Genomic DNA, 230,686 nt, shown 5'->3' on the forward strand with positions numbered 1-230,686 from the left:
TCATGGATAACTACGCCACCCACAAGACCCCGCTGATCCGGAAATGGCTGACCAAAAGGCCGCGTTGGCATGTGCACCTGACCCCGACCAGTGCGTCATGGCTCAATCAGGTCGAGCGCTTCTTCGCGCTCCTTACCGATAAGAAGATCAGGCGCGGCGTCTATCGCAGCGTCGCAGCCCTTAGGGCTGACATCACCTCGTTCATCGAGCGGCACAACGGTCGATCCCAAACCGTTCCGATGGACTAAATCCGCCGATGACATCCTTGCTTCCATCGAGCGCTTCTGCCGACACAATGTTCCGGCAGAACACAACGCGATATTGCGAACTTCTGGTTCAGGACACTAGTGGGAGACGATCGGCCAAGCTCTCGCTAGCCTGCGGATCGCGCCAGGGGCGCATTCGACTTCCTCAAGAGTGGTAAGGGGCTGGAAGATCTACTTCAATGTAGAACTGCAACGCCGCGCAATCTCATTTCCCGCGCGTGTGTCGGTTACGTTCTCATGGAGAATGTCAGGGAAAGATGATGTGCTGAGCGCCAGAAAGTCGCAGGCAATTCGAGATGACATGGATGCGAAGGCGCGGCAATGAGCCCCTCGGCCACGAAGCTGGGGTTTCCATCCAGGCACAGCGGTCAAGACACACAGGAACGGCACGGCCGCCTCGTTTGAGGCCGCCCGCGCCGCTTTCGAGCGACCGTGGAAGGAGCTCGAGCCGACTCTGACCGAGGCAAATTACGACGCTTGGCGCGACGATCGCGATGCCACGGCGTGGAAATACCGGATGTGGGGTGAGCATTGCCGGATGCCGGCGCAGACCCGGGATGGCCGTTCGCACTGCTTCTGCGGCGCCGAGATCACCAACACCACGGTCACCGACCACATCCGCACCGCGCACCGGGGATCGGCGCATGAAGATGACCGCGGATCGGCCGTATGCGAAGCCGGAAGCCGCAGCGCGCCGGCTACTCGAGATCTGCCGAGAGGTGCAGCCGGTCCAGGATGGGCGACTGCACATCGAGAAGATCAACTATCCCTTCCTGTTCCGCGACAAGGGCAGCCCCGCCGAATATCGGGCCGGCCTGGATCTGCTGGTCGAGCGCAAAATCCTCTTCATGCATGAGAGCGGAACCTACGTCCGGATTCTCAACGGAGCGGACTCGCTTTTAGCCTGACCGCGCATAAATCTCTGGCATGGCTAAACAATTCGAGTTCTGCAAGCCGGAAGCCAGGAAGGTTGTGCCAGCCGGCAAGGATTGGATCCACGAGGTCAAGTACGATGGCTAGCCGTCCGACAAGCCGAGCAAATGATCCATAAACGGATCAGGACCCCGGCTGATGATCTGTGGAGGTCGCACGGCTGCGCCTCGCTAGAGTTGGCGGGCGTCGACGCCCTCGCCCGGAAACTTCTCGCCCTCCAAATCGAGCCGGTGGACCTCGTGTTCCAGAACCGAGGTAACATCGATGTAGGCATCGAGCGTGCTTGACGCCTCTTGCGCAGTTTTTCGTTATAGAGCGAATCCTTCCGCCGAAAAGCACCGTTTGAGGGCGGCTAGGCTCCGGCGGTGTCCGCCTCAACACGGGCACGCATCCGAAGCCCTAGCCGCGCCAGCCCCGGCTGGGGTTTCTTCGTGCACCGGACAGCCAGGTGGTAGACTATCAAGCTAAGATTGATTGGGGAGCCTTCGCTGCGCTTCTCTATTTCCTTTGGAAGCTGCCGTTCTGAAGCGTGAAGACGATTAGCGAATCGGCCGTCCTGGTGTCGAAGCAACCAAACGCCTATTCGCAATTGCAGATCGAGCGACAACATTTTGAACAGTTCATGGCGTATAATCTTTTAAAGCTAGCATTGCAGGCTCGGGAAATGGCTACTGGTTGCGACCCGGCCGCAAGAGAGTTTCTATCGACGCTCGCAAATAGGTTTGAAGAAGAAGCGGCCGGTCAAACTGCCAAGCAAAGGACGGTGCCATTCTGGCCGATCGTATCCGCACTGTGCATTGCGCTCTTGAATATACTGCTGGTCACATACAGCGAGCGCGACTATCTACCGCCGAAACCGCCGCCGTCCCCGGGCGCCTACAAACTTCCGACGCCGTATAGGATCTATCCAGATGGCTTTGTCTATTCGGCGCCCATCCCCCAGCAATTCGAGGCTTATGCCGACGATGACAACGACACGCAGTCATCGCCGGTTGTGCTATATGAGGATGATAAGCCGCTCGCATGGCCTCATGCCCGCGGCTATTTGGTTTCCGAGCATGGTCTGGGACGCTACTCGCTGCAACCTGGCCATGTCTTCTTCTCCAGCAGCGACAACAGCGACCCACGTTCAAACGGCCGGTCCTACTGGCTTGTGCTACCGAGCAAATCCGACGAGCGGGCGCCTTAGCGTAGCTCTTTAATCCATCACCTAGTCAAGCCTCGCATTCAGCTCGCGCGCGGGCACAAAAAAAGCCCCGCAACCCTTTCGGGCTGCGGGGTGGAGGTCCAAGGGAGGAGTGATGCGTGCGCATCGCCCCGGGGTCTGCCGGCGCCGAGGAGGACCGGCAGTTATCTACAGCGCAGGCATGCGCTGCGCAGGAAAGCTGCCCGCTGACGGGACGGTCTGCAGTAATCTCGCGTCAAAAAGCGCATATCGCGCACAAAGGCAGCTTGCCATGCGACATCCTTCCTGCTCGCCGGTCTATCCCGCGAGGTGATCGGCGGTCGCGAGGCCCGGTTCGGATTCGCCTCTGTTGCCGGGCCTCGCTTCTTCGATCCACCGTCAGATGTAGAAAAACAGGACCGCCGTCGCGATCGCGAACAGCACTGAGCCTATCCAGACATTCCGGCCCCAGTCATCGGGGGCGAACACGCGGATGACACAGATGATGCCGAGAACCGTGACGATCGCGCCGAGATGAAGGATGGGCTCGCCCTCTATCCGTGTCGTGTGTAGCCACCACCACCTCGGCCGGTGATGATGCAGACCCCGCTCGCGAACACGAAAATCGAAATGGCGGCCTGCAATCGCATGCGCTGAAAGCCGTTCTTCCTGACCTCGCGCGCAATGTAGAGGCCAAACATGAAGCACGCGAAGAGGAGCAAAACGAACAGCGTTCCGAACGTCCCTTCGAGGGATCATGACATCAGCATTTCAATGCGTCCCCTTTTCTGCGCCAGCCCTCATCGACTTCATGTCGTGGACCAGTCCGGCCAAAATGTCCGGATTGCTCGCCGTCTCGCTCGACAACCGCGAGTACGCTATCGACTCCAAGAGTTTGCCTTGCGCCTCTCGGATACCTGCGGCTCATCGCGGGTCATGGTCTCGCAGAGCATTCTCTGCTTCTGCCTGGTCGACCTCTTCGACGTCGAACGGATAAAGGATGCGCATCTTGCGCAGGATCGAACGAAGGTTCATCGAGTCCTCCGTGACAACACCCCTTCGATCTTGCCCGACAAGAGATCGACCTTGGCCTTCGTGTCCGTCAGGTTTGCAGAGCGGACTGAATGCTGTTGCGAGCTCAGTGACGATCCCGGTATTGACTCGCACCGCTTCGGCCTGCGAACCGACGACCGTGACAAGATCCTTCAGCCTCTCGATATTGCTCTCGTGATAGAACTCGATCCGCTGGTTCACCATCTCGAAGGCCTGCGCTTGAGCCTTGATGGCTTCGGCGAGCTAGCGCGCGCTTTCGTCGAAATACGAAAGTCTCGCCAGAACGATCGTCTTGCGAACCTTGCGCGGACAGCAGGTCGTAGTCCCGATGGGCTGCAAAAAAACAGATTCCGGTATCCGGATGATTTGGTATTCGACGCGCTTGCGCGAGACGATAAACCCAGGTCCATTTTCGGAGAGGAGGCTCGACTGACGTGACACCTGCCGTCCGTTCCGCGAGAGCGAAACACGCTGCCAGATCATACTCGATGCACCAAGTCCGCAGAGATCCGCGAGGTGGGTTTCCGGATCTTGAGTAAATTGGAGCGCGCCCTCCGAGAACACCGCATCCGGCTCGCCGAGCCAATTCTGAGCCCCGGCAATGCTGGTGAAAAACTTGAGCCCGTCGCTCTCAAACTGTTTGGCGCGCTCAGCCATGGCGGGCGTCTCGACGACGGCCCAGCGCACTTCGGGCGAGGTTGATTTCGCCCGGAAATAGTGGATGCCGCAGCTTCCGCCGAAATCCAGGACGGATCTGAAATTCGCCATTTCAGGCCATGGCGCGATCGGCTGATCCAAAAGACGCTTCGTCTTTTGAACGATCAAATCAACGAGTTCCGGGTTTTCGTATCCCGTAATCGTCTCCGATGGCGGCAATTGCCAAAGGATGCGGTTTCCAATCTTCTTCAAAATTCTCATGAGTTTCAGGCTACACCCTCACCCAGGGCGTGATCAACCGCTGCTAGAGCCATAATGGCGTGCAACTGGAGCCCGCGGGAGTGGTTGATCCCCCGACCTGCCCCTTACGAAGGGGCTGCTCTACAGTGCGCTACGCGGGCATTGTGCCGGCGGCAGGATTTGAACCAGCGACCTTCGTCGTTACCATGCGCTGCGCCACGCCGGCGAGGAAATTGACAAACGGCCGGGATTATCCCGGCCAACAACGTCCGCTGCCTGAATAGATATGCGCGATCTGGCAGGGATCGATAGCTGCAAAGGCGATTTTAAAAAGAAAACAACCCAGTTGATGAAGCAGAATAGAAACTATTGCAGATAGTGTCTCGTCCGATGCATCTGGCCGGGATTCGCTTTGCCATCAGCAAGACGTCCAAATTCGTTGTGAGTTGATGAGCTGCATTAGACAGCGACGAGACGCCGCTGAAGCAAGGCGCCCCGACGCACTTCGCCGGGGGGCTGAAAGTGCGCTGGGGTCGCCCCAACATCATCAGTACATCCGTGATGATGCTTGTGGCAATGAGACAACCAGCGTGGCGGAATTGAGGCTCATGCGTTCGATACTAGGGATCAATACTTGTTTTCGTCAGCTGCGCCAAAAGACTTGAATCGCACGTCGCGTCACGTTTTGCTATTGCGCTCCTCGCGCTCTCATCTAGCGACCAACTTAACTTCCGTGGCACGCCGGCCTTTGATGGGAGGCATCCGTTAAACTCTGTGAGCAACCAAAACGGCTTTTGCTTGAAAAAGGCGGTTTGAAGATCCAGCGGCAAGCTCAGCTGGCTCCTGGTGAGACCTACAGGTCCATGTTTTCGTCGCAAAAATGACTGGCCGTCAGCGAATGCGAGACGACGTGCCCTCGGATGAGCGATTGATCGTTCGCGCAGGCTCGTCGGGTTCGTCTAGCCGCTTTGACCTGCTCGCAGGAGAACATTCATACCTAAACGTCCCGATAATCGCCAACGAGCGGCTCTCACTCCCTGCACTGCCCCTAAGCTGCGTTGGCAGTAACATCGAAAACGGGACCAGATCTCAGAAACCACTAGGCGGGTTTGACATAACGCAAAGACACAAGAGAGGGCATCGGTCAGCTTCATGCTGTTTGAGCATGGGAAAGTGAAGTCTTGCAGATCTCCCTTCTAAACAAGTATTGCGATGTTCGCCTGCCTTGGTACACCATCTATCCAACCGTACCGGATTTCTCCGCGATGGTCGGTGCCAAAACTTGTGAGACATGGCTGAGGCGGCTGCCGCCCGACGAGCCCGTATCGCTCTACATCCACGTTCCGTTCTGTCGCTCTATATGTTGGTATTGCGGCTTCCCTACAAGCCTTACTCGCGGCGAGCGACCGGTCCGCAATTACTTGGCAGCAGTGCGGGACGAGATAGGCTTGGTCGCAGAGCAAGTGCCGCGCGCTCTGCCGGTGAGCGACGTGCATTTCGGCGGCGGGACGCCGACCACCATTGCACCGAGCGATTTTCTGGCCTTGATGGAACTTCTGCGCCACTGCTTTGCATTCAGCAAATCAGCTACCATCGCCATAGAAATCGATCCGCGTGGGGTCACGGCCGAGATGGTGGAAACGTTGGAAGCGGCGGGGATCAACCGCGCGAGCATCGGCGTGCAAAGCTTCGACCCCGTGGTCCAAAGGGCGGTCAACCGAGTCCAGAGCGAGGAGCTCACAGCTTCGGTCGTCGAAAGTCTACGCCAGCATGGCATAAGCCGCATCAATTTCGACCTTCTCTTCGGACTGCCACATCAGACGGTGCGGTCCTGCGTGGACTCCGCGCGGACAGCTCTGGCCATGCGGCCAGACCGGCTTGCGGTTTTCGGCTATGCTCACGTCCCCTCCTATATGAAGCGTCAGCGCCAGATCGATGAGACGGCGCTGCCGGATAATGTCGCCCGCGCTGAGCAAGCCGCGGCTATTGCAGATACGCTGGTCTCGGCCGGCTACCGCCAGATCGGGCTCGACCATTTCGCCCTGCCCAATGACGAGCTCGCGCTGGCCCAGAAAGCTGGTCGGCTGCGCCGCAACTCTCTGGGCTATTCGGCTGATACCTGCAAAACCGTAATCGGCTTAGGTCCGTCAGCCATCGGCCGTCTGCGTGACGGTTACGTCCAGAACGAGATCGCAACCGCCTCCTATCACCAACACATTCAGGCTGGCCGTCTGGCAACCTCAAAAGGCTACTGTCTCACCGCCGAAGATCGCCTCCGCGCCGCAATCATCGAGCGTCTGATGTGCGATTTGCAGGTCGACGTACCAGCAATCTGTGCTGCTCACGGATTTGATCCGATGCCTCTTCTCGATTCGGCCGACCGCCTGGGAATGCTTGCCGAAGACGGGATAGTGGAGATTGAAGAGGGATTCATTCGGGTCAAGCAGGAGCACCGGTTTGTCATTCGCGCTGTTGCTGCCGCGTTCGACACTTATCTCGACCGTACCCCCTATTAACTCAGCCACGCATGTGAGCAGATCCCAAACCTCTAAGCTCTTGGCGAGGGAGCGATCCGAAGAAGCGCCTCGGGCAGACAGGCCAGATTTCGAGGATGCGGCGGCGGTGTGATGACACGACCGTTCAGATATGGTCTCAAAACTGTCGAAGGCTGATTAAAAAGGGAGCTGATTGTAAGGAGAGGCGCAGCGCGCTCCGCCGTTCAGAGCCACGCCTCGATCATGCGGAAAGTGCTCTGCCCCACCTCCCCTTGAGTGCTCTATGATCGTGACGGCTTCAGCGACATGCCGCTGGAGACGCCGGCGCCCGCACAAGCTTCGGGTATTTTACGGCTGGAGCCAGCTTTGCGAAGCTACGGCCCGCCTCCTCGAGCACAGTTGGAGACTCGACCACGCCTGCAGCGTCTCAGACCTCAAGGCTCGGCTGTCTTCGGTCCGGCGATCACTGGCGCGCCTCCGACGGAAATAGGTCCCTGTGGTTTGGACCGCCCGAAGCGTTTCCTGGCGGCGCTCGAAACAGCCCGGGCTGACGACAAAGGAGGCTCGGAAGCAGCAGAAGGGACAGCTGTTAAACTCTGCAGCGAATCGATCCGCGAAGTCAGCATGGTGATCTGATCCAGGATCCCTTTGAGGTCATCCCGCTGGGCATTGATCCGGCTGTTGAGTACTGCGATCTCATCGCCAGTTTTCTGCTGTGCCCACTTTATCTCAAACAAGGATGCCCTGTCCTCCAGTGACAGGCTCATCGTTGAAGCGACGTCCTGGGCTTCCGGCGCCTCGACAAACTCTTCAAGGTCAGCCCAAAGCCAGGCGCCAGCAGCACACGAGCCAACGAGGACAAGCGGGAGCACCAAAACCGGGAGAATCCGTCTTGACGGCCCGTGCAAGGGCGGCCGCAAGTCTGAAGCGGCCGCTTGATCAATCAAGTCCATTGTCCCTCGCTCAAGATCCCATTCCACCAGGCTTGTTTTGTCGACGCGATAGCCTGCGATGCTCACGCGCTCCAGGAGCTGCCAGCGTCGACAATAATCAATCTTGGCGAGCTTGCCGTCGGCTGCCCTGCTCCTATGAAACGCTACTTCTTGAGCAACGCAACGCGACAATTTGCGCGTTCTCCATGATAGCGTCACCAGCGAGCAATGGTACTCATCTTCGCCGGCGATGGCGCTTTTCTCATCATTCAGAAGAACTTTGCAGATTTTCTTATCGTGCCACGGCACGAATGCAAACCGTCAACTGATTCTGCAGTGTGTTCGATGGAGCCCCGCCTCACGCCTTGCCGAGACCAGCAACTTCATCCGGGAAGCGCCACGTGAGCGCCACGGCTGATCGGCCGAGCCGCAATGGCCGATTGGACCGGCAAGCACTGCACCTGGTCAACTACCAATTCCGGCAGATTGTTCGAGATGATGGGCTCGTGGCAAGCGAGACCAACGAACGCCGCGCTCGTCAAGGATTCGGATGCAAGACAGGTTGTGCCGCGCTGACGGCAGCCAGCAACGGCTCGCCGATATCCGCCGAAGCCGCTCGATGGCTGATTCCTCCGGCCTCGTGGGCCATCACGTTGGATGTTCTGCTGTGGTTGCCGCGCGCGCAAATTCAAAGGCTCTTCGGCCTTCAAGCCTGGCGATTGTATCGTGTTTCGCTGACAACGATCCCAACGAAGCGCTTCGTGAAGCCAAGCCTCTTGCACGGCGAGCCTTGCTTCCCGGCAGCTGCTGTTTCGTCCAGAAAGCCGCCTTCGATGCAAATGCGCGACACCGCCAGGCTCGCCTGACTCGCAGTGAGCAGGGTGGACATTCGCAATGTTTTGGTGGCCAGGACAGCAAGCCCCCGCGCGCTCGTCGTGAGCATTTGCCGAGCCTGCGCTCTCAGCTGGCTCTCGGCGCACCGGCGTCATGCACAAGCAAAGTTTCGGACCAGATCATCATCGCGCCACGAGCTGAGAGGTTCAGGAAGCCTTGGTGGTTCTCTTCGGATGGATCGAGTTCTGGCTCGTCCCCCTTGCCCTCGGACGCGAAAACGCCGGGAGCTCACTCTGGGCCAATCAGGCCGCAGTTCAATCTATTCATGGCCGGCAGACATGGACCCGAAGTACGCCATGCGTGATTGCCTTCTTGCGACGACCTCGCCTCGGACATACTCGGCTACGGCAGCACTTTCTTTCAATTTCAGGCCAAGGGGAAAGCAATCTGGGCTTGTTGTCGCGCTTTCGCTAGCGGTTTGTCTGGTCGGCAATTCCGTACTGGCACAAACCGCGAGCGGACTCGATCCTAGTAACCACCCTGTGGATCAGGCCAGCAAAAGAGGAAAGACTTCCGATCGGGCCGCAAAGCTCCGGATCGACCTGATCCGTCAGACAATCCGCCCTTCTGCCCCGCCGCCAGCAGCAGGTCCCGGAGTGCCTTTCGTGAAGCGCGGCAATGCGGACAAGGCTACTCAGACGAGACGGCAAAAGACGATAGATCCCTTCGAAAGGTACAACAATCTGCGTGAAAAAGGGATGTGGCTCAACATACCTGGCCCTGCGGACACGATTGATCAGGACACGGACGGCGTTAGATCGGCGCTGGCAGATGTCGGCATTGGCTACATCGGCTGGACACACAACAGCTTTGCAAACAACCAGCTGCCGAATGCAGCCAGAAGCACTATCGCAAACCAGCTCTATATGGGCCAGAATCCGACCTTCGCGTCGGCAAACTTCATGATCGTCACCTACGATCTCAGCCGGTTTGGCATTGCCGACGGACAGATTGTCGTAGGAGCCGAGCAGCAATACTGGACGTGGGAGCGCCCGGGACCAGATCGAGTGGGAATCAATACGCTCGCCTACTACCAGACTTTCTTCGACAGGACGCTAGAACTCAAACTTGGCTACCTCAGAAACCAAAATGAGTTCACCGGCACATTGTTCGGAGGAATTACAGGATCGAACATGTCTGCCTTGTTCCAGGCAGGGATGAGCACCAATGCTGCGCCGACGCCGGCGGTCAACTTGAAGTACAATTTTGACGATCGCTTGTACAACAAGGTCTCCGTCCAGCGCTCAATCAGCCCAGATGGTGCCTATGCCCACATAACCGAGAATCCCACCGGCTTGAACTGGAGCACGGCCAATGCGGGCATCCTTCTCGTTGAAGAAGCCGGCTACAAGAGCAAGGCTGCTCCCGGCGTAGCCGACACGTGGCTGCGGGCGGGCGTTGGTTTGAACAGTAGCCGCTACACGAATTTGGCGGACCCCAAGCAACAAAGGGAGAGTGGGAATAATTTTCACTACATCGCTGCGGACAGGCAGCTCTGGCAGATTGACGCGAGTGGGACGCCGTCTCGCGGCATCTATGGCGGCTTCTCCATCATGGGAGCTCCGCCTGACCTCAACAGGATCAGCCAATATTACGAGCTTCGTCTTTATGCGAAAGGGCCTTTTGATAGCCGGCCCAGTGATCTGATTGCAATCGTTGCTAGCAACACGAGCTGGAGCAAATTTGCGGTGGATGCTGCCCTGGCTAAAGGCCAGCTTGTGCATCGTGATACCACGGCAATCACCGGAACATATACCGCCCATCTTGCTCCGGGAATATATGCAGGCGTGGGACTATCATACATTCATAACCCCACAAGCATCACGCACACGCCCCAAACTGAACACGCGCTCAATCTGCTGGTATCTACGTTGATATTCTTCTGATCATGGCAGACGCCATTCTGATTCCGCCATCTCGTGACGCATGGGACCTGAGCTTCGCGAACTTGTTGAGGAGACCGGCTGCATCTGCGCGAGATGAGCCCATCTAGGGGTGCGCCAGCTGTAAGAGCTTATGGACAAAAGATCTCGTTGGACCCCAAGCAAGGCGAGGCGGAGTGTTCAGGAGAAGCTGGTCCCGAACGCGGTCATTTCCCAGGTTAGTCACCGCGATAACTCTCCGCTGCGGAACCATAGCCAAGTCAGGTTCTCGAAAGCTTGCTCGACTAGGCAGACCTGTTCAGGTGATCCTGGAGTGAGGTTAGCGTGGACCCGCAAGATTTTGACCCGTTTAACGTGCCAGATTGGTCGCAGGTGCAGCACGACGTGCCGCAAGAGCCGCAGACGAGCCAGGCCGGACAAGACGGCTTTGAGCAGCACTTGGCTGAGGCAAAGCAGGCCGAACCCGCTCCCGTTGGCGATCGAGGCTTCTATCCCCATCTATCTACAGAAGACCGGGGCCTTATCGACAAGGCGATTGCTCACTATGTGGATCAGAAGAATCCGCAACCGAATACGGTCAGGCTTTATACTCAGGCACTTCGTCGACTGGCGAATGATCTCCGCGCCCGTGGCCAAACGACTGATCTAAGGAACCACCAGTCCCTGGTTAATCACCTAGATACCTACTTTCCAAATGACGCCCTCATGAAGACAGGCGTAAGCGTCCTTCGTGCGTATCATGATTCCGGTCATTTGGTTTGTCGCGGGCGACCGCGCGCGCTCCCCTCAGCGAAAGACGCATCTAACGATGGCCGGCAATCCCCGGATGAGGCGATCGATCCACGGGCCCAGAGCAATCTCCTGGCAAGTGAGGAGCTCCCCATCAATCATGAACATGACACAGCTCAATCGAGAGCAGCGAAAAGACAGAGGACGCTGAACGATCTGGAAGAAGTTCTGGTATATCGGAAACCGACCGCAAGCGCCGCTTCAGGAGGAAGTGGCGGAGCAATGCCGATCGCCTCAACGGGCGTCATAGTCCGGGGGCAGTGGGACAGGCGACCTCTTTATCCGGAGGATGCTGCCGATATCTTCAGGCTTGAGGAGGCGCTTATTGCGGGCGGGACGGCCTCCGTTACGGCGAAGCAGCATGCAGGTTCTCTTATCGGCTATAGCCGTTGGCTCTTCGCAAAAAATAAACCAAGCATTGTTGCTCGGCTAGACGGCAAATCGCTGAGCGATGGCAGTGACGTGCGCGAGTTCAGCGGTGCCTCTAGTAGCAACAGACTCATTAAAGCATTAGAGCATCTGCGGACCTTTCGGTCGACGGGGGGCGTCGTGCCCATCGTGCGTCCGGGGCGTACTCGCGCTAAGCTCAATCCTTCCCCTCAGAACGTGGCGCTCATCAATCCCGAAGGCACTTTACTGACAGAACCGACACGCATCGACAGCGCCGCTGCGCAGCACCGCGCGTCGTACGAAGCTAGTCGGCAAGAGGAGCATCAGGAGGGACACGACAATCAACCTGTCCCGTCGGCTCTCCTCGAAGGACAGGTCGCGGTCGATCCAGAGCAGCTTCCTCAGGAGCAGCTTCGGCGCCTGCGCGACCATCTTGATGACCAAGCTATCCCCTTGCCAGTTTCCCTGCCTTCAGAGGAGCTTCAGCAGCTGGAAAAGGAGTTGCGTAACGAGCTTCACCGGCAATCGGAGGATCCCCCTGACCCCTCGTTTTCCTTTGATACAGAAGAGTTTATCATTGATCCAGAGCAGTTCTCTCCAGCGGAGTTTTGGCGACTGCTCGAGGATGAAGACGCACAGGAGCTTACCGAGGGGCGAGATGATCAACCCGCCAACTCGGCTTTCATCCAGGAGCAAGTCGCATCCGATTCGGAGCAGCTCCCTCAGGCAGATCTTCGGCGAGTACTGGATCATCTCGATGATCAACCCAGCGACTCGCCCGTCTCCGTCCCTCCAGAGGAGCTGCGGCAACTGGAAAAGGACTTGCACGACGCGCTTCACGGACTAAGGGATGATCACTTCGCTCCTCCTGTTTCCATTGATCCAGAAGAATTTACTTTCGAGCCAGAGCAGTTTTCTCCAGGGGAGCTTCGGCGACTGCTTGATGATGAATAACCAGAGGCGAGACGTCCGCTTTCGTGCAAGGGCACATCGCTTTCGGCGCAGAGCAGAGTTCGCAGGAGCGACCGTCGGGGATGCCGCGATGTTATTGCCCTGCCCGAGCCATCGTCGAGGCCAACCGTCTACTTGACGCCCATTTCTTGGCGAGGGTCGATCCGCCCCACATGGCATCGGGGTTGTTTGTTGTACCGAGTAGAGGCGGGTTCTCCCATTGGCAGGCTCTTCTGCCATGGGTGATCGATTAGCGGTTGTGGTGCGAGATAGCCGTGGACGAAGCTAGTCTTCGTGGCTTTAACGGACCGATGTCGCCTCAAACTCTGGCGATCATGGGAAGCCTGTCCCGACCATCAAGACTCAGAACGGCAACCGGAAAAGCCTCCCTCCTCGTTGTGGCCGCCTGCTCTTGTGATTTGGTTTCTCTGGGGATTCGTGGTTTTTGCCGCTGGGTCCGTACTTAGCGCCTCCGGATCAGGCTGTTGGCAGCGATAATTGGGGAATTCTGAAAACAGGCGTGCTCGTTCCTCCCTGTGCGTTATCAGTAAACGTGATGGTACCAGCTAACGTGAGCATCGGCTATTCAAGTGCGGTATCATGATAAACTTCTGAGAACGCTTCGGCCCCGGCTTAAATCATGGCAGCGAACGGTCCGACGCGCTCATGTTTCAGCACCACGAATACGGCACAGCGAACTAATGATGAAGCGACACAATGAGGCAAACGATGCGCGCAGGAGGCCGTTTGTCATTCAATTTGACAGCTGCCGGATGTTGTCTCACATGCGGATCTTGCAGGGCAGCGTACCTCTATATCCACACTTCCGTGTCGAATGGGTCGTTTGGCCCGATCGGGTTCACGCCGCGCTCTTTTGAGAGACTGTCGCTTCGAAATTTTTTGAGCCAGGCTCGGGCCTGATGTACGGACAGCGGAGAGGTTGCCGCTTGAGAAAACTGACTGAGCCAACATCGCCGTCGAAATCAGGCGTGTATTCACGCCCCACCTCTGCGATCTGCATCGATTGGGTGCATCGCCGGTCAAGCGCGGCCTGATAGAACGTCTCACGCGAGCTGCCCGCCGAGCATTTGGAATTGCAGCCAACTTGCTTCTTCACCGAGGTTCGGGATAAACGCGAACGCGCTGGCGTCCTTCGCTTTCCACCAACTCGCCTCTATATGGCATTCCGCGGATTTCGAAATAGGTCGGCCGCCCGGGCTGGGGCATGATGCCCTCGCCTTCCAAAACGCGCACGAGGTAAGGCGGCAGGAACCGCTCCCTATGCTCCCAGCCGCCCCGGATAAGATGGCCAAGATCGACTGCACCTTCCCCGGTTTGCCTTGCGCTTACGATTGGCCGTGGACGATGCAGCGGCCGGGATGGCCCGGCTTCGTTCATCCCAGCGGCGCGCGGGTGATGGATCAGGCGAATATCTCTGCGACCGCCCGGTCCAAATGTCGCCGAATAGCGCTCCCCATTGATTGCAAACTGACTTGGCTCGAACTGGTTTGGCAGCAGATTGATGTTGCCCAATACATCGATCAGCACGTCTGAAGCCGCCTGGGAGCCGTGGCGCCAGTTGGCGCCAACGATTGCTCCAATGTCCCGCAGCTCCGAAGCCGCCCCCGGCTGTCCTGCGAACGGCGAGGCGGCCGCAAATTCAGGTGCTGGCGCGGAGCGCGCATCGTCACGCAAGTCGTGGGGTGTGGGTGGATCCAGATCAACGAAGGACTCGAGACCGCCGTAGATGTTTGACCATCGAGGCCTCACGGACGAAGGCGATGCGGGTTCTTGCATCTGTTGCCCAAGCCATGCCCAGGCTCCCTGGCTCGGGGTGGCTGGAGTGGCAGGAAGCTCGAGCGGGGGCTGAGCTTGCGCAGCCCAGTGCGGCGCCGGCGCTGGTGAGGCAGGTTCATGGATTTGGTCGCCGAGCCAATCCCAGGCTCCCGCGCTCGGCGTCGCAGGCGTTGCGGGAAGCAGCTGGGACGAGCCGGCCCGCCATCCGCTTTGCGGCGCCGGCATCGATGAGCCAGATCCGTGCATTTGCTCTCCAAGCCATTCCCAAGCTCCCGCGCTCGGCGTGGCAGGCGTTGCGGGAAGCTCCTGTGGCGAGCGGGCCTGACGAGCAGCTTCCGCAGAAGGCTGACCCGGGTCCTCAGGAGGGGGCAATCCCAGTGCCCTGTTCGCCTCAAGGATTTGCTGGTAGAGCCCAAGCCTGACCAGATCAGCGTTGATCTTGCTGTCCCCGGTCTCGTGCTTGTACTCCTCGACGTCCTGAGCGAGCCCAGGGGTGGAAAGTCGGCCGGCGATCGGCTGTCTATCATGCGTCTGCAGCCACTCACTCAGCCTGAACATGCGGCGAGTTTGCCTGTCGATCGTCTTTGGGTCGATCCTGTCTGTCGCCTTTTCCGCCGCCGCCCACATGCGAATGAGGGTTGCGTCCTCAGCATGAGGAGCCAGCCGGCGGACATCGGCTGCCAACGTGTTTCCGGCACCGACTTCACGAAGCTTCTTCAGGGCCGCCTTGATGCGCCTGCCGCGGTCCTTTGCGTAGGTGTCGACGTCCTCATCGAGCTCAGCTTCTAGCTGGTGGTTTTCCACATCGGGATTTACCAGCTGCGCGTTTTCCAATTCCCGACGAATTCGATCGGCAATTGAGGGCCTGCCGGCGTCGCTCAGGCGCGCGCTCAAATGGCGCAAATCGGCTGCCGCATTCTTGATAGTGCCATCGCTGAGATTACCCGCCGCCTTGTTTCGGAAATCTTCAATGAGCTCCTCATCGGCCGAATTGACCCCGCGCGTCCGGCCCGGCTGCCTGGCATAATCAATTCGTACATTCGTCGAAAAGACGTCAGATTCTCCCGCGTCACGCGACGACTTTCCGCCAAGGGCCTTGCCGATTCCCGACTTGAAGCGTGACCATAATCCACGGCTTTTTCCGCTCTTGGCCGAGGCGGCAGACTCTGCGTCCGGAAAGCTGTAACGTGCGCTGCTGAACAGATCATCTCGCAAACTAGACTGCGGCACTTGCGCCGAAGTGGGAAGCTGGAAGCTGGCAATGTCTACGCTCCGTCGCGTGCCGCCTAGCGCACTCTCCCTGAAAGCGGAGTGCGGCGGCACCCGCATCGAACCGCCGAAATCCTCCCGCCGGACTGCTCGACCACCTCCTGCGGGAGACCGCTCAGGCGAAGCTGACTTGCTTTGATCAGACGGATCGAGATTCAAGTCCTGCAGCCGCCCTTCAAAGTCACCCTGCTCGCTTGGGCTGCCCGTTCGCTGCCCACTCCGCCCCTGAAGGGCGGCGTACTCTCGCATCCAGGCTCCTGAATCGAAGAATGGGTCAACCGGATCCATCCTGCCCTCCTCATGTTTGCATAGACCCTGCAGCAATCCGTACGGTCTGGATTACGGCCAAATAGCAGCTCGTTCAGCAAGAGTCAGATTCTTGATTGTTGTAGCCGCAACCTTTCGAAAAGCTGACGAGATCAGGATATTACTGGGCGCGAGAGTGGCCTGGGATCGGCACTCGCCTGACTAGGGACGGGGTCGCTCCAATTTTGCCGCACCTCTTCGCCGGCCTCCAGTTCGAGCTGACGAATTCCTCGACGGACGGAACAATGGATCGCCTGTCGATCGTGCGCCGAATTCAAGCATCGCCGCCCGAACATTTAGCTGCCTCGTCAAACCGAGCTGGCTGGCTGCGGCAGCGCCTCCGCGACCGATGATTTCACCGCTGCGCGCCTTGGTCTCCTCGACAACTTTTCGACCGAGGAGCTCTCGTCGCGAAGCGCCTTCGACTGGACGTAGATACGCCCTCGAAATTTTCGTCACTCGGCAAGACCGAAAGACCCTCATCGACGGCAGCGCATTGCCAAAGCGCGAAAGCACCTTGGCAGCGATGGCCGAGCCTTCACGATCGATCTTTGGGTACCGCCGCGGAGCAATAATGGATATCGCTGCGGCGGTTTGGGAGCCTCATAGTTCGAGGCCACGCTCTGCGAGCACACGTTGCATGACCTCGCCTTTGATCTCGCCAGCGATCTCGTTTCGGACTTGGGCTCCGAGCACCCGCTCGGCATCCGCATCGCCTAGAAGACCATGCTCGACCAGTCGCTGAGTCAAGCGGGTTTGAAACTCGTCGCCCATGGCGTCGAGCACCCGGTCTCCCATCGCGGCATGTTCGTCTGGAGCGATGCGCCTCAGCACCGTCTCCCAGGGTTGCCAGCGGCTTGCCATGTAGTCGGTGAACTGGCTTGCTTCCCGCTCCCGGACCAGGTCGAGCGCCTCCGTCGCATCATCCTCGCTGACGTGAGAGACCTCTAGGAAGCGCATATCAGGGGCGAGATGATAGAGCTCCAACGGCTCGCGCAGCCGATGTTGATAGGCCAGATAGACTTCGATGTCGTCTACGTTCGGGTTGCCGCTCGCGAGCGAGTTGATCCTGTCGCGCGCGATCTCGTCCAACGCCTCCAAGCGGAAGGCGACACGGCCGCGCTGGATCAGATCGCCAAGCCGATCGTCATATACCCCGTCCTTGACGTCAGCGTTGATGCGCGCGGTCTGCATACCATTCCAGTGCAAGGTGACCCGATCCTCGCAGCTCGTGTTGGCCTCGGAAGCCTGTGCAAAGAACTGCTCGCGCAACGTCGGATTGGCGGCCGCCTGCCGTAGATCGTCAGCCACTGCTTGCCGAAACCCGTTATTGCCGTAGTTCACGCTGCCTCGTAGCCTCTCCAGGAACTGTGCGTAGTCTTGGGCGCCGGGCTCATCCGCAAAGTGCTCCCATTCGGCCAGCGTGGCCGGGTCGTCTGCGAGCCAGTGTGCGGCAGCTTCATGCAGGGATTGCTGCGCAAGCTGCGGTGGCGCTTCAGCCGCCGCCAGATGAGCGAGGATGTCGTCCGGCAGCGCGTTATCCTCCAATTCGAGGCTCTCCAGATGCGGGTAGTGAAGGCTATTATTCGGCACAAGAGCATCTAAAAGACCTTCAGGCAGGCTGGTCAGCCGGTTACCGCTGACATTGAGTGATTGGAGCGTGCTCGGAAGTGGGTCGGGGAGGTTGGCCAATTGATTGCCGCTGACATTGAGTTCAACGAGCCACGAGGGGAGGGACACCGGGAGGTCGGTCAACTGATTGCCACTGACCGCAAGCGAGGTGAGCCCGCTCGGGAGAGCGTCCGGCAGGCTGATGAGCCGGTTGTCGTTTACGTTCAGGATCTCGAGCCCGGCTGGAAGGTTTGCCGGCAGACTGGTCAAGCTGTTGTCAGCGACCTCTAGCTCAGAGAGGGTCGCCGGAAGATCGTCCGGCAAACTGGTCAAGCGATTATGGCTAATGAGAAGACGCTGGAGACCGGGTGGGAACGCGGCAGGCAGGCTGCTTAGCTCGTTGTGCCTGGCGCGCAGTTCCAGCAACCTTGGCGGAAGGGCGGCGGGCAGAGCGGTCAGTGAGAGCGAGGACAAATCCAGCGAGCGCGAGCCTGTGTTATCCGAATTCCTGATTCGTCTGCGCCCCTGTCGCCTATTCTCGGCTTCGCACTGCCCTTCTTCGGCAACCCAATTGTCCAGGATCTGTGCGCGCGCGGAGGCTGGGGTCCGATACCCTGTCAACGTTTCGACCAAATTCGCGACGGCACGATTGAAGCCGCCGAGGTAGCTTTCCTGCTCCACCTCTTCAAATGCGCCCGGGGAGGAAGCCGCGCTCCGCTGTGCGTATCCTGTGTCCATCAATCTCTCCATCGGTCAGAACTAACGAGTACACCTCCGCTTCCCAAGGCCGCGAAGCAGCTAGGTCCGCAGAGCAAATGATCATTCGAAGGCGTGTGCGCGTGGTCCGCGACTGCCGTCCAGCACCTCTTCGACACAGGCCGATACGAGCCTAACCTGGACAATAGATCGATACTGCTGCCCGCAGTCTGCCATCTCGCAGGCCAGACAAGTCCGGAGTACCGTCAACGGTGGCAGCCTTCGCCCTTAGCAGGCCCACCTGTCGATCAGCTGACGAGTGTCGCTGCAAAAACACCCAGATCGTTGGGTTCCCCACCAACGGCAAATACCAGCGCGGCAGCGATTGTCTTGGCACGAGAGAGGACCGACGCGGACGTTGGGCGTTGGAGAGCGTGCGCTCTTGCTTCGCAGGTAGTTGGAGAAAGGCACCGCCGCCACGCGTGGGCTTTATACTTGAGCCGCTGCTGGGTGGTTATGCGCGGAAACGCGTCAGCGGAAAATATCTTACGGTCAGCGGATCGGCCGATCAAATCCTGCACCCAGGGTCATGCCAGCTTCGTTGCCATCGATGCCACTTACGGCGACAGTCTGTCAGCTTATCGAAAGCTACTGGTCCTAGAGCATTGTCACCGTGGGCTGAGTCTGCGCTCAATTTCGTGAGGAGGGTGGGATGGATCCAATTGAGACAGGACATATTCAGAGCAACGGTGGCATCCCTTCTGTATCTTCCGGACAGCAGGACGGGCAAGACGAAGACGCGGCGCAGTGGAACGCGGTCGTGACAGGCTCCGCAGCAAACTCCAGAGATTCCGCCCATATTGAGGGCGAGCGAGATGAGGTGCTTGAGAATTGGGCTGCTGAACCGGAGGTAGGCCCGCTCGAGGATCGGGAAGAAGCGGTGCGCCGAGTGAATACTCTGGGTGAGACCACTACACTGGATCTTGGATCGCTGTCCCTTACAAGCCTGCCAAGACTTCCGAGCATTATCGTTGCGCTTGATGTGCCCTTCAATCGGTTGACCACTCTGCCCGATAGCCTGCCTGCTTCGCTCCGGCGTCTTGACGTTAGGGGCAATCAGCTGACCACCCTGCCCGAACTCCCGACCGAGCTCAGAGGCCTCGACGCGAGCTCAAACCGGCTGAGGAGCCTGCCTGGGGTCCTACCTGCTGAGCTCGAGCATCTCGACCTCAACCACAATCAGCTGCAGGAACTGCCCGAGGTGCTCCCTGCTTCGCTGCAGTTTCTCCGCGCCAGCCACAATCAGTTGGCGAATCTGCCGGAGACCCTTCCCGCCACCCTCCAGTTTCTCGACGTCAGCGAAAACCAACTGACGCGTCTGCCGCGGCACCTCCCTGCTTCGCTGGACTTTCTCGACGTCGGCCAAAACCAATTGACGAGCCTACCGGACGACCTGCTGACGCAATTGGTCGCTCCTGGCAGCATAGTTCTGACCGACAATCCTCTGCCCGAGCAGGTGCTCGCGAACCTGGATACAATCCTAAGCGCCGAGGACTATGCCGGTCCAACCGTCTACCATTCGCACAATGACGAAAGTGAATTGTCCGAGACAGACGATGAACAGCCCGATGCTCTCATTGAAACGGTCGCAAACTGGCTCCGGGGAAATCCACAGGAGGGTGATCGAGAGGTGCTGGCCGCTTGGCAGAGCGTCGCTGAAGAGCCGGGCGCCCGGGAATACGCGCTCTTCCTTGGCAAACTGTTCGAGTCCGCGAACTCTGGCAACGAAGAATTCCGGCAGTCAGTGGCCAATGATCTGCGCCAAGTGGCGCAAAACCCGGAATTGCGTAAGCGCTACTTCCAACTGGCCCTGGACGCCAACGAGAGCTGCGAGGATCGCAGAACTTTGACCTGGAACGGCATGCAGACCGCACGCCTCATCGCAGAGGTCGAGAACGGCGCCTATAACAACAAGGCCCGCCTTCCCGATCTCATCGATCTGGGGCGGGTCATGTTCCGCCTGGACGCGCTGGACAGAATTGCGCGCGAGAAGGTTCACGCGCTAGGCTCGGGCAACAACGTCGAAGACATCGACGCCATTGAGGTCTCTCTTGCTTATCAAAATAAGCTCCGCGAGCGGCTGGGACTGCAACACGTCGCCCCGAACATGCGCTTCTTTGAGGTTTCCGGTGTGACCGACGCTGACGTTGACAGTGCAGAGACATCCGTGCGCAACCGAGAGGCGGCGGAATTCGCCGACTATTTGGCGATGGACTGGCAACCCTGGGACGACGTTGTGAGTCGCATCGCACCCGAAGACCACACCAGGGCGCACGACCAGCTCCTTGCTGCAATGGGCACGGAGTTCCACAGCCGGCTACAGCAACAGCTCACCGACAAAGGTTTGATCGGGGTCGAAGCTGACCTTGTCGAGGATGCCAAGATAGAGTTGGGCGCCGCAGTTCGCAAAGAGATCGCCCGTGAGATCAAGGGGGCTCTCAGAGATAAGGTGCTCAATGAGCACGGCCTCACCCTATGAAGCGGCCTTTGCAGTATTAGAGCAGCTTCCGGCCCGGTCACTCCTGGGTCGTCCTCAACCCGGATGGTTGTCTCAGCTCACCGGTGTATGCCAGGCGGGCAGCTCTGATCGTCTCTTACCCTGGATGCAGGCGAACGGCGGCGAAATGGCAATCAGCTAGTTCCTATCGGATTCCTGGGAGTTGCCACCATCGTATTGATCGCCTGGCTTGCAGCGATAGTTTGGGCGAGTTGGAGTTTGATCACGAGGATTCTACGGTAAGCACCAAGAGGCCGGAGGAGGATTTCGCAGGCCTTTCCGTCCATTTCATTATCCGGATGTATGAGTTCATTCGTGATCCGGTGGCGACGGATGCGACAGCGGGCACAGGGCTTGTTGGAATTCCGGCGAGGCATCGCGCCGACAGTCTGCTTGCTGAGATCAACCGCAGTGGACTTGTAGGCCTATCGATTGGCCGCCCTTGTAGGTGAAAGGCCAGCCGAGCTGATGGCGGCCTGAACACATTCCGGCAGGTTCGGTTTCTTTCGGTCGAAGCCGCTGGAGCCATCAGACGTACAGTAACAGACGTCGCTTGACCAAGTTCGGAGCTGGGCGAACGTGTTCCACCGCCGCATCTAGCTTTGACTTCGACCTGACGAAAAGCGGCAATCATTCCATTCCTGGGTGCACTCATTCCACGCAAAGTGGCGCTTTGCACGAGATGAAGTACCTATTGTCGGCAGCTGCTGCCCTCAAGCCCTATTGGGCTCTTGTCCGTCGGTCGCGCCCCCGAGAGGTCGGCGTGGAAAATACATCCGACCAAGATAAAGGGACATGCGCACTGGAGCAGCGCTTCTTCAGGAGCGTCAAAGCTTTGCTAAGCTTCCGCTACCCTGGCCAGGAATCTCTGCACTTCCAGCTTCAGACGATTGCTATCCTCAGCTAGGGACCTGGCAGCGGAAAGCACCTGCGTTGACGCGGTGCCCGTCTGATCCGCACCTCGATTGACTTCGGCGATATTTGTGGCGACCTGGGTCGTACCAATTGCCGCCTGCTGCACATTCCGGGCAATCTCTTGGTTTGCAGCGCCTTGTTCTTCCACAGCAGACGCGATGGCCGAGCAACTTTCTGAGATTCGGCCAATAACGCTGGTGACTTCTTTGATGCTTGCCACTGATTCCTTGGTGGATGACTGAATTCCACAAATCTGATCACTTATCTCCTTCGTCGCCTTCGCGGTCTGGTCCGCTAACATTTTCACTTCTGATGCAACGACTGCGAACTCTCGCCCAGCGTCTCCGGCGCGGGCTGCCTCGATTGTCGCGTTCAAGGCCAGAAGATTTGTTTGAGATGCAATTGTGTTGATGAATTGGATGACGTCACCGACCTTGCCGGCGGCCTCAGAGAGAGACAGAACGCGCTTGTCAGCGCTCGCGGCTATTCGAACGGCTTCACTCGCAATACGAGCTGACTCCTGCACTTGCCGGCCAATCTCATTTACGGAAATCGACATTTCTTCTGTGGCCGATGCAACGGACTGAACGTTCGCGGACGCCTGTTCGGAGACCGAGGCTACAGCGGTCGAGAGTCGCTGTGTGGATTCGGCAGTGTTTGCCAGTGAGCGAGCCGACGCCTCCAGTTCTGTGGACGCCGAGGAAACGGTTTCGACAATTTCCCCGATGGCCGCGTCGAACGCATCTGCAAGCCTGCGCATGTCGGACTTTCGTTGCTCAGCAGCGATACGATCATGAGCTAGTTTGGCTTGGGTTTCCGCCTCCGCCTTCTCGGCCGACTTCACCTTGAACCTTTCGACCGCATTCGCAATTTCCCCAATTTCGTCCTTGCGACCAAGACCGTGGAGCACAACATCGAAATTGCCCCCGGCCAACTCGAGCATCGATGCTGTCAGATTCCGGATCGGGCCGCTAATGCTGCGCGAGGTAAGCACCGCGAGGATGAAACCCAGCAGCAAACTGAGAGCGCCAAGGATCAAGGCTATCATCACGCCCAATCCAAGGTTATCTTCCGCCTTTAGCGCAGTGGCTTTCGAAGCCTTCTCGTAATCAATCGCGAGCGGCTCTGAGAGTTCGTCAACCCGACCACCGGCGGCGAGTGCGGCACTTACGGCCGATTTCGCCGCGGGCGTATCTAGCGCGCTATTTCTTCCTCTAAATTCCTTCAGCCCGAGCGCCTTCGTTTCATCGTCCTCGACAGCTTTTTTGAGATCCAGCACTCGCACCCGGCGCCCCAAGTCCTTGGTGTCGGCAGCGAGATCCTCAAGCCGTGCAAATGTTCGCCTATAGGTATCTGCGGCCTTCTCCCAATGCGACGGATCATCGGTTGCCAAGGCCATCCATACATGCATCCGAGCTTCAAATACTTGCTTTTCGATGCGCTCATCTCCGGCTACGTGGTCTTTTTGGCGAACCACAGTCGCCAACGATCCGTTCGCGCTCCGGGAGGTATGGATCGAGTAACCGACATTGCAACGGACATCAGAAGAAGCGATCCAAACCCAGCTATCAATCGACCGGTGATTTTGATGTTTGCAAACACTTGTTGTGGCTCTCTGCTAAAGGGTGGTCGTCTTACCTCGAATGTACTTCAGCGATCCCATCGTAAAACGAGGACCGTCAGCTCTAAAGGCTGGCAGATTTCCGTTTGGCGAGAGCAAGCTCTCGCTCGATTAGATCGAGATCGGCTTCCAGCCTGGCCCTAGCTGATGAATCGGCAATCTTGTGTATGGCCGCTCGTATCTGGCGATGGTTCTCCTCCAGCGTGGCAATCGCACGCGCGATCGTGAGCTTGGCATTGGCGCGGGCGGCTTTGAGCCGCTGATTTGCACCTCGACCGGAATCACATGCTATTGCGATCGGCGCTAATGGCGCGTCACGCTTAGCAATCGCCATCGTTTGCATTGGCTCAGTGCGCCGCATGGGCGCACCAGGTCGACGAAATTTCACGACATTGAGCATTTTGAACCTCGACCAAAGTGCCTCAAAAATACGAGCGCGCAGTCATGCGAATGGTTCTGCGGATAACTCGACATACATGCGCAGCGGCTTCGTGTTCGCTCTGGTTGTAAGTCGGCCGCAGTTAACAAACTTCTTTAAATGCAGGTCGTCCGCTTTGCGCGCATCAACGACTGACCGCGTACATCGTTTTAAATTGCAGGGTCCACTGGCAACACAAACGTTGAATTACCGCGCCAGCCACCTGAGCTACGCAGAAAATCTTCGTAGCGGACGGACAAAACGCCCTCAAAACGCATTACAGTATCTCCGAGCATGTACCGCGTGGATTCGAGCGGTTAATCCAACCACCGACGACCCCGCAAAAAATTATTCCGACAGGCAGTCGACGAAGGCAGGAGTTGACTGAGATCCGACGGCCGGGCTGCCCCTCATGGTCGGTGCCCGCGCCGCATACCGCGCGGCATCCAACCCTATGTCTCTCGATATGACTTCTTACTGCGGGAAGCTTGGCGTTTCGTCATCCAATGATGAGACGGTGCAAGCAGACGTGTAGGCAATGGGGCACTTGTACATAACGGACGGAAATGTCCCGTGGATCGCTGCGCACCGGTCTCGCGGATGCAAAGCAGTTGTTTTGACGGGTTGCTGGCCGGAATCGCCCCACAGGGCCGAGAGCTGCGCCGTCCTCTATTGGGTTCCTACTCTGGTCCGCCGGATCACCGCAGATACTGATCTGCAAATAGAATGCGGGCGGACGGCGCGACAGGCGAATGCGACGCCCTGGGATCAATGTGACCTTCTGTTGGGCAGGGCTAGCGGCGGCAACGATGATTGTCGCCGTCAAGCCGCGGAGGAGGTGCGCAGGCTGGAGGAGAGTTTGAACCGATCATGGGCTTCCACTTAATGACGAGTTCGCACCGATTGCGTTTCACGTCTTGACCGCGGTCGCTCCCTAGATTGGTCGAGCTGTTTCGTAAAGGCGTGAGGTCCAGGCTCCGCAACTTTTCGGGCAAATAGAGTTGCGCTGCCGAAAGCCATCGCCACTGCGGGCCGGCCGCACCGCATGCGCATAGGGCTGCAACTCCCACAACAGGCGGGTTGTACTCATGCACGATGTCCGAAATGCTCTTCTGCCCGATCCTTAAGGACGGATATTCGCTGACTGATCGTCTCGCTTGTTTTTGGGTCATGCATTCCAGTACCCGACGAGGGCATAATCGAGATCCAATTTCTGATTCACGGTGCATGTCCCGTCGTCGCCAAACTGCCAAAAGCGCCAGAGCTCGAAAAACGATTGTCTAAAGGCGACATCGCCGCGCTGGGTGACGCTTCGGCACACGATGCTCTGAGGCAATTGGCGATAAACTGGTGTTTCATAGGATCCGACTCCCCGCAAACGAATTGCCTCGACATAACCATTAGAGCTGCATCCGGGACGTGGACCAGCGCCTTGCCAAGCACCTCCTACAACACGGCTGTCGTGCCAGCGCCAGCATCCACCCGCTCCAACAGCGAAACGTCCGAGACTTTGCTGGGTCGGCCGGTGAGCAGGGGGGCTTCGTCAGCGGCGGGCCGGCGCTGTGACTTGCATTGATCCGTGAACGAGCGGGGCCGAATTCCCTTCAGATCGCGACATTGCGCTTTCTGTTTCGCTACGAAGACGGAAGACTTTCCGAGCTTCTAAACAAAATTAAGAAGACGCCGCTCGCGTTCCTCGCTGCGCACATTACCGAGCATTGCCCTTCGCTGGATCCTTGAGAGTATTCGCACCGGTCCCATTAAAGACGTCCGTGTGCAAAACCCGACAGCAAATTTCGATTGAGCCGATCTGAAATCGCAAAGAGATGATGGTCTGAACCAAGCTCGCGCGTCCTGGCATGTCCATTGCTAGGAAGTGCCTGTTACATCATGCGACTGACTGGACGCAAAGGCCGAGTCAGACCCGACTTGCCGTCCAAACCAAGTCTCTAGCATAGAAGCGGCTCTGTTAACTGCCGCTCCGCCAACGGAGCCAGGTCATGTTGATCGACACATCCAAAATCTTCGACTCCATTCGCATCAATAAGCAGGAAGCGCAGGAGCGCCAGACCACTGCGCTATGCGAATGGCCTGGCTGCCAGAACAAGGCTACCCATCCCGCGCCCAAGGGCCGCGGCAATGCGCGCGACTATTGGCACTTTTGCATCGAGCATGTTCGCAAATACAATCAGTCCTACAATTTCTTCTCGGGAATGGATGCGGAAGCGGTTGCGCGCTACCAGAGGGACGCGCTGACCGGCCATCGTCCGACGTGGAAGATGGGCGAGAGCATCAGCGCACACAAAATGACCGGCAGCACTGCCAATTTCGAGGACGACTGGTATGCCCTCTGCACGCTCGTCGAGCTGAACGGACGCGCCGGTACCCGCCACCGCGCGAAGGCCAAGCCTGAGGCGCGCAAGATTTTCAATGTCGAGGGCAACGCGTTGCAGGTGATGGGCCTGAATGCCAATGCGACGCTCGGCGATATCAAGGCGAAGTACAGGGCGTTGGTCAAGCAGCACCATCCCGATGCCAATGGCGGCGACCGCTCCACGGAGGATCGCCTGGTCGAGATCATCAAGGCCTACCAGTACCTGAAGACCGTGGTGCGCTAGAGCTAGCCCGAACATCTCAGCAGGCCTCACGGCGCATCGGAAGTGGAGGACGGAACCATCCAGAGCTTTGCTCTGGCTATGCGGGCAGTTTGATTTCCCTGGCTAACGCTTTCGGGCGACCATGGCGGACAATCGACACGATGACCGGTTCGTTTCGTTCCGCGCAGCGGTCAGGAAGAAGGGCCCGGAAAAAGGGATGCGGCAAGATCCTGCGCACGTGGCGGCTGCATCGGCCCAGCGGTGAGCTCGTGGAAATGCCAAACGGCTCCTTCCACTCCTGACGGCTGAATCGCTACTACCGCCGGTTCCACCTTCGAAGCTCCAACAGGAGTTGCGCACGATCGATCCCTCCGTTGTTCGAGAAGCAACACGAAATTACGAACCTATCCGGGGACACTCGTTGGCTCTATGGAAAGGGTTTCGGCGCAGAAGCGACCCATCCAGGCCTATTCGCTCGGTGGCGCCGGATCAACGATCGATCACGAGAGCCGATGGATCGCGGCGCTCACGGCCAGTTCTGACATAGCCAGGAGCTGTAGCGCCCCGCGCCACCGACCTATCTCAAGGGCTCTGCCGATCGCAGCGAGGCAAGGCAGGCATCGTGAACTTGATCGCCTTCCACACCGTGCATCGCGTTCATCAAGCACTGGGCTATCGCACGCAGTTGCGCGTTTCCCTGTTCGTGAGTAACCGTCTGGTGAGGCTTTCGATGACCCACAAATATGATGCCCAGCGCGTTGTCGGTGGCAGCCCACGCCGTCGTCATATCCGCACTCCCCCGTCGTTCATCAGACGATCGCCGTCGTCTCGTCACCGTTGCTTTGTCTTCCATCGATATGGTTCTCTTGGCAGCCAATCTGTGGCGCCTCCGAAGAACACGCTCAGCGACCATCTCGCAGCTTCGCCATCTGTCAGTTGATGGGAGTGAGGCTCGCGGGCTGAGGGGTTGGCCCCGGCGCCGAAGGATCTGTATTCGGCATAATAGCTTGTCCTCAACGTATCGGTCTTGCCGGGCGTCCATTCGCGCCACCCTTCCCCGATCACGGGGGCATCTATCTTCGCCGACAGGAAGACCACTGTGGCGTAGGGGCGCCAAGGGCGGCCAAGTGCGATATAGCCCGCAGCGGGGTCGGCAGTTAGCCTGCAATGATCAAAAACATAGCCACTGTCCTCATCCGGCGCTGCCTTGCTCTGAGCAGTATAGATGACCGCTTGATTTGCGATGCCGTGCAACTCACATTGCCGGAACCAGGCCTTGGCGTTGCCAAATATGAAATCGACATGCCCTTCGATGTAGCAGTTCGAGAAGTATTGTCGTGACATTCTGCCGTTTGGTCCCTTGCCGGCAAATAGCGTGTCCTGGGCACCGAGCAGGCGGACGCGCGTAACGACGTCCCTGTCTCCGGTAACGGACAGCGCTACCGCCTGCGAGGGGGGATTGGCCGGATTGAGGGCGTAGTCGTTCTGGATGGTCAGATTCTCGAGCCGAAAGTCATCGCCAGCGGCATCCAGCGTCGCCGAACGGGCGGTTCCTCCTACATTGATCGCGCCGTCGCCATACACAATGACCGTATCCTCCGGCTTCCTGCCAGTCCCTTCGATATGAATACCGGATTTGGAGATTTTGACCTTCTCGCGATAGACGCCCGGCGCGATCCGGACATTTCCGCCTTCCGCCGGCAACGCGTCGATGGCTTGCTGCACGGAGTGATAGTCTGCATTTCCGGCATGCGACACGAATAGTGGCTCAGCGTACGCTGCCGGGATGCAGAAACATCCGGCCAGAAGCGCAGCGGAAGGCACGAAAATTCGCATGTGATCTCACTCTTCGTTGAGTTCGCGACACGCTCGACGCAGTCGATATGAGATACCGCCGCGGGATAGCCGCCGTGCATGGTCAAACACATTTTCCTCGCCAGCCCAGAATCCCCACGTGACTCTCGCAATTGCGGTCCTGCAAACCCGGCGGCGGCCCGCAACGAAGTACCGGACATGAGGCTGAGGTTCTGCAAGACCAGCGATTTAGGCCGGCCGATGCCGAACTCACCAGCCGGGTTCGGCGCCGGGTGTCGTACTTAGCGATTGCCCTCGCGGAATGCTATGGCACATGCCTCCGATCCGCGCAGCGGTTCTGTGGCTCGTCCCGGCAGCGGCGGCGACACGTCAGAGGGACTTGCGGTCACCTTCGCGTGTTCGAGTTGCCAAGTCGCGGAATTGGCAAATCGGACATCCTCGAGTGCAACGTCGAGGGCATGCCGCTCGTCTACGCCGCGCATCAGCAGCACACCATTGTCGCCACGCACATGGCGCAGAACGATCTGCCGATAGACCGGAATTCTCGTGCCTTGCGCGCGCGGATCATATTTTGCATCGAACGCCACCGGCCACCGGTTGCCCCTCAGGCACACGTTCTCATAAGTCACGCGCTCGACCAGACCGCCTCGACTGACATCGCTCTTGATGCGCAGGCCCGACGTCGTACCGTCCAGCGTGAGATTACGCACCAGTATGTCGCTAACTCCGGAATTCACCTCGCTGCCGATAGACATGCCGTGCCCCCAGCCGAAATAATTATCAAGGATGGAGATATGGCTGCTTGAGCCATTGTCGCCGGCCTTGATTGCAACGTTGTCGTCTCCCGTGCGGATGAAGCTGTGGGTGATGGTCACATCCTGGCTCGCGCCGGGGTCGATGCCGTCGGTATTGCGCGCATCCGCCGGTGAATCGATGGTGAGGCCCCAGAAAGTGGCACCTTCGACCCGGTTCATCGCGACATGGAAATTGGGGGCATTGCGCAAGGTGATACCAGAGAACGTGATGTCCTGCGCATGATCGATCTGGATCAAGCGCGGGGCGTTCTGGTTGCCGCCCTCAGCTTGCGCGCGGCGGGCCAGCTGCCACCAGGTTTCGGCCCCGCCGCCCATCATTGCGCCGCCCTGACCATCGATGATGCCCTCGCCGTAGATGCCGCCGCCACGCGTTTTGGAAAAGCTGATGAATGGCCGGCAACCGTCGCCCTTACCCATGATGCGACCACATTGTCCCCGGCCCTTGTCGTAAGCAGCTGGTTCGGGGATGGCGATCAGCGCCGCACCGCGTCCGATCCATAAGGTCACGCCCGATTTCATCTCGAGTGGACCTGAGTGAAACTCGCCGCGCCCGAGATAAACTGCAGCGCCAGCCGGGCAATGTTCAATGGCGTCCTGTAGGCTAACTGTATCGTTCTGGCCGGAAGGCACAGGGCGATCGCAGACCGTATGAGGTGCAACAGGTTCGGTGATAGTCCGGCGGTCTTGCGCTTTTGCGGCGGGGCAGACAACCATGGAGGCGAGTATGGACAATAGGGCCCAGTTGCGAAAACGCTTTGTCATCGACGTGCTCGTGCTTTGTCACACGCATCCTTGCCGCGTGCCTTGTCTGCTATTGAGCGCTGGCTCGATCGAGCCGCCGCGCGCGTCACTGGCCCGCGCAAGATGACATTTATAAGACGCAGCAGAGGCCTCGACTGTGCGATCGCGCCGTAGCACCTTGCCTATGCACGAAAAAGACGAAGCGTTGTGCGATAGACCAAATCCAAACATTGAGATCGAGCGCTCGCGGGGTTAGGGACATGGACTGTTCATCGCCGCTGGCGCTAAACATTGTCGAAGGCGATCCGCTGCGCTTCGATTGAGCCCCGGCTACTTGGCCGCTGCCAGATCGCAAGGGGTCGAAACATCCAGCACTCCCAACCACAGTCGAAAATGCGGCCGATATTCGCGCCAGCTGGCGCTCGCTCAGCAAGTGATGCAGGCGAACCCGGTTCGCCGAAACGCAAGGCGATACGTTCGATACAAGCTAAATGCTTGCAGGTTTTCCCGGGAGTTTAAGCGGTCGCGATAGCGAGTTCAGGGCGTCTGCGACAATGGCTCGTGTTCTCTAATAGTTGCTGGGAAACCGGCGTGGCGGTTGATCCGCCGCTGAGGATGCCGGCTCATCTTCAAGCAATCGGCGAAGCTCTCCTGGCGGCATCGGCTCCTCGTTGAATATAAACGCATCTGGATCAGCCGAAACAGGCAAATTGCCGAGCGGCTGATCCGGCCCGGACGGCACGGGCTCATCATCCAGCAGTCCACGGAGCTCGCCTGGTGAGAATGGCAGGTACTCGAAATCGAGTGCCGCGGTATCGGCCTGAAGCGGCAAGTGGCCGGCGAACTGGTCCACTCCGCCCGGTGGATCATAGATCAGTCGAGCAAACTCCCCTGGAGAAAGCGGCAGGGAATCGGAACTGAATACATTTTGATCTATTGAGCTTGAGTGCCGGTCGAATAGCTGATCTGGCAGCGGTGGTGTGGATTCGTCATCCAGCAGTCGCCAAAGCTTCCCAGGAGAAAGGGGGGCTCGAGCGATAACAGAAGCTTCTGCACCTAGCGAGCATGCGACCTCCTGCGCGAGTTGATCCGGCCCAGACGGCGTGGGTTCAATATCCAACAACCGCGACAGCTCCCCCGGAGAAAGCGGCAGGGGCGCGAAAGTAAAGGCGTCTGGATCTGCCGGCGCTGTGAGCTCATCGGCGAGCGGATCCGGATCCAACAGCGCAGACTCATTAGCTAGCAACTGGGAAGGCTCCGCGGGAGCAACCTGCCGGGTATTCAAGGTGAGCTCCCCTGGATCGACGGAGACCGGCGAATGCACTGATTGACGGTCCAGTGTTCGCCTGCGTTTCGCCGGGCGCTCCATGAGATCCTCTGGATCCGAAGTGAATTCTTCCCGATCGGTGGAAGGCGACAGGAGGTTGGATTGATCATCCCACCCGCCCTCAATTTGGTCGCGAAGCTCCTGTTCCTGCCTCAGAAGTTCGGGATTCTCGGCCATGACGGACGGCTCGACGCGATCATCATCATCGAGGAGCCGCCAAAGCGCCTCCGGGATGAGATCCGATCTTGGCGAGCCGGCGGCGGCGCTGCTTTTGGCCTGGTCAGGGCCGTCTGATGCGGAAGACACTTGCTCCGAACCGTCCAAGCCCCCTCGATGCTCACGCAGCGCCCAGAGCGAACCCGTCATTCTCTTCCAGTTCTTCGGGAAGGCTTCCTTAACATAGTCGTACAGCGCATCATCGCTTGTTCCAGCAAGCGTCTCGCCCCGCATCCCGAGACTGTTCGACAGCTTGCGAAGCATCGTGTCATGATGCTGGACGGTCGCCGGCGCCCAGTGCTTGCTCTTGATACCTTCGTCTATGACGCTTTCGATAAGCGGCGCACCAACTTCAGTTGGAGCAACACGTGTGCGGCCAGTACTCATCGAAGTCGCGGCACGCGCGCGCCTGACCCTGACTGCAGGTGAACCTCCGCGCTGTTCTTGAAGTGCCCGCAAAGCCATACCTACGTGCTTATTCTCCTTGAACACGGTGTCAGAGAGCTGATTTAGTGTATTATCATCACTGGCTTCGAGCGACTGGCCGCGCTCGCCGAGGTAATTCGCCACCTTGTAAAGCATTTGAGCATACTTCTCGGCCGTCAACGGCGACAGTTTTCGGCGAGCACTGACGCCGCTCATGATCTCGTGAATGTAATTAAAATCCGCGCGCGACACATTCGGCGGCGGTTTGCGGCCGGGGCGCCGGGCAAGGCCAGCGGAATCGGCCGCGCGCGCCGCATCTAATTGCTGCTCGAAGGCGTCTTCTGCCGCCTGGTTCGGTTGATCGTCTGGAACGGCGTGCTGTACCGATGGCGGAGGTGCTGCATTGGATATGGCGAAATTGTGCGAGTCCATGCCAGCCTCCCGTCCAGGATCACTGGGTTAGCCCGTATTCGGAGAAGCTTTCGAGAAGCTGACGAGGCTACGGCCGGCACCGGATCGCATTCGCACCGGGAACCCTCTTCCTGGTTCTCACGAATTTAGGTGACTGCCGTTCCTGCCCTCCTGATCGCATCGTGATCGTTTGCGGACATAGTCAGCCAGTTCTCGTCATCCTCCATGCGATGCCGGATGAGGCATGGTCGGCTTCCGCGGTCAGCTCCGCCGGTGACCCGCATGCCTTACCCTACTGCCATAGCCGACCATCGTGTCATTGAAGCGCCCCTCGCCGTTCAGACACGTCTTGCGGTAATTTGAAACGCCTTAAGACGGACAAAAAGACCGAACCGGCTGGCTCAAGGTGGAGAGCTTTGACATTCCCTTCAGAACCTCTACGTGAGCAGCCCCCGAAACAAGACGCTCTAGCCAAAGACGCGGCGATACGTCTCATATGTGGTGCTACTCTGCGCGCATCCCCTGGCCAACGCACCGCGGTCAACCAAAAAGCCGAGCCTATCGACAGGGCCGCACCCAGTTGTCCGGTTCGCCCGCCGGGCTCTCAACCCCATGCGTCTCGAGATCTTCACCAACTCCGCGACGAAACGTTTCGCCGCTAACGTGCGCGGCGGCAGCTTTCAGCGGTCCCATGATCGACTCGAAAACGCCACAGCAGCATTCTGATCAACAGGATCATTGACGCTCCGCGATTTGGGCGGTCGTGCGTTACGTATTGAATTGTTTGCCGCAGAGTTGCGCTGGCGTTCATCGATCGGCGATGAGACCGCTCGACGCTCAAGCCTCCGCTCCAGATCCGCCAATCCTGCCTTACATTCGGCGACAATCGATTGGGCGCGAAGCAGCTTGACCTTGAGCTCGTCCTGTTGCCTGAGTATTTTCTCAGGATCGTCCTGCATCAGCTCATTGACCATCTGCAAAGCACCGATTGAAGGCCGCCGCTTAGCTCCACGAACCCAGGCTCGGCATCTCGCAGATGCGCGCGCTTGAGCCACCGGCCAAAAGTGACGCAAACAATCGCGCTGCTGAGGTATAAGGCCTTTACCCTGGTGTGCACCATCTTGTTGAGGACCGCCATTCGTCGCGAGCCCTTTACAAGACAAGCGGATTCTGGCCGGCAAACCGAAGCGCGATCCGAATATGGCAGAGTTCGCGACGCAGGCGCGCGGTTTGGAAAGCGCATCAGGAGACCTTTGCCGTCGATCAGGCGGGCAACTTTCATCTGAACACCTGGATTGGGTGCCGAACGAGCATCATGGTCACAAGTGGTTTCGTCACATATTCAAGCAACCGGCATGCCAATGCCTCTTGAGCGCTTTTACGAAGAAACGATGTCGGTTTTCCCGCAGCACGTAGTTGCAGGCGGTGCTGTTGTCGGGTTTGAAACAAACGACGTCTTGAACGATACAGCCAAAGCCGCAACCACGACGGTGATAGCAGCGCTCACTATAGCAGCGGTCAATATAGAGAGAAGATTTTGCGGACGTCGGCCAGAATGCTCTCACCATTTTTGAGCGGTGCGTTGTTCTGTGAGAACATGCTATCGCTGGCCATGGCGCCGACGATGCGAACACGACCGCAGCGATAAGATCGTGTCAGCGAGGGCAAAGGATAGCTGAAGCGCAATCCGGGGCAGCGTGTTCATGAGGAAGACAGCAGAAAAAGCTGATTGGGCTTTCGCTCAGTTACGTGCTCGGCCTGAAAACTGACCTCGGCGCAGTTGGTATCTGGATTGGCCTATCGATCGGCAAGGCCGTCTACGCGGCCCTCCTTGTACTGCGCTCGCAGCTTTTGGCGGACAGAGCTCCCATCGCAAGCACGAATGATGCTTCAGCCTGAGCCTTGAGCCATCGATCGCGCCTTCGCGCTAAGCACGTCGAGGCGACGCCGAATCTCGCTCCAACGAACTTAAGTTTACTCCTCGGAAGACAAATGCTTGAAGGCCGAGCGCGATCGACCAATCGCTTGATCTTGCGACAAGTTGACAATTGCCCTTCCGGCGCTACCGCGCTGCCCGACATGGCCGGGTACAGCGGGGTTGGGACCCGGACTAGGGCCGAGGTCGGCATCACCACTGAGGACGACATCAAGTGTCGATCGGCGAGGCGATCATCGCCGCGCGTTTGGAGACGGCACCAACATAGTGGTCTTGTTTGGGTGATTGTCGACAAACCGTTGACCGACTGGGGCTATCGTAGTCGAATCAACGGACTAACACACGGTTACAGAGATTCCCGTTCTTCACTTCTGGAGGGGAGGCGGTACTTCGGGGCGTTGTCGCCATGGTGCCAATGGGATTGTCGAAGCACGGCAAGGAGCCGCCCTACTCATGGCGTTCGCTCTGCGGAACACAGCTGTTGTTCAACAAAGGCCGACGGAGATCGTCGACCGAGGAAGCTCATCCGGATCGATACCGCGTTGATCCGCGCGCATTTTCTAATGAAGCTCTGGCAGGACTGGATCGAGTTCTTCCTGCTCGAGCGTCTTGGCTCCATCTTCCGCCAGGTACGCTGCCAGAGCCGCGATACCGGAGTCTGGTGGACATCGAGCGGGTGCCGATTTTTTGAACGGCACTTGTCCCAAGCGCTCGGCAACTTCGACGCTCATGAGGTGGGGACGGATCGGTCGATCGACGGCGCGCTCGATGGTGTGGAAGATCCAGGTGCCGTCCGGATCGATGTCCGACCAATGAAAGATCGGCGTCTGTTCGGATACCAATCCTGCGATCGTCCGCAGCGCCTGCTGGGTGGCAAGCGAGGGGTACCCGCCGACATACATGGTCGTTCCTAATCGGCCGGGGTCCGCCTCGGCGATGTGCCGGTTGAAGCTTGCGAAGTTTTCGATCGTCAGAACGTAGGCCGGCGGCTCCCGGAAGCGGACGCGATCTGCTTCCTTGGGAGCGATTCCGAGATAATGCGGAGATATGCTGGAAAGATCGGCTCCGTCGAGGTCGATCTTGCCCGCGATCAGCAGCGGCGGCGCGAAGCGCTCCAGTCCGATCGCTCGCAGTGCCTCGCGGGGGCGGGCGCCAGGCGGAAAGTCCATTATGCCGCTCAAAAGCCGGACCACGGCACCCTCGATGCGCTCGAGTATCTTGCTGTGCCCCACCGTACGTCGCGAGAAAGTTTTGTAGTCGACGTCCAGATGCTTGTTATCGAGGATCGCCTGGGCGAGAACGAATGCGTGGCGCAGCGTGTCGACGTCGGACGAAGCGAATCCGTGCCACGTCTTACCCCGCGCCCACACCTCTGCGATTTGAGAACCGCTGTTCTTCAGGGACTCGTGCAGCGCCACTCCGGCTACAAGCCGCGCGGCGGCGTCCTCCGCGATCCGTGACGCCGGGGTGCGGCCGAGATATCGGTATAAGATCTCCGCCGAGTCCAACCGCACGTGTGCCACTTGATCTCGCTTGGCGCCGCGCCCCCAGCCAATGGAGACCGAGCCGGCACTTTCGGCTTTCCTGATCTGCTTCAGGAAAGCGTCCGCCGCGACTACCGACGAGAAAGCGGCATAGTCGGGGTGGGCGATTGGGCTTGCGGCCCCGGCCTCGAAGCGATCGAGCAGGTCGTTCAGCAGGCCGATCGCGTCCGTGAAACGTCGCGCCATAGCTACTCGGCCGCCAGACGGGTGGCGAGCTCATCTTCGGACATCAGGTCCGGATCGATGGCCATCAGCTCGCGCTTGGCCTTCTCCTTCAGTTCCACCACTGTGGCCCTGGACTGTTCGCCGATGCGGTCCACCTCCACGATTGTGTCCATGTGCTCGAGCACGGCGACCCGCTTCTCGAACGGCGCCGCGATCACGAACTGGAGGCCGAGGTTTTTGTAAAAGCTCATCATCTGCCGCTGGTTCTTGCCGTCCATCTTGGAGAAGGCCTCGTCGAACATGGCCAGGGCGAAGCCGGCGGGCTTGCCGGCACGACGCTCCGCGCTGCCGTAGACGGCGGCCAGCGAAGCGCCGATGGCGACGTAGATGGGCACCTGCTGTTCGGCGCCGGATCCGGTGCCGCGCCGCTGCTCCCAGCGGGTTGATCGACCCGTAGCTACATCCTCCATGTGAATCTCGAAGGTGTAGAAGTTGCGGTAGTCCTCGAACTGGGTGAAGTCCTTGACTGGATCCTCGAGCAATGCCTCGAGCGCAAGGATCGTATCCTTGTGCGGGAAGTCATCGGGCACGTCGCCCCGGAACAGCATATCGAGCGCCTCCGGGGACGTCTTGGCGATCTCGATGATCTTCAGGATCGGCTGGAATTCCACGACCTGGGTGCGGTGGAATGAATATCGCTCGTTATGGAAGGGATGTGCGTAGAGGCTACGGTTCAACGATTGCAGCTCCCGCTCCATCTTGCCGATCCGGGCCGTGAGCGCGTTGATGAACTCGCCGCGCAGCAGGGTGGAGGCCTTTTCCGCCGCTTCCCGCGCCTGCCGTTCGTACTGGCGCAGCTCGTTGGACTCGATATCCGCGATGAGCTGCTCCATCCAGGGCTTCACCTCCCGCAGCGGCTCGCTCTCCGCGCCGACTTGCGAGCTCATCCCGAACTGGTCGAAGTAATCGTAAAGGAGCTCGCGGACCCGCCGCTCGATCCGGAGGCGTTCGGCGTCCGAGGCGTCCGCATCCTTCAGCGCCCTGTCCGCGATGGCGCGGTGCTTCTCCGCGAAGCCCTTCTGGGCTGCGGCATCGAGGCGCTGGCGGTAGACGATCCTGCCCTTCGCCGCGGAGTAGAGCGGGAAGGTCTTGCGATAGATCGACCGGGCGACCCGCAGGTTGAGCTCGGAGCCGGGCACGTTCTCGCCCTCTCCGAGCCTCCTCTCTGCCGATCTGACCTCACCGTCATGCTCGCCGAACGCCTTCTGCTGGATCTTTCGCTCATCGAGCCTCTTGTCCTTCAACTTCTGCTGGGCCCTTTTCTTGTCGCGAAGTCCACCGTCGCCCGCGCCGTCGAGTGCTTCGAGCCTCGCCTGGGCTTCGGCGACCTCGGTCTGCGCGGCCGCGAAGGCTGCGGCGCAAGCCTTCAGATCGTCACGTCCCTCGCAGATGGTCTTCAGCGCGGCAAAGGCCTGCTCCGCGGCTTGGGCTTCCTTGCTCTTGTCGGCCAGGGTCCGATCCAGTTCCTCGGCCTGATCCTGCAGGGAGCGCAGGGCGTTCGCCTGGGCCGCCTTTCCGATCTTGTGCTGCGCGGCTTCGATCCAGCGATGGGTCCTGACGAGTCCGTCGTCGTAGAGGCCGTCCTTCATGATGGCCCGGCCGGGCCTGTTGAACTGGTCGAGCGTGTCCGCGAGGCGGACCGTACCGTAGCGGCGCATGATGAAGGCCATCGCGTCCGGATCCTGGCTCCGGAAGATCGAGGGGAAAGTGCCGCGCTCCGGCTTGGCCCTGAACTGCTCGAGCTTGTTTAGGCTCACTAGTGATGCATGGCGAAACTCGCGGCGACCTTCCTTGAAGATTGCCGTGGCGGCGCTGATATCCGCCCTGTCCACGAACACGGCTTCCCGGTCGCGGCCGAGGAGCGCCTCGGCGGCTCCGACCCACTCGGGTTCGGCGACTTCGATGATGTCGCAGAGCACGCGCGGGACCATTCCCCTCTGCCGCAGCCTGCGGCAGAGCAGCTCGGTGTCGTCGCCGAGATAGGCCCGTGCGCCTCCGGCGGCGTGCTGTCGGATCCGTTCGAGCACCTCGTCGCGCCGGCCTCGGAGCCCGGAAAGCTCCGCGATGATCGTTTGACGCGCTTCGTCGATCTTCGGCAGCCATTTCTCGCCGCTTGCCGCGAAGGACTTCTCGGCCGCGGAGAGCTCGTCGGAGACGCGCCCGATGTCGACGCCGGCGGTGGCGCTCAGAAGACGCTCAAGCGTAGGAACGAAGTCCTCGAAACCGTCCGCGCACATCGCGCGGAGCGGCTCCAGGCGACCGATGTTCTCCGTGCGAGCCTTGAAGTCCGCCGAGGCGCGGTGCGCCGCCTGCCCGGCCACATCGGCGGTCTGCTGCAGGGACTTTCTGCCGGTCTTGGCATCGTGCTCGGCGATTGCGGCCGTGAGGCGTTCGATCTCGTTATCGATAACCTTGACGTCCTCGTCGATGAATTCGAGCTCTTTTGCTGCGGCATCCCGGCGCGCCATCTCGGCACGCCGCTTGGTCTTGAAGTCCAGGTTTGTCGCGCGCGCCGCGAGCCAAGTCGCGCGTTTTGCGATCCACTCCTCCCTGAACTTGGTCTCGAGCGCCTCTTCCAGTGCGGCGAGAACCCCTCGAAGCGCCCTGAGGGCTTCGAGCCTGAGGCGCATCTTTCGGATGGTTTCGCTGATGTTGCGGTAGGTCTGGATCGACTCGCGCAGCTCCTTGATGCCGATCGGACTGTCCTCGAGGATGTAGTTCCGCACGAACTGCGTGGCCGTCTGGTTGTGGTCGAGCGTCATCGCGTTGACGATTGATTTCTGCAGGGCGCTGGCGTTCTGCTCGCCATAGGGCGAATGCGGCAGAAGATGGCGCATGTACTCGCGGACGTAGTCGCTCGCCCGGTCGCGATGATTGACGAAGTTGCCTTCGCCGACCGCAGCGACGATCCGGGCGCGCACGTCCTCCCACTGCGCCGGGAATTGCGACTTTCCTCGCTGCTCGATGAAATCCTTGGAGCTCAGAACGGTCCCGACGGCGACGAACAGCGCCAGCACGGTCTCCCTGCTGTCGGACTTGCGCGCCTCAAGCGCCATGCCGATCGTGACCGGCGGTCGATCGCCTTCCTTGTCTTCGAACCCTAGCGCGACGTAGGTGCGCGCCTCGTCGCGCCGGCGCTGGTCTTCGCCGAGCGTCCCAAGACAGTAATCGACGACGCTGCGCTTCGAGCCGCTGCGCGCTTTTCCGCTGTCGCCGGCGACCGCGTTCAGGCGCAAGAACCGCCGGCTGGCGCCGGTGAGAACGACCTGTGCCATGTCGAGGATCGTCGATTTGCCGGACCGGTTCTCGCCCAGCACCCCGACGTGTCCTGTCACGTCGATGTCGGCGACGTCGAACAGGTGCCAGTTCACCATCGTCAGGTGTCGTAGCTCCATCATGCCTCGTCTCCTGCGGGCTGCGGAAACCGCGCCTCCTCGCTACGGACGTAGCGCTCAAGCCGTTGGAGGGCATCGCCGCCACTGATCAGCTTGATCATCGGGCGGATCCTGATCTCGCAGTCCTGCTGCTCATCGTCAAAATCACCGATCTCGACCAAACTGCGTTGGGCCGCCTCGCGCAGGATGTCCCGAAAGCGGCCGGGCGAGATCGCGCCTCCGCCGCCGTGTTGCGCCATCTCGCGGTAGCGATCGAACAGGTCGTTCAAAGTGGCCACTACGACGGCCCGGTCCTCGACCGCTCCGACGTTCACCTCCTGCTGCCAGTATGCCGCCAGCACCAGCACAACAATGGTTTCGTCGAGCTTCATTCGAGGCAGCGGCACGTCCTCGTCCATGGCGACGATGCCGGCCCACTGCGCCTCCGGATCGCGATGGACGCGGTATCCGCAACTATCGAAGAAGCCGTCGACCACGTCGCGGAAGCGGCCATCCATGATCGTGTTGTAGACTGTCCCGGTCCGGGGATCTCCCGCGAACACGAACTGCCGCCGTAGCAGGAAGTGCAGCGCTTTGCGGAGGTCGGCTGCCTTTTCCGCGCCGAAGGAGCGCTCGACGTTTTCGATCTCACTGAGCATGGGCTGCCTCTGGTTTCCGGAGGGGGCCGGATCGCCTGACCACGAAGTTCGCACACCGAAGCCATTCGCTGTCGTGGGGCGGCGTGTCTGGGCGCGGCTCCAGATCGAACCCGGCCGCGACCTGCGCCGGGACCTCGCCCGTCAACGCATATCGGCGGGCGCAATCGAAGGCGAGAAAGTCGTCCACGGTATCGATTTCCATGAAGCGGGCTTCCCTGGTCGCGAATGGCGGCACCTGGCCCTCCAGGAATCGTCTGACATCCTCGGGGCGGGGCGCGATGCGAGCGATGTACTCGAGGCGGAGCTTCTTCCGCAGTTCGTACAGCGGGTCCGACGGCGGCTCGGCGAGCTCCCTTGCCTCGACGGGACGGCGCGGCTGCCTGGCCGGCGCCTGATGGTGCTCCGACCAGGGGGACCGCAGCGGCTCGATGCTCCATTCGATAGTCGCCTTGTGGTGTCTGCCGTCCCGCAGTAGGGCATCCAGGCGCCGCACCAGGTCGCCGGCCCGGCCGACGAGTCCCTGCCCGCCCCGCTCGGCGTACTTAATGGTGTTGCGGACCCGGGCTTCGAGCTGCCTGCGGAAGGCCTCGATCCTATCGAACATCTCCCCGATCTGATCGAAGATGCTTTCGATGGCCAGCAGGTCGTCGGCCGCGGCCATTCGGCCATCCTCGAGGTCGGCTGCCATGCTGGAAGCTGTGTACTCCTCGGCGAGGACCTGCATGGTTTCCGGGGTGTAGGAGATCCTCCGCGCGAGATCGACGATGGCGTCGCGGAAGCGGTACGGATGGTTGACGGTGAGGATGGACTCGAAATCCTTCAGCAGGAGCTGGTCGACGAACTCCTCGAAAAAGGCTTCCAGCCGGGTAGCGACTGTTTTCGACTCCATGACGGTCCGTCGGACGCGCTTTAGGTCGGCCAGAATGGCCCGCAGGCTCTTAGTGAACTGGTCGGCCTGATTGCGCGCCTCGCGGACGGCGAGCGCGGCTTCGCGCTGCTTGCGGTCGGTGATCTCGGGCCTCAGTTTTTCGACGGCCTCCAGGTTGAGGCGGATTTGCACGATCAAGCCACCGAATCGCTGCGAGAGATCCTTGTTGAGGCTCGCGAGCCGTTGGATCACGAGCAGCGGTCCCATAGCCATGTCCACGGTAACGCGAAGCCCGTATTCCTCCTCTTCAAGCCATCCCCAGGCGAGCAGCCGGGCGTACAGTTGTCGGGCAAGACCGAGCGCCTTGTCGCCCTTCTCGGACGCGAGCGCGACGTCGGCCTTCCGGATCCGGCGGCGTCCCGCCGAGATCATTTCCGGCAGGCTGCCGAAATCATCGCCTTCGCTCCACAGGGCGGGGTTGGCGCGCATGACGTCGTAGATGGCATGGACGACCTGCTGAGGGGTCGGAAACGACGGCGCGCCTGAAAAGAAGCGTTCATGGAGGTCGAGCAGACAGGCCGCGTACAGGTGCTTGTGATCGCGCGAGAAGGCCAAAAACGCGTCGTCATGCAAATGGCGGAACAAGGACAATCGCTATCACTCCCTGAATCGGCATCATCCAAAAAGGGATGCAGCTTGCCGCTCCGGCACTCAGAATCTGCCGAGTGGATACCTCAGTCGAGATGTATCGCAAGGCTGCTGCAACTGGAAGAATCTGTTCACTGTATGTTCGTTATAGCTTGGCAAAGCGTTGCTGTCGAGGTGTAGCTCTCGCCATTACCAGTTGGCGTATTGGTCTCCCTGTTGTTCCTCAAGGGCTCGTCGATCGCGTTCCGCAGCGCCTTTGCTTCGTTGACAAGAAGCAAAAGAACGTGCAGCCACGAGATCAACGTCAAAGGCGAACGTAACGCCGAAAGCACCATGGACTTCCTGCATGACGTCCGCAGCCGCGTCATCGGCCAGCCTGAGATTTCAACGGACGGCTTCCATCCCTACCACGGAGCGATCCGCAATGCCTTCGGCCCGGACGCCTCTCATGGCGTGATCGTAAAGACCTACTCGGTAACGCATCTGGTGAAGGAAGCGCAGGGCCGCTACTCGCCCGCCGCCGTAGTAGTGGTAAGCCGTGACGTAATATCAGGCAATCCCGATCAGTACGTTTCAGCCAGCTATGTTGAGCGTCAGAACCTTTCGCTGCGCATGGCTTCGCGCCGGTTCACCCGCCTCACCAACGGCTTTAGCAAGAAGCTGGACAACCACGTTGCGGCGGTCGCGCTGTACGTCGCGCACTACAATCTGTGCCGCGTCCATGAGGCCCTGCGCACGACGCCAGTTAAGGCGCTAGGCGTGGCTGACAAGGCATGGAGCGTTGCCCAGCTTGTTGACGCCGCACTCTCCGTGGAGCCTGCACTGCCCACTAAGACGCCGCCAGATCGTCGCCGGAAGTTCACGGTCATTCAGGGAGGGAGGCAGGGGTGAGTCATAAAGACTCACTAAAAATCCTTGCTGAATCAATGATTCTGATACTCTGCCATCCAAGGAGATTCGGAATGGCAGACCCAACTTACAATTTGAACGGCGGCTTTAAGCCGACAATGAAAAGGTTCGCTGATCTCAGCGGGCCTGATTTTTTCCCCACCCCACCGTGGGCAACGTTTGCTCTGATCGACAATGAAAAATTCACCGGCGAGATTTGGGAAAGCGCGTGTGGTGATGGGACGATGTCCCGGGTGCTAGAGCAGACCGGGCAGCCCGTTCGCAGTTCTGATTTATACGATCGCGGCTATGGCGAGATCGGCTTTGACTTTCTTGAGCCGAAATGGTCAGCCGACAACATCGTAACCAATCCGCCTTACAACTGCGCTGAGGGCTTTGTCGCCAGCGGCGTCAAGCATTCGAACCGCAAGTTCGCACTGCTGTTGCGGCTTGCCTTCTTAGAGGGCGCGAACCGCGCAAATACGATCTTCGCAAAGATACCGCCCGCTCGGGTCTGGGTTTTCAGCGAACGTATTACTTTCTATCCTAGCGGCGTGGAGCCCAAGGGCAGCGGAACGACGGCTTATGCATGGTTTGTTTGGGATAAAGAAGCGCCGGGCAGAACCGAACTGAAATGGTTCAAACCCGGCTATAAGGCGAAGTTCTCCTAGCTAGGCTGCAACCTCGCGCCCCGGCAGCGCCAAGCCGCCGGGGATGGCGACAAGCTTGCCTTCGTAGATGGCGTTTCCGGGCGACGCTTTATGTGAGGTGATGTTGCGCACCTGCTGCTCCCATAACGCCTCGCCTGGCCGGGTCGGTGATGGCGCAAGGTCTTCGGCTGAAAGCGTTAGGTAGTTCGGAGTTTCTTCAATCAACTCTTTAATGGTCGCACGACCTGTAGCTCGATCGGTAAGAACTTTGATGGCCGCTTCGGCAACTTCAGCTTCGGTAACTCGGGACATATTCCCTACCTCCATTCTGGTGGAGTCCAGAGATAGGTTCGCGCAATGGTAGTTGGAGTCAGTATAACTACGGTGTGTAATTTCAGTGGCCTACTTTGAAATCCCGAGTAGCCTATTTCGGCCAGTACCCCAGCCTCGCTGTGCCATGAGTCTTGAGCACGATGTGCAGCCACGTTTCAGGCGGCGAGGCAGGCGGGCTCGGCTTTCGCCGCGACATGCGTCTAGTCCTAGGGCGTTGGGGCTGCTGCGTCTTCCGGCGCTGGATCCGCTTGCTTTAGGCGCTCTAGGTAGCCGCGTGCGCGCGAAATCACCGCCTCGACCACCGTGTCCAGGACGGGATCGCCGCCGGCTGGCATGGCTTCGACCTCGGCCTTGGCCGCCATTGCATGGTGCGTCACGGCCTGAGCAATCTCGGAGACGCGCCGGATCGTCTGCGCTGGAGAGAGCTTGCAGTCAATGGCGAAGCGCTCCCAGTGATCGCGTCCGAGCTGGTCAGCCTGTTTCTGCCCGCCGATCTTCTGCGCCATGTTGCGGGTGATCTTCGGATATGGCGCCGCACAGACGATGTCGTAGCCTGGCGCCATGGCGGCGCCGCGCGCCGATAGCATCAGCGAGTAATTTTTGGCGTGGGAATCCGTGTTCCACACCATCGGATTGAAGATGGCGAGATCGACGAAGCGGGCCGTGTCCTGTGCTGTCATGTGGCGCTGGGTCAGGCCGATCATGTCGGCCAATGATGGTCCTTTTAGGCCTCTATCGTTGTTCTGGTGCTTGGCAGCTGGCGGCCGGCCGAAGGCTTGGCAGAAGTCCTCCTGATGCAGCCGCCGCCACCTCTTGCCGTCACGGCGGCGGTCATAGCGCTCAACCAGCAGATAGCTACGCTCGCCTGCCGTCCCGGTCGTCACCTTTGGAGTCGGGATTCCGATCATGCGCGCGAGCGTCAGGCAGAATGCCTCGTTCTGGACGGCGCCAGGCAAGAGCTCGCCATCGGGCTTGATGATGTGGGTCGATGGCGCGCCGTCGATCGGTATGTACAGGGTGTCGCCATCCAGAGCGACGGCAAGCTTCGTCTGCACACCGGCAAGCGACATCGACACGCCATCTTCGCCGACGAGGAAGGGCCTGTGGGGTAGCTCATTGAGGATGCGCTCGAGCGAGGCCTTGTCGGGGATCTCTCGCCCTTTGCCGGCGATCAGCCCGGTGCCGGGTTGTCCGACGGAGAGCGCGCCGGCGATGTCGCGGCCCATCTCGGCAGGAAGACCGATGATATCGTCCCGGCGACTTGCCGAGCATATGACCTACGGTCCCGAGAGTTGCGTTCTCCGGCAGCAGATTTGCCGCCCATGGCAGAATTGCCGAGGCATCGTGCGACGCCCGCGAGAGCGGCATGGTGAGCGACACAGGGAAGGCGCCGGTCAGCCCGCGCCAGGATTCGGCATAGGTGAAGGCTGACGCTTCGTCGGCGGCCGTGATCCAGCCGACCTCTCGCGTCTCAAAGTAGACCGGAAGACGGTCCATGAGGCTCCTTCTCGTCGCTGTCGGGAATGTCCGGTGTCTTGGAAGTGTTCGCGCGGCGGGCTTGGGCATCCTTGAGAACATCCTCGATGCGCAGCCCGAGCACGTTTGCCACGTGCAGGCTGCGCCCGAGCTGACAGGTGCTTTTTCCGGCCTCGAGGTCGACGATGAAGCGCTTTCCTGTCCCGCTCACCATGGCCAGCTCGTCCTGCCGGAGGCCTTGGCGTTTGCGTTCTTCCTGGATGAGACGACCGAATGCTGCAGCGAGCTCGGCGGCTTGGCGTGCGACACCGGTCTCGCCCGGAGCCTCGGTTCCGCCCGAGGGGGGAGTGCCCTTTGGAGGCGTGTTCTAGTTCTCTCGTCGTAAAGTTACCGATCGGGAACTCTTCGCTCAGTTCCGGTGGAAGGAGCACAAAAGTTACCGAGCGGGAACATTTCCCTGAAAGCGCGCCTGAGCGGCCCGGAAAGCGGGTCCTTAGCGTCCGCTCGGTCTCGAGCGGCGCTGCCGGCCCCACAACGATCCCAGCAATCTTGTGCGGCTCACTAACCGGCAGCGCATGGGCGATATAGGGGACGATCTCGCTGCGGCGAAACGCCGTCAAAACAAGAGGCTAGGTGATCGGGCGTGCCCATGATTGCCAGCCGGACCAAATGGCGGAGGCTTCCTCCTGTCCGTACGCGAGTTCAACTCAGCACCGCCGACGAGCAGCATCGACAGCGCAGCTGCGCCCAACAACTTCTTCTATTGATAGTCGACTTGGTCCTCGAGGCCGGCACAGCCATCAGACGCCTTGAAGTCGAAGCAGCAAAAGACTACTCTGTTAGACAAATTTCATTTTTGTTCAACAACGGATAGAGTTTTATGGCAAAAGGATCGGCGAGCAAGCCCACGCCCCTCCGGGCGAAACGGAGAAGAGCTGCATCCAAGGGTGGCTCGGTACTGATAAAAACCCTTAAGCGAGAGCTGGGGACCAGCGGGCTTATCGCGAGCAAGGCGCGATTTGAAGCGGTCATGCTGGCGGCGGAACGATCTGGCCTTTTGAGTGAAAAAGGCAGCCGCATCGGTGGCCGGGTTAGTCCGGCCTTGGTCCGGCAGGCCAAGCACCAGACGGGCATCGAGGCGGATACGGAGTTGATCGAGTTTGCGCTGGCGACGGTCGCACTCGAGGACAACTTCGCAGAAGCGTTCAAGGAGTCTCGGGGCAAGGTCGACCCAGCGTTGAAGCTCGGTTTCTAACGTGGCGGAATTCGACTTTGACGCGGCGCGACGTTGGGCGCGGTTCGATCCGGAAAACACGCTGGCACGGCGCACCGACGATGAACTTCCGTTCGTCAGCGTTGGTCTGACCGCTGGACTGGGGCTACTGCTCGATACCTGCGTCTATATCGATCAAATGCAAGATCGTTCGCCTTCGATCCTGGACGACCTGATCACGCACCGACAAGTCAATCATTCGACTGTCGCCATCCAGGAGCTGATGTACACGGTCGGCGCGCTCAATCCTTCCGACGCGCGAACCGCTTCTGTCCTCGATGTGATCGGGAAGCAGATCAAAGCGATGCCGCCGCATCGGATCTTTGCGCCGGACATAGACGTGCTGGGACGAGCCGCGCTGCTATCAGGGATCCTCTGCCGCCTCCAGGGATATGAAAAGGACGGCAAATTGCGCGCGCTTCAGGATTGCGTGCTGTTCCTGCATGGGCAAAAGCTCGGCCTGGTCGTCCTGACCGCCAATGTCGCCGACTATGATATTCTACTCCAGCTGATACCAACCGGTCGCGTGCTGCTCTATCGTCCGAAATGATCCCCATTGCAGGATTTTGACGACCTTTCGCTCGCCGACCTCCAGGCTTTTGCTGACCAAGGGCTCAGCATAAGCTTTCCGAATCAGTGGTGTGATTGGCTGGACCGGCCCGTCGTCGACCATTTCGCATGCGCTCTGACCGCTTTTCGACGGCTGCGCCAGCCGCGATCAGTGCGCACAAAAGCCCCGGGGATGTGGGGTACGCGAGTGGCGGACATCTACCTCACGGAGTTCGACCGCATTTTCCGGCACTTCTACTCACGCGACGCCGCAAATGACATCGCGAAGCATGGCGGCCAGACGAAATTCGGTCTGCTTGATGACAGCGATCGATGGACGAACGACTATTTCGATCCATCCAAGGCAAAAAGCCATCGGCGCGAAATGTTCTTCGCCAATCCCCAAAAGACCTGGCAGGCCGAGGCCGCCAAGGACCCGGATGTCTTCGCCGGCGAGGGCGTGCGCGGTTCCAAGGGGACGAAGGATGGCGGAGTGCCTGTTGCGCGGGCCGCCGCCAGGAAGAAAGCCGCCGTGAAGAAAAGGGCCAAGAAAAAAGCCGCTCCGAAAAAGAAGAAAGCGAAGGCCAAAGCAAAGACCCCCAGGAAGCGAACGGCTCGAAAGAGCTGATATCTGAGGACCATAATATGCGGATGATCGCGATTTTGTTTATCGCGCTGGTCTCGCTGACAGACCGGGCCTGCGCGTGGGGAGATGAAGGACATTTGCGAAATAGCCTATCGGCTGGCGACGGTCGACACTCGGGCAGCAATCCGCAAGCTGGTTCGCAACGACCAGGAATATGACACATTCAGCGAGTCGTGCGTCTACCCGGATCATCCGCGCAAGCGCGCCTCCGAGCATTTCTTAAACCTGCCGCGCACGGCGCACGAGGTACCGCGGGAAGATTGCCCAGGGGCGGTCCCGTGCGCCTTGAGCGCAATCGAAAATGACTCGACTGTCGTCGGGGCCAGGGGGAAGCCGGCAGACCGCCTGATCGCTCTGAAATTTCTCGGACATTGGGTCGGAGACATCCACCAGCCGTTGCACGTCTCGTTCGCAGACGACAGGGGCGGATTGCGCTTTCCGACGCGTTTAGCGTTAAAATGCAAGCGGAATTTCTAGCAGCAGGCATGAATGTTTACCAGTCCTGTTACGCAGCCGACCGTCCATCTACGGAGCAGACTTTCGAGGTCGCCGTCGCCTGGGCAACACCAAGGGATCTGAGACCCGCCAAATCCAGTCCGGACGACCACGATGGAAATGTTTGACTGCCCTCAGCGCAAATTCGCGGAACTGCTCATCATTCCATAACGCCACAATACGATTCCGAGGCTCTCGGCCTATCTGGTGACCCATTCGATAAATAAAGCCTTGGTAGGGGTCGAACTTCTTGCGCTCGTCTTGGCGTCCGTGACCATGTGGCATAGCAGGTATCGGGTCGGGGTCGCCAATCCTGAAAAACCAATGCTGAAGTCCGGTAGCTGATGACGGAATGAGGTGCAGATCATCCAGGTCATTGTTCTTGCCAGCATCACCCTCAAGTGCATTTGGCCCTGGAGTAAAAGATGCGCTCTCGCAAGCTTCGGGCCACACCGGGCGCTCGTCACTCCAGCGTTCCGCATTCAACAATGACCGTGCGTAAAACGAGGCCGGCGAAGCGCGACGGCTGAGATCAATCAATGTGGCAAGTCGTGACAGATACGTCTCCGGACCTATGAGGCCCATCCACAAGGAATGTCTAAGAAGATTGTGCAGATCGTCGCTCGCTGCATCGCTTAAGAATGAACTTGGCATGCATTACAAACCCTGTTCTAGCCCGCAAGAGACTTGGCGTAGTAGTCGAATAGCTGCGTACAGGTCAGCTTGTTTTCGATGCGGATATTGGCGTTGGTGTCGATCACTGGAACGCTAAGGCCTCCTCCGGGCAGTTCGACGGGACGACCAAATTCGTTGTCGGGAAAAAATGAGCCGAGTTCCTTAATAATCACGCTTACGTCGCTGTCCGACATTCCAAACGCAGTTCCGTAAATCTGCTTGGTTATGCGCGATTCGCGCGGCTTGAGTAGCGCCATATTCTGCTTGTGATACGCAAAGCCGAGGAACACAATGCACTCTGCTTCGTGTATCGCGGCTTGCATCTTGTGCAAAACATCCTGCTCCTCAATCCGCTCTGTGTATGTCTTGATCGCCTTCGACAATTCGCGGAAGTCCATCCGCGCGTGGGTTATGCCGCCGAACTGCACTTTCTCTAACTGACCGACAGAACCGTATGGATGGATTATGTTTGCCTTCGCAACAATGTCTGCGGCGTGTTGCGGCTGAATACCGTAAAGGAGCTGGAGGGCATGCCGGAGAAAATATTCCAAGCACCGGTCATAATTGAACGCGATGAACGAGACATCAGCAAGGACGTTCTCGACCTCCTGCGTCTTCCTACCTGGGCCGAGCACTTGCATGAACTTGACGAACCATGAGTCGCGGATCGGTCCGACGTTCAGCTTGTTGTAAATGTTTGACGGATCGACGTAGAGCTTGCAGCCCCGCTCTGCATTGAGGATCGTGCGGACTATCGCAGCCTTGCCTACTGTAACAACTTCAGGAGAGGCCTCGTGAATGTTGAGAAAATCGTCAATTGAATTGGCGAGCAGTACGCCATCATGGATCAGGCGGAAAGCGTTGAAATACGCGTTCGCGTTGGGATCACCGCGCTCGAAGAAGCTGAGGGCTAGGTCCTCATCGTAAGTGTTCCGGCCCAGCCGTCCGTGATCAAGGACAACCCCCGTGCGATTCGCAATGTCCTCAGCTAGTTGCCGACCGGCCGGCACGCCAATGTCATATCCCGCACCAGCGCCGATAACGAAGAGTGTCTTGCGGTTGAACATTTGTTGACCATATCACGATTCGCGAACCCAGGCGCATTGTCATACCAGTGCCCAATGGATTTTAGGGTATCTCTCCGGCGATCTGGATCGCGACCGGCCACACCGATATGCGCCGCGGCATGCGAAGCCTGGCTCTTACGGTTCAGGAGAGCCTGAAGCGCGATCCCCATGCCAGGGGTCATAAACGCGAAGGGTACGCCGTGCGAGCTGCGCAGCGACTTTCCGAGACGTTCATGCTCAAAGGCAAACCTCAATCAACTAGAGCACGAAACGCACCAACGCGTTCGCTTTAAGCAAAGGCAAACGCGAGCAAGCTTGAGCAGAGCAGCGCGAAACCCGCCGCAGTCAGTGCCAGGAAGCTCCGCGACTAGGGATTGCCCATGAAACGGCCTCGATTGCGCCGGTCGAAGAGAACAGCCGCCCGCCATAGCTCGATGAGAAAACAATCCGCATCCCTTGTTGCTCAGATGAACTCTCCCAGTCTCACGCTGGGGCCGCTAGGCAGGCAGTGCCAGCTCACTCCCGGCTGCGAACGAAGAATTGGGTATGCCCATCGCGCGGACTACAATGGCAAGTTTGGTCGCCTTTGCTACAACCAACACCGTACGTAGCGAACGAACAATCTCGTTTCGCACCTGAATATTTCGGCTTTGGATGAGCGTTTTGCACCATGCTTACGCTTAAATCCTGCGTCCGACCGCCTCTTTCGACGGATTTCAATTGCTCGGTGACGTGATGGACCGACGCTGGTCGGAACGCGCAGCTACGCCAAAATTCACGCCGCCCTCGACGCCCTCGCCCCAAAACGAAGCAACAGCTGCGCTATCTCGGCGGCCGGCTTGGCGCCGCTGAAGAGAAAGCCCTGCACCTCGTTGCAGCCCTCGGCGCGGAGCCAGTCGAGCTGGTCGGTCGTCTCCACGCCCTCTGCGATGGTGGTGATGTTGAGGCTACGCCCGAGCCCCGAGATCGCGCGCACGATAGCCACGCAATCAGAACGTTGCGCGAGATCCTTGACGAAAGAGCGGTCGATCTTGATCTTGTCGAACGGGAAACTGCGCAGATAGCTCAAGCTCGAATAGCCAGTGCCGAAATCGTCCATGGAGATGGAGACCCCGAGATCACGCAGCAGATGGAGGATCGCGAGGTTGGCGTCGCTCTCCTCCAGAAAAACCGTTTCGGTGATTTCGAGCTCAAGGCGCTTGGGCGACAAGCCAGAATTGGCAAGCGCCGAAACCACCACCTGCACCAGATTGCGGCTGCGGAATTGGACCGGCGACAGGTTGACTGCAAGCTTGATCTCCCGCGGCCATTTCGCGGCCTCGTTGCAGGCTTCGCGCAGCACCCATTCGCCGATCGAGGTGATCAGCCCGAGGTCCTCGGCCACGGGGATGAACTCGGCCGGCGAGATCATACCCTTCTCCGGATGTCGCCAGCGCAGCAGCGCCTCGAAGCCTGAGATCTTGTCGCTCGCTATATCGATGAGCGGCTGATAGTGCAGCTCGAACTCGCTATTGGCAAAGGCGCGACGCAATTCGAGTTCCATCTCCCTACGCTTCTGCGCCTGGTGATCCATTTCTCGCTCGAAGAAGCGGTGAATGCCGCGCCCGTCCTGTTTGGCTTGATAGAGCGCCATGTCAGCGTTGCGCATCAAATCCTCGCTACTCGCGCCATCGCCCGGCGAGAGCGCAATCCCGACGGAGGCGCCGATCACCACTTCATTGCCGTCGATCTTGTAAGGCGCGCTCAGCACGCTGATGAGGCCTGTGGCGAAGTCGCTGATCTCATTCGGCGAGGCCTGGGGAAAGATCACGGCGAACTCGTCACCGCCGAGCCGCGCGGCGAGGTTGTTGCCGCGTACCTGCGAACGCAGCCGGTCGGCCACCTGCTTGAGCAGGCGATCGCCCATGGGATGACCGAACGAATCATTGACGTTCTTGAATAGATCGAGGTCGATGCACAGCACCGCGACGCGCCTGCCGGGTGCCGGGCTTGCCTCCAACGCGTCCCTGAGGCGCTCCTGGTAGAGCTCGCGGTTGGCCAGATTGGTCAGACCATCATGGTGGGCCATATGGGCGATGCGGGCTTCGGCCTTGCGCCGTTCGGTGATGTCGACGACAGCGACCAGATAAGCATCGCGACCGTCGAAGGTGAGGCGCCGTCCGAAAGTGAGCACGCAGATCTCGCTTCCGTCGGCTTTCACATGCCGCCAGTGCTGTTCGGATTGGCAGGTCTCGCTAGTCTCCTGCAGCACCTCGGTGTGGCTGGCCCAATCATCCTCCGGCCAGAGGTCGCGAACGCTCATCTTCAGGAACTGCTCGCGGGAATAGCCGTAGTGCCGCACAGCCGCGTCGTTGACGTTCAGAAAGCTCATCGTCTCGGGATCGAACACCCACATCGGCATCGGATTGGAATCGAACAGCAGCCGAAACGAGGCCTCGCGCCGCTTCAACGGCGTCACATCAGAAATCGTCAGCGACAGGATGTCGCCGAATACGGTTGCCGCGAAGCGCAGGCTACGATCGTCGCTGTCGATTTCGAACTGGTCGCGCTCGTTCTTGGCAACCGCCTCGCGCAGCCGAGCGACCAAGCCCTCAGAACAGAGCAGGTGATCGCCTTCACTCAGCCGCCGCCATTGGAGGCTTTGAGGAGCCACCTTGAGCAGCCTTGCTGCGCCCTGATTGTGGTGCACGATCTGGAAATCGGATGGCTGACCGATCGCGTCGCGGATGGTCGAGAGCGAGATCACACCATCATCGGTGGTCGCGAAGATCGCATCGAGGAGATTGTATTGCGCGCCGCGCTCGTTGACGTAAGCGCCGACCAAGGTGCCGCCCCACCGAGAGAAGGTCGGCAGCGCCAGCACGTCATAGGTCCGCACCATGCCATCGCGCACACAGTGGACGGCCGCAAGATAGGGCTGGCTGTTTGCGATCGCATGGGACGCGGCCTCGCTCAGGACGGTGGCGCAATCCGGCGGCAGCGCGGCTATCGGAATGTCCCGGCGCTCGTCGCCGAGCCACTGCTGCGCATAGCGGCCGGTTCGCGAAACAGTGAACGCATCGTTCTCGCACTTGAGCAGCACCATTTGATCGGCGAGCCGCCCGAGGCTGCCTAGCATCACGTCTTCATAGCCGGGAAGGGTTTCACCGGGCTTGAGCGCAGTCTGCCACTTGCGCCGCAGCACCGACACATCCTCGAACATCTTCGTGTTTATTCTCGCGCCTTGCTTCTTGGCAGCACCCATGACGCCCCCCGAACCCGAAGCTTTCTGACCTGGCGGTGCTCTCTAGGCGGGTCGGCTTAACTCGACGTAAAGAAAAGGGGCGCGCTCATGGCATAGACGATCACTGAAAGTTTTAAATCAGGTGATGGTTAGCGCGCGTACGACGACGCAGAGAGCGGCAATGCGTCGTCGCGAAATACTTACACAGCCTTCCCCCCCATGCCACGCCAACATCACTGGCAACTCTGAACTGATGGGAGCTCTTACCGCAGCTTATAAGGCTGCAGTCTGATCGCTGGCGTTGTTGAAATCACCACATGCATTTTGGAACAGTTTTTGGACGCTTTCCTGCGCCCTTCAGCCATTTTTCGGTGAAATTCACCCAAGCTGGAACCGAAATGCCATACGATCGAATCGACGCCCGCATCCTTGAAATCGTGGTTTGACGTCCGAGGTGATCGCCGAACTTGCCGGACTGTCTGCCACCCGGTGTCAGCGCGCCTGAAGAGGCTCCGGTTGGAAGGTATCATTGAGGGCAATGTCTCTATCGTTTCGCCGAAGGCGGCGGGACGGCCTATTCAAATGCTTGTACTCGTGACTATGGAGCGGCAGCGTTCAGATATAATCGATAGATTCAAAAGGGATCAAATCGTCAGCCGAGGTCGTCAACGGATTCTACGTCACGGGAGACGCGGACTTTGTCCTATACGTTACCGCAACTAGCATGGAAGACTTTGAGGAGTTCACTCGGCCGATTCTTCTATGTGAACCCGCACTTCAAGGGCTTCAAGGCGATGGTCGTATTGGATCGCGTAAAAGCGGGCTTTGCTATTCCAGTTGAGACTCCGTGCGAGGAGTGACCAAACGCTGATGCAGTATCTACCACGGCGTGGATCGGCGCGTTTCCGCGTTTTTTCGTCGCCTGCCCGGCATAAAATGCAAGAAAACGTCCCCGCGCTCCGCTAGTGTCACGTTCATTCCAAGCTGATCTTGGTCCTTCCGGAAAACGAGATTGTTCGTTCGTTGCGTACTGTATTTGTCGGAGCACGGCCTGCGGGAGTAAGGTCATCCCTTGCCGTTCGGAAGGTGACGCCGATCCGATGGTCCTACATCCGTCATGAAAGACAGCGATAGCAGCCACCCTGAAACATCGGAGATGACAGATGACCAGCGCGAATTGAGGCGCTGCAAGCAAGAGATTGCGCGTCTCAAGCAGCTGGTTGTGGAGCTCTCCGAAATTGTCTTGCGCAACGTCGTCAAGAGCGACGGCGGACGACAATCGGAGCGCCCCTAAGTCTATGAGCGACGCCGCCGTAGTGCGCTGTCTCCCAGCAGCGTGGCTTCCCGCCTTGGGGGGCATAGGGAGCGGCCCCGCCCTGTGCTCCACGGGGCGGGGCTCTTAACTTTTAGTCGGAAGCGCGGCATAGGTCAGGAGACGCATGGATGACGGGTGGACTGATCAAACTTCCCTTGTTGTAACTGATGGCAGCGATCGCTTCTGATCTTGCTGTAGCGCGCTGATGTTCAACCGTGACGGTGAATTCTGGACTCAACTTGCGGCCTATCTCTCCGCCCTGATTGTCGCGTTGTCTGTGCTGTACAGCATTGGTCAACTTCTGGTCGGAGACAATCTTGAGCTATCTCTTAACCTCGGATTCTTTTTTGGATGGATCGTACGCGGCCTAAGGTAATGAGTGGCGGGGGGATCAAAAGCCAATGTCAACAGTCGACAAAATCGCGCTCTTTATCGACGGCGCCAATCTCCACGTAACCTGTAAGGCGCTTGGCTTCGACATCGACTACAGGCGCTTGCTCGGGGAGTTTCAGAGCCGTGGCACAGTGCTGCGCGCGTTCTATTACACGACGATTATCGAGGAACAGGAATGTTCGTCGATTAGGTCGCTCGTCGATTGGCTCGACTATAACGGCTACACGGTTGTCACCAAACCAACCAAGGAAATCATTGACGCCAGCGGCTGCCGCAAGGTCAAGGGCAACATGGACATCGAGCTTGCGGTCGATGCCATGGAGTTTGCCGAACATATCGACCAAATGGTCCTGTTCTCGGGCGACGGCGATTTCCGCTCCCTGGTCGAGGCCGTGCAGCGGCGCGGCGTACGGGTGACGGTCGTGTCCACGATCGCCAGCCAGAGGCCGATGATAGCTGCAGAGCTTCGGCGACAGGCGGACGTATTTATCGAACTGGCACAGTTGAAGCTGAAGGTGGGTCGCGATCCGTCCGATCGGTTAGGCCCACGTCAGGACGAGCGCCGAAGCTCAAAAATCGGAGTTCTCTGAGCGACCCCGAAGTGGTGCGATGTTTCCAAGGAGCGTGGCTTGCCGTGCCCTACGAGAGGCGCGAGAATCTATTGGTCGTTCATACCTGCGGCAAGGCTCTCGGCGCTGCAGGCGCGTTAGTCACTGCTTCCGGCGTGCTGCGCGACTTTATCGTCAATCGCTGCCGTCCTTTTATCTTCGCTACCGCGCTCTCGCCATTGATGGCCGTTGCCGTGCGGGAGGCCCTCTTGATCCTCCAAGAGGAGCCGGAACGGCAGCAGCGACTGGCCAAGCTGGTCGCGTTCACGCATCGACAGATCGGCTTGCGCGGTCTTGGGAGCTCCTCGGGCTCGCAGATCGTGCCTATATCGTTGGCGACAACGCGCGTGCCATGCGGCTTGCCTCTGCCCTGCTGGGGCGCGGCTTCGATATTCGCGGGATCCGGCCGCCAACAGTGCCGGAGGGCACCGCCCGTTTGCGCATTTCAGTTACGCTCAACGTTGGGGAGGAAGACGTGCGTGCAATGCTCGATGCGCTCACTGAGGAGACGAGGGACTGGAGACAATGAGTCAACGAATCGTGGTGACCGGTACAGATACCGGGATCGGAAAGACGGTTTTTTCTGCGGGGCTCGCACATCTCCTCGGCGCAGACTATTGGAAGCCGATTCAGGCCGGCCAGGAAGGCGAAACCGACAGTGAAGTTGTCGCTCGGCTGGGCGGTCTTTCGGCTGATCGGATCGTGCCGGAGCGTTATTGTCTTCAAACCCCCGCTTCACCCCATCATTCCGCCGAAATTGACGGAGTTCGCATCGATCCGGATTCGCTCGATCCGCCGGAGATTGGGGAGCGGCCACTCGTCATCGAGGGGGCCGGCGGGTTGATGGTGCCGCTGATCGGCGACACGCTTTACATTGATGTCTTCGAGCGATGGCGGCTTCCTGTCGTTCTTTGCGCGAGCACGCGTCTCGGCACCATCAATCACTCTCTATTGTCAATAGAGGCCTTGCGAAAACGCGAGATCAAAATTCTTGGGATTGCTTTCATTGGCGAAAGAAATGCCGAGGCTCAAACTGCAATTCGGGAGATCGGGCGGGTGCGTTGGTTAGGGCGATTGCCCTGGCTTTCGCCTCTCACGGCAGAGACGTTGCACGGCGCATTCGCAGCCTCGTTCCGGTCCGATGATTTCAAGCCGTGATGCCAAAGAAGAAGTCGCCGATCTGGCATCCATTCACACAGCACTCACTCCAGGACCAAATGATAAAGGTCGTGCGCGCTGGTGGTGCGTATCTGCACACCGCGGATGGTCGCCGTATCATAGATGCAATTTCATCCTGGTGGGTCGTGACCCACGGACATTGCCATCCGCATATTGTGGGCGCCATTCAGGACCAGGCAGGTAAGCTCAACCAGATGATCTTCGCTGGCCATACCCACGATCCAGCCGAGGAGGTTGCGGCGCTACTTTCGAAACTCGCGCCGCCTGGGCTCGACTATGTCTTCTTCTCCGACAGCGGCTCCACCAGTGTGGAAGTAGCGTTGAAAATGGCGCTCGGCTACTGGCATAACATCGGCAAGCAACGAATACGCATCGTCGTGATGCAGCATTCCTATCACGGCGATACGGTTGGAGCGATGTCGGTCGGGGCTAGAGGGGTGTTCAACACGGCGTACGGTCCGCTGCTGTTCGATGTCACGTCAATCCCGTTTCCTGCAGGAGGTTGTGAGCAGGCGACGCTCGATGCGCTCGAGTCTGCATGTCGAAACGAAATGCCGGCGGCGTTCATTGTGGAGCCTTTGATACTAGGCGCGGGCGGAATGCTGATGTACCCAGTGTGGGTGCTAAGGGAGATGAGGCGGATCTGCGAGGCCTCCGGCGTCCTGTTCATTGCCGATGAGGTCATGACGGGCTGGGGCCGCACCGGAACACTATTCGCCTGCGAGCAGGCCAATATCACCCCCGATATTGCCTGCTATTCGAAAGGCCTCACGGGAGGCGCACTTCCCCTCGCAGTGACACTCTGCCGCGCGGACATTTTCGAGGCGCATTATTCAAAAGATCGTGCGCGTACGTTCTATCATATACCGCCGATCCCGTGGCCTACGCCGCCGCAAAGGCCAACCTGGATCTCTGGCAGGATCAGGAGTCCCACCAGCGCCTGGCCACAGTCGTCTCGATGCAAGCGCAGGCAATCGAGCCTTTCCGCGCCGACTCGCGCTTTGCAAACGTCCGCCGGATCGGCACGATCACGGCGCTCGATCTGAAAACGAGGGACGCGGGCTATCTGGCGGATATCGGTCCGAAGCTTCAGGGCTTCTTTAGAGACCGAAATCTGCTGCTGCGCCCGCTCGGCAATACGATCTACGTGATGCCGCCCTATTGCGTCACGGCGGCAGATGTTGATCAGATCTATGCCGCGATCAGGGACGCCGCCGATGCGCTGGCTTGAAGGCGCGTCGCGATCGTAGTCACCAGGAGCCTAGCCTTTAACTGTTCCGGAGCTGGGGCGACCTTTGCCTATCCGTACGCATCCGGTGGCGGCGCTGGTTAGCAGGATCGATCCGCAAGCATATGACGCCTCCCCCGGATCGTCGCCGGACATCCTCAGGGTGCCGTCGACGGGCTCCTACCCTCGGCCTATATCAAATCGCCAGAACTCGGCGAAAGGCGACCTAGGCCGGAGCGTACATTCTATCGAGGACGGACACTGACGATGTCGGAAAATCTCATGGCGACAGGATGGGATCGATTCTGGCTGGTACATCGCTGAGGGCATCGGATCGGTCCGAAGCACTGCCAGTTACGGAAGACCAGGAGGCCGGTGGTTCCTACCCGCTTGGTTGCCTGACACTGAAGAGAACGACATCGGTCCGTTCAAGACACAAACTGCAGCATGAGAAGAAGCCGAGCGTCTCGCTGCTGACAAAGATCCAACCGCCTAGTCGCGATTTGGCAATTCCGCGGAGATTGCCGGAGCAGCGCTTACCCTGGTTATCTTCGGCCGGCGAGCTGATGGGTGCTCACGCCGCGTGAGCGAAGTTCTGAGGGCGCCAATTTCAAGGCAGGAGTTCGTGAATGCGCTTGGCGGGTGATCCGGCAGGCGGGTCACCGCGCGGTGCTCAATTTGAGCTTGACCGGCGACGGGTACTCAGCAACCATACGTAGATTAATTGAGGAATCACCGCCTGGTGGCGGCGCGGTGGTGCTGGTGAAAGACAAGCTCGGCGTCACCATGACGATGCAAGGCATTATTGTGACATTTCACGGAAGGACTCGTGTCGTGGACGACGCGAACAGACGTATAGGACAATAGCATGCGGCTTCTCGTTGTCGGCACGTTGAAGGGCCAGCTCACGACGGCCACCAAGATCGCCATGGACAATGGCGCGACCGTCACCCAGGCCGAGGATGATGAATTGGCGATGCGAGTATTGCGTGGCGGCAAGGACCGCGACCTGCTCTTGGTCGATGTCGGGCTCGACATCCCCGACCTCGTCATGCGGCTGGAAGCCGAGCACATTCACGTGCCGATCGTTGCTTGCGGCATTACCAACGACGTCGGTGCAGCGGTCGCGGCGATCCAAGCCGGTGCGAAGGAATACATCCCGCTGCCGCCGGAACCGGAACTGATCGCCGCAATTCTCGTAAGGGTGGCCGACGAGGCCCGCGACCTCGACTACCGGGACGACGAGATCGCGCGGGGGATCAAACTCGCCCAGCAGTTCGCCGCCTTCGGTGATGCGGGTGAAACTATCCTATCCTAATGCTTCGAGTGAGTATGCAACAGCCGCCCCTGGATCCATCTGTCGCCGACACCGCTCCTGAAGACTCCATTCTGACGCCCTATGATTATGAACGTTTCATCACCTATTGGCGGCTCTTGGACGCTGCCTGCTCGACATTATTGTCGCGAACCAAGACTTGCATTCGTCAGAGCTCCTAGTTGGCCGCGTCCTCTCTGAAGGACGCAGCAGGTGTGGCGATGTGCCTTGGTGTAGGCCTGGATTTGATCAATTCAGGCTTGGCCGAATGCCCTGAGGGAGCCGATTGGCGGGGAAATCGCCGAGTCTGTGCTGCACACATTAGTCCCGGAACGGCTTCGGACTTTTGGCGTGCTGGCTTCTTCCGAGGGCTTTTCATAGAAGCTTGCCCGCTTCATTTCTCTGAACCGCCGTGCTCACAAGCTGGCTCGGAAACAGGCTATCCGAGAAGGATTGATTGCCGCCCCGGTCAAGGAATCCAATGATAAGCGCCCGACCTGAACGCCCCTTCCCAACGTTGCACCTACGAGCCCCAAACAACCATAACCAAATCCAGCCGGCCTCCTCACAGGCGGTTGCGAGGTATCGCTTGTCCGCCGCGAATGCACCACAGCGGACGTTAAATAACTGCGCGCCCAATCGAAGGCGAAGACGCCCGTTGTAAAAATCGCCAAGCAAATGAATCGAACCGTAGGCTCAGTGCGTCAAAAGGCGCTGACGCATTTCATTGGGCCATCAACGATAAGTCTTATTTCGTTATCGGTGTTTTGCCCAACTAGGATTGGTATCGTTCGCGGAAGGTTTTACCCATTTTGGAAGGAAGTTTCCAAGGCCGAACCAACCGCGAACGTGCGAGCTGCGCGTCTCCCCGCTAGTGCCATACCGCAGACGATACCGACTGTTCCAGACCATGTTTCGTGGTCGCCCTACTGCTCCCGCCAGCCCGCGTGCTGATGTCGACAGCGTCGGCTTTGCAGCGATTTGCTCGAATGATGCGGCGAGGTATCACCAGCACCGCATCGGACTAATAGATATCTTTGAAGTCCCGCCAATCGGGATGGTTCTCGATCGTAGCCTCGATCTCCGCGTCGGTGAACGCGTCAACACGGGCCCAGTCAGTCTTGCCCCTCCGGCGATCGCCCCATTTTCTCCGTCGCACCGATTGGAGCAGCCAATCTGGCGCGTAGACTTGCGAACGGCGCCAGGAAATTGAGGATCTTCACTTTCACGGGGACCAACGTCGATACCGTCGCATGCGCAGGAGGCACGCGCGACCGATAACGATTTTCACGAGAATTGTGTTTTGAGATTATCATGAGGTAGGATGGAAGTTTGATTTGTGGAGGATTCTGCAAAGGAAATTCACGCGTCGGATATATTCTTCAGGAAATTTCGCATGAGCGCACAATTTTCAGGACAAGTGAACGTTTTTCACGACCGCCGGCGACCCCAACCGCCGTTCCGGTGGGCTACGCCGCTCTGATCCACGCCTACAAGCTGCCCGTCCCGCTTCCCCGGAGCCTTTCGGCGATCGGCACGAAGCACCGCCTCATCGAACAGGGCGGCCGGCCCGCGCCATGCGCCTGAAGCCTCGCTTAAGGGACACCTGACCTTTGCCTTCAAGTACGAGGGCCTCGATCTCGCGGTTCTGAAGCGGCTCTTCCTCGCCGTCACCGAAGGAGACATCATAGAGCTCGCGCGGCAGAAGCCGACCGGCCTCTACGCGCGCCGGATCTGGTTCTTGTACGAATGGCTGCTTGGCCGCGAGCTGAAACTGCCCGCCGCGGATAAGGTCTCGTATGTAGATGCTGTCGATACCGACATCCAGTTCGCAGACGCGGGGCAGAACTCGGCCCGGCATCGCGTCCGCAACAACCATCCCGGCACGCCGGAATTTTATCCGCTCGTTTTCAGGACTTCTGCGCTGAACGAATTCATCGCGCAGGACTGGAAGGAGCGCGCGCGCCGTGGTCAGCCACGTGCCGAAGGATCTGCTTGCCCGCACCGCCGCGTTCCTCCTGCTGAAGGACTCAACGTCCAACTATGTCATCCACGGAGAACGGCCGCCGCAGGCATCAAGCCAATGCGATCTTGTTTACACCAACCCTCGAAGGCTCATGGCATCGGCGTAGCGGAAATAGACCTGCAGCCGCAGCGCAGCCGGCCAGTATGGTCCATAACGGACGAACTCGGTTGTGCGAGCACCTTCATGAGCTACGTGCATCACGCCTGGACAGGGGAGCACGAGCCGTGCATTGTTAGCCGCGCCGTGACCGGAGGCGGGTCAGATCAGCCAACCCTCAGATCCTCGGCTGACATCTTACCCGAACGCCCGGCCGTGAGCTGATAACTTACCCGGGCCCCCTCTTCGAGGGTGGTGTAACCGGCCTTTTCGACGGCACTGATGTGCACGAAGACATCGGGACCTCCGTCCTCAGGCCTGATGAAGCCATAACCTTTGGTCGAGTTGAACCACTTCACAATACCCATCGCCACGGCGGTGCATCTCCATAGTGAACCATTGTGATCTAGCGAAGAGTCTCCCGGCCATCAAGACGGTCAGCAAGAGATGCCCAGCGTCGCTGCGCTGGTCACGTGCTCGTTTTCTTATCGCCCGGTCTAGCTGCGGCCGCATCGTCCAAGCGACCAAAATCCTGACGTCGACGACAGTTTCGCCTCAGGGCTTCAGCCCAGCTGACGTTTTGACCTTCGCTTCACTCATCCCCGCCACCGGCTTACAGAAGAACTGTGGAGCCTCCGCTCTCATCCAGAGCCGGCGGATGGCTTTCATCGACGTTGAACAACAGGGCGGCCGTGAACTCCTTTGCGCAGCCTGGAGCAGGATTATCAATCCGAGCATGCCTGCATGAAGATACCTGGCATGTTTTCTCAAGCACGAAGGCACTCGCAGGGCTGCGCTTTAGCTGTTCGCCTTTGGATGTCAGCCGCACGCCGGGCCATGTCGGACGAACAGGGGTCTGCCGAGACAATCCTCAAGCAAGCGCATTTGGCAAGTTATTTGCTCGTCCTGTTGTATTTGGGGAGCCGGCAAACCCGCTCGACAACGGCGGAGCCTGTTCAAACCGGTAGCTTGCGCATCTGACGAACTTCGTCGCGCCGCCGGCGGCTCATCAGCCTCTCGCCTTGGCTTCGATGATTTCAGCGAAGCAACGTGAAGACGTTGAGATAACCAATGGTCTCGATTTTGTCTGCTTCGATCAGCCTGTTGACCGAACTTTACTCGGAACAAAGCCGCCTCGATGCATAGGTGCATTCAAGGGCCAGTTGACGCGCGTGTTCACTGAGATTGGCCGCGGCGCTGTGTCCCCCGTCGATGTTCTCGTAATACAGGTAAGGCTGGCCCAGCGCGGCGAGCTTCGCGGCAGCCTTGCGGCCGTGCGCTGGATGCACGCGGTCATCCTTGGTGGAGGTAAGAATTAAGGGAACGGGATAGGTCTTGCCCGCCACCAGCTTCTGGTAGGGCGAGTAGCGTTCGATCCACGCACGCTGTTCGGCAATGGCGGGGTCACCGTACTCGCCGATCCAGTAGGCGCCCGCGCCTAGTTTGGTGTATCGAAGCATGTCAAGCAGCGGCACCTCGATGATCGCCGCGTTGAAGAGCTCGGGACGTTGGGTGATTGCCGCGCCAACGAGGAGGCCACCCTGGCTGCCGCCAATTACTCCAAGCCGGCGTGAACTCGTGATCTTGCGGCGGATCAGGTCCTCGGCAACGGCAATGAAATCATCCCATGTCGTCTGCTTCGTTGCCCCCTGGGCGGCTTGATGCCATTGTGGGCCAAATTCGCCGCCTCCGCGCAGGTTCGCAACGACATAGGCATTGCCCTGTTCGAGCCATAGCCGCCCCACCGGTCCCAGATCAGAGGGCAGAAGCGACTCCTGGAAACCGCATAGCCATGGAGAAGCGTCGGGATCGTGCCTTCAAACCTTGCGTTTTTGGGCCGCACCAGAAAATACGGAATTGACGTGCCATCACGCGAAGTGGCTTCGAGCTGCTCCAGCACATGGTTGGACGCATCGAAGGCAGACGGTGTCTTCTTCAATTCCTCAAGCCTTTTGCTTTCGGCATCAAAATACCAGACTGACGTTGGTCCAAGATAGCTCGAGACGGTAAACATGACCCGGTCCGCTTTACCGTAGGTGGCTGACAGGCTGACACCTGTATGTTCCGGCAGCGGTATCGGCGTCGCGGACCAAGCTCCCTGATCGTACTTATAAACGAACGCTTTGCTCTGAACGTGCTCAAGGATCGTCAGGATCAAAACATTCTTTGTGGCGGTTAACTCGCTCAGGGCCTGGCGGGGCCCAGGTTGAAAGACAAGCGAGGCTTTGGCGCGCAGCGGATCCTGCTTCCATTCGTCGAGGTCATACGGGATCACCGAGCCCGCCGTGAAGCGGTTGTCCTCGGACGGCGTCCAGTCCTCGTCAAGTTTCACAAGCAGGCGGCCGCACGCGAGCGTGACGATCTCGGCCTTCTTCGGCAGATTGAGCTTGACGGGCCCATCGGGGCGGAAGACCACATATTCGGTCTCGAAAGAGCTGATTGCGCGGACCGCGCCGGTCGCATGAATATGACCCTCGCTGTCACGAAGCACGAGGGGCTGGGTCTCACTGTCGGTGGGCTCGCCACGAAAGATCTCGCGAGCCTCACTGAGCGACTGAGCGCGTTTGAGCTCCTTCACCACAAAGGGGTAGCCGGCTTGCGTCAAAGTCCCCTCGCCCCAGCCCCGTGCAACAAGGAGTGTGTCACCATCGACCCAGCTGACGTCCTGCTTGCCCTCTGGGAGATAAACGCCGTCCGCAACGCAGGTCTTCGCGGTGCGATCGAACTCTCGTATGGAAACGGCATCCTTGCCGCCATCGGAAAAGACTAATTAGGCAGAGGCGCTCTTCAGGCGGAAGGCAGCTGGCACCTCGAAAGACCCAATTTCTGTTCTCGGCGGCGGCTAAGGCGTCCACGTCGAGGATGGCTTCCCACTTTGGGACTTGGCTACGATCGCTCTCACGCGTGGTGCGCCGCCAGACGCCGCGCACCTGGTTCTCGTCTTGCCAGAAATGCTCCAAACCGCGCCCTTCCAATGGAATATCTGCGATCCGATCCTTCTGCAGGATGGCGAGCGCCTGTTCGTAGAAGTGACGATAGCGAGGATCTGACTGAAGCCCCCCGAGCGTCTTCTCGTTTTCGGCGCGAACCCAAGCCACTGCGGCTGGCCCTTCGATCTCCTCGAGCCAACGGAATGGATCATCAGTCAGTGCCGCGTCGGTTCGCTCCTGTGAAAGCGTCGTGGAGATGAAGCTGGCAATCGACATCAGCGTGGCGAAGAGGAGTGATGTCTTCATGGATTTGCTCCGGCTGAGGTCGAGCGCCCAGGCTCGCGGGGCCCGGCGCGTCAAGCAGAAGCGGCGGAAAGCAGGCAAGCGCATGACTTAGCGCGGCTTGCGCTATGTCGCGGTCTATTCACTGCAAGCTGCGTGCCGGCTAAAGAGTCGCAAGTTTCAGCCGTTCGGGGTTGCGCGACCATGTTCGGCTGCCGACATTGGTTGCCAAGCGGACATCACAGCGTGTCGGCGGACGGCCTGTAAGACAGCACCAGCATTTTCGATCTTCAGTGGGAAGCCCGGGACGCAGCGATGCTGCTTACCTCCGCGTCTGAGGTCCTCCTGGTCGGCGTCACCGGGCGGACTTGTCGACGGGCATCATCGGGGCAAAGACCAGCGCGTTGATCAGCAGCCAGATCGACATCATCGTAAGGGTGGCATGCATGGCGATCTCCGACCCGTTAGCTGGAAGCATTGCCGAGTTGAAGGAGCTTTTTCCTTGCGAAAACGAAGTCACGCCGATAGCTCGGTTCGTTAACTGATTGCCGAGAGGATTGCGCTCGAGACGGGGAGAGTAAAAATGCCAAATAAACGGCCCACGTGGCAACACGTCTTGAGATTGAGCCAACAATCAACAACCGGTTACAAGCATCAGGTTCTTCTGCGCAACAAAATGGCGAAATGAAGCTGGGCATCAGCAGCAATTGAGGAGCTACGGTCCAGCTTAAACGATCCTGATCCACCGGGTTGGGACCGACGCACGAGCCGTGGTCTCATGGACGACGCCCTATTACACAAACGAGATCAAGGGCGAGATTTCGATCGAGAATGCCCGCTGCTGCCGGATCATCCGGGCCGGTCCAAGGCTGGTGCAACCCTCACTGCGAACTGTTCCGTAACGTTGCTGTTGCGGCTCCAGAGCAAGCGCCGTTTTCCGGGGCGGAGCGATCAACGGGCAGCAGCCCGCCGGCTGTCGCCGCCACCACTCGCATCAGCGTCGTTTACAGATGGAGCATGAGTTCACTGTATCGCCCTATTCTGGTCATGGACCACTCGCATGATGCCTGATTTCATGCGCGCTTGCGCCGCCCGCAAGAACCGCGTCAGCGCCAAAGACCTGGATCGCTCCTCTGTCCTGCTACAGAAGCCTGTCATCCGCGGTGCTATGCTTTTCGCCCGGTCAGTCCTCGCGGGCACGGCGCTCTTGTCCGCGACGACCATCGCGTGAAGCTGTCGCCGCCGGCAGATCCCAGAGTCTGTCCTGTGTATGCTTCAGTGGGGCCGCTAAAGCCTCAAAGGCCGACTCCACGTCTGCATAGGCAGCCTCCCTCAAAGCGGCATCCGCTGGATCGATCTCGTTATAGGCGGTGACGGCCTTGTTATAGTTCTGGTACAGGGGCATTTGAGCCTCGTTGCTCCAGCCGAAACCGGGAAGGAGGATATGATCAGCCGGGACCGTGACGCGGCTTTTGTCCAGCTCCCGGAGGTAGTCCGCCGACCAGTCGTGGATGGTGTAGGATTCAATCTTGTCCATCATCGATCGCCAGCGCTTGACACGCTCCTCAAGCGGCATGTTGGCCGCTTTCGAAATAGCGTCTGCGATCTCTTCGGGGTGGTTTGGATCCACCAGCAGCGCCTCGTCGTCGTTGAAGTCTTCAGCCGCACCTGCAAACTTCGATAAGACCAGAACGCCAGGATTCTCCGGGTCCTGTGCAGCAACATATTCTTTCGATACTAGATTCATCCCGTCGCGCAGCGGCGTAACCACACCGACATGTGCCGCGCGGTAAAGACGCGCCAGCGCAGCCTGGCTGAACGAGTCATTCGTGTAGTGGATTGGCCTCCAGTCGTCTGTGCCATGCTCGGCATTGACGTGGTTGGTCGCATTCTCCACGTGCTCCTTGTACTTCCGATACTGGTCGACGTCGGCGCGTGAGGGCGGCGCGATCTGCAACAGCGAGATGCTGCCCGGCTCGGCCGCTAAAAGGTGGTTGAATGCTTCGACCCGCTTGTCGATACCTTTCGTGTAGTCGAGCCGGTCTACGCCGATCGCAAACTTGGCGCCCTCGAAGTTTTGCAATAGTGACGAGACTTTTTCTTGCTCGGCGGGCGAAAGGTCTGCCGCAAGATACTCTGCGAACTGCTTGGGATCGATACCGATTGGGAATTTTTGAAGTCGCGTCTGGCCACGCTGCGTGGTCACGACACCATCCTTGCTCTCCAGCCCGAAATAGGTCCGCAGGCAGGCCAGGAAATTGTTCAAATCCCAGTTCGTCTGAAAACCGAGCAGATCGTACTCCAGCATCGACTTCATCAGTTCGCGATAGTTGGGTACGCGCTCTATCATGTCGGGCGCCGGCCATGGCGTATGCAGGAAAAAGCCGGTCGGCCGCTCGATGCCGAGGCTATGCAGATTGGCCCCGAGCGGAAGCAAATGATAATCATGCACCCAGAACGCGTCCCTATCCCTCAAGTCGAATGCCGCACGCGCCATAAACTCGTTGATCTTTCGATAGCTGTCATAATCGGAGCCCGAGCTGTCATAACCGGCTGTGGAGCCCGCCATCTGGTCGGGCAGAGAGTGCAATGCTGGCCATAGCGTCGAATTCGAAAACCCCGTATAATAGCCTGAATAGTCCGCTTCCGGCAGATCGAGCCTCGCCACATCGCCTGCACCGGTCTTCACGAGCGGCAGCGGCTGCTCGCTCCCGTCGCCGCGGTTGTCCGAGGAGCCCATCCAGACCGCACCGGAACGTTCCACGACCGGCTCGAGGCCCGCCGCAAGCCCGCCGGTCTGGGGTCTATTGGGGTCGAACGGCGCGACGCGGTTTGAAATCACAACCAGCTTCATTTCGGGCTTCTGGTTGGCCGTGTCGAGGCGGTCCTCCATGTCGGCCGAAACAACAGCATCGGAAGGGCCTGCAGCTCCTTGTGGCTCCTGCTCCAACGGCATGTCGTGCAGGTTCAGGTCAAAGGCCGCTTGGCCTAAGGTTTCATCTTGCTGGGTCGAGCCTGATGTACTGCTGAAATCCAACGTTGCGGTGTCGGGCGCCTCATGGATCCGAACCATCTCGTAACTCCCTCCGACGATGTTTGCGTTCGTTGCAGTCGCAGATCAGCCCCAAGATATCTCCACTACGCCACGATGGCAGGTCCAGCTTTCCGGAAGCTGACCAGTCGAGCAAAATGGTCGGATTGCTGCATCCAACCAGGACTTCAAGCCGGTCGTGGCGATTGAGGCGACGAGGAGTAGGCCAAGACGACGTTTGGCTTCATCGCCTTGATGAGTACATGAAGAGCGTTGTCGTCATAGGCGGCGACGCGCAATGGGCCTCGACGCTAGGACGACTCGGGCGTTGTTGCGAGGTCACCGTCCGGATCGGCACCAATAGAATGGCGACAGCGCGCATTAACGAGTCTATGTAGTAGTCAATCCTCTGGATGTCGCTGATCTTGCTCGCCAACATCCGGTCTTCCGCCGGTACGATATAGACGGCCATCATACAGCCCTTAAGCATCGACCGCATCGTCTGGCCCCAAATCAACAACGACACCCCGCAAGACGCACACGGTACTTTTCGCAGTTGTCGCGCTCGAACAGCGCACTCTCGCGGAACCCATCTCTCTTCTCAGAACTGATAGGAGAACTCCGTTCCCGTTTGAGCTATTCCTCTGGGTTGAGGAATATTTGCCGCCCAGCCAAGGCCACAGCCGATTGGCGGCCAATAGCCGCACTTTGAAGCTGCTGATGCTGGTTTCGAATGCTGCGATGTGAGTAGCACGACAAATCGACAGTCGCTTTACGATCGCGAGCCGGAGCAACGGCGGAGCGCAGTCACTTGAATGGGAATCGAGGGCCTGAATAACCATGACGCTTCGGTCAGATGACAGCTCACACTCATATAGAACAACCCATATTGGAGCGATTGTTTTTGTCGGCAGAAATCGGGCCGGCAACTGGGTTGTGCGCGAAACACGGGGCGCGTTTGGCGGGCTTTTTATCGACCGCGCTGAAGCTCTGAAATACGCTCTCCTCAAGAACGGAGGCGATCCAGAGAACATCATCGAAGCGGCGGGTGAGATCGAGTTCGAAATTCCCAGGCCGTGAACTGCAGAACACGAAGGATTGACTGCCCTTCTGCATCCGCCGACCCGTCGGAGACGGGCACTCGCAAACGATGTTCTTGAGCGTGCGCACTGCAACCTTCAATTAGGTCGCGTCACAACTTTATAAACCTGAACATTAGCCGTCGTGTTTCGCTTCGTGCGACGACCTAAGATGAGAGAAGCACGCACCATCACTATTCCATCTGGCACGCGTTTCCGCAATCATAGCGCACAATTCAACGAACTAGTCGGTTTCATCTGCATCGGACTGTTTGAGGTGGAATGCGTTTGCGCGCTTAAGGCCATCTCATTCGCACCGAGATTCAGAAATGCCCGGATCGCCGCGTCCGCCACTAACATGTCCAGCTTATCTCGAATCCGCTACATCATCAGAAGAACGCAACCTTTTGCATTTGAGCTAGCTTCGCTTGGTGAGCGCCCGCGCTTGGTTGAGCGCAGAGCGCTGGAATATGGTGCAACGTCTACCAACAGCACGCTTTTGGAAATGGGTTCACGGACTATCATTGCCGTCTTCGTGTCCGGCCCAGGCCGTCTACACCGCCTTTCCGATGACCACGACGCCAGTAGCGAAGGCGCTACGATCAACTCTTCTTAATTTGCGGACACGCATATAACCGCCGGCGTCCGCAGCAGGGAGGACGGACCGATCACCACGTTAACATAGGCAGCCGACCTGCCGTCGAGCTTTCAAGAGCGTTATGCGCCCCTGATCTAACCTCGCGTAGTGGTCCACGGCGCCCCGTGACGATCGGCGACGAAATAGAAGCACGCCCTGTTCAACGCAACAGCGCCTATGTTATGGCTCTACAGCTGCGGGCTCGTAATTCGCTTCGCATTCCGCCGGAGCAACCCACAGTCGCCCCCTACATTTCGCTAGATCTGTATGAGCGGCAACGGAACCGCGGCCGTTACTCAATAAGACGCAGACGCCGTGCCTTGACGACGCACTGCGTGCGGCTGGTCGTTTCCAGCTTTCGCATCGCATTCTTGACATGAAAGTTGACGGTGTTCACGCTCACTTTCAGGATGACTCCGATCGCCCAGGATGACTTCCCTTCCTCGACCCATCGCAAACACTGTCTTTCCCGTTCCGACAGCACAACCTCTTTCTCATCCGCCATGAATTTCTCCTGGACTCGAGAGAACAGGAGAGGCATCAGCAAATGCCATGCCACTCAGTGGCGCCACCAAACATCAGCGAGGCAGGACAAATACTTCGGCGATTGCCGCGACATTCGCGCGAGTCCGCCATCCCACTGCAGCCCTGTCGAGGAGCTTGCGACATATGTCGCAAACTCGACAGCAGCATTACGACAATCGTGGCTGTCGATGTTTGTGTCCAACTCTATGTGAGCCGGATATCACCTTTCACTAAGCACTCCTCCCCGCCAAGGAGTGGGGAATTCTTCCTGGGGCCGTAGCACCAGGCTCGCGAACCCAGGCCATTCATTTGCATCCAAAGCCCTTCTTCCAGCCTTTAGGGCACGACCCCAATCAACCCGTAGCGAAAGCTTTGCGTTCGGCGCCAATCCTACGGCGATCATGCAAGTCTGCGCGTCTAAATAAACTACCAATGCTGGTCATTGATCGGCGTCACGTCAAAAAGATATGAACAGTGATGTTGGCGCCAATCGAGGATCGGCTTCCAGGATTTGGGCATGCAGTATCAACCACAAGCCGTTCGGCCTACGGCAGGTCGTCAATGCGCACAGCCGTCGCCTGCCGAAATGCTTCGCGCCCAGGTCTGCTCGAATGATGAGCTCTCGTTTCTGATGGAAGCGCATGATGGCCTGTCCGCCACAATCGCCCAGCGCTCAGGATTCAAGGGGCTCTGGGCGTCTGGCTTGTCGATCGCTAGCTCGCTCGGCTATCGCGACGCCAATGAGGCTTCATGGACCCAGCTCGTCCAGAGCGTGGAGCGCATAGTGGACTCAACCGAGCTACCTGTGCTCGTTGACGGTGACGGGGGCTTCGGCAATTTCAACAATGCTCGCCTCCTCGCACGCAAACTTCATCAGGCTGGCGCGGCGGGCGTCTCGCTTGAGGACAGCTGCTTCCCGAAACTGAACTCGCTCATTGGTGAGCGGCATCCGCTCGCCGGTATCGATGAATTCTCCGGTCGTCTGCGGGCTGTAAAGGATGCAGTCGCCGAAAATCTTGTTCTCGTGGCCAGGATCGAAGCGCTGATCGCCGGGCACGGATTGAACGAAGCTATCTTGCGTGCTCACGCTTATGCCGACGCCGGAGCCGATGCAATCTTGATTCACTCGCGAAAGAGCACCGCGGACGAGATGCTTTCGTTCGTCACCGAGTGGCGGAACCGGCTCCCTGTCGTGATTGTTCCGACGACGTACTTTCGAACGCCAGTCTCTGCCTATCGCGATGCGCGCATCTCCACAGTCGTCTGGGCCAATCACTCCATGCGAGCTGCGGCAGCTGCAATGCGGCGCATCTGCGATAGCATCGCAGCTCAAGAGAGCGTTGCGAGCATTGAATCTCATATCGCACCGCTTAGCGAGATCTTCGAGCTCCTGAGGTATGACGAACTCGCCGTGGCCGAAAAGCAATATCTGCAGCCCAGCTAGTCCATGTCCGCAGGGTTGGCACCTAACGTTTCCTTTCTTCAAAACCCGCCCAATGCGCCCCTGGCCTCTCGTCCGTCTCGCTCCAGTGTCACCCAGCAAGCGCGCGACCTAACATTCTGGACAGCTCTGGACATGGCTAAACATCTGTCCCTGCCTCTTAAGGAAGCTCACATAGCGGCTGATGCAGGTGTATGCGTTGATGACAATTCACACATACCCGCTTCAATATCTGGGGTGGTCGGACAAGTCTGCGGCACGTAACACTGAACAGAGGCGTTCACGATGCTTGCGGAGCGACACTCGAGATGAAGAAGGCGAATGAAATGCCTCTGAATGCTCCCAAGCATGCTCTCATTCTCGCCGCTGGAGTGGGCTCTCGACTGCGGCCGCTAACGGATCTAAACCCGAAACCTCTAGTCCAAATCCATGGCACTCCCATCCTGCACAACGCGCTACATAACCTTGGGCGTGTCGGCGTGGAACAGGTGATGATTGTTGTCGGCTATCGCAAAGAGGCGATCCAAGACGCCTGCGGCAGCCGCTTTGGCGGTGTTGCAATCAAATACGTCGAATCCCCTGTTTACGACCGTACTGGGAGCGCCTATTCGCTCTGGCTGGCGCGTGACGCGCTCGTTTCCGGGGACCACTTCCTTCTTGAGGGCGACGTCTTCTTCGAGGAAAATGTATTGCGGCAGCTGCTCATCAGTAAAGAGCCAGACGCGGCTGCAGTCGCTCCCTTCGATGAGCTGATGCAGGGATCAGCGGTCCTGTTGTCCGATCTTGGCTTCATTTCAGAATTTCGTTTGAAACAAACAGCGAGAAATCTCGCCGCGGATGGCCCGCCTCTTTACAAGACGATGAATCTGTTACGGCTGTCCGCGTCTACTCTGCGGACAGAGGTCGTTCCGGCCCTAGACGATATGATCAAGGTCGGAGCTACCCAGGCCTACACTGAGGAGCTTCTTTCCTATCTCGTGGAAACACAAGGCCTGCAGCTTGCTGCCGTGAGATGCGATGATCTCAGGTGGTACGAAATCGATGATGCGGAAGATCTGCGCACCGCCGAGCGCATCTTCGCAAGAGCCGATACGTCTGATCCAACCGCCTCGGGGTGAGGTTCACGACGATCACGGAAGGTTTGACGCTGCGCCTCCTCACAACTGCGCGGCTGCCTCTGACACCGGCCGCGTAACGATGCCAAGACCCACAAGCTTGATGGGGGCCGCAACCAACGCGGCCGCCTATTGCCTCAGGAAAACGCGAGCGGCTCGTCCCGGCATGAAGCGTAAAACCCCCCACAAGCGATGGCGGTAACGAAATAGTTATTCGCTCCTAGCCGCTTTGATCGCAGGAATGGCACGGCACCTAGACCTTCAAAGAGGCAGATAATTTCGATTTGCTCGCTTGCGCTTTTCCGGATCGAGGCTTTCCGGCAAGCGACTGCTCCGCGGAACTCATCTCTTTGAAGTCGAATCTGAAGCTGATTCTCGGTGCGCAAAGTACATTCTCGCCAAATTTGATCGGAATACGGCAGGAGCAATCAAGGCTCTCTTTGACGAAGACCGGCGCTGAAGTCGACATTTCAAGCAGGCGCGCCTCCTGCGCAGAGGGCAGACGCGCACTTATCGTCACCCATTGCTGCGAGTAGTCTTCAATTCCAATGCGCCTGAGAGCTGTCGAGATCGAGTTGGCGCCCGAGAATTTGTCCAGCAGTCCGGGAGTGCGTTTCGCCGGAAAGTAGCTATGCGCAATGACGATTGGGATCTCGTCCTGATAACTCAGCGTGTCGATGCGCAGCACGTCGTCACGCGCCTGCAAATCGAGGTAGCCGGCGAGCCGCTCGTCTGCCTTTACCGTTGCGGCAGACAGGATCTTACGACGCGCCAAGCGGCCTTGCGAGATGAGATTATCGGTCAGCCGGGTTTGAGGGGAGAGCAGATAGGGTGTTGGATGTTCGACAACGAAAGTGCCTCTCCCCTGCTCGACGCGGAGCAGTCCCTCCTGCTCGAGTGCCCGAATGGCGTATCTTACGGTGTGCCGGTTGACACCATATTCGAGAGCAAGCTCTACGTCGTTCGGAAGTTTTTCGCCTGGCCGAAATCGGCTCGAGGCAATGGCTTCTTCGATGTTCGACCGAACAAACTCCCAGCGCTTTCCTTGATACATAGGTCAAATGATCCGTGATTCAGGCTTTCAATTGCGCGGATTAGCGCCAGGTTTATCATTCTTAACCTGCGCCAGCCGTGTTACGGCTGCTCCCCTCAGATAAAGACGTTGTCGGTAAAGCTCCCGGAAGACAGTTGACCGGCGCACTGAAGAGGCAATTGAGACGCTCGCATCTTTGACATCATACTGGCCTGAGTCCTCGCGATCTTGCAAAGCTTCATCGATGATACGGCCGTGCACCGTCGACGGTAGCGGCAGCCTCAGGCTGGAGAGGATCGTCGGCACCAGATCAACGATGCTGGTTGGGGCAGCAACAACTCCGCTTCTAAAGGCATTGCCAGCAAGGATGCATAATGAAGACAGCTCGTGCGCCGAAAGCCCTCCGTGCATACCAACGCCGATTGGATAGGTCCCATCGTAGTACACGGCGTCGGGCGAACCGCTCCGATTAGCCGCGCCGCAATCGGCGAGAACAAACGACAGGTCTGCACTTCGTTCGTGTTCGGCCATGACAGCCGAAAGCGCAAGGGTGCTCGCGATAAGTGGAGAGCCATCGGGAGCCTGACGTGAGAAAGCAACGCCAAACCATGGCTCCTCGCACATGGCGTGATACAGCTCTGTCAGAAGATGACCCTCTCTGTCCCGGGCCCAAATGTTGACAACGCGTTGAGCGGTTATTGCGGCGTCTACGTCGGGCGTGAGTTCGTATCCGACCTTGAAACCCGACCGCTGCAGGTGTTTCAATACGGAGACCTTTTCTCCAATGATGGCGTGTCCGTGATCGGATGCAGCGATAAGCTGTACTCCTTCCCGCTCTCCTTTCTCGCTCCACCAAGCGAAAATACGCCCAAACTGGCGATCGACCTCGTGGAGCACCTCACGCGCTCTGGGATGCTGAAGTCCGAACATGTGATATGTAATGTCCGGCTCGGAAAGCCAGAGCAGGCTGACCTCCGGAAGTGCTTCTTTCTTCAGGAACGAGAAGAATAGATCGACGACGCGTTCAATGGTCGCACGCGCCGGTCGCTCGTCGGGAGGGAGCATCGGAAACGACGGCGGAATCCGGCGAACGGCAGCGTTGCCACCGAACATTGACGGGTCATGGACCCAGAACGCCGGCGCCCCCGCCTGCCAACTCCCCCAGCTGGAAAGTCCAAAAGAGCCCTGTGACTGAGATCCGATCGACAACATCGCGCTTCCATGAGCCGCCAAGACTTCGCCGATCGTCGTGGCGGTGAGGACGCCACCGGTTTCGCTGCCGAGTGTCAGGAGCGTCGAGAGCGAAGATCCGTCGATCGACCGACCGTTCGCCACAAAGCGGTTGCCGATGATTCCATGCGCCGAACTATGTCCGCCCGTGGCCATCGCGGCCGATGAAACCCGCGTCTCACTGGGAAAAGATGAGGTATGGCGGGCAAGTCGAAGGCCGATTTTGGACAGCTCGGCGAGATTCGGCGTAACTGCTTCGTGTAGCTGGTCAGGACGAAGACCATCCAGCATGACAATTACGAATTTCATTCGGCCACCTTCCAGCTCCGATTCCCGAATCTCAACCTACGGGAGTGGAAGCCCCCTTGTCCAGCTACCTAGGCACCTAGGCCTGTCATGATGGTGTCACATGGTGTGAATTATATCTCGCACTAATCGAACCGCTTCTCAGAAAACCATTGTCCGAGTCCGCCCGGCCCGAGCGTGAGCACGCGAAGCTGCATGGTTCAGAAGCTCGGCACTCAATGGTTTGTGCAACTAAGAAGAGATGTGTGATGAAGACCTGTGATCGACGCGCGGTTCTCAAATTGGTCGGTGGGCTGAGCTTGCTTCGATCGACCTCTGTCTTTGCCCAAGACGCTGGCCGGACGGCACTGCGGATCGCCATGCAGGATCTGCGCGTCGAGCTCGATCCGCTCCATCCCCGTGCTACGGCGCTCGTGAGCTTCCGGGTGCTCGAGAGCATTTACGACAAGCTCTTTGCGATCGACTATCAACGGGACGGGCAGATTCGGCCGATGTTGGCTGAAAGCATCGAGGCTCTCGACAGCACCACATATCGCGTGTCTCTGCGGAAAGGGGTTCAATTCCACGATGGTGAAGAGTTAACGGCAGAGGACGTCGCATTTACGTTCGGCGCGGAGCGTATGCTCGCAAAGGATAGTCCGGGTTATGGCGTTGGCCAGATCAGCTTTCCCTCGATGAGCGGGGTGCGGGCAACCGGTCGACATACTGTCGAGTTTAGCACCAAGGCGCCCGATCCGGTCTTTGTCAAACGCCTGACCTCCTATGGAGCTGGCATCGTCTCGAAATCGGCCTATCTGAAGGCGGCGACATTCGATCAATGGGCCAGGGCTCCCATAGCAGCGGGACCTTACAGGGTCGTTGAGGCCCTCGAAAACCGCTACATACGCCTCGATGCGCACGAGGGGTACTGGGGTGGAAGGCCGCCGCTGAAGGGGATCGAGTTTCGGATGGTGCGGGAGCCGGCGGCACGCGTCGCCGGCCTTCGCGCTGGCGACTTCGATATCATCACAACCGTAGCGCCAGATCAGTTCGATATCCTCGCCGCGGACAACCGATTGGACGTGGTTGGAGGCGACACGATGTCCTTCCGCACGCTGGTCTACGATTCGACCACCAATGAGGTGCTGCGGGATCCGCGCATCAGGCGCGCCATGAATCTGGCGATCGACAGGCAGACCATTGTCAATAGTATTTGGCGCAAGCGCATCAGTGTGCCGCCTTCCCATCAACACCCTGCTTACGGCGCTCTCTATAATCCTGACCGGCCAATCCCACGGTACAATCCGCAAGAGGCGAAGCGCCTTCTTGCCGAAGCCGGTTATAACGGGGCAGCAATTCCTTTCAAAACGGTCGGCAACTACTACACGGCCGAGCTTATCGAAACTCAAGCGATCGCGGCAATGTGGCGGGCTGTCGGCCTGAACGTCGATATCCAGATGAAAGAGAATTGGTCCCAAGTCGAAGACCGTCTGGGCCGAGCTGTGAACAACTCGTCCGATGGGACATACTACCCTGATCCCACCGCATCGTTCGTCTCCCGCTGGGGGTCTCAGAGCAATTTTCAGAGGGGTGGGTATTGGCGGAACGACCGATTCAATGTGCTGGAGACAACTTTGCTGACGGCGCAAGACCCGGCCCAAAGGCGAGCCGCCTATCAAGAGATGCTCGACATATTCGACGAGATTGATCCCCCAGGAACGGTGCTCCATTCGCTCGGCGAGTTTTTCGGAAAGCGCGCCAACATCAAGTGGGCACCGACGCCAACCGGTTTGATGGATTTTCGGCCAGGCGCAATCAACGTCTAGCCGAGAACGCCTTGGGCAAGACGCAGAAGACTACTGTCTGCTCGGAAGGTGGAATCATGGACCAAACCAGTTCGCATGCACTTGAAGCACCTTTTGTCCAAACTTTTGAGCAAGGGAATGCCGGGCGCCCAGCCATGGCGGCTGGCAAGCCGCCGCTCCTGAGCATTACTGGATTGACGGTTGTTCTTGCAGACCGACCCGAGACCCGCCTCCTGGACGCCATTCAGCTCGAGCTGCGGAAGGGTGAGTTTTTCGCGCTTGTCGGCGAAAGCGGCAGCGGAAAGAGCGTCCTATGTTCGACCATCATGGGAGTAGCAAGTTCCGAGCTGAGATGTCTCGGCGATATTCATATCGAAGGCAGACCTCATTCTGATGTCGATCGGCGCCGGCGCGCAATGATCTACCAACAACCAAGCCTATACCTTAACCCCGTTCGGAACATTGGATTCCAGCTTCGCGAGACTGTCCAGATGATCGGCGGCTTGAGCAAGAAAGAGGCCAGCGAAAGGGCTGCAGATCTACTCCGCGATGTGGGGATCAATGACCCCAATGAGACGATGAGAAAATACCCGCACGAGATGTCCGGCGGAATGAATCAGCGCGTCATGATTGCAATGGCGCTCGCGATGAAGCCGAAGCTTCTGATCGCAGACGAGCCGACCTCGGCTCTCGACGTCACCACGCAAAAGCAGATTCTTGACTTGCTCGAGAGGCTGCGCTCAGACATGGCAATCCTCTTTGTGACCCATGACCTAGGCATTGCCCTGCAGCGGTCGGATCGTATCGGCGTTCTCTACGCCGGCCAGTTGGTCGAAATCGGGCGCGCCGATCTCGTCGCACGAACTCCCCTGCACCCCTATACGCGGGCGCTATTCTCCGCTGTCCCCCCACTCTCGGGGCATCCCCGGCGTCTGCACAGCCCTGCAGGCAGCCTCCCTGAACCTACTCAGCGCCAGGCCGGCTGCAATTTCGCATCTCGGTGCTCCGGAGGGTTGGACATTTGCCGGCACACAAGGCCCACCTTGCAGGGCATTTCACAACAAGTGGTGGCATGCCACAACTTGGAGGCATGAATGGCATTACCGATCGAGCCTCCTCACGTTCATACAGCGCGCGCCCCCTCCGAACCCATTCTCGAGCTGCGCAATGTCGACTTTTGCTACCCGGCTGCTCGGCGCTCCGCTGCGGAGGTCCTTGGCGGCTCGAGGCTGCATAAGATCAACATGATCGTCCGTCGCGGCAAGGCCCATGGGCTGATCGGAGAGTCCGGCAGCGGCAAAAGCACCATCGCCAAGCTTCTGCTTGGGCTGACAGCGCCACAATCGGGTCAGATCTTTTTTGACGGCGAGCAGCTGAGGCCGGATCGATTGGCTGCGTTCCGCCTCCGTGTCCAACCTGTCTTTCAGAGCCCTCTCGACGCACTGGACCCAATTACCCCGATCGGCAAACAAATCATCGCGCCTCTGCTCGTGAACTTCAAAATGAAGTCTTCCGATTGTCAGGCTCGGCTCGCTGCAGCAATTTCGGCCGTCGGCCTATCGGGCGAGATCCTTGGCAAATTGCCGCATCAGATAAGCGGCGGACAGGCCCAGCGGGTCAATATAGCGCGGGCGCTTATTGTCGATCCCGAGGTTCTGATTTGTGACGAGCCCGTCTCGGCGCTCGACATGACCGTTCAAGCTCAGATCCTGAACCTTCTGTCGGATCTGCGTGAGAGCCGGGGCCTGTCCCTCTTGTTCATCAGTCATGATATCAGATCCGTGGCCTATCTCTGCTCAGAGATCACTGTCCTGAAGCGCGGAAGCATCGTTGAGAGCGGTTCACGCGATAAGGTGCTGCTCGACCCAAAGACGGATTACATGAAGTCCCTACTCGAGGCGGTACCCAATTCTGGGCTCGGCCTTGAAACGGCATCACCTTCAAAGCCTTGTTCGCAGCCAGCAGGGCGTCGCGACTTGCCGGCGGAGGGGTGATAGCCGCATGAGGCGCAACACGCAGAAGATTTTTGCGAGCAAAATTGCTCGCGCATTGGTCACGCTCGTTTTGATGGTAACAAGCGTATTCGTTCTTATGCGCTGCGCGGGCGATCCGGTCACCGTCTTACTCGGGCCGGACGCGACGGCGGACATGCGGGCCGCATACTCCGGCGAATTGGGGCTCGACCGCCCGATCCTAGCACAGTACCTAGCCTATCTTCATAACATCGTCCGAGGAAGCTTAGGCGTCTCTTACATCTATCGACAGGATGCACTGGGTGTCGTCCTCAGCCACCTTCCACTGACGCTGATCCTCACCTGCTCTGCTCTTACCTTGGCGGCGATCACGGGCGTTGCGGGAGGAATAGCTGCCGCGGTGTTTCCGTCGAGCTTCATAGGCCGTGCGTGCACGATCGGAACCGTCGTGGGACTGTGCGTTCCCAGCTTCTTCCTGGCGATCGTCCTGATGCTGGTGTTCTCAATCCAGCTCAACTGGCTGCCAACTGGTGGTGCTGAGAGCTGGCGGAGCCTGGTTTTGCCGGCAATAACCATGGCGGCCGCAAGCTCCGCCATGCTTGCCCGCTACACCCGCGTGGCCGTTCGGGAATCGCTGGACAGCCGGTATGTGCTGGCTGCGTTTGTGCGCGGCATTCCGTTCTGGCGGATATTGATCCACCACGTACTGCCCAATGCGGCGGTGCCGATCCTGACCATACTTGGCCTGCTCATCGGCGGAGCGGTAACCGGCTCGACTGTGGTCGAGACGGTCTTCTCATGGCCGGGTATTGGAAATCTCTTCGTCACATCCGTCGGAAACAGGGATGTTCCAGTGGTGCAGGCCATTGTCCTGCTTTCTGGCACTGCGATGATCATCACCAACCTGGCCGTCGATCTCGGTTACGCCTGGCTCGATCCGCGCTCGAAATCCTCGGAGACTTAGATGAGCACCGCCTGGGCGCATGAATGGACCCGGAATATCTTTCGTTCTTCGAAAGACCGCCGCGAGGTGCGTAAGCCATCCCAAATTGGACTCTACGTTGCCGCGATATGGATTGTCGGATGTCTGTTGATTGCCGCACTCGCCCAGGTGATCTCCCCCTATCATCCGGCACAGATCTCCTTGGATGCACGGCTTTCGCCACCACTGTTCTTCGGCGGCACGCTGGAACATTTGTTGGGCACCGACGAGCTCGGGCGGGACGTGCTGGCTCGCTTGATATATTCGATCCAGATCAGCATGCTCGTTGCGGTGAGCGGGACCTTCATCAGTACTCTGCTGGGCGTTTCGCTGGGTTTCCTCGCTGCCGAGCTAGGCGGGCTGATCGATGAGGGGGTCATGGCACTTGTCGATATGCAGGCTGCCGTGCCGTTCATGATGACCGCACTTCTTGTCATAACGATATTCGGCAATTCGCTGGCACTCTTTGTGTGTCTTGTGGGCTTGCACGGTTGGGAGCGCCACGCCCGCATAGCGAGGGGCCTTGCTTTGACAGCCCGCAATCGGCTCCATGTAACGGCGGCGCGGACCTACAACGCTTCGCGGGTCCATATCTACGCAAGGCATATTCTCCCAGCCTGTGCACCGGCCATCGTCGTCGGCATGACCCTTGGGCTCACCGAGACGGTTCTCCTGGAAAGCACCCTGAGCTTTCTGGGACTGGGGATACAACCGCCGATGTCGAGCTTGGGCAATATGGTGGGATTCGGCAGAGACTATTTGATGACCGCATGGTGGATTGCCCTCGCGCCGGGTCTCGTCATCGCGGCGACAGCGATTGCTCTCATGACAATCAGCGAGGCGCTGCGCCAGACGGGACCTCGCTCAGCTTCTTTCACGTCCATCTGAGATGACGTCATGTCGCGTCCCGACCTCGAAAGCTCAACAAATCAAATGGTCAGGAACGTTCCTCTGTATCGGCAAAAGAGGAAGTTCACCTGTGGACCATCTTCCCTGATGATGGTCATGTCCGCTCTCGACGAGCGATATCAGCCGAATGAAACAGCTGAACTCGAGATCTGGCGAGAGGCAACGACCATTCACGGCGGCTGCGGACCGGTTGGTCTGGCTTTGGCCCTCAAACGGCGCGGCTTCGCAGCGCTTGTTGCCGTGAGCCATGATGGGCTTTTTCTTCAATCTCGCGCTTCACAAGGCGGCGAGATGGAGGTCATGCAGATTCTCCAGGAGCGAGATCTCGCCGAAGCATACCAGCGCGACATCCCCGTCCATCTTGGCACCTACAGCCTGGATGACCTCTCGAACTGGATGGCGGTGGGCTGGTATCCCATCGTGATGATCAGCATTGAGTTCGAAGCTAAGACGATCACTCATTGGGTGGTGGTGACCGGAACCGACGCCGATTACGTATTTTTCAATGATCCTCTCAAAGATCCCGCCGAGGAAGATGCTGCCACGCGTGTTGATCACGCGGGCTTTGCCAAAATGACCGAGTTCGGTCCCAGCCGGGAAAAGGCGGTCATTCTCGCGGGCCTTCCAAAAATGGCGAATGTCGCGCTTCCGCTGCCCAGGATTTATGCTAGCCATGAACCTCGGCCTGCCCCGCCGATCGTTTCTGGTCCCGAACGCTGATGCATTTGATAGCCGCCAAGAGCCCAACCTATAGACACGATTAGTCTCGATGCCATCGAGCGGCCTTGCGGTCGGCAGCGCCGGTATACACCGAGTTCGACGGCAGCAAACCGGCCATCATGAGGTCTGTCCTGCATTCTTACCGCGCGTCCGTCACCGCGCTTTTGGCCAGGCGCGCGAACACGACAAGCCGCTCTCAGCGTCAACGTCCTACTCGCGTCCTAATCCCATTCGCGTTGTTCAGCAAACTTCCTGCCCCCTCAGAACGCGTTATGGGCATTGGATAGCGCGATCGCGCATCCGTACATTTCTGGCGCCTGGCATTCTCCCGTTCCACACCGATCGGCTCGTCTTCCCACTAAGCGTGCGGCATTCCGGATTGCCTTGGCTCCCCCGCATCAGGTCCTACCAGCAGCTATGAAGAAAGTTGACGAAGGAAGACCTCCAGATTGCAGATCAGCCAGAGCTGCTTTCCGAATGCATCGCTTGCGGCTTGAGAGCGACGCGCATACCATCCCCGGAGAGCGTCAACATCGAGATAATCAGCGATCGCCGGAGAGTCTTTGAAGATTAAGTCCCGAAACGGCTTCGAGCTCTGGTCGGTCGCCCACTTGCCGAGAGGCAGCGGAAACCCGAGTTTTTTTCTCGTGATCACACTTGTGGGTAGACGATCTCGGTAAAGACTGCGCAGAGCGACCTTGGAGACGTCAAGCGTTTCGCTAAATTTCTCAATCGGCGTGAAGGCCGCCCGAAACGGGGCGAAGGCATGTTTCCAACGCAGATGTTCTGAGAACGACATGCGCAGAGCCAGCGCAACGATTCGGTGGTCTGTGAAGGGAACGCGAGACTCCACGCCCGCCGCCATTGTGGTGTTGTCGACCATTTCAAGCAGGGCCGGAAGATGATGCCGTACAAAGAATTGCCTTATGCGCTCGACCGGGGTGGCGCTACCTGAATGGTAGGCATTGTTCATCCAATCGATCAGCCCCGCATCGTGACCGATCTCCTTTCTCCATGCCGGTGTCGCCAGCCCTAGCTTCTCGACTTGGGGAAAGTAAGTGTAGCGCGCAAGGAAGATCTCAAATTCGCTCGCTTTGAACTTTGGAAGGCCGAGATGACGTCGCGCCGGGCGGCCAATGATATCTGGCAAAGCAGCGAGCAATCCCTGTCGACGAAGGTCGAAGGGCGATCTGAAGATCCGGCTATACCCGAGGAATATCTCGTCGGCGCCTTCGCCGGTAAGGAGGACCTTGTGAGAGTGGCTGACCGCCCGCGCAAGTAAATACATTGCAGCTTCGTTGTGCATGCCGACTGGATGACCACGTAACGCGGTAAGGCGCGTAACGACATCCAGGCTCGTTGCCCCGGGCAGCCGGACCAAGACGTGGGCGAGCTTAAGAGATTTCGCGACCTCGACAGCATAAGGGCTTTCATCGTACACATCGTTGCTTACAATTCCAGTGAAGCATGTCGGCCTTTGCGACGAGTGCCTTGAAAGCTCAAAAGCCAAGATACTGGAGTCGAGCCCTCCGGAAAGCAGCGCCGCGACTGGAGTGTGGGGCAGCAAATGTTCCTCCACGGCGCTGCTAATCAAGGTTTCAAGAGAACTGCAATCACGACTCTCATCGAGGCAGGCAGGATCCCACCAACGCGTCTGCTCGTGCGATTGAGCCGTGATCTTCAGCCAGGTTCCAGGCTGCAGCTTTCGAACATCTGCAAAAAACGTCCTCTCGCCGAAGACCGCGCGGTAGGAGAGAAAGCTTGATAACCCGACCGGATCGAGCTTCGAGCGGACCCTAGGCCACTGCAGGATGGCTGACGGCTGTGAGGCAAAGACAAACCCATTATCCACGCAAGCGTAATATAGCGGCTTGACTCCGAGCCGATCTCTGACAAGGAACGCTGTCGCGGTCTTTTGATCGTAGATTGCGAAAGCAAACATTCCCCGCAGACGTTTGACGCTATCAATCCCCCAACAAGCAAATGCCTTGCAAAGTACTTCCGTATCCGACTCAGTGCGAAATCGGTATCCGCGCCGGAGCAGGTCCCGCCTTAAGTCACGGTAATTGTAGATCTCCCCGTTATACGTGAGGGCCAAGCCGAATTCCTCATCGAGAAACGGTTGGTTTGACCTAGGATCCGGATCGATGATCGCGAGCCTTCGATGCGCAAAGGCAAAGGAAGAGGTCACGCAACTACCACTCGCGTCGGGCCCCCGATGGGCCAGAGTCTGAGCGCAACGCGCAAGGTTCCGTTCGGTCACTGACTTATCAGTAATCCGTCCGATGAATCCGCAAATCCCACACACAGCTAATCTCCTGCGTGCTCAGCCGGCTCACACGCGGTCGGGGCGTGGGCGCCTCTCGATAGGCTGGATGCTACAAAAACAACCTCCAGAGCTAAGACCACGTTCAGTCAATGAGCGGAGGTTTGCAGGCAACACTTTGGCTTCGCGGACGGCCTCGCGAAGCGCGATCTCGTATTCCGGGCTAGCTTCCGCGGTGCGAGCCAAGTCACCCCTTACCCTGGAGGTGAACGTCCCGAGCGAGTGTCCGAACCTCATTGGTCATGATTCGTTCGACAAGCCACTTTGGAGGCTCAATGCGTGGTGGAAGGTATAGAGCGCGGTAGAGCCGATCGAGTTCTTCGGCGCTGCGTGGAACGTCTGACGAATCCAAAAGTGCGGTCATCATGCGCATGGGATAGAAGCAAGCCTTGCGCTTTTCTTGAGCGATCAACTCGTCTTGTGAGCGACACGTCGCCGATCCGTCCAATAAACGCAGCCACACTTGGCAGAAGAGAGCGTAGCCATAAAGTTGCGCTCTGGTGTCTAAAGAGAGGGCGGTCTCAGAAGGCAGCACGGGGAACCGTAATTCGCCGATAATATCGCCCCTATCGACCCGCTCTGAGAGATAGTGGACAGTTACCCCAAAGCTCTTCTCGCCATTGAGTATGGCATGCGTCCGCGCAAAACTGCCGCGATATTCAGGGAGTGGGCCCGGATGAAGATTGATACCCCCTCCATCGAACCGTGCGAGGATATGGGGCGGGAAAATCTTGTTCCACATGACGCTTACGAGAAACGTTCCGAGAGGAGGAACATCATCTATCGATTCGAAAAAGGGTACTCCGAAGCGGTCTGCAACTTCCCAAAGCTCCTCACTGGTTTCGTGCCTCCACCAAGTTTTCTCGTACCGAGAAGCGCCGAGAATGCCGGCGATGTGGTCTTTGCCGCAGGTCTCGATAACGAACAGAAGACAGCGGGTCGCAAGTCCCCTGGTGCCGGCAAATACCACGCGGTTGATTGAGCTCGACATTTCTCGTCCTTACGACATTGCAAGCCCGCTTATTGACCCGCTCTACTCGTCATCAATAATCCGGCAGACGCAGTGGCCGCCACGCCGATGGTTATCACATGCACAAGACTGCCAGAGGCTTTGATCTTGAACGGCGCGATGTGGAGCAATGATAGCGGTACAAAGACGGCAGGAAGGATGACACCTAACTCAAGCGGCGCAATAGTGTGGTCAATTATCAAGATCGCCGCGAGCACTGGCAGAGCGTAAGAGAGAGGTAGACCGGTCGAATAACCGCGATCGTCCAATCCGAAATAGTCAAAATATGCCAGGCGAAGAGCCCCGATCAATATCAGGAACGCTGTGAACATCGCAGATGCTGGAGACTCGATAAAAGATGCGATGACAATTGCAGGGATGACTGATCCAAACATGAGGTCAGAGAACGCATCGAGAGCTTTACCAATGGACTTGGTTGCCATGGTTCGATTCTTGGTGCGCCGGGCAATTTCGCCATCCACATCATCAGCGATGACCGCCCAAAGTCCGAGCGCTACTCCCGCCTCATAGTGTCCTTTCACCACGAGCCCCGTCGCTGCACCAGAACAGAGGAGCCCCACGGCAGTAACAGCATTTGCGCGGTCGGATAGGTATGCGATCATCGAACCTCGATGTTACTCTTTCTGCCGAGAGCGACCGAAATCCCTGCCTTTGAGGCGGTTGGCAACCGCAACTGCAACTTAAATTGGGCTACGTCCGGAATGTCCGCAAACTACCGGTTCTGGTAGGGCAGCTTAATGGTCAAAGGCGGCGGTTCCCCCCTTCATCCGATTGGGACAAGGCGGGCTCGAGCTGACATCAGCTAACTTGACGCCTTCTCCCATAGTCGCCTGCTGTTCGATCGGTTCGGGAGGACCGCCAGCGGGCGCTCGCTGACACGCCGCAGGCGAGACGCAAAATGCTGCAGAACGACCCGGCGAATGGCGGTCGCTATCGCGATGACCCAGCCTAGCGTACCAGAAACTCCCAACGTGCAGCTCTTCAGCAGGGCGGCATCTGTCATTAGAGCTTGGCCCGGCAAAGCCGAGATACATCTCGCATTCGGCGCTGCAGTTGGACCGCCCAGTTGATCGCCCCCTCGCGCACACCACAGCTCTCCAGAATGCGCGCTAACGTCGAGCTCGGCGTGATAAGCCCAAACTCATATACTTGCGATCGTTCATCTAAGGTGGCGGACACTTATTGACGATCCGGTTCACGTCGGGCTCGCCGTCAGGCCGATCAGCCAACTTCTTCATCGGCCTGGTTCCCGCTTTGATCGGGCACTCACGAGTGCGAATGAAAGCGTGCTTGCTATTGCGCAGACGGCTAGAGAAGCCAAGGCAAGCCCGAGGCCACAGTTGTTTTGGATGAAATTGAAGAAGAATGGCGCAAACGAAGCCGTCGACAATCGGAAAGTGGTGATCAACCCGACCCGTGTTCCATACCCATCCGGTCCAAAGACTGAGAGCGGCAATCTCTCCACGACAGATGCTGTTTAGACCAGAGCTACACCCAACGAAGGCAATGAAGATTACAATTGCGATGAGTGAGTGAATGGTGAGTTTAATAGGGGATATCCTCTCGCTAAACGATCCTGCAAACAGCCGTACTGCGAGCTGTGATGGGCCGAAGAGCATGGAAACCAAGGCTCTCTCCTGCAGGTCTAAGCCGATCGACGAAAGGATGGGAATCATCCGGCTGAGTAATGCTAAAAAAGCAAATGTCGTCAGCGAGAAGCCTACCGTCATGAGGACGAGGTCCATCAGCTTGGAAGAGGACTGGTCTTGCGAGCCACAGGCCGTGCTCTGATCTCCAAGCCTTGGGGAGGACTTCCCAGCCAATTGGATCAAGGGCATGGCGAGGAGAACATTGCAGCTTCCATAGATCCAACAGACTTGCCTCCAGCATATCGACGTGAGCAACAACGAGGTCAACGGCCAACACAGCGCTGACGAGAAACCGACAATCAATGTCAAATCAGCCATTTGCCGTTTCGCATCAACCGCATCTCGCTGTACCAAAAACACGAACGCAGCCTCATAAAAGAGAAATGCCGACGCAAGTTGCATACCGAACAGGGCGATTGCAAAAACGACCGCGTTCCAAGAAGTTGCTACAATTCCCAGGCTAGCAGCTCCAACGAATGAGGCGACTTTCATTGTCTTGCCTGCGCCGTATCGGTCCATGAGGCGACCGGCAACCAGCGACATCAGCGCACTGGCGAGCAAAGCAAAGGAGAAACAACCGAGTATCCACCCCTCGGTGACTGCGAGGTCACGGGAAGCTTCTTTTGCAATAGCCGCCACGCAATAATAAAGTGTGCCGTAGCTGACAATTCCCGCACCGCCCAGTGCCACAACGATCAGCCTATCATTCTCCCTAATGGGGGGCGATCTTCTCGGTTCGGGTCGCATATCGCCGAGTGCCGCAACTACTACAAATCACGCGCAATAGGCTCTGTTCGCCTCCCATTTCGCCCGATCAGATTTATTCCAGCGATGGTGAATGACACGAACTACGGGGCAAGACGACTGTGACCGCCGGTCGCGCCAATTGTAGTGCCTCGGCCATGCGCCTTCCCGGTAGGTCTCGATGTAACCGTGGTCTGCACTACACACATATTAAGCGGCCGGCCTGCACTTGCATTTCGAGCCGGCCAAATACGCTTCAATCAGCTTGGCCACGCGTATCAACAGTATGCGAGCATGGATTTGGCTGAATTGTCGTCGAAGATGATACTTCCTCATTATCTCCAGTTTTCTCGGACTACTTTTAGAGGACCGCTTAGCGACGACTTGCACATTTTACGCCATCGGTGTGATTTGCTCGGGTACGCGTGGCGCGCCAACTCGCTCGTCCGAATTGCCGCCTAAAGGTGAGGCCGCTGTACTTGGCTGCAGACGCACCCAAGTAAACAACCCCTGTCAAAATGCCGTCGCGAAGCGTCCCTTCGAACTCGTAGTCTAAGGCCAAGGGATCGCCCGGCAATTGTGAAACCAGCTTCAATTTCGGTCCAACTATCTGGCCTCGGCAGTTACTCGAGACATCGGTGCCGATGTGCTTGCCCGTAGTGTCTTGACCCTCCTGTAGCAGAACGAACGCGTGAACAGCGCTACCATGTAGAAAGTCGATAAAGACCTGCCATGCTCCTGCTACGTCCTCAAAGTCCTCGTGCGGTGGTGCGGCTGGCGGAACAAAAGGCTCTGAAATGGCATGAACGATTGAACGGCCAACGATCTCGGCTTCGACTTTGGTCAGATTGGTCGGATCGACTACGATCCGTTGCAGTCCCTGCCAATAGTCGTGCAACACTATGCGCGGACGCCCGCCAGCCAGCTTCTTGGCGATCACCTCGGCGCTTACTGGGAATACTTTAGCCCGCCAAGAAACCGCTATTCGTGGATTGCAGAATGCAGAGTCTGACTCTATCTCTTCGACAGAGAGGCCAGGTACGCTCACAAATTCGCGCTTCATTATCGCAATACAGTCGCGCCATCTTTCCATTGCGCGAGCAGCTCCCCCTTTACCCATTGCTCCAACGCGGCGTAAGCGCCAATGATCTCGTCTTTACCAACCTTCATTGACCGACCAAACGATTGGCTAGGAGGCCCATTCAGGTACGCAGCTCGGCATAATCTTTCAGTAAGAAGCCGGTGGATTGCGGTCCGCTGATATACTTGCCGCCTGAATGAATCAGTAGATCGGCTCCATATTGAAGCCAAACGTTGGGAAACCTTGGAGCTGCTCCGGCCCCGTTCACAATCAGCGGAATCCCCAACTGGTTGGCGCGCAGAGCGATTTGTTCGAACGACAAGACCGACTTTGCAATATCTGAGGCAACAACGGATATTGCTGCGATCTTATCAATTTGAAGCTGATCCAAATTTGCGGCACGGCCAATTGGAAGCACCATACCACTGAAATGGACCCGCGAAGCGGGACCGCTTGAACCGGTTTGTTAGTTGGAAACTGACCGCTCCTGATCCCTTTCTATCACGCTGCCAGGGACCCTGTCTGCTGCAGTTGCTGTGGGCATATGGTCAACGCGTCAGCGTTGTCCACCATGTCCACAGCCTTCGCGGCCTGCATCCGTTCGCGCCTGACCGCCATCGGCGTGCGATAGCCGTGCGCCTGATGAAGGCGACGATCGTTGTAGAAGGCGATCCAGCTCGCGACCCCTGCCTTGGCCTCGCGGCCGTCGGCATAGCCCTTGAGATAGATGTCCTCATGCTTGAGCGACCGCCACAGCCGCTCGATGAAGACGTTGTCCATCCAACGACCGCGGCCATCCATGGAGATCTTGATCCCTGCGCCGCCAACGCGCCGGTGAAGGCCGCTGGCTGCCCTGGTCGGTGTTGAAGATCTCCGGCGTGCCATACTTCGCCAGCGCCTCGTCCAGAGCCGTCACGCAGAACGAGACGTCCATCATGTTCGACAACCGCTACGCCAGAACCGCACGGCTCGCCCAGTCGATGATGGCCACGAGATAAAGAAAGCCGCGGCCGATGGGCAGATACGTGATGTCGGCCGCCCACACCTGGTTCGGCCGGTCGATCGTCATGTTGCGCAACAGATAGGGATAGATCTTGTGGCCCGGCGCCGGCCTCGTCGTGTTCGGCCTTGGTCCTAACGCCGCGATGCCCATCTTGCGCATCAACTGTTGCACGCGCTTGCGATTGGCCTGAAGCGCCTCTGCCTTCAGCATCGCGGTCATTCGCCGCGAGCCCAGGAACGGCCAGGCGGTGAACAGCTCGCCGAGGCGCCGCATCAGGGCAAGGTCGTTGTCGTTGGCCGGCCGTGGCGGCCGGTAGACCCCAGAGCGCGCGATGCCAAGCAACATGCATTGCCGGCGGATCGACAGCGCCATGTCGGCGCGATCGAGCATTCCTTGACGGTCCGGTGTGCTCATCTTCCGGACCTCCGCGCTAAAAAATCGCGCTCGACTGTCAGTTGTCCAATCTTGGCGTGCAGCTTCTCGATCTCGCGTTCGCGAGCCTCCTCACTCTCCCGCCCGACACCCGCGTCAAAGGCCCGCGCCGCCTGTTCCAGCAGTTGCTTCTTCCAGGCATAGATCTGGTTCGGGTGAACCTCATAGCGCTGAGCCAAATCGGCCACCGTCGCCTGCTCCCGCACGGCTTCCAGCGCGATCTTTGCCTTCAGTGCGCGTCGATCTTGCGTCTTGTCTTCGTCGTCATCATGCGCTCCGTCTATCAAACGGAGCAGTCCCTTCCAACTAAGCACGTGGTCACAAAAATCGGGGTCCATTTCAACGAGATCGTTAGCCCTGGTTAGGCAGCTTAATGAATACCTTACCGAGCCTTAATACCTCGTTGATGGCGCTCAGCAAAGCCAAGCTGCATGAGTGCCCCGAGTGGTGAGTTTCTTTAGGGCAAATGACAAGCATTCGAACCAACACGATCTTCGCCGCGCTTCCCGAGCAGGTAACCTCCTTCCTTCCAGACTTTCGCTAAGCGGCCTCGGCTTAAGGAAGACCTTGAAAGATCAAGGGGCAACGATTCAGCAGAGAATTCGAATCATGCAGGCACCCAACGATCTGCCTGAGGCCAAACCTGGTTGGCGTGCTGGCGTGTGATAAGGCAAAAGACTATGGCTATCCGCATGAGTGAAGTGCGCAGCTCTGGGCCGCCATGCGCGCGCGAACAGGAGCCCGCGGCAGCGCATGTGGTGTTACGCAAATTTGGCCCACAGAACGGTTTGCAAGATCCTCGGCCAAAAGGAAATCAAGTTGCACAAAGTCAGCCACTACCTCGAGTTCGCGACGCCGAGTTCGAACAGAAGATGACGGAGGTCTTGGTGCGTCTATCGTGAAGTCCAAGTTTTCTAAAGAAAAGCCTCGGCCATAAGAAAGCGGGCAAAAGACCGGTGACGATCGTCTCCTACGACGAGACGCCGGGAATCCAGGCTCGCAACGTCGGGACGGACTTGAGCCCAAGCCAGGTCCACGCTACCTTTGCGCGCTGTCGTGAATACCAACGCCATGGACGCTCAGCGTTTTGGCTCGGATTGATTTACTGATGGGCACGGTCCACGCTCTTGTCAAAGATCACCACGGCAGTCGAGAGTTCATAGAGCTCTTCAGGCTTGGCGATACCGGCTATCCGCCGAACATTACATCAAGTTGAGCCTCGACAGTCATTCCGCGCACATTTGAGAGAACTCAGAGTCTGGCTCGCCAACTCGCCCGGTAGGACGCTTCGAACTCACCTTCACCCCAAAGCACGGCTCGCGGCTCAGTCTCATCGATGGGCTCTTCTCCAAGTTCGCCGTTCAGTCCTGCGCCATATCCGGCTGGCCTCAAATACGAACTCAAGGAGCGCATCATGGCTCGGATCGACTAAATCAATCGCTGTCACGTCATCCACACGTTGTTCTACAAACTCGCCGACGCCCCTGATATGATTTCGAAAACGATAACCTAGTGAACCGAGATAAGTCCGATCGGCCACATCGAATCATGGATACAGCCGCACTTACTCTTCCACGCGTTCATTCGCTCTCAATTTCTATCGAAAACGCATCGTTCTTATGACTAGTATTCTCCGGAAGTGGCTATTCGCATAAGCAGCAGCTTGCACCGCAACAGCTCAGGTGTCGAATCGTACTCCGCTCGCAAATCCAGGGAAAAATCAATTAGTCAGGTTTTCGTCACCGATGCGACGTCATCGAAATTTCGGCAGCCGACACGCACTGCATTGACCAGGACGGCTGTATTTCCAGCCTTGTGATTGTTCTTCCACATCTTAGTGTGCGCTAGTGGGATTTCGTTCCATGAAAACACTTCACTCATGCAAGGAGAGATGCGATGATCAAGTACGAGCCGGTTCGCCGCGCTGGCTTGCTTAAGATTCGCAAAATGTGAGCCTTGGATTCGTTTCTGACGCATCCAGACGTAGCGGCCATCGAAGGTAATGTTGAACCCCGTAGTGCCTCCGCAGAACACCACCATGCCGCCGCGTTTAACGATAAGTGTCGAAACAGGGAACGTCTGCTGACCCGGATGTTCGAAGACGATGTCCACATCGCGCTTTCCGGTGATCGCCCAAATCGCTTTGCCGAATCGCCGCGCCTCTTTGATCCAACTGTTATATTGAAGCGAATTTACAGTGGGCATAGAGCCCCAACAGTCGAAGTCGTTGCGATTAATGACGCCTTTAGCACCGAGCGCCTTCACGTATTCCGCTTTGGCAGCGTCCGAGACAATGGCAATTGCGTTGGCCCCGGCGGTCGCGGTAAGCTGAATCCCGAACACTCCGAGTCCGCCGGACGCCCCCCACACCAGCACGTTATCGCCCGGTTTGACAATGTGCGGAGCGTGACCGAACAACATGCGATAGGCTGTTGCTAGGGTCAGTGTGTAGCAGGCCGCCTCCTCCCACTTCAGGTGTTTCGGTTTTGTCATCAGCTGTCGAGACTGAACACGACTGAATTGGGCGAAGGAGCCGTCAGGGGTCTCGTATCCCCAAATCCGTTGGGAGGGAGAGAGTAGCGGCTCGCCGCCATTGCACTCCTCGTCATCGCCATCATCCTGGTTGCAGTGTACGATAACTTCGTCGCCGACCCTCCAACCCCGCACCTTAGCCCCGACCGCCCACACTACGCCGGCCGCGTCTGAGCCGGCAACGTGGTAAGAGACATTGTGCATGTCGAACGGCGAAACGGGGGTACCGAGCGCCGCCCAAATTCCGTTGTAGTTGATACCAGCTGCTAATACGAATACCAGCACCTCGTCCTCTGCAATCGGCCAGGTTGGCACCACCTCCACCAGCATCGACGTCTCCGGTGGCCCATGTCGCTCGCGGCGTATGGTCCACGCATACATCTGCTCCGGAACGTAGCCGAGCGGCGGAATTTCTCCAATACTATAGAGACTTTTCCGACCGTATGCTGACTGCGACATTTCATGAGCAACGAGCGACACTGCAATCTCCTGGTAAGTTGTAGCGACACAATCCGATCAATCTGCTCCGTACATTAGACGGCAAACTGGCCAGCTGAAGACCCGCGACGAGTGAACCTCTGCAGTCGAAACAGGGCAGCAGCGGCCGCCCTAACCCAAGCGCGGCTCGGACAACGTAGATCATTGGTGATATCGTTTGGGCAGCTACAAAATTAGATAGGGCGTAGAGCGCGGACGCGAGCTTCCGGCCAACGCTCCTAAGCATTGGCTGGTGTTCGGTCCGGCGACGCCCTGAGAGAGCTGATGGAGTGAAGGTGCAATTCACCCGGTCGACCGACCGCGTCCGGTCATCTTTGTGCATTGAGACCTCGCTCTCGTGGAAGTCCACCAGGACGGCTGAATCGCGGGCTTGCGGCGGCTGCCGGATTAACGGCGATAGCCGGCCCAAGGCAGATAGACATCGACGTGGTCTGAGGCCGAGATGCTCACGTTCTTGCGCAAACTTCTACGGCACGCCAAGTATCTTGGATGCTCACGAACGCAAGGCATAAGGAACGACACCATCACTGCTGCACAGTGAGGCCGACCCAGTTCACGTTATGCGTCGATCTCGCTACTCCGCAGTGGCGATTTCGCCGTCACAGGTCATTGGCCTCCCAATTTTGGCTGGTTGTACAGAGTAGCCGGCACACCACCCATTGCATAGCGGATCGGCTTGCTGCTGGATGATGCCGCGGAGCAACTCTGGGCTCACACCGTACCGCCGCATAGAGACTGATGCTGGCCCGCATCGCTCGCGCGAGAACAACTGGTGAATTTCTCCGCCTTTCGCAAGTACCCGGATTTCAGGCTGAGACTAGGGGAAGTCGAATGATGAGCCGGGCGAGCCCGTGACCCCGGCAGTTTCTGCCGGCGAGAAGGTGCTCCATGGCCTTGCCGACCAGCGCGTCTATCTCTTGAATCACTATCTCAGGTGAATCGTTATGACAGGATTGCCAAGCAGCGCCCGTCACATGGTTACCAATGACGTGCGATAAACGTGCTGGCGACGGAGACCTTGACTCCGAACCTGTAAGGCCGGTGCGCCTCGCCATTGGCAATGCACTCCTTTTCTGGCGCGTACGAGTAGATCGTCGATCCAGGCTAGTGCAACTTGTAATCAAGCCCTCGCCGAGCCAGCGCCAGGGCATGCTTCTGCGTACAATCTCACGCAGCAAATCGGTGGGGGTTTTGAAGCAACCGGCAAGCTCGCAAGCCTAGATCACGCCGAGCGGCTCGCGCTCCTGCTCCAATAAGCCTCGCTGCGGCACGAGAGCGGTTCGCCACGCGCCGGCGCCATGCCAAGCCGCGCCAGCAGGGGTGCGTAGAGGATGTGGACTACCGCACTGCGGGGTGTCGGTCGCGCGCTGTTCGCCACCGTCGAGGGCTGCTGGATCGATGCCACGTCAAGCTCCTGATCTGCCCGAAAACCCTAAGTTCGTGCCGGGCGGACATACCGCTACGCTTTGACAACGCCACCGTCTTTCCCACATGCTCACGGTAAGTGGAGTAGAAAAAGGACTACTCAAACCGCGTTTCCTGATTGGCCATGCGGCTCGTCCAATGCCACCCAATCTACCGGGCGCGGGTGTATCGATTTGAAGTCGGGTGGATGCCGAGGCGACGTCGCGGAACGCCACGCTTCCGGGGCGAGATCAAATTGCAAAGGTGCGCTGCCAGTGATGCAACGATCGCCGGGCACGCTTCATCGCTTCATCAGCGCATGGTCCGTATCGACGATCGGGTCCAGCCCAGAGCGAAGAAGACTGTCCCGTCGTTCCCTGGGTCGCATCGCCCCCCGATGCGATCGCCGATCAGGACCCGATATTCGAGGGACTCGCAAGAATAAGATTGTACGCTTTCAGGCCTCAAGCCGCTCAAAGGCTTGCGATCTCGAATGCCACAGGCCCGAAAAAGATTAGCTTCGCTTGAGAAGTTTTAGGCGCAACGCGAGCCCCGAGGTCTCGGGCGCCAGCTCCAGACACTCGCACATGCAACCATCGGCCCGGCGCGAGACGTGGAAGCCCCGCCCTGCCGGTGAGTTGGTGTCCTGCGAAATCAGGGTATGCGGTCTTTCCATCCGATCGGCGGCGGATCGCCTCTTCCAGCGCCGCCCTGGCCACACGGACTATCATGGCATTACCGTTTAGGCCGTCGCGGCAGCGATCGCATCCGCAACCGCGATCGTTCGCTTAGCCATTTCAGCATGCAGCCGCTCCACCATCTTGCCATTGAGCTCGATCGCGCCGTGGGACGCGTTCTCCGGCAAATTAAAGGCTGCGATGATGCGTCGGGCTTCGCCGAGTTCCTCTGCCGACGGAGTGAAGATGGCGTTGCAGATGTCAATTTGGCTAGGATGGATCAGGGTCTTTCCGTCGAACCCGAGGTCGCGAGCTTGCCGGCATTCAAGGGCAAAGCCTTCGGGATTCGAAAAATCGCTGTAGGGGCCGTCGAGCATCTCAAGTCCGTGTGCGCGCGCCGCTAGCATGCAATGAATGATAATCGACATCATGGTTGCACGCCCCGGAACCATCCTGATCCGCGTCTCTCGCGACATGTCGTTCGGACCGAACACAAATCCCGCAACCCCAGTCTGCAGATCGCGCGCGGCGGCAGCAAGCTCTTCCACGCGCGATACCGCCCACGGGGTCTCGATTATGACCCAGATCGAGAGGAAGCCCGCCCCATTGCTCGCCGCCAGCAGCTCAGCAACGCTGCTAAGCTGGGCCACGCTCGAGACTTTGGGAACCAAGATTCCATCGGGTGCCACCTGCGCGGCCATTCTGACATCTTCGTGCCACCAAGCTGAATCTAGTGCGTTGATGCGGATCAATACCTCGCGGTTACCGAATCCGCGGGCCTTAATCGCCTCGGCAATCTGCCCACGCGCCCGGGTTTTAGCATCCGAAGCAACGGAATCTTCGAGATCGAGCACAAGGCCATCGGTACGTAAATCGCGTGCTTTTTCGAGCGCCCGTGCGTTGGATCCGGGCACAAATAACACACTCCGGCGTGGACGGGTCATGGCTTCGCTCCAAAATGGCACCGCCGGGCCGCCATCCTTCTGGCGCTCAAGAGCGGCATCTGCTTGCGGTCTTCGCGTCGACTACGAAGCCTACCGCGTTTTCTTCGCTCCGGCGGCTCGATGCCGCACCGAGCCGGTCCATCGTGTACTTTCCCTTCACCAGCAACAGGCGCACCGATGCACGGAATCACAAAGTTATCCTGAGTACCAAACGGCGGGAGAAGGCCTCCGCGCTCGAGTTGATGTAACCCAGCGAGTCACGCGCGCCATTATCATCCCAAATGGGGCCCGTGGAATGCTTGTTGGTCGACGCAATTCCTTCGTTTTGGCTTCCTCCAACGTTTTTGCACGGCTATACGTGATAAGGTCGGCTTACCCTGATTGTCCGGCCTAAGCTGCATCTCCACCCCAGAAGGCAGTTATCGCGCCGCTAACTACACGCCTTGCCCGCGAGTAAGGCGGCTTCGAGCACACAACCAACCAAGCTAACGTCCACGCAAATACCATATCATTCCATACGATGATACTGAGCCATTCAACGTGGTCAACTACCAGTTCTGGCCGTTGATCCGGGATACAGGAGCGTGCGACACGTTAGGGCGTTGAGTGCCAGCTGCTCAACTCTTCAGCATGAGCTTGATATGAAATATCGGTCGCATCGTGGTCTTTCAAAGAACTTTGATGGAGTTGTGCACCAGCTATGGCAACGCTTAGAATGTATAGCTTCCCCAATCGCTACACCTTCTTTCTTGCTGACGTTTATTGTGCGCCCTGGAGTGACTCGTTAAGTGCGCGCTCGGCAAAACGATTGTCGCAGTCGGCTTCCTAGCTCTCTGCTCGCCTAGCAACCGCAATCGGAGCGACGATATATGGACTCGACTCGCGCATTCGGCCACATTGCATCCATGAGCCACGTGCCTGAATGGAAAGCGCTTAGGTTGGCCGAGCGGACAACCGCGCTCCACTCGTTGCTAGTTGCGCCTAATGCCGCGGCTACGTCCGCACATTTAAGCAATGATATCATCGATTTGACAACGGAAGAGATCTGGAGCGATCTTGCACCGTCAGCACGGGATGGCGCAATCTCCGCAATCAACAGTAGGGTCAACCGATACACCGAAGCAATCGGACTCTTTGATGTGCGCAGCGCTCTTGCGCGGCGAATCTCAGCCGAAACCGGTCAACCCTGGTCGGCAGACGAAGTAGCGATTACAAATGGCGGCAAACAAGCATTCTTCAATGCGGCGCTGGCTCTTCTGAACCACGGCGATGAAGTGCTAATCCCGACTCCGTACTGGACCTCTTTCCCAGCTCAGATCGTCGTTGCTGGCGGCACACCCGTCTTCGTTGACACTCGACGTAGTAATTACATACCAAGACTTACAGATCTTGCAGCGGCTGTTACATCAAGGACTAAGGCAATTGTGGTCAACACTCCGCATAACCCGACCGGGGTAGTGTACGATCGGGATACCCTTGAGAGCATTGCCCAATTCGCAAAAGATCGTGATATTTGGATCATCTTCGATGAATGTTGCGGCGCTTTTGCCCACGCGCCCCATATTCACCATCCGCTCTTAGCGGTGGCACCAGGAGTGCGCAATCGTACTTTGATTGTGAACTCGTTTTCCAAGTCGCTGGCCTTGACGGGCTGGCGCATCGGTTATCTCGCCGCCCCCAGACCGGTCATTAGCGCGATCAACGCGCTACAAGGTCATACAACAGCTAACGTAAACGTCGTCGCACAGCACGCGCTGCTCCATTACTTGGAGCGCGGTGACCTTTACTTCCAAGCCTTGCTGCAGCGCCAAGTAGCCAACGCCAGAGCACTGGGACTATCGATACTTTCATCGCTGACATCGGTCCCTCAACCTCCTGCTCAAGGTGGATTATACTTCTACCTTGATCTTACAGAACTGCAGCGACGTGCCAACGCGCACGGCCACGAACTTAGTGCCGACGATGTCGCCCGCGTCATGCTGGCGAACGCCGGCGTCGCGATCGTTTCGGGCACAGCCTTTGGCGACGCCGCCGGCATTCGACTCTCTTACGGAGGCGATCTCGAATCACTTGGGAAAGGATTAAGACGACTTAGCGCAACTCTGAACGAAATTAGCAGGAACGGGCTTACCGACAGAGAGTGGAATTGGAAAGGCGGGCAATCGAATACGTAACGGGCTTCGGCTCGCATTCGACTTATCTGACTAAGACGCGAAGACCATTGGCGAGCCGCAGAGGCCAATCCAGAGCAACACGATCGGAGGCTCTTACGAGCACATCGTTCTGTTCGGTCTTCAGCAATGAAAGTTTGCGACGCTCTCACCACACAGGGCAACGCAGACTTAACGCTTTTCACGAAAGAACACCTTTCACGAAAGGAACGCACAATGAACACTTTGATAAATCCCCTACACGTCTCGCGCTTCCTACAAGTACACGACGATATCGCGCTACAACGAGGCATCAAGCTGTCGATAGGACTCGATTTTCAGAAATATGTCTCTATCACGCGCGCTATCCCGACAAAACGGCCGACATATCCCAATTTTCGACCGGACCGTTCGCGAATCTCACCCGGTCATGGGTTTTGGATCGTCGGCATTGACAACAATCATGGGGTCGCGGCAGTACAGGCCGCTCGACTGTATGACCTGCCGCATAGCAACTTTGCGGAGCATCTCGAATCATTGAAGGCGTTTTATGCCGAACCGTCTGAGTATGCACACCCTCAAGACCGCTGCACCTGCTTAGCGCCGAGCGCGAAGAAGATGACCGGCAAAATCGCATACCACGGAGACCTTTGGGTGCGCAGCGACTTTAGAGGACAAGGCATACCCAGAGTGATGCAGGGAATTGCACGCGGCGTATCTTTTGCGATGTGGGCTCCGGACTTCGTATGTGGGCTGATGCCCCACCGACTCCTCGAAAAGAGTATTATTTCGAAATACGGATACTCACATTATGAACCTGGCGGATCGATACTTCAGCTGGTTGAGGAGGATATTATGGACGATGATTGGATTAATTGGCTAGATGGCGGGGAATTGAGAGCCCTTGTTGATCGCCATGATAGGAACGAGTTGCTCTCAACATTGTAATGCTTTGTCACGATCAAGCATATTGAGTTTACTTATCAGTCGCATGAATGCTAGCCATTGATCGTCGGTAAAGAGACTCATTGTCACCACAGCGCCCAAGACTGGCTTCGCGGTCAGTTGGAGGTACGTCCCATCCAGACGAAGCCTAGAGCCCTCGCGGGTATTGCTCGAACAACGGTGAGCGTCATCCAGGGACCACGCGCTGAGGGCTAATCTGGTCGGTTAGGAAGATCTCGTGGACTGAATCATCACGAGGTCTCGCCATGTCTAAGGATAGCCGTAAGGATAGCGATAGGGATAGGCATACGCCTATCCTCAAGGATTTTTCTGACACGCTGCAGCGTGTCGAGATCATCACTGGGACCGGCCGGCGCCGGCGCTGGTCGGCCGATGCGAAGGCGGCGATTATTGCGGAGAGTTTTGCGCATGGTGCAAGCGTGTCCGCGGTGGCGCGGCGACACGACATCAGTCCAAGCCTGTTGTTTCTGTGGCGTCGTCAAACGACGCGGGCGAAGGTCGCGGCGCGCCGGGCCGGAGACGTGCCACCTGGCTTTGTGCCGGTCGCGATCACCGGCTGCGGGGGTAAATTGCCGTCGCGCGAGGAGCAGGCGGCAATCGAGATCGAGGTCGGCGCGGTTCGCATCCGTGTCAGGGGGACGGTCGACCGGCGGGCGCTGTGCGAGATGCTGGCGGCAGTCGGGACGGTTGGCCGATGATCGGGCTGCGACCCGGGTTGTCGATCTGGATCGCGACGCAGCCGGTCGATTTCCGTCGCGGCATGGACTCGCTGGCGATGCTGGTGAGCGAGGCGTTTGGAGCCGATCCGTTCGACGGCGGACTTTACATCTTCCGCTCCAAGCGCCGAGATCGCTGAAGATCCTGACCTGGGACGGAAGCGGCCTTGTCCTTTACTACAAGAGAATCGAGGGGCAGTTCACCTGGCCGCCGATCAAGGAAGGCGTCATGCCGCTATCTCATGCTCAGCTCTCGGTGCTGCTCGATTACGCATGTTGATGCCCCTCCTCGTGAGGCTCAGTGATTCTGAGATCGAGATGATCGAGCTCATGATTGCGTAGTTTTCGAACAGCCTCAATCACGCGCGACGTGTTGGAGAACAGATGTGCGCCGGAAGGATGACGATCGATCAAAAGGCGCTCTTGCCTGATCTGAACGTACAGCCAGTTCACGGGAATGTTCAATACGCCGGCAAGTTGCTGTGCGCTGAGCAAGTCGGTTGAATGCCGCCATCGTGTACGTTGCTCGGTAAGCCCCTTAAGGCCGGCGTGCAAGCGAATGCGCTGGACGGTGATCGGCAACACCTTGTCCGGGCAATTTGGTGACCGGTGTCCTTCGCTCGTCAACATGGCAGCGATCTCGTCGTCGTGCATCTTGGCGCGGGCGAGCTCAAGCACGCGTTCTCGCATCTCCGCGCCTTGGGTAAGATCCGCTACTGAGTTGACGCGCATCTTTACCTCGATGTCGGTGACGGCTCCGCCGCGCCAGACGATCCTCATCCTGACGACGTCGTGCTCGCGGTCGAGGATCACCTTGTCAATGAGACAGCGCAGCAGCGCCTTGCGTTTCGCGTCGGTCGTGCTCGGGTCCGTCCAGATCTCAGGCAGACGGCCGGAGAGGCGGACGACTTTGTCGTTCAGCGCCTTGTTGCCGATGGTGATCTGAGCGATAGCCTGGGGAGACTTCAAACGGGCCAGGGCCTCCTCTGCGACTCGGACCTCCTTCAGTGCCACCTCCCAACGGCGCTCGAGCTCGGCGGCGACAAGTCGGTTGTCAGGATCGACGCGGTTGAACTGACGTTCGGCGAGCGCTGCTTCGTATTGCCGGCGTTCGAGCTGCTGCTCGGCACCGCTCTGCATTGCTTTGTACGCCTGTTGCTGAGCGCGACGAGCGCACGACAATGCGTCGATCTCGGCCGGCGCCAGCGCTGTGAGGAACGCTTGCGCCACGGCGGCGTCAACGCGGCGAGCACGGATGTATTGGCACGCCGGCAGTCCCTGATGCGAACGCAGGTGATTGCAGACGTACTCGGCTCCCCCCTTGTAGCGAGCGTACATCTTGTGACCGCATCTTCCACACCATGCGATGCCTTGCAGCAGTAGTTCGCCCTCACGTGGAGCCCCTCTGGTCTTGTTGCGCATGTATTCTGCTCGGTTGTCGCTGATAATGTCCCTGATCTTCTCGTAGCTTTGCCAAGCGATATAGGCCGGATAGCGGTCCTTGACGATGATCCGCCACTGCTCGATCGGCTTCGGCGCCTTCGTCGGCGATCTTCCGTCCAAGGGTTTGCGCAGTCTTGTCCGACCGTAGACGAACGCGCCTGCATAGGCAGGATTCTTCAGAATCGCCGCGACCGCGGATGTCGTCGCCCGCGCCCAATGTAGGTCCCCGTGGCGATTGCGGCGCGGCAGCTCCAGACCGCGGTGGTTGAACTCACGCATGACCTTGGCAACGGTACGCAGTTTCAGGATGGTCTCGAACAGCAGCTCAAGCCGTTCCTGCACCTCCAGGTTCGGGTCCTTGACGACGACGCCAGAGGGATCGCGGACAAGGCCGATCGGCAAAGTGAGCGCAAGCTCGCCGCGCTCCGCCTTAGCGAGAAGACCAGCCGTCAATCGACTACGTATCGTATGGAGCTCAAGCTCCGATATCGTCCCTTTTAAGCCGAGCAGCAGTCGGCCATTCGCGCTGCCCGGGTCATAGACGCCATCACGGTCGGCAATGAGGCAGCCGTGCAGCCCGCAGATATCGAGCAGCGGATACCAATCCGAGCAGTTGCGGGCGAGACGCGTCACGTCGATCGACAGGATCAGACCAACCTCGTTAAGCCCAACACGTCCGACCAACTCTTTAAAGCCGCTGCGCTGAGCCGCCGACGCCCCACTGATGCCGAGATCAGCGTCGATGACGTCGATGCCAGCTTCGGGCCAGCCGAGCTCGATGGCGCGTTGGCGAAGCGCGTATTGCAATCGCAGGCTCTCCTGGTTGGTCACAACCTGATGGGTCGTCGACTGCCGGATGTACACGACCGCGCGTCGCGCCAGGTGTATCGGCTTGACCAGCTCGGATTTCATGACTTGCCTCCGCCAGCACTGCGGCGACGTCGTTGACGATTTGGCGCTGCAGTGCCGTTGGCAGCGTGGCCCAAAGCTCTTTCGGATCGATCGGCATCGTGTTCGAGCTGCTCAACCAGGGAGGTCAGATCGTGTAGTGCCTCGACGCTCAGCTTCGTTCGATTCTCCCTCGACATCTGCGGCTCGGTCGCCGCGACCGGAATCAAAAGGCTGGCACCGTCTCGATATTCGACCTCGTACGAAAGCGGGAAGCCCCCGCCACGATGAACCGAGCGGCGAATGACGCGGAACGTGCGGCCGAACAGCGGATGCGTCGGTTCGCACACTGTAACTTCGATGGCAGGTGATTCGTCAGACTCTCCAGAGGGGATATTTCGATGTGCCCTCGCTCGATGGCTCAGACTGGAAGCGTGTGCCGATGCGGGTTGTGGATCAGCCAGCACGAGCTGGTTGATCCGTATCAAGAGTAGTTCGTCACTCATGCGGAGTTGTTGTAGAATCACTCTGCATGAGTGATTTGCCTTTTGATCCAGCATTGCTCCGACAAGCCGTGATGGCGCTGTCGTCACGGCTTGCGGCGTTGTCGGCGGAATGCGGCACGCTGGCGGCCGAGCGTGATGCGGCGATTGCCCAACGCGACGCTGCGGTCCAGGAGAACGACAAGCTCCAGATAATCCTGTCCCAGTACAAGCGCACGATCTTCGGTCCCCGCTCTGAGACACTGGATCCCCGACAGCTGCCTCTCTTCGCCATCACGGCGCAGGCGGCTGGTGCCGCCGCCAACGACGACGTTACCGGAGGCGGGCTGCCTGACGGAGCGGAGGGCCGTGGAAAGCGACCGGCGCGACGCAACCGGGGGAAGCTTCCGGAGTATTTGCCGCGCATCGACGTCGTGATCGATATCGAGAGCCACATCTGCCCTTGCTGCGGCGAGCGGCTGCACAAAATCGGGGAGACCGTCAAGGAAGCCTTCGACGTCATTCCGATGCAGTACCGGATCAAGCGCATAGTGCGTCCGCGGTACGGCTGCCGGGGATGCCGCCAGGGTGTGCTGCAGGCCCCCGCGCCGGCCCAGGCGATCGACGGCGGGATGGTGACGGAAGCCTTGCTGGCCCACATCGCGGTGATGAAATACGGCTACCAGCTGCCGCTGTATCGGCAGGAACAGATGTTCGCTGCGCAAGGCATCACGCTCGACCGGCAGACGCTGGCCTCGTGGATGGGGCGCGCCGCCTGGTGACTGAAGCCGCTTCACACGCTGTTGCGCGACACAGTGATGTCCTACCCGCGGCTGTTTGCCGACGAGACGCCGCTGCCGGTTCTCGATCCCGGCCGTGGCCGGACCAAAGTCTGCCAGTTCTGGGCGATCGCCACCGATGACCGTCCGTGGGGTGGCCCGGCGCCGCCGGCGGTGGTCTACATGTTTGCCGAGGATCGCAAGGCGATCCGCGCCAAGCAGCTGTTCGGGGACTACCACGGCATCCTGCAGGTCGACGGCTATGCCGCCTACAAGGGCCTGATCAAGAACGGCGGCCATCTGGTGCAGCTGGCGTTCTGCTTCGCGCATGCGCGGCGGAAGTTCTGGGACGTTCACGTCGCGACCAAGTCGCCGATTGCCGCGGAAGCGCTGCAACGGATCGCGATGTTCTACGCCATTGAGGATCGCATCCGCGGGCTGCCGGCGGCGCATCGGGCTGCGGTGCGGCAAACCGACACCAGGCCGTTGATCGAGGACTTCAAACCCTGGCTTGAGGCGCGGCTGCTGGAAGTCTCGAAGAAGTCCGGTCTGGGCAAAGCCATCCGCTACACCCTCAACCATTGGGACGGCCTGACGCGCTTCATCGACGACGGACGCATTGAAATAGACAGCAATACGGTTGAGCGCAGCATCAAGCCGATAGGCCTGGGAAAGAAGAACTACTTGTTCGCCGGCAGCGAAGGCGGCGCCGAGACATGGGCCATTCTCGCCTCGCTCATCAACTCGGCAAAGCTGCAAGACATCGACCCGCGGCACTATCTGACCGATGTTCTCGAGCGCATCGTCTCTGGACGTACCAAGATCAATCAGTTGCACATGCTGCTGCCGTGGCATTGGAAGGCCGAGCGCGACAGTTCGCCGGCAAAGCTCGCCGCCTGATCAGTTCGACGGCAGGGCATCTGGAACTTCCTGCGCATCGCTGGTGTCATCATAGATCTCCTCGCGGATCACGCGCAGCGTCACCTCGTGCAGATAGACTTGCAGCGCCCTCTCCAGCTCGGTGAACTCCGGCAGCAGCACTTTGTCGACGAAGCCTCCTGACGCGCGGATCATCACCGTGTTGCGTCGCTGGCGGTGATAACGAAACGGCCGCAGCCCGCAGCGACGGCAAAGCCCCAAGAACAGGTGCCGCGACCATTGGTCGGGAAGTGAGAATTGCTGTTCGATCGGTGGATCGTGGCGAGCGAGCTCCTCGACCCGGGCACGCACCCGCCGCAGCGCGGCTTCCGCCGCAAGGCGCTCACCAGCAGTTCCCGCACCCACGAACAACGCCTCGATCTTCCGAAGCTTCTCGCGCAGCTGCGACTCACTGGTCATTCTGATCCCCGTTGCCCGCTCCGAACCGAGATCACCCCATCACCGCGTGCCTGCGGCGTCAATCATCCCGACCGCGCTATCCAGAGCATTCCGCGCCAGTCAAGGCCCGGCACGGTGAGCTTCCCGTGACGCTCACGAACAACGAGCGGGGCAAGGCGTCATACCGACAAGGCACAAGGGCAGCCAGTCCTAGTGTTCACCGAGATGGCTCGCGAACCAGGAAATGGTGATGACATGATAGTTGTTGACATGCGTGGTCATGCCGCTGTCTGCCAGTTCGGCGTCGAGGCGGGTGTCGAATTCCAAGGCAACAGCTCGTCCAGCCGATGAGAGGGATAGGCGGCAATGCGGTGGGGACATCGTGCCAGCCAGGCCTGTGGTTCACCCCCTTCATCTTTGCGGTTATGCCGATAGCCGAACTATGCCATTGTTTCGCTGACCGCCGTGACCTTTCGGGCAACATTGTCCAACGTCACCTCGCGTTTCGCTTACGGCGTTTTAGGGCGCGATTGCCCCTCGTACGCTCGTTTGTCGGAGTGACCCGCCGAACATCCTCTGCGGATTTGATCGCGGCCGGAGGCAACAACCGAGAAAATCAAACCATTGTCTCGTTTTGCCCTGCGTCAGTCGTCCTTGGAGTCATCTTCTTAGGACGCAATGCTAGGCACCACTCCTCCGGCGTCCTCGGTGCGCGCCGCGATTGTCCCAAACGTGGTGAGCATCCTGATTTTCGAAAGATCTTGCGATCACAATTTTGCGCCCTTCAGTTAGCACGTCACACCTGTCTAGGGGGAGCTAAATGCAATGCGGACGTTTCTCTGTTTGTCGTGCGTGAAGCCAATCATGCCAAACGCAGAGTACCGGTTATAAGAGATGTTGCACATATTCCTACATTAGGTAATGCTTGCCGAGATCTGCGATCCTAGTAGCGCCGATCTGAGCCATGCTGATGTCGATTTCGCGACGGAAGATTGCCAGTGCCTTTGCAGCTCCAGCTATTCCGCCCACGGTGACGCCGTATAGCGTCGGGCGGCCCTGGAAAACGAATTTAGCGCCCATGCAGATCGCGAGCAGGACATGGAGACCACGACGAACACCGCCATCGAGCATCACGGTCATCCTGTCACCCACCGCCTCGTGGATCGTAGGCAGAACTTCCAGCGGCGATGGCGCATTATCGAGCTGCCGCCCCCCGTGATTTGAGACGATGACGCCGTCTACGCCAATCGAACCGGCGCGAACGGCATCAGCGGGATGCATAATTCCTTTCAGCACGAGGTTGCCCTCCCATAGCTGGCGATAACGTTCGACGTTGTTCCAGGTTAGCGGCGCGCCGAACTGAGACATTACAAACTCGGCAACCATTCTGGCGCTAGCGCTAGGACCGGCATAGCGCGTCCAATTTCCAAAATAGGGGGCGTCGTTCCGCAACCACTGCATCATCCAAAGTGGATGCCGCAAGGCTTCAACCTTCGCCTTCCAGCTTGGCCTCATCGCAGGGCCCCAGCCGTTCCGGATGCAGCGCTCGCGGTTGGAAGCTTCAGGCACGTCCACGGTCAAAACCAGAGTCTTCAGCCCGGCGTTTCTCACCCGTTTAATCATGTCCTCTGAAATCAACGGATCAATAGCCGGGTAGAGTTGATACCAGCCATGGTCAGGTGCCAGCTGGCCGAGATCTTCGAGTGAGCTTGAGCTGACGCCCGACATAATAAAAGGCACATTCGCGTCACGTGACGCCTGAGCCAACATCAGATCGGCACCGCGGCGAAACATGTCCGCCGATCCAGTTGGTGCTATCCCGAGAGGACTCGAAAAAGTGCAGCCGAACAGATTGGTCGATTGATCGCGAACGCTGACATCGATGAGGTAACGCGGGACAATGCGAGCTTGGCGGAACGCCTGTTCGTTGGCGGCCAGCCCGATCTCGTCATCCGTGCCGCCCTCGATGAAGTCATAGCAAATCGTTGGCAGGCGCCTTTTTGCGAGTCTTCGGAGATCGTCGACATTAATCACCTTTTTCATCGTTCACCTTACAGAGGACGAGCACATCGGCTTCAGGGCCGCAAACCTCACGAATATGAACTCTGGAGGAGGATGTTGCTTGTCACCGCCGCTCCAAGGCAGCGACCCGTGGCTGCCTAGCCGCGCGTCGCCACGGGACTCAAATCACATGAATTGATCGGCAATCTTGTAGCTTGAGCACTTCCTATTATACGGACTTTCGCTTGTACTACATTGGTCCCGAACGCTGTTGTTTGGTCGCCTTGATGCGCATTGCGCTACATCGGTGGTCAACGCTCACGGGCACTTCGCCATGTATGGTCGCGCGACGAACGACACGATGCTGGTCCCCATAGTCATTAACCGCATAGTGTTGCGTGGCACGATTGTCCCAGATCGCGATGTCGTTCTCCTTCCAATTCCAGCGCACGGTGTTTTCGGGAGCTGTGATATACGATTGGAAGAGGTCCAACAGCTTCTCGCCGTCGTATTTTGGGATGCCGACAAACCGCTGCACGTAATAGCCCAACACAAGCGTGCGCTCGCGGGTCTCGGGGTGGATACGCACCACGGGATGCTCGGTCTCATAGATCGTTCTAGTGAAGACCTCTTCGATATATTTCTTGTCAGCCTCGCTAGCGCCGATCCTTAAGCCGTAGTCGTTGGTGTGAATAGCCCAGAGCTCGTCGGCTAGCCGTTGCAGCGGTGGTGGCAGTGCTAGATAAGCCGTGGCGGTGTTTGACCACACGGTGTCGCCCCCAAATGGTGGGACGACAACGGCTTGCAAGAGTGTAATCTTGGGATAAGCATCGACGAAGGTGCCGTCACTGTGCCACAGGTCAACCCTGCTAGCAGGTTGATTGGAATCAAGCTCGAGGATCGATACGGTTCGCTTGCTAGCACTGATCGTCGGATGTGGCGCAAGCTTTCCAAGACGAGAGGCAAAATGCTCTAGCTCGGACTCATCCAAATGACCTTGGTCGCGAAAAAAGATGACCTTTTGCTCGAGCACAGCGCTGTTGATCGCCGCAATCGTCTGGTTTGGTAGATCGCCGGACAACTTAACATTCCTAACCTCAGCGCCGATCCGTGCTGCGCGTTTGATCACGTCGTTGCGCGGTATCACATTGTACATCAAAGCCATCTCGCTCATCGCTCTATACTCCTAGATTTCAGCGACATTCTAACCGCGTCATTCAGCTTCGAAATCAGGGTCAACGCGGAGCTGCACACAGCAAGGCCCATTCAAAGACTCCCGCGTCGCGCTCTGCGCGTTCGCGATGCTGCTTCATGTAGCGACTTCCCCCAGCAACCTTCGTGCCAACCGTAAACATGCTTCTGTGAATTTTTTGAACGCCCGAATCATCCATAAACCGAGTACGCAGCCGGCGGTCTAATAATGCTGCTGGATTTTCCTGACACGGTGACCTCTCTCTTGATCTGAGGATAGTACCCGGTCCTCAGCGTACATTCGCGCTGCTCAGTGAGAACACACTAGCGCGTAAGAACAGGCGCGATCTTGTATTTTCCTCAGTAAACTCGCCGCGGCGCACGCGATGCTGGCAGATGCTCACGCACGATTGCAATTTGGAGGCGAGAAACGCTAACCGCAGCAGACTCTATCCGAGTGGATATTGCAATATGCCATCCGCGGTGGAGGGCCATTGACCGAGAATAGATCAGCTTGGCAATTGGACCTTTCTCCCCACGGCACGACGTTTCCATCTTCCTCACGGTCATATTGCTCTGACGGCACTATTCGTATTACGGCAGGGCTCAACTGCAGCTAGTGTGCGACACATCTGACAGGCCACCACAATGCCGGAGCTCCGGAGACGGAACCGCTTCGCCGAGATGTTCCCATCGCGAGCGTCACCTATAGTGTCCCGTTGACCACCGCGATGTCGAAATACAGACAATCTTGTTCAGGCAGTACACTGCCACCGGCAGGTGTTTCCCTGACAAGGCAACCCAACATCAGAATCATGCAAGTGGCACGACGATTGCTCGTATGAGAGACAATTCACAATGCCGAGACGGTCCAAATGAGAATCGTGCGATAGACGCCAATTAGGCACTGCTCTTATTTGCTCTGGGGTCCTCGCAAAACTGGAGTACATCGCGATGCAAAGCGTAATTGCTGCTCCGACGCAGCTTAGTAAATCAAACTTCCAGCGACAGGTGAATGTGGGGATGATCTCCGAGGTGTTTATCACCTGTGCGATCACAGGCGGCGGAAGTGCGGCTCGCAGCCCACATGTGCCGGTTACTCCGGAGCAGATTGCGAACTCGGCGATTGAGGTGACACGTATCGGAGCTGCGGTGGTGCACATTCACGTGCGTGATCCCGAGACTCAGCGGGGCTCTAGAAATCTAGCATTGTATCGAGAAGTGGTTCAGCGCATTCGCGCTTCGAATGTGAATCCCGTAATCAACTTGACAGCGGGGATGGGTGGCGACCTCCTGTTGGGCGGAGCCGAGTTTCCCCTGCCATTAGATCCAGAAACCGATATGGTAGGGGCGCATGAGCGGTTAGTTCACGTGGAGGAGCTACGCCCGGAGATCTGTACGCTGGATTGTGGATCGATGAATTTCGCCACCAGGGATGAGTACATCATGGCCAACACTCCCTCGATGTTACGCAGGATGGCCGCGCGCATCCAGGAGCTCGGAGTGCGTCCAGAGCTCGAAGTGTTCGATACCGGTCATCTGGTGATGGTGCATGATTTAATGGAAGAGGGACTGATTGATGATCCCCTCATGATACAACTGTGCATGGGAATTCGCTACGGAGCGCCGAACGATCTGGCCACGCTGATGGCGCTGGTCCACAGACTGCCTCCGCGCGCCGTCTACTCAGTGTTTTCTATCGGACGAACGCATCTTCCATATGTTGCGTTGGCACCGCTGGTGGGCGCGAACGTGCGCGTCGGATTGGAGGACAACCTGTATCTCTCTCGCGGAAGGTTAGCGACGAACGCAGAGCTTGTGGAGCGTGCGATACAGATTCTCGAGCGAATCGGTGTCCGGTTGATGACTCCGGATGAAGTCCGCGAGAAGCTCGCGCTTAAAGCTTTTGTCTGACAGGTTCAATCATGATGCATGAATTTTCACGAAATAGCTCTGCGACGCTACCGCGAACGGTCGGATTGTTGGGAGCTGGAGTGATCGGCAGCGGGTGGGCCGCAAGATTCGCCCTTAACGGGGTGGACGTACGGCTGTACAGCCCTTCGAGTGGTGCGGCCGAGCGCGTGAAGAAGACGCTGGTCAATGCGCGGCGGGCATATCAGCACCTAACGCGATTTCCGCTGCCAACTGCGGGAACCCTGACGTGGGTGAAAACGGTTGCGGAGGCGGTGCGCGGTGCAGAGCTTGTGCAGGAGTCCGCGCCGGAGCGCCTGGAGCTCAAACAGCAGCTGCTCGCAATGGCAGATCGGGCGGCGGCGCCTGGGACGCTGATCTGCTCCTCGACTTCAGGGCTGCGGCCGTCTTTGCTGGAGTTGAAAATGGAAAACCCTGAACGCCTGCTCGTCGCACATCCGTTCAACCCAGTGTACCTGCTGCCGCTGGTTGAACTGTGCGGCGGAGAGAGCACAACGGCCGAGATGCTGAATCGCGCGGCGGAGATCTACGAAAGCGTAGGAATGCACCCGCTTGTAGTGCGAAAAGAGGTGGATGGGCTCATCGCAAACCGGCTGCAAGAGGCGATGTGGCGCGAGGCGTTGTGGCTGGTGCACGACGATCTAGCTACTGTTCAGGAAGTTGACGACGCGATTAAGTACTCTTTCGGGTTGCGCCGCGCAATTATAGGTCCCTTCCGCGTCGGCGGGGGGGGAACAGAGATGCGCCAGTTCATGCAGAAATGGGGACCCCAACTCAAAGCGCCTTGGTCGAAGCTCGCCGACGGCCCCGAGCTTACCGATGCTTTTCTCGATAAACTCGCCAAGCAGACGGACGAACGCGCCGAGAGCTTCACCGCCACCGAGCTGGAAGAAAAGCGCGACGATTGCCTCGTCACCTTACTGCGCGGGTTGCGTTCACAGAACTATGGCGCGGGAGAAACGCTCGCGCGATGGGAAGAGGGGCTGCGCGACCGCGTTTCGCAGCTCACTAGATGTGAGCTTGCACGGGGTTGTCCATCGAATCAGGAACGAGGAAGCTGAAGTTATCGAATCTTTAGCCAACCCCGGTGTACCGACTTTCAATTACCCAGAAACTCTACTGCGACCATAGCGCGCGATGTTAGCGAGGCGTGACATCCCGCACCCCATAGCGGTAGTGCCAGGCTGCGGATCGCTGGCGCGGGCGAGATAACCTCCGAGCCGGCCGATCTTGATCAGGTAGTGCGAGAGCGTTTTCTGTCTGCTTTGGTTCGTCGTTGACAAAGGCGATCGAGTAGCCCGATTTCAGTCGCAGGTCAACGTGAGGCGCGGCGATGCGTCTGGGGCGGAACGGTACAGCATCCTCATCCAGAAGACTCTCCAACTCAGGATGCAAAAGAGCGAGACAGATTGGTCAGAAGCTGAGCGGTCCTGAACTTCGACTCCCACTTCGCAGCCGGATTTGAGTATCTTGTGGAACACCTCGATCTTCCATCTCAAAGCATAGCATTCCAGCTTCTCAATGGCGTCGGTGCGGGAACCAACAGGCAGGTCCGTGATCAGCTTCCAATCGATCTTCTTTCTGTTTTTTGGCGTCCCGCGCTCTTCGGCATGGATCACCATCAGGATCAGAGTGGGATAGCGCTTCTGCTTTCCGATCGGCGGCAGGCCGCGACTCTTGTGATACCTGATCCAAGAACGGCCTGGTCGGGATCGCCGTTGCCGTCTCTGACTTCGATGCGATGGAGCCCTTGACTGGCGGCCTCGTCCATTTTGTCGGCGATCGTGTGATCCCCATCTCCAGCCAAGCGGTTGCGCAGGTCCTGATCAGGAAATGAGTTCCGATCTCCTGTGCCGCGCAGAAGAGCTCCTAGATGTCACTCTCGCGATCACCGATATGGGTGCATCGTGCGGATTCCGCCTCGATGTCGCCCAGCATTCCGAGATGATCTCGCCCACCATCCCGGGATAAGGACGCCCGGGCGACGAGGCCTTCTGCTTCCCATAGGGTCAATCCTCGCGGCTTTGCGAAGGGGACCCTGGATGCCGACGGAGAGGCTTGCGATGCGCAGTGTGCGCGATGGGATCAGGATGAAGCCGGCTGGGCTGCCGAGCCTCGAGTTTGAGCGGCGGATGAGCGCGGCGCCCTCCACAGGCCGGTTGACCATCCGGCGGTTCGAGGCCGCAGGCCTGAGCTGACCGTTGCCCGACGAACTCACGGACGCGCCCCTGGAGGCCGCCTGTTCGCCAAGACCGGCAACGGCAACCGGCAGGGCCACCGCCGATCGCCGAGCCCGACTGGGCGGCGGTGCACCGCGAGCTCAAGCGCTAGCACGTGACGCTGTCGGCCCCGTAGGAGGATTACATTGCCGTCGAGCCCGGCGAATACCGGTACTCGCGCTTCTGTGAGCTCTACCGGGCCCAGGACGGTCGCCTGTCGGTGACGGTGCCCCAGTCACACGCGTCCGACGCCCGTGCCAAGCTTGCCACCAGGGTTGCCGACTGCAATATTCGGCGGCCTCACTCGTCGCTGAAATACCTCACCCCTGCGGCCTACGCCGCCCACCTCATCGCAACGGACGACCGGCTACGCAACCCCGACCAGCTCCGCCGATCGTCCGTTGCTCCACCCACGCCAATTGGCGTACAAAACCCCTAGACTCTAACCGCCGCTGGATGAAAGTTCGGTGGCAGGTCACATGATATCTCGAAGGCCCGCGCTGTCGATGACATTAGGGGGATAGCCATCTGCACCGCGATCACATCGCGTCGTGCCGGCGCGTGGTCAGACATCGCGATTCGCGCAGCGCAAGCTGATCGAGCAGCGTCGACTTACCGACATTCGGCTTGCTTACATCGCAACCACCAGGCCATTGTGCAGGCGTTCACCTTGTGCCTCGGAAAAATGACTTCGTATCAATTAAAAACAAGGCTGATCAATTCCATGCTAAAGTGCATTTTCTGCTTGAAGCAATGAACTGTAACCGCGCGGGTACCCGAACTGCGTCAGCATCAGCGCCAGCGCTTCTCCACAGCATCATAGGCGCCTGCAAGCGGGTCACTGACGGCCATCAATTCACGTTTAAGCACTTTATTGCTCGACGTGGTTCTAGGAAGCGCCGGAGTGAAGGCGATGTATCGCGGTACTTTGAATACCGCTAGGTGGGCCCGGGCATACTGAAGAATCTGCTCCACGGCTACATTGTCTGGCGCGACGCCATCCTTCAGTTGCACGCAAATCTTGACCTCTTCACTGCGCTCAGCGTCGTAAACGGGTACGGCTGCCACATCTACAATTTGGGGAATCTCGCGGAGGACCGCCTCCACCTCGCGGGCAGCAATGTTCTCGCCCGAACGGCGGATAGTATCCTTCGCCCGACCCACTAGCCAATAAAAGCCGAGCTCATCGCAACGCAACAGATCACCGGTGTTGAACCATTCGCCATCAAACAAGGCGGCATTTTCTTCTGGTCTATTCCAGTAGCCCTTTGAAATGCCGCGCCCTCTCACCCACAGCTGCCCGACGTCACCGACCGCGGTCGGGCTGCGATCCTCATTCATAAGTCGCAGCGTGCGGAAGGGAGCGCGAATTCCCACGGAACCCGACTCGGCCAGTTCGTCAAATTCGTCTGTCATTAACGTGCCGAAGCCGATTTCCGTCATTCCATAAGCATCCTGAGTGCGGGCCCGAAACCGGTTTCGGAACTTGCGTACTGTATCAGGATTCCAGCCCCAATTCAGGGTTTGCTTCAGACATGTCGCTCCATTTTCATCGCGGTCATCGACGACTTGGCGCCCTATCAGCTCGGGAAACTGACACCATTCGATGCGGTGCTGCTTGAGCCAACCAATAAACCGAGAAGAGCTAAGTTGCGGAGCTAGGTATAGCGTGCCGCCCTGCCGATAGGACCTCAGAAGATGTCCTTGTGGATCGCCATAGAAGAATGGCTGCGCAGCCAAGTACCTCCGGTAGGGCTGCGTATCCGAGCATGCTCCCTGATACGAGCTCACGCTCCAAGATTCGTGCGTCAACATACAGCCCTTCGGGAAGCCCGTTGTGCCTGAGGTATATTGAATGTTCAACAGGTCGTCGGGGCCGACATCCTCCTCCACGATAGAATCGTCGGCGTCCTTGAGCAATCGGTCGAGGGAAATGGGCGTCCTCTGGGAAGGCTGCCCAACGAGGACTACCCTGTCCTTGGCGAGGTTTTGCGGCCAATGCTCCATTTCCGCGAATAGGGACCACACCGATGCGTCGACAACGGCACACTTTGCCTGTGTGTCGCTGAGCACGTATTCAATTTCTCGCGGAGTGTAGCGCATGTTGATCGGGACAATCACGGCGCCGAGCTTAGCAAGCGCAAACCACAGTATCGGGAATTCAATGCAATTGGGCAGCATCACGCCGACGCGATCGCGCTTGCACACGCCAAACGCACGAAGTGCTTGCGCGTACTTGTTGGATAATAGGTCCATCTCCGAGTAAGTTGCGCGATCGCCGCGCTCAAAGACGTCGATTGCGATAATTGAGCCGTGCGTTCTCGCCCGCAACGAAACCAGACGTCCTATCGTGATGGCCTCGTATGCGGACTCCAGCACCTCGATTTTACGCACCGCTCTCGCAACGCGCTCTTGCAGCTGATCGTGTGTCAATGTTGTAGAATCCATATGAACGCCTTGGGCTTAGGAAAAAGCAAGCTGGGCCTCGCTTGACAGCTGCCAAGCAGGCGACCACAAGAGCCAGACCGAGTCTAAACCCTCCGCCTCCGCTTATGCAAGCAACAGAGACACAATGAGACGCCGGTCAGTAGCCGGATGATGTGCTTGCATTCCTTTGCGATCGATGTTGTTGCGATTGATCTTGCACGCACGAACGCTTGAAATGAGATACGCGAGTTCTGATTGGACCTGTTTGATGTTGACAAGGTTGTGTACTGTGCGCACGAAACCAGAATGGGTCATTAGCGGGTTCGCCTAAGCTCGCCATCCTACACCTTTCCCTTACTGTGCGATGAGTTCGCAATCTGACAGTACATCCGAGGCAAGCATCGAGAAACTACCTGCTCTGGTAAGTGTATGGGGTTGTCTACTCGGATATCCACTTTTCGACTAGCATCAATGGGATAGTGCGCCTTGGAGCAATGGCAGCGATTGGAGCGCAGCACACGATATAGGCCAACGCAGCGAGCTGGAAGCGGTAGCTGGTCCAGCCCAAAAATACCTCAACTCCTGCGGGCTGCGAATTGATCGGCGCGATTAGGGACGATCCCGAGTTGCCGACTTTACCGCGACGCATACCTTCGGCATCCGCAACCTAAATTGTCGCCTTATGAACATGCAGTCCCGAAACTGGCGTCGTTCAGCAGATCCGCTCCCGAGGCTTGAGGCTCGGCACCGGCGTATCGTGGACGTCGGTGAGAAGGCGAGCGGGTCGATTTCGTTGAGCTTGCAATTTTCGACCCGGGACGCGACGACGGCCCAATGTTCAGTACCGGCGTCGGATCCGGCAAACACTGGGTTCTTTTGGACACCACCTTGGCGACGGTTGCCTCCGTCGGCAGTCCGCCCTTCGATCAGGGAGCCTCGGTCTGGTGCAGGTCGCCCTTGCAGTAGGGGCAGGTCTTGGCGTCGAGGTCGCTCCGCCCGGCCTTCCGGAGCTGTCTCGTCTTGGCTGGCTTCCGTACAGGCGCAACCTGTTGGACGCCCTCGAGACCGAGCAGCATCTGCTCCTCGGGAAGGGCCTCTGCCTTCCGGCCAAAGCGATGACGCTGCAGCTCCTTGATGGCCTGGCGCAGCCGCTTGCTCTCGTGCGGCTGGGCAAGCAGCATCGCCTTCAGCGTCTCGGGATCATCAGGAAGGTTATCGCTCACAGGCAAATCAGAACATATTCGTGCCCGCCTGACGACTTGCTCGATTCCCTAGTTCACTTCGCCGCAGCGCGGCCCACTGCTCACGATCGTCTGAATTCAGTGCTCACGATCGCGCGAAATCAATGCTCAAGACCCGTGAAATCCGCAGATGACGGGGCGATCTGCGAGTCTGCGGTTCGGTTTCGACCGTTACGCTTAGAATGGACACAGTGCATACTGCTATCACGCAGCCGGTGCGGCGGCTTGAGGTCTTTACCGGAGCCGGTCGTCGGCGGAAGTGGAGCGACGAGGACAAGGGGCCTATCGTTGCGGAGATGGTGGCGAGTGGCGACTCGGTGTGTTCCGTGGTTCGACGGCATGGATTGTCGCCGCAGCGGCTGTTTGGCTGGCGGCGTCAGTTGTGAGAAGCCGCAGGCGGTCATTCCGAGGCGAACGAATTACAGTTTGTGCCGGCGGTGATGAACGCCGTGGTGCCTGCGGCAATTGCTCATCAGCAGCGCAAATGGTGCGCAAGCCGGACAGCGGAATGATTGAGATTGAAGTCGACGGCATGACGATCCGAGCCGGTCGTGGAGCGGATACGGCGATGATTGCGTCGATCGTCCAGGCGCTGAAGGCGAGCCGGTGATCGGTCCGTCAGGCGCGGTCCGGGGTGATGGTGGCGACCAAACCGGTAGACTTCCGCAAGGGCTTGAAGGGTCTTGCGACCTTGGTGCGCGAGAGCATGGTGCAGATCCGTTCTCGGGAGCTGTCTATGTGTTGCGGGCCAAGCGGGCGGACCGGATTAAGCTGGTGTTCGGATGGAACGGGCCTGTGCCTGGTCGCCAAGAGGCGCGAGGAAGGCGTCCTCCGCTGGCCGAAGATCGAGGACGGTGTAATGCGCCTGTCAGCCGCGCAAATTGTCTGGCGGCTTGTGCATGAGGCACGGGAGACGCCGCCGCCATCGCAGCCCGGATAGCTGTTGGCAGTGCTGCGGCGAAGTGAATCAGGAGCGCCGTCCGCCTCGCAAGATGGCGGCGAATATGCTCTGATTTGGGTGTGAGCGACCCGCTGCCTGACGATCTCGAGACGCTGAAAGCGATGCTGCTTGCCGAGCGGTGCGAGAGCGAACGGCTGCGTCAGATCATCAAGGAAATGCAGCGACACCGGTTTGGCCGGCGGGCGGAGACGCTACCCGAAGATCAGATGCTGCTGGGCCTCGAAGACGCCGAGCAAGTCGCCGCGTACGGCGAGAGGGCACAGAACGTTAGTGCACCTCAAGGCCGCGATGCGCGAGCTCGCAAGCGCCGCGGCAACCGTGGCGCGTTGCCGGCGCACCTGCCGCGGATCGAGGTCATCGTGGACATCGAGGACAAGACCTGTCCCTGCTGCCAAGGCGAGTTGCCGGATCGGTGAGGACAGAAGCGAGCGGCTGGACCTGATCCCGGCGCAGTTCCGGATTCTCGTGACCCAGCGCCCCAAATACGCCTGCCGGGCCTGCGAGGATGGAGTCATACAGGCGCCAGCCCCTGCTAGGCTGATCGAGGGCGGATTGCCGACCGAGGCCACCGTCGCCCAGGTGCTGGTCTCCAAATATGCCGATCACCTGCCGCTCTATCGGCAGACGCAGATTTACTCCCGCCAGGGCATTGAGCTCGATCGTTCGACGTTGGCGGATTGAGTGGGACAGGCCGCCTTCCACCTGCGTCCGTTGCATGAGCGCCTCCTTGGCAAGCTCAAGCAACGGGCCAAAGCTGTTCGCCGACGAGACGACGATGCCGGTGCTTGATCCCGGCCGCGGCCGCACCAAGACCGATCAGCTCTGGGCCTATGTGGCGGACGAGGCGCTCAAGCATATCGCCGAGTTTCTATGCCATCGAGAGGGACATCCGTGGCCGCAGTTCCGAGGAGCGCCGTCTCCTTCGGCAACAGAAAAGCCGAGCACTGGTGGAAGCCTTCGAACGATGGGTCCGCGCAAAGCTCCCGTTGATCAGCCAAAAGGGCAAGTTGGCCGACGCGATCCGCTATGCGCTCTCACGCTGGGAAGGTCTGACGCGCTTCATCGATGATGGTCGTATCGAGCTCGACAACAACGGCGTCGAACGTTCAATCCGTCCGATCACGCTCAACCGGAAAAATGTGCTGTTCGCAGGATCCACGGCGGTGCCCAGCACTGGGCCATGATCACCTCCCTGGTCGACCTGTAAGCTGATTGACGTCGATCCGCTAGCTTACCTAACGACGCGCTCACCAGCATCGTAAACGATCATCCAAACCGCGACATAGACCGGCTACTGCCCTGGGCTTACCGCGCTCAAGCCCTCAAAGCCGTGGCCTGAGAACGACGCTTACCGTTGGTCCAAGGATCACTGGGTTGGTCAAGCGATGCTCAATGCCATGTCACAGATAGGCTCGGTCGAAGGGAATGGGCGCGCCAGCTTGCGCTGGCGCCATTACGGTTTTTGGGCGGGTCCGTGAGCTGGATACCGTCGCCGGTCAGTACGGTGTGGATTGGTAAGGGACAGCTGCAGCCACCTGTCGAGGAAGGCCCTGGTCGCGGCACATCACCCGCCTCCCAAAGGCACAATTGGTGGTCCGGTCCACCGCCACGAATAGATGGAATTTGTCTTCATCGGCTCGGACGTCGGCGATGTCGATGTGGAAGTAGCTAACGGGGAACGATCGAAGGGTTGTCAGACGAGCCTGTCGCCGGCGATGTCGGGACAAGCGGCTATTCCCTGGCGTCTCAACCATCGCCTCTTCCGTGGTCGAGAGTACCGTCGAGCGCATAGTCTTGCGACCGATTGGCGCATCGCGCACAAGGCGCGTTGCGCCACTTGGCGACGATATTCTGATTGACAGCGTGCCGAACGGCTATCGCTTTTGAGCGAAGCCCTCGATTGCTATATTGCCGCTCGGACCCACGTGATCGTGAAGCTGCCATGGTCCTCCCAGAATAAGGGGGCAGCATGCCAGACTCTCCACTAGACACCTGGTCGTAAGCCCGACTCCGCGGCAGATCGGACGACTGCCGCGCGCGCTTCAATGCTTGGAAGTGCTGCGTTTAACGAGCGTCGTCACAACAGAAGCTCGATCCTCCTCGACTCTTCCGCGTCATCAGCTCGAAAGTTGTTATCGTGCGCAGGTGTACATGGATAGCTCCCGATTTGACACCACTGCTATTGGTAGGTTCGTAAATCTCGGCTCTCAGGTAGTTAGTGGTCCCTACTCAGACGGACTTCGTCCCCCGGAGAGGGCGCGCAAGTTTCGCTCGGTGTATCGACAAGCTCCGTTCGACAGAAACGAGCTTATTCTTTGAACCAATTAGCCGCGGAAGAAGCCATGGGAGAAATGACTAGCGGACGACTCACTATCAAAACTTGCGAACGGCTTGAATCTGCCGTCCGCTCGTATTCGCGTAATTTTCCGGCTATCTTCAGTCGAGCGCGGGGCTCTGTTATGTTAACGGAAGACGGCCGCAAGGTTATCGATTTCCTTTCGGGCGCGGGAGCGCTAAACTACGGCCACAATAATCACGCGATCAAGGCAGCTATAACAGAATACTTGATATCCGATGCAGTAGTCCATGGGCTTGACATGGCCACTCCCGCAAAGCTCGAGTTCATGGAGACCTTCAGCTCTGTCATCCTTCGGAAGCAGCGGCCGCAATATCGATTCCAGTTCACGGGACCAACAGGCGCCAATGCTATTGAAGCAGCTCTAAAGTTGTCCCGCAAAGTCACGGGACGTCAAAACGTCATTTCATTCACGAATGGGTATCATGGGATGAGTTTGGGAGCGATTGCGGCATCAGGCAACCGTTACTATCGAGCGGCCAGCGGGTGTCCTTTGTCCGGCACGACCTTCATGCCCTACGATGGCTATTTTGGACCAGCTGTTGATACGGCCGACTATCTGCGAAAGATTATGCTGGACAGTAGCAGTGGCATCGATCTTCCAGCTGCAATTCTCCTTGAGACTGTGCAGGGCGAAGGAGGAATAAATGTGGCTCGCAAAGAATGGTTGTGGTCAATTCAAGAGCTAGCTAAGGACGTTGGTGCTCTTTTGATAGTTGACGACATCCAGATGGGCTGTGGTCGCACGGGGGACTTCTTTAGCTTCGAGTTCGCGTCATTGTCTCCGGATATCGTCGTGTTGTCGAAATCGCTAAGTGGATATGGTCTGCCTCTGTCAATGTTGCTTATCAAAGAGGAGATCGACGTCCAGCAGCCAGGAGAGCACACTGGGACCTTTCGAGGAAATAATCTCGCCCTTGTAGCTGCAACAACAGCAATAAACGTTTATTGGCGCAGCAACACGTTCGCGCAAGGAATTCGCCATACTGGTGAACTTATGCGGAGGCGACTTGAGACGATCGCAATCACCCATGGAAACGGTTTTTCTGTTCGGGGACGAGGATTGGCGCTTGGGTTTGACTGCAAAATCGCCGAAATCGCGGCGGCGACAACACGCAAGGCTTTTGAAAGGGGTCTGATTGCCGAACGATGTGGCCCCGACGATGAGGTTGTAAAGTTCTTGCCTGCACTCACGATCGACCTTGACACACTGAATCAAGGCCTCACGATATTTGAAGAATCGCTAATCGAAACGCTAAGGCGTTGAAGACATTCTGGAGTTCGGACTGTTGCTCATTGGCCTTCGGTCGTTTGCGCAGCAAGTTGTCCGTAAGCTAAATCTTGTTTTCACTTGACCTACCACTGAATTTTCATCCAGCAGCGCTTAGAGTCTCGGGTTTTGCAGCGAGACCTAACTTTGGACCCCAAGAACTAGAGTTTTTCGACCTTGTCACGTTGGCGGGCTGGATGCGCCGACGTGGTTTTGCAGCAAAAGCGGCGGCCGACTGCCGATCGCCCCATGGGGCTGCTCTTCGTCATAATATCGGCGGCAAGTCTCCACTCTTCCCTGGGCATCCGCAAGGGATAGGATACCAGTGGACGTTGAGGCATTCGACCCGGAAGCGGCCGTTGAAGTCCTCGATGAACGCGTTGGCTGTCGGCTCGCCGGAAAAGTCCAGCGTGACGCCGCGCTGATAGACCCACAGGTCAAGATCGCGCGACACGAACTCGCTGCCTTGATCGGCGCGGATCGTTGCCGGAAATCCCACTTCATTGCAGGCCCTTTTCGCCACGATGTCGCTGCCGCGGAAGGTGAACCGTGGCTGCAGCACCGGTGAGAAGCGGGAGAACATATCGACGATCGTAAGCACGCGCAGCTTATATCCTTCGCCAACTGATCGTGGACAAAATGCATCGCCCAGGTCTCGTTCGATCGTGCGGCCGGCCTGCGGCGCCGTCGCGCAGCTTGGCCTTGCCCCGGCGCTTGGGCGTTTTGTTGTGCAATTGCAGGCCCAATTCGCGATAAATGCGCTGTGTCTTGTTTCTGGCCATGGCGCCAGCCTTCATGGCGGAGCAAGACGTGAACACGATGATAACCGTAGCGACACGAACATGGCGGGTCTCGCTGATCTTCTGTTCGAGGGCAACCTGGCCGGAGCGACGGGATCTGTAGTGGTAGGTCGAGCGGTCAATTCGAGAGCGTCACAGGTAGTGCGGATCGAGATCTGCCAGTGGCTGCGAACCTCCTCGACCAGGCTTCATAGCTTTCGGCGGATCACGTCCTGCATTATCTCCTTCTCGAGCGACAGATCGGCGACCGGCCTCTTCAACTTGCCGTTCTCCTCCTCGAGCTGCTTCAGCCGGCGCTCCGTCGGTAGCAGTCCATCCTACTTCCTCTTCCAATTGAAGTAGGCCGTCTGGGTTATCCCGGCGTTACGGCAGATCTCCACACAGCAAGTGGCCCTGCTTCAGGATGATCGCCTTCTGGGCATCCGAAAATTCGTGGCCTTCATCTCCGTCGCGCTCCTCCCAGCCGAGGGGATTCGACAGCAAAAACTCTAGCTCAAAATGACCAGTTTGCCGGACTCAGATCACAATTTTGGGTAGTCTCACATGCGCTCAGGATGACGCGCATTGACGGCTGAGGGACTATCAGGAAGAGGATTGGTCGCAGCATCTCCCAACTCTTGAGATCAGCTGAGATTCTGCCAGTGACTTCATCTGATCAATCACAGGATAACGTGCTGAGTCGCCTCTTGAGCTCCGGTTTGATCACGACGAGCAAACTCGCTTGTGTCAGAGATGAAGATGCGGGGCGAGTTCTCCGTTCTCGGAACCACTAGTGGTTGTCCACAGGGCCCGCTCGATGGGGCAATCGGCAACGCGCTGCACGATTTGCTGGACATCATCGTCATTACACTGGCCACGATCCTGTGCGGCGAACAGGGGGCGACGGACATGGAGGTGTTCGCGTCTTCCAAGGAAAAGCTGTTGCGGCAGCTCCTTCAAGTGGAGCATGGAGTTTCCAGTCACGACACGTTCAGCCGCGTGCTCAACGCGCTCGATCCGGTGGCTTTCGAGCAAGCCTTCCGATGCTTTATGGCAGCACCTTCGCCGAGGCCAACGGGATCAAGCTCACCTGGTATGGTGGTGGACGATGGCGAGGCGGTGCGAGGAGCCTACGAGCGAGGCCGCAGATGGTCGATGTCTTAGCCACCGAAGCGCGCATGGCGCTTGCTTCGCGCATGGCGCCGGGCCGCAACGAGGCCCGAGGGGCCCTGGAAGTGCTGCAGATGCTCTCGCTCGAAGGCTGCATCGTTACGGCCGACGCCCTGCATTGCAATCGCCCCATGCAGGGTGCTCGCAAGCGGCGCCCGCTACGTGCTGACTCTCAAGGAAAACCAAAGCAAATTGTTTGCGGAGGTCGAGCGCTGCTTTGGCCGCTCGGGCAAGCGCAGCGTGACAGCTCGAGCCAAGCACTCACGATCGATCCGAAGCAAGTCGCGCTATCGTCATGCGCACGAGCAACCTGGAAATGGCAAACCGTTCCCGGAGTGGCGGCTATCGGCCGCATTACCTCGCGCCGCCGGCTCCATGGCCCCGCAGGGAAACCGGCCGTGCGGTATTACGTGCTATCCAAGTACATGCCTGCAAAGAGATTCCTGCAGGTCGTCCGAAGCCATTGGAGTATCGAGAATCAGTTGCACTGGGTGCTCGACGTCGTCTTCGGCGAGGACGCCTGCCGAACAAGAACCAACATGGTCCCGAGAACTTTGCCACCCTCCGGCGGAACGCGGTCAATCTCATTCGCGCCTACCCAGCCCGCATCTCCATGCGCCAAAAGGTTAAGCGCGCGGGGTGGGAAGACGCCTTCCTTCCCCAACTCATCAGCCGCATGCGATGGCCCTACCCGGAACCGGGCTCCTGCGCCTGGTCGAGTCGTTCCCACATGTCTATCGCTATGATCGTTGAGCGTGCCGGGAGGTCAGTCCAGCTTGACCTAGTTGCGTCCGACGATCTGCTCCATTTCAACCCACAAGTAACCGTAGGTGCGCCGGCACTTCAAATGTGCAAACATCAGGCAGGTCACGACCGCTGACTTTGTGTCAGCAAGAGTCACTGAGCTCAAATGCGGCATTGGAACATGTAAGTACGAGGAAGAAAGCATGCCCCAGACATCTCGAGATGCGCGCTGGTATCGCTCGATGCTCTACATCCCCGGATATAAACTGGATTGGATGTTGAAGGCGCCCAAATACGGATCGGATGCCCTTATGTTCGATCTCGAAGACTCGGTGGCAATCACTCAGAAAGCCGACGCTCGTGACGCAGTCGCCACAGCTATTAAAGAGCTCCGCACCGGCGCCTTCGGACGCTTCGTGAGACTCAATGGGTGGCGAACAGGCTGTCTGCTCGACGACCTTTTTGCAGTTGTAATCGACGGCCTTGACGGTGTGGCTCTGCCTAAGACTGAAGATCCGGAAAGCGTTGCTGCTATTGACCTTGTGCTTGGGGAGTTGGAGAGATCGCGGGGGTTGCCGGTCGGACGAATCGAGATTTGCCCTCACGCAGAAAGTGCGGCAGCGATCTACAGGCTTTACGAGATCTGCATGGTCTCTCAGAGGATCAAACGGGCCGGCTGCTCTGGTGGACCGACTCCAGGTGGAGACGCGGCTCGCTCACTCGGCCTGCAGCTGGATGACGCCGCCGATGAAGGGTTTTACTTTGGCGCCTATTCCGTGCTGCAGGCTCGCGCGGCCGGGATTCTACAAGTCGAGGGCGCCATGACCGTGCGGTTGGACGATCTCGATTTGGTGCGGCGAATCGGCGAAAGATCAAAGCGCCTAGGCGCTTCGTTTGGGCCCGCTATCCATCCGAGCCATATCCCCGTCATCAATCAGATCTACTCACCGTCGCAGGATGAAATCGATGAAGCGCGGGACATCGTGTCCTTCGCTGCGGAGGCCACTGCCCGCGGCGAGGGCGCGGTTCGATACAACTCGACGAGGATGGTGGGTTATGCGCCCGTTAGGACTGCTCTGAACGTTCTCAAAAGAGCTCAGGCAGCCGGAATCGATATTGGCGACGTCCCGACGCTTGAGCTGCCACGATTTTGAGAAGATTGGGATTGGCTGACCAGGCCGGCGACTACGACCGCAAAGTCGATCGGAATGGGAGAGTGCGGAGATGGAGCAGGCGACACGAGTTTTCGGGCCGCGGGATTATTTTGGAAGGCTTGCCCGGGGCGCCCTATCCAGACCATCGCGGCCTCCGAGCAAGCGCGGTCGGTGAGTGAGGGTGCCTCGTCGCTCGTCTTCTACTCAATCGCTTGCAAACTTTGCACGCCGAAGGATACAGTATGTCAACCATTTCCTTATGAGTATGTTCTGGTGTATCAATCGGCCGAGTACGTGTGATGAGTAGGCGCGGGACTTGAACATGCCGGCGCCTCCCCGCCGCCCATGGGAAGCGCCTATCCTGGATAGCCGATGATGTTCATCGCAGCCACATCGGAGGCAATGTGCACGATCAAAATTCCGAACATGCCGCGATGGTGCCATTGCCGATGCATCAGCCGCTCGATCCTCCACGAGTAGCGCTACGTGGCTGCACCCGCAACGCGTCGTGGACATCGCGGACTGCCATAGCATCCGCCGCCGTCTTGATGTCTTGATGTCTTGATGTCTTGATGTCTTGATGTCTTGATGAACCTATCGGATTTCCGCCAGGAGCGTGGCATTGGCTGTTACCGGACGGGTCGCCCCGCGACATCAAATAGCCGGCTGGCAAGATCTCAAGCGCGGCCCACATCAGCCTCATTATGTTCAATTTCCGATAAAGGTCGCCATCGATTTAACATTTCGCGCTCCATGCGCACCCATTCGTTCTCCAGGGCCGATCTCTGGAGCCCGGTCCGGCAACGTCGACGTCGCCTGTGTGATGGGGCGCCACGCCGCCGATGCCAGCGCCGGGCGGACGATCGCGGCAAACTCACCTGCGCTCACTTCAAGGTCGATGTCCTGCAACGCATCAACTTTGCCTTTGCCTACGCCGAACGCTTTCGAGACGCGGCATACTGTAAGCGGCAAGCATCTGGCCCGTGCTCTCGGCGGGCGCATAGGCAACGACTTTGTCTTCCAATTCCTTGAGTGCGCGGATCGGCGCGTCCGCGTGCCTAATGACGCACATGACGTTTGAAATCACCCGACCCCATCCAAGTTGGCGTTCGCCGGCAGCAATAGATAGCCGAGTCCAGAATTGGCCCCGATCCACTCGGCGATCACTGCGCCCATCACGGAAAAGCGACCGAAACTTTCGTGCCGGCGAAGATATTCGGCAGGGCCGTGGGAAGCCGAAAAGAAGCATCTGCAGGTATTGGCGCGGGCAGACCTCGCGAGCTCAATCATCTCCCGCTCAATGCTCCGCGGGCCAAAAATGGTGGAGAATAGGATCGGGAAGAATACCACCAGGAAGGTGATAACGAATTTGGGGCCAGGTCCCAGACCGAACCACACGACGATGAGCGGCGCCAAAGCGACCTTTGGAAATGTCTGGCTGAGGATCAGCCATGGCATCACCGCGCGCTCGAGCGTGCGTGATGCGACCAGGACGATCGCGATCGGCACACCGATGATAATCGACAGCACGAAGCTCCCCCCAGCGTGATGTAGATCGTGATCCAGCTATGATGAAGCAAAAATGAGGGGGCGTCGGCAATGCGCCAGATCACGTCCCTGGCAACGGCAGGAGATAAGGAGGTATGCGGAAGAGTTTTACGGCCGCGTACCAGATTCCGAGCAACGCGACGACCGTGCTGATGGGATATAGGATTGAAGCGACCCAGTTGAGCATCGGTGGAACCCGGGAAAGGCTGTCCGCGCACACGCATGGTGAACGAGAGACACCAAATGCGTGAAATCGGGCCGATTTGCGCCTGAATTGCTGCCGCATACGGCGGCAGCAACGAGCACTCCAAGAGGAGAGCCCTGTATCGGGAGCCTCGTCGACTAGTCGCTTAGCAACCATAACCACCTCCCTTGTGATGCGGGCAAGGTCCAGTGTCAGCTAGCCGTCCCATGTCGTGGCGCCAAACTCCTCGCAGCGGTCCATTCCCACGACATGAATCTCGTAGAGTCGATAGCTGCCGCTAGAAGATGGCGTGCCGAGAGGCTAGCTGCCTCGGCGGTAATCACACCGACGCGACGGCCTTTCGCTACCGTGGACGCGATGAACGGAATCAACATGAGCGATGACGAGAAGACCGGAACGCTGACCGCCTCACGCAATTGGTCCTGAAACAGCACGGCAAATCCGCACGACGTTGTGATGGCATGACAACCTTGATCCTCGAGGTAACGAGCACCTTCAATTCAAGGCTCTATCCCGTTCCGGCTCCTTGGTTCCCGGATCCAGGGCGGCAAGATCGCGCACCGTTCGGCTACCAGAAGCCCCCTTCACGACGTGATGCATGACTGGGAATGGGGAATGAAGATGCACTGCCAAATCGCACCCGGCGGCCGCGGGAAGCGACCTTCGATCATCAGAATGCCAACTCGATGACCATAGACATTACGACCTCCCTCGAGCACATTGCTTTGCATTGCGTGCCCTCAGGTTTCGCACAGCAGTTCGCGCGGGAAATGGGCGAAGACCTCGGGGCCTTGCAACGTGACCGCGAAGGTTTCAGAGATCATCATTCCGTAGTCTTGAGTCCAGATAGCGGGAATACAGTGGAACGTCATGTTTGGCTCCAGTTCAGTCCGATCCCGGCGCGGATTTTTGCGGTAAACTCACCCCAAGTTGGGGGTACCCAATGCCAACTGGTCAGCCAATTCGGCTGTCCTTCTCGACGCCATATCGTGAGATGGCCGCCTTCCACGCGTTCGCCAGCTCCTCACACACCACGCCGGGCCGCACGTTGTCCAGCACAGACTGCAAGCCCTCCGCTATCACCTTAGCGGCGAGCGCCATCCGTTCGGTGGGCTTGCCAAAGATAGATGCAGCGAGAAAGCGGCGAGTGACAGCGATGCCTGACACCACCGAGTTCGATGCAGAACAGATCGTTTTTTGAGCGGCGCATCGGTCCAAGATAAAGTGTGGCACAGAGCAATATTCGCCCACCATGGCGTTAGGCGACTTGCATGGAAACGTTCCGCTAAACTCAAGCAATCCCGCCGTCGTGACGCGGTAGACTTCGGCCATGACATCGCACTGGCGCGGCCGGTAGCGCCGCGTCAAAGGTGGCTTGCTGGGCTGCAGCAGAAATGCGACCGGCTTGGCGCAGGTACTCGAGTTCGCGCTCGGATTTCACCATCCGGCAGCGATTAACGAGCAAGACCCATCGACGAAATCGGCATTCGGAATGTTTCTTCCCACTTAGCCGTATAGTAGTAATCGTCAGTCTCAACGCCGATTCTGCCGCCAACCCATCGACGGCGCTGGAGCTCCTCGCTGACGAACTGCATTGGGTGACGTTCGGATGAGCCGACATATTGATCCGGATAAGGGACGACGTTCTTTGGGGCGAAAAATGCAGTGAATTTTGCTCCGACGGCATCCATGCCTCGACCAATCCAGATCGGCGCTTCTTCTTGTTGGCTAACCACCACCATCTGAGGGGTATAAAAGGACCATCCATCGTAAACGGTCAGCCAGAATTGATTTGCCGGCGAAGCCACCAACAGAAGATCGATACCACGCTGCGCCATGGCGTTCTTCACGCGTGCGACACGCGCCAGTATTCCGATTTGTCGAACAGCAGCATTCTTGCCCCTTCTTGCTCCTCTAATTTGGCCCGGAGGGTTGCCCGCGGCAAACATTCTGTCTAATGAATAGTTCTGAGGAAACGATAACCGAGTGGTAATGAGGCGCCTCAACGACTGCTCAGGGCGTTAGGTGTTCCGAGTCCGGCAATGTGACGGTCGCCGTAAACAAACCCGGAATTTAGGTCTAAACCGGACGCACAATTGCTGCTTTTGTCTCCAGGAAACGCACTTTTCGAGCAGGATCACGCGTACTTCGCCGTTTTGTGGCATGTAGCGTCGTCTAGTCCATCAGACGTAGCAATCGCGTCGCCGAACGCTGTAAGAACCCGTACATTTTCCGGCGAACCTGAGTAGTCCATCCGACGTGAGCTTACAGTCTCTGGAGTAGCCTCTAGCATGCGCGGAGTTCTTATCCTCCTTATAGACGCACGCTGCGTCCGACAGCCCCTATCGGTAACGCGCGATAGCCTGACTTTCAAGGTGCGATGACCACGTCGAAACAAGCCGCCTGCGCGCACCATGAATGTCAAACAGCGATAGGGACAATGCATTCGTAAGCTGCCACGACGGATGCGGCTTAGATCCGAGCAAATGATAGGGACAGACCTTAGATGAGAAATTCCGATGCAGTTTGGTGCCTTGTCGAAGAGAAGGCTCCAGGGTTTCACAGACTAAGTGACCATGTATGGGACAAGCCAGAGCTGAACTATAGCGAATTTGCCGCTTCGGCCGCGCACGAGAAGATGCTGCGTGAGCAGGGTTTTCGGGTCGAAACCAAGATCGCCGGTCTGCCCACGGCCTTGATGGGTGAAGCAGGTGAAGATGGCCCGGTAATCGCCATTCTCGGGGAATTCGATGCGCTTCCAGGGCTGAGCCAGGAGGCCGGAGTTCCTTTTCGCCGACCGCTGGTCTCTGGCGGCAATGGACACGGATGCGGCCATAATGTGCTGGGCGCGGCGGCGTTGTTGGCGGCGACAGCAGTCAAAGACTGGTTAGCCGCAGGGGCTAGAAAGGGTCGCGTGCGCTACTACGGATGTCCTGCAGAGGAAAACGGCTCGGGGAAAGGATACATGGTGCGCGCAGGCGTTTTCTCCGACGTCGACATCGTAATTTGCTGGCACCCTGGCGATTTCACAGGGGTATCCAAAGCGCGTTCGCTGGCCTGCGTAGAAATGGAGTTTACTTTCGAAGGCCTTGCGGCTCACGCGGCAGTCGCGCCGCATTTAGGCCGAAGCGCACTCGACGCCGTCGAGTTGATGAATGTTGGCGTAAACTACCTGCGAGAGCACATACCTTCGACCGCGCGAGTGCACTATGCGATCACTGATTCCGGTGGCAATGCACCGAACGTCATCCAAGCTCGAGCGTCCGCCCGCCATCTCATTCGGGCGGCCGACCTCGATGATCTTTGTGATTTGACCGACAGAGTGAAGAACATTGCGCAAGGCGCAGCCTTAATGACGCAAACTTCCGTAAGGCAGAAGCAACTTTCAGGGGAAGCCAATCTGGTTGCCAACCGACCACTTGAGGAGGTCATGCACGCAACACTTCTGCGCCTCAATGGGCCAGGCTTTGATGCCGCAGATCGAAGGTTCGCCGCCGAGGTCCAAAAAACCTTCTCTGCGGACGACATCCGGACAGCGTACGCCCGCTATGGCTTGGTGCCACAAGAAGGCGAGGTTTTGAGCGAAGGCGTTTTTCCTATGGATTATGCCGGCGAATACCTCATTGGGTCGACTGATGTCGGCACCGTCAGCTGGGTTGTACCGACGGTGCAGTGCCGTGTGGCGTGTTACGCGATCGGTACACCGGCTCATTCTTGGCAACTAGTGGCACAGGGCAAGACGCCAGCGGCACACAAAGGACTGACACATTCTGCGAAGGCGATGGCCGGAGTCGCCATCGAACTTTTGTGCAACGAGCACCTACTTAGATCAGCGAAGTTGGAGTTTGACGCTTTCCGGGCGAGGCACCCGTTTAGGAATCCGATCGCAGATGAGGTCGTTCCGCCACTCGAGATGGCTGCGAGCTGACGACCCGACTAGCACCGCCAACCACGATTGATCGTTGCCCCCCTCAGGAACGGCGTCTCACGGACTCGCGACAAAAGCGCCGAGAGCTCCGACTCATCCGGCTGGCCTATGCGCCCTATCGGAATGTCACTGGGGATTAGGCGAGCGGCCTTTGCGTAGGCTATTTAAGGGCACCTTCGGCCGGAATGACTCGAATGTCGCTCGTGTTAATAGTAACGCTGAGCACATCTCCGGCTTTTGGATGGCGCCCAAACGAGAACCACTCCTGCATTGTCAGTTGTTCTCCATTTACGTCGAGTACGAGCCGGGTCGCGCCCCCGTAGTAGTGCGCCTGAAGTACGCGGGCCTGATAAGCGGGCCCGGCTACGCCATCGGACGAGAGCTTGACGTGCTCCGGCCGTACTACCGCGGTGCCGGGTCCAACAGTCCATTTGCCAGCAAGACGCAGTCCAGTGGATGAGGTGAAAGCGCCATCCGCTCCCACCGCTCCATTCAACAAAGAACACCAACCAATGAATTTCGCGACGAAGGATGTCGACGGCGCCTCATAGATCGCGCCAGGTGTGCCAACTTGCTCCACATGACCAGCATTCATGACGACAACGCGGTCCGACATCGTGAGCGCCTCTTCCTGATCATGGGTCACAAACAGCGTCGTGACATCGACCCTACGCACGACTTCTCGTAGCTCTTCCCGCATGCGAACTCGCAACTGAGCATCGAGATTTGAGAATGGTTCATCGAGAAGGAGCACAGCGGGTCGCATCGCGAGCGCGCGGGCGAGCGCGATCCGTTGTTGCTGGCCGCCAGAAAGTTGCGCCGGAAGGCGGTGGGCCAAATGAGTTAACTCGACAAGGGCGAGCATCTCCTTCACGCGTTTTTCGCGCTCGGCGCGCGGCCATTTCAGGTTTTCTAGGCCGAATGCGATATTTTCAGCAGCCGTCATATGAGGAAACAAGGCGTAGCTCTGAAATACCATTCCAGTATCGCGCCGATATGGCGGCTGATGAGTCATGTCTACGCCATTGATGTTTATCGTGCCCGACGTCGGCTCTACGAACCCTGCGACCATGCGCAGCGTAGTGGTCTTGCCGCAGCCTGAAGGCCCCAGCAGGCAAAGCAATTCGCCACGGCTTACAGCAAGCGAAGTGTTTGCGACAGCGGCGACTTCGCCGTAATATTTGGAGACTGAGCGCAATTCGACGACGAATTCATCGCCTTGTCGCACGGAGTTTTCACGTTCTTTTGACAAAACAAGCATCTTCTCTCCTAGTCTAAGCCAATCGTTCAGCACCGATCAGACGCTCAATTGTCAGAATGACGGCCAACGTCACCACGATCATTAGACTCGATACGGCAGCCACGAGCGGGTCATAGCTAGTGTCGACGTAAGCAAAGATCTGCACCGGCAGAGTCACGTGGCCACCATAGGTGAGAAACGAGGACACGGTCACGTTTCCGAACGATGTCACAAAGGCGAAGATGGCGGCGGAGAGCAAGCCGGGCAGTATGAGCGGCAGGGTAATGCGTCGAATGACCAGCAGCGGCGTCGCCCGCAGATTCATCGCCGCCTGTTCGAGTTGCTGATCGTACAGGCTCAGGCTCGCGAGAATCGTCCGCACTACATATGGGATCGCAAGAACAAGATGCCCCAGGAGTAAAGGATAGATTGTCTGGGTAAGATCCAACCATGCGAAGAGCTGTAAGAGTCCAATGCCGAGCACGACGGCCGGAACAATCAATGGCGAGAAAGCGAGGCCCTGCAGAAATTCCTTGCCTCGAAAGGAATATCTGTTGATTGCGAATGCGGCCGCAAAGCCAATCGATAGCGCAATCACGGAAACCAACACGGCGATGTACGTGCTGGTCCAGAGCGCACTCATGAATAAGTCGTTCGCGAACGCCGCTTTATACCATCGCAGAGAGAAGCCGGCGGGAGGGAAATTCATCCTCTCTCCGCTAGTGAACGATGACGTGATCACCAGAAGCGCTGGCAGTGCTAACATTGAATAGACCAGCGCGCGAATAGCGGCGCCCGAGACCCACATGAGATAGTCGACAGGATCAGACCGCATGACGTCGCCCTCTCATTATAAACCGCCATCCAGCCAAGGCATTGAGCGCTGCTGTAAAGCCAAGCCCGCTCGCGAACAGTATGAAAGCCATTGCGGCGCCAAAGGGCCAATTCAGCTCCGTCATAATGCGCTCGTAAATCAAGCTGCCAATCATTGCGACGCGAGTTCCGCCGATGAGTCGCGGAGTGACAAATGCCGAAATTGAAAGCACAAAGACTAGATTGAAGCCAACGAGAATGCCAGGAAGCGCGAGGGGGATGATAACCCTTTTGAAGGTGACGAAGCGATTCGCGCGCAGATTTGCTGCCGCGTGCTCAAGCACGGGATTTATCTGAGTGACAACGCTCATGACAGACAAAATCATGAATGGAAGAAACTGCTGTACTAAAACAATCAGCACGGCTGGTCGGCTAAAGAGGAACGTTTTCGGCGAAGATAATATACCTGTTTTTACGAGAACCGAGTTAAGGAGTCCGTTGCGGCCAAGTATAATCAGCCAGCCGAATACAACGACCACGAGGCTGAGCGTCAGCGGCAAAATGACGATGATCGTTCGCCACCGCCGCGCAATAGCCGGCAGGCGCGCTAGCGAATATCCAGTGGGGAAACCAATCGCCAGACAAATCAAACTGACGATAAATCCATCGGCAAATGTTTCGAACAGCACTGACGAGTAGTAGGAATCCGAAAAGAAGTGCACATATTGTTTAAGGCTAAATCCTGTACCATCGAGAAGGTGATTACTGGACAGAAAGCTCGATCGCAGCAATCCCAACACCGGCACCACTAGGAATCCGGTGAGGAGCAAGACGATTGGGCCCAGCAAGAGCGCGATAGAGGGATCGTATCGAGACTTCCTCACAACGAACCTTTCATAAGTTGTCACAACTTGCGGACATCTAGAGATGTCAGGCGGGCTCCAGGATTCGCCTCGTGGATGCCGAGTTCGGCCGCCACGGGGATTTTCCGCACATCGCAGGATCGCGCGGCATCACTCAGTCGGCGACCGCACAACGCACTTGCCTCTCTAAGTATGCTCGCTCCTGCGACTAAGCACCAACCGCGCGGGCCGGCCTTTCACACCTGCATTCGCTACAACGCTCTCCTCTATAAAGATTCGAGGCATCCTATAATGTGATGCATGCATTTTTCGTTCCATATGACTAGCTTCTAAGTATTTTATTGACCCGCTCAATCCGAGCGCTGCGATCTGCGGTCCATCGCTCCCAGTCAACTTTCTTTTTCAGAGCACTGCGCTCAGGCGAATTGAAGAGGAGATCTTGACTAATTTCCGCCGGGATGGCGACGTCGGTGGTGGCGCCGTAGCGAAGCGCTTCTGGTAAACCAAGGATCCCTTCATCGGAGAGCAATTGGTCAGCATACGCGTATGCTGCTTCAGGGTACTTCATACCTTTGACGATATTGATGTAGCTGGTGACCGAGTAAATGCCTTTAGGTGGAATGACGCTGACTATCGGAACTCCCTTCGTCCGCAATTCATAGGCGCGACCGTCCCAGAAGAAGCCTGCGTATGCCTCTTCATTCTGGAACATCTGCAGCTGCGCCACGGTCGCCTGAGCGATCGCGACGATGTTCGGTTTGGCATCGGCCAATACCTTGTAGGCCGGTTCCATATTCGAGACCGAGCCACCATTTTCCTCCGCAAGACCGAGAAGATACAGACCGGTGGAGTCGAAGGTCGGCGCCGGAACAACTACGTGAGCCACCAGATCGGGGCGCGCAATGTCGGAATACGACGTAAGTGGCTGTTTGATGTAATTTGAATTATACACCGGAATAATAGAAGGCACACTGAAGGGAACGCCGTACTCCCCAAATTCGCGGAAGCCGGGTAGGACACGCTTGATATTCGGAACTTCTGACGCCCTGATCTCTTCAACTACACCAGCCTTGAGAAGCTCGATCATCTGAGGACTGTCTGCCGTAAACAGATCGTAAGGAGGATTATCCCTGCTGGCGAGCAGTTTGACGAGGGCAGAGGATGTCGCTTCGGCGTTATATTGGATCTTCAACCCGTACTTTTCTTCGAGCGGCGCGGCCACCCGTTTTCGGAGGACGTCATCATAGACGCCACCCGATCCGTTTACGCGCAACGTAATGCCCGCAAATTTCTTCGACTGAGCATGGACGTAAGGTGCGGCCAGAGCGCCGACTGCAGCAAATACCGTGACCTTTAGAAAAGTCCGCCTTTTCATTTTCCAGTCTCCCCTCTTTTGGTTCCCTTAGATGAGTTGATCGTCACGAACCGCGGCTTGGGCAATTCAGCGCCCCCAAACGCGCAGGGCCTCCAGGGCGTAAACGGTGCTCTCCCCGCTCAAAAAGTAAAGTGTCGTTCTCAGTCGAGGCACGCCATTGTCATGCGGCAGAGATCGGTGATGTCGTATCCAGGTAATCCTGTGATGCGACGGATTGCCGGCGCAACGATTGGGAACCCCGCACATTCGAACAGAATGGCCGCGACCTCCGGATGCGCAGATCGGAGACGCCCGACACAGGCAATGACGTCAGCCTCCATTGCGGCGACATCGATTGGTGGCACCGGACGCTTCAATTCATCCTGCCAGAATTTGCCGCCTTCGATGCCGCCGATAACAATCCTTGCACGCTCGGCGGTATTCCCGATCCCTAGGACATCCTCGCTGCAATGCGTCGAGTCGTACGTCAAGACAGCGACCTTGGCGTGCGATGGCAGCTGTCGAAGTAATGTCGGCAGCAGCAGCAGACTTGACATTAAAACAGGCACATTAACGGCCTCAGCAACCGCCGCCTGATGCCGGACAGTGAAGCCGCAATTCGAGCTTATGGCGATCGCGCCTCGATCAACCAGCCGCCTGGCCGCAGCGACATAGGGCGCTTCGAGTGCAGGATCCCCGCGAACTACGTTCTCTACCCAAGCTCCCGGCACGGTCTCGAAGATGACCGGGAATTTAAACGTTGCCGAGCTTCGCATCGTTCCGGGTAGAGGCAGCGAGGTAGCACCCGGCGGCGACGGTCCCCTCTCGAGACAGAGGATCCCGAGAGGACGCGCGTTGGCTTTCAATGTCACAGACGAGCCTCCCTAGGCCATTAATATCACGATTTCAGACACGATGCAGCGTGTGCGGTGTGCCGCTTAGCACTTCGGCACCACGGTCCGTCACCAAGACGTGCTCGCTTGTCCCAAACAGGCAGCCGGTGTCCCCGAACAGAATGTAAGGCATGTGCAAGGTCATACCGGTCTCCAGGAGATCGCCGGCACCTGGCTCAAGGCTTAAATTTCCGCGCTCCGTCCAGTTGATGCCAGTTTGGTATCCAGCCCGATGGCGAAACACGCGTCCGCGCCCGAGTCGCTCGATGACCTTGCGCCCAGCCGCATCGACCTCGCCAGCGGTTGCGCCGGGCTTGATCGCGTCAATGGTGGCCTCAAGGGCATCAACAGCCAAAGCGTGGAGAGATTCCGCTTCAGCATGCCGCCCGAGCACCGCGCTCCGGACCAGGCCCACGGCGTACCCGTACTTCCAGGCCCCCATTTCTGTCATAGCCGGCTGATTGTTTCTGATCGGATTTGGCCCCGGACTGCCGTGCGCCAGCCTCGTTCGCTCACCAAAAACCAGAGTACGAGCGGGACGCATTTCGCCGCCAGCCCTGTTCACTTCCGCTTCGATGATCGCAGATACCTCCGCCTCGGTGACGCCTTCCCGGAGCGAATTATGAAACACGCGAACGGCCAAGTCAGTCAGAGCCATGACATCGCGCATGACCTCAAGCTCACTCTCGCTTTTCACAGCCGCCACGGAAGCAACCAATCGAGAAGCATCGGCAACCCGCATGTCGGGAAGCTGCGCCTGAAGCGCATGCAGATCAGCCGGCGCGAGATTCCAACAGCCTAGTTCGAACCCAACCCGGTCCTGCTGCAATCCAAACCGTCGAAGGACTCCAGCGCATTCCTTGGCGAAATCGTACTGCTGTGTGTAGCCAACAATATCGTCGATACAGCTCTCTGCACGAACCGCCTCCACCTCGAACTCTCGAACGACAAAGGTCGGAGTTCGCCCGGGCGCCAAGATCAATGGGAATGGCGCGAAGTATCCACCATATCCGTGATAGCCAGTAAGATAGCGGAGATGACCATGCGCCGTCACCAGAAGCGCATCGAGGTTTGCCCGCTCCATTGCGGCGAATACCTTCTGGTGACGTCGCTCGTATTCCGATCTGCAAAATGGAACACCCGTGAAAGGAATCAAAGGGATTTCCTCGGTCATGCGCCCTTCCGTTGCTCTTGGCAAAACTATACTCGCCTCGACGCGCCTTCCGTGCATTTTTGAAGGAAGACGACAGTATTACTGCACCGTGGATGATTTTGCGCAGGAAAACGGTGCGATGCAGCCAATACTTACCAAAATTCCCTCCACTTGCTGAGACAAACGGATCTCGATCTATGAACCTCCTCCGAATTGATGGACACCTGTAGTAGGCTCGAAGAGCCAGGAGGTGTCGGATGGAAGGACGTCAACGTCGGTCGTTTACGGATGACTACAAGCGGCAAGCGGTTGATCTCGTAGCGTCGAGCGGGCGCTCGATCGGATCTGTTGCCAGGGAGCTTGGCCTGCGCGATTCCGTGCTGCGGCGGTGGGTGGAGCAGCGAGGGGCCCGGCTAGAGCCGACGGCGGCGACGCGGCGCCCCACAACGCAGGCGACGCTGCCGTCGGCGGACCACGCGGCGGAGATCGCGCGTTTGCAGCGGGAGAACGAGCGGCTGCGCATGGAGCGCGATATTTAAAAAAACGGTCCAGCACCGTGGCACGCCTGCGCGGCGTAGAAACAGCCTTGTGCTATCCTCGGCGCTGGGAGGGTAGCGGCCGCTGGATTATTGGAGGCACAATCCCCGTTAAAAAACATGGTCCATGGGTGCATGCGAACTTGAGAGTGGTGAAGTCGCATGGCGACGACGATTGGCATAGCCCAGACCCTCCTGCTCATCATTGAACGGAGGATTGCCATGCTCAAGAGGACGACCGGCGACCGACCGGAACTGAAGCTGGTCAATGTCGGGGCCGCCGCCATCGACATTGGATCAAAGATGCACATGGCCGCGGTGGACCCAGCTTGCACCGACGTGCCGGTGCGTTCTTTCGGTACATTCACGCAAGACCTGCATGAGCTGGCGGACTGGTTCAGAGCCTGCGGCGTGACGAGTGTCGCGATGGAATCCACCGGGGTCTATTGGATCCCGGTTTACGAGAGCCTGGAGCAGCGCGGGTTTGAGGTGATCTTGGTCAATGCGCGGTACGCCAAGAACGTGCCCGGGCGCAAGACCGATGTCAGCGATGCCGCGTGGTTGCGCCAGCTTCATTCCTATGGCCTGTTACGCGGCAGCTTCCGACCTGATGCCGAGATTGCAACCCTGCGCGCGTATCTGCGCCAACGGGAGCGGCTGGTGGAATATGCCGCCACCCATATCCAGCATATGCAGAAGGCGCTGATGGAGATGAATCTGCAGCTCCATCATGTGGTCTCGGATATCACCGGCGCGACGGGCATGCGGATTATCCGAGCCATTGTTGCAGGCGAGCGGAATCCTGACGTCTTGGCAACCTATCGGGACGTGCGATGCCATTCATCCATCGCGACGATCCGTGCGGCGCTGGTGGGCAACGACCGGCACGAACATGTCTTCGCGCTGACCCAGTCACTGGAGCTCTACGACGTCTACCAGGCGAAGATGCTGGACTGTGACCGCAAGCTCGAGGTCCTGATCGCGGCACTGAACAATAAGGGCGCAAAGCCGGTCGGAAAGCTATCCAAGCCACGCATCAAGACCAAACAGGTCAACGCACCTACCTTCGATGTCCGGACCGCGCTGTACGGCGTGCTCGGCGTCGATCTGACTGAGATCCACGGGTGGGTCCATCACTGGCATTGAAGCTTGTCGGGGAGTGTGGCACCGATCTGAGGGCTTGGCCGAGCGCCAAGCACTTCACCTCCTGGCTGTGCCTTGCGCCAGGCAACAAAATCTCTGGTGGCAAGGTGCTTTCTTCACGTACCCGAAGGTCTTCGAGTCGGGCAGCCGCACTGTTGCGGTTGGCAGCCACAACCGTTGGCAGAAGCGATACCGCGCTCGGCGCATTCTATCGTCGGCTAGCCTCCCGCGCGGGCAAGTCGAAAGCCGTGACGGCGACCGCCCGCAAGATTGCGGTTTTGTTCTACAACACACTCCGGCATGGCATGAGCTACAAAGATCCGGGTGCCGCCCACTATGAGCAACAATATCGCAGCCGCGTCCTCGCCAACCTACAACGCCGAGCCAAATCGCTGGGCTTCGTCTTACAGGCCATTCCGGAGGACGCCAATCCGGCTGTTTCTTAGGAAGTCCATTGCGATCCTTTGCTGGAGTTCCGAAATGAGATTCCGCTTCATCGAAGATCGCCGCGCCGACTATCCGGTGACAATCATGTGCGGCGTGCTCGGTGTCTCGCCGGCCGGCTATTATGCTTGGCGCTCGCGCCCGGAGAGCCAGCGATCCGCCGCCAATCGTGAGCTCGTCGATGACATCAGGCGGGTTCACCGCGACACCAATGGCCGCTATGGCAGCCCGCGCGTCCATGCCGAGTTGAGGGCTCATGGCCGCGGGGCCAGCCGCGGTCGCATCGAGCGATTGATGCGCCGCCATGGCATCAGGGCCATCATGGCGAAGCCACGCCGGGTGCGGACCACCGACAGCCGTCACGATTTCCCGATCGCCCCGAATCTTCTCGAGCGCAACTTCATCGCCACTGCTCCGAACCAGATCTGGCTCGCCGACATCACTTACGTCGAGACCGAGCAGGGCTCGCTCTATCTGGCCACGCTGATGGATCTCTACAGCCGCAAAATCGTCGGCTGGGCGATGGCAGATCATTTGCGCGCCGAACTGCCGATGGCGGCCCTAGCGATGGCCATTGCGACACAGCGGCCTGGCGCCGGCTTGATCCACCATTCAGATCGTGGCGTTCAATATGCTTCGGCGGAGTATCGCAAGATGATGCAGTCCGCCGGTTTTCGGGCCTCGATGAGCCGCAAGGCCGATTGTTACGATAACGCACCGATGGAGAGTTTCTTCCACACGCTCAAAACAGAACTCGTCCATCAGCAGCATTATGAAACACGTGAGGAAGCCAGACGTGATATCTTTGCTTACATCGAGGGCTTCTACAATCGAAAGCGTCGTCACTCCGCCATCGGCTATATCAGCCCGATCGAGATGGAGCTAAAAGCAGCTTAACCCTGTCCATTTTTTCGGGGGAAGATCACACATCCACCGTTGTCGAAGCGAAAAGCCAGCAGTGCAGACGTGAGCACCAATGGGCGCGCTCTTTTGCGCCAGTCTCCAATTCACCAGCGCAAGCGAGTATGGCTAGGTGTGCTAGGTCGTCAAGCGAATTTTCGCATCGTAACCTCAGTATCACGGGCCGAGGACTTTCTCAGTAGCAACGTGCGACCACGCAAGCCGCTGTTTCTCATTGTCCGTGCTTGCGATGATTTCCTCGTTCTTCTTTGGAGAGTCAATAGTGTCCTGTTACTGAATGCCGAACGGAAGCTGCCCATGATAAATCTAAGGCCTGGCGACGCATTTTCGCTTGGCTGGGCGACGTTGCTGCTGGCTTCCATATCTGTGGCGCCTTGCTTCGAGAAAGAGCAATCGAGGTAACGTGGAGTTCGGAGGCTCTGCAGCGGCCACTTCCGTCTCCGCTGGAGCCTCCGCAGCGGGCGACCGCGCTTAGTTCCAGAAGAGACCGCCCATTCTAGGGTGATGCGCCACCCACTGTTCATTCGGTCAACAAGCTTGCGAGAATGTCGAGTTGGGATACGCGAGCGGCGAGTCTTTTGGTGCGCTCAGCGCACTCACCGGCCGCTCGTCCCACAATAGCCATGTCGCGGTTACGGTCCCTCATCCGCACGAACCCGTCCGTGTAGCTCATGGGCTCATTAAACTGCAATCTGCAAATTCACTTGATTGACAACATCAGTCTCGCTCGGATCTACCGCCACATAGTCGGCGCTTCAGAAAGGGCGGCGCGACCAATTTGCTTGAGGACGTCGGGCGTTGTCTCGCCTCTCGTGGCGGCTTCCAATATCCTGGACGCGACATGGGCGCGGACACCCGTCTGTTCCTGAGGAAGGTGCTGGCAGACCTCATCCAGGACGGCGCGCAGAAGCGCGGCATCGAGTACCATAGTGACACCCCCATTTAGCAACCGTGAAGATAGTGCGGATTTCGTTTTGAGGGGATTCAAATGTGTATCCGGCTAGACAAGATTAATCGTTTCTACTCCCCGCCCCCGCTGCTCAGCGTTAACAATCCAAGTACCGCGTTGGCCCTCGGTTTTCCGTCACGCTAATAGTCGATCGCAAACGCCAGTAAGCGCTCGAGAGTCGGATGTTCTACGTCCAGCAAGCTGACCGCCCCCTCACGCTCACAGAAAAGATGCGCAACATACGCAAAAGTCGCTGCTAACCGCCGCAAGAAATGGGTTAATCAGGCAGTCGGTTATGAAAAAAGCGAAGGCATCGCCTACCGACGAGCTTCCGGATTGCGGCTCATGGCATTGCGCAATCTTTGATAACTGCAGCAGGCTCCCTCGTCTCTCGGCGAGACCGCGTCTGATCGACGCCTACAGTGAAGCTATCTGTCCGTTCTCGAGATGCGCAAACCCTGACGTGGACGACCCAATTCATCTCAATTGGCTTCGCGCCTCGGCTCTCGCAGGCGCCTTTCTCGAGGAGCTCTGGTGTGTGTTATCGACGTGCTGGATTTGGGCGTGAACGTGCGGTTCGCTGCACAAAAATGAAACTCGCCGTGTGGTTACGATTTCGAACAAGTCGAAAGCATCTCCATGTTCTGGGCGCAGATGCTAGCAACTGCGCGCTGGCACGAAATATACGGATATGACTCCGCGACGAGCTCGTTGGATCAGCACCAAAGTAATATCCAAACTATAAAAGAGGAACTTTTAAACTATGTCCGACTGGGATTACATCATCGTGGGCGGCGGCTCGGCCGGTTGCGTACTCGCCAATCGCCTGACTGAAGATGCGCGCGCCAAGGTACTGCTCCTCGAGGCCGGGCCGCGAGACCGATCGATGTGGATCGATATTCCCGCCGGATTTGCCAAGCTCCTGCTCCGAAACAAATTCCAATGGAATTTCGAAGTCGACACTGAAGCCAACGGGGCTAGACGGCGTCTCCCCTGTGCGAGCGGTCGCGGGCTGGGCGGCTCGAGTCTGATCAATGGCATGCTCTATGTGCGCGGCCAACCGCTCGATTACGACACCTGGAGCCAGCTCGGAAATCGCGGCTGGTCGTATGAAGACGTGCTGCCGTACTTCAAGAAATCGGAGCATTACGAGGGGCCGGGAGATGAATCGCGTGGCAAAGACGGGCTGCTCAACGTGCGCGACATCAGCGAATATCATGAGCTTGGCGACGCAGTCATCGAGGCCGCTGAGGCCACTGGCTTCCCGCGCAACCAAGACTACAACAACGGGCGACAGGAAGGCTTCGGCTACTTTCAAACGACGATCAAGAACGGTCAGCGCTGGTCCGCCGCTCGCGCCTTTCTTGACCCGGCGCGCACCCGACCCAACCTGCGCATCGAGACCGATGCACTTGTCAGCCGCATCCTACTAGAGGGCAAGCGCGCGGTCGGCGTCGCTTATACTCTGCACGGGGAAACTCGGCAGGCGCGCTGTGGAGGTGAAGTGATCGTCTCTTGCGGCGCTATCCAGTCGCCAGGCGTGCTAGAGCTTTCTGGCATCGGCCAACCGGAACTCCTTAGGAAGTTTGGGATCGAGATCCGACACGAATTGAAAGGGGTTGGCGAGAACTACGGCAACCATTTCTTTGTGAACATGACTTGGCGCATCAATCGGCCGATTACGTTTAATGAGCAGGCACGGGGCTTGAACCTCCTGCGCGAGGTTACCCGCTACTATATCAATGGCACCGGCGTCCTCACCCGGCCAGCGGCCCTAGTAGGAGGCTTCGTGCGCACACTGCCGGATGTGCAGACGCCCGATTTGCAGTTCCACATGTCGCCCGCAACTGCCGATCCGACGCGAAGGGGACGCCTCGAGAAAACACCTGGAATGACCCTCGCGGTCAACCAGTGCCGACCCGAGTCGCGCGGTTCGATCCATATCAAATCGGCGGTCCCAGGCAGCGAGCCGTTCATGCGACCGAATTTCTTGTCAGCGGAGAAGGACTGCTCCTCGATCGTGGCAGGCATGCAGATCGCGCGGAAGATTATGCAACATCCCGCCATCGCCAAAAACATAGGTTTCGAGATCAATCCCGGCAAGAAAGTGCAAAGCGACGAAGAGTGGCTGGAGTTCGCTCGGCGCGCCGGACGGGGACTCCACCATTTTGTTGGCACCTGCAAGATGGGCAACGATCCTATGGCCGTGGTTGATGACCGTCTACGTGTGCATGGCCTTGTTGGGCTGCGTGTCATTGATGCCTCGATCATGCCGATCGTACCTTCCGGTAACACCTATGCGCCGACGATCATGCTGGCCGAGAAGGGAGCCGACATGATCAAGGAAGATGCTGACGATGGCATCAAGCTCAAAGGCCGTGGCCTAGATTTATCCCCTGCAATCTAGCACTGCTTGCAACCACAGATCCGGTCAGGTGTCTTGTGGGCGCGGGAACGATAACGTTTTGAATTTCGACTTTCTCTCAAACGGAAAGGAACGACATTTGGTGGCTTCATTTACTCCGCCGCCGCCGCGACCACTGATGCCGGAGACCGCCGTCCTTGATAGTAGGCAAAAAGTGTACGACCAATGATAGACGGTGTTCATAGCCGGCACCGCTCCTTGGAGGCCGCGACCGATGCCGATATCACGCGCGGATTGCGGGCCGCGACCCACGCAGGCGAGGGACAGACGACATTAGGCCTGCTCTGAAACCTGTTCGTCTCACGCCATCGGGCTTACGATCGAGCTAGCGAACGTGGACCGGAATGTAGCGAATTGCCCAACCCATTCCGAGACACGCGAACTGCTGAGGTGAGGCTGCATGAGAGCATCATGTAGCTGATGCATGCCGGCGAAGCCATCACGGCGCACGAACTCACGATCGAAGCTCACCGACTGGCAAGCTCAATCCGCACCGACTCCGCATTTAGTCCTAACACCAGAACAACCCGTGGACCACGAAACTGAGTACACTCTCGGGGTGCAGGGTTATTCCAGTGGCGATGCGCGTCGAACCTTGGAATTCTAAGAGTTCCGCTCGCGCCGGACAGCGTACCGAGTGAGGCCGGACGGTCTGGCCTCAGGTCCCTGGGCGTGAGATCTCGTTCTCCTTGCAAGTGATGAATTCGAGCAGCGCCGGAATGCCGGCCTGTGTCTTCTCGATGCCGCGCTTGATCGCGGGCACGATATCTTCAGGCCTCGTGATGCGCTCGCCATAGCCGCCAAAGGCGCGCGCCATTGCGGCATAATCGCCGGAGATGTCAGTCGAGCGATATTTTTCCGTCGAGACCGACATGATCTTCAACTCGCACGCCATGGAGAAGTTGTTGAGCAGGATCGATAGAATGGGAATCCTTTCTCGCACGGCCGTTTCGAAGTCCATCCCGGTAAATCCGATGGCCGCGTCGCCCCAGACATTGATGCAGAGCTTGTCCGGCCTCGCGAGCTTCGCGCCCATTGCTAGTCCCAAGCCGTAGCCGAGTTGCGTCGTCTTACCCCAGCCGAGATAGGACAGCGGCTCGACTGACTTCCAGAATGGCGTGAGCTGGTCACGTGGGCTGCCCGCATCATGCGTAATGATTGTGTTCTGAACGTCGACTGTGCGCTGAAGATCCCACAGTACGCGATACGGGCTTAGAGGAGCGTCATTGCATGTGAGCTTCGGCATCCACTTTGCGACCCACTCTTCGTGCGAGAGTGAAATTTCCTTCGCCACCGTTCGGGCATCGCGATCGGATTTGACGCTCTTGCCGACTTCCTCCAAGAGCGCATCGAGCACAAGACCGGCATCGCCGACGAGTCCGATTTTCGCTTCGACGTCCTTGTTGAGATGGTTGGGATCGAGGGTCGAGTGGATCACGGTCTTGCCCTTCGGCATGGCGATGCCGAAATCAGTCTCCGTGAAGGAGCAACCAATGCCTAAGATGACATCCGCTTCGGCCACAAATTTCGACACGGCGCGCGGCACTGCGACGCCACCGGACCCGAGCGAGAGCGGATGCGTTTCAGGAAAGGCAGATTTGCCGCCCAGACTCGTGGTGACGGGGATAGCTAGCCGCTCGGCGAGCCGCTTGAGTTGCGGCCAGGCACGGGCATAATGGACGCCCTGGCCAGCATAAATTAACGGTCGTTTGGCGCCGATGAGAAGCGCCGCTGCTTCCCTGATGTGCGCGGGATCCGCGCCATAGCGCGTACGCAGCACCGGCGTGTAGTTCAAGGGCTCTGGCACCTCCTCATTCCACATGTCCGTGGGGATTTCGACCACCACCGGTCCACCGCGACCGTTCTTCAATTTGGTGAAGGCGCGACGGAAGATATTGGCGACTTCCGCGGCGAGCGTGATCGGCTCGGACGATTTCGAGAAAGGCCGCATCGCTTGGCTGGAGTTGAAATTTGGCTCGATGTTGGCGATCCTGCGCGGATAGCCCATCGGCAGTACCAGCACGGGTACGGACTCGCCAAAACACTGAGCGACGCCCCCCATCGCATTCTCTGCGCCGGGCCCGTGCTGCATGCAGAAGGCGCCTATCTTGTCGCCCGAGGTCACTCGGGAGATCGCATCCGCCATGTGAACGCCAACGCGCTCCTGGCGAACCATGACAGGGCGGATATCCGCTTTTGCGGCATATTCGATCAGGTGATTAACCGGATAGCCGCAGAGAATTTCTATGCCTTCGCGCCTGAGAATTTCCGCAATCGCTTCACCTAGCTTCATTATCCTTCATCCTCCAAAACAGCCGAATGTGCTTCGGCCTGCTCCATCTGCGCCCCGCCCTCACCATCTGCCCACCATGGACAGTTGCTCGTACAAGCGCTTTGCAGGGGTACATCGACGGCAGGGGATCGGGCACATCCAAGCCGCCACTCTATTTGAAGCCTGCCACCCACAACTCCGTCTTGCAGGCAACTAACCTCCGCAGCTGTGTCGGGCCACAGCGCCACCGTGCGTCTGAACTCCCGGACAGGGCAAACATGTAGGGCGTGACGACGCGCAGAGACTGCAAAGATCGACCAAGTCAGGCTGAAATACTGCAAAATACGAGCAGTCCGCTCGATTTCTATGCTCAACCATGACATAGGCCGGCGCTCGCCAGCGTTGCGCGGCCATCGTCAGCGTGGAGACGGCCACAGAAACGGCACTTCAAAGCATGTCTTGCTTTTTGAGATGGAGGTCAAGCAGCCCACTCTCAACAGCTCTGCGGATATTTGGACGGCATCACTACCCGTGCACGGTGCAGGCGAGCCCGCCACGAGCTGTTTTTGATTTTCGAAAGGCATCGACCCGCCGCCCCGAGCGGCTTGGGCGCGGCGCCGTGAGTCTCGGTGCGCGTATTCAAGGAAGTTACGTTTCGGAAACCGAGAAGAAAATGGTTGTTGTTTGAAGAAATTCCTCAATCGGGGGCCGATTTTTGCGGTCTTTGGACGTCGAAGCTTCTTTATATCGCTGGCCTGAGCGGGTGCAGAATGGTCAGCCCAGTAACGAAGGGATACGTCACGACCCGCCAAGGCACGTCTGAAGCGTCACCCTACATTGTGCGCCTCGCGAGACCAATGTGAAAGAACTTGGCTCGCGAAGGCTCAAGGAGCAGATCGCATGCGCGAATACCTGAAGTTCTACGTCAACGGCGATTGGATCGCCCCAGAGGCTCCCAAGCAGATGGAGGTGATCAATCCCGCCACCGAGGAAGTGTGCGGCTATATCTCGGCCGGCTCGGCGGCAGATGTCGATAAGGCTGCGGCTGCAGCCAAGAGGGCCTTCGTTACCTATTCTCAGACCACTCGGGAAGAGCGCATCGAGCTCTTGCAGCGTATCCTGGCCGAGTACCAGAAGCGCTTCGACGACATCGCCAAAGCGGTGACCGAGGAAATGGGCGCGCCCGCAAGTTTCGCACAGGGGGCACAGGTCCCGAGCGGCACGGTTCATATCAAGGCTGGTATCGAGATATTGAAAACATTCAAGTTCGAGGAAGACCGCGGCACGACACGCATCGCCAAGGAGCCCATTGGTGTCTGCGGGATGATCACCCCTTGGAACTGGCCGATCAGCCAGATCGCCTTGAAGGTGGTTCCGGCGCTCGCCGCCGGCTGCACAATGGTGCTTAAGCCTTCCGAAGAGGCGCCGTTCAGCGCCTGCATCTGGGCCGAAATCATGGACGCGGCGGGTGTCCCGGCAGGTGTCTTCAACATGATCAACGGCGCGGGGCCTGTGGTTGGGGCCGCGATCGCAAGGCATCCCGGGATCGACATGGTCTCATTCACCGGCTCGACCCGCGCTGGCATTGAGGTGGCCCGCAACGCCGCCGCCACGGTTAAGCGCGTCACCCAAGAGCTGGGCGGCAAGAGCCCGAACATCATCCTCGAGGATGCCGACTTCGAAGCAGCTGTCAGCGCTGGCGTACGTTCAGTCATGAGCAACTCCGGCCAGTCCTGCAACGCACCTACCCGCATGCTGGTGCCCGCAAGGAAGATGGACGAGGCTATCGTCATCGCCAAGGAGGTCGCGGAAGCCACTACCGTCGGCGATCCGAACGGCAACGCGACGATCGGGCCAGTTGTGAACAAGATCCAATGGGAGAACATCCAGCGCCTGATCGAGGTTGGGATCAACGAAGGAGCGACACTCGTCACCGGCGGCATCGGGCGTCCGGACGGACTCAACAAAGGTTTCTATGTAAAGCCGACCGTGTTCGCCAACGTAAAGAACGATATGGCCGTCGCTAGGGAAGAGATTTTCGGACCAGTGGTGTCGATCCTTAGCTACGAGAGCATCGACGAGGCGGTGAAGATCGGCAACGACACTGAATATGGTCTAGCGGCCTATATTTCGGGTTCAGATATGAAAAGCATTCGTGCCGTGGCCTCGCAGCTGCGTGCCGGCCAAGTCTCGATTAACGGCAGCGGCGGCGACGCGACCGCGCCGTTCGGCGGGTATAAGTTGAGCGGCAACGGTCGCGAAACAGGTGATTACGGCTTGCACGAATATCTGGAGATAAAATCCATACTCGGTTACGGGCTTAAACAGGCAGCCGAGTAATCGTTACTCGAGGGCGCCAGGCGGGCTCTTTGAGCCCGCCGCGAACATCTCGCTCCCTCCTGCGCGAACCTTCCTCTCCTGGAGGCGGGCCGAGGGACAGGCGTCCTCTCGCTACGCGTTCAGAATACTAATTTGCTGGAAGCCGAGCCATTCTTTGGCTGTATCGATGGCGGGCACAATGATGCTAGTCTAAACTAGTCTATATTATCTCCATCGGCCCCTGCCTGGAACGGGGCCAAGCTGTTCGGCAACCATGCGGGTCCGATGAAGGTGCCGGCGCGACCACGCTACGGGAGCGATTGAGCATCATCATCCAGAAGAGGCGCCAACTAATCAGAGCGCCGAGATGACGTTGGCCAGACGCCGGGCGGTCCGGAAGCTTCGATTCCTCAGCTTTGCAGCCCGATTTAACATCTTGTGAAAGACTTCGACTTTCCATCCCAAGGCATACCATTGAAGCTTCTCGATAGCGACCACGCGGGAGCCCATAGGCAGATCTGTGATCAGCTTCCATTCGATTTTTCTTTCTGTTCTTCGGCGTCGGCCAACAATCGTTCAGCTTATCGCCGAGCCGCTTGCGCCAATGGCTCAGGTTCGAGTCCTCATCTCGGAGTGCGTGCTCTAAGTAATCCTCGTCGGTGAAGAACTGGAGGTTTGGGTCGTGGACCCAGCGTTCGCACCCTCCCCGGAGAGCCCGCCAATGTGTTTTGAGGACAACAGCCTCTAATCGGGCTCGCCGGCAAGCAAACCAGCTCGTATCCATGTTGATGGTCTGGTCCAGCTGTGGCCGGAATAGATCGCTCGATCCCGTCGTTTTGTACTTCTTGGGCTGCAAGGTCCCTCCACTGTATCAGCACGGTTAACAGCGAAGGGAATTCACAAACGAACTTGCAAGGTTAGAGGCTATCAAGCTTCAAATCCCTGCAATCTCGAACATGACCGAATTCGAAAAACTGGCTCCTGCTCAGTCGCTTAGAGGTTGTTCACGTCGGAAAGGCGGGGTGCAGGCCCGTCTCCCCTAAGACAGTTTGATGTTAGCCAAAACGCCTTGCCCAAGTTAGCCTAGCCGATAAAAGCTACGCGCAGTCCTATTGAATAGCCACGCCTTCTCATCGGCACTGGCTCCAGCGGCGATCCGCTTGAAGGCGTTCCACAAAGTCGCGTAATCGCAGGATGCGTAATCAACCGGGAAATTGCTCTCAAACATTGATCTGCGGGCGCCGAATGCTTCAATGCATGTCTTGATATATGGCCCCCATGCCGCGGCGAGTTCCTCAGATCGGGGCTTCGGCTTACGGCCCCAAAAGCCAAATCCGCAGTAGATCAACCCAAGTCCGCCAAGTTTCACATGTACATTTTCGCGCCGCGCGAGATCCTCGATCGCCGGCTTCCATACGGCAAAAACCTCACCCTGCTTGCCGGCGTACGGTCCGTATCCGAGTGGGAGGCCAACGTGATTGAGGACAATGGGAGCATTTGGAAACGCATCGGCGAGCCGCGTCACTTCCCCAATTTGGGTGTGATATACGGCAGCGTCGAAGGTGAGGTCGAACTCACAGAGCTTGGCGAATCCATCGCGGAAATCCGGGGTGTCGTATAGGCCCACGGCTGCATGACGCCTGCGGTACCGGGTAAACTCAGGGGCTGGATCATAGGCCCCCAGGTGCCGAATTCCTTTGAAGCGCCCATTACCGGCACGGATTTGGGCTTCGAGGATGTCCGCAACCAAGGCGCCCGCTGTCAAATTTCCGTTTCCGACAATAGCCTCGCACGCACGAACGGGCCCGTATCGACCGCTAGCGGTCATGGCGGCCACTCCGTTCACGAACTCCGTTTCACCGACGCATTTCAAATGTTCCGGTCCGATAGCGCGGAAAAAAGATCCAGCATCATTGTAGATCGTGCTTTCCACCCGATGACCGCTGAATACGTCGGCGAGTAGTTCGGGAAGCAAATAATGAAGCTTTCCGTCCGAAAAAGGCCACACAGGCTCGGCCATGTCCCAGAGGTGATGATGAGCATCGCAGATGACCAGGTCAGGCTCGATGATCGGTTCTGCCTGCACGGCGGATTCTTCATTGTTCATTACGCTATTTCCTTCTCGTTCGCATTGTACAGCGACGCCGTTTTCATGAAATTACGCGTTGACGATCTTCCGATCGTCCGCCGGACTGTCTTCCTTAATAAGACCGTGTCACGCCGCTGCCCCGCCGGCCCGCAGCGCCGCTATTTCGTCGCTGAGAAAGCCGAAGCGTGCGAGCACCTCGTCCGTATGCTCCCCCAGCATCGGGGCGCGCGTAGTCGGTCTGTCTCCGACGCCCATGTCGATCGCCTTGGTCATGCTGCGGAATTTGCCGACACGTGGATGTTCGTGTTCGACGACGAGCCCTTGAGCGAGGACTTGGGGATGATCAAACATATCTTCGATCGGGCGAACTGCGACGCAGGGCACCTTGCCAAGCATCAGCTCTTCCCATTCGAGCGCCGTGCGTTGCATCAGGGCTTCCCTGATCAACGGTTTGATCTCATCTCTGAGTTCGTTGCGCTTGATGAGGGTGTCATACCGGGGGTCGTCCGCCAAATGCGGAAAACCGAGAAATTCACAGAGGTTCTGCCAAAAAGCTGGTGTGGTGGCTTGCAGGAAGAGGTGCCCCTCTTTGGTCGGATAGATCCCCGAGTAACCCTGTCCCCATCCACGACTGACATCACGCGGCTCGGATTCGGCCCATACAAATGCGCCAGCCTGTAATGCGATAGCGGACCGCAACAGGGAGGCTTTCACATGTTGCCCTTCGCCCGTCCGCAGCCGATGTACGAGCGCCGACACGATCGCAAAAGCGATCAAAGAGGCCGCATAGTAGTCCACCATCGAACCGTTCAAGATTTCTGGTTGCCCGCTAGGAGCCCCCTGCATCGAGGCTATGCCGCTGAAGCACTGCAGCATCGTATCGAACCCGGGATGATCCCGCAGAGGACCGTTTTCGCCGTAACCTGTAAATGAGCAGTAGATGAGATCGGGGCGTCGGCCTCGCAGTGTTTCGTAGTCAATACCGAGCGAGTGTGGGACAGACGGGCGGAAGTTGTGTATGACCACATCGGCTTGCTCGACCAGTCGATAGAAAGCGGCTCGGCCCTCAGCATGCTTGAGATTGAGCACGATTGAGCGCTTATTTCTGTTCGCTCCCAGAAAGGTCCTATTTTCTCCCTTCAGGGTCGATGGGTAGTTCCGTAAATTATCGCCGCCCGGAGCTTCTATCTTGATAATCTCCGCTCCCACATCGCCCAGCAGGGCGCACCCGTACGGTCCTGCGAGGTACGCGGTGAGATCAAGCACGACTATACCCTCAAGAGCATCCTTCATCGTTACCTCTCAAATTCCGAAATTTCGCCGGTGGATAGTTAGCCAAATTGCGCCTGTTGGCCGCTCCGGAGCAGCTCACCGTGCCCTTGGACTTCATTCAAAAAGCGGGGATCTCAAAGTTCGGCAAATTGCCAACGTCCATCCCGGCAGCCTGAGCCTTTTTAAGCAGGTCCATCGCACCGCGAACATGAGCATAGTCCACCATCCCTGACTTATACCGCACCGCGGCCGCGCCGTGTGCAACACCCTCCGCCAACGCGGACACGAGGTTGCGCGCTTCATCGATTTCGGCTTGGGATGGTGAATAGACCTCGTTGATAATGGGGATATGGCTCGGGTGGATCGCCGAAGCCCATGATGCGCCCATGCGCTTCGACCTCTCGCCGATGCGCCGCACCAGCTCAAGGTCATCCAACTTGGTGGTCATGGCGCCTTCGACGTGCGCAATTCCTGCGGCGCGGGCCTGCAGCAGGGAATAGGCACCGAAGGAAAGAGCCTCGCTGGCTTCGTCTCCGTACTGCAAGCCGAGCGCGCGCGCCAGGTCTCCACCTGGCACCGGGCCACCAGCCCCGCCGGCCCTCTTGACGCGCGGAGAGGCCATGCAGACCTTGTAAAGCTGGTACATCGCGACCGGAGTTTCCGCGTATGGGCAAATCTCTATTCCGCCGATTGGCAAACCACGCGATCTCTCCAACTCTCCAAGCACCAGGTCCAAGGCTGCAACCTCTTCCGGATCTTCGGTCTTGGACAGCATGACCCCGTCGAGACCATCGACGACAATCGCGTTAAGGTCATCCAGCAGCCCGTTAGTTCGCCACCCATTGAGCCTCACGAAGCGACCGAATGGGCCGACGCGCAATTCTTCAATGGCTTCCTTGACCGCGTTTCGAGCAGCAGGTTTTTCCGCCACGGGAACCGAGTCCTCCAGATCGAGGACCAGGGCATCGGCACCATATTTGGGCGCCTTCGACATCCAGTCGCGCTTATTCCCGGGGACGTATAGCATCGAGCGATACGATGGGCCGTCTCTGTGAATCTGAGGCATGCGATTCTCCGGCGAGAAATTTGGTCTGTCACAGTTCTGCCTACGCCGAGTAGCGATCATCAACAGAACTGGGCACGCTCGTTTACTGCGATCTTGCTATCGTTTTCATGCGTTCCCTTCTCTCTTTCTGCTTAAATCTCGCGCAGCGGGGGCATCTTTCGAAGAATTCGATCGAATGCCTGTTTTGGCGGCGCGCAGTAAAAGGCCAGCTCAAGCAGGGCCGGCAAAGCGGCTTGACAGGGCGCTTGGCGCGCCAAAGGCGGCATACGCACTAGAAGCTGCTGACGACGCGATGCTCGACAATGCCGTTATATGGCGCCAATATCGGCACTCATTGCTGATGCTTCATCCATAAGGAGATCGGATCGAGCGGCGCGCGATACACTTCCGTATTCGCCGCGCTCATCACCCGAACGGCGCAACCGTTTGCCTTGAGCTCTGGACGGACAATTGAGAGTTCGGCTCCAAGCTGGAGTGCTCGATCGGCAGCCAATTCGACGTCTTCGAGGATAAGGCCGTCTTGGTTCCAGTACTCCTGGCCAATCACGAGATCAAAAGTAACCGGTATGAGCTCCCACGTCCGCCGTGATCAGCGGGCGCGTGGGTAGCGGATCGGCGTCCAATATTAGCGCAAGGCCTCGAGGGCCGCTGGGATATCGGCGTAGGCATTACGCAGAAAGTTCATGGTCTCGCGTGGTGGTCCGAGCAGCGGACGGCCGTGATCGTCGCGACAGTGTAGCAGGATGGGCAGCAGCAGGCCGTGATTGACGTTGCTGGCGTCCAGCAACGGCGCCCACGCTGACAGCCTGAGCCGCATCGCGGCGTAGAAGCCTTGGCACCAGGGACGCGGATCGATATCGCCATTGGCTTCACGCCGGTGCATCGGCGCAAACTGGCGAGGCGTGGTCGAAAGGGTCTGGTGATCTCGTTATGACGCAGCGCGACGGCGGAGATCGCCGCGAACTCCGGGGTGCCGCCGTGATTGAAAGCATCGGCATCGATGGCGAGCAGCGGGCAGATCCAGTCGAGTGGGCTCATCGACACCGGTCCGGCCACGATTGCGGCGACATAGCCGTCGAGCGTGGGAATGCCGGTGGCGGCAGGATGCCGATCGACGCGAGCCTGGAGCCATCGCTCGAGCTCCTCAAGTGGCATCGCGGCTGCCGCCATCGACGGCGCGGCCTTATGGCGGCGCGAGCTCATGCCACGGCCTGTGCGGTGCGCTGGCGCGCCGCCTTCCAGTTCCAGGCGAGCAGCTCGTACAACTGATGGCTCTTGGTTCGCCCGGACACGATGCGCTCCAGCACGTCGGTCAGATAGGCCTGAGGATCGAGTTCATGGAGCTTTGCCGTGTTCACGAGCGACGCCAGGATCGCCCAGCTCTCGGCGCCGCCCTCGCTGCCGCTGAACAATGAGTTGCGTCTTCCCATGGCAATCGGGCGCATGGAACGCTCGACCGTGTTGGAATCGACCTCGACACGGCCGTCGCCGAGAAACAGCGTCAGCCCGTCCCAGTGATTGAGCGCATAGTTGATCGCCTCTGCCAGCTTCGACTGGGAGAAGAGCTGGCCCACCATCTCGGTCAGTCGCGCCTTGAGCGCCGCCATCAACGCTGCGCTCCTGGTGCGGCGGGTGGCCAGCCGCTGCTCCGCACTGTTGCCGCGGATCTCCGCTTCGATCGCATAGACCACCTGCAGGCGTTCGATCACCTCGCGCGCGAACGGCGACTGCGTCGTTTTGAACACCTCGACGAATTTGCGTCGGGCATGGGCGAGACAAAAGGCGAGCTGGATCGCGCCGCCATGGTCGCGGGCGAGCGCCTTGTAGGCGGCATAACCGTCCACCTGCAGAATGCCGGAAAAACCCGTTAATTGTCCGGCGATCTCCTCGGTGCCGCGGCCGTCGGCGAACACGTAGGCGACCGCCGGCGGCGAAGGGCCACCCCATGGCCGGTCATCCATGGCATGCGCCCAGAACTGGCAGATGCGAGTGCGATGTCGTCCGGGATCGAGCACCGGCATCGGGGTCTCGTCGCAGAACACGCGCGGCGAGGCCTGGATTGTGCGCAGCTGGAGCTCATAGAGGCTCTTGAGCCACCAGGCGGCACGCTTGACCCAGCCGACGAGTGTCGCCCGGTCGAGATGGATGCCCTGGCCGGCCAGGATCTGCACCTGCCGGTACAGCGGCAAATACCAGGCGAACTTCGAGACCACCACGTGAGTCACGAGCGCGGTCGAGGCCATGCCGCTCTCGATCAGGCGTGGCAACGCCTTCACCTGGACCACGCCATCGGTGCAGCTGCGGCAGGCGTATTTGGGACGGATCGTCCGCAGCACGCGCAGGATCGCCGGGATCACGTCCAGCACCTCGCTGACGTCCTCGCCGATCTTGTGGAGCTGGCCCTGGCAGCACGGGCAGGCGGTCGCCTCCGGCTCCAGCACCTGCTCACAGCGCAGCAGGTGCTTGGGCAGCGCGCCGATGTTGCGGCGCGCCTTCTTGCGTAGCTTATCAGACGGCTTCGCCGCAGGCGCATCGTCGTTGGCAGCCGCAGGCGGGGTGGCGCCGGTCTCAAGGTCGTCAAGCTCAAGCGCGAGTTGCTCGGCCACGAGCGTGGCAAGCCGCTCCGAGCGCTTCCCGAAGATCATCTCCTTGAGCGTCTGCATCGCCACGCGCAGCTTCTCGTTCTCGACGTCAAGCGCGAGCACCATCTCGGTCAGAGCCGCTGGATCGGTCGGGAGAGCATTGGGGCGAATCGCCATGATCAGACGATACATGCGCCCACTCCATGCTCCAGCGAAATCCTCACCTCTCAGCCAACAACGGCCGGCTGCTTCACAGGCTTGGGTGAGACACGCGTCCACTCAAGTCCGTCGAGCAGCATCGCGAGCTGCGTCGCACTTAGATGCACCACGCCGTCGCGGATCGGCGGCCAGGTGAAACGCCCCTGGTGCAACCACTTCGTCACCAGCACCATGCCGCTGCCGTCCCACGCCAGGAGCTTCACTCTATCCATGCGTTTGCTGCGGAACACGAAGACGTCGCCGCAGTACGGGTTCGCACGCAGCGCTTCGCTCACCAGCGCCGACAGCGTGTGGACCGACCTGCGAAAGTCGACCGGCTGCGCCGCCAGCACCACCTTGAGGTCGGAGCGTAGTGCAATCACCGGATTGCCCCGAAGCGCCGACGAAAGTGTCGCCAGTTCCACTCCCGGCTCAACCCGGATGCGCGCCCCACTCAGCTCGATCTCGATCACCCCGCAGGCCTTCGCCGGCGGCGCGGCGATCTCCAAAGGCCTCGTCTGTGCTGGCGAAATGCGCTCGGACTCGCCGACCGTCTCGCCGTCGCTCTCGGCACCAATTTGGATCGGCACGAAGCTCGGCGCCTTGCCGGCCACCGCCGCCGCAACCTGGCGTCGCCACACTGTGAGCAGCCCGCGGGAAACGCCATTGCGCCGCGCCACCTCGGAGATGTTCGCACCCGCCTCAAAACTCTCCGCCGCGATCCGGGCCTTCTCCTCGCCCGTCCATCGTCGCCGCCGGCGCTCCCCGGTGATCACCTCGACGCGACGATAGGAATCGCCTTCCTGCCTGGCATCAAGCATGGCATTTGCCATCGTCCACCTCCACCGGGAGTGTACTACTCTTTTGATCATAACCCGCATTCGGTCGAAGTGAGAGAGCTTGTCCGAGCTAGACCCTTATGCCTCAGTACACCACTTCGTATCGGCCGTTGCGGGTGAGCTGGCAGAAGATCACGACGTCGTCATCCTGCTTCGGGTCCGCTTTCCCGGAGAGATCCATTGCCGCGGTACCAAAAGGTACGATTGATGGAAATCATTGCAGAAATCGAGAGGGCGAGACCGGCTGTCTATTCCAGCGTGGTCGACTTTATCGGATTCAATAGAACCTTTGCGATTCGCACTGTCATCATCGATGAGTGACATCGCGATGTTTCGTGCAGGCAGCGGGATAAGCGCGATGTCAACAGCAGAGCCTGAATACGAGAAGACGCTCACTAAGGCGGGGAGGATCGTTCAGACCTTTCGCGGCAAAATATCTGGTGTGTCGTGATTGTCATCATCGACAATTGCGATTCGTTCGTCTTCAACATCGCGCGCTATTTTCGTAAGCTTGGCCAAGCAACGAAGGTGATTCGCAATGACGCTGTCGGTGTCAGTGACGTTATTGACCTCAAGCCGCGCGCGGTGGTTATATCGCCCGGTCCCTGCCCCCCCTTAGAGGCCGGAGTTTCGACAGCCGTCGTTCGGGAACTTTCGGGGTGTATCCCGATTCTCGGCATATGCCTCGGACACCAGTGTATTGGGAGCGTATTCGGCGGGCGCGTGGCGCGCGCACGTTACCCGATGCACGGTCGGGCTTCCCATATGTTGCACGACAGGCACGGCCTGTTCGAAAATCTCCCCTCGCCGCTCCGCGTCGGGCGCGACCATTCTCTCGTAGTCGAGCTCGATGGGTCGGTGCGCCGGATCTCGCAATCACGGCACGTTCGGATGAAGATGAGATCATGGCCATCGCACGCCGCCATCATCGAAGATATGGTGTGCAATTCCACCCGGAATCCATACTCACATCGCGTGGACACACGCTATTTACAAATTTTCTTCGATTTGCAGACAAAGGTCTCTGAGCCCAGTCAACCTTTTTGCCTGCAAATTAAAGAGATCCAGCAGAGCCGGCAGGACGTGGCGACGACTCCGCACGGCGTGCGGTCGAATGCGTTCCAAGGCCAACGCGGGTCGGATCCGCTGACAGGGCGAAAAGTCCGCGTCAAGAAAGACAAAAACAGCGAGGCCTGAAAATAACAGCACGGCACTAACCTGAATCAGTGGCCTCAAGCTGACACGCCGAGGTCATATTGCGGAAGCCCTTCGCCCGTGGCTTAGCGCCCTGTGCTGCTTGACTTCACCCTGGGATCCGAACAGCATTCCTGCTGCTTCTGGAACGTAATGCATATCTTAGGCGCAATCGCGCGATCCGTATCTGCCGAAAAGGCCCTCGGACAAGCACTACATCCGCCACAAACCGCTTAGCCGCTCGCGAAACTAGCGAGCCCGCTGACAGGCTAAGCGTCGGAGCTCAGGAAACGAGTGCTACTCCTCAATCGGGCGCCGCGATCGGTTGCGACCGGCATAACATCTCCTCAAGCTGGCCGACTAAGCGGAACTCGCGGGGCCGCCGCTGTCATCAGCCGCAAGGGTGACCCACGACCAGATTGCAGCATTGGGCTCCACGCGCCAGTAGGCCACGATGATGCTTATTTTTTTTAGGCCACGCACATCATCAGCATTGATGGCAGTGTAATTCGAATCAAGCGGCTCGACTTACTCGATAGAGTTCTGTTCAAAATTACTCGACTATCGCGTAAGTGTTGTTGAGCCGTCGGGTTCGCGTCAGGCCTCCGGCGCCGGAAGACATTCTCTTAAACCGCAACCTGTTCCAGGAACCCTCCAATGACACGGCGCAGTTCAGCTGAACGAAGAGCCACATCGGAGGACGCATTCTTGGCATCTGCGGCGGCCTGGCTCGTACGATCTGCGACACCCGCTACAGTGGACAGGTTCGACTCCACACGATGTGTACCACTAGCGGCTTGTTCCATCGAATTGCTGATGCCCATCGTGGTAGCGTCTAACTGCTGAACAGCTGCAGCAATTTCGGTAGCCACCCTGTTGACGATGCCGACGATATCCGCGATCTCTCCGATCACCTCGGCTGTGCCAGCTGTGGACGCCTGTATCCCATCCACGTGTCTGACAATCTCATCCGTGGCTTCTGCGGTTTGGCTCGCCAGTGTCTTTACCTCAGCCGCTACGACCGCAAATCCCTTACCGGCGTCGCCGGCGCGAGAAGCCTCGATTGTGGCATTTAAGGCCAGAAGATTGGTCTGCCCAGCAATTTTCCTAATAAGCGTGATTACTTCGCCGATCTTATTCGATGCAGAAGTCAAATCCATGACACGAATCGTCGCTTCTTTTGTTCTCTGCTCAGCTTGGCTGAACGTCTCATTTAGGGTTCGACCCTGCTGAGCAATTGCCGAAATTGAGGCCGCCAACTCATTCACTGCACCTGAGATGGCATTGACATTCGAATTCGTTTGGCGAGACGCCGACACCGCGCTTGAGACCCGACTCGTCAGCTCACTTGCCACTCCCGTTAGCGCTTGCGAAATGTCGTCCATTGCAGCGATCTGAACATTGACGAGATCGAGCACACCCTGAATATTCGTTTCGAACGTCCGCATATGACCGACCATTTGATCTTGATCTGCAATGCGCGATTTGTCCGCCACTGAAGCTTGCATGAGAGCTCCCCGCTCAAGCAACGCATCACGAAACACTTCTAGCGAGCAAGCGATCGTTCCGATCTCGTCGGTACGTTCGAGATGTGGAATACGTGCGTCCAAGCACCCTTCAGCGAAATTCCGCACCACAAGGCTAAGATCACCCATTGGCTGCTGCAGCGTAGCCAATAGCCAAATGCACATAATGATGGATACCAAGATCCCAGCCGCGGGGCCTGACAGGGAAGCAATTTCCACTGTATACAGTGCCCGTTCCTTTGCTGCTGACGCTTTGTCAATCGACTCGTCGAGCTTGGCAACAACGCGTCCGGTTTGATCAGCGATCTTCGTCCTCAGGTCCCGTGTTTCGTCGAGCACCGATAAGATATGCATGCTCTTGTCGGCGCTTTCAAACCATTGCTTTGTCAGACCAGCCAAGGTTTCAATGTTTTCACTCGTTTCCGCATGCCCTCCGACGACGCTTCGGACCCGATCCAGGGCTCGATCGAAGTTGACAATTTGCTTGCCAAACTCATCGCGGTACTTTCGTTCTGCGGTCGCGACGTAGGAAGCAAAAAGTGCGTCCTGCCGCACTAAGGCTATTTGAGCTTCGTACATGGCTATGACGGCTGCATGCGAGTTCGCGACGTTCTCATCATCGGCACTGAACGAGCGAAGCGAGAGACTGGTTACGAGAGTTGCAATCAGTCCGACGGTCACTACAGCACTAAAGGCAATAACCAGGCGACTTACGAGCGTCATGGATAGCTCCAAAGAAGGGTATGAGTTCAAACGCTTAATGCGTCATCTGCACTATTTTTGCGATAATGATGCGTGTTCGGGAGCGCTTTCGAACAGTGGCCCTCTACCGGCCAACGAACCAGGGATCTCCTTAAGCAATTCAGATCCAAGTACAACGCCGCGGATTATTGGCTCCGTACTGATCGTGAAGCTCGGAACCGAGCCCTGTTCGACGCTGGCTGCAGCGGCAGATGACGGTTACATGCGCTTGGCTCCCTTTGCTGATGAGTGAGCGCCATCGAATTCATCATTGGCGCGAGCTAAATGCTAATGCTCTCCTGTCAGACGGCAGTCGCGAAGCTGACTTGCTGTGAGCTTACGTTCTAGCCAGCCGAGGATGTGATCGTCGGAAGTAATGAAATTTTCAATGTCTCTGACGGGGGTTGGCGCCGTTCGCGGCATGGCTATTTCCAGATCAATTCGCGCCGCTACGCAGTCAGCTTGTAATTTGATCGCCTCCGGCACGCTGACCGTGCCCCGTCCCCCGGCGACGACGAGAACTGGGCATCTCAACTGTCGAGCTAATCGCGAGCGGCGAGCTGAGATTTCGCTCTCATTGTCGAGAGCGCGCGTCGGCCAACCCGATCCCAACGTGCACACCCAATTCCAAAGACCGCCGTCGCAAACGGCCGCGGCAATGCGGCGATCGAACACAGCGTAATCAGTGGCGAGAGCGGCCGACAACCCCTCTCCATAGATACCAATCCGAGAGGCATCGACGCCGGCTCGGCCGGCCAAGTAATCCAAACAGCATGACAATGAGATTTCCGACCGGCCGCGCCAGTGATTTGAAACGTCGTCATGAGAAACAACCAGAATTGACATGGCCCGACCACTTACTGCGGGCAACAGCCTTCCAAGCAACGCGGCCCGTGCTTCCCCTTCCCTGCTAATGCATATGACTGCCGGGGCAGCCAAGTCCGCTCCCCCCTGCGACAAATAATAGGCAGAAATTTCTGGTAGATCATCGCACGAAATTCGTACCTGCTCGACCTTCTGCCCCAAAGAAAGCGCGAACCTCTGAATACTGACATAGATCTTAGCCAGAATCTTCTCTCCTTGGGGATGATCTTCGTCAACTAGCCGCCTACCAACTTCGAACGCAGTTAGCGCACAAAGCCACGCGTCGGCAGCCGCAGCGAGGTCCCGCTTTTTGAGATGTACGTCAACAAGAACGCAATGAGCATCGCCGATATTAGCCCATTGCGCGGCCCACTCCTGCTCACTGTTGGACTCACGTGCATCTTCGAGGCTATCTAAGAAGGCCGCGGCGCGTAGGCGTATGGACGCGAAATTTCCCGACGTATGAGGCCAAGCAGCGCACAACATCCGTTCGCCCCTCCCTGCGGCGGACCGACACCGTGCGGTCACACAAATATTATCGGGCAGCCATGAGGCCGAAATTTCTCAATCTGGCGCTTGTTCTCACCGAATTTCTGCTTACTGAGGCCCAATGCGCAGATTTCGTGCTAACGCCAACGACAATCAACCACAACCAATCGTCACAACCGTTTGGCTCGGGGACGAGCCGATAAAGGCCTTGCTACTCACAACGATGCGCACAACATAGGCCACCGACCGCCATCTCGATGACGTGCACCCAGCGCGCCAGCGCCATCGACGACTCCCGATTACCTTGTCGACGCGGAGGGACTGCTCTTTGGGCTCACGTAGAAGAAGCACCAGTCGCCGACTACTCCGGGCGCATCAGCAAGAACGGCGATTCTTCCCAACGCGAGGCGCTCTATAAGGCCCTGCCATCTTAACCTAGATGGTCAAGGGCTGTGCGCAGCTGAAGAGCTGCGCGATGCGGATCGCCAGGCGCGCCGGCAGATGGCGCTGGCGCGCAAGCTCCGTAATCATGCTGCGCATGTTCGGAGCTTCGAGCTTCACTTACACGCAGGCTCGCCGTCTGAATCGGTGCCCGTGTCGCGACAACACGAATGTCGCCGTCACCAAAGGCGATTAAGCATCGTCATCTAGAAGATTCACCAACGGAGAATGCAGAGCGCCGAGATGGCCTCGACGAGGCTGGCGAATAGCGCGCGATCGAGACCGCACTGGGGGCGGTAGTCGACGTCCTCGACACAAGCCTGCTGGCGCAGCTTGGCGTGACGCTTTCGGATGGCAAGCCGCTTGTCGTGACGCAGCGAGACTTCGCGTTGGAGCAGCAGCGCGAGCCATTCGGCGTGACCGAGGCTCGCGGCCTCGCCGGTGGCCTCGAGTGAGCAAGGGATCATCTCCTAATGTCCGCGGATGTTGGAATGCTGGACCGGAAGGTCGTCCGCGGAACGCTGGGGAGCAGGACGCCGAACGAAGTTGTTGGCGAGGATCGAGTTGACCGAGCCATAGGTGCGCGCGCCGATGTCGCTCGCCCGCGCGGCCGCCGCGTCCAGGCGCTCGCGCCCGTAGGACGCGGCGACCCTGAGGATGCCGAGACAGGCGCGGAACCCCTGCTCGAGGTGCGAGCGCTCGTCGAGAATGAGGTCGCACAACGCGCTGGTCGCCGGGTCGATCGCGGCGGCGTCCTGGCGGATGCGCACGATGGTCCAGCCGGCGTAGCGGCGATGGCTGGAGGCCATGTGCTCCGGTTGTGATTGCCGCTCATGCGCTGATGCGCGGCAATCCGCTCGCCCTTGTGGAGGATCTCGACGGTGCGGGTGGTAAATCGCACCTCGACCTCGGCACGCGCGAAGCGATGCGGAACGCTGTAGTAATGCTTCTCCACCTCGACGTGGTAGTCGAGGCTGACGCGGCGGATACGCCACTCGGCGAGCACGTAGGGGCCCGCCGGCAGCGGCGCCAAAGCGTGTTTTTAGCAAGCGCCGCCTTGACGCCTTCGTGAGCATTCGAGATCACAGCGTTGCTGCCAAGCACGCTGCGGGTTGAGGCATGCGCAGGAACGCCGTCCAGAACTCTGTCTTGGCCTCGGAAGGGCCAATGTCCGTTACGGAGGGGGTCGACCGCGATGATCACCGCCGCCGAAACGTCGCGGCCATACTGGCGCCCGTTCACGCAAGTGGTGTCGATCACAGATAGGCGGTCGCCGCCATCAATCCTTGGGGCGAGGAACGCCTTCACTAGTTATCAATCTTGGCACACAATCGGCTCGCCTGGCTTGCCGCTCGTCCACATCGCCTGCACCGATCATTAACCGAGTGGTCGAAGCTCCCTGAATTTAGATTCCTGCACCACGGCGGTGAGCACATTTCCGGCATCCGCTGGGAAGCCAATAAATTACAAGCTTGCGGATATGGGCTCGACCTAGTGCGGGTCCCCCAGATCCGATCGAATTCGCCATACGAGGGGCAATTAGGTGCTGCGGATGCCGCGCAGGCGCTCCGAGTGCCGCCGCCGCAGCTCGACCGTCGTTAGTAGAGCGATGGCGATCAGTACCATGATCGTGGAGGCGGCAGTAATGGTCGGGCTGATTTGCTCGCGGATACCCGAAAACATCACCATCGGCAAGGTGCGCTGTTGGGGCCCGGCAATGAATAGCGCGACTACCACCTCGTTGAAGGAGATAAAAAAGGCAAAAAGCGCACTAGAGATCAAGCCAGGCAGGATGAGCGGTAGAATGATCTTGAAGAAAACGGTGATAGGAGGTGCGCCGAGTCCGGCAGCCGCGCGAGTCAGCGAATGGTCGAAACCTGTCAAAGTCGCAGTCACGGTGATGACGACGAAAGGCGACGCCAGAATCGCATGCGCCAAGATCAGGCCAGTATATGTGTTAAGCAATCCGATATTGGCGTAGAAGAAATAAACGCCAGTCGCCTTGATCACGATCGGGACGATTAGGGGCAGGGTCAATATACTCATGACTATCCCACGTAGAGGAAAGTTCGAGCGACTGAGCCCGAGTGAGGCAAGGGTGCCTAATGCAGTCGACAGCAGCGTGACCAACACCGCAATGAAGACGGAATTGTACAGCGCGTCGCGCCAAAGATCCGTCAGCAAGAATTCCTCGTACCAGCGCAGGGACAACCCAGGAATCGGATAGCTGAATAGCCGCCCCGAACTGAACGAGAGCGGAATTATCGCGACGATTGGCGCTATTAGGAACAGCAGCACCATCCCACAGATCAGCCGGTGCAGGTAATACCAGGCTCTCTCACCTGGCGAAGCATTGGCGGGAGCGGCCATCTTTCTATCCCATCTTAGTCCGATCGGCACCGGCCAACCTGGTGTAGACGTAGTAAAGCAGCAAGGTTGCAGTTAACAGAATGACGCCGAGGGCTGAAGCCATGCCCCAGTTAAGTTCGTCGTTCATGTAATGGGCGATGAAACTAGAGACCATCTGGTCAGTGGGACCTCCGACAAGCGCTGGCGTGAGGTAATAACCCAAGCTCATAATGAAGGATAGCAGACAGCCGGCGGCGATCCCCGGCAACGTCTGGGGAAAGTACACCTTCCGGAATGCGTAGAACGGTCCGGCGCCGAGCGAGCGGGCGGCGCGGAGATGGTCACGCGGGATCGTCTTCATCACGCTGTATATGGGCAACAGCGTAAAGGACAGCTGGACATGGGTCATGGCCGCCACCGTGCCGATCCGGTTGAAGATGAGTTGCGCCGGCTGCGATATGATGTGCAGCGCCATTAGTATATTATTGAGGATGCCATCCCGTTGCAGCATCACCAGCCAGCCAGTGATACTTACCAGCGGCGAGGTCCAGACCGGCAAGATGACTATAATGATCAGTATATTGCTGGTCGTTTGCGGCAAACTCGCCATCAAATAGGCAAATGGGAAGCCCAGGAGCAAGGTCGCGGCTGTCACGCCGATGCTGATGCCGAACGTGCGCAGAAGCACGTCACGGAAGATCGCATTTTGGGGCGGTGTAGTGACGATCTGTCCCTGGGGACCGTACTGAAAATCGAGTGAGCGCAGCAAATAATCGGCTGTGTAGGGCGAGTTGGCGCGCATCAGCAAGTGCCACACTTCGGGCTGTCCCCAGAGGACCGGATCAATCGCGATCAACTCCGCCTTGTAAGGGCCGGCAGAAAGCGTGCTCGCCTTGCGGGCGCTTGTTAGCAGCTGAGTTCGAGCGCCGGGCAGTTCGTAGTTGATGCGGGTGCCGATCTTCGGTGCAGTGTTCTGCGCCCAAGCCTGCCTTAGATCGTTCGCCAAGGCGTCATATACGGCTTCGTCGGGCAGGCTGTTGCCATTCCACCCTTGAAGGGCCGCGGTCGTCCGCGGCATCAGCGTCAATAGCGTATCGTCATAGATCGCCTTGGAAAGCATCCCCCCGATAGGCAGAACGAAGGCGGTCAGGACAAACACTAGCAGCGGCAGTACGAGGGCGAACGCCTTCAGCTTGCGCTGACGCTCGGTTCGCTGCAATTTGAGCCGCAGGGGGATGCTGTCCGGTCCGCGGGCGATTTGGGTGGCCATCGTCACCTCTGCCTTTCTCTCACTTGAGCTGAGGCTAGGAGGACGTAGCTCTCCTAGCCTCCGCCTTCCCTATTGCGCCAGCCAGGCGTTAAAGCGCTGGTCGAGCGCGTCGCCCTGGTCACTCCAGAAGCTGTCGTTTACGCGCAGCGCATGAGTTAGGTGGTCGGCCGCAGTCGGTAGGTCGGGGAGAACAGCCGGATCGATATACTTGAGCGCGCCCCTGTTAGCGGGCCCCACGGGCAAATAGTTGGTGAACCTTGCCGCCACCTCAGGCGAAGCCGCGTACGCAATGAACTTGTAAGCATCGTCTAGCCGCGGAGTGCCACGAGGGATCACCCAGATGTTGCCTACATTCCACAACTGGGCATCCCACATTATCCGGAAATGCTTGCCAGAGTCCTTGTTCGCAGCGGTGATGCGGGGGTTATAGGCCGCGGTCATAACCACGTCGCCGCCCGCCAGAAGCTGCTGAGGCTGAGCGCCGATCGTCCACCAAACGATATCCCTTTTTATCGTGTCGAGCTTCTTGAAGGCACGATCGACGCCCTCAGGCGTGGCAAGCAACTTATAGACATCGGCTGTGGGTACTCCGTCGGCAATTACCGCCCATTCGAGAGCGAATCTGGCACCTTTGAATAGCCCGCGCTTGCCAGGGAATTTCTTCAAATCGAATAAATCGGCGATGGTCGTTGGACCGTTCGGTAGCTTGTCGCTGTCATAGGCAACAACCGCCGCCGATGCGTGCATCGGCACCCCACACTCAAACTTGTCGCCATCGATGAACTTGGACCGATCGAGGCCGAGCTTATTCCAGTCGATCTTCTCGAGCATGCCGTCTGCGCACATTTGGCTGGCCCATTTCGTCCACCCGTTGACCACGTCCCAGGTTATGGCATTGGATTCGACCATGGCCCGAATTTTAGCGGCCTCGCCGCTATAGGAAACATCGGTTACTTTGATCCCGGTTTCTTTCGAGAAGGGCTTGTAGAATGTCTCGCGTGACGCCTCCTGATCGGCCCCCCCCCAGTTGACGACAGTCAGCTGATCACCGGCGAAAGCAGCCGTTACTGGGCTAGCCCATTCACCCAGCAAGGCTGTCATGGCCATAGCGCCGGCGATAATCGAGTATTTCCTCATTACCTTCCTCCCCTTAATAGGCCAGCTCCAAAATGGAAGCGGCTGTACTAAAACGCCCAACTTGATCCCGTTCGCGAGTAAGGCTCGGTCATCGTCAGGTCGCGTCGAGCGCCCGACAATCTTCCATTTTCCAGCCGATAGTGATCGCCGCGTTTTGCTCCAGCTGCACCACGCCCTCGGAATTCGGAAGCTTGACAACCAGATCATCTTGGCCGGCAACAGAAGTCCGGATGCGCACGTGGTCGCCCAGATAGATCAGCTCCACAATCCGCGCACTGAAGATATTGGGCAGCGAACCCGGCGTCGGGTTTAGCCTCACTCGCTCGGGCCGAAATGACAGCAAGGTGGACTGACCGACCGATTTGACATTGATCGCCAGTGCCTGCGCGGTCCCCGCGCCCGCAACCTCTACGTTGCAGGTCGCGCCATTCATCGACACGACTCTCCCGTACAAGCGGTTGTTCTCGCCGATAAACTGGGCAACGAAGGCGTTCTGCGGCCGCTCATACAGCTCGACCGGCGCGGCGAGCTGCTGGATGATACCATCGTTGAACACTGCTATCCGGTCTGACATTGTCAGCGCCTCTCCTTGGTCATGCGTCACATAGATCACGGTGACGCCGAGGTCTTCGTGAATATGCTTGATCTCGAGCTGCACCTGCTCGCGAAGCTGCTTGTCCAGCGCGCCGAGCGGCTCGTCCATCAATACGAGCTTGGGATCAAAAACGAGCGCACGGGCAAGGGCGATGCGCTGTTGTTGACCGCCGGATAGCTGACCAGGCCGGCGCTTGCCATAGTCGCCAAGCCTTACCATGTCGAGCGCGCGCTTGATCCTGGCCTCACTCTCCGCTTTGCCGAGCTTGCGGACTTTGAGCGGGAAGGCAACGTTCTCCTCTACTGTCATATGCGGGAATAGCGCGTAGTTTTGGAACACCATGCCGATATTGCGTCTATGCGGGGGCATGTTGTCTATCGGTCGGCCCTCAAGCAGAATCCGGCCGTGGGTGGGCACCTCGAAACCGGCGAGCATCATGAGCGTCGTGGTCTTGCCGGAGCCGGAGGGCCCGAGCATGGTCAAGAACTCACCCTGCCTGATGTCCAGGTTGAGATTCTTAACAACCAGCGTTTCGCCATCATAGGTCTTCTGGACGTCGGAAAACCTGACAAAGGCAGTGCTTGCGTCCGGCATAGGCCCCCTCTCCGGTTCCGCCACTTCGCCCCCTAAATCGGCACTGTGGACTACCGGATATTGCTGTTGTGTCTTGTCGGATTTCTGCATCGTCAACGCGCAATCGCGACCGGGCTGCATGAGACGCCTGCGATAAACCAAATGACGCATTGTTTCCCCACCCGAGCCTCATTCTGCGACTTGAGCTGCTGGTCGCTTTATCCTTCATGGACGCGTTTATCAGGCACCTAGAGCTGAATCGCGCTGATTTTCTCGTCAGGCAGCCGAAATCCTGCGCAGAATTGGCAGTGTGCAGGGATTTAAGTCATCTTCGAACTGCAAGTATCGGGCGAGCGTCGTCAACGTGCCGCCTCGCGACACTTTTATGATGCACGACCGGCTCGCTCGACCAGGAGACTGTTTGTTCCGCGATAGGCCCCCCGTACTAATGACGGGGCGAGCCATTTAATCTGCTACCCTGCACCTACAGGCTAACAGACGTGAACATGGAAGCACTGGGTCTATGCCGCATATGTCGTGCTTGACCTGTGAAGAGTTCTTCATCGAGCATGGCGCAATCCATGCGGACTCTGAGTGCGGTTAGCTGCTCTTCTTAATGCCGAGAATAGCTCGCTGCTCGATCGGTGTGGCGACGACGTTCATGACTTCAGTAGTCGCAATAGCCGCAGCACGATCCAGGCTTGGGAGGCCAGCAGACGGCGCGTCCAACGCTAACAAAAGCATGTTCTTGCAACCGGACGCGCAACCGTAACGGATTTCGCCAGCATCGAGGCCGAACTCACCTCAGCTTGCAACCGCCGTCGCCAAACCGATCAGGCCGTCACTAAATCGGCGATAGCTCTGAAGCAGCCAGAACGATGACGTCAACGTCGGCCTCGCGCTGGACTACAGCGCGCGCCTTCACTTGAGTCGATATCGGAATATCTACCGCCTTGAACTTTCAGCCGCGCTGAATCTCAGGATACGCCGCTGAAATCATCTATTGGGAGCGTCTTCGAGAGACGCATGGCGCGTGCACGCTATTCTATGCACGGCCGGCCTCGTGCATAAAGCATGACACCGAGTGCTGTCTGAGAAAGTCCTGTCATCACTTTGCGGTCGAGCGCACATCTCTTGTTATCGATCTCGACAAGTCAGAAGCCCCCACATCGACAGTGATTCCGACCACCCTGCGATGGTTGCTGAGCTCTTTTGCAACTACTTCAGTGGATCCGCCATTAATATGACGCGACAACGCGCATGCCTTGACTCGCAAGGTTGCTAGTGATGGCGAGGCCAATACTGCAGGCACCACTTTGTAACAAGCACGCCCCTTCCATCCGAGTTCGATCCTTCGCAATCTCCAGCGACTCTCTGGCCTCGGCGAGAAGTCACGGCTCGCCTGACGCCTTTAATGTCCCTGCCTTCCCCCTCTATCGACCGAGAATGAGGCGTGACGTTGCTTCGAAGGGCGGACTATTGAGCCGCCGCGCTAATCGCAAGTCGGTCAGTCGCAGCCTGGTGAGACAAACTGAGTATTAATGACAAATCCGCTAGGCCGAGAATTGGACAAACCTTGCTCAGCAGCTCGCTGTGAGTGCGCATGGGAATAGTGATCAGCGTTTCCGGTCGATCGCGATCACGGGTTTCGATGGTGATCACTTGCGGAGACGAACACGACTGACGCGTTGTTGTGTGCTGGAATGGATCTTCCTGATCAAGAGGGCGGGATGATTTGGAGATCGTTGCGCCGGTCCATGAGAGCGCCTCGCGCGCGGCGCGGGCTGGCCCGCGACAAGCGACGCAACAGCGCGCTCGGTGGTCACGCTTTTGTCCTATCGTCGGTCCGCCGATGCAGTCGACCTTGAGCTCGATTTCGTGGACGTCGTGAATGATGCGGTCCAATGTGGCATCCGAGGATTCACGCATGGCGTTCAACCGACTCCTGCCGTCGCTCGAACACCACGACCTCGTGGCCAAGCGAATGCAGCTCACGCGTATAGCCGCGCAAGAATTGCGCATTGCCGTTGTTCCAGCAGGGATCGGCAATCGCGTCATGCCATTGTGACACCGAGATCTTGCTTGCGATCAACAAGGACCCCCGGTCATAGCGATCATCGACGATGTCGAGCAGATCACGGCGCTGGGATGAGCAGGTTGACGTGCTCCAGCGGCGATCAGGCGAGCGAGACGGCCTTCGCCGCGCGCCTGGGCGAGATCAGCGAACAAGCGGGGCATGCGGTTGTAGATCACGGAAAAGCCTTCGCGGCAGGATTTGTTGCCGAGTGCGCAAGCTAGGCAGGACCTGCCAGTGCCGGTCGGACCGACGATGACGAGCTGGCTCGTGTTCGCAGATCACTTGCCGCCATAAAACACGCCCCACGGGAAATGCCTCCGAAAAATCGAAAGGCCTCCGACGGGCATGCCGGAGGCCTTCTTGGAGGTTCAACTTAGATGCAGAGCTCCTTTTATTCTCCTTCCATTAAATTCGAGAGAGACTTACCAGTTGCGCTGAGCGCGCAGCAGCAGCGCAACGGTGCTCTGGTCCTTCAGCTCATATGTGGTACCCGGCTTGGCGATACCCGACTGCTGCGGCAGGGTCACCGTACTTCCGCCGGCGTACTTTTGGTCGAGCATCATGTAGCTGAGTTCAGCCGAGAAAGTCAGGTTCTTAACCGGGGTCCAGCGCGTAATTGTACCAACAACAGCATAGTTGAAGTCCGGATTGCACCCGGCAAGGCCGCTCGACAGTGCGAGGGTTCCGACGACCGCGCCGCAAACATAGCCCTTTGCCGTGTTGTTGTAGCGTACGGCTGCCCAAGCACCGTAGATCGCGGTATTCCAATACGGATCCCAGTTGTGGGTGTAGGCACCGTTGAAGCCGTAGGTCGTGGTCAACTCTTGACCGGAGCCCGTGACGAACACGGAGTCGGAGATACCAGCAAGGCCGACGCTCTGATAAGCCCCAGCGAGGTTGGTGCCGCCATACATTGCGTAGGTACTCGATAGATAGCTCTGGAAGTTGTAGCGGCTTGCACCGTTGGTATACACGCCTTGAACGTTGATAGTATCACCTGCCCCGGTGGGGATGTTCTTGATCGACAATGCCAGCTGACCAGCCCAACCCCACTTGTCGCCTGGATGGCCGGTGACCTCGGTCGCGCCATAATAGGCAGCATGGTTGTCGTGCGCAGCAACCGAACCCTGGAAGAGGCCCCATGCCTGGTCAACACGCAGCATCGCGACGAGGTCTGGAGCTCGCGTGCCGCCAATGTCGTTGGCACCGTACGCACCGGCGGCGAGACCAGCGGCGGTCGCGCCGCTGACGTTCCAGATGTTGGTCGTGTAATTGACGACTTGATCCTGGGCCGAGAACGAGGCCGTGATGCCTTGACCGAAGTCGGCGGTATAAGTGAACTGGTTCACGGGCTCATAGCCGCCACCGCCGGGCAGTTCGAGGTTGTTGCCCGGATACGAGAACCAGGGCGCGCTGAACTGAGAGTTCGCTTTGCCGAAAGTGAACCCAGCAAACTGGATGAAGGCGTCCATGAGACCAAGCGAACCACCACCAAGTGCAGAACCGATTGATGATGTATACGCCGTCGAACCATTCACGGCAGTCGTACCAGCGCCGGAAAAGGTACCGGTCGTCCAGGTGAAGATCGAGCCGAAGAAGGTGCGAACCACGCCGTACTCGGTCGCAGTGCGCGTATCGATTGAGAGGTATTCGCGACTGCGCGCGCTGTAGTAGTCAGTCAAGCGGTTGCGAGCGCCAGGCACGCCGCTACTGGCTACGTCATAATGGACGCTGGTATTGAGCGTGACTTCTGCGCGCAGGTAGCCGCCCAATTTGATGCACGTGTCAGTGCCCGGAATGTAATAAAAGCCGGCCCCATACAACGAGCAAATCTTCACGTACTCGACCGGCTTGGCCTTCAGGGGAAGATCGGCCGCTTTTGCCCCGGCGCTCGCAAGCATTGCTGCAGAACCGAGGATAAGAGTCTTCGTTAGTTTCATCCATGAACCTCCAAGTTGGAAATGTCGTTTCCGTCCTAGATCCGCCTCAACAGCCTCACCCCAGGGGCGGGGCATCTGACGGAACGACCTCGAGGGCCCCCTCGCGTCGAAGGCAACATCTACTTGAATACTACAATTGCTTCAATTAATTATTTTCAGCAAGTTACGTTTGCCGCCCAGGCGACGTTTTTTGGCAACAGTAGAGCATGGGATCCTTCGCGCTAAACGAAAAAGAACCTCTGGGGGGCATCCCGGAGGTTCCATTTGGAGGTTTTCGCATGATCGTAGAAGAAAGTTCAAACGATCTGGACGGGACTAATAGCTCAAATCAATTATATCTGTCAATTATTTTTTTACATGACCGCCATGCCCATTCGTCCCTTTGTTGGGCCGCCCGATACGGATAGGTGTTCCGGTCTACGGGAATCTTTGTGGATCCTGTTTTGGCGGGAGGAAGAACATGGCCGAACAAGAGCATCTCGATAGAGCCGCTCGGGACTTCATCTGGAACGTCGTCGAGATCCATTCCCAACTCGAGGCAATACACAAGAGTTGGGCCGAGATGTTAGGGATAACCGAACCACAGTGGTTGATCCTAATGGCCGTCGACGAGCTCGACGAAGGTCGCGGGGTCTCGGGAATTGCAGTTGCGAACAAACTGCGAATCCATCCAGCCTTCGTTACCAACCAAACGAAAAAGTTGGAGGCAATGGATCTCCTGGCCCGCGTAACATCGCCTGATGATGCCAGGTTCCTACAGATGTCGCTCACTCAAAGGGCGCGGGCGGAAATCACGGGGTTGTCGAACAAGCGACAATCCCTCAACTCGACTATATTTGGCGGGTTGGATGAGGAGTCGCTTGACTATCTCAACAAACGCCTAACTTCGATTGCCAAGAATAGCCGATTGGCGTCCCAAAAGCTAAGCATGGGAATTTGGTGAGGTACGATCCCATGCTGAGCTTACGCATCGGTAACGCCTTGGGCGACGTCCGAATATGCTGCGAAAGAAGGTCAGCACCGAGACATAGCGAAAAAAATGTAGCGGTGAGTAGGATGTGTCATATCAATAATGCGTTTGACCTCGGCTGTTTTGTTGCCAATTTCGTTACCGGACTATAAGAAAGTTCGAGATTATCGAATTGCATTGACCTTGCACAAATCTTTCTGATCCAGCGGACACTGGTGCGTCTGGATCACCTTACTGATCCGCTGCCGTCTAGCTCAAAGAGACTTTCAGCAGCGCCTGCTCTACCTCATCGACAATGGCTTGTACTTGAGTGCCTAGTGCTCGTCCTCGAGTGGAGGCTCGCGCTCCTTTTCTGCACCCGCGCGATTGCGATGCTCTGACCTCCTTTAGCGATTGCGACGCACTCAGCAACCAAAACTAAAGTCCATCGTGCGGCACTCGCAGCTTCGTAAAGCATGAAGATGGCCTGCGGAAGAACGCGATGAAGACGGCCATCGCGGCGTGATCGGCCCTAAACAATGCAGGACACTACCTCCAAGCAGGCGCTCCTGCGAGTGGCTTGCCTTGCTCGCTCGTGACCAGGATGGCAAGTTTTTCAGAATGGTCGCGCATCAGCGACTTCTAAGACTTAAGCATTCGCCCTGCGATTTGCCGGCAATAGGTCTCGCCAGTTGGCCGCAGCGATCGCCGCCTCCATGTCCACCGCGCCGCCGCGAGCGACATTGGCGATCCTTTCCCCGGATCGGCCGAAGCCTCCAATTACGAGCCCGCCGGCCAGCGACTATCGATCAGTGCGGCCTCGAGCACAAAATTCGCGGCGACGCACAGTTTTTAGCTGCCTCGCAGCAAGTCCGGAGAAGTGCTGAGTCCTGGGTTGACGACCAGCTTATGCGACCATTTGAAAGTCCCGGCGCCCTTGGTTGAAATCTTCTTATTGTTCAGGATACTAATGTCGCAAAAGGATTTGCGTCGCATTCCAGTATCGCGCGGACGGTTTCCTGCCTTGTGCTGGCATTTTGCGGCGAAATTCACCGGAGCCCAACGATGGAATACGACCGAACAGACGCCCGCATCCTTGAGATCGTACAAAAGAACAATCGCTTAACTTCGGAGTTGATCGGCGAAATGGCCGGGCTTTCTGCTACCGCATGTCAGCGCCGGCTGAAGAGACTCCGATCGGAAGGTATCATTGAAGCCGATGTCTCGATCGTTTCGGCTAAGGCGGTAGGAAGACCAATACAAATGCTTGTGCTCGTGAACCTGGAGCGGGAGCGTGCCGACATAATCGATAGGTTCAAGAAGGCCATCAAAGCGTCAGCTGAAGTTGTGAATGGATTCTACGTCACCGGTGATGCTGACTTCGTCCTCTACATCACTGCGCGCACCATGGAAGATTACGAGCGGTTTACTCGACGATTCTTCTATGAGAATTCGGACATCAAGGGATTCAAGACGATGGTCGTAATGGACCGGGTCAAAGCAGGCTTTGCGATTCCAATTGAGGCACCGTCCGAGGAGTGAAGCCGATGTCTCACCGCTACGCGGCTTTTCATCGCTCCCTTGCATAGAATGCAAGAAATCCGCACTGTGCTTCGTCTAGTTTATAGCTTGTGATCACTTGAGCTGAGACGACTCATTCTCTGGCGGGTGTTCCAGGAGATTAATATCCACGAATATCGTGCCGCTTCAATTTCCGAGCTCGCTTATTCGCGAAGTAGTCGTGATCGTCCATCGCGGGCGAGTACGACTTAAGCGGTTGTGAAACCCGATGATGCCATCTCAGAATAAAGGTCACAATGGCTGCAATTGCAGGCAGAGCGCGCCGTAGCGACTGCGCAAATTAGAGAACAAGAATGGGCAAAACCCGCCGCGAGGTCGACAGTTTAGGAGAAGTGGACGTCCCGAACGAGGCTTACTACGGCGCTCAGACTGTACGTGCGATCGGAACTTTCACGATCTCCGGAATTTCAATTGAGCACTCTCGTACCTTATTCACGCCCTGGCGATACTTTAAGAAGGCGGTTGTGCCGGCTAACGAGATACTTGGCGACATTGCAGCTGACGAAGCTGGCGCAATTGGTGCGGCTTGCAACGCCGTCATTGCTGGAAAATTGGCGGCTGAGTTTCCCATCAATGTCTTTCAAGGCGCCGCCGGCGCCCCACCAATATGAACATGAACGGGGTCATCGCCAACAGAGCGCTCGAGCGCTTCGGATTTGCTCGTGCCCGCTACAACATCATTCATGCAAACGATGACGTCAACCTGTCTCACAGCTCTGACGCCACTGATTGGATGTGAGCGCGTCTGATATTGCGAAGGCTACGGTGAAGAGCGGTCAGTAAATTTGCGATGTTATCCATCAGAGCTGCATTTTCCAACAGACTTGCTGAACCGGTTGCCTGAACCAGCCAGTTTGATGCGACCACGGAAAGTAGAGGAAGTTAGAAGTTCAAATGACACATCGGAAGCTCAACAGGCTGCGATTAAGGCGGCGTTCGCTGCACGAGATCGTCTGTATCACAAAACTGAGAGACACGATGAAGACGTTAAGGCGCGCAAGGGGGCTGCGCTCGGATTGCGCAAAGGGCCGTCCGGGAAGCGCGGTTGTCCGGTTATTGGCTCCCCACCTTCCCGAAACACTGCTGATCGCATCCAGAATCAAATCGACCGAGCCGACGCGGCGGCTAGGATGATCAATCCGTTGAAAGGCCAGAGGTTCAGCGCGGACGGCATCACAGTGCCGCTACGCCATTCGTTTTTTCGGCGCATTTGGCTGGCGAGTTTATTCTCCAATTTGGGGTATTTGATCCAGGGCGTTGGCGCGGCCTGGGCAATGACGGAGATGACGTCGTCGGCTGATAAGGTTGCGCTGGTGCAGACGGCTTTGATGCTACCGACGATGTTTATCGCGATACCGGCCGGTGCGATTGCCGACATGTACGATCGGCGCATCGTTGCGCTTGTTGCGCTCACGATTGCGCTTTGTGGCGCGGCCGTGCTGACTGCGCTAGATGGGTTAGGCCTTATTACACCGAATCTGTTGCTGGTGTTCTGTTTCTTGGTTGGCAGCGGCCTCGCATTAATGAGCCCGGCCTGGCAGTCGTCCGTGAGCGAGCAAGTGCCTGCCGAGGAATTGACGGCAGCGGTGGCGCTGAATGGAATCAGCTTCAACATCGCGCGCAGCTTCGGGCCCGCGATCGGCGGCATTGTGGTTGCGACGGCAGGCACTGTTACGGCCTTTGCACTTAACGCGCTTTTATATCTACCGCTGGTTCTGGCGCTGTTCTTCTGGAAGCGTGTGGCTGCGCCCTCGCAGTTGCCGCCCGAACAGCTGAGCCGTGCCATCATTTCGGGCATTCGGTACATTACTAATTCGCCATCCATCAAGATCGTGTTGACCCGCACCATGGCAACCGGCGTGATCGGCGGATCGGTGACGGCGCTATTGCCGCTGGTTGCTCGCGACCTGCTAAATGGCGGGGTGCAAACTTACGGAGTCTTGCTCGGGGCTATTGGGCTTGGCGCTGTTATTGGTGCGCTCGGTATAGGCGAGATGCGCAAGCGCATGAGCGGCGAGGCCGCGGTGCGTGCTTGTACTCTGTCAATGAGTGGCGCGATTGCGGCGGTTGCGCTCAGCCGCGCACCCGTCGTGACATTTGCTGCACTGGTCCTAACGGGCGCGGTGTGGACGATAGTGTGGACGCTGTTCAATATTGGCGTGCAGCTTTCGGCGCCGCGTTGGGTTGCGGGCCGGTCGCTTGCAGCCTGGCAGGTCGCGTTTTCCGGCGGTGTTGCCATTGGTAGCTGGGGCTGGGGCCGTCTTACCGATGCCGCCGGTGTCCAGTCGGCGCTGCTCGTCTCTGCGGGGCTGATGCTGCTCCTCCCGCTGCTCGGGCTGTGGCTGCCTGTGCCACGAATCAACGCAAGCGACGTTGATCCCGAAGTCCTGGCCGCCCCCGAGGTGAGGCTCCCGCTTGGCAACCGCAGCGGGCCGCTAGTGGTGGAGATTGAATATCGCGTAGCGGCTGAGAATGCGCGGGCCTTCCATGGCGTTATGCAAGATGTTCAGCTGTACCGCCAGCGAAACGGAGCATATGGCTGGTCTATTGCGCGCGACATCGCCGAGCCCGAGCTGTGGACCGAGCGCTACCATTGCCCGACCTGGCTAGACTATTTGCGCCAGCGCAATCGCGCGACGCAGTCAGAGCGCGCGCTCGACCGTCAGGCAGAGGCCTTCCACATCGGTCCTGAGCCTGTTCGCGTCCGGCGCATGCTGGAGCGTCCCTTTGGGTCGGCGCGCTCGAACGAAGATGAGTCCGGCCGCACTGTCGTTGAAATTATGTCTGGAGGGTCGGCCGCGGTGGGACAGTAATCTTCAATCGTTGAATACCAAATGAGCCGGCTTAGGCAATCGAAAGCAAGCTGCTGAGGAGGACGACAGCGGCTTGGTGTGAGCTGAAGCCTTCGGCGAGCTCAACCGCAACTCCGCACCGACCTGCAAAACGCAGCCGTTGGCGACGATCATCTGCGAAGCGTGAGGCCGCGCGATCTACCATTGTGACCTTGAGACATCGTGCACTGGCCGCAATCTATCAGGGCGCCCTGCGGACCAATAATGTGCCCGCTTAACTGTGCAGCTCCAAGCGGTCCAACATAATTCGGCTGGTTGTCACTTTTCTCCAAAGACGGCCAATAGTCACCCCGACCGCGACGATGGAAGCCAATCGAGTGCGCGAATTCGCTCGATCGATAGCAGAAACTTTCATCGCGTAGCTCCCCCCTGATGGGCCGACCCAAGCGCGGATCGGGCGCGCGATTACTTGCGATCCTAGCTGGACATACTTGACGCTGGCACAACTGCCGGCGAACGTGGTGACCCGCACTCAGCACGTGCGCAGGGGTAGTTGTGGTCCTCGTCGGTCGACACGCGGGGCGGAGGTCCGGGCGGGGATATGACGTATTCCGCGGAATCGCACGGCGCCGATGAAGATCGAGTCTCGACGATGATCAGAGCCCAGCGTCTTAATCGGTCGCCGGCCGCTTCGCGAGGATGCCGTCGAGCCAGTCGGGATCCAACTCCGGGACCGAGGAGAGCAGCAGCTCGGTGTAGGCGTGGTGCGGCGGGGTCAGCACTTCGGATTTGCGGCCGCTCTCGACCACCCGTCCCTGATGCATGACCACGATGTCGTCGGCGATCGCCTTTACCGTCGCAAGGTCGTGGGTGATGTAGAGATAGGAGACGCCGAGCTCCTTCTGCAGGCGCAGCAGCAGCTTCAGGATCTCCTCGGCGACGAGCTGGTCGAGCGCCGAGGTTATCTCGTCGCAGATGATAAGCTCGGGGTCGACAGCGAGTGCCCGGGCAATGCAGATGCGCTGCTTCTGGCCGCCAGAGAGCTCGGCTGGGAAGCGCTCAAGGAAGCGCTCGTCGCGTTCGATCATTTTCAGGAGATCGACGATGCGTCGGTGCCTGGCGGCGCCGGTCAGGCCGAGATGGAACTCGAGCGGGCGGCCGAGAATGTCGCGGACCTTGCGCCGCGGATTGAGCGCGGTGTCCGACATCTGATAGATCATCTGGATGCGTTTCAAGAGCGCCTTCGGCCGATCTTTGAGCCGCGTCGGCAGGACCTCGCCATCAAAACTGACTGACCCGGAGGCTGCCGGCAGCAGCCCGGTGATGACCCGCGCGAGCGTTGATTTGCCTGAGCCCGATTCGCCGACCACCGCGACGGTCCGGCCGCGCGCCACCCCGAGGCTGACGCCGTGCAGCACCTTCAACGGACCGTACCGCGCATCGACGCTGTCGACACGAAGCAGCTTCTCCTCGGCCCGCGGCTCCTCCTCCTTGCGCAGCGAGCGGACCGACCACAGAGACTTGGTGTAAGCCTGCTGCGGGTTCGACAGCATAACGCGGGTCGGAGCCCCCTCGACGAGCTCGCCATAGCGCAGGACCATGACGCGATCGGCCATCTGCTATGGCGCGACAATCAGGATGAGAGCGCGTCTCACCTTGATCGCCGCCGCCCAATCTGCGCTACGACCGCGAGATCGTGGCTAATGTAGATCGCGGCGGTATAGAACTGGCGGACGATGTCCTTGATCGCCGCCAGCACCTCGATCTGCGTTGTGACGTCGAGCGCCGTCGTCGGCGAGTCCGATCGTCGATTTACTTGCGCCAGACTCGCCGATCAGATCCAACACCTCGCCGCGGCGCAGCGTCAGGTTGATGCCCTTGACAATCTCGCTCCAGCGATCGTCGCTCTGCCCTTCGACCCGGAGGCGCCTGACCTCAAGAAGTGTCTCGCGCGCCGCCGGAGCGCGATCGCTGCCGATGACGCGTGCGCTGGTGCTCATTCCCGCAGCCCGCTTGTCAAGTGAAGGAACCAGTCAACGACGAAATTGACGCCCACGGTCAGAAGCGCGATCGCGCCGGCTGGCAAGAGCTAAGGGCGTAATTGTTCGGCAGTTCGTCGATCTCACTGGGATCGTAACCGTCAAGCCATTCCTTGATTTCGGCATGGCCCCGGGCTGTTCAGGATCGGCGGTCGCGGCATGCATCTCATTGAAGCCGTGAGCGCCTCCGCCATCTTCGGGCGGACCGTCGCGCTCCCCGCGACATACCTAGGATAGGAGAGAGAGCGGATGGTCGGGTCGGGGTCAGACGATGCTCCAGCAGTCGTCGAAGTCGTAGAGATAATGGATGGTGGCCTTGCGCGGACAGAGCATGTTGCGAAGCCCAGACCTTGCCCGCAGCATCGCCTTCAGCGTCCCCCTCGTCGGGCCGAGAATCATTGGCGTCCAGCGCCGACCAGAAAATCACAAGACGCGGTTTTTGCCCGAGCCGCTTATAGTGCAATCGATTCAAATCACAACGATCAGCCGGCCGCCACGTGCGTTGCGCAGTCAAATGCACTCTAGCGAGGGCATTGGGAGATGCCCATAAGGGTCATGATGAGGTAGCGGCCCGCAATGAGATCGAGGTCGTTGATCCCCGTCATCCGCTTTACAGCCGGCGGCGCTAGCGCTTGATCTCGATCGGAAGGAAACGACAACTCGCGGAGAGTGCAAGGAGTCCTCACGTGTACTTACCGATTCGGTCTCACGCTTCTTCTGCCGCTCGGGGGGACGAATCTTGAGCGGAACGGCTTGTCTCGCGACGCGCCGACCAAGCTGAGCCTCGACGCGCTGCAGGACTTAATCGCGTTCCGAAGAGGGGGGGCACATGCCCATCGGAATCTCGAGAAATCTGGCGCAGTTTGCCGGAAACGGTCCGGCAAGCGATCCCGGAAGACCTCGGTCAAGTCCTGCTGGAGATAAGCGATGGGCGGCTCGGAACTCGTCAAACCGGATCACTCGGAGTCGTGTATGTGCGGCAATCGACGCCATGATTACCAATCAAGAAAGCCCGAAGCTTCAATACGGCCCTCTCACAGCGCGCTCACAAGCTCGGATGGCGCGAGGTAGATATCAATGTGATTGACAGCGGTCTTGGGCAGACCGGTGCTGGCGCGGCCCACAGGAAAGGATTTAAAGAACCTCGTTGCACGTGTTGCTCTTGGTGAGGTCGGTCCTAATCTATCGATGAACGTGACACGCCCGGCTCGCAATTGTTCGGATTATCCGCTTCTCGATGTTTGTGGGCATCGTTATTGTTTGATCGCAGATCGGATGGCGTTTATGACCCTGGAACGCCCAACGGGCGTCTTCTGTTCGGCTTGAAGGGAACGATCTCAGAACTTGAATTGCACATGATCAAGAGCCGGATGGACCACCGGGCTTTTGGCAAAAGCCAAACGCCGTGACTTGGCCCTGCAACTTCCCGCCGGCCTTGCCTGCGATGCCGCCGGCGTGGTCACGAAGTATCCCAATGTTGAGTTGAGGTGCAGGGGCGCTTGTCGCCGCTCTTCGAGACATTTCTTGAAAGCGCGGACCGCCGCGAAGGTGATGCGAATCTTCAACGTAGCTTGGCTTTGCCTCTGATCGCCATAGTGATTCGCGCTGGCCGTCAGCCACCGTCTCGGCTGTGCCGCGCGGCAATCAGGGTGACAGTGCCCACCCAGATTGTCGCGCTATACGGTTGTGATCGTGATCCTGAAGGATTCGGTCTATGCGGGGGCTTTTGCCTGTGGAAGCACTTGGCAGAAGCCATCCCGAACACCAGAAGCGCCTCCACAAAAATCACCACATACGGGAATGGACTGGAGGATCGCGGTGCGGGACAAGTATCCTGCCTATATCCATTGGGAGACCTTCGAGAAGATCCAGGCCATGCCGCGAGACAATTGCGCAGAATACCAACACATCAAGAGCTGCGGGATCCCGCGAAACGGGGCAGCCTTGCTCCACTGCATCACCTATTGCGGTGAGTGCGGACACAAGATGACCGTGCGCCACAAGGGCAGCAGTCAATATGTTTTCAATCGCCTCAAAATCCAGCGTCGCGCGCCAGAACGTCAGAACCTGCGGGCCGGTCCCATCGATGCGCAGGTCGCGGCGGCTTTTTTGCAACCCGTGGCGCCTACGGAAATCGATGCGCTATCCAAAGCGCGCAAGACAATAGCTTCAATCCGAAAGAGCCCCGCGGCAATCCGAGAAGCAACAATAAGCCCCGTTGGAACTTGGCTCACATCTCTCTGGGGGAGCGACTTAAGTGCTAGGGTCAATGGCGATCCACTCCACGAAGCTACTTGAGTGACTAAGCGCCCGTCCGATCCTGCGAGCATCCGCAAAACTCTCTGCGCAATGTCTCTGAGTTAGCTCCGCAATCTGGAACAGGCCCCAAGGCCGGAGCTTTCTCTCCATCAAAAATTGAACCTGGCGCGATCAGGTGAATGTCGCCCGCCGCGGTGGACACCGGTACCCGTCGTAGATGTGGGTGCTTGGATAGGTCGTCTATCTGGTTAAGCCGTCCATACGCGAGTCCGGCCGCCTCCAGCTCGCTCATTGCTTCCTCGCTTGAGATTTGCGCGAAGCGATCAAGTACGATTTCGTCCAAAGCAGCCCTATTATTGATCCGCTGCATGTTATCGGCGAATCCAGTCCGGCGGATTAGTTCCGGTTGTTTGAGAAATTTGGTACAGAAGTTCACCCATTCGCGGTCGTTTTGAACGGAGAAGACAATTTCTTTTCCGTCTGCACAAGGATATGCGCCATATGGCGCTAGAGATGGATGGTTCACGCCTGCGCGCGCGGTGTGGTAGCCACTGTAGTCGAACTGAAGCACCGGAACATTCATCCAGTCCGCGATGGCATCAAAAAGCGACACCTGAATACTCGCTCCTTCCCAAGTGCGCTCACGAAGGACCAGCGCCTGCAGGATGGCATTTAGAGCTGTCATGCCAGCTGCAATATCGCACACGGAAACCCCGACCCGAGCCGGGCCGTGTATCGTCCCCGTGATTGAGCACAGTCCAGTCTCCGCTTGCACTATCAGATCATACGCTTTCAAATGCGACAGCGCGCCGCCATCGCCGAATCCGGAGATGTCACAGGTTATCAGGCGAGGGAAGCGCTTACGAAGATCTGCGGAAGCGAAGCCAAGCTTTTGGATGCTACCGGGTTTTATATTTTGGATGAAGACATCCGCCTGAGCTATCATCGCATCGAGCACCGCACGGTCTTTATCGATCGTAAGGTCTAGACAGATCGATTCTTTTCCGCGGTTTAGCCAAACGAAATACGCACTCTGGCCCTGAACGAGTTTGTCGTAATTTCGTGCAAAATCCCCTTCTGGACGTTCGATCTTGATGACACGCGCGCCCGCATCCGCAAGGCGGGATGACGCGTAAGGCGCCGCGACCGCCTGTTCGACAGCAACGACGGTAATGCCTTCAAGCGCCTTTTTCATGCTGATGCCGCTCGTAGGTTCCGAGGGGAGTTTTCGGAGGGGCCACGCTTGAGCATGGCAATTGGTTCGCTCCTCTCATTTCCGACAACGGAGATGCCCTTCCCGGCACCGTATCTAACTTTTGCGAATATTGTCTCAGTTTGTTTGGACACCCGATCGCTGCCCGGGAGCCTCAGTGCAACTTCCACCAACATAGGTATCTATCTCATCTTTCTTACAGACTGACGCGGCTGTCCCGCGACCAAACCCACGCCAGCCAAGTCAAGGCAGCATTCGCAACGAAAGCCGATAGCCGGGAGATTTGGCAGAGCCGCCGAGCTTCCGGAAATGAATGGCCGAACAGCTCTCCCGCCAAGATCACTTTAGACCCTCTCACCAGCCCGGGCGAGTTCGTCCATCACGGAGCGAACGGCACTCTCGGTGATCGAAACGATCTCATCTATTTCCGCCTTGGTAGTGACAAGCGGCGGAGCGAAGCCCAGAATGTCGCCATGCGGCATCGCTCGGGCGATCAGTCCGCGATCTCGGGCTGCTTTCGAAACGCGGGCACCTATTTTAAGCAATGGATCGAACACGCTCTTATTAGAGCGGTCGGCGACGAACTCGATCGCGCCCATCAGCCCAACTCCACGCACTTCACCAACGATCGGTAACTGTGCGAACTTCTCCTTGAGCCGGGCCTGGAAATATGCGCCGACCTCGCGGGCATTGCCAGGAAGGTTCTCTTTCTCAACGATGTCGAGAACGGCGTTCGCCGTCGCCGCGCCAATCGGATGTCCCGAATAGGTATACCCGTGTGAAAATGCGCCGACCCTCTCAGCACCATCTTCCAATACCTGATACACTTTCTCCCCGATGATCGTAGCGGAAAGTGGAAAATAACCAGAAGTCAGGCCCTTGGCGACCGTAACCAAGTCGGGCTCGATTCCATAGTGCTGCGAACCGAACATTGAACCCGTCCGACCGAAGCCAGTGATTACTTCGTCGGCGATCAACAGAATGTCGTGCTTTTTAAGCACGGCCTGGATTGATTCCCAATAACCTTCCGGAGGCGGCGTGATACCTCCTGTGCCTAGCACCGGCTCAGCGATGAAGGCCCCCACGTTGTCCGGGCCGAGCCGCTCGACCAGCTGGTCGAGCTCACTCGCGCGACGGGCGGAAAATTCGCGTTCAGTCTCGCCCGACTTCGCGCCCCAATAATAGTGAGGAACACCGGTATGAGCAATCTGCGGCAGCGGAAGATCCATGTAGTCATGGTAGAAGCTCATGCCCGTCATAGAGCCGGAAAGAACGCTGCATCCGTGATAGCCACGTTCGCGCGAGATGATCTTCTTTTTGTTTGGCTTGCCTCGAAGGTTGTTAAAGTACCAGACGAGCTTTGCTTGTGTCTCATTGGCATCGGATCCGGACATGCCATAGAAGACCTTGCTCATTTTCCCTGGCGCCATCTTGACGAGACGATCGGAGAGGATAGCGACCTCATCCGTCGTGTGGGCGGCATATGTATGATAGTATGCCAACTTGTAAGCCTGTCGCGCGATTGCTTCGGCCACTTCGGTCCGGCCGTAGCCAATATTGACACAGTAGAGACCAGCGAAGCCGTCGATGTAGCTACGCCCCTCCGCGTCTTCGATTCGGATGCCTTTACCTCCGGTGACAATCGTGGGGTCAATCTTGCCACTGGCGAATTCTTTGAGTTGAGTGAAGGGATGCAGAACACTTGAGCGATCGAGGTCAGCTATGCTCTTAATGTCAGTCATACCGAATTCTCCTAAGCTGCCAGATCGCCGAAGCAGACGTACTTCATTTCCATATACTCTTCGATACCGTGTCGCGAACCTTCGCGACCAAGCCCGGATTGCTTCCAACCACCGAACGGAATAGGAGGCCCCGTGAATGAAGCTGTATTGACACCGACCATTCCGTACTCAATCTGCTCAGAGACCCGGAGCGCTCGACGTAGACCGTCGGTGTAGATGTACGCGGCCAACCCCATTTCGCTGGCATTAGCCCGAGCAATGACTTCTTCTTCGGAATCGAACGGCAACACAGCAGCTACTGGGCCAAACGTCTCCTCATGCGCAATGAGCATGTTTTCAGTGACATCACTAAGCAGCGTTGGAAGAACAAAGTTCGGAGCTAACCTTTCGTCTTGTTTCGCGGAGAAAACTCGCGCTCCCTTTTTCTTCGCGTCATCGATTTGATCTCTACATTTGTGGGCAACAGACAACTTCGTCATAGGACCGATATTTGTTGCAGGTTCGAGTCCATGTCCGACGTTGAGTTGAGCTATTGCGTCGGCAAACGCCTCAACGAAAGCACTATAAACGCCCCTCTGCACGTAGATGCGGTTAGCCGCCAAACAGTCCTGACCTGACGTGGCGAATTTTGCGGCCATCGCCCCTTTGACAGCTCTATCGAGGTCGACGTCATCAAAGACGATAAAGGGGGCATGCCCCCCGAGCTCCAGTGACACCTTCTTGACTGTCTCGGCCGCGCCCTCCAAAAGCAGACGGCCCACCTGCGTAGACCCCGTGAACGAAAGAGCCCGTATTCTCGGATCACGCAACAGAGGCGCAGAAAGCTCGATCGGATTGCCAACGAGCACCTGGAACACACCTGGCGGGATACCAGCCTGTTCAGCTAACCTGGCAACAGCGAGAGCGGACAACGGGGTCTCGGGAGCAGGCTTCACAACCATCGGACAACCAGCCGCAAGAGCCGCCCCAGCCTTTCGAGTAATCATGGCGACAGGGAAATTCCACGGTGTGATTGCCGCAGCGATGCCGATTGGCTGCATTCGAACATGAACCAGGCTTGCAGGCTTGTGGCTCGGAATCGTCTCGCCGTATGCACGCTCCCCCTCTGCGGCAAACCACTCGAGAAACCCAGCGCCGTACGCAATTTCGTGACGCGCCTCCGCGAGCGGCTTGCCCTGCTCGCTCGTCACCAAGATGGCAAGATCCTCGGAATGGTCGAGCATCAATGAAGCCCAATCTCTGAGGATGGCGCCGCGCCTTGACGGCAATAATTCTCGCCAAGCAGCGAACGAGCGCTCAGCCGCCGCAATGGCCAGATTTATATCCTCGGCAGCGCAACGACCAACTTCGGCTATCTCCTCCCCCGTAGCCGGATCGATCACCGCCTCTCGCGCTTCGCCAGCTAACCAGCGACCATCCACCAGCGCGCTCCCCGCCAGAAAATCGCGACGGCGAAGATTTTGCAGGTGTCTCGTAGCCAGCCCGACCGACTGCGGACCTTTGTGCCGGATAGTTTTGAACGCCATTTGCGGGTCCCATGCGAGCATTTGTTGAAATCGCCCATACATTCAGCATACTGATATGGAGGAAAGATTTGCGTCGCATTACCTCGTCGTTCGGACGATTTCCTGCAACGCAAAGGCCGCTTGCGACGAAATACACTTGGAGGTTGGAGCCCCATTATGCGATACGACCGAATAGACGCACGCATCCTCGAGATCGTCCAGAAGAACAACCGTCTAACCTCCGAGGTTATCGGCGAAATGGCCCGGCTCTCTGCTACGGCGTGCCAACGTCGGCTGAAGAGGCTCCGATCGGAAGGTATCATCGAGGCCGATGTCTCGATCGTTTCGGCGAGGGCGGTCGGAAGGCCAATTCAGATGCTCGTGCTGGTGAGCCTCGAGCGAGAGCGCTCAGACATCATTGATAAGTTCAAGAAGGCCATTAAATCGTCGGCTGAGGTCGTCAATGGATTTTACGTCACGGGCGATGCTGATTTTGTCCTCTACATTACCTCGCGTACCATGGAAGACTATGAGCAATTTACCAGGCGATTCTTCTACGAGAACCCGGACATTAAGGGCTTTAAGACCATGGTGATAATGGACCGCGTAAAGACCGGCTTTGCCGTTCCGATTGAGTCTCCGACCGACGAGTGAAGCGGGATGGCTGCCTAGACGGATCCTCGTGCGCCAGGTGACAAGAATTCCGTGAAAGCATTCCCGAAGGCGTTAGCGGGCACTCTAAGCTCCAAGCTCAAACGGCGCGCTTACGATGGGGCGCCGCTCTATTTTGCGAGCGGGTCACGTCTTCGGGCGGTCAACGATCCGGTGATGACTGAGTCGCCATCGCCACAAGAACTGGCAAGCGACTACCGAGCAGAATGGGTAAGAGCCTCGCGAGTAAATTTGTTCGGGTCTCATCTTCCCTGCTGATGCAAATGACTGCGGGCGCGAGTTGATCGGGTGCATTGACTGGTAAGTAGTGGGCCAGAAGTTCGGCACGTTTGCAGGACACAATTTTTACATTTTCCAACTTATGTCGCGATAAAGCTCCGTTCTGAATGGTGACCTCAATTTTTGCCGAGATCTCGCCAGTTTGTTGAATATGCGACCCAGTTCTGCTGGATTGTTGGGGCGCGACTGACTTCGACGCTATCCAAAAACATCGCGGCAGCCCGGCGTCTCGACTCCAGATCGCCCCCAATTTGAGGCTAGGTCGCGCACAACATCCGATTCGTCCCTCGGTACGGGCCTCACCGCCCGCTTCGGATCCGCTAGATTGTGCCCGGGTGAAGATCTTTGGGCCTGCTAACTCACCTTCGACTCTTCTGTTTTTGAAGAATCGGGCTACTCAGGCAGAAATCGTTCAATGTAACGCCTCGAACCGCCGAGCTTCTGCACGTGATCGCGAGTTTGAAGCTTTTGGCGTCAAGGAAGCAATCGTAGGATGTGACATCAGCTCGATCCATTGATGTTGGTCTGAGCCCCTCGCTTTATCCAGCGATAGGGAGAGTCCCGGTGACATTTGAGCCCATCAGGCTCGATGGAGCAACGGGGCGGGGCGCGGAGCCCTCGGCATAGCGCAGCGTCCCGCCCCGTTGCGGCCCAGGATCGCTGCGGTTGGCGTATTCGATCGGTGTGAGGTTGCCCAGCGCGCTGTGCGGCCTGGCGTTGTTGTAGTCGTCTTTCCAGGCCGCCAGCACGGCGCGAGCCTGTGCCAGCGAGGTGAACAGCGTCTCATTGAGAAGTTCGTCGCGCAGGCGGGCGTTGAAGCTCTCGATGAAGGCATTCTGGGTCGGCTTGCCGGGCGCGATGTAGCGCCAATCGATCTGCCTTTCCTGGCTGAAGCGCAGCACCTCCATGCTGGTCAGTTCGGTGCCGTTGTCGGACAGGCACATCGTCGGCCGGCTGCGCCAGGCAATGATGCTATCGAGCTCACGCACGACCCGCAGGCCCGGCAACGAGGTATCGGCGACGAGCGCCAGGCATTCGCGGGTGAAGTCGTCGACCACCGCCAGGAAGCGGAAGCGTCGGCCGTCAGCAAATGCATCCGACAGGAAGTCGAGGCTCCAGCGCTGGTTGGCTCCCTGCGGGATCGAAAGCGGCGCCCTGGTGCCGAGCGCCGTCTGCGTCCACCACGCCGGCGGACTTGAAGCCGTGCCTCGCGATAGAGACGCCGGCACTCCTTATGGTTCATGATCAGCCCCTCACGGCGCATCAGCACCAGCAGACGACGGTAGCCGAACCGGCGGCGGATCGCCGCCAGTTCGCGCAGACGGGCACGTACGAGAGCATCGTCGGCTCGCTGGCCGCGATAGCGCACCGATGCGCGATCTGCGCCAAGGACTTTGCACGCCCGCCGCTCGCTCACCTCGAACGTAGTCCGCAGATGAGCGACGGCCTCTCGTCTCGCGACGGGCGTCACCATTTTTTTGACGCAACGTCCTTGAGCATGGCGTTGTCGAGCATCGCCTCGGCCAACAGCTTCTTCAGCTTGGCGTTCTCGTCCTCCGATGCCTTGAGCCGCTTGGCGTCGGACACTTCCAAACCGCTATACCTCGCCTTCCACTTATAGAACGTGGCGCTGGAGATCCCGTGTTTACGGCAAACATCGGCCGTTGCTGCTCCGGCTTCCTGCTCCCGCAGAACCCCAATGATCTGCTTATCTGTGAACCGACTTGGCTTCATGGTCCATCCCTTCCCAGGTGACGGACTCTACTCATTTTTGGAGGAGTTTGCGGGGCTCAGACCAATGTCAGCGCACAACGTCCCGGGAAAACCATAGAGTTACCTCGCTTCAGCGTCAGCTTGCTAGGTAGAGCTTTCGTGTCCATGGAAAACGAGACACAACTAACTCGCTGATATCGAGTTAGAGCACGCCTCGCGTTCGCAGCAGCTTCGCTGGCCAGTTTCCTTGCTCAATCGCAGGCGTCCGATCTGGATGTAATTCTTTTTCTCTATCGGGGTCACTACCAGGCCTTGACACGCAACGGTTTGCCCCGACCTCCGGGGCGTGGCAGGTCAGGAGTCCGGCTCAGATCGAAATGAATCAGGAACCAACCGCAATCTTAACTGTGCTCTCAGTCCTTAACGAAGAGCTTCCGTTCGAGACTTGTCAGTGTCTCGGTCCCCTTCGAGGTGATCAAAACTGTTTCGCTAAGCTCGTAGTTCGCGTCGCCTTCCTTCGTACCGTCGCCGGCCCACATGCCGCAGATGACATGGAAGCACATGCCCGGCTGCAGTTCGATCTCCTCCCCCTTTCGAAGACTTGCGGTATGGTCTCGCCAGGTCGGCGGATAATTGAGGCCGAGCGAGTATCCTATGCGGGAGTGTTTCTGGTAGCCTTTCCGTTCCAGAACGGCCTGCCAGGCCGCCCACACGTTGTGACACGTCACCCCCGGTTTCATAACCGAGATCGCAGCCCCCAAGCCTTCCTGGACGATATTTCCGACGCGCAATAGGCTAGCACTCGGCTTTCCGAGGCTTACGGTTCGGCAAAGAGCCGCGTTATAGCGCAGGTAGCAACCCGCCAATTCCAGCGCCGTGTAGCTGCCCCGTTCGAGCACATCATTGGTAAAGGGGGTGTGGGGATAACCCGCATGAGCGCCAGACAAGATCAGGGGAGGGGCACTGGGGATTGCGCCGCCGATCCCATCGACGCCCTCGGCTTGTGCGCAGAGAGCCCGCCCCGCCAGTTCGTTCTCTCGTATTCCGGGCCTAATGTAATCAATTGCTACCTGCATCACATGATCGGTGATCCGACCCGCCTTCCTCATGAACTCGATTTCACGAGGCGACTTGATCGTTTTAATTTCATTGATCAGCAGGCCTACATCGGCCCACTTCGCCTCAGGGATGCCGTGCGTTAGTGCATAAAAAGCGCGGGGACTGAAATAATATGTATCGCCTTCATAGCCGATCGTACCGCTGTTCCACCCCCGTTTCTTGATCTCTGCCGCAACAGCTTCCATCGCATGCTGCGAATGCGAGTCTGAGTAAGAGTCCTCATAAGCGACGATGTTGTCTGGCGAAAGCCAAGTTGTGTGGCAGGCGCCGCCTTTGTCAATGCCACGCCCGACCCAAACCGGCTCCACGTCTTGTTTTGGTACAAGCAGCGCTTGCGTGTTCTGATAACTCCAAGAATCGAAACCAGACAGATAGTTCAAATGCGCCGGATCGGCTACAACTAGCAAATCCAATCCTTGACTGGTCATTTCCCTTCGCACCTTTTTCAGGCGCTCTTCATATTCCTGTTTCGGAAACGCGGTCGGCATTTGGCCCTTCCTTCTTGAGTTATCTTGCGGCTTTCTTGTTTCGGCGTGTATTGGGCACGGTCAGCAGGTGGACTACTATCGGCGGACTTGCTCTGGCCTTACGCAGGTCTGTCCTCAAGGGAGCCAACCGAAAGACCGGCAGCCTCAAGGTTGCCGAGAGCGTCAAGGAGAGCGGCTCCAGTCCGAATCCCGTTCACGAAGCAGTCGATTGTGATATTCTCGTTCGGCGCATGATTGGCTTCGTCGGCATTGGCGTAAGGTACCACGAACGAGTCCGTGCCGAGAATTTTCGTGAAGACGTACTCCGGGAGAGTACCTCCAAGTACAGGATAGATGAGCGGCTCGACGCCCTGTCCAAGGCGGACAGCTCGCTGAACAACCTCCGAAAATCGTGAATCGAGAGGTGTCTTCGACGGCAGTGTCGCCTCGGCTCGAACGAACTCGACTTCAGGAGCATGTTTTCTTACGTGAGCCTCTATTTTGTCGAGAATATCCTCCGGGTTCTGCTTTTCTACGAGACGAGCATCGCACTTCACCACGGCCTCGTGTGGCAAGACTGTCTTCTGGCCCGGGCCGCCATAACCCCCGTGGAAGCCATTAATCGTCAGCGTCGGATGGAACATCAGCCTGTCCGCAAGCGGCCTATCTATTGGAGCATCGAGGCTTTTGAGACCCAGCTCTCGCTTGACATTCTCAACATAGAGAGGCAAGCGGGCGGCGGCAGCGCGCTCACGCGCGGTTGGCGCGACGACATCATCGTTAAATCCCTCGATCGTAATCTCGCCGGCAGCATTCTTCATCGTCGCCAACAGGTGTGTCAGCGTCCAGATCGGGTTCGGAACCACACCCCCGAATAGACCGGAATGCAAATCTCGAGTGGCGGCACGTGCCCGCAATTCGAATCCCGCAAGTCCACGAACGCCGTACGTGATAATCGGTTGACCGGATTCATGCAGCGGACCATCGGCTGTTACAACCAAGTCAGATTTGAGGAGGGTACGGTGCGTGCGCACGAAAGACGCAATATTGGGGCTTCCGTTCTCCTCTTCACCTTCTAGAAGAAACAGGACATTGCAGGGCAAGCATCCATGCACAGCCAAATGCGACTCGATGGCTAGCATCTGAGCAAAGTGTTGACCCTTGTTGTCCCCTGCGCCGCGCGCATAAATGCGGCCGCCCCGGATAGATGGTTCGAATGGCGGAGTTACCCAGGCTTCCAATGGATCTGGAGGCTGAACATCGTAGTGTCCGTAGAGCAATACGGTTGGCTTACCAGCCGCGTGTTCCCAACGCCCGAGCACCATCGGATGCCCTTGGGTAGGAAACGTTTGCGCCTCGAAGCCCAAGCGGCTGAGAGCCTGCACAAGGAGTTGCGCTACCTCGCCTATACCGATGTTGTGCGCGCTGATACTGGGATGTCGCAGGTATTCAACCAGACGATCGACGAACTTGTTTTTATTCGTGTCGATATGCTCGAACACCTTGGACAATTCCGCCGCGGGTTGACTGCCATTCATGCGCATTACCTTCTTTTGGGCCATCGATTTTGGCCATTTCTTCGTTAAGCTAGTATGCAATTTAGACGTCGCGACGCGCTGAAAAGAGGCATTCAATACCACGCTGCTGCCGAAAATCTGCGTTGTGGGCCTAGTTCGCGACGCAACCAACCCGCAATGTGTGATTTCGTACCAAGGCATGCTCTCTCCCCGTTTCGCTCCATCGTCGTATGCCGGCCCGCTAATCGGGGTTGTTCACTCGAGGTCGTATCGGCAGTCAGTCAGATTCGTGATTCGTGTCTTGGTCGGAAGATCGTGGCTGTATTGGTGTTTGCAGAGCGCTGACTGAAGTGACACGATGGTCATCCGAACACGAAGGTAGTTGGTTTTGGTTGACTAACCGTCCACCGCCAGGGGCGACCGCCCAAACTCTTTTCGCCACGCGTTATAGATACTGGTGTGGATGCTCTGACAGGCCTTGGATCTGGTTCAATCATCATACGCAAGCCCGGCGGGCTCCAGCTCAATCATCCATCTCGCTCGAGATTTTGGGGAACCGGCCAATCACGATTTCGTCCAAAGCTTTCCTATTGCTCATTCTTTCCATGTTATCGGCGATCCGGCCCGGCGGATCATTTCCGGTTCCTTGACGAATTTGACGCAGAAGTTCACCCATTCGCGGTCATTTTGAGCGGAGAAGATTATGTCTTTGCCGTCGGCGCAGCGGTATGCTCATTATGGGGCTAAAGATGGATGGCTCACCGCTGCCCGAACGGTGTGATAGCCGCCGTAGTCAAACTGAAGTACCGGAAAATTCATCAAATCCGCGCGATGCATTAAAGAGCGAGACTTGAATACTCGTTCCTTCCCCGTGCGCTCACGCTGGAGCAGCGCCTGCAAGATCCGTCATACCTGCTGCGATATCGCACACGGAGAGGCCAACCCGGGCGGGGCCATGGACAATGCCAGTGATTGCTCAAAGTGCAGTCCCTCCTTGCACTGTGAGATCATACGCTTTTGGCGTGCGACAGTGCCCTCCATCTCCGAATCCAGAGATGTCACAGGTTATTAGGCGCGGAAAACGTTTACGAAGATCTGCGGAGGCGAACCGACTCTCCCAGGCTTACGATTTTGGATGAAGACGTCAGCGCGCGCAATCATGCTGTCGAGCACTGCGCGGTCATTCTCGAGCGTTAGATCTAGGCAGATCAATTCTTTCCCGCGATTTAGCCAGTAAAAATATGCACTCTGGCCGCCGAGCGAACCACAGCATTTCACCTGGACAACGCCTGTGCGAAGCTCGGCGTCAGCTCGCTTCGTCAAGCCATCGTGTTACTAACCGAATCAAAATCTTGAAAATAAGGCGCCGGCCCGCCGTAATCACCTGTGCTACTACACAGGATGCGCTTTGTTGGACCTCTCTGCTTAGTTTTAGTTGCCGAAACAAGAGCAGGGAGCCAAGAATGATGCAGCTCATCACCCCGGAGTACTACGGCGACTTCGTCCACGATCTCGCCGAGATGCACCGGCTGCGCTACCGCGTTTTCAAACAGCGCCTGGACTGGAGAGTCGAGGTCAGCGGCGACATGGAAGTCGACGAGTTTGGCGTCCTTCGACCGGTGCATCTACTGAACCGCTCTGCAACCGGACATATTCAAGGTTGCGTCCGGCTTTGTCTTCGGCCGGCCCAACCATGCTGAGAGACACCTTCCCGATCCTGGTGGACGGGCAGCCGGCACCACGAAGCGATCGGATCTGGGAGAGCAGCCGAAACGCTCTCGATGTTCCTCCGGATGCGCCGAAGACGAGTGGCGGACTTGCTGCTGCCACTTACGAGCTGTTTGCGGCCATGATTGAGTTCGGCCTTTCCATTGAATTGACCGAAATCGTCACTGTGACCGACGCCCGCATGGAGCTCATTCGCGCCGCGCCGGATGGCCCCTGCGGAGCGGGAAAAGCTCGCCCTCTCGGAGACACCACGGCTGTTGTCGGCTACCTCGAGGTCTCGCCCGATGCGTTGGACCGCATTCGCAAAGCGGGACACATCTCTAGACCGGTGCTCTGGGCTCAAGTCATGCAAGCGGCTGTCTAGGCTCTCCAAGCAAGCCCAAGCGCAGCATCGCTGCAGATTAGATCGGAAAGCCGCTCTCCTCTCTTGAGACTTACGATGCACAAGCCACGCGAACAAGACCGTCACTTCAGGCCAGCAAAGCGCTCGAACTGAAGCACCTCAGATCGGCCGTTGCTGCGGCTGATTGCGGGAGCTTTCGTGGAGCCGCCGAGTTGCTGAGGTGGCAACAATCGGGTCTCAGCCGAAGACTCAGCGAGATTGAGCACCACTTGAGCATTCCAATTTTCGAGCGCTTCAGCGGAAATGTGTGCCCAACGCAGGCCGGCTGCGACGTCTTTCGGTTGGCCAGGACCATTGTGGATGAATTCGACGCATTCATCGCAACCGCGCGATCCGTTCACAACAGCGAAACCGGCCGCCTGAGCGTCGGTTGCTGCACACCGCTTTCGGCGGGCAATCTGCAAGCCTGCTTACCTAAGTTCAAGCAGCGATTCCCGCAGATTGAACTTGCGACAGTCGAACGATTAAGAACACGGCTAGCAGCAGCACTTCCCAACGGAGCGCTCGATCTCCTAATCGTCACGGGGAGCTTGCCGTTGTTGGACAACAAAGTCATCCCTATGTGGAGCGAGCATGTTCTCGTTGCCTTGCCTCATGACCATCCTCTCAGCTCGCGCGAGGCTGTCTACTGGACCGACCTGCGCGGCGAGGCGGTGCTGCTCGGCCATTACGACGCCCGAAAAGAGCTCGAAGATCTTCTGGTTTCCAAGCTAGTTTCGCTTGAGGATTGTCCTAAAATCTAGCGCCATGACGTCAGCCGCGACATCATCAAGAGCCTAATCAGCATGACACTCGTCCCCTTTTCGGCCAGGATCTGTTCGATGAGCGCCTGGTCGGTTTTCGAAGAGGCGGCCGTGAACGCAAGCGCGATCTCGCTCAAGCCAAGCTCGAAGAGGCGATTGCTGCGGCACGACTGGCAGTAGTAATCCCGCTTGCGTGTCGCGCGGGCGAGAATCTCGATTTGCCAGTTATTCAGTCCAAACCGCCGATAGATGACCGTGATCTGCGGCTCGATGCAGCGATCGTTCGGCAGCAGAATACGGGTCGGGCAGCTCTCGATGACGGCGGGAGCGATTGCAGAGCCGTCGATGTCAGCCAGCGACTGGGTCGCAAAGATTACCGAAGCGCTTTTTTCCGAAGCGTCTTCAGCCATTCCCGGAGCTTGCCGGCAAAATCAGCATCGTCTAGCGCGAGCCAGCCCTCATCGATCACGAGCAACGTTGGACGGCCGTCAAAGCGATCCTCAATTCGATGAAAAACGTATGCTAGGACGGGCGGCCCGACGGATGTTCCGATTAACCGGTCGGTCTCAAAGTCCTGAACGGATGAACCGCCGAGCCGCTCACCATCGGAATCCAGCAGCCGTTCATAAGCCCCACCCAGGCAATAGGGTTGTAGCGCGCGCTTTAAGAGGTTGGATTGAAGAAGACCGAAAGCGCTGTAAGCGGGTCGATTCGCGATTTTGATCAATCTGAAGAACGACCCGAGCAACTTCCTCCCCATCGGCCCCCTCTGCAGCGGCGTCAAGTAGATGCCAATACGTTACCAGATGTTGCTGATCGTAAGCCGTAAGCACCGGATCTCCGGAGCAACATCGGCTGCGCCGGGATCGAGCGGCCGGTTTTGCATGGTCCTTACCATCAACTTAGTGCCTACATTACTCAACTTCTGCAAGCTTCGTCATGCGAGCGTCACAATATGGATGCCCGCGCCTAAGGTTTGCGCGCAGTAATTTCGTCAGCGGGCGTGATCCGTGAGAACGGGCGGGTCCGAAAGAGAGTGAGTTGTGAGCGCTCGTTCCACGTATAATAACACGTAGCGCCAAACTGCGCGATCACCTATCCTGCGGATGGACATTCGCAAGGTCTTTGGAGAAAATGCGCGTGAGTTTCGGTTGGCGCTGGGCCTAAGTCAGGAGGCGGTTGCAGAACGCATGAGCGTTGATCGCGCTTTCATCAGCAGCATGGAGCGAGGGCTGCAAAACGCAACCCTGTTAACAGTGGCAGATCTCTCAAGCCCTCGAGGTTCGGCCAGCAGAATTGCTCGACGAGAAGACTTCCAAGATTCGTTCCTGATGCCCGCTGCCGCACGAGATCCCGCATAGCGGTACGTTGCGAATGTTCGGCAGCCTGCCGGTTCCACAGACTGCGAATGCCCCGGCCAGCAGATTGGATGGCGGATCGAATGCGCCGAGGCTTGGGATTCGGCATCGTTGAAGCCGCCCGCGCACGTGACGGCGAGCTCCAATCGGCACGAACATCAGGCGTGGCGGCCCGACATATTTCGCCGAGGTCCGGACGATCTTTTCGATAACGGGAGCGGTTCAACAGGTGATCACGCACAGCCGCCCCCTGCCACTCGACATCGAAGCCGTTACAAGTCCTCCACCGGCTGGCGGAGCGAAGCCAGGACGAACCGCTTGCCGCGCCAATGGTCAGAAACACCTCCAGGTGGATTTCGTGTCGGCGACACTCAGCTTGGTGCACTGTCATATTTGCCATCGCTTGACAGCCCTGCAACACTTGGACAGAGGGAATGAGCTATTTTTTAGGAGATCTGAAGGTGGAAATGGGTACCGTAAAGTGCTTCAACGCGACAAAAGGTTACGGCTTCATCAAACCAGACGACGGCGGCCCTGATGTCTTCGTGCAGATGAGGTCCGTTGAAAGGGCCGGCTACATCAACTTGGCAGAAGGTGCCCGGGTTAGCTATCAGGTGAAGGCCAGCCGTTCTGGTAAAATGTCGGCCGAGAACCTCCGGATCGATAATTTCGACGGGGCGCAGCGCAGTTTTCTTCAATCCTTCTACCGTTTCGCTCATCCCCTCGTCTGCATTTACCATTATCCTGCTGCGCTGTGCCCAAAGATGTGATGCAGCAGCAGCTCAACAGCCTTTTCTGAAAGGCGCGTCGCTCTTTCGGCCGCGGCTTGCTCCCGGTGCGGGACTCTTGCGCTGCTTGCTGCAATGTAGTGTGCCTGCGTATGCAAGACTGTCCGACGCAGTTCGGTCAATGCTGCACCCGTGTAGCAGGATCCCACACGATATCCGAGGGCCGCTTCGCAATCCGTTGACGATCCACACCCGCACCGCTCCTTTCCCTTCTCTGAAGCAGACCGCCGGTGGTGGCGACCCGGCCGTTGTGATTGGCTGGCGGCATGATGTTAGACCGTCAAGGGGCGATCTCAGCGTTCCTCTGAACCGGGCCAGCCGGTACGAGATGCACGACCCGATACGCGTTCTCGCGCAGATACCGTAAGAACGCCGGCATCATGGCGGCCGTTCGGGGCTGGGCATCGTGCAGCAGAATGATGCCTCTTCGTGAGGTCTCAAGCTGGTCGGTCAAATTCTTTAATGCGTGGCCCGGAGTTATGTTCTCCCAATCGCTCGCCCAAAGATCAGCTCCGAACACGACGAGCCCGCGCGACTGCAAGAAGTCGACCGTCGCAGGCGTCGAATCAAAATAAGGAAAGTGGAAGAAAGGCGTCGACGGGGTTTTGGTCCAGACGCCGTTGAGCGCCATTTCATCGGCAGCAATGCCAAGCTAGATATCTTCCTTCGCCTGTTTGAATGAAATCTTTGAGATAATCGGATGTGACCAGCTATGGTGCGCAATGGTGTGGGCGAGGGCGCCGGTGCGGCGGACGAGCTCGGGAAATTTTGCGGAGGATCTACCGACCAGGAAGAATGTGGCGCGAACGCATTCCCTCGCCAGCGCGGCAAGCACTTTTTGGGTGCTAGGCGGCCGCGGCCCGTCATCGAAGGTGAGAACGACCTCATGGTCAACTAGAGGAATGGTCTTTGAAAAGCTATCTAATCCCACCCGCGAATAGGTCTTTGCATCGACAACGAGCACACGCGACCTGCCGAGCGCATCCCGCCGCGGGCAGTCGGCCGCGCTTGTCACGGTCACGCCCGCGAGCACAGCCGTCGCAGCGCCGGCGAGGCGCGAGCTCAATCTGTGTAGGCGCATCTTTGTCATATTGCTGGTGCAACCTTGATCGGTACGCGGAGGCCTTATAGGCCGCATGCTATTCGATACGTATCGCCGGATTTCTGCATAGTAGCGACATATCGAGAGAAAAATTCGGCGCCCGCGGGAAGCAGTATGCTCCAAACGGCGAACGCGGGACGTTCGCATCTTGTCCCGAGTCACAAGTTCGCAATCCTAGATTCGCAGTGGATTCGCGTCGCTGTGCCAAGGATGGGGCAAACAGCGACGGAGTCTGCGATGGCGGTCCAGCAACTTGCCCCCTGATATTGAGCGATGATGAGCGTGCCGAACTGACGTCGCTGATGATGCGGCGGAAGACGGCGCAGGCGCTGGCTCTGAAAGCCCGGATCGTGCTGACCTGTGCGGAAGTTGGTCAGAACACGGAAGTGGCGGCCAAGCTGGCCGGCAGACCGTAGGCAAGTGGCGGCAACGTTTTATGGAGCATCGCGTGGCCGGGCGGCACGACGAGCCACGCTCGGGGGCACCACGCACGATTGACGATGCCCGCGTCGAAGCCGTGATCGTGAGGACGTTGGAGAGTTGCCCCGAGAACGCCACTCATTGGAGCTCCCGCGACATGGCGAAGGTCAGCGGTCTATCGGTGTCGACGGTACAACGCATCTGGCGGGCCTTCGGGCTCCAGCCGCACCGGATGGAGACGTTCAAGCTCTCGACCGATCCGAACTTCGTGGCCAAAGTGCGCGATGTCGTGGGCCTCTACGTCTCACCGCCGGAGCACGCCATCGTTCTGTGTGTGGATGAGAAATCCCACATCCAGGCGCTGGACCGCAGTCAGCCGATGCTGCCGATGCGACCCGGCCAGGTAGCCCGAAGGAGCCATGACTACAAAAGGCATGGCACCACATCGCAGTTCGCCGCCCTCGATATTGCGACCGGACGGGTCATCGGCAAGTGCTACGGACGCCACCGCACCGCAGAGTTTCCGCAAGTTCCTTGACGAGATCGAAGCTGCCGTGCCGCGCAAACTCGACGTCCATCTCGTCATGGACAATTACGTCACGCACAAGACCCCAATGATCCGGAGATGGCTGGCCAAAAGGCCGCGTTGGCACATACACCTGACCCCGACCAGTTCGTCATGGCTCAACCAAGTCGAGCGCTTCTTCGCGCTCCTCACCGACAAGAAGATCAGGCGCGGCGTCTATCGCAGTGTAGCCGCCCTCAGGGCGGACATCGCCTCGTTCATCGAACGACACAACGCCGATCCCAAACCGTTCCGATGGACCAAATCCGCCGATGACATCCTGGCTTCCATCGAGCGCTTCTGCCGTTACAATGCTCCGGCAAAACGCGACGCAGTGTTGCGAACTTCTGGTTCAGGACACTAGCTGATCGGATGATGGATGAGTTCGGATGTATGGTGCGTCGCTGATTAGAGCCAACGCCGAACCGCGCCGCCGTAAGATGCCGGGCCGGTTGATCGCATCAAAGCACCATTGTTGCCTTGGCTAGAGTTCGCAGCTTCCACTTCGCAACGAAATCTCTCACCTCCTAAACGAGCAAACCTGGAGGCACTACCGCTTCGATCGAAGTGGCACCTGATCTTCGTATCGGAGACGAGTCGCCACAGATGACGTTGACGCGCCTCCGCGAATGGAATCTTCAGCAGCAATAGGTCGTGCCCACAGTGTCGGGTTCCCAAACGAATGTCCAAAGGTCCACCTGTGGTTCATGTGCAGGACGAGCCGGATCTGGGCCACTCGCAACACTCCAGCTGCCGCGTTCCTTTTATCCGGGATTCCGAGAAGGGCCTGCCAGTGTTGCGATCCTCGATGCCGGCCTTCTTCATGGCGTCGGCGTCGGCGAGGAACTTGCCGATCTCCACCGCACTTCTCGGCGGGATCATATGGCGCCTCACTCTCGCACATCACACTCTTCATCGCCCTGGAGCCAACACTCGCCAACTATGCAGGGACTAACGCTGGCCTCCGAAGATGTGTTATCAGGTCAAGGAGCACTCTCCATTCCTCCCGGCCGAATGTGTCGGTCGCCTTGCCTGAGCTCAGCGGACTGACGGAGCATGACAAATAGTGCAATCATTCCGGCGCCCAGCTCGGCGATGACTTGACTGGCCAACACTCCGCTGAAGCGAGACATAACAGGGAACAACAGTACCGCCGGTATGAAGAGATATCCTTGCCTCGCGAAAGACACGACCGCTCTGAGGCGTGCTCTTCCGAGCGACTGAAGCATCGTCGTCACGAAACTCTAAACACGTAAAGTCCATAAAACACGATGAAAGACGACGCAGGTCGAGAAGGCAATATCCGTGACCTTATCGCTGTCGCTGAACAGCCTGACCAAAGGCCGGATAAAAACCATAACGCTCGCGGAGTACGCAAAGGAAACCGTGATAGAGAGCATGAAATTCGCAACCTTCAGTACACGGGCAAAGTCGCGGGCGCCCCGGCCGAACCCCTCGAAGCCCTGCTCCCCCAATATCCGACAACCGCCCCGTGAGCACCTTCTTAGGGTAAGGTCCTTGCGAGGGCATCAGATCTTAAGCGTAACGCCTCATATGTATGTTCGTCTGCGCCGCCCTCAGCGCACCCCTTTCGGATCCGATCCTACAGGCCGATCAATGGCCGCGATCGGGTCAACCGGTTGACGTTCCACAGGCTGATTTTTCCCTGGTTGATTTTCCGTAGGCAAGCGCCCCGTCATTCTTCGGCTTCTGCAGCGCTCAAATCAAAAGGCCGAAGCTCTTGATCGAAGTGCGCGTTGCGTAGCCACCGTGATTCACAAGTCACGTTTGTCATATCTTTGCCTTTCGTCGTTCGGGTTCACTCCTGTTTTCTCGATGATCGGCAGGAACGGGGGACGCTAGGACCGCGACTTCGCTTTGGCAGCTACCGACTCTTGTAGTCGACCCGCGATCGTCTGCATGGCACCCGCAAGGGAAAAGGTGGCATGGCGTACGATCACCCAACGACCTGCGCGAAGATCACTCAACTCGCATCCGGACAAAGCGGTCATCGTGTCACCCTGACTTCTCGTTCGCGGCCGCACTGACACTACGTCGCAGAAGCCCCTTCTATCCAAGACACTTTGGTTGCATGCCGAAGTGGCAAAGCTTTACCCACGCGAGGGCGTCCAAACCAGCTGGAAGCCGAGACCATCGTCTCATGGATCTGACCCCATGCCCACTCCAAGCGCATAGAGCTTTACCTCTGTGCTAGTCCAGGAATAGGGAGCTTCACAGGTCCTTAGGTTCAGTGCAGCGGACATCGAGCGGTATCCGAACCTCACTACCGTCGAGACCAGGGCGCGCCTCCGGCGGCTCAACTTGAACGCGCTTCGTGCGGCGGCAGCGCCGTACGCGCTTCTAGGCTGGAGAGCGTGCGGTAGATCTCATTGTGCGGGCAGATCATCGAGCCAGCAGGCTGTCGCGACGTACGGTCGGGAAAAGATCTTACCGATCTTCTCGGGAACTTTATTCTGGTGGTACCGCATATACACGCGGCCATCCTGTCCTAAGTCCAATATCTCTATTTTTCCTGTGTAATGGGACATGATGTATTTAAATGTCTTCTCGATGCCGCTCAGACGCTGGTTGATGCCGCGTACAATTTCTAGTCCACGCCGAAGTGCGACTTGGAAGTGCGATGCACCCTTCACCGGCCTAGCTTGAAATAAGTAGTAAGGTCGCACTCCGATTTCGTGGCATTTGGCGAAGGTCGCGGCCAATATTTCGGGATCATCGTTGACTTTGGCGAGAAGCACGGACTGATTAAGGAATTGCACGCCCTGTGCTCGCAAAGCGCGAACTTTGTGCTCCGCATCGGATGAGATCTCACCTACGTGATCGAAATGCGTGACGATGATTGGGGTTTTACCCGCCTTGTGGATACGCTGGAATAGCGCTGGTAGAGCGGAATCCTCAAAGCGCCTTGGCTCATAGGCCAGCATCTTTGTGCCAAATCTGATCGAATTCAAATGATCTATTGGCAGCAGGTGGTCAACGATCTTGTTCAGATTGGCGGTGCTAAGCACGAACGGGTCGCCTCCGGAAAGAAGTACGTTCGTCATCTCAGGATGGCGCGCAATATATTGCGCGGCTTGATCGAAGTCCGGCGCGATTTCATCCGAAACCTTGCCCACAATGCGCTTGCGAAAACAGTAACGGCAATATGAGCCGCAGCGTTCCGTCACCAGCAATAAACCGGTCTGGGCGTACTTGTGCTGGAGCCCCGGTACCACTGTGTTGTCGTACTCGCCGCTCGTATCTAAGGTGCCGGGGCTCTCGAACTCCTTGATTGAGGGCTCGACAATGTACTTCAGCTGATCGTAGTAACCACTTTTGATGATCTGTTCGCGATAAGCTTTTGTGACGTGATAAGGTGTGATGTAGTTGACTTGCAGTTCACTCTCGCTAACGACGCGAGTTTCTTCAATGAACTTCAACACGCGTTCTCTGCAATTCAGCGGATTAGCTGTTGTTTCCATTGCGCCCTCGTCTTGCCGTATCAGCGCGTTTGATTCAATGCGATCTTCCTCGTCTACAATACAGCATCAACAGTGGGTCGATACCTACCTAGTGTGGTAAGGACTATCGGTCTCGAGAGTTGAGACAGGCGCACCGGGTACTCGCCAGATAGCTGCGCTCCGAGGATAGCGGCGCGATGGCCAGCCCAAGTCACGGCCATTAGATCGTGTTGAGATTGAATTGAATCGCAAGAGATTCCCAAACAGGCGACGCGTGATTCATCCTCAAGGCGGCAAGGAGGGCTGGCGGGGATGGCGCATGGGGAGGCTCTTGCGATTTGGGTGATCAAGGCCGTGGTTGAGGCCGATCTTACGCGGAACGACGCGGCACGGATTTTCCCGGTGGGATCGCGAGCGCAATGCATTGGATGAGAGTTCGCGGAAACGCGCCGCACAGCAGCTTTGCGGACCGGGTGCGGAGCGAGGCTCCGCGTTGAAGCGGCACTGGGATTGGCTCCTGGGCGGTCTAACGCTCGATGCGATCGCCGAGCGTCTGCCTCGCGCGCCACGGGCGTAAGCGGTTTTTCGCCGCCGAGGAGATCAGCTTCAAATAATAACCGTGCAGCGCAACGAACAGGATCGCCCCGAAGTCGCTGAGCGCCGGGAAGCGTGGCGATGTGAAGGACTTTGGGTGCCCTTGATTTTGTTTGATGACACTTGACGACAACCGCCATGGCACGTCGTTACGCTTGGGCCGATGTCAGCGCACGCGCCATCGGCGATGCACAGAAGGGCCATTGGAACACGACGACGTTCCTTGCGGGCCTCACCTGCGAGGGGTGATTGCATTTTTCGTGCTCGACGGCGCGCGCCTACTGCCGCCCTACAGCCCCGATCTGAATCCGATTGAGATGGGCATTCGCCACAATCAAAGAACTGCTGGGGCAAGCCCAAGCCAGAACCGTCGATGCCCCCACGGATCTCATCGGACGCACCTTGAACATGCACTTTTGAAGGAATGTGCCAACTACGTCCGTCATTGCGGATACAATCGCTTTGCTCACGACAGGCTCCAGCGAACCGCGCAGCATGCCTAATATGTGCGACAACCGTCCCCTCGCCTTTCTGTCCGCACAAACACGCAACCGCCGCGCCTCAAAATCGAGGTGAGTGCCATCTCATTTGCGAAGGACACCTTGAAAGGTCCTCATCGGAATCAGGACCTGGTGTGCCTGGGCCCACATTCATGAGTTATTTCGGTGTGCGAGGCCGCTTTAGGTTGAATAGTGCCTCGACCGTCGCCAAGCTCGATCCGCTCCAGCTTTTCAATGCCGCACCGATAGGCAAGAGCCGGCTCGCATTGTACCCGGCTCTCACACGAGAATGGCGCCGCCTGCCCGCGCCTTTCCAGCCATCTGGCGTGGATCCTCACTGGCTTTCTGAAAACAACGAAAGTAGGCGTCGCCGGCGACCGGATCCGTCGTTCGAGCATGCCGGTCGGAGGACCCGATCGCCGGTCTTCCGATCGGCACGTCCACGCGCTTGATCCATGCCGACGGCGCCGAAGTCGGTCCCCGCCCGTAGTGGCGGACGCGCGGACTTGCCGCTCGGCCTCGCTCACGCGTCCTCCACTTGAGGCTGCCCGGAGGTGTTGTAGACCTCGGCCTGGCGGTACTCGTCGAGGCCGATGACGTCGCCCTTGCAGCCGTCGATAACGCAAGGGCGCGCGACCACTCCGTGGTCCTCGTCGCAGATCAGGCAGTGCAGCGTGCCGGGATCCTTCAGATAGCCGTCTTGCTCAGTTTCGGATCGACTTCGTAGAAGCGAGTCGGCGCTTCGCGGATGCATTTGTGGCAGAGTTATCTTCTCTCCGTCTTGGCGATGCCATACAGCTTCTTGAAGGTGCTCTTCCCGATGTGCGCGAACGTCAGCGGTAACTGGTCGATGACCTCGGACGCGGCGGAGTTGTACTCTCAATCGCGCACCAAGGCAGCTCCCGTCCGGGAAGCGAAACTCGCCCGGTCGGCCAGCCACGACCGATCGCTCCAGAGCTCGATGTGTTGGCGAATCAGCAGATCCAGCAGATCTTCGGGCTTGAATGTCTGGCCCGCCTGTCCGAGATGGGTGAACTTGTTTCTGATACCCACAGTTGTTGTAGTCACCGATGTAGCCGTCGCTCAAGGGTGCGGACACAGCGAGTTCACTGCGGCGGGAAGATCGACCGCATCGAGCGTACGGAATTCGGAGAAGTCGATGTCGGGGACCTTGGCGCTGAACCTCGGCTCGCTCCGAGCAGACGGCGCAGATCCTAGCCTCCAGCACGCGCTCGTTCGACTGCTGGATTACGGAGCACACCGCCTGCACCTCGGGCTAGTATCCTTCGAGGATTCCGACCACTCTTGGCCTACTATCAGGCCGAGCAGTTTAGAGCCTTGTTGCAGGAATGGGATCGCGTCGAGGACACGGATGCCCGTATACTGGCCTATATTCTGGGATCCGTCTGCTACGACAGCGACGACTTTACCCGCAGCAGCGAGAACTTCTTTTACAGCAACTTCGTTCTCGCCTACGAGGCCACGACTGCGGCAACCACACAGCCCGGAACGGATGACGGCTGACTGTTTCGCCCGCGAGGAATGTATCACCTGGTCGGGATGACGCCTGATCAAATCAAGGAGCGCTCTCGATTCCTGGCTGAATGTGCTGGTCCTCCTCGCCTGAGCTCAGCGCACTGACGGCGCATGATAAACAGTGCAATCATTCCGGCGCCCAGCTCCGCGATGGCTTGACTGGCCAACAGTCCGTTAAAACCCGATATCACCGGAAATAACAGTACAGCCGGAATGAAGAGATAATGCCTCGCGAAACACACAACCGCGCTGAGACGCGCTCTCCCGAGCGATTGAAGCATCGCCGTGACGACACTCTCAATACCATACAGTCCAAAAAACAGATGGAAGACGGTGCAGGCAGAAACGGCAATCTCCCTGACGTTAACGCTATCGGTGAACAGCCTGACCAAAGGTCGAGCAAAAATCACAACGGCCGCGGAATATGTAACCGAAAGAGCGAGAGTCATAGAGAGCATGACTTTTGCAGCCCTCAGTACACGAGAAAAATCGCGTGCGCCCCACCCAAAACCCAGGATAGCTTGAGAACCCATACAGAAACCGCTGATAAGCAGTGCGCCAATCGTTAAGATTCGCACGGCTATTCCCACGGCCGCGATGGAATCTTCGCCGAAGGGCGCAGCTGCTCCGTACAAGAGCATAACAGTAATAGCAGATAAGATGCTGGTCATGGTCGCTGGCGCCCCCACGAACGCGATCTGTCTGATGCGATCTGCTCGCAACGAGATGTGAGACATCCTGACGACGACCATTCCGCGTTGCTTGGTAAAATACGCGATATAGAGGCTAATAGCCGCAGTCTGAGACACAAGCGTTGCGAGAGCGGCGCCTCGCACACCGAGGTCCAGCACGGATATGAGCACTGGATCAAGGCCAGCGTTCAATATGAAGGAGGTCATCATCGTCCACATGCTGAATCGTGTGTTGCCTTCGGCTCGGACGATGAAGCCGTTGACGATGTTCATAAGCATCAGGGTGCATCCGAACAAAAGCGTCGTCGCGTAGTCGAGCGCCAGGGGCATGATGGTTGGAGTTGCACCGAGCGCTAGGAAGATCTCTCGCATGTTTAGAAACAGAGCGACTGTGACCGTGATGCCGACTGGCGCGGCGAGCGCGAGAGCGGTACTGGCGCCTCGACTCGCCTCTAGGTACTCACCAGCACCAAGATGACGAGATATGAACGACGCTGCTCCAACTCCTATCCCCTGTCCGGCCGCCGCGAGCAGGACCACGATCGGCAAGGTCATGCTGACGGCTGCGATCGCCGGCGCGCCGAGTGTGCCAACAAAGATTGCGTTGACGACCTGCTGAAACGCGTTGATCGACAAGCCAACAACAGACGGAATGGCGAGCCGTAGGATAAGTCTGAACAGACTCGGGTCTGATAGATCAATGCGCGCGTTCTTGTTCGGCATCACATCGTGATCGGCCTCGGCGGCGAATTCCGCATTGGGCTCATTCATGAATGACGGTGTCCCGAGATCTTCCGAATTTCGCTGATCGTCTGCATCAGCTCCTGTTGCAAGACCGTGCAAAGATGGCGGGTCACCTCATAATCGACCATGCTCGGATCATACGTGGTGTCAATCTGTAGATGGCCCGATTGATATCCGACCTCGAACCAGAAGAGGTGGATCGCCGCCGCTTGATGCATGTGTTCGCCGATCCAAAGTGGACAAGGGTCTGTGTCTAGAAAACGGCGTGGGAAATGGCGCTGCAAACCGGCGCGATAATTCACCCCAATTCTGGGCAGTGGCAGGCGATCGAGCCGACACCGCACGGCTGGATCTCGGTTTAGGAATTTCAGGGCCCGAAAGCCTATTCCACCACGCGGCAGCGCATTGCGCTGCCGGTATATTGAACGAGCACGGTCGGAACGCGACTCCCTTCCTGTGACCTTCAATGAAAGCGGAACGAGCTCACTGATAAGGCCAATGATCTGAGATGAATCGAAATCGTCGAACAGTCGACCTCGTGTCGAGGTCAGGCTATCAATCCAGAGCGAATAGTTGCCGAACAGGGCTCCACACGCACCCGACAGGGCAGCAAGAAACACATCAAAGTCCTGACAATGCGCTGATCTGGCTCCAATACTAAGGAGACCCGCTGTCGCTTCCCCGTCGATCTCAAGATGGTACTTGGCCCGATCTACCCGCGAACGGCCGTTCGCATCCTCCCGACGACCTCCGAGACTTGCATCGTGAAGCTCTCTCGCGCTTCCTTCGGCAACACTCGTGCCGCGCGATGACGCGTCGCTGACACGCAGATTGAATTGATCGTAGTCAATATCCTCCCAGTACTTGAGTTCGTCTGGTGCTTCGCTGTCCGCGTAATGCTCGAGGCGCTTCAACCAGGAAGAGAGCCTTTGTACGGTCTCAGGGCCATTCACATCATGGCCTGCAGCAAGAGCGTTGTATGCGCCCTCCAATGCTTCCAGGAATAGCCGATAGCCCATCCCATCCGCTACGAAATGATGCATCAGAACCAGCAGATAGTAATCGCCGCTTTCCGAAGTACGGAAGGCCGCGACGTAAACAAGAGGCGTGTGGCCGTCAAACCGAAATATGTGCTGACGTCTTGCCGAGACGCTCTCGATTGCCCTGCGCTGGTCTGGGCCGGTCATTCCGACGAGATCGATCTCCTCCACGATGCGCTCAGTCGGACAAGGCCCAATCCCCAGCCGTAGTCCATCTTGGGTTCGGGCAACGCGGAGCCTGAGGCCTTCGTGCCTCTCGATGACATGGGCGAGAGCGCGGTCCAGGATCTTGATGTTCAGGATGCCGCCGCGCAAGAAGAACAGATCGCCGATGTTAAAATGCTCGTCAAAGCCGAGAAGAGAATTCCAAAACGATATTACGGGGGGCACAGGCAGTAAGCCGTCCGCGGAAGCGACGTTGTGGGGTGCCGCCTCCGCTTCCCCGGCCGCCAAGTCCCTGATGGTCGGCGTTCGATAAAGTTGGTTGACGGTGAGACTCAGCCCGGCTTTGCGCGCCAGGGTGACGCAACGCACGCTCAGAAGAGAATCGCCGCCAATATCAAAGAAACTGCTGTCGATTCCGACCCCCTTGGCGCCTAATAGATCCTCCCAGATCTGAGCAAGAACTCGTTCGTTCCTGGTGCGGGGCTCAGCAGATCGACTGGTTTCTATCTCGCGGTAAGGAACGGAGGATAGGCGAGTACGGTCTATCTTTCCGCTCGTCGTCAGGGGAACACTGTCAACCAACCTGAAGGCTGCGGGAACCATGGCAGATGGCAGCCTGTTGCGCAGATGGGCGAGAATCTCTCCAGAACTGAGATTCTTGCGAGCGGGCACCACGCTCGCCGTCAAGCGGCGATCGTCATCGATGCCTTCTGCGAAGACCGCGGCCTTTGCGATTGCCGGATGAGACTCAAGGGCAACTTCGACCTCCTCCGGCTCGATGCGGAAGCCCCTCACCTTGATCTGGTTGTCCGATCGGCCGCAAATCTCAAGAAGGCCGCTGGCTGAGATGCGTGCGATGTCCCCACTTCGATAAAGCACGTTGTATTGTCCGCCATCATACGGATTCGGCACGAAACAGCGGTCAGTCCGATCTTGATCCTGCCAATACCCAGCGCTCAGACAGCGGCCTGCGATGCACAGTTCGCCAGGGGCTCCAACAGGCACTCTCTTCAATCGTGAATCGAGTACGTAGAGTTTGACGTTGTCGATTGGCCGCCCCACTGGGACAAGCGCCGAGTTGTCATCGGCATCCGATGTTTCGTGCACGGCTGCATTGGACGCACATTCCGTCGCACCATAGAAGTTCCACAACGGCACGCCCGGAAAAGACGCACGCCAGCGAGCGGGCAGCGAGGAAGGCATCGGTTCGGCGCTGCTTGTGACCAATCTCAAGGCGGTTCTTTGCGGTTGCCGTTCCTGGGACCCAATGAGACCGGACAGGACTGGCGGAGAGGCAAAAAGGCGCGTCACGCGATGTTTTGCCAAACTGCACAACAACAGATCCGGATCTAGCACCTGCCCTTGGGTGAGGATCAGCGTTGGCACACCTCTCAGAAGCCCACCAAAATACTCCCAAGCGGACGCAACAAGGCAGGCGGACTTCTGGACAACCATGACGTCGGTGCCATCGAAGGGAAAGCGCCGCCACATCCAGTTCAGCCGGTTGAGAATGGCCGCTTCCGGTATAAGAACCCCCTTCGCCCGGCCTGTGGAGGAGGACGTATATATGAGGTTCGCAATTCGGCGATCTAACGGTCTCTCGCTAGGTGCGAAATCATTCGCGGTCCTGCTGCACCTTTCTAAGGTGGATAGACACATTGAAGGCATGTCAAAATCAGGCTCAGTGGCAATCGCGTGAACCAAGAGCTTTGCTTCACTATCTCGCAGGATATGTTGGATCCGATCGCGCGGATAATCCGGCGCTATCGGCACGACAACAGCATCCAAGCCTCGCGCCGCAAGCATGACAGCGGCAACGTCCGGCGACCGGTCAACAAGCATGGCGACCAGATCGCCGGCCCCCACCTTCATATCCCGCAGTAACGAGCGGATAGCTGCTACGCGCTCACGCAGCTGGCCAAACGTGACCTCCCCGAACTCGCCAAAATATGCTATTTTGCCGTGATCAGAGACACTGATCTGCTCGAAGGCTTCAATAAGTGGACATTCAGATTCATATCGTTGGGTCGACCCATCCAGCGAATGCAGCATAGTGAGGTCTGAGGCGCTGAGGCAGCTTAGTTCCTCAATGGGCACAAGTGGTTTATCAACGCAGGCGGCAATCAGACAGCGCAGATTGTTGGCCATGCGAACAGCCAAATCACTCGAGAATATGTCTTCCGCATACGCCAGCTGGAGCGCAATTTCATCGCCCTGATCTTGCGCGTACAGTGTTAAGTCGAATTTGACATAGCCTGTGTCGTACTCGCGGAATGTCAGAGCCAACTCGTCTTGACCAAGTGGCTCGGCGGCTTCTGAGTACATGTTGAACATGACCTGGAAGATCGGTGATCGACCCGGTTCGCGACATAACCTTGTATCCCTGACCATCCATCCGAATGGATAGGCCGAATTTGCGATGGCATCGCTGACCAGGCCCTGGATGCGCGTGGCATGAGCAGCAAAGGACTGACCGGCATTGATCACGGCACGGATCGGTAGCATATTCAGGAAAAAGCCAATGATGTCGGCGCTGCCAGGTTGATCCCGTACAGCGTGTGGCATGCCGACGACAATATCGTCCTGACCGCTATAAATTCGTAGCAGCAGCTGGAAGCACGCCAGCAGTGTTGTCGACGTGGTGCAGCCATTTCGGCGCGCGAATTCTCTTACCCGACTGGAGAGATCGCTTCCAAGCAGCACTGGATGCGAGCCGCCGCGGTATGAATTTGTTTGCGGGCGCGCCCTTCCAAGCGAAAGCACCGGCGGATCATCACCAATCTGACGACGCCAATAGTGACGTTGGCTCTCCAGCGCTTCTTGAGAAACGTGTTGTTTTTCCCACGCCGCGTAGCCCGAGAGTGATGCACGGTTTTCTGGCCAAGGCGCCACGGCATCTAAATATCTCTGCTGAAGATCTCTGAGCAGAACAGAAACTGACCAGGCATCGAGGATGATTTCGTGAGCGGTGATCAATATGAGATGATTGTCGGGACCAAACCGGACCATGCGCGCGCGAAACAAGTGGCCCTGTCCGAGATCGAAATTGTCTCTCAGCTCCGTTCGCCGAAACTGTGCGATGAGCTCCTCAGCCTCGGAGGAGGTGAGATGAGATGCATCGATCAATTCTAGATTGGTGCATGGCGGAGCATCAAAGCATTGAACCGGACCGTCTTCGTCGATAAAGCGCGCCGAAAGTGCCTGGTGGGAATGAATGACCTCGGTCCAGGCGCGATTGAACCGAGCTAAATCGATGTTTCCCTTAATCCGCAGCCCGCCTTGAATGATGTAGTTCCGGGCAGATGGATCGAGCTGCGCCAGAAACCAAAGGTGCTCCTGGAGTCGCGTCAGAGGCGATCGGTTAAGCTTTCGGTATGTCAAGGCTGTGCATGGATTGGGCTCAGTGCGAGCCTCGATCGAAGCGGCAAGAGATCGAATTGTGCCATTCAGGACCAGTCTGAAATCCGCTCTCACTCCTAGCAAGGTCTGCAACTGTCCCAATATAAGCATTGCGCGGAGCGAGTCTCCGCCGAGGCTTATGAATTGGTCATTCACACCTATGTTCTCGATACGCAAAATGCCGGACCAGATTTGGCGTAGCCGGACTTCGAGGTCTGATTGCGGCTCCTCGAAGGGCGTTGACAATAACGGCCGAACACTCCCCGGGTCGGGCAATGTTGCAAAGTCGACCTTTCCGTTCCTGGTCAGTGGAATACTGCAGATGCGGATGATTCTTTCCGGAAGCATGTAGCTGGGGAGTGCTTCAGCAAGAAAATTCTGAAGGTCGCTTTCCGCCAGTTCAGCTGGAGCCGACACATACGCAACCAGCCGCCGCGATTCGGCTTGCGCCTCGGCCCCGGCTATATCTCGCGCCGTAAGCTTTACACCTGCGCAGACAGAGGCGACTGCGACGGCACCATGCACCAAGGGATGAGCGGACAAACGAGCTTCGATTTCTCCCAGCTCGATTCTGTGCCCGCGAATTTTGACCTGACGATCCCGTCGACCGAGACATTCCAAAAGGCCGTCGGAACGGAGGCGCCCAAGATCACCTGTCCGATATAAGCGCCGGAAGGACAGGTCGTTTGAGAACGGGTTTGGCCCAAACGCATCCTTGGTGCGGACATGGTCATTGACGTAACCGGCAGCGACACCGACGCCGCTAACACAGATTTCGCCGACTTCTCCTACATTGCAGAGCCGTGGTCCGTCCGCGACATAAACCTCAACGTTTTGAATTGGCCTGCCGATCGGCACATACGGCTCAGCCAGCGCAGGCGGCACAGAAACCAGATGATGCGTTACGCCGTCGGCGCACTCGGTCGGCCCGTAATGATTGAGAATGGAAACGCGGGGATACAAGGCGAGCCACGCACGCGCCAATCCGGGCGTTAGAGGCTCTCCGACCGTTGAAATAATCCGCAAGCCGTCCATGGCTCGCTCTGCCGCGGCAAGCGATTGCAGATATTCAACAAACACTGCCAGCATCGACGGAACGAGTTGGACGACCGTAGCGCCGCATCGTTGAATTGCTTGAAGGAGCGATGACGGCGATCTTAGTGTCGCATCATCAATGATTGATGTAGAGGCTCCGACGCAAAGCCCAGAAAGAAGCTGCCACAGCGAAATGTCAAAGCAGTGCGATGCCGTTTGCGCGACGCAATCCGTCCGAGTGAGACTTAGAGCATCGATCTTTGCCGCCAAATGATTGTTTAGGCCGGCGCGCTCGATCATTGCGCCCTTAGGCTGGCCCGTCGAACCAGACGTAAACAGAATATAGGCAAGTCCATCCACGTTCGGCGATGGCACAACAGACGAGGTCTGCTCCCGGCGCAGTGCCGCCTCTATAGCTACGAATTGAGGAGCTGCTTTGCTGCTCTCCTGGAATAGGCTGAGCGAATCCGGCCGGTCTCGGCCCATCAACAAAGCGCAGCGGCTCTGCTCGATCATGAATGATGTACGGGAAGCCGGCAGCGATGGATCGAGCGGTAAGTACGTTGATCCAGCTTTCAAAATTCCAATGACCGCCGTCGCCCAGTCGAGGTCCCGCCCTCCCCAATAGCCGACAACCGCGCCGCGAGCACCCTGCTCTCGTAAGGTCCTTGCAAGGACATCCGATCTTGATCGTAGCGCCTCATATGTGAGTTCGTCTGCGCCGTGCCTGAGCGCAACTCTCTCCGGATCCGAACCTGCAAGCCGATTGATCGCCGTGACCACGTCAACCGGTTGACGTTCCATAGCCTGCTTCTTGCCTGATTGATTTTCCGTAGGCACGCGCCCCGCCATTCGTCGCCTTCTTCGGCGCCCAAATCGGAACGCCGGAGCTCGTCATCGAGGTGTGCATGCGCAGCCACCCTGATTTCGCACGTCGTAAGGTTTTGTCCGTATGACCTTCTCGGTGTTCGCTTCTGGCTCGATGATCGGCAGAGGAACAGGAGGACGCTAGGACGGCGCGTCCACTTTGGCACCTACCTACTCTTGTGGTGGACCTGCCATCGTCTGCATGGCACCCGCAATCAACGCGCCCACAGGCTCGTTACGGCTTGTGATTAGCGTAATTGTCCGATTTCCCGGCACTTGAGCCCGGCACCACCAACCCATCGAGAGCGTGTTGGCCACCCGGCGATACGGCTTGTACGGACGAAAGGCTTCTTACCGTAACCACCGCCAGACCGATGGTGTTCAAGCCGGTGATCGCCGCAACAGGGCCCCGGCGGCGCCTCAACATTACAACGAGTTATCGAAGCTCGCAGCAGCAGTCCCAAGCACGGCCTTGAGGTCATCCAAGTGCTGGCATCGGCAAACAAAGCGCCCGATCACCTCGTTACCTAAAGTCGAATGGCTCCGCTTGGCCGTTAGTCAACGGAGATTGATTGATGACTATGGTTGACGCGAGCTGGAAACTGAGGCGTCGTACCGTCGCGTAGAGCCCTGGGGGCGAGCACAAACCGCTGTGGATAGGCGCCGAGGGCATTTTCCCGGGCGGCGCTCGGTTGAACGGCTGGCCGTCCGCGGGGACGAATGGCTCACGGAGACTTCGATCGAGAGAGACGCAGCCTGCCCACGGGCCTCTGCGGGGGGATTAATCCATAGCAATGCGCTCGCCAGACTGGCTTGATGAGCAACGTGACCACTTTCTACGGGCCTTGCGGACCCGGGCGCGGCATATTCCTTTCCGCTTAAGATCATCTGGTGAAATGCGAACGTCGCGTCCTTGCTCGCGATCGGCGGACTTTACAAAAATCAAGCGGTTCGATTTTGGCGCTCTTCGCTCAGCTATTCGGGCTCGTCAATTCAACGATGCTGGACTGCATGAGCAGCATCATCCACGCCACAACTTTAAGCCTGCTGATGCTGCGAACGACGAGCACTAGTTCGGCTTGTGCGGTCTGCTCACCGTATTTCCAGGCGCCATTGTGTGCCCCCGGCAGTCCGCCGGTACTAGATGCGATTGCGACCTTAGTGGGCTGGGGGAGACTTGAGACGTTTGGCGTTAGGCTGAGATTTTTTGTCCGCCAGCCAACGCGCAACCTGGTGGGAGGTTTGGTCGGGCAGTGCCGGCGCTCGCATGAAAGGTGGCCGATGTCAGGAGGCCTAAATGCCGCAGCGGGATCTCTCCTAGGCGATCGTGACCGCGGCAACGCCCAACATCACGTCGCGGTTGATGCCGAAATGGAGGCGATAGAGCCACCAGATTGCGCAGCACCGGTCGAAATCGGAGAGTGCCCGAGCGCGCTTTGTTGCTGCTGCGACCCGCGCTATTGGCTTCATGACACGTCTCATCTGGAAACCTGAACGTCTCGGGACCAGTGCTCAAATTTGGTGAGTTTTTGGTCGGTGACGGTCCGCTGTCGCGCGCATGCGTCGGCAAAGGATTGGGAGCCCAGGTTCATGTTTGCCATGGCATTGCGCGTCGAAGCTTGATGAGAACACACATATGTGCATCCGACCTTTCCGTAACCTTACGATGCAAGTACTGCTTCCCCAAACACCCAGATCTGGTAGTGCCAATTGACAGCACTCTTATGCGATAGTTACGCGGTGGCGCACGTTAGTTCGCAGACCCGATGCTGGTGCATCGAACCGATCGGCGTCGATGGCGTTGGCTGCACCTCGGAAAACGGCGTAGGCTCTGGCGGCGTGGGCCCTGAGCCATGTGATATCGCCTCAACTCATCGATGGCCAGTTCACGATCCTGAGCTTTATTCCCGCCTGATGAACCCGCCCCTGGCGAACTGACCGAGACGGGGATCCACTGCGACTTCCTGCTGCTGTGGGGATGCGGCCAACGAATGTGTATTCGTGATTTGAACAACTCGCCGGCCGACCATCTAACCGATTTGGACACGCGATATAGCCAGGGTATACGGCAAAGCTGCCCGCCCACAACACTGGTCCGGTTACGGTCGACACCACGTTGCGCAGCCTGATGCGGCCTTCACGAATATTGAGGCCAAGTGAATACGAATTTGGCGCGCACCACGCACTCTCTGAGGCCGGTGCTTCAACTGAACAGCCTACCAATGCATTATCATGCTGTGCGCACACGCATGCTCTAAGACCAATTTTTCTGGTCGCGATGATCGGGCTCGCTGAAGTCTGTACTTGCCCCCGCCTATGTCGATAGAGAAAATACTTTGTGCCAGGCTTGGGAGCGATCGGTTTCATTTTTGGCTGCGCGCGCTGATGGGCGGTCAGCGGCCGTCAGTGAGCAGGGTCCGCACGGCCACAACAGCTGCCGCTCGTTTGTGAATTGCCGCACAGGTTCGTCAGCTTTTGGAAAGCTAGCGTGAGTACAGAGCCGCTAGGGTTAGCGAGGCGTGGTAGAGACAGCGCCATTACCAGAATGGCACAGCGCCGAGTCACGTTCCTGCTAACCTCAATCTGCAGCGCAGGCGCGGCAGGGACAGCGCCGATCCAGTCCCAAACGACCGGCGCCGAGTCGCGCCCGCGCTGCTTCCGGTATCGGAGAAACGACCCTGGTAGCCGCACTGTCATGCTTTTTTCAGGCACGGACACCCGGCCCGCTTGTGGCGAGGGAGATTGGCGACGTTAAATTTTGCGGCGCGTGTGGTCTTTCAGTAAGCGCTCAGCCGGGGCCCTGTTGAGACTGGCTTGACGCCTTGCGGAATCGCCACGGCATAAGGTCTTCGATTCTGCTATGGGGATGGCCGTCGATGATCGCCTCGAGTGTTTCGGCGATGTAGCTGGCCGGATTGACGTCGTTGAGTTTGCAGGTGGCGACTATCGACGCCAGCAAGGCCCAGTTTTCGGCCCCGATTTCATGTCCGGCGAAGAGAGCGTTTTTCCTGGTCAAGCAGATTGGCCGGATGGCGTTCTCGACCGGGTTGGTGTCGAGCTCGAGACGTCCGTCTTCGAGGAAGCGCGTCAGCCCCTCCCAATGATTGAGCGCATAGCGGATATCCTCGGCGAGCGTCGATCCACTGGAGATCATTGACAACTGTTTCTCGAACCACGACTTCAACGCGGCTACCATGGGCAGCGAGTGCTCCTTGCGCGCGGCCAGCCGGATGTCCGGCGATGAGCCGCGCACCATGGCTTCGATGGCGTAAAGCTGTGCGATGTGCCGAACAGCGGCCTCGGCGATCGGTGACTTGCTGTTGCGCACCAATTTGACGAAGCGCCGGCGCAAATGGCTCCAACAATGCACAAGCGTCCAAGGCCCTTGTGGTCGAACGACTTCGTTCAACCGGTCATAGCCGTCATAGGCGTCGCATTGCAGGTAGCGTCCGCCAAAGCCGTCCAGGAACTGCTGTGCGAAGGCACCGCTGCGACCGGGAGCATACCTGAACAACACGATCGGTGGACTTGGGCCGCTGTGGCCGCGGTCGTCTGAGGCGACCGCCCAGAAGTAGCCTTTCTTCGTTTGGCCGCGCCCCGGATCGAGTACCGGCGCCTTGGTCTCATCCATGAACAACCGATCCGCCATGGCCAGGTGGTGGCGCATGTGGTCCGCGATGGGCTGAAGATGGAAGCAGGCGCGGCCAGACCAGTTGCCCAGCGTCGCCCGATCAAGCCGGATCCCCTGGCGCGCATAGATCTCGGCCTGACGGTAAAATGGCGTATGGTCGCCAAATTTGGAGACGATCACGTGCGCGATGGCCGCTTCGGTCGGCAGTCCGCCGGGCACGACGTGCTCCGGTGCGTGCGCCTGCACGACGGGCCCCGAACAGCGACGACAGATGTATTTCGGCCGGCGCGTGACCAGCACGCGCCATTGCGCCGGGATCACGTCGAGGCGTTTGCTGACGTCCTCGCCGATCTTCGTCATGGCGCCGCAACCGCACGGGCAGAGCGTGCTTGCAGGCTCGATGATCCGTTCCACGCGCGGCAAATGGGCAGGCAAGCAGCCGCGATTGCGATGAGAACCTTGATCCGGGACGCTCCGCGATCGGCCCTTGATCACAGCCTCGGCTCTCTCCTGCGCCGCGTCCAGGATGCCTTGCGCGATCTCCACGTCTTCCAGCGGTAAGTGATACTGATCTGGCCGCAGCTTCTCGGACTTCGCGCCGAACCTGTCGCGCCGCAATTCGCCGAGGATGACCTCCAGCCGACGCCGCGCTTCCTCCGACGCCGCCAGCGCCCCCTGATGCTCGCTCAAGGCCGCCTGCGTTTGCGCCAAAAGCGCTTTCAGTTGTTCATTTTCGTCGCGCAGCGCCGCGATGCTCATGCGCTATTTCGAGCACATCGCCGCCGCGCGTGCCACGCTCAAAATAGCTGCCGAGTCATTCTGCCGCAGTTATCTGGCGACCTGAGTACGCCGCGCTTCTTCCGGGCGGACCAACCTCCAATCCAGCCCCTCGAACAGGGCCGCGAACATCGCCGGCGATATCCGCATCACGCCGTCTGCGATCGTTGGCCAAACGAACTTGCAACCTTCGAGACGCTTGTGCACCAACACCAGGCCCGTTCGATCCCAGACCAAAATCTTGATCCGGTCCGCTCGTTTCGATCGGAACACGAAGGCTGCGCCGCTGAACGGGTCGAGACGAAGCATCTCCTGCACCTTCGCCGCAAGCCCATCATGGCCACAGCGGAAGTCGATCGGCCGCGTCGCGATGTAAATCTTCAGATCAGCACCGGCCGCGATCATCGTGACGCTCGCACCGCACGGATCACCCGGGACAGCTGCTCACCATCAATGGCCGTATCCGTCCGCAGCACGACATCACCGATCGCGATCTCAAGCTTGATCGCCGGAGCAGGAAGCTCCTCCAAAACACGTTCTACGACCAGCGGAGCGAATGTCGGCGGGGATGCCTCGCACGGCGGCAACATGCCTCGCTGGCGAAACCGCCGTCGCCAATCGTAGATCTGCCAGCGCGTCGCTCCGTGCTTGCGCGCGACCTCGGACACCTGGGCACCGGGCAACAGACTCTCGGCGACAATCCGAGCTCTCTCAGCTTCCGAACGCACGCGGCGCCCCGACGGTCCTTCAAGAACTTCCAGCCGGCTAACCGACCCCGCCGATGGGCCGTCCAAATGGACGTCCTTTTTGCTGTCCAATCCCATCCAAAACCTCCGTCCAAAGCCGGAGGCTTCTTCGCATAGCTATCCAGATCCCGAAGCAAGGGTTACAGCTAAGCGCTTACGTCTTTCAAGCGATCGCTTCCATACCTCCCGTCTTACTCCGCCAACATTCTTGGGCTCTGTCATGAGCGGCAGCGTGCAAGCCTTTTTCATGCGGCGGAGCGGTTTGGTGTGCTGGGCATCTCCGATTTCTCCGCGAAGGTAGCGGACCAGCGTAGAAAGTAGCGGACGATCCAACCAATTCAGGTAGGTGATTGGCAGTCGTACTAAGCCTACAACTTGGCGGCACCCCAGAGGGGCGAAGTGTCAGCGTTGATACTTTATGGGGCAAGGCTGGTGCCAAGGTTAGCGGCGCGTGGCAGGGACAGCGCTTTGCAGGGCTTGAGCGCCGAGTCACGTCGCCGTTAACCTTTGACGTCGCTGGCACGGTAGAGACAGCGTCTTCTTTGAAGGCTTGCCCACCAGGTAGGTGCCCTGCGGTACCTCTCAACAATACCACTTGGTAGCACCGCGAGCGGCTTGACCCTCACGGGAGCAAAGGTGGCCAGCTTTGGCTGACCACAGAGGCTTGCGGCATCTGCCAGGAACAGCGCTTTCAGGGATTCACTGCCCGATCGCCGAGCCACCCGCTAGTTTCGCTAGCATAGCGGCTAGCAGGAGCAGCATCGGATTCTTTCGATGGCGCCAGTCGCGTCTGCGCTGCTCTCCGTGTTCTGCAACAACTCTTTCCTGACACCCTCGTCGCTCTTGGCACCGCTCGGCAACAACGAAGTCTCTCAGCTGAGTGACCTTGGGATATGCCGGCCCGCGGCGTTCGAATGGTCCGGACAACGCCCAAGCCGAAACCTCTCAGCTCGCCTCAACCGCGCGCCGAATCCCAATTCGTTCGGGCTCATACATCATGGGTAACGATACGCTTTGCCATCTGTTCGACTTGATAGTGGCGTATCCAATTCGCGACGTCTCACCGCTTGCCCTCACACTATCGGCTGCGCGTTCCAAGTCGACACTGCGGTACTTTGCTCTGGCCGCCACTCTTGTGCAGTCAATGGCTGCTGCCAAAGTAGGTTACGACGTGCCGTACCGCGTTTGATTTGAACTGGTCGTTATACTTGATAACCCGACCGGCGCGCATTCCTTGAGCCTCAGCTAAGAGAGTTCGGCGTCGTGCCTATTGAGCGGACGGGAGAGCCCAAAACTCCGTATCATGGCTGATGGCGGCGTGCGGAACGTCCACAAAGATGTTGTACCGGTAGACGAAATTCTCTGAGTCCAGAGAATGAACGAGATTAGGTCCCTGAAACGCGCCGTCTGCGCTGATCCAGGGATAAAGACCACTATAAAGATGGCTGAACGGCTGTCGCTGCGATCGCGATAGTCAGCGCCGGCTCATTTCATCGGAGCTGCAACTCCATTTCGATCAATGGAGGAGCATCGCCTCCGCTCAGTCAGCATCTTTGCTTGCCTCGAGGCCGTTCGTGCGAGTTGGGCAGCGGAATCAAACAGCTGCCGAGGCAGCAGTTCGGGTGAGCTTCGGCCAGCGCCCGGAAAACCTGGGCCGCCGCGAATTGATAGACGGGCGACATACCAGCGCTTGTACGGGCCGCCCCAGTCGCGTCCGGGAAAGACGATGCGGTGGCACGCATCGAATAATTCGATCTAAAACCTTCCAATCCGGTGATGTTTTTAGGTAGGTTATAGCCAGTGGTTTGATGACCATCGAAATGGCTGCTTTCGCGCATGAGAGCTCGTGCGCTTGTGGCTTACAATGTGCGCCGGATCCGCGTCCAGCGCGGTATTCCGCAAGAGCAATTGGCTTACGATGCAGGAGTTGATCGCTCCTACATGAGCGGACTTGAGCGCCAACAAGCGAACCCGACAATCGACCTTCTCGATCGCCTTGCCGAGACGCTCGGCGTAGCTGTCTCCGAGCTATTTGTTCGGCCATCCAAGGGCGCGCCGCCACCTGCAACCTTACCTAAAGGTCGCAAGCCGAAGCCGGCGCGCGGCAAAAGGACTTAGCCCCTGACAAACGCCAGTTGAGACGCAGCTCTTGTGCGGTACTGGCGCAGGTATCACGCTCCCACGAGGATTTCGTGCGTGGTCGACCCATGATACGCGGCTATCCGGCTATGGGCATCGAATAATGTGATGGATGTTCATTCTGGCGCCGGAGCAGACAATGGCGACTCAAGACGATGAAGTTCCTTTAAATGCCATCCGCGCGTTTGTGACCGTTGCCAGGGAAGGAAGCGTCACGCGCGCGGCCACCACTTTGGGAACAACGCAAAGTTCGGTCAGCCGCTATTTGTCTGTACTGCGGGATTATCTGGGTGCTGATCTCATCCAGCGGCGTGGACGGCGCAGCGATTTGACCGAGTTCGGGAGGCTATTCGCAAACGCAGTGTCTGAACCGCTCGAAACCGTGAGCTTCACCGCGAAGAGAATGCGACGCCGTGCAGGCGCAGGAACGAATCGGATTGTGGTCCGCACGTCGCTATCAACCTTTGCTTTCTCTCTTCTTATCCCAAACCTGCAGGCTTTCTCTTCTGAAGCGGGTGGCGTTATCGTGGACATCGTCAGCTCGCTCGCGCCGCCGACATCTTCGGATGATTTCGATATTTTGATTACACGGGATCTTTCCGTCACCGAACCCGCCGATAGTTGGGAGATCTACAAGGAGGAGCTGGTGTGCGTCGGCCCGCCAAATCTCGTCGGCGGCAAAGAGCTCTCGATTGTTCGCTCAACCCCTATACTGAACATCACATCCCGCCCCGACATCCTGCCGACATGGCTGAGGGCCATGAACCTGTCTTCAAGTGACATACGAGCGGGCGCGCGGTATGATCACAACTATCTTGCTCTGCCGGCCGTCATGACAGGAAAATGCCTTCTTGTCGCGCCGGAAATCATCGTCAGTGATTTAGTGCGAGGGGGCGCTTTGCAAATCATCCCTGGCACCCGCACTCCAAGTGGCATGCAATATCGCGCCTATGCCGTAGACCGCAGCGCGCACCCCGAGATCGCGCGTTCTTTTTGCCGATGGCTGGCTCGTCTTTGCAAAAAGGTCGCACTTGCGCAGGCTGCCTGACGTCTAGCGGTGCCCCCTCGATCCGGTACAGCAGGAGATCAATGCTCAAGTCGAGAGCGCTCAACAAGAAAACTATTCGAGCACAGTCGTCAAACCTTAAGGAGATGGCGCCGCTCTGGTGCAGCAAATCAAGACGCCAACAATGAGAGATCGTAGTGCAAAGACTCTATCCTGGCCGCCATCGTGCCATGGCAGAAGAATTGGCAGGCAGAACGGAAAGGTAAGCCGTTTATCGCGCCGCAACCCTTTACTTGTCGTCCCTGCCCCTGCGTTTGTCGAGCAATGCTCGCCAGCGAAGGCGCATGAGGCGCCGCCCCAGCTTAACAAGTCGAATGGTTCGGCTGCGCAAATCGCCTGTTTTCCAGGCGCGCTCGGCAATACGATGGTTTCCAAACAGGCCCTGCGCGATTTGGCGGTAGCTATTTCCTTCGTGCCATCCATCCACTGCGCGCAGCGCAAGGATTAGCCGACGCTGCTTCAAGGCAGGCAAAGCAAGAGGGGGCATTCCGAGCGCCCGACGCTCAAGGGCGAGCCAAAATCGACGTGCGGCACCTAGGCGAAGCTCGAAATCGGCGTCGAGCGGCAGATCAACGACGACAGCATATCCGCTCGCCGGAAGCTCTCTTAGCCAAAGGCGATGCTTCGTGCCCCCGAGCGGCGCGATCGCATGCCATCCATCCGGCGCACGGCGAAGCTCAATTCCCGGCAGATTGTCGAAATCGAGCTGATAGGTTTTGGGCGCAATGCAGCTCGTCGCCCGCACAGCCAGTACGGTCGGCAGCACCTCGGGTGCCCAGAAGACTGCTTGCTTGTCAAAGGTCTTTTGCGGATCAGCAGGAAAACGAGAGTCCCCACTTGCGTCGGAACTCGCCCGCCGCTGCGCTCGAACGTTCGCGGCGAGATAGCCGCTTATAATCCTCTTGGTAGTCGCGATCCCGGCGCAGCCACTCCCAGGCCAGGTCGGCAGCATCCGCCTTCTTCAGGCCGCTGTACGCTTCCTCAGATCTCCAGTCAGTATCCGCCATCGCACCTTTCCCGCACAATCTTCAGACGCGGCGAAATGCATCCGATGATTGTGGCCCTTTCCGGTTGCCTTGCTTACCGTGTGCGCGCCTTGCACGCACTTAATCGATGGAATGATCGACTTTTGCGATCGAGACGTATTCCGGCGACCCTGACATCCGCGCTGATCATTGTTTCGGCCAACCGCTACGTAGCAGATCGCGATAGCCGTGGCCCGCTAGCCACTTGGCCCGAGTCAGATGACTTTCGAATGTGCGTCGCGCACGATCTGGTTCAACGGTGGGATCAAGCCCAAGCACAATTCGCGCGATCTCGCGCCAATCTGCCTTGTCAGCGTCCGCATCAAGCAGTCGCATGTAGGCAACAGCGTGCTCCCTGTCATATGAGGTGAGCTCGTCGACGCTGGGCGCCAATTCTGCGATCTTCGGCTCGGCTGGCACTGCCTGAAACTCCTACCCAGCTGAAAAATCTACCGAAATCAGAGCAACGATAACTAATCTGAGATCGTTTTGACACCCGTCCAATGGTCGCACGCCGACCTCCTTTTCGCGCTGAGATGGCAATCGCATATCGGCTCACATTCATCTGGTGGCTCCATCCTGCGCTTTCTCTTTTTCATCGCAGTCCATACTGCAAGCGATTGCACATGTGCGCTGTAACTGGGTTGTCCTTGCTGTTCCTGGCGGAAGGCGTGGTGGTCCGTGGTGACCGGCCTGCTCGCAGTCGTGAAAGGCAATAACCAGAACCGGCCGACTGGAGAATATTCGTTTCCCTTTCGAGCCATAGTTGAACATTCGTCCTATCTAGTCGCGGTCCCGGGAAAACGCCGCCGGTACCTCTGGGCGCTATTTCTTCACTGCTGCTAGTGGCAAGCTATTGCCCCGCGATAGCGCTTGTGATGGTCAACGAGAAGGCGGGCACGCGCTAGCTGCGTCTGCATCTCACCGTTGCCTGATTCCTCGAAGCAACCGGGGAGGACAGCCACTACTGCTGCGAGCTTATCGTAATAGTCTGGCTATAACCAGTGGTTTCATAATCATCGGAATGGCTGCCTCTGCGCATGAACGCTCGTGCGCTTGTGGCCTGGAATGTGCGCCGGATCCGCGTAGAGCGCGGCATTCCGCAAGACCAATTGGCCTATGATGCCGGGATCGACCGCTCATACATGGGGCGCATTGAGCAGAAGAAAGAGAACCCGACTATTGACCTCCTGGAACGCATCGCCGCGACTTTGGGCATTCACTTGTCTGAATTATTCACACAGCCGGCTAAAGGTGCAATGCCCCCCAAGCCGATGTCCAGAGGGCGCAAGCCGGCAAGGCTTGGCCGAAACAAGACGTAATTATTGAGCGAGCCATGTCTCGGCGAACGCTTGGGCGGAATCGAGCCGGAGCGGCCCACCTGCTTCATGATCTACAGCCGGCGCTTCCGATCTCCTGCTCCAGCCGATGTAGCCCCAGCAGGGTTCAGCTTAGCGCTCTCTCGGAGCGGCCTATTATGAGGCCGAGCATCTTCGAAATGACGTTTGAGCCCCTCGCGTAAACCTACCGACGGCCGCTTGAACCCGACGTTTTCGAAGAGCCTGTTTGGGGTCGACGGTGCGGTTCGGGTGATGGCAGCGCCCGAACCGGGAGTCCGCGAGGGCATGGAGGGACTTTGCTATCCTGCTGCGCAAGAGCATGAGAGCAGATCCGTCCTCCAGAGCTTTCGGTTGGAGGATCAAGCTGGTGTGCGCCTCGAGGATGGGACCTTTCCACTGGACGAAGATCGGGAAGGTGTGGTGCCCATGCAGTGGCGCAATTTAGGGGCTGCTGGAAAGGCTCGACTGACGGATTGTTTATGGGACACGTAAGACGCAGGCACCATCGCGAGCGGGATAGTTTCAGCCGACGCCGGGCGCTGTGAATCAAGGCCATCCGACGCATCGCGAGATGGTGGCGAATATGCTCTGAATTGGGTGTGAGCTACGCCGGGCCTGACTATCCCGATACGATGAAGGAGATGCTGCTCGCCGAGCGAGAACCAACGGATGCATCAGATCATCAAAAATGCAGCGTCATCGGTTTGACCGGCGAGCAGAGACGATGCCTGAAGATTAATGCTGTTGGGCCTGGAAGAAGCCTAGCAGGTGGCAGCTGCGTCCGTTAGCCGTTCCTCGCGTAAGACCAGCCGCTCCGCTCGACATTGCAGGGCCGCAACTTAGTCTTGGGTTTCCAGGCGTTGACGTGATCCGGGAGGTGCCGACAATGTCAGGCAGCCTTTGCCGCCCTTGATTTTGGCCTCTTCTCGTGCGGTACGCGGGCGTCAATCGCAAGCTGATCCATCATCCAGTGAGGGCTGCTGGATTTGCTGACAGGGTACGGCTCAGTCGCGCGATTGTCCCAGATTACGACGTCGCCTGATTTCCAATTCCAGAACAGGGTGTTCCGGGGCGCAATGAGATAGGATTGCAGCCGTTCAAACAGTCTTTGGCTGGGATAGCGCTGCAGGCCGACGAAGTTGTTCACGGAACGACCGAGCGATAGCATGCGTTCGCCGGTCTCGGGATGAACACGAACAATTGGATGTGTCGTTTCGTAGATCGTTCCAGTGGATACGCCCCACCAAGGCCGCTTGTTGGCTTCGGTGGCCCTCTCTGTCGCAGTGAGATCAGATGCGACGAAGCTCACAGCCCAGAGGTTATCTGCGAGCATCCGCAGGGGATCAGGAAGATCAAGATAAGCGGCCGCCCTGCTCGACCAAGCAATGTCGCCGCCAAAAGGCGGGACCGCTGCGAGCCGCAGCACCGAAATGGCTGTGCGGACCCGCTCATCGTTCATCTGGTTGAGATGACTGCAGGCGGGATCAGACAGCTCCTGCCGGATCGTTAAACCGCTTATTGTGTCCGCCGTTGTGGGATTCGGTATCAGCGAGCCGAGCCGGAGCACAAAACGCCGCTGCTGTGCATCGTCGAGATGTCCCTGGTCACGGAAGAAGATGACCTTATGCTCTAGCAGAAGCCGGTTGAACGCTACGATGACATCGTCAGGCAAATCGTCCGACAGCGCAATGTTCTTGATTTCGGCACCAAGCCGCTCCGCGTGCTTGATGATGTCTGCTCGCGGAATGACATTTTCAACAGCCATTGTTCCACTCATGACGACGCCTCTTTCTGTGGATGTCTAAAAAAGCTCAGTGGTGGTCGCGTCACGCGACAAACCCGGCAAAACAATCTTGATGCAACACACCCGAATTGTCTGAGCGTGGGTCACCACGCCGCTCAATGAGGCGGCTGAAATACACACTACCAGCATCTTAGAATCCGACTCCCTCTGCGTGTCGACACGGCTAGTGCCGCTTTCATCGAAGGACACTCGCATATGAGGCCAGCAGATCGATTTGCAGCCTGATCAACAATGCAGATCATAGAGGCAATCCATGTCCAGTCCATGAAACGAAACCAGCTTTCTTTTTGAGCCCGCGCAAAGTTCGCCTCGTCTCAGAACTCATGCTTGGAAAATCCTCGAACAACGACTGCGTCGTGCCTCCATCCTGCACGGCCTCATGCGCATGACAAAGATTCGAACTGGTTCGCGGCATGCACTCGTGAAGCGGATAGGACCCGTCGCCTAGAGAAATCTACCTGCAGATGTATATTAAAATATTCACTACTTCAACGGGTTTACAATCATATTTTCGCGACTTGGAGTTGTTCAATGCGCGACTTGTTTCATCAGCTGATCACCTGCTGTCGTGCCTTGGACTAGCGGTAGAAGCGCAAAGTAAGGAGGCTGCAACTTGCGATCCAGCTTAACAACGGACTTAATCCCTCGATTTTCGAGTTTGCACTTGGCACGAATGCAGGTGTCCCGGCGGGTGACCTGCCTTTGGTTCTGCCCGGAGACGTAGATTTTCCTAACGGGGGGCATACCGTTTGGCTTCGTGGCAGTTGAGCACATGGAATAGAAACAGAGCGCCGACCGCCCAGGAATATCGCTCCCCTGTGACAACAAGGCGTCTTTGCGCTCTCAGACTGCAAGCGGCAAATTCCGGCTGGCTATTTTTGCCTCACTATGAGCGACACGACATGGAACGCCACGCCGGATTTCAGATCATAAGCGGGATTTATCTTCCTCATGATTGCTCGCTCTTACTCACCTCTACCATTGTGAAGGACGTAAATGATCACACACGATCAAGCCCCTCCCATCTGTTCTACGGTGAACTTTGCAGGACGCGAGCGAGCGTCCTGTCTGGATCCGGTGGCGACTGACATCCATGCCTCGCGCTGCCGTGATAGCGCTGTTGGTCGTCTGCGTGTTCTTCGCGGCGCTATGTGTGAGGCTTCGCGCCCTCACTCCTGCCCCGCTCGCCGCCCTTCGGCGACCCTGCTACAGTTTGCGCAAAGGTCACGTCACGTTGCTCGGGAAATGTGAAGATGTGCAATCTACTTCATCACCACCAACGAGGCGGCGATCAGCGCCGTGTTCTGCGTGGTCAACCGCTAAGTCAGCGATCTCGTACCGATGCCCAGACTCTTTCCTGACTACAAAGCACCGATCGTATCCGGACCGGCGCCGACAGTCGCGAGCTCGCAACCGCGCGCTGGGCTATGCCGTCCTCGCAGCATGCGCAAATGGAGGCGACCAAAAAAGGCGCAGTGAAGCTGGAAGCCAAAGGTAAGCCGGTCGACTTCAAGGAACTCCTCCGGATGGAGCCAGATGGCGGCACCACGAACACCCATAACGTGAAAAGCAAACATTGGGCGCGTTGGCTGGGTCCGGAGCATAGGTGCGTGGTGCCGTTCAACTCCTTCGGCGACATCTGGTTCGCTCTCGACGGTAGCCGGTCACTCGCCTGCTTCGCGGGCATCTGGACGAACTGGACTTCGGTCCGGAAGGTCAAGGAAGGCGAGGCTACCAACGATCTCTACGCGTTCCTGACGACCGAGCCCAACGCGGAGGTGGGCGCTATCCACCCGAAGGCGATGCCGGTGTTCCTGACCACGCCCGATGAGGTCGAGACTTGGATGACCGCGCCATGGGCAGAAGCCAAGGCATTGCAGCGGCCGCTGCCGGGCGACTCCCTGAAGATTGTCGCGAGGGCGTGAAGGAAGACGAAGTCTCGTCGACCGCACAAGCCGCGAACCTCTGGATCGGAAACATCGCAAGTGACAGACGAAGACGTTGATGACTTCGCCCGAGAAATGCTGAAGACACGGCGCGGAATCGGCATGAGGCCACCATTCTACGCCGAGACCGCCAGCATGAAGGGCAAGGAGTCCTGGCCCTTCTGGATCGTGAGGAACAGTTACTGCAACTCGCTGGGCTGCTTTCTCACAAAAGATCACGCGGAACGCGTCGCCGCCACAATGAACAAGGAATCCACGCTGATGGCACAGATGGAGGGCGATCTGATCTCTCATCAGGAAGATGCGGGAGAGTACTACGTTCTGCCCGAATGGGCGCTGCAATACCTCCCCGAGAAATGGAGAGATCATTTTCAGGCGATGGCGGATGATGGGCGCGTCATCCTTAAGTCCGTCGACAACGAGCTGTCACAGCTTGTCAGGGTCTTGCACTCGTTCGCCGCCGTGGTGGCGTTGAAGCATGTGCAGAAGCGCCTGTCTTCCTACAAGTTCGAATTGAAAATGGAGGCTTTCCTCGAACTTGAGATGCTTACGACAGCATTCGTAGTCACTTACGTACGCTTGCACCAAGGCGGTAGCGGCAGCGGCTTTTCGCGCGACAGCATCCCGGAAAAACTACGCAGCATTCACGATCGGGTAGTCGATTTGAGAAACAAACGTTTCGCGCACAACGACGAACACGATTCGATTTCCAACGCGCTCGAGGCGTCGTTCGAGGACAATCGTTTTGAACTCAAATTTGGACTGTCGCTCGGATACCATATCGGAGGCGCCAAGGAGTGGCCGGATCTCGTGAGCGCCGTCGAGTCCATATATCTCGAGAGGATCGAGAAGCTACTCGCGCGAATGAAGCAGAAGACCGGCCACGAATGGGCCCTCCGAAGCGGTCCGGCGCCTGAGGAGTGACCGAAAAGCGTACGAAAAGACGAACTCCCGTCATTGATCGCGTAAGGGGGCAGCCGCCTAACTAGACACGTTCCCTCGGCAAACGCAGGGTCATATCAATAGTTGTCAAGCCGCTTGTCCGCATTCAGTTTGTCATGGGACGACCCGAAGACGGTAGGGCGCGTCATCGTAACTCCTCCGAAGCTCGCCGTGACCTGACCCGATGCCAGTTGTCCGCTCGGGTCCATTGCGGCGGCGACAAAGTAGGTTCGCTTGTTTTTCTCGGAGAGCCACGTCTGCTGGACGACACCCGTGGTCCAGACTTCGATCTCCGGCCCGTACGAGCGGTAGGTGCAAGAGCAGTCGGCATCCGTCATCGTGGCCGTCGCGGACATCCTGAACTTGCCGACGTCGAGGCCCATCGTCGCGAAGAACCGGGCGAGGCGGTACGCGAGAGCCAGGTTGCCGTCGCCATCGAACTTCAATGTCGTCACCGAGTCGTCACGGCCATCGGGCTTTCCGTCGACGACGTGCAGCGGGCCGGCCCAGATCATTTGATCTGTCTTGTGGGTCTTTCGATCGAACCAAGCCTGCGCGACCGGCCAAGAAGCGTCGACGAAGGTACCTGCAACCCGCTTCCCGACGGTCGAAGCGGCACCCGCCAGCAAGCCGCCGATGATGGGCTTGGAGAGCTTGCCTCGCTCTTCCGGTACAAAATCTTCGACCCGGGCGCCAACGGTCGAAAGCTTTTGCTCCACGGCAGCGCGACCGCCGGTGAAGAAACCTTCGGTCACGGGGATGGCAGTGACCGCCAGCAGGCCCAAAAGGGCAGCGGCGGCGGTCGCTCGCCAAGGGCTGTGCCTCGGAGCCGGCTGTTCAAATACCCGCGAAGTTTCGGCCAAGTGGAGAGCGGATGAAGTCATGTCTAGATCCAAGGTTGGGTCGAAGCGGGAATACTCGGCCGAGCGGCACGACCGAGCGCCGCCCAAAACAATCGCATGGGCTATTGAGCCCAGGGACACGCGGCCCTCGGCCCGGCCGTGTTCAACAGTCGGCCTTAACCTCAGTGACCATGTTCACCTCCTCTATCGACTTAGGCGTAGCGTCCAAAAGACATTGGGCCGGACCAGACGGCGGTCAATCCTTCTCACTGGATGGATTTTTTTGATGGGCGCTGAACCGTCCCCTCTTGAAATTGGTCAGTCGCCCACTATCGCGCGGGTCGTGAAGGCGACCTTCTGCGGCGGCCGCTACTGACAACGTAGCGAAGCTACGTCGACGAACGCGGAAGAGCATCCGTAGCTCATACCAAGGAGAGCATCGGCCTACTCGCAACTTGCGGAAAAGTCCGGGCGGTTTCGACCAGCATCGCCGCTCGATCTGACGGACCGCATCCGAAAAGAAGCTTCCATGCGTGCTCACGGCGCTTTCTTCGGCTCGAACTATCGCTTCACGGCGCACAGACGCCGGTGCGCGATCTTTGGGACCGGCAGGGTTCGACGAGCGTCTTCAGGCCCATCGATGAGAACGGCTTCTCGGACATCGTCGTACGCTTCCTTCAGTCGGAGCTCGCAGACGCCGGCATCTTCGCCAACCGCGAGGTCGAAGTCGGTCGAGTGCCGGGAGCCCCCGTCGGCAAGCGTATAAATATCTTGATCAATGCTGTTCGGCGCCGCCGTCCAGGCGGGGAAGCGTTCGAACCGATTACTGCCGTCATCGAAGCGAAGGGGTGCTGGAACGACGATATCTTCACCGCGCTCGAGGCGCAGCTAGTCCGCGAGTACATGATCCGCCTACGCGCACAAGCGGGAATATTCCTGGTCGGCTGGTTCGAGACGGACAAGTGGGATCCCAAAGACGGGCGACGCAGGGACCGCGCCGAAGATGTCGGTGGGCGAAGCCAGGGCGAAACTCGAGGACCAGGCTGCGAGCCTTCCGGGAGGGATCATCGTGCGGCCGGTCGTTGTCGAGTGTCGCGCTCCATCATGACGGCCTCCGCGCGATCCCCGCGCTGTAGGCGAGGAGCACGGCTGAAGCTAGGACCAGGATGACCGCGCGCGAGGGTCATCCGACGTTGAAACACGGCGGCGTCGCGGGCATCGGTGCCAGAAGGGCGGCCGATGTGGAAATCGGGTTATTGCCTTCGGAATCAGTCAACCCGCCCGATCGTGTGATACGTTCCGTGATGTGATCTGGCAGACGTCGCTGGGGAGGGTTTAAGGAGTCATGTTGCAAGGGGATCTTAGCTTGGCCGCGATGGCTTCTGCGCTTGGTCAGTCCCAAGAATCGTGTCCTTCGACGCTTGATTCCGCGATCGATTACGATTTCGCCGGCCGATCAGGCCGCCAAAACGGGTATTCTGCTCGGTGTGGAGACCACCTGTCTCGACCTACAGAAAGACGAGGTCATCGAACTCGGCATGGTCAAGTTCGACTACGTCGCCGACGGCCGCATCGTCGGCGTCCGCGACGTTTTCGCCTCGTTCAACGAGCCGTCGATACCGATTCCTGCGGAGGTGACATCGCTCACCGGAATCAGCGACGAGATGGTCGCCGGCCATCGCATCGAGGCAGCCGCCGTCGAATCCTTCGTGCAAGATTCGGTCATCGTGATCGCGCACAATGCCGCCTTCGACAGGAAATTCGCCGAACGGTTCTGGGCCGTATTCGAACACAAGGCATGGGGTTGCTCGGCGACCGAGGTGGAATGGCGCCACCATGGATTCGCGGGAGCTCAACTTGGCTACCTTCTGAACGGTGCCGGCTTCTTTCACCATGCGCACAGGGCCGTCGACGACTGTCACGCCCTCGTCGAGATCCTTTCCGTCGAACTGCCATCCGCGGGCGCACCGGCGCTTGCGGCGCTGTTGGAGCAGGCGCGAAAGAAAACGGTAAGGATTGTGGGCCGAACAGTCGCCGTTCGATCTGATGTCCTGAAGCGTAGAGGCTACCGTTGGAGCGACGGCAGCGACGGCCGGCCCAGATCCTGGTACATCGACGTCAGCGAGGCGGATGTCGATGTCGAGATCGCCTTCCTCAAGTCGGAAATCTATCTGCGCGAGATCACGCCTCGCCTGCAGACGCTCACCGCGTTCACTCGCTTCTCGGCGAGAACGTAGCGGCCCGGGCGCGTTTGACTTATTCTGTGTGGAATCCGACGCGGAATCGGCGGTGCAGCAGTCAGGTCATCGCATGTGGTGTCGGTCACGGTCCGTTGGGGCCCGTCGAATCATCCTATTCTGGAAGAACAGGCTCTTCACCGAAGGGACGATTGATGACTGCGAGCGCTTCAGGAGCGGCGTAAACTCGGTTGCGTGCGTATCCGGTCCGCTCGTGCAGAATGCCGGCTTCCACCAACTGCGCAATGCCCTTATTTATCTGTGCGGGGGTGACATCGAGCAGTTCGCCAAGCCGCTTCGCCGTCACGACCGGATAATTGTGAAGTTCGTCGAGCGCTCTCATGGCCGCAGATCCCCTTCGGAATTTTCGGCGGCCCCTCCATCGCTCGGATAGTTCCGACAGCGCTGTGCGCGTCCGGATGAGTTCTTCGACGGTACCGGTCACGGCGTCGGCCATGAAGGTGATGACGGGCTCCCATTCGAGCCGTTGTTGTGCATCCTTGAGCGAGGCGTAGTACGTGCCCTTTTTGCTTTCGATGTAAGGTGAAAGGTACAGGGGCACATGCTTCTCCGCAGCCATCATGAGCGGAAGCAGAAGGCGACCGACACGACCGTTGCCGTCCCGGAAGGGGTGCACCGCCTCGAAATGAGCGTGCGCAATCGCCATGCGCGTAATGAACCCTTGCGTCATCTGCTGCATCCCCTCGTTCCGGAGGTAGTCGACCGTTTGCGCGAGGCAATCAGGAACATCGGCAGGAGGCGGAGGATTCCAACTCGAATATGCGATGTCTTTACTCCCGCCGATCCACACGACGCGCGCGCGAAGGTCGCCGGGAACGTCCTGATAATCCGGATCGTCCTTCATCACGGCCCGATGGAGATCCCTGATCAGGTCCATCGTAAATACGCCGTAGCCTTCCTTGGCGGCTCTCGGGATGAATCCGTCCAAGGCGACAGCGTAGTTGCGGACTTGGCGCGTTTCGTCCTGAGCACCGTCGTCGCCGGTCTCCTCGACGGAAAGCAATTCGTCGAGAGTGCTCTGAGTGCCTTCGATCGACGAGGAACTGACCGCCTCGCGTCTGGTCAGGACCCGGCTGACAATGTAGGGGTCGTTCATCTGGGCCGCGATGGCGTCGACCTTGCCGAAGGCCGCCTGAGCGGCTTCGAGCGCCTTCGTCGCTCCGGGAGCGAACACGCCGTCTTCCGGCGGCGCCGGCGGCACGATCCCGTAATGGGAATCGTAGGGCGGCGGCAGCCGCTTCAGGGTCTCTCGGATCGTATGGCTGAGATCGCTGCGCTTCATGGGAACCCAAACTAAGAGGCCGATTCCCTATTTATATTTTGGTTTTTTATAAAAAACCATAACATGGAGCGATCGCGGGAAGGCTTGTTTGGCTTTTCACAGAAGTGGCGGTTTCCACTCGACTCTCATGTTCTCCATATGTTCTAATGAGACATGGCTGCCGAAAGACCCGCGAGCTGGCGCATGCCGCCCCCAAAGCAGACGGAAAAGATGGCCAGCGCCGTCGACAGGGAGGCACCCAACGCGCGCCAGACAGGCCCGGCGGACCCGATGCCGGCCGAATACTGGGATGCCG

At 58.2% G+C, this 230,686-nt stretch carries 162 protein-coding genes, 2 tRNA genes and 31 pseudogenes (2 of these 195 only partly in view); 80 read left to right on the plus strand and 115 right to left on the minus strand.

What is annotated here, in order from left to right; genetic code table 11:
• The 3 genes and pseudogenes from MTR72_RS15155 to MTR72_RS15165 all read left to right on the plus strand — a co-directional run.
• Positions 1 to 348 (plus strand): annotated as a pseudogene (locus tag MTR72_RS15155) (IS630 family transposase); it begins 771 nt to the left of the window's first position.
• Between the two features lie 562 nt (positions 349 to 910).
• On the plus strand, positions 911 to 1,174 hold the full coding sequence (locus MTR72_RS15160; protein WP_280968991.1) for a hypothetical protein: 264 nt from the start codon (positions 911 to 913) through the stop codon (positions 1,172 to 1,174).
• 554 nt (positions 1,175 to 1,728) lie between these two features.
• Entirely contained in the window at positions 1,729 to 2,388 is a 660-nt protein-coding gene (locus tag MTR72_RS15165) for a hypothetical protein (protein ID WP_341510457.1), read from the plus strand.
• A 530-nt stretch (positions 2,389 to 2,918) separates the two neighbouring features.
• On the opposite strand, the gene MTR72_RS15170 is transcribed toward MTR72_RS15165, so the two are convergent.
• The 5 genes from MTR72_RS15170 to MTR72_RS15190 all read right to left on the minus strand — a co-directional run bounded on the left by MTR72_RS15170 (position 2,919) and on the right by MTR72_RS15190 (position 4,540).
• Positions 2,919 to 3,065: a hypothetical protein gene (locus tag MTR72_RS15170; protein WP_280971336.1), complete on the minus strand. Its 147-nt coding sequence runs from the start codon at positions 3,063 to 3,065 to the stop codon at positions 2,919 to 2,921.
• Positions 3,066 to 3,288: 223 nt separating this feature from the next.
• Positions 3,289 to 3,621 (minus strand): hypothetical protein, encoded by a 333-nt coding sequence (locus tag MTR72_RS15175; protein WP_280968989.1) that lies wholly within the window; start codon positions 3,619 to 3,621, stop codon positions 3,289 to 3,291.
• A gap of 39 nt (positions 3,622 to 3,660) precedes the next feature.
• On the minus strand, positions 3,661 to 4,335 hold the full coding sequence (locus MTR72_RS15180) for a hypothetical protein (protein WP_280968988.1): 675 nt from the start codon (positions 4,333 to 4,335) through the stop codon (positions 3,661 to 3,663).
• Between the two features lie 66 nt (positions 4,336 to 4,401).
• Positions 4,402 to 4,475 (minus strand) — tRNA-Thr (locus MTR72_RS15185).
• A gap of 4 nt (positions 4,476 to 4,479) precedes the next feature.
• Positions 4,480 to 4,540 (minus strand) — tRNA-OTHER (locus MTR72_RS15190).
• A 955-nt stretch (positions 4,541 to 5,495) separates the two neighbouring features.
• Between MTR72_RS15190 and hemN the strand changes: the two genes are divergently transcribed.
• Positions 5,496 to 6,830, plus strand: a complete 1,335-nt coding sequence (hemN, locus tag MTR72_RS15195) for an oxygen-independent coproporphyrinogen III oxidase (protein ID WP_280968987.1) — start codon at positions 5,496 to 5,498, stop codon at positions 6,828 to 6,830.
• Positions 6,831 to 7,243: 413 nt separating this feature from the next.
• Here hemN and MTR72_RS15200 read toward each other — a convergent pair whose 3' ends face one another.
• On the minus strand, positions 7,244 to 8,050 hold the full coding sequence (locus MTR72_RS15200) for a hypothetical protein (protein ID WP_341510458.1): 807 nt from the start codon (positions 8,048 to 8,050) through the stop codon (positions 7,244 to 7,246).
• A gap of 92 nt (positions 8,051 to 8,142) precedes the next feature.
• Between MTR72_RS15200 and MTR72_RS15205 the strand changes: the two genes are divergently transcribed.
• The 3 genes from MTR72_RS15205 to MTR72_RS15215 all read left to right on the plus strand — a co-directional run bounded on the left by MTR72_RS15205 (position 8,143) and on the right by MTR72_RS15215 (position 12,651).
• The gene (locus MTR72_RS15205) at positions 8,143 to 8,607 is read left to right on the plus strand and encodes a hypothetical protein (protein ID WP_341510459.1); all 465 of its coding nucleotides are present in this window, start codon (positions 8,143 to 8,145) and stop codon (positions 8,605 to 8,607) included.
• Positions 8,608 to 8,913: 306 nt separating this feature from the next.
• Complete coding sequence (locus MTR72_RS15210; RefSeq protein WP_341510460.1) at positions 8,914 to 10,521, plus strand: carbohydrate porin; 1,608 nt, start codon at positions 8,914 to 8,916, stop codon at positions 10,519 to 10,521.
• A 321-nt stretch (positions 10,522 to 10,842) separates the two neighbouring features.
• On the plus strand, positions 10,843 to 12,651 hold the full coding sequence (locus MTR72_RS15215; RefSeq protein WP_341510461.1) for a hypothetical protein: 1,809 nt from the start codon (positions 10,843 to 10,845) through the stop codon (positions 12,649 to 12,651).
• A gap of 1,110 nt (positions 12,652 to 13,761) precedes the next feature.
• Here the strand turns inward: MTR72_RS15215 and MTR72_RS15220 are convergent.
• On the minus strand, positions 13,762 to 16,002 hold the full coding sequence (locus tag MTR72_RS15220) for a hypothetical protein (protein WP_341510462.1): 2,241 nt from the start codon (positions 16,000 to 16,002) through the stop codon (positions 13,762 to 13,764).
• A 621-nt stretch (positions 16,003 to 16,623) separates the two neighbouring features.
• The gene (gene nopM, locus MTR72_RS15225) at positions 16,624 to 18,369 is read right to left on the minus strand and encodes a T3SS effector NEL-type E3 ubiquitin ligase NopM (protein WP_341510463.1); all 1,746 of its coding nucleotides are present in this window, start codon (positions 18,367 to 18,369) and stop codon (positions 16,624 to 16,626) included.
• A 670-nt stretch (positions 18,370 to 19,039) separates the two neighbouring features.
• Between nopM and MTR72_RS15230 the strand changes: the two genes are divergently transcribed.
• Positions 19,040 to 20,866 (plus strand): NEL-type E3 ubiquitin ligase domain-containing protein, encoded by a 1,827-nt coding sequence (locus tag MTR72_RS15230; protein WP_341510464.1) that lies wholly within the window; start codon positions 19,040 to 19,042, stop codon positions 20,864 to 20,866.
• A gap of 856 nt (positions 20,867 to 21,722) precedes the next feature.
• Here MTR72_RS15230 and MTR72_RS15235 read toward each other — a convergent pair.
• Entirely contained in the window at positions 21,723 to 23,276 is a 1,554-nt protein-coding gene (locus tag MTR72_RS15235; protein ID WP_445819590.1) for a methyl-accepting chemotaxis protein, read from the minus strand.
• 208 nt (positions 23,277 to 23,484) lie between these two features.
• Positions 23,485 to 23,820 carry a hypothetical protein gene (locus MTR72_RS15240; protein ID WP_341510466.1) on the minus strand — a complete coding sequence of 112 codons (336 nt, stop codon included), beginning with the start codon at positions 23,818 to 23,820 and terminating at the stop codon, positions 23,485 to 23,487.
• Positions 23,821 to 25,838: 2,018 nt separating this feature from the next.
• Between MTR72_RS15240 and MTR72_RS15245 the strand changes: the two genes are divergently transcribed.
• Complete coding sequence (locus MTR72_RS15245; RefSeq protein ID WP_280968978.1) at positions 25,839 to 26,456, plus strand: J domain-containing protein; 618 nt, start codon at positions 25,839 to 25,841, stop codon at positions 26,454 to 26,456.
• Between the two features lie 810 nt (positions 26,457 to 27,266).
• Here MTR72_RS15245 and MTR72_RS15250 read toward each other — a convergent pair.
• From MTR72_RS15250 to MTR72_RS15285, 8 genes are all read right to left on the minus strand, one after another.
• Entirely contained in the window at positions 27,267 to 28,271 is a 1,005-nt protein-coding gene (locus tag MTR72_RS15250; RefSeq protein ID WP_341510467.1) for a pectinesterase family protein, read from the minus strand.
• 260 nt (positions 28,272 to 28,531) lie between these two features.
• Entirely contained in the window at positions 28,532 to 29,827 is a 1,296-nt protein-coding gene (locus MTR72_RS15255) for a glycoside hydrolase family 28 protein (RefSeq protein ID WP_341510468.1), read from the minus strand.
• A 547-nt stretch (positions 29,828 to 30,374) separates the two neighbouring features.
• A complete protein-coding gene (locus MTR72_RS15260) occupies positions 30,375 to 32,207 on the minus strand; it encodes a hypothetical protein (RefSeq protein WP_341510469.1) in 1,833 nt (610 codons plus the stop codon).
• A 659-nt stretch (positions 32,208 to 32,866) separates the two neighbouring features.
• Positions 32,867 to 33,160, minus strand: coding sequence for a hypothetical protein (locus MTR72_RS15265; RefSeq protein WP_341510470.1), 294 nt, complete (start codon positions 33,158 to 33,160; stop codon positions 32,867 to 32,869).
• 1,522 nt (positions 33,161 to 34,682) lie between these two features.
• Positions 34,683 to 35,636, minus strand: coding sequence for a Wadjet anti-phage system protein JetD domain-containing protein (locus MTR72_RS15270; protein WP_341510631.1), 954 nt, complete (start codon positions 35,634 to 35,636; stop codon positions 34,683 to 34,685).
• Positions 35,637 to 35,854: 218 nt separating this feature from the next.
• A complete protein-coding gene (locus MTR72_RS15275) occupies positions 35,855 to 39,289 on the minus strand; it encodes an SbcC/MukB-like Walker B domain-containing protein (RefSeq protein ID WP_341510471.1) in 3,435 nt (1,144 codons plus the stop codon).
• A complete protein-coding gene (locus MTR72_RS15280; RefSeq protein ID WP_341510472.1) occupies positions 39,286 to 39,924 on the minus strand; it encodes a DUF4194 domain-containing protein in 639 nt (212 codons plus the stop codon). Before MTR72_RS15280 ends, MTR72_RS15275 begins: the two co-directional genes overlap by 4 nt.
• Positions 39,914 to 41,443, minus strand: coding sequence for a Wadjet anti-phage system protein JetA family protein (locus tag MTR72_RS15285; protein WP_341510473.1), 1,530 nt, complete (start codon positions 41,441 to 41,443; stop codon positions 39,914 to 39,916). The genes MTR72_RS15280 and MTR72_RS15285 overlap by 11 nt, the downstream gene beginning before the upstream one ends.
• A gap of 257 nt (positions 41,444 to 41,700) precedes the next feature.
• Here MTR72_RS15285 and MTR72_RS15290 point away from each other — a divergent pair.
• Both MTR72_RS15290 and MTR72_RS15295 read left to right on the plus strand, forming a co-directional pair.
• A pseudogene (locus MTR72_RS15290) lies at positions 41,701 to 42,331 on the plus strand (hypothetical protein); the annotation flags it as partial.
• A gap of 71 nt (positions 42,332 to 42,402) precedes the next feature.
• A complete protein-coding gene (locus MTR72_RS15295; RefSeq protein ID WP_122405223.1) occupies positions 42,403 to 42,999 on the plus strand; it encodes a hypothetical protein in 597 nt (198 codons plus the stop codon).
• Here the strand turns inward: MTR72_RS15295 and MTR72_RS15300 are convergent, their stop codons facing one another.
• The 4 genes from MTR72_RS15300 to MTR72_RS15310 form a co-directional block, all read right to left on the minus strand.
• The gene (locus MTR72_RS15300; RefSeq protein ID WP_341510475.1) at positions 43,000 to 43,290 is read right to left on the minus strand and encodes a hypothetical protein; all 291 of its coding nucleotides are present in this window, start codon (positions 43,288 to 43,290) and stop codon (positions 43,000 to 43,002) included.
• 227 nt (positions 43,291 to 43,517) lie between these two features.
• Positions 43,518 to 44,537, minus strand: a complete 1,020-nt coding sequence (locus MTR72_RS15305; RefSeq protein ID WP_341510476.1) for a HipA domain-containing protein — start codon at positions 44,535 to 44,537, stop codon at positions 43,518 to 43,520.
• The gene (locus MTR72_RS40360) at positions 44,425 to 44,889 is read right to left on the minus strand and encodes a HipA N-terminal domain-containing protein (RefSeq protein WP_445819584.1); all 465 of its coding nucleotides are present in this window, start codon (positions 44,887 to 44,889) and stop codon (positions 44,425 to 44,427) included. The genes MTR72_RS15305 and MTR72_RS40360 overlap by 113 nt, the downstream gene beginning before the upstream one ends.
• A complete protein-coding gene (locus tag MTR72_RS15310) occupies positions 44,783 to 45,049 on the minus strand; it encodes a helix-turn-helix domain-containing protein (protein ID WP_341510632.1) in 267 nt (88 codons plus the stop codon). The genes MTR72_RS40360 and MTR72_RS15310 overlap by 107 nt, the downstream gene beginning before the upstream one ends.
• Before the next feature lie 618 nt (positions 45,050 to 45,667).
• Between MTR72_RS15310 and MTR72_RS15315 the strand changes: the two genes are divergently transcribed.
• From MTR72_RS15315 to MTR72_RS15330, 4 genes are all read left to right on the plus strand, one after another.
• Positions 45,668 to 46,042 carry a hypothetical protein gene (locus MTR72_RS15315; RefSeq protein ID WP_280968965.1) on the plus strand — a complete coding sequence of 125 codons (375 nt, stop codon included), beginning with the start codon at positions 45,668 to 45,670 and terminating at the stop codon, positions 46,040 to 46,042.
• Position 46,043: 1 nt separating this feature from the next.
• Positions 46,044 to 46,610: a type II toxin-antitoxin system VapC family toxin gene (locus MTR72_RS15320; RefSeq protein ID WP_341510477.1), complete on the plus strand. Its 567-nt coding sequence runs from the start codon at positions 46,044 to 46,046 to the stop codon at positions 46,608 to 46,610.
• Positions 46,611 to 46,616: 6 nt separating this feature from the next.
• Complete coding sequence (locus MTR72_RS15325) at positions 46,617 to 47,237, plus strand: hypothetical protein (RefSeq protein WP_341510478.1); 621 nt, start codon at positions 46,617 to 46,619, stop codon at positions 47,235 to 47,237.
• Between the two features lie 84 nt (positions 47,238 to 47,321).
• Positions 47,322 to 47,732, plus strand: coding sequence for a S1/P1 nuclease (locus MTR72_RS15330; protein WP_341510479.1), 411 nt, complete (start codon positions 47,322 to 47,324; stop codon positions 47,730 to 47,732).
• A gap of 689 nt (positions 47,733 to 48,421) precedes the next feature.
• Here MTR72_RS15330 and MTR72_RS15335 read toward each other — a convergent pair.
• Complete coding sequence (locus MTR72_RS15335; protein WP_341510480.1) at positions 48,422 to 49,492, minus strand: hypothetical protein; 1,071 nt, start codon at positions 49,490 to 49,492, stop codon at positions 48,422 to 48,424.
• Between the two features lie 86 nt (positions 49,493 to 49,578).
• On the opposite strand from MTR72_RS15335, the gene MTR72_RS40365 reads away from it, so the two are divergent.
• Positions 49,579 to 49,785, plus strand: a complete 207-nt coding sequence (locus tag MTR72_RS40365; protein WP_445819591.1) for a hypothetical protein — start codon at positions 49,579 to 49,581, stop codon at positions 49,783 to 49,785.
• A 482-nt stretch (positions 49,786 to 50,267) separates the two neighbouring features.
• Here the strand turns inward: MTR72_RS40365 and MTR72_RS15340 are convergent, their stop codons facing one another.
• Positions 50,268 to 52,736 carry a putative bifunctional diguanylate cyclase/phosphodiesterase gene (locus MTR72_RS15340; protein WP_341510481.1) on the minus strand — a complete coding sequence of 823 codons (2,469 nt, stop codon included), beginning with the start codon at positions 52,734 to 52,736 and terminating at the stop codon, positions 50,268 to 50,270.
• A 377-nt stretch (positions 52,737 to 53,113) separates the two neighbouring features.
• On the opposite strand from MTR72_RS15340, the pseudogene MTR72_RS15345 reads away from it, so the two are divergent.
• The 8 genes and pseudogenes from MTR72_RS15345 to MTR72_RS15380 form a co-directional block, all read left to right on the plus strand.
• Positions 53,114 to 53,575 (plus strand): annotated as a pseudogene (locus tag MTR72_RS15345) (Lrp/AsnC family transcriptional regulator).
• A 257-nt stretch (positions 53,576 to 53,832) separates the two neighbouring features.
• The gene (locus MTR72_RS15350; protein ID WP_341510482.1) at positions 53,833 to 54,009 is read left to right on the plus strand and encodes a hypothetical protein; all 177 of its coding nucleotides are present in this window, start codon (positions 53,833 to 53,835) and stop codon (positions 54,007 to 54,009) included.
• A gap of 422 nt (positions 54,010 to 54,431) precedes the next feature.
• Positions 54,432 to 55,013 carry a LabA-like NYN domain-containing protein gene (locus MTR72_RS15355; RefSeq protein ID WP_341510483.1) on the plus strand — a complete coding sequence of 194 codons (582 nt, stop codon included), beginning with the start codon at positions 54,432 to 54,434 and terminating at the stop codon, positions 55,011 to 55,013.
• Between the two features lie 26 nt (positions 55,014 to 55,039).
• Positions 55,040 to 55,560: pseudogene (locus MTR72_RS15360) on the plus strand (aminotransferase class I/II-fold pyridoxal phosphate-dependent enzyme); the annotation flags it as partial.
• Positions 55,557 to 56,189, plus strand: coding sequence for a dethiobiotin synthase (gene bioD, locus MTR72_RS15365; protein ID WP_341510484.1), 633 nt, complete (start codon positions 55,557 to 55,559; stop codon positions 56,187 to 56,189). The pseudogene MTR72_RS15360 and the gene bioD, both read left to right, overlap by 4 nt.
• A pseudogene (locus MTR72_RS15370) lies at positions 56,189 to 57,441 on the plus strand (adenosylmethionine--8-amino-7-oxononanoate transaminase). The gene bioD and the pseudogene MTR72_RS15370 overlap by 1 nt, the downstream one beginning before the upstream one ends.
• A gap of 567 nt (positions 57,442 to 58,008) precedes the next feature.
• The gene (locus MTR72_RS15375; RefSeq protein ID WP_341510485.1) at positions 58,009 to 58,305 is read left to right on the plus strand and encodes a hypothetical protein; all 297 of its coding nucleotides are present in this window, start codon (positions 58,009 to 58,011) and stop codon (positions 58,303 to 58,305) included.
• A gap of 1 nt (position 58,306) precedes the next feature.
• A pseudogene (locus MTR72_RS15380) lies at positions 58,307 to 58,720 on the plus strand (sigma-54-dependent Fis family transcriptional regulator); the annotation flags it as partial.
• Positions 58,721 to 60,302: 1,582 nt separating this feature from the next.
• On the opposite strand, the gene MTR72_RS15390 reads toward MTR72_RS15380, so the two are convergent.
• From MTR72_RS15390 to MTR72_RS15425, 8 genes and pseudogenes are all read right to left on the minus strand, one after another.
• Positions 60,303 to 60,794, minus strand: a complete 492-nt coding sequence (locus MTR72_RS15390; protein ID WP_341510486.1) for a hypothetical protein — start codon at positions 60,792 to 60,794, stop codon at positions 60,303 to 60,305.
• A 248-nt stretch (positions 60,795 to 61,042) separates the two neighbouring features.
• Entirely contained in the window at positions 61,043 to 61,249 is a 207-nt protein-coding gene (locus MTR72_RS15395; RefSeq protein ID WP_201759801.1) for a cold-shock protein, read from the minus strand.
• A gap of 741 nt (positions 61,250 to 61,990) precedes the next feature.
• Entirely contained in the window at positions 61,991 to 62,620 is a 630-nt protein-coding gene (locus tag MTR72_RS15400; RefSeq protein WP_341510487.1) for a prolyl oligopeptidase family serine peptidase, read from the minus strand.
• 245 nt (positions 62,621 to 62,865) lie between these two features.
• A pseudogene (locus MTR72_RS15405) lies at positions 62,866 to 63,609 on the minus strand (S9 family peptidase); the annotation flags it as partial.
• Positions 63,518 to 64,111 carry a hypothetical protein gene (locus MTR72_RS15410; protein WP_341510488.1) on the minus strand — a complete coding sequence of 198 codons (594 nt, stop codon included), beginning with the start codon at positions 64,109 to 64,111 and terminating at the stop codon, positions 63,518 to 63,520. The pseudogene MTR72_RS15405 and the gene MTR72_RS15410, both read right to left, overlap by 92 nt.
• Before the next feature lie 1,159 nt (positions 64,112 to 65,270).
• Positions 65,271 to 67,160, minus strand: coding sequence for an alpha,alpha-trehalose-phosphate synthase (UDP-forming) (locus tag MTR72_RS15415; protein WP_341510489.1), 1,890 nt, complete (start codon positions 67,158 to 67,160; stop codon positions 65,271 to 65,273).
• Positions 67,161 to 67,988: 828 nt separating this feature from the next.
• On the minus strand, positions 67,989 to 68,288 hold the full coding sequence (locus MTR72_RS15420; protein WP_341510490.1) for a hypothetical protein: 300 nt from the start codon (positions 68,286 to 68,288) through the stop codon (positions 67,989 to 67,991).
• A gap of 838 nt (positions 68,289 to 69,126) precedes the next feature.
• Positions 69,127 to 69,339, minus strand: a complete 213-nt coding sequence (locus tag MTR72_RS15425; protein ID WP_341510491.1) for a response regulator transcription factor — start codon at positions 69,337 to 69,339, stop codon at positions 69,127 to 69,129.
• 606 nt (positions 69,340 to 69,945) lie between these two features.
• Here MTR72_RS15425 and aepX point away from each other — a divergent pair.
• Complete coding sequence (gene aepX, locus MTR72_RS15430; protein WP_341510633.1) at positions 69,946 to 70,803, plus strand: phosphoenolpyruvate mutase; 858 nt, start codon at positions 69,946 to 69,948, stop codon at positions 70,801 to 70,803.
• 323 nt (positions 70,804 to 71,126) lie between these two features.
• Entirely contained in the window at positions 71,127 to 71,918 is a 792-nt protein-coding gene (locus MTR72_RS15435) for a phosphocholine cytidylyltransferase family protein (RefSeq protein ID WP_341510634.1), read from the plus strand.
• A gap of 250 nt (positions 71,919 to 72,168) precedes the next feature.
• Here MTR72_RS15435 and phnF read toward each other — a convergent pair whose 3' ends face one another.
• A complete protein-coding gene (phnF, locus tag MTR72_RS15440; RefSeq protein ID WP_341510492.1) occupies positions 72,169 to 72,969 on the minus strand; it encodes a phosphonate metabolism transcriptional regulator PhnF in 801 nt (266 codons plus the stop codon).
• 27 nt (positions 72,970 to 72,996) lie between these two features.
• Positions 72,997 to 74,487, minus strand: coding sequence for an alkaline phosphatase family protein (locus tag MTR72_RS15445; RefSeq protein ID WP_341510493.1), 1,491 nt, complete (start codon positions 74,485 to 74,487; stop codon positions 72,997 to 72,999).
• A 245-nt stretch (positions 74,488 to 74,732) separates the two neighbouring features.
• Here MTR72_RS15445 and MTR72_RS15450 point away from each other — a divergent pair, with 245 nt between their 5' ends.
• The 6 genes from MTR72_RS15450 to MTR72_RS15475 are packed head-to-tail and all read left to right on the plus strand — an operon-like array spanning position 74,733 to position 80,852.
• Positions 74,733 to 76,289 (plus strand): ABC transporter substrate-binding protein, encoded by a 1,557-nt coding sequence (locus MTR72_RS15450; RefSeq protein ID WP_341510494.1) that lies wholly within the window; start codon positions 74,733 to 74,735, stop codon positions 76,287 to 76,289.
• 56 nt (positions 76,290 to 76,345) lie between these two features.
• Complete coding sequence (locus MTR72_RS15455; protein WP_341510495.1) at positions 76,346 to 77,362, plus strand: ABC transporter ATP-binding protein; 1,017 nt, start codon at positions 76,346 to 76,348, stop codon at positions 77,360 to 77,362.
• Positions 77,363 to 78,262 carry an ABC transporter ATP-binding protein gene (locus MTR72_RS15460; RefSeq protein ID WP_341510496.1) on the plus strand — a complete coding sequence of 300 codons (900 nt, stop codon included), beginning with the start codon at positions 77,363 to 77,365 and terminating at the stop codon, positions 78,260 to 78,262.
• Positions 78,263 to 78,269: 7 nt separating this feature from the next.
• The gene (locus MTR72_RS15465) at positions 78,270 to 79,205 is read left to right on the plus strand and encodes an ABC transporter permease (protein WP_341510497.1); all 936 of its coding nucleotides are present in this window, start codon (positions 78,270 to 78,272) and stop codon (positions 79,203 to 79,205) included.
• A complete protein-coding gene (locus MTR72_RS15470; protein ID WP_341510498.1) occupies positions 79,206 to 80,111 on the plus strand; it encodes an ABC transporter permease in 906 nt (301 codons plus the stop codon).
• Between the two features lie 9 nt (positions 80,112 to 80,120).
• Complete coding sequence (locus tag MTR72_RS15475) at positions 80,121 to 80,852, plus strand: peptidase C39 family protein (RefSeq protein ID WP_341510499.1); 732 nt, start codon at positions 80,121 to 80,123, stop codon at positions 80,850 to 80,852.
• Between the two features lie 415 nt (positions 80,853 to 81,267).
• On the opposite strand, the gene asnB is transcribed toward MTR72_RS15475, so the two are convergent.
• The 10 genes and pseudogenes from asnB to MTR72_RS15525 all read right to left on the minus strand — a co-directional run bounded on the left by asnB (position 81,268) and on the right by MTR72_RS15525 (position 95,172).
• Positions 81,268 to 83,160 carry an asparagine synthase (glutamine-hydrolyzing) gene (asnB, locus tag MTR72_RS15480; protein WP_341510500.1) on the minus strand — a complete coding sequence of 631 codons (1,893 nt, stop codon included), beginning with the start codon at positions 83,158 to 83,160 and terminating at the stop codon, positions 81,268 to 81,270.
• A 205-nt stretch (positions 83,161 to 83,365) separates the two neighbouring features.
• Positions 83,366 to 84,169, minus strand: a complete 804-nt coding sequence (locus MTR72_RS15485) for a formyltransferase family protein (protein WP_341510501.1) — start codon at positions 84,167 to 84,169, stop codon at positions 83,366 to 83,368.
• A gap of 29 nt (positions 84,170 to 84,198) precedes the next feature.
• Positions 84,199 to 84,810 (minus strand): CDP-alcohol phosphatidyltransferase family protein, encoded by a 612-nt coding sequence (locus MTR72_RS15490; RefSeq protein WP_341510502.1) that lies wholly within the window; start codon positions 84,808 to 84,810, stop codon positions 84,199 to 84,201.
• Between the two features lie 561 nt (positions 84,811 to 85,371).
• Positions 85,372 to 86,547: an MFS transporter gene (locus tag MTR72_RS15495; protein WP_341510503.1), complete on the minus strand. Its 1,176-nt coding sequence runs from the start codon at positions 86,545 to 86,547 to the stop codon at positions 85,372 to 85,374.
• Between the two features lie 427 nt (positions 86,548 to 86,974).
• On the minus strand, positions 86,975 to 87,694 hold the full coding sequence (locus tag MTR72_RS15500; RefSeq protein WP_341510504.1) for a hypothetical protein: 720 nt from the start codon (positions 87,692 to 87,694) through the stop codon (positions 86,975 to 86,977).
• Between the two features lie 109 nt (positions 87,695 to 87,803).
• Complete coding sequence (locus MTR72_RS15505) at positions 87,804 to 88,103, minus strand: hypothetical protein (RefSeq protein WP_341510505.1); 300 nt, start codon at positions 88,101 to 88,103, stop codon at positions 87,804 to 87,806.
• Between the two features lie 197 nt (positions 88,104 to 88,300).
• Positions 88,301 to 89,385 (minus strand): annotated as a pseudogene (locus MTR72_RS15510) (IS3 family transposase); the annotation flags it as partial.
• Between the two features lie 1,460 nt (positions 89,386 to 90,845).
• On the minus strand, positions 90,846 to 92,108 hold the full coding sequence (gene ccrA / locus MTR72_RS15515) for a crotonyl-CoA carboxylase/reductase (RefSeq protein WP_341510635.1): 1,263 nt from the start codon (positions 92,106 to 92,108) through the stop codon (positions 90,846 to 90,848).
• Between the two features lie 1,261 nt (positions 92,109 to 93,369).
• Entirely contained in the window at positions 93,370 to 93,552 is a 183-nt protein-coding gene (locus MTR72_RS15520) for a hypothetical protein (RefSeq protein ID WP_341510506.1), read from the minus strand.
• A gap of 741 nt (positions 93,553 to 94,293) precedes the next feature.
• Positions 94,294 to 95,172, minus strand: a complete 879-nt coding sequence (locus MTR72_RS15525) for an HpcH/HpaI aldolase/citrate lyase family protein (protein ID WP_341510507.1) — start codon at positions 95,170 to 95,172, stop codon at positions 94,294 to 94,296.
• Between the two features lie 869 nt (positions 95,173 to 96,041).
• Here MTR72_RS15525 and MTR72_RS15530 point away from each other — a divergent pair.
• The 4 genes and pseudogenes from MTR72_RS15530 (at position 96,042) to tnpB (MTR72_RS40370) (ending at position 99,284) form a co-directional block, all read left to right on the plus strand.
• Positions 96,042 to 97,346 carry a pyridoxal phosphate-dependent aminotransferase gene (locus MTR72_RS15530; RefSeq protein WP_341510508.1) on the plus strand — a complete coding sequence of 435 codons (1,305 nt, stop codon included), beginning with the start codon at positions 96,042 to 96,044 and terminating at the stop codon, positions 97,344 to 97,346.
• Positions 97,347 to 97,559: 213 nt separating this feature from the next.
• Positions 97,560 to 98,270: a hypothetical protein gene (locus MTR72_RS15535; RefSeq protein ID WP_341510509.1), complete on the plus strand. Its 711-nt coding sequence runs from the start codon at positions 97,560 to 97,562 to the stop codon at positions 98,268 to 98,270.
• Positions 98,271 to 98,533: 263 nt separating this feature from the next.
• On the plus strand, positions 98,534 to 98,986 hold the full coding sequence (gene tnpA, locus MTR72_RS15540; protein ID WP_341510510.1) for an IS66-like element accessory protein TnpA: 453 nt from the start codon (positions 98,534 to 98,536) through the stop codon (positions 98,984 to 98,986).
• A 77-nt stretch (positions 98,987 to 99,063) separates the two neighbouring features.
• Positions 99,064 to 99,284: pseudogene (gene tnpB / locus MTR72_RS40370) on the plus strand (IS66 family insertion sequence element accessory protein TnpB).
• Here tnpB (MTR72_RS40370) and MTR72_RS15550 read toward each other — a convergent pair.
• Entirely contained in the window at positions 99,272 to 101,359 is a 2,088-nt protein-coding gene (locus MTR72_RS15550; protein ID WP_341510512.1) for a recombinase family protein, read from the minus strand. The pseudogene tnpB (MTR72_RS40370) and the gene MTR72_RS15550 overlap by 13 nt on opposite strands.
• A complete protein-coding gene (locus tag MTR72_RS15555) occupies positions 101,356 to 101,841 on the minus strand; it encodes a hypothetical protein (RefSeq protein WP_341510513.1) in 486 nt (161 codons plus the stop codon). Before MTR72_RS15555 ends, MTR72_RS15550 begins: the two co-directional genes overlap by 4 nt.
• A gap of 71 nt (positions 101,842 to 101,912) precedes the next feature.
• Here MTR72_RS15555 and tnpC (MTR72_RS15560) point away from each other — a divergent pair.
• Positions 101,913 to 103,496, plus strand: a pseudogene (gene tnpC / locus MTR72_RS15560) (IS66 family transposase).
• Here tnpC (MTR72_RS15560) and MTR72_RS15565 read toward each other — a convergent pair.
• From MTR72_RS15565 to MTR72_RS15580, 3 genes are all read right to left on the minus strand, one after another.
• On the minus strand, positions 103,497 to 103,934 hold the full coding sequence (locus MTR72_RS15565) for a hypothetical protein (protein ID WP_341510514.1): 438 nt from the start codon (positions 103,932 to 103,934) through the stop codon (positions 103,497 to 103,499). It abuts the pseudogene before it with no gap.
• A gap of 888 nt (positions 103,935 to 104,822) precedes the next feature.
• A complete protein-coding gene (locus MTR72_RS15575) occupies positions 104,823 to 105,956 on the minus strand; it encodes an alpha-hydroxy acid oxidase (protein WP_341510515.1) in 1,134 nt (377 codons plus the stop codon).
• A 208-nt stretch (positions 105,957 to 106,164) separates the two neighbouring features.
• The gene (locus MTR72_RS15580; protein ID WP_341510516.1) at positions 106,165 to 107,088 is read right to left on the minus strand and encodes a TauD/TfdA dioxygenase family protein; all 924 of its coding nucleotides are present in this window, start codon (positions 107,086 to 107,088) and stop codon (positions 106,165 to 106,167) included.
• A gap of 1,028 nt (positions 107,089 to 108,116) precedes the next feature.
• Between MTR72_RS15580 and MTR72_RS15585 the strand changes: the two genes are divergently transcribed.
• A complete protein-coding gene (locus MTR72_RS15585) occupies positions 108,117 to 109,019 on the plus strand; it encodes a 3-keto-5-aminohexanoate cleavage protein (RefSeq protein ID WP_445819592.1) in 903 nt (300 codons plus the stop codon).
• Between the two features lie 14 nt (positions 109,020 to 109,033).
• On the plus strand, positions 109,034 to 110,098 hold the full coding sequence (locus MTR72_RS15590; RefSeq protein WP_341510637.1) for a 3-hydroxyacyl-CoA dehydrogenase NAD-binding domain-containing protein: 1,065 nt from the start codon (positions 109,034 to 109,036) through the stop codon (positions 110,096 to 110,098).
• A gap of 243 nt (positions 110,099 to 110,341) precedes the next feature.
• Here MTR72_RS15590 and MTR72_RS15595 read toward each other — a convergent pair whose 3' ends face one another.
• The gene (locus MTR72_RS15595; protein WP_341510517.1) at positions 110,342 to 110,659 is read right to left on the minus strand and encodes a hypothetical protein; all 318 of its coding nucleotides are present in this window, start codon (positions 110,657 to 110,659) and stop codon (positions 110,342 to 110,344) included.
• 844 nt (positions 110,660 to 111,503) lie between these two features.
• Between MTR72_RS15595 and MTR72_RS40375 the strand changes: the two are divergent.
• Positions 111,504 to 111,695 (plus strand): annotated as a pseudogene (locus MTR72_RS40375) (IS3 family transposase); the annotation flags it as partial.
• Between the two features lie 353 nt (positions 111,696 to 112,048).
• Here MTR72_RS40375 and MTR72_RS15600 read toward each other — a convergent pair.
• Together MTR72_RS15600 and MTR72_RS15605 are read right to left on the minus strand one after the other, a co-directional pair.
• Positions 112,049 to 113,689 carry a class I adenylate-forming enzyme family protein gene (locus MTR72_RS15600; RefSeq protein WP_341510518.1) on the minus strand — a complete coding sequence of 547 codons (1,641 nt, stop codon included), beginning with the start codon at positions 113,687 to 113,689 and terminating at the stop codon, positions 112,049 to 112,051.
• Between the two features lie 920 nt (positions 113,690 to 114,609).
• On the minus strand, positions 114,610 to 114,864 hold the full coding sequence (locus MTR72_RS15605) for a transposase domain-containing protein (protein ID WP_445819593.1): 255 nt from the start codon (positions 114,862 to 114,864) through the stop codon (positions 114,610 to 114,612).
• A gap of 356 nt (positions 114,865 to 115,220) precedes the next feature.
• On the opposite strand from MTR72_RS15605, the gene MTR72_RS15610 reads away from it, so the two are divergent.
• From MTR72_RS15610 to ectB, 8 genes and pseudogenes are all read left to right on the plus strand, one after another.
• Positions 115,221 to 115,310 carry a transposase gene (locus MTR72_RS15610; RefSeq protein WP_341510638.1) on the plus strand — a complete coding sequence of 30 codons (90 nt, stop codon included), beginning with the start codon at positions 115,221 to 115,223 and terminating at the stop codon, positions 115,308 to 115,310.
• A gap of 98 nt (positions 115,311 to 115,408) precedes the next feature.
• Positions 115,409 to 115,534: a hypothetical protein gene (locus MTR72_RS15615; protein ID WP_341510520.1), complete on the plus strand. Its 126-nt coding sequence runs from the start codon at positions 115,409 to 115,411 to the stop codon at positions 115,532 to 115,534.
• Between the two features lie 27 nt (positions 115,535 to 115,561).
• Positions 115,562 to 115,864: an IS66 family insertion sequence element accessory protein TnpB gene (gene tnpB / locus MTR72_RS40380; protein ID WP_445819594.1), complete on the plus strand. Its 303-nt coding sequence runs from the start codon at positions 115,562 to 115,564 to the stop codon at positions 115,862 to 115,864.
• An 80-nt stretch (positions 115,865 to 115,944) separates the two neighbouring features.
• Positions 115,945 to 116,301, plus strand: coding sequence for a transposase domain-containing protein (locus MTR72_RS40385; RefSeq protein WP_445819585.1), 357 nt, complete (start codon positions 115,945 to 115,947; stop codon positions 116,299 to 116,301).
• Positions 116,302 to 116,350: 49 nt separating this feature from the next.
• Complete coding sequence (locus tag MTR72_RS40390; protein WP_445819595.1) at positions 116,351 to 116,566, plus strand: IS66 family transposase; 216 nt, start codon at positions 116,351 to 116,353, stop codon at positions 116,564 to 116,566.
• Positions 116,567 to 116,600: 34 nt separating this feature from the next.
• Positions 116,601 to 116,678, plus strand: a pseudogene (locus MTR72_RS40395) (hypothetical protein); the annotation flags it as partial.
• Between the two features lie 37 nt (positions 116,679 to 116,715).
• Positions 116,716 to 117,069, plus strand: coding sequence for an IS66 family transposase (locus tag MTR72_RS40400; protein WP_445819596.1), 354 nt, complete (start codon positions 116,716 to 116,718; stop codon positions 117,067 to 117,069).
• A 1,188-nt stretch (positions 117,070 to 118,257) separates the two neighbouring features.
• On the plus strand, positions 118,258 to 119,508 hold the full coding sequence (gene ectB, locus MTR72_RS15625) for a diaminobutyrate--2-oxoglutarate transaminase (RefSeq protein WP_341510639.1): 1,251 nt from the start codon (positions 118,258 to 118,260) through the stop codon (positions 119,506 to 119,508).
• Between the two features lie 183 nt (positions 119,509 to 119,691).
• On the opposite strand, the pseudogene MTR72_RS15630 reads toward ectB, so the two are convergent.
• Positions 119,692 to 120,791 (minus strand): annotated as a pseudogene (locus MTR72_RS15630) (IS3 family transposase).
• 258 nt (positions 120,792 to 121,049) lie between these two features.
• Between MTR72_RS15630 and MTR72_RS40405 the strand changes: the two are divergent.
• From MTR72_RS40405 to MTR72_RS15640, 3 genes are all read left to right on the plus strand, one after another.
• A complete protein-coding gene (locus tag MTR72_RS40405; RefSeq protein WP_445819586.1) occupies positions 121,050 to 121,454 on the plus strand; it encodes a transposase family protein in 405 nt (134 codons plus the stop codon).
• An 80-nt stretch (positions 121,455 to 121,534) separates the two neighbouring features.
• Positions 121,535 to 122,206, plus strand: a complete 672-nt coding sequence (locus MTR72_RS40410) for an ISAs1 family transposase (protein WP_445819597.1) — start codon at positions 121,535 to 121,537, stop codon at positions 122,204 to 122,206.
• 201 nt (positions 122,207 to 122,407) lie between these two features.
• On the plus strand, positions 122,408 to 123,358 hold the full coding sequence (locus MTR72_RS15640; protein ID WP_341510521.1) for an HpcH/HpaI aldolase/citrate lyase family protein: 951 nt from the start codon (positions 122,408 to 122,410) through the stop codon (positions 123,356 to 123,358).
• 708 nt (positions 123,359 to 124,066) lie between these two features.
• Here MTR72_RS15640 and MTR72_RS15645 read toward each other — a convergent pair.
• From MTR72_RS15645 to MTR72_RS15665, 5 genes are all read right to left on the minus strand, one after another.
• Complete coding sequence (locus MTR72_RS15645; RefSeq protein WP_341510522.1) at positions 124,067 to 124,330, minus strand: hypothetical protein; 264 nt, start codon at positions 124,328 to 124,330, stop codon at positions 124,067 to 124,069.
• 111 nt (positions 124,331 to 124,441) lie between these two features.
• On the minus strand, positions 124,442 to 124,867 hold the full coding sequence (locus MTR72_RS15650) for an ABC transporter permease (RefSeq protein ID WP_341510523.1): 426 nt from the start codon (positions 124,865 to 124,867) through the stop codon (positions 124,442 to 124,444).
• A 984-nt stretch (positions 124,868 to 125,851) separates the two neighbouring features.
• Complete coding sequence (locus MTR72_RS15655) at positions 125,852 to 125,983, minus strand: hypothetical protein (protein ID WP_341510524.1); 132 nt, start codon at positions 125,981 to 125,983, stop codon at positions 125,852 to 125,854.
• Positions 125,984 to 126,065: 82 nt separating this feature from the next.
• On the minus strand, positions 126,066 to 126,443 hold the full coding sequence (locus MTR72_RS15660) for a M24 family metallopeptidase (protein WP_341510525.1): 378 nt from the start codon (positions 126,441 to 126,443) through the stop codon (positions 126,066 to 126,068).
• A 122-nt stretch (positions 126,444 to 126,565) separates the two neighbouring features.
• A complete protein-coding gene (locus MTR72_RS15665) occupies positions 126,566 to 126,949 on the minus strand; it encodes an aminopeptidase P family N-terminal domain-containing protein (protein ID WP_341510526.1) in 384 nt (127 codons plus the stop codon).
• 668 nt (positions 126,950 to 127,617) lie between these two features.
• Here MTR72_RS15665 and MTR72_RS15670 point away from each other — a divergent pair.
• Positions 127,618 to 129,039 carry an amidohydrolase gene (locus tag MTR72_RS15670; RefSeq protein WP_341510527.1) on the plus strand — a complete coding sequence of 474 codons (1,422 nt, stop codon included), beginning with the start codon at positions 127,618 to 127,620 and terminating at the stop codon, positions 129,037 to 129,039.
• Positions 129,040 to 129,199: 160 nt separating this feature from the next.
• Here MTR72_RS15670 and MTR72_RS15675 read toward each other — a convergent pair whose 3' ends face one another.
• The 6 genes from MTR72_RS15675 to MTR72_RS15700 all read right to left on the minus strand — a co-directional run bounded on the left by MTR72_RS15675 (position 129,200) and on the right by MTR72_RS15700 (position 135,376).
• Positions 129,200 to 130,300 (minus strand): ABC transporter ATP-binding protein, encoded by a 1,101-nt coding sequence (locus MTR72_RS15675; protein WP_341510528.1) that lies wholly within the window; start codon positions 130,298 to 130,300, stop codon positions 129,200 to 129,202.
• 13 nt (positions 130,301 to 130,313) lie between these two features.
• Positions 130,314 to 131,114, minus strand: a complete 801-nt coding sequence (locus tag MTR72_RS15680; protein ID WP_341510529.1) for an ABC transporter permease — start codon at positions 131,112 to 131,114, stop codon at positions 130,314 to 130,316.
• Positions 131,104 to 131,901, minus strand: coding sequence for an ABC transporter permease (locus MTR72_RS15685; RefSeq protein ID WP_341510530.1), 798 nt, complete (start codon positions 131,899 to 131,901; stop codon positions 131,104 to 131,106). The genes MTR72_RS15680 and MTR72_RS15685 overlap by 11 nt, the downstream gene beginning before the upstream one ends.
• A gap of 376 nt (positions 131,902 to 132,277) precedes the next feature.
• The gene (locus MTR72_RS15690; RefSeq protein WP_341510531.1) at positions 132,278 to 133,330 is read right to left on the minus strand and encodes an extracellular solute-binding protein; all 1,053 of its coding nucleotides are present in this window, start codon (positions 133,328 to 133,330) and stop codon (positions 132,278 to 132,280) included.
• Positions 133,331 to 133,470: 140 nt separating this feature from the next.
• Positions 133,471 to 134,181 (minus strand): hypothetical protein, encoded by a 711-nt coding sequence (locus tag MTR72_RS15695; RefSeq protein ID WP_341510532.1) that lies wholly within the window; start codon positions 134,179 to 134,181, stop codon positions 133,471 to 133,473.
• 34 nt (positions 134,182 to 134,215) lie between these two features.
• The gene (locus MTR72_RS15700; RefSeq protein WP_341510533.1) at positions 134,216 to 135,376 is read right to left on the minus strand and encodes a M24 family metallopeptidase; all 1,161 of its coding nucleotides are present in this window, start codon (positions 135,374 to 135,376) and stop codon (positions 134,216 to 134,218) included.
• Between the two features lie 236 nt (positions 135,377 to 135,612).
• Between MTR72_RS15700 and MTR72_RS15705 the strand changes: the two are divergent.
• The 3 genes and pseudogenes from MTR72_RS15705 to MTR72_RS15715 all read left to right on the plus strand — a co-directional run.
• A pseudogene (locus tag MTR72_RS15705) lies at positions 135,613 to 135,891 on the plus strand (transposase); the annotation flags it as partial.
• Between the two features lie 222 nt (positions 135,892 to 136,113).
• A pseudogene (locus MTR72_RS15710) lies at positions 136,114 to 137,480 on the plus strand (IS110 family transposase).
• A 34-nt stretch (positions 137,481 to 137,514) separates the two neighbouring features.
• Positions 137,515 to 138,375 (plus strand): IS3 family transposase, encoded by an 861-nt coding sequence (locus tag MTR72_RS15715; protein ID WP_445819587.1) that lies wholly within the window; start codon positions 137,515 to 137,517, stop codon positions 138,373 to 138,375.
• Positions 138,376 to 139,132: 757 nt separating this feature from the next.
• Here the strand turns inward: MTR72_RS15715 and MTR72_RS15720 are convergent.
• Positions 139,133 to 139,327, minus strand: coding sequence for a hypothetical protein (locus MTR72_RS15720; RefSeq protein WP_341510534.1), 195 nt, complete (start codon positions 139,325 to 139,327; stop codon positions 139,133 to 139,135).
• A 784-nt stretch (positions 139,328 to 140,111) separates the two neighbouring features.
• Here MTR72_RS15720 and MTR72_RS15725 point away from each other — a divergent pair.
• Positions 140,112 to 141,755, plus strand: a complete 1,644-nt coding sequence (locus MTR72_RS15725; RefSeq protein ID WP_341510535.1) for a GMC family oxidoreductase — start codon at positions 140,112 to 140,114, stop codon at positions 141,753 to 141,755.
• A gap of 676 nt (positions 141,756 to 142,431) precedes the next feature.
• Here the strand turns inward: MTR72_RS15725 and MTR72_RS15730 are convergent.
• Positions 142,432 to 144,066, minus strand: a complete 1,635-nt coding sequence (locus MTR72_RS15730; protein ID WP_341510536.1) for a thiamine pyrophosphate-requiring protein — start codon at positions 144,064 to 144,066, stop codon at positions 142,432 to 142,434.
• Between the two features lie 879 nt (positions 144,067 to 144,945).
• On the opposite strand from MTR72_RS15730, the gene MTR72_RS15735 reads away from it, so the two are divergent.
• Entirely contained in the window at positions 144,946 to 146,385 is a 1,440-nt protein-coding gene (locus MTR72_RS15735) for an aldehyde dehydrogenase family protein (RefSeq protein ID WP_341510537.1), read from the plus strand.
• A gap of 1,057 nt (positions 146,386 to 147,442) precedes the next feature.
• On the opposite strand, the gene MTR72_RS15740 is transcribed toward MTR72_RS15735, so the two are convergent.
• The 8 genes and pseudogenes from MTR72_RS15740 to tnpA (MTR72_RS40415) all read right to left on the minus strand — a co-directional run.
• Complete coding sequence (locus tag MTR72_RS15740) at positions 147,443 to 148,471, minus strand: amidohydrolase family protein (RefSeq protein ID WP_341510538.1); 1,029 nt, start codon at positions 148,469 to 148,471, stop codon at positions 147,443 to 147,445.
• Between the two features lie 108 nt (positions 148,472 to 148,579).
• The gene (locus tag MTR72_RS15745) at positions 148,580 to 149,746 is read right to left on the minus strand and encodes a CaiB/BaiF CoA transferase family protein (protein ID WP_341510539.1); all 1,167 of its coding nucleotides are present in this window, start codon (positions 149,744 to 149,746) and stop codon (positions 148,580 to 148,582) included.
• A gap of 97 nt (positions 149,747 to 149,843) precedes the next feature.
• The gene (locus tag MTR72_RS15750) at positions 149,844 to 150,791 is read right to left on the minus strand and encodes an HpcH/HpaI aldolase/citrate lyase family protein (RefSeq protein WP_341510540.1); all 948 of its coding nucleotides are present in this window, start codon (positions 150,789 to 150,791) and stop codon (positions 149,844 to 149,846) included.
• A gap of 331 nt (positions 150,792 to 151,122) precedes the next feature.
• Complete coding sequence (locus MTR72_RS15755; protein ID WP_341510541.1) at positions 151,123 to 151,338, minus strand: hypothetical protein; 216 nt, start codon at positions 151,336 to 151,338, stop codon at positions 151,123 to 151,125.
• A 78-nt stretch (positions 151,339 to 151,416) separates the two neighbouring features.
• Complete coding sequence (locus MTR72_RS15760; protein WP_341510542.1) at positions 151,417 to 151,674, minus strand: UPF0149 family protein; 258 nt, start codon at positions 151,672 to 151,674, stop codon at positions 151,417 to 151,419.
• Between the two features lie 316 nt (positions 151,675 to 151,990).
• On the minus strand, positions 151,991 to 153,550 hold the full coding sequence (gene tnpC / locus MTR72_RS15765; RefSeq protein ID WP_341510640.1) for an IS66 family transposase: 1,560 nt from the start codon (positions 153,548 to 153,550) through the stop codon (positions 151,991 to 151,993).
• Between the two features lie 50 nt (positions 153,551 to 153,600).
• Positions 153,601 to 153,954 (minus strand): IS66 family insertion sequence element accessory protein TnpB, encoded by a 354-nt coding sequence (gene tnpB / locus MTR72_RS15770; RefSeq protein ID WP_341510641.1) that lies wholly within the window; start codon positions 153,952 to 153,954, stop codon positions 153,601 to 153,603.
• A gap of 21 nt (positions 153,955 to 153,975) precedes the next feature.
• Positions 153,976 to 154,452 (minus strand): annotated as a pseudogene (tnpA, locus tag MTR72_RS40415) (IS66-like element accessory protein TnpA); the annotation flags it as partial.
• Between the two features lie 405 nt (positions 154,453 to 154,857).
• Here tnpA (MTR72_RS40415) and MTR72_RS15780 point away from each other — a divergent pair.
• Positions 154,858 to 155,438, plus strand: a pseudogene (locus MTR72_RS15780) (anthranilate synthase component II).
• A gap of 792 nt (positions 155,439 to 156,230) precedes the next feature.
• On the opposite strand, the gene MTR72_RS15785 reads toward MTR72_RS15780, so the two are convergent.
• Positions 156,231 to 157,853 carry a methyl-accepting chemotaxis protein gene (locus MTR72_RS15785; RefSeq protein ID WP_341510543.1) on the minus strand — a complete coding sequence of 541 codons (1,623 nt, stop codon included), beginning with the start codon at positions 157,851 to 157,853 and terminating at the stop codon, positions 156,231 to 156,233.
• On the opposite strand from MTR72_RS15785, the gene MTR72_RS15790 reads away from it, so the two are divergent.
• On the plus strand, positions 157,852 to 158,124 hold the full coding sequence (locus MTR72_RS15790) for a hypothetical protein (RefSeq protein ID WP_341510544.1): 273 nt from the start codon (positions 157,852 to 157,854) through the stop codon (positions 158,122 to 158,124). The genes MTR72_RS15785 and MTR72_RS15790 overlap by 2 nt on opposite strands.
• 35 nt (positions 158,125 to 158,159) lie before the next feature.
• Here the strand turns inward: MTR72_RS15790 and MTR72_RS15795 are convergent, their stop codons facing one another.
• The 12 genes and pseudogenes from MTR72_RS15795 to MTR72_RS15840 all read right to left on the minus strand — a co-directional run bounded on the left by MTR72_RS15795 (position 158,160) and on the right by MTR72_RS15840 (position 169,606).
• On the minus strand, positions 158,160 to 159,221 hold the full coding sequence (locus MTR72_RS15795) for an alpha/beta hydrolase family protein (protein ID WP_341510545.1): 1,062 nt from the start codon (positions 159,219 to 159,221) through the stop codon (positions 158,160 to 158,162).
• A gap of 695 nt (positions 159,222 to 159,916) precedes the next feature.
• Positions 159,917 to 160,117 (minus strand): annotated as a pseudogene (locus MTR72_RS15800) (ATP-binding protein); the annotation flags it as partial.
• Between the two features lie 18 nt (positions 160,118 to 160,135).
• Positions 160,136 to 160,474 carry a hypothetical protein gene (locus tag MTR72_RS40420; RefSeq protein WP_445819601.1) on the minus strand — a complete coding sequence of 113 codons (339 nt, stop codon included), beginning with the start codon at positions 160,472 to 160,474 and terminating at the stop codon, positions 160,136 to 160,138.
• A 59-nt stretch (positions 160,475 to 160,533) separates the two neighbouring features.
• Positions 160,534 to 160,671: pseudogene (locus MTR72_RS40425) on the minus strand (Mu transposase domain-containing protein); the annotation flags it as partial.
• Positions 160,672 to 161,204: 533 nt separating this feature from the next.
• Positions 161,205 to 162,035, minus strand: a complete 831-nt coding sequence (locus tag MTR72_RS15810) for an ABC transporter permease (RefSeq protein ID WP_341510546.1) — start codon at positions 162,033 to 162,035, stop codon at positions 161,205 to 161,207.
• Positions 162,036 to 162,039: 4 nt separating this feature from the next.
• Positions 162,040 to 163,284 carry an ABC transporter permease gene (locus MTR72_RS15815; protein ID WP_341510547.1) on the minus strand — a complete coding sequence of 415 codons (1,245 nt, stop codon included), beginning with the start codon at positions 163,282 to 163,284 and terminating at the stop codon, positions 162,040 to 162,042.
• A gap of 69 nt (positions 163,285 to 163,353) precedes the next feature.
• A complete protein-coding gene (locus tag MTR72_RS15820; protein ID WP_445819588.1) occupies positions 163,354 to 164,421 on the minus strand; it encodes an ABC transporter substrate-binding protein in 1,068 nt (355 codons plus the stop codon).
• Positions 164,422 to 164,515: 94 nt separating this feature from the next.
• Positions 164,516 to 165,610: an ABC transporter ATP-binding protein gene (locus MTR72_RS15825; protein WP_341510643.1), complete on the minus strand. Its 1,095-nt coding sequence runs from the start codon at positions 165,608 to 165,610 to the stop codon at positions 164,516 to 164,518.
• Between the two features lie 1,455 nt (positions 165,611 to 167,065).
• The gene (locus MTR72_RS15830) at positions 167,066 to 167,494 is read right to left on the minus strand and encodes a hypothetical protein (protein WP_341510548.1); all 429 of its coding nucleotides are present in this window, start codon (positions 167,492 to 167,494) and stop codon (positions 167,066 to 167,068) included.
• 16 nt (positions 167,495 to 167,510) lie between these two features.
• A complete protein-coding gene (locus tag MTR72_RS15835) occupies positions 167,511 to 167,681 on the minus strand; it encodes a hypothetical protein (protein ID WP_341510549.1) in 171 nt (56 codons plus the stop codon).
• Positions 167,678 to 167,920 (minus strand): ATP-binding protein, encoded by a 243-nt coding sequence (locus MTR72_RS40430; protein ID WP_445819598.1) that lies wholly within the window; start codon positions 167,918 to 167,920, stop codon positions 167,678 to 167,680. Before MTR72_RS40430 ends, MTR72_RS15835 begins: the two co-directional genes overlap by 4 nt.
• 168 nt (positions 167,921 to 168,088) lie before the next feature.
• Positions 168,089 to 169,606: a porin gene (locus tag MTR72_RS15840; protein WP_341510550.1), complete on the minus strand. Its 1,518-nt coding sequence runs from the start codon at positions 169,604 to 169,606 to the stop codon at positions 168,089 to 168,091.
• Between the two features lie 460 nt (positions 169,607 to 170,066).
• Here MTR72_RS15840 and MTR72_RS15845 point away from each other — a divergent pair, with 460 nt between their 5' ends.
• The 4 genes from MTR72_RS15845 (at position 170,067) to MTR72_RS15860 (ending at position 174,949) form a co-directional block, all read left to right on the plus strand.
• Positions 170,067 to 170,549, plus strand: coding sequence for a MarR family winged helix-turn-helix transcriptional regulator (locus MTR72_RS15845; protein ID WP_341510551.1), 483 nt, complete (start codon positions 170,067 to 170,069; stop codon positions 170,547 to 170,549).
• A gap of 1,071 nt (positions 170,550 to 171,620) precedes the next feature.
• Complete coding sequence (locus MTR72_RS15850; protein ID WP_341510552.1) at positions 171,621 to 172,097, plus strand: Lrp/AsnC family transcriptional regulator; 477 nt, start codon at positions 171,621 to 171,623, stop codon at positions 172,095 to 172,097.
• 332 nt (positions 172,098 to 172,429) lie between these two features.
• Positions 172,430 to 172,747: a hypothetical protein gene (locus tag MTR72_RS15855; RefSeq protein ID WP_341510553.1), complete on the plus strand. Its 318-nt coding sequence runs from the start codon at positions 172,430 to 172,432 to the stop codon at positions 172,745 to 172,747.
• A 519-nt stretch (positions 172,748 to 173,266) separates the two neighbouring features.
• Positions 173,267 to 174,949 carry an MFS transporter gene (locus MTR72_RS15860; protein ID WP_341510554.1) on the plus strand — a complete coding sequence of 561 codons (1,683 nt, stop codon included), beginning with the start codon at positions 173,267 to 173,269 and terminating at the stop codon, positions 174,947 to 174,949.
• A gap of 650 nt (positions 174,950 to 175,599) precedes the next feature.
• On the opposite strand, the pseudogene MTR72_RS15865 reads toward MTR72_RS15860, so the two are convergent.
• Positions 175,600 to 176,286 (minus strand): annotated as a pseudogene (locus MTR72_RS15865) (ABC transporter ATP-binding protein); the annotation flags it as partial.
• Between the two features lie 384 nt (positions 176,287 to 176,670).
• Here MTR72_RS15865 and MTR72_RS15870 point away from each other — a divergent pair.
• A complete protein-coding gene (locus MTR72_RS15870; RefSeq protein WP_341510556.1) occupies positions 176,671 to 176,952 on the plus strand; it encodes a hypothetical protein in 282 nt (93 codons plus the stop codon).
• On the opposite strand, the pseudogene MTR72_RS40435 reads toward MTR72_RS15870, so the two are convergent.
• Together MTR72_RS40435 and MTR72_RS15875 are read right to left on the minus strand one after the other, a co-directional pair.
• Positions 176,925 to 177,017, minus strand: a pseudogene (locus tag MTR72_RS40435) (ABC transporter permease); the annotation flags it as partial. The gene MTR72_RS15870 and the pseudogene MTR72_RS40435 sit on opposite strands and share 28 nt — an antisense overlap.
• 214 nt (positions 177,018 to 177,231) lie before the next feature.
• Entirely contained in the window at positions 177,232 to 177,366 is a 135-nt protein-coding gene (locus tag MTR72_RS15875; RefSeq protein ID WP_341510557.1) for a hypothetical protein, read from the minus strand.
• Between the two features lie 1,269 nt (positions 177,367 to 178,635).
• On the opposite strand from MTR72_RS15875, the gene MTR72_RS15880 reads away from it, so the two are divergent.
• Positions 178,636 to 179,265 (plus strand): recombinase family protein, encoded by a 630-nt coding sequence (locus MTR72_RS15880; protein ID WP_341510558.1) that lies wholly within the window; start codon positions 178,636 to 178,638, stop codon positions 179,263 to 179,265.
• Positions 179,266 to 179,269: 4 nt separating this feature from the next.
• On the opposite strand, the gene MTR72_RS15885 is transcribed toward MTR72_RS15880, so the two are convergent.
• The 3 genes from MTR72_RS15885 to MTR72_RS15895 form a co-directional block, all read right to left on the minus strand.
• Positions 179,270 to 180,421: a CaiB/BaiF CoA transferase family protein gene (locus MTR72_RS15885; protein ID WP_341510559.1), complete on the minus strand. Its 1,152-nt coding sequence runs from the start codon at positions 180,419 to 180,421 to the stop codon at positions 179,270 to 179,272.
• A 362-nt stretch (positions 180,422 to 180,783) separates the two neighbouring features.
• Positions 180,784 to 182,181 carry an aspartate aminotransferase family protein gene (locus MTR72_RS15890; RefSeq protein ID WP_341510560.1) on the minus strand — a complete coding sequence of 466 codons (1,398 nt, stop codon included), beginning with the start codon at positions 182,179 to 182,181 and terminating at the stop codon, positions 180,784 to 180,786.
• An 11-nt stretch (positions 182,182 to 182,192) separates the two neighbouring features.
• A complete protein-coding gene (locus tag MTR72_RS15895) occupies positions 182,193 to 183,707 on the minus strand; it encodes an NAD-dependent succinate-semialdehyde dehydrogenase (RefSeq protein WP_341510561.1) in 1,515 nt (504 codons plus the stop codon).
• A 156-nt stretch (positions 183,708 to 183,863) separates the two neighbouring features.
• On the opposite strand from MTR72_RS15895, the gene MTR72_RS15900 reads away from it, so the two are divergent.
• Positions 183,864 to 184,340: an Lrp/AsnC family transcriptional regulator gene (locus MTR72_RS15900; RefSeq protein WP_341510562.1), complete on the plus strand. Its 477-nt coding sequence runs from the start codon at positions 183,864 to 183,866 to the stop codon at positions 184,338 to 184,340.
• A gap of 836 nt (positions 184,341 to 185,176) precedes the next feature.
• Here the strand turns inward: MTR72_RS15900 and MTR72_RS15905 are convergent.
• From MTR72_RS15905 to MTR72_RS40440, 4 genes and pseudogenes are all read right to left on the minus strand, one after another.
• Positions 185,177 to 186,371, minus strand: a pseudogene (locus MTR72_RS15905) (IS3 family transposase).
• Between the two features lie 392 nt (positions 186,372 to 186,763).
• Positions 186,764 to 187,957, minus strand: coding sequence for a M24 family metallopeptidase (locus tag MTR72_RS15910; protein ID WP_341510563.1), 1,194 nt, complete (start codon positions 187,955 to 187,957; stop codon positions 186,764 to 186,766).
• A 98-nt stretch (positions 187,958 to 188,055) separates the two neighbouring features.
• Positions 188,056 to 189,498 carry a M20/M25/M40 family metallo-hydrolase gene (locus MTR72_RS15915; RefSeq protein WP_341510564.1) on the minus strand — a complete coding sequence of 481 codons (1,443 nt, stop codon included), beginning with the start codon at positions 189,496 to 189,498 and terminating at the stop codon, positions 188,056 to 188,058.
• Positions 189,499 to 189,910: 412 nt separating this feature from the next.
• Positions 189,911 to 190,707 (minus strand): annotated as a pseudogene (locus tag MTR72_RS40440) (CoA transferase); the annotation flags it as partial.
• 266 nt (positions 190,708 to 190,973) lie between these two features.
• On the opposite strand from MTR72_RS40440, the pseudogene MTR72_RS15935 reads away from it, so the two are divergent.
• From MTR72_RS15935 to MTR72_RS15945, 3 genes and pseudogenes are all read left to right on the plus strand, one after another.
• Positions 190,974 to 191,545 (plus strand): annotated as a pseudogene (locus tag MTR72_RS15935) (acyl-homoserine-lactone synthase).
• 128 nt (positions 191,546 to 191,673) lie between these two features.
• Positions 191,674 to 191,790 (plus strand): annotated as a pseudogene (locus MTR72_RS15940) (helix-turn-helix domain-containing protein); the annotation flags it as partial.
• Positions 191,791 to 191,793: 3 nt separating this feature from the next.
• Positions 191,794 to 192,327: a LysR family transcriptional regulator gene (locus MTR72_RS15945; protein WP_341510566.1), complete on the plus strand. Its 534-nt coding sequence runs from the start codon at positions 191,794 to 191,796 to the stop codon at positions 192,325 to 192,327.
• On the opposite strand, the pseudogene MTR72_RS15950 reads toward MTR72_RS15945, so the two are convergent.
• Both MTR72_RS15950 and MTR72_RS15955 read right to left on the minus strand, forming a co-directional pair.
• Positions 192,324 to 193,012 (minus strand): annotated as a pseudogene (locus tag MTR72_RS15950) (TraG/VirB4 family ATPase); the annotation flags it as partial. The gene MTR72_RS15945 and the pseudogene MTR72_RS15950 overlap by 4 nt on opposite strands.
• A pseudogene (locus tag MTR72_RS15955) lies at positions 192,951 to 193,213 on the minus strand (DUF2285 domain-containing protein). The pseudogenes MTR72_RS15955 and MTR72_RS15950, both read right to left, overlap by 62 nt.
• 220 nt (positions 193,214 to 193,433) lie before the next feature.
• On the opposite strand from MTR72_RS15955, the gene MTR72_RS15960 reads away from it, so the two are divergent.
• Together MTR72_RS15960 and MTR72_RS15965 are read left to right on the plus strand one after the other, a co-directional pair.
• A complete protein-coding gene (locus MTR72_RS15960) occupies positions 193,434 to 193,688 on the plus strand; it encodes a helix-turn-helix domain-containing protein (RefSeq protein WP_341510567.1) in 255 nt (84 codons plus the stop codon).
• 458 nt (positions 193,689 to 194,146) lie between these two features.
• A pseudogene (locus MTR72_RS15965) lies at positions 194,147 to 194,344 on the plus strand (cold-shock protein); the annotation flags it as partial.
• Positions 194,345 to 194,753: 409 nt separating this feature from the next.
• Here MTR72_RS15965 and MTR72_RS15970 read toward each other — a convergent pair.
• A pseudogene (locus MTR72_RS15970) lies at positions 194,754 to 195,563 on the minus strand (polysaccharide deacetylase family protein).
• A gap of 314 nt (positions 195,564 to 195,877) precedes the next feature.
• Between MTR72_RS15970 and MTR72_RS15975 the strand changes: the two are divergent.
• Positions 195,878 to 196,924 (plus strand): annotated as a pseudogene (locus MTR72_RS15975) (IS630 family transposase).
• Between the two features lie 2,023 nt (positions 196,925 to 198,947).
• Here the strand turns inward: MTR72_RS15975 and MTR72_RS15980 are convergent.
• Complete coding sequence (locus tag MTR72_RS15980; protein ID WP_341510568.1) at positions 198,948 to 200,042, minus strand: KamA family radical SAM protein; 1,095 nt, start codon at positions 200,040 to 200,042, stop codon at positions 198,948 to 198,950.
• A gap of 1,596 nt (positions 200,043 to 201,638) precedes the next feature.
• Positions 201,639 to 201,869, minus strand: coding sequence for a hypothetical protein (locus MTR72_RS15985; protein ID WP_341510569.1), 231 nt, complete (start codon positions 201,867 to 201,869; stop codon positions 201,639 to 201,641).
• Positions 201,870 to 202,420: 551 nt separating this feature from the next.
• Between MTR72_RS15985 and MTR72_RS15990 the strand changes: the two genes are divergently transcribed.
• Complete coding sequence (locus MTR72_RS15990) at positions 202,421 to 202,639, plus strand: hypothetical protein (RefSeq protein ID WP_341510570.1); 219 nt, start codon at positions 202,421 to 202,423, stop codon at positions 202,637 to 202,639.
• A 47-nt stretch (positions 202,640 to 202,686) separates the two neighbouring features.
• Here the strand turns inward: MTR72_RS15990 and MTR72_RS15995 are convergent, their stop codons facing one another.
• The 7 genes from MTR72_RS15995 to MTR72_RS16025 form a co-directional block, all read right to left on the minus strand.
• On the minus strand, positions 202,687 to 204,114 hold the full coding sequence (locus MTR72_RS15995; protein ID WP_341510571.1) for an MATE family efflux transporter: 1,428 nt from the start codon (positions 204,112 to 204,114) through the stop codon (positions 202,687 to 202,689).
• The gene (locus MTR72_RS16000; RefSeq protein ID WP_341510572.1) at positions 204,111 to 210,578 is read right to left on the minus strand and encodes an amino acid adenylation domain-containing protein; all 6,468 of its coding nucleotides are present in this window, start codon (positions 210,576 to 210,578) and stop codon (positions 204,111 to 204,113) included. Before MTR72_RS16000 ends, MTR72_RS15995 begins: the two co-directional genes overlap by 4 nt.
• 1,332 nt (positions 210,579 to 211,910) lie before the next feature.
• Entirely contained in the window at positions 211,911 to 212,063 is a 153-nt protein-coding gene (locus tag MTR72_RS16005; RefSeq protein WP_341510573.1) for a hypothetical protein, read from the minus strand.
• A gap of 1,318 nt (positions 212,064 to 213,381) precedes the next feature.
• Positions 213,382 to 214,983, minus strand: a complete 1,602-nt coding sequence (tnpC, locus tag MTR72_RS16010; RefSeq protein WP_341510574.1) for an IS66 family transposase — start codon at positions 214,981 to 214,983, stop codon at positions 213,382 to 213,384.
• Between the two features lie 69 nt (positions 214,984 to 215,052).
• The gene (gene tnpB / locus MTR72_RS16015; protein WP_341510575.1) at positions 215,053 to 215,406 is read right to left on the minus strand and encodes an IS66 family insertion sequence element accessory protein TnpB; all 354 of its coding nucleotides are present in this window, start codon (positions 215,404 to 215,406) and stop codon (positions 215,053 to 215,055) included.
• On the minus strand, positions 215,403 to 215,825 hold the full coding sequence (gene tnpA, locus MTR72_RS16020) for an IS66-like element accessory protein TnpA (RefSeq protein ID WP_341510576.1): 423 nt from the start codon (positions 215,823 to 215,825) through the stop codon (positions 215,403 to 215,405). The genes tnpB (MTR72_RS16015) and tnpA (MTR72_RS16020) overlap by 4 nt, the downstream gene beginning before the upstream one ends.
• 1,466 nt (positions 215,826 to 217,291) lie before the next feature.
• Positions 217,292 to 217,585, minus strand: coding sequence for a hypothetical protein (locus tag MTR72_RS16025; protein ID WP_341510577.1), 294 nt, complete (start codon positions 217,583 to 217,585; stop codon positions 217,292 to 217,294).
• Here MTR72_RS16025 and MTR72_RS16030 point away from each other — a divergent pair.
• Both MTR72_RS16030 and MTR72_RS16035 read left to right on the plus strand, forming a co-directional pair.
• Positions 217,584 to 217,865 carry a helix-turn-helix domain-containing protein gene (locus tag MTR72_RS16030; protein ID WP_128931963.1) on the plus strand — a complete coding sequence of 94 codons (282 nt, stop codon included), beginning with the start codon at positions 217,584 to 217,586 and terminating at the stop codon, positions 217,863 to 217,865. The genes MTR72_RS16025 and MTR72_RS16030 overlap by 2 nt on opposite strands.
• Positions 217,866 to 218,025: 160 nt before the next feature.
• Complete coding sequence (locus tag MTR72_RS16035) at positions 218,026 to 218,934, plus strand: LysR family transcriptional regulator (RefSeq protein ID WP_341510578.1); 909 nt, start codon at positions 218,026 to 218,028, stop codon at positions 218,932 to 218,934.
• A 247-nt stretch (positions 218,935 to 219,181) separates the two neighbouring features.
• Here the strand turns inward: MTR72_RS16035 and MTR72_RS16040 are convergent, their stop codons facing one another.
• The 3 genes from MTR72_RS16040 to MTR72_RS16050 form a co-directional block, all read right to left on the minus strand.
• Positions 219,182 to 219,718, minus strand: coding sequence for a DUF2285 domain-containing protein (locus MTR72_RS16040; protein WP_341510579.1), 537 nt, complete (start codon positions 219,716 to 219,718; stop codon positions 219,182 to 219,184).
• 46 nt (positions 219,719 to 219,764) lie between these two features.
• Complete coding sequence (locus MTR72_RS16045) at positions 219,765 to 219,959, minus strand: transcriptional regulator domain-containing protein (RefSeq protein WP_341510580.1); 195 nt, start codon at positions 219,957 to 219,959, stop codon at positions 219,765 to 219,767.
• A gap of 165 nt (positions 219,960 to 220,124) precedes the next feature.
• Positions 220,125 to 220,397 carry a DNA -binding domain-containing protein gene (locus MTR72_RS16050; protein ID WP_279372434.1) on the minus strand — a complete coding sequence of 91 codons (273 nt, stop codon included), beginning with the start codon at positions 220,395 to 220,397 and terminating at the stop codon, positions 220,125 to 220,127.
• A 620-nt stretch (positions 220,398 to 221,017) separates the two neighbouring features.
• On the opposite strand from MTR72_RS16050, the gene MTR72_RS16055 reads away from it, so the two are divergent.
• A complete protein-coding gene (locus MTR72_RS16055; RefSeq protein WP_265440779.1) occupies positions 221,018 to 221,299 on the plus strand; it encodes a helix-turn-helix domain-containing protein in 282 nt (93 codons plus the stop codon).
• 907 nt (positions 221,300 to 222,206) lie between these two features.
• Here the strand turns inward: MTR72_RS16055 and MTR72_RS16060 are convergent.
• The gene (locus MTR72_RS16060; protein WP_341510581.1) at positions 222,207 to 223,082 is read right to left on the minus strand and encodes a TauD/TfdA dioxygenase family protein; all 876 of its coding nucleotides are present in this window, start codon (positions 223,080 to 223,082) and stop codon (positions 222,207 to 222,209) included.
• Between the two features lie 1,299 nt (positions 223,083 to 224,381).
• Here MTR72_RS16060 and MTR72_RS16065 point away from each other — a divergent pair.
• Both MTR72_RS16065 and MTR72_RS16070 read left to right on the plus strand, forming a co-directional pair.
• Positions 224,382 to 225,126: pseudogene (locus MTR72_RS16065) on the plus strand (SOS response-associated peptidase family protein).
• Positions 225,107 to 225,991 carry a hypothetical protein gene (locus MTR72_RS16070; RefSeq protein ID WP_341510582.1) on the plus strand — a complete coding sequence of 295 codons (885 nt, stop codon included), beginning with the start codon at positions 225,107 to 225,109 and terminating at the stop codon, positions 225,989 to 225,991. The pseudogene MTR72_RS16065 and the gene MTR72_RS16070 overlap by 20 nt, the downstream one beginning before the upstream one ends.
• Before the next feature lie 95 nt (positions 225,992 to 226,086).
• Here MTR72_RS16070 and MTR72_RS16075 read toward each other — a convergent pair whose 3' ends face one another.
• Positions 226,087 to 226,893, minus strand: a complete 807-nt coding sequence (locus MTR72_RS16075) for a hypothetical protein (RefSeq protein WP_341510583.1) — start codon at positions 226,891 to 226,893, stop codon at positions 226,087 to 226,089.
• A 1,379-nt stretch (positions 226,894 to 228,272) separates the two neighbouring features.
• Between MTR72_RS16075 and MTR72_RS16080 the strand changes: the two genes are divergently transcribed.
• Entirely contained in the window at positions 228,273 to 229,088 is an 816-nt protein-coding gene (locus tag MTR72_RS16080) for a 3'-5' exonuclease (RefSeq protein WP_341510584.1), read from the plus strand.
• A gap of 115 nt (positions 229,089 to 229,203) precedes the next feature.
• On the opposite strand, the gene MTR72_RS16085 is transcribed toward MTR72_RS16080, so the two are convergent.
• Positions 229,204 to 230,391 (minus strand): Fic family protein, encoded by a 1,188-nt coding sequence (locus MTR72_RS16085; RefSeq protein WP_341510585.1) that lies wholly within the window; start codon positions 230,389 to 230,391, stop codon positions 229,204 to 229,206.
• A 210-nt stretch (positions 230,392 to 230,601) separates the two neighbouring features.
• Between MTR72_RS16085 and MTR72_RS16090 the strand changes: the two genes are divergently transcribed.
• On the plus strand, positions 230,602 to 230,686 hold the start of the coding sequence (locus MTR72_RS16090) for a hypothetical protein (protein ID WP_341510586.1). It continues 260 nt past the right edge of the window; only the first 85 of its 345 coding nucleotides appear in the window; the start codon lies at positions 230,602 to 230,604; the stop codon falls past the right edge of the window.

The organism is Bradyrhizobium sp. ISRA442 (genome assembly GCF_038085055.1).
Taxonomy (GTDB): Bacteria; Pseudomonadota; Alphaproteobacteria; order Rhizobiales; family Xanthobacteraceae; genus Bradyrhizobium.

What these genes read in the sequence shown, in the direction of transcription:
- MTR72_RS15160 (WP_280968991.1), top strand. Translation starts at nt 911, where the DNA reads ATGAAGATGACCGCGGATCGGCCGTATGCGAAGCCGGAAGCCGCAGCG.
- MTR72_RS15170 (WP_280971336.1), bottom strand. Translation starts at nt 3,065, where the DNA reads ATGTTTGGCCTCTACATTGCGCGCGAGGTCAGGAAGAACGGCTTTCAG.
- MTR72_RS15175 (WP_280968989.1), bottom strand. Translation starts at nt 3,621, where the DNA reads ATGGTGAACCAGCGGATCGAGTTCTATCACGAGAGCAATATCGAGAGG.
- MTR72_RS15180 (WP_280968988.1), bottom strand. Translation starts at nt 4,335, where the DNA reads ATGAGAATTTTGAAGAAGATTGGAAACCGCATCCTTTGGCAATTGCCG.
- MTR72_RS15210 (WP_341510460.1), top strand. Translation starts at nt 8,914, where the DNA reads ATGGACCCGAAGTACGCCATGCGTGATTGCCTTCTTGCGACGACCTCG.
- MTR72_RS15220 (WP_341510462.1), bottom strand. Translation starts at nt 16,002, where the DNA reads ATGGATCCGGTTGACCCATTCTTCGATTCAGGAGCCTGGATGCGAGAG.
- nopM (WP_341510463.1), bottom strand. Translation starts at nt 18,369, where the DNA reads ATGGACACAGGATACGCACAGCGGAGCGCGGCTTCCTCCCCGGGCGCA.
- MTR72_RS15230 (WP_341510464.1), top strand. Translation starts at nt 19,040, where the DNA reads ATGGATCCAATTGAGACAGGACATATTCAGAGCAACGGTGGCATCCCT.
- MTR72_RS15240 (WP_341510466.1), bottom strand. Translation starts at nt 23,820, where the DNA reads ATGCTCAATGTCGTGAAATTTCGTCGACCTGGTGCGCCCATGCGGCGC.
- MTR72_RS15245 (WP_280968978.1), top strand. Translation starts at nt 25,839, where the DNA reads ATGTTGATCGACACATCCAAAATCTTCGACTCCATTCGCATCAATAAG.
- MTR72_RS15250 (WP_341510467.1), bottom strand. Translation starts at nt 28,271, where the DNA reads ATGCGAATTTTCGTGCCTTCCGCTGCGCTTCTGGCCGGATGTTTCTGC.
- MTR72_RS15255 (WP_341510468.1), bottom strand. Translation starts at nt 29,827, where the DNA reads ATGACAAAGCGTTTTCGCAACTGGGCCCTATTGTCCATACTCGCCTCC.
- MTR72_RS15260 (WP_341510469.1), bottom strand. Translation starts at nt 32,207, where the DNA reads ATGGACTCGCACAATTTCGCCATATCCAATGCAGCACCTCCGCCATCG.
- MTR72_RS15265 (WP_341510470.1), bottom strand. Translation starts at nt 33,160, where the DNA reads ATGGTCAATGAGCTGATGCAGGACGATCCTGAGAAAATACTCAGGCAA.
- MTR72_RS15275 (WP_341510471.1), bottom strand. Translation starts at nt 39,289, where the DNA reads ATGATGGAGCTACGACACCTGACGATGGTGAACTGGCACCTGTTCGAC.
- MTR72_RS15280 (WP_341510472.1), bottom strand. Translation starts at nt 39,924, where the DNA reads ATGCTCAGTGAGATCGAAAACGTCGAGCGCTCCTTCGGCGCGGAAAAG.
- MTR72_RS15295 (WP_122405223.1), top strand. Translation starts at nt 42,403, where the DNA reads ATGGCAGACCCAACTTACAATTTGAACGGCGGCTTTAAGCCGACAATG.
- MTR72_RS15300 (WP_341510475.1), bottom strand. Translation starts at nt 43,290, where the DNA reads ATGTCCCGAGTTACCGAAGCTGAAGTTGCCGAAGCGGCCATCAAAGTT.
- MTR72_RS15305 (WP_341510476.1), bottom strand. Translation starts at nt 44,537, where the DNA reads ATGGGCCGCGACATCGCCGGCGCGCTCTCCGTCGGACAACCCGGCACC.
- MTR72_RS40360 (WP_445819584.1), bottom strand. Translation starts at nt 44,889, where the DNA reads ATGTTCTCAAGGATGCCCAAGCCCGCCGCGCGAACACTTCCAAGACAC.
- MTR72_RS15315 (WP_280968965.1), top strand. Translation starts at nt 45,668, where the DNA reads ATGGCAAAAGGATCGGCGAGCAAGCCCACGCCCCTCCGGGCGAAACGG.
- MTR72_RS15330 (WP_341510479.1), top strand. Translation starts at nt 47,322, where the DNA reads ATGAAGGACATTTGCGAAATAGCCTATCGGCTGGCGACGGTCGACACT.
- MTR72_RS15335 (WP_341510480.1), bottom strand. Translation starts at nt 49,492, where the DNA reads ATGTTCAACCGCAAGACACTCTTCGTTATCGGCGCTGGTGCGGGATAT.
- MTR72_RS15340 (WP_341510481.1), bottom strand. Translation starts at nt 52,736, where the DNA reads ATGGGTGCTGCCAAGAAGCAAGGCGCGAGAATAAACACGAAGATGTTC.
- MTR72_RS15350 (WP_341510482.1), top strand. Translation starts at nt 53,833, where the DNA reads ATGAAAGACAGCGATAGCAGCCACCCTGAAACATCGGAGATGACAGAT.
- MTR72_RS15355 (WP_341510483.1), top strand. Translation starts at nt 54,432, where the DNA reads ATGTCAACAGTCGACAAAATCGCGCTCTTTATCGACGGCGCCAATCTC.
- bioD (WP_341510484.1), top strand. Translation starts at nt 55,557, where the DNA reads ATGAGTCAACGAATCGTGGTGACCGGTACAGATACCGGGATCGGAAAG.
- MTR72_RS15410 (WP_341510488.1), bottom strand. Translation starts at nt 64,111, where the DNA reads ATGAAGACATCACTCCTCTTCGCCACGCTGATGTCGATTGCCAGCTTC.
- MTR72_RS15415 (WP_341510489.1), bottom strand. Translation starts at nt 67,160, where the DNA reads ATGGTTCGGATCCATGAGGCGCCCGACACCGCAACGTTGGATTTCAGC.
- MTR72_RS15425 (WP_341510491.1), bottom strand. Translation starts at nt 69,339, where the DNA reads ATGGCGGATGAGAAAGAGGTTGTGCTGTCGGAACGGGAAAGACAGTGT.
- aepX (WP_341510633.1), top strand. Translation starts at nt 69,946, where the DNA reads ATGCTTCGCGCCCAGGTCTGCTCGAATGATGAGCTCTCGTTTCTGATG.
- MTR72_RS15435 (WP_341510634.1), top strand. Translation starts at nt 71,127, where the DNA reads ATGCCTCTGAATGCTCCCAAGCATGCTCTCATTCTCGCCGCTGGAGTG.
- phnF (WP_341510492.1), bottom strand. Translation starts at nt 72,969, where the DNA reads ATGTATCAAGGAAAGCGCTGGGAGTTTGTTCGGTCGAACATCGAAGAA.
- MTR72_RS15445 (WP_341510493.1), bottom strand. Translation starts at nt 74,487, where the DNA reads ATGAAATTCGTAATTGTCATGCTGGATGGTCTTCGTCCTGACCAGCTA.
- MTR72_RS15450 (WP_341510494.1), top strand. Translation starts at nt 74,733, where the DNA reads ATGAAGACCTGTGATCGACGCGCGGTTCTCAAATTGGTCGGTGGGCTG.
- MTR72_RS15455 (WP_341510495.1), top strand. Translation starts at nt 76,346, where the DNA reads ATGGACCAAACCAGTTCGCATGCACTTGAAGCACCTTTTGTCCAAACT.
- MTR72_RS15460 (WP_341510496.1), top strand. Translation starts at nt 77,363, where the DNA reads ATGGCATTACCGATCGAGCCTCCTCACGTTCATACAGCGCGCGCCCCC.
- MTR72_RS15465 (WP_341510497.1), top strand. Translation starts at nt 78,270, where the DNA reads ATGAGGCGCAACACGCAGAAGATTTTTGCGAGCAAAATTGCTCGCGCA.
- MTR72_RS15470 (WP_341510498.1), top strand. Translation starts at nt 79,206, where the DNA reads ATGAGCACCGCCTGGGCGCATGAATGGACCCGGAATATCTTTCGTTCT.
- MTR72_RS15475 (WP_341510499.1), top strand. Translation starts at nt 80,121, where the DNA reads ATGTCGCGTCCCGACCTCGAAAGCTCAACAAATCAAATGGTCAGGAAC.
- MTR72_RS15485 (WP_341510501.1), bottom strand. Translation starts at nt 84,169, where the DNA reads ATGTCGAGCTCAATCAACCGCGTGGTATTTGCCGGCACCAGGGGACTT.
- MTR72_RS15490 (WP_341510502.1), bottom strand. Translation starts at nt 84,810, where the DNA reads ATGATCGCATACCTATCCGACCGCGCAAATGCTGTTACTGCCGTGGGG.
- MTR72_RS15500 (WP_341510504.1), bottom strand. Translation starts at nt 87,694, where the DNA reads ATGGAAAGATGGCGCGACTGTATTGCGATAATGAAGCGCGAATTTGTG.
- MTR72_RS15505 (WP_341510505.1), bottom strand. Translation starts at nt 88,103, where the DNA reads ATGGTGCTTCCAATTGGCCGTGCCGCAAATTTGGATCAGCTTCAAATT.
- ccrA (WP_341510635.1), bottom strand. Translation starts at nt 92,108, where the DNA reads ATGTCGCAGTCAGCATACGGTCGGAAAAGTCTCTATAGTATTGGAGAA.
- MTR72_RS15525 (WP_341510507.1), bottom strand. Translation starts at nt 95,172, where the DNA reads ATGACCCGTCCACGCCGGAGTGTGTTATTTGTGCCCGGATCCAACGCA.
- MTR72_RS15530 (WP_341510508.1), top strand. Translation starts at nt 96,042, where the DNA reads ATGGACTCGACTCGCGCATTCGGCCACATTGCATCCATGAGCCACGTG.
- MTR72_RS15535 (WP_341510509.1), top strand. Translation starts at nt 97,560, where the DNA reads ATGAACACTTTGATAAATCCCCTACACGTCTCGCGCTTCCTACAAGTA.
- tnpA (WP_341510510.1), top strand. Translation starts at nt 98,534, where the DNA reads ATGTCTAAGGATAGCCGTAAGGATAGCGATAGGGATAGGCATACGCCT.
- MTR72_RS15550 (WP_341510512.1), bottom strand. Translation starts at nt 101,359, where the DNA reads ATGAAATCCGAGCTGGTCAAGCCGATACACCTGGCGCGACGCGCGGTC.
- MTR72_RS15555 (WP_341510513.1), bottom strand. Translation starts at nt 101,841, where the DNA reads ATGAGTGACGAACTACTCTTGATACGGATCAACCAGCTCGTGCTGGCT.
- MTR72_RS15565 (WP_341510514.1), bottom strand. Translation starts at nt 103,934, where the DNA reads ATGACCAGTGAGTCGCAGCTGCGCGAGAAGCTTCGGAAGATCGAGGCG.
- MTR72_RS15575 (WP_341510515.1), bottom strand. Translation starts at nt 105,956, where the DNA reads ATGAAAAAGGTGATTAATGTCGACGATCTCCGAAGACTCGCAAAAAGG.
- MTR72_RS15580 (WP_341510516.1), bottom strand. Translation starts at nt 107,088, where the DNA reads ATGAGCGAGATGGCTTTGATGTACAATGTGATACCGCGCAACGACGTG.
- MTR72_RS15590 (WP_341510637.1), top strand. Translation starts at nt 109,034, where the DNA reads ATGCATGAATTTTCACGAAATAGCTCTGCGACGCTACCGCGAACGGTC.
- MTR72_RS15595 (WP_341510517.1), bottom strand. Translation starts at nt 110,659, where the DNA reads ATGGTGATCCATGCCGAAGAGCGCGGGACGCCAAAAAACAGAAAGAAG.
- MTR72_RS15605 (WP_445819593.1), bottom strand. Translation starts at nt 114,864, where the DNA reads ATGCTGCTTGCCCAGCCGCACGAGAGCAAGCGGCTGCGCCAGGCCATC.
- MTR72_RS15610 (WP_341510638.1), top strand. Translation starts at nt 115,221, where the DNA reads ATGGTGGCGAGTGGCGACTCGGTGTGTTCCGTGGTTCGACGGCATGGA.
- MTR72_RS15615 (WP_341510520.1), top strand. Translation starts at nt 115,409, where the DNA reads ATGGTGCGCAAGCCGGACAGCGGAATGATTGAGATTGAAGTCGACGGC.
- tnpB (WP_445819594.1), top strand. Translation starts at nt 115,562, where the DNA reads ATGGTGGCGACCAAACCGGTAGACTTCCGCAAGGGCTTGAAGGGTCTT.
- MTR72_RS40400 (WP_445819596.1), top strand. Translation starts at nt 116,716, where the DNA reads ATGTGGCGGACGAGGCGCTCAAGCATATCGCCGAGTTTCTATGCCATC.
- MTR72_RS40405 (WP_445819586.1), top strand. Translation starts at nt 121,050, where the DNA reads ATGCGGGGCGAGTTCTCCGTTCTCGGAACCACTAGTGGTTGTCCACAG.
- MTR72_RS40410 (WP_445819597.1), top strand. Translation starts at nt 121,535, where the DNA reads ATGCTCTCGCTCGAAGGCTGCATCGTTACGGCCGACGCCCTGCATTGC.
- MTR72_RS15640 (WP_341510521.1), top strand. Translation starts at nt 122,408, where the DNA reads ATGCCCCAGACATCTCGAGATGCGCGCTGGTATCGCTCGATGCTCTAC.
- MTR72_RS15655 (WP_341510524.1), bottom strand. Translation starts at nt 125,983, where the DNA reads ATGACGTTCCACTGTATTCCCGCTATCTGGACTCAAGACTACGGAATG.
- MTR72_RS15660 (WP_341510525.1), bottom strand. Translation starts at nt 126,443, where the DNA reads ATGGCCGAAGTCTACCGCGTCACGACGGCGGGATTGCTTGAGTTTAGC.
- MTR72_RS15665 (WP_341510526.1), bottom strand. Translation starts at nt 126,949, where the DNA reads ATGGCGCAGCGTGGTATCGATCTTCTGTTGGTGGCTTCGCCGGCAAAT.
- MTR72_RS15670 (WP_341510527.1), top strand. Translation starts at nt 127,618, where the DNA reads ATGAGAAATTCCGATGCAGTTTGGTGCCTTGTCGAAGAGAAGGCTCCA.
- MTR72_RS15675 (WP_341510528.1), bottom strand. Translation starts at nt 130,300, where the DNA reads ATGCTTGTTTTGTCAAAAGAACGTGAAAACTCCGTGCGACAAGGCGAT.
- MTR72_RS15680 (WP_341510529.1), bottom strand. Translation starts at nt 131,114, where the DNA reads ATGCGGTCTGATCCTGTCGACTATCTCATGTGGGTCTCGGGCGCCGCT.
- MTR72_RS15690 (WP_341510531.1), bottom strand. Translation starts at nt 133,330, where the DNA reads ATGAAAAGGCGGACTTTTCTAAAGGTCACGGTATTTGCTGCAGTCGGC.
- MTR72_RS15700 (WP_341510533.1), bottom strand. Translation starts at nt 135,376, where the DNA reads ATGACCGAGGAAATCCCTTTGATTCCTTTCACGGGTGTTCCATTTTGC.
- MTR72_RS15715 (WP_445819587.1), top strand. Translation starts at nt 137,515, where the DNA reads ATGAGATTCCGCTTCATCGAAGATCGCCGCGCCGACTATCCGGTGACA.
- MTR72_RS15720 (WP_341510534.1), bottom strand. Translation starts at nt 139,327, where the DNA reads ATGGTACTCGATGCCGCGCTTCTGCGCGCCGTCCTGGATGAGGTCTGC.
- MTR72_RS15725 (WP_341510535.1), top strand. Translation starts at nt 140,112, where the DNA reads ATGTCCGACTGGGATTACATCATCGTGGGCGGCGGCTCGGCCGGTTGC.
- MTR72_RS15730 (WP_341510536.1), bottom strand. Translation starts at nt 144,066, where the DNA reads ATGAAGCTAGGTGAAGCGATTGCGGAAATTCTCAGGCGCGAAGGCATA.
- MTR72_RS15735 (WP_341510537.1), top strand. Translation starts at nt 144,946, where the DNA reads ATGCGCGAATACCTGAAGTTCTACGTCAACGGCGATTGGATCGCCCCA.
- MTR72_RS15740 (WP_341510538.1), bottom strand. Translation starts at nt 148,471, where the DNA reads ATGAACAATGAAGAATCCGCCGTGCAGGCAGAACCGATCATCGAGCCT.
- MTR72_RS15745 (WP_341510539.1), bottom strand. Translation starts at nt 149,746, where the DNA reads ATGAAGGATGCTCTTGAGGGTATAGTCGTGCTTGATCTCACCGCGTAC.
- MTR72_RS15750 (WP_341510540.1), bottom strand. Translation starts at nt 150,791, where the DNA reads ATGCCTCAGATTCACAGAGACGGCCCATCGTATCGCTCGATGCTATAC.
- MTR72_RS15760 (WP_341510542.1), bottom strand. Translation starts at nt 151,674, where the DNA reads ATGCACCGGCGTGAAGCCAATGGCGATATCGATCCGCGTCCCTGGTGC.
- tnpC (WP_341510640.1), bottom strand. Translation starts at nt 153,550, where the DNA reads ATGGCGATTCGCCCCAATGCTCTCCCGACCGATCCAGCGGCTCTGACC.
- MTR72_RS15790 (WP_341510544.1), top strand. Translation starts at nt 157,852, where the DNA reads ATGGATAGCTCCAAAGAAGGGTATGAGTTCAAACGCTTAATGCGTCAT.
- MTR72_RS15785 (WP_341510543.1), bottom strand. Translation starts at nt 157,853, where the DNA reads ATGACGCTCGTAAGTCGCCTGGTTATTGCCTTTAGTGCTGTAGTGACC.
- MTR72_RS15795 (WP_341510545.1), bottom strand. Translation starts at nt 159,221, where the DNA reads ATGTTGTGCGCTGCTTGGCCTCATACGTCGGGAAATTTCGCGTCCATA.
- MTR72_RS40420 (WP_445819601.1), bottom strand. Translation starts at nt 160,474, where the DNA reads ATGGCCTCCAGCCATCGCCGCTACGCCGGCTGGACCATCGTGCGCATC.
- MTR72_RS15810 (WP_341510546.1), bottom strand. Translation starts at nt 162,035, where the DNA reads ATGGCCGCTCCCGCCAATGCTTCGCCAGGTGAGAGAGCCTGGTATTAC.
- MTR72_RS15815 (WP_341510547.1), bottom strand. Translation starts at nt 163,284, where the DNA reads ATGGCCACCCAAATCGCCCGCGGACCGGACAGCATCCCCCTGCGGCTC.
- MTR72_RS15820 (WP_445819588.1), bottom strand. Translation starts at nt 164,421, where the DNA reads ATGAGGAAATACTCGATTATCGCCGGCGCTATGGCCATGACAGCCTTG.
- MTR72_RS15825 (WP_341510643.1), bottom strand. Translation starts at nt 165,610, where the DNA reads ATGCCGGACGCAAGCACTGCCTTTGTCAGGTTTTCCGACGTCCAGAAG.
- MTR72_RS15840 (WP_341510550.1), bottom strand. Translation starts at nt 169,606, where the DNA reads ATGAAACTAACGAAGACTCTTATCCTCGGTTCTGCAGCAATGCTTGCG.
- MTR72_RS15845 (WP_341510551.1), top strand. Translation starts at nt 170,067, where the DNA reads ATGGCCGAACAAGAGCATCTCGATAGAGCCGCTCGGGACTTCATCTGG.
- MTR72_RS15850 (WP_341510552.1), top strand. Translation starts at nt 171,621, where the DNA reads ATGGAATACGACCGAACAGACGCCCGCATCCTTGAGATCGTACAAAAG.
- MTR72_RS15855 (WP_341510553.1), top strand. Translation starts at nt 172,430, where the DNA reads ATGGGCAAAACCCGCCGCGAGGTCGACAGTTTAGGAGAAGTGGACGTC.
- MTR72_RS15860 (WP_341510554.1), top strand. Translation starts at nt 173,267, where the DNA reads ATGATCAATCCGTTGAAAGGCCAGAGGTTCAGCGCGGACGGCATCACA.
- MTR72_RS15875 (WP_341510557.1), bottom strand. Translation starts at nt 177,366, where the DNA reads ATGATTCTCGGCCCGACGAGGGGGACGCTGAAGGCGATGCTGCGGGCA.
- MTR72_RS15885 (WP_341510559.1), bottom strand. Translation starts at nt 180,421, where the DNA reads ATGAAAAAGGCGCTTGAAGGCATTACCGTCGTTGCTGTCGAACAGGCG.
- MTR72_RS15890 (WP_341510560.1), bottom strand. Translation starts at nt 182,181, where the DNA reads ATGACTGACATTAAGAGCATAGCTGACCTCGATCGCTCAAGTGTTCTG.
- MTR72_RS15895 (WP_341510561.1), bottom strand. Translation starts at nt 183,707, where the DNA reads ATGGCGTTCAAAACTATCCGGCACAAAGGTCCGCAGTCGGTCGGGCTG.
- MTR72_RS15900 (WP_341510562.1), top strand. Translation starts at nt 183,864, where the DNA reads ATGCGATACGACCGAATAGACGCACGCATCCTCGAGATCGTCCAGAAG.
- MTR72_RS15910 (WP_341510563.1), bottom strand. Translation starts at nt 187,957, where the DNA reads ATGCCGACCGCGTTTCCGAAACAGGAATATGAAGAGCGCCTGAAAAAG.
- MTR72_RS15915 (WP_341510564.1), bottom strand. Translation starts at nt 189,498, where the DNA reads ATGGCCCAAAAGAAGGTAATGCGCATGAATGGCAGTCAACCCGCGGCG.
- MTR72_RS15960 (WP_341510567.1), top strand. Translation starts at nt 193,434, where the DNA reads ATGGACATTCGCAAGGTCTTTGGAGAAAATGCGCGTGAGTTTCGGTTG.
- MTR72_RS15980 (WP_341510568.1), bottom strand. Translation starts at nt 200,042, where the DNA reads ATGGAAACAACAGCTAATCCGCTGAATTGCAGAGAACGCGTGTTGAAG.
- MTR72_RS15985 (WP_341510569.1), bottom strand. Translation starts at nt 201,869, where the DNA reads ATGCATCCGCGAAGCGCCGACTCGCTTCTACGAAGTCGATCCGAAACT.
- MTR72_RS15995 (WP_341510571.1), bottom strand. Translation starts at nt 204,114, where the DNA reads ATGAATGAGCCCAATGCGGAATTCGCCGCCGAGGCCGATCACGATGTG.
- MTR72_RS16000 (WP_341510572.1), bottom strand. Translation starts at nt 210,578, where the DNA reads ATGGCGGGGCGCGTGCCTACGGAAAATCAATCAGGCAAGAAGCAGGCT.
- MTR72_RS16005 (WP_341510573.1), bottom strand. Translation starts at nt 212,063, where the DNA reads ATGAAGCCAATAGCGCGGGTCGCAGCAGCAACAAAGCGCGCTCGGGCA.
- tnpC (WP_341510574.1), bottom strand. Translation starts at nt 214,983, where the DNA reads ATGAGCATCGCGGCGCTGCGCGACGAAAATGAACAACTGAAAGCGCTT.
- tnpB (WP_341510575.1), bottom strand. Translation starts at nt 215,406, where the DNA reads ATGATCGCGGCCGGTGCTGATCTGAAGATTTACATCGCGACGCGGCCG.
- tnpA (WP_341510576.1), bottom strand. Translation starts at nt 215,825, where the DNA reads ATGGGATTGGACAGCAAAAAGGACGTCCATTTGGACGGCCCATCGGCG.
- MTR72_RS16030 (WP_128931963.1), top strand. Translation starts at nt 217,584, where the DNA reads ATGAGAGCTCGTGCGCTTGTGGCTTACAATGTGCGCCGGATCCGCGTC.
- MTR72_RS16025 (WP_341510577.1), bottom strand. Translation starts at nt 217,585, where the DNA reads ATGCGCGAAAGCAGCCATTTCGATGGTCATCAAACCACTGGCTATAAC.
- MTR72_RS16035 (WP_341510578.1), top strand. Translation starts at nt 218,026, where the DNA reads ATGGCGACTCAAGACGATGAAGTTCCTTTAAATGCCATCCGCGCGTTT.
- MTR72_RS16045 (WP_341510580.1), bottom strand. Translation starts at nt 219,959, where the DNA reads ATGGCGGATACTGACTGGAGATCTGAGGAAGCGTACAGCGGCCTGAAG.
- MTR72_RS16055 (WP_265440779.1), top strand. Translation starts at nt 221,018, where the DNA reads ATGAACGCTCGTGCGCTTGTGGCCTGGAATGTGCGCCGGATCCGCGTA.
- MTR72_RS16060 (WP_341510581.1), bottom strand. Translation starts at nt 223,082, where the DNA reads ATGGCTGTTGAAAATGTCATTCCGCGAGCAGACATCATCAAGCACGCG.
- MTR72_RS16075 (WP_341510583.1), bottom strand. Translation starts at nt 226,893, where the DNA reads ATGACTTCATCCGCTCTCCACTTGGCCGAAACTTCGCGGGTATTTGAA.
- MTR72_RS16085 (WP_341510585.1), bottom strand. Translation starts at nt 230,391, where the DNA reads ATGAAGCGCAGCGATCTCAGCCATACGATCCGAGAGACCCTGAAGCGG.